This is a genomic window from Sphingopyxis sp. YR583 (assembly GCF_900108295.1).
Lineage (GTDB): Bacteria > Pseudomonadota > Alphaproteobacteria > Sphingomonadales > Sphingomonadaceae > Sphingopyxis.
This window is the reverse complement of record NZ_FNWK01000001.1, coordinates 285,451-515,613: the sequence shown is the minus strand read 5'-3', so window position 1 is coordinate 515,613 and position 230,163 is coordinate 285,451. Positions and strand designations below refer to the sequence as shown.

Sequence of the window (230,163 nt, the reverse complement as noted above, 5' to 3'; positions counted from 1 at the left end):
CGCTGTGCTGGGTGATCAACTGCTGAGCGCCAAAGACCATCGCGCGCTCCACAGCGGGCGTTTCCGCAACGCTCGCGGCAAGCCGGGCGGTATCGCGCAGGTCGGGGAGGGTGCAGGTCGGCGGAGCAAGGTCGAGCCGCTGCGCGCTGATGTCGAGCAGGACGCGGATCGTGCGCCAGTCGAGCGTGAGTGCAATCGCCGCGCCGACGGCGCAGCCGTTGCGGTCCGATTCGGCGAGCATATCGATCGCCTTGCGCTGCGCGGCGACCGCGGCTTCGCATTGTGCCTGGCCCTGCGTGCTCGGCACCGGGCCGACGGCGGAGGCGATTTTGGTCAGGAACGCGCGTTCATGGGCGAAGGCTTCGGCCGCTTGTCCCATCCACTGGCGTGTCGCGGCGTCGACCGTCTTGCGCGCGGCATTGTCTATCACGCCCGGATAGCGGCCGTGGAGCAGGCAAAGGAAGTGGACGGCGTCGGCGAGGTTGCGCATCGCGTCGGGCCCGTTCGACAGCGCGCCCGAGCGGACATGCGGATGTGCGCCGGTCCCGTCGCTGGCGACCAGCGAATCGAGCAGTTCGGCGACGCCGCGCGTCTGCGCTAGGGGCTGGGTCGACTGGCTCAACGCTTGATCCTCGCTGGGGCCGGGGCGCTGGGCCCAAGCCAATGGAATTACAGCGATCGGTCATAGCGCAACGTTGTAAACGACGCGTTTATAGGCAGCGGTTTGATTTGCCGCGGGTCTGTTCCAGTCAGGGACAAAGCATCGAAAACGAAGAGGCCGGCAAGCCCCGGGGGAAGCTTGCCGGTCCCGTCGATGCGGCGTCAGAAGACGCCATTGGAACGGAGGGCCAGACGGGGAGAGGGTGCCCGGCCGCCGCCGCTCAAGCTGCGAGTGCGAGTTCCTCGGTCTTTTCGGCCTGCGGTGCGGCGACTTCGACGGCGCTCGGCGCCGGCTGTGCAGCGGGTGCCGTCTTCGCGGGGAAGATCAGGCGCGAGGCGAGAACGACCAGGCCAAGGGCGAAATAGCCGATGAAGGTCTGGACCGGGAAGAAGAAGAGCGGCGCGACAAAGGCAAGGCGCAGCCACAGCGGGTTGAAGCCGAAGTCCTGGCCAACGGCCTCGCAGATACCGAAAAACGTATCGCGGCGGCGGAAGAGGTTGGTGGTTTCGTTTTCCATCTTTTTGTCTTTCCCTTTGGCTGCGGGCACTGGCCTGCGCCGATGCCCAATGCATCGCAAAGCCCGTGCCAATTTGTGCAGTCCCTCGAATTTCCGGGCTTTTTCTGTCTCGCCCCGACAGTCTTCCCGCCAACTTTTGCGCGCTGTTTCCCAATGAGTGGGAATGATTGCCGTTTGATGGGCTGCGCCTGAACCCATGATGAAGCTCTCCGCAGCCGACGACGGAGGCTATCTGGGACGTGAAGGTGAAGATTTAAAGAAGGCGGCGCAGAAAAATTGTGCAGCGCACCATCGGATCAAGGCTTTGATCCAGAGTGCAAAACGAAACACCCCGCCGGTGAGGGCGGGGTGTCTGATGTTTCCTAGGGCCCGAGGGGCTTACTGGTCGAGGAAGCTGCGCATCTTGCGGCTGCGCGACGGGTGCTTCAGCTTGCGGAGCGCCTTCGCCTCGATCTGGCGGATACGTTCGCGGGTCACGCTGAACTGCTGGCCCACTTCTTCCAGCGTATGGTCGGTGTTCATCCCGATGCCGAAGCGCATACGCAGCACGCGCTCCTCACGCGGGGTGAGCGACGCGAGGACGCGGGTGACCGTTTCCTTGAGGTTCGACTGCACCGCGGCGTCGACCGGGATGACGGCATTCTTGTCCTCGATGAAATCGCCGAGGTGGCTGTCTTCCTCGTCGCCGATCGGCGTTTCGAGGCTGATCGGCTCCTTGGCGATCTTCATCACCTTGCGGACCTTTTCGAGCGGCATCGACAGACGCTCGGCCATTTCCTCCGGCGTCGGCTCGCGGCCGCTTTCGTGGAGGAACTGACGGCTGCAGCGGACCAGCTTGTTGATCGTCTCGATCATGTGAACCGGGATGCGGATCGTGCGCGCCTGATCGGCGATCGAGCGGGTGATCGCCTGCCGGATCCACCAGGTCGCATAGGTCGAGAATTTATAGCCGCGGCGATACTCGAACTTGTCGACCGCCTTCATCAGGCCGATGTTGCCTTCCTGAATGAGGTCGAGGAACTGCAGGCCGCGGTTCGTATATTTCTTGGCGATCGAGATCACGAGGCGCAGGTTTGCCTCGACCATTTCCTTCTTGGCGATACGCGCCTCGCGCTCACCCTTCTGGACCATGTTCACGACGCGGCGGAACTCGACGAGGCTCATGCCAGCCGCCTGCGCGATTTCGCTGATTTCGATACGAATGCGGTCGACGGCGCCGGCTTCGTTCTCGGCGAAGGCGGCCCATTTCTTGTCGATCGAGCCGACGTCGTCGAGCCAATTCTCTTCCAACTCGCGCCCGACATAATTGTCCAGGAACGACTTGCGCGGCACCTTGTGGCGTTCGGCAAGGCGCAGCATCTGGCCGCCGAGCGCGGTCAGGCGGCGGTTGTAGCTGTAGAGCTGGTCGACGAGATATTCGATCTTGGTGCCGTGGAACTGCACGCTTTCGACCTGCGCGGTGAGTTCCTCGCGCAGCTTGTGATATTTCTTCTCCGACGCTGCAGGGAATTCCTCGCCGCCCGACAGCGATTCGAGGCGCGCTTCCTGCAGCTTTGAGAAAGCCTTGAAGCTCTTGGTGATGTTCGCGAATTTTTCGAGCGCGTCCGGCTTCAGCAGCTCTTCCATCGCGGCGAGGCTGAGGGTGTTGTCTTCCTCATCCTCTTCGAAGCTTTCGCGCTTGCCCGACGAGCCTTCGCCATCCTCGTCGTCGCCGTCTGCCGAGGGTTCTTCCTCGACCTCATCCTCGTCCTTGAACGAGACGCCGGCGGTCTTTTCGCTGATCTCGCCGTCGTCCTCGGCGCCCTCTTCATCGAGATTTTCGGGCGCGGGGTCTTTCGACAGCATCGCTTCGAGATCGACGATTTCGCGCAGCTGCATGTCGCCGTTGTTGAGCGCGGTCGACCAGTCGATGATCGCGTTGAAAGTCAGCGGGCTTTCGCAAAGGCCAAGGATCATCGTGTCGCGGCCAGCCTCGATACGCTTCGCGATCGCGATTTCGCCTTCGCGGCTGAGCAGTTCGACCGCGCCCATTTCGCGCAGGTACATGCGAACGGGATCGTCGGTGCGATCGACCGTTTCCTTCTTCTTCTCGATCGCCGGGTTCGACACCGATCCGGTGCCGGCCGAAACATCGACCTCGTCGTCGGTTTCCTGCTCGGCCTCTTCCTGAACATCCTCGTCGCTCTCGACGATGTTGATGCCCATGTCGGAGATCGCCGACATGATATCCTCGATCTGCTCGGACGACATCTCGTCCTGCGGCAGCGCCTCGTTCAGCTCGTCATAGGTCAGGTAACCGCGCTTTTTGCCGCGCGCGATCAGCTTTTTGACGTCGGCCTCATTGAGGTCGATCAGCGGGGCGTCGGTATCGGCTTCGGCAGCGGTGTTCTTGGTGGCCATTCTGGTTCCTTGCCTTGGGGCAATAAGGGGTTTCGGTTCTAGGCGTTGCCTTCGCGCAGCGCCTGAAGCCGGTGCATCAGGTCTTCATCCATCGCCCGCAGCCGGTTCTGCTCCGCGATGGATTGTTCATCGAGTCTGGCCCTGGCGATTTCATCGGCCTGCAACCGGCGCATTTTCAGCTCCGTCTGCGTGTTCACGAGAGAGATAAACTCCGAAAGTTCCCTCTGCGCCCGATTGTGATCGATGGCCTCATTCTTTTTCGGCGAGCGATTGAACGAGAAGTGCATTCCATCGGCTCTGAGCAATGTCGTCGCCCTATTATACACTTTCATTGGCTCCAATATGGCAAGCAACCCCTCGCAATCAAGCCCTTCCTGCCGCATCGCGATGTCAAGCATCGCATCGAGCAGTTCGGCGTCCGCGGGATCGCCGATTGATAGTCGCGCCAGCTCCTCATCATGGTGCCGGATAACCGCCGGATAACGCAACAGTCCGCCGATGAGGGCGGCGATCAACGGTGCCGCGATTCCGGCTTGCCCGATGAAACGCGTTTCGTCGGCCGGAGGTTGCAATCGCGGATCGGGGGCGAAGCGACGGCCGCCTCCACCAAATCCGCCGCGCGGGGGATTTGGCGCCCACGGTTGGCGTGGACCGCGATCGGGCTGTTTGCGCATGAACAACGCGTCGAGCCGTTCGCGAAAGGCCTCGCGATAATGATGCCGCACGTCGGCATCCTCGATCGCGTCGGCGTGGGCGAGCAGGCGCGTCTTGAGCGCGGCGCGTTCTTCGGGTGTTGCGAGCGGTCCCGCCGCGACCTCATGCGCCCAGAGGCGCTCGACGAGCGGCTGGGCTTCGTCCAGGATATCGGCAAATCCGGCCGCGCCGCGCGCGCGGACGAGATCGTCGGGATCCTGCCCGGAGGGAAGCGTCGCGAACGACAGGCTGAAGCCGGGACGAAGCAGGGGGAGGGCGCGCATCGCCGCGCGCATCGCCGCCTTCTGTCCCGCCCCGTCGCCGTCGAAGCAGAGCACGGGTACGGGTACCATGCGCCAGAGCATGCCCAATTGATTCTCGGTGAGTGCGGTGCCGAGCGGCGCGACCGCGTCGGCGATGCCGGCCTCGGCGAGCGCAATCACGTCCATATAACCTTCGACGACGATGATCCGGTTCGTCTGCCGCGATGCGGGACTGGCCTTGTCAAGATTGTAGAGCGTCCGCCCCTTGTCGAAGAGCGGGGTGTCGGGCGAGTTCAGATATTTGGGCTCGCCGTCGCCAAGGATGCGCCCCCCGAACGCGATCACCCGCCCGCGTGCGTCGCGGATCGGGATCATCAGGCGGCCGCGGAACCGGTCGTACGGCTCCTTGTCGTCGACCGCGATCAGCATACCCGCTTCGACGAGCATCGCGGTCGGGAATTTCTTGAGCGCCTCCTTCAGCGCGCTGCGGCTCTCGGGCGCGAGGCCGAAGCCGAAGGCCTTGCGGGTCGCCTCCGAAATGCCTCGCTTTGCAAGATATTCTCGCGCGGGCGCTCCATTGCTGCTGCCAAGCTGCTGCGTGAACCAGTCGGCCGCCGCCTGCGTCACGTCGCGCAGGCTCGCCTGCTCCTCGGCCTTTTTTGCGGCGCGTGGATCGGCGGCAGGAACCTCCATTCCTGCCTCACCGGCGAGTTCCTTGACCGCGTCCATGAACGACAGCCCGCGCTGGTCGGTCATCCAGCGGATTGCGTCGCCATGCGCGCTGCAGCCGAAGCAGTGGTAAAAGCCTTTTTCGTCGTTGATCGTGAAGCTGGGCGTCTTCTCGTCATGGAAAGGGCAGCACGCCTTATACTCGCGCCCCGCACGCGTGACCTTTACCGTCCGCCCGATGAGCGTGGACAGCGTGATCCGCGATCGCAGTTCGTCCAGCCATTGCGGGGTGAGGCTCATGGTCGAAATATGCCCACGCCCGCCCACGCCCGCAAGCGGGTGCGAAGGGCAAAGATCAGGACAGTGCAGCCTTCACCCAACCCGATGCCTTGCTCATGTCGAGCTGGCTGCCGAGCCGGTCTTTCACCGCGGCCATCACTTTGCCCATATCCTTCGGGCTGGTCGCGCCGAGTTCGTCGACAATCGCCTTGATCGCTGCTGTCGCGTCGGCTTCGGAAAGCTGTGCAGGCAGGAAGTCCTCGATGACCGCGACCTCGGCGGCTTCGATGTCGGCCAGTTCCTGCCGGCCGCCCTGTTCGTACATGGTGATCGATTCGCGGCGCTGCTTGACCATTTTCTGGAGCACGTCGGTGACGAGCACATCGTCGTCGGCCGGCGCGGTGCCGGTGCGCAGTTCGATGTCCTTGTCCTTGATCTTGGCCAGCATCAGCCGGATGGTGCCCAAACGCGCCTTGTCGCCGCCCTTCATGGCGGCAACCTGCGCAGCCTTGATGTCGTCGCGAATCATCACGTGTCCCCATGCGCTGCAAATTTCGGAAAGGCCCTCTCTAGCGAGAAGTTTCCTAATCCGATAGCTTGTGAATCACTTTTTTGCCTCCTACTTGGTCGGCCGTTTAGCCCCCCGTCCGGAGCATGTTGAATGGCACCTGCCAACCCCCCAGTGGCGCCTAAAGCCGCGCCCAAAAGCCAGCCCTCTGGCGCGACTGGCGTCCTTGTCCTTGCCGATGGCACGATCCTGTGGGGCGTCGGTTACGGCGCAAGCGGCGCCGCGGTGGGCGAGATTTGTTTCAATACGTCGATGACGGGTTATCAGGAAATCCTGACCGACCCCAGCTATGCGGGTCAGGTTGTCACCTTTACCTTCCCGCACATCGGCAATGTCGGCGCGAACCCCGAGGATATGGAACGCGGCGTGCACGGCGCGCTCGGTGCGATCACGCGCGAGCTGCCGACGGCGCCCAGCAATTTCCGCAGCGTCCAGACTTTGCCCGAATGGATGATCGAGCAGGGCGTGATCGGCCTCGCGGGCATCGACACGCGCGCGCTGACCCGCCGCATCCGCGACGCGGGCGCACCGAACGGCGTGATCGCGCACAGCCCCGAGGGCAAGTTCGATGTCGACGAGCTGCTCGCCATGGCGCGCGGCTGGGCGGGGCTCGAGGGTATGGATCTCGCGAAGGGCGTCAGCCGCACCGACACTGGCGACTGGACCGGCGGCGCGTGGACGCTGGGGCATGGTTATGCGACCGAAGAAGGCGGAGAGCGGCCGCATGTCGTCGCGATCGACTATGGCGCGAAGGACAATATCTTCCGCAACCTCGTAAAAGCCGGCGCGCGCGTCACCGTGGTGCCCGCGACGGCGAGCCTCGACGAGGTGCTGGGGCACCGGCCCGCGGGCGTGTTCCTGTCGAACGGCCCCGGCGATCCCGCAGCGACGGGCGACTATGCGGTGCCGGTGATCCAGGGTCTGCTCGAACGCGACGTGCCGATCTTCGGCATCTGCCTCGGCCACCAGATGCTCGGCATCGCTGCGGGCGCGAAGACCGTGAAGATGCATCAGGGCCACCGCGGCGCGAACCATCCGGTGCAGCGCGCCGAAGATGGCGTGGTCGAGATCACCAGCATGAACCACGGCTTCGCGGTCGACGCATCGACGCTGCCGGCTGGCGTGGTCGAGACGCACAAGAGCCTGTTCGACGGATCGAACTGCGGCATCGCGATCACGGGCAAGAATGCGTTCAGCGTGCAATATCACCCCGAGGCGAGCCCGGGGCCGCAGGACAGCTTCTATCTGTTCGAGAAGTTTGTGGGTGGGCTGACGTGATCATCCGCGTCGCTTCAGTAACCATGGCCGTTCTGATGGTCACAGGATGCGCGACCAATTCGGCAAGTTCCGAAGCAGAAAGGTTGAAGGTAGGGCTAGCGCGCGTGGAAGCACAATGCGGCGCAAAGCCGGGCACTCTGAAACTCGACAGCGATAATTTGGTCGCCGTAGCGCCTGAGCCGGATGCAAAATACGAAACGTTCGATTGCGTGTTTCGAGAGCTGAAGAAGCCTGAATTCGCGAACCACATCAAACTCGGCTTCGTCGGCAACGAAGCATACGCAGCAGAAGAACAGAAATAATGCCAAAAAGAACCGACATTAAATCCATCCTCGTCATCGGCGCCGGCCCGATCGTTATCGGTCAGGCGTGCGAGTTCGACTATTCGGGGACGCAGGCGATCAAGGCGCTGAAGGAGGAGGGCTATCGCATCGTCCTCGTCAACTCCAATCCGGCGACGATCATGACCGATCCCGACCTCGCCGACGCGACCTATGTCGAGCCGATCACGCCCGAGATCGTCGCGAAGATCATCGAAAAGGAGCGCCCCGATGCGGTGCTGCCGACGATGGGTGGGCAGACCGCGCTCAACACCGCGCTGGCTTTGTTCAACGACGGGACGCTGGAGAAATATGGCGTCGAGATGATCGGCGCCGATGCCGAGGCGATCGACAAGGCCGAAGACCGGATCAAGTTCCGCGACGCGATGGACAAGATCGGGCTGGAAAGCGCGCGCAGCGGCATTGCGCACACGCTCGACGAGGCATTCGCGGTGCTCGAACGCACCGGCCTGCCGTCGATCATCCGCCCCAGTTTCACCATGGGCGGCACGGGCGGCGGCATCGCGTATAATCGCGAGGAGTTCGAGCATATCGTCCGCGGCGGCCTGATCGCCTCGCCGACGACCGAAGTCCTGATCGAGGAATCGCTCCTCGGCTGGAAAGAATATGAGATGGAGGTGGTGCGCGACCGCAAGGACAATTGCATCATCATCTGTTCGATCGAGAATGTCGATCCGATGGGCGTGCATACCGGCGACTCCATCACCGTCGCGCCGGCGCTGACGCTGACCGACAAGGAATATCAGATCATGCGCAACGCGAGCATCGCGGTGCTGCGCGAGATCGGCGTCGAGACGGGCGGGTCGAACGTGCAGTTCGCGGTCAATCCCAAGGACGGCCGGCTGATCGTGATCGAAATGAACCCGCGCGTGTCGCGGTCGTCGGCGCTCGCGTCGAAGGCGACGGGTTTCCCGATCGCCAAGGTCGCGGCGAAGCTGGCGGTCGGCTACACGCTCGACGAGATCATGAACGACATCACCGGGGTCACCCCGGCGTCGTTCGAACCGACGATCGACTATGTCGTCACCAAGATCCCGCGCTTCGCCTTCGAGAAGTTCAAGGGTGCCGAGGCGACGCTGTCGACCGCGATGAAGTCGGTCGGCGAGGTGATGGCGATCGGGCGGACGATCCATGAGAGTTTGCAGAAGGCGCTCCGCGGGTTGGAGACCGGGCTTTCGGGCTTCAATTTCGTCGACCGCCTCAAGGGCGCGACGCACGATCAACTCCGCAACGAGCTGGCACAGCGCACCCCCGACCGGCTGCTCAATACCGCGCAGGCGATCCGCGAAGGGTTGCCGCTGGCCGAGATCAATCGCGTCGCGGGTTACGACATGTGGTTCCTCGAGCGCATCGCCGAGATCGTCGCCGCCGAGCAGGATGTCTGCGAAAACGGCCTGCCGCGCGATGCCGAAGGGCTGCGGAGGCTCAAGGCGATGGGCTTTTCGGACAAGCGCCTTGCGTATCTCGCGCTCCAGTCGGCGAACCTTCGCCCCGGATCGAAGCGCGCGACCGCGCGGGGCAGCGGCCTCATTCACGAAGCGGTCAAGGCGATGACCGGCGGCGTGACGGAGGCCGAAGTGCGTGCGCTGCGCCACAAGCTCGGCGTGCGTCCCGTGTTCAAGACGATCGACACTTGCGCCGCCGAATTCCAGGCGCAAACGCCCTACCTCTATTCGACCTACGAAGCGCCGACCTTCGGCGAGGCGGAGAATGAGGCGAACCCGAGCGATCGGAAGAAGGTCGTCATTCTCGGTGGCGGTCCGAACCGGATCGGGCAGGGGATCGAGTTCGACTATTGCTGCTGCCATGCCTGCTTCGCGCTCGAAGAGGCGGGGTATGAAACGATCATGATCAACTGCAACCCGGAGACGGTGTCGACCGACTATGACACGTCGGACCGCCTCTATTTCGAGCCGCTGACCGCCGAGGATGTGCTCGAAATCCTGCACGTCGAAATGTCGAAGGGCGAACTCGTCGGCGTGATCGTGCAGTTCGGCGGGCAGACGCCGCTCAAGCTTGCGCAGGCACTGGCCGAGGCGGGAATCCCGATCCTCGGCACCTCGCCCGACGCGATCGACCTCGCCGAAGACCGCGAGCGCTTCGCGGCGCTGGTCAACAAGCTCGGCCTCAAGCAGCCCGAAAACGGCATCGCGCGCAGCCGCGAGGAAGCCGTCGCGGTCGCGGCGCGCATCGGTTATCCGGTGCTCACGCGCCCGTCCTACGTGCTGGGCGGCCGTGCGATGGAGATCGTCGACGATCAGGCGCAGCTCGAAAATTATATCGAGACCGCGGTGCAGGTATCGGGCGACTCGCCGGTGCTGATCGACCGTTATCTGCGCGACGCGATCGAGGTTGACGTGGATGCGCTGTGCGACGGGACCGATGTGGTCGTCGCGGGTGTGCTCCAGCATATCGAGGAAGCCGGCGTCCATTCGGGCGACAGCGCCTGTTCGATCCCGCCGTACAGCCTGTCGGACAAGATCGTCGCCGAGATCGAGCGTCAAGCCGACGCGCTTGCCCGCGCGCTCGAGGTCCGCGGACTGATGAACATCCAGTTCGCGGTCAAGGGCGACGAGGTTTACCTGATCGAGGTCAATCCGCGCGCCAGCCGCACCGTGCCCTTCGTCGCCAAGGCGGTGGGGTCGCCGATCGCAAAGATCGCAGCGCGTGTGATGGCGGGCGAAAAGCTCGCCGACCTGCCCAAGATCAACCGTGACATCGCGCATGTCGCGGTGAAGGAAGCGGTCTTCCCCTTCGCGCGTTTCCCCGGCACCGATCCCGTGCTGTCGCCCGAGATGAAGTCCACCGGCGAAGTGATGGGAATCGATAGCAACTTCAACTTGGCCTTCGCCAAGGCGCAGCTCGGCGCGGGCGACCGTCTGCCGACCGACGGCCGCGTTTTCGTGTCGGTTAAGGACAGCGATAAACCGCGGATCGTGAATGCCGTGCGCCAGCTGACGGCTTGGGGCTGGAAGGTTGTCGCGACTGGCGGCACCGCCGATTATCTCGCGGCGCAGGGCGTCGAGATCGAGCGCGTGAACAAGGTCGCCGAAGGCCGTCCGCATATCGTCGACCGGATCAAGGACGGCGATGTGCAACTGATCTTCAACACGACCGAGGGATGGCAGTCGCTGCAGGATTCGCAGTCGATCCGCGCCTCGGCGCTCGCCGCCGATATCGCCTATTATACCACCGCCGCGGCGAGTGATGCCGCGACGCAGGCGATCGGGGCGCTCCGCGCGCACTCTCTTGAAGTGAAGCCGCTTCAGGACTATTATTAAGGCACCGCTCCCACTCCCCGACATTGACGGAACAGCGGCGCAGCCGCCCGGCGAAGTTTCGCTGGCGCTGGATTATTGACGAAGGACAACAGGATAATGGCAAGCGTTGAAAAGGTGCCGATGCTGGCAGAAGGCTATGAGAAGCTGAACGCGCAACTCGCGATCCTCAAAGCCGAGCGACCGCTGATCGTCGATGCGATCGAGGAAGCGCGCGCGCATGGCGACCTTAGCGAAAATGCCGAATATCACGCCGCGAAGGAACGTCAGGGCCAGGTCGAAGCGACGATCGGCGACCTTGAAGACAAATTGTCGCGCGCGCAGGTGATCGACCCGACGACGCTGTCGGGCGATCGCATCGTGTTCGGTGCCACCGTCACGCTCGCCGACGAAGACGACAAGCCCGTTCGCTACCAGATCGTCGGTCAGGCCGAAGCCGACGCGAAGGACGGCAAGATCAGCTATAATTCGCCGCTCGGCCGCGCGCTGATCGGCCGCCGCGTCGAGGACGAGGTCGAGGTCACCGTGCCCGCGGGCGACAAATATTATCTGGTGACCAAGATCGAATTCATCTGACGGGCGACGGAGGATGAAGCCGCAGGATGCGCCGCTGGTAACGGGCTATGCCCTCGCTTGTGTCGTCGTCTTCCTTCTCCTCTGGATCACCGGTTTCCAGATCGACGCAATCGTGCGCGCGGGGTTCATCCCTGCGCGTTTCGGCAGCGAGCTGATCCTGCCGCCCGGAACGCTGGTTCCTTTCGTGCTGACGCCGTTGTCGTCTGCCTTTCTGCACGGGGGCGTGTTGCACATCGCGTTCAACATGGTGGTGCTGCTGTTCATCGGCCGCCAGCTCGAGGCGCCGCTTGGGTCGAAGGCGATGGCGCTGCTGCTCGTTGCTGGCGCCTATGGCGGCGCGCTCGCGCAATATTTCGCCGATCCAGCCTCTGCGGTGCCGATGATCGGCGCGAGCGGGGCGATCTCGGCGCTGATCGCAGTTTTCGCCCTGATTTTCAGCCGGTCGCAGGCCTCTGCGATCGGGCCGATCCCGGGCCATTGGGTGCGCGCGCTGTGGCTCGCTGCCGCGTGGATCGGGCTTCAACTGCTTATTGGCTTTGCTGGCGGCGGCGGGTTTGGCGCGGTCGCGATCTGGGCGCATGTAGGCGGATTCCTCGCCGGGCTATTTCTCGCGCGGCCGCTGCTCCGCTGGCGCTTCGGGGCGCGCTAGGCGCCGAGCAGCCCGCCGGCGAGCAGCATTGCCACACGGACATCGATGCCGCAGCCTTCGGCCCGTTTCGCCGCAACGAAGTCGGCGATGCCGTCCAGCGGTACACGGTGGACGACGATATCCTCGCCATCGACGCCGCCGCCGTCGCTGATTTTCGTCAGCCCGGTCGCGACCAGCAGGGTGAAGCTTTCGCTGACCATCCCCGGCGAGCTGTAGAATTCTCCGACGGTGCGCCAATGCTCGGCACGATAGCCGGTTTCCTCTTCCAACTCGCGCGCGGCCGCGATTTCGGGCGCTTCGCCCGCGGTCTCGTCACCGACCAGACCTGCCGGCAATTCGAGGCATTGGACCTTCAGCGGCACGCGATATTGCTCGACGAGGATGACATGGCGGCCCGTTTCATCCTCGTCGATCGCTAGGATCACCGCCGCATGAATGCCGCGCGAGCGCGAGACATATTCCCATGTACCCTGCTGCTTGACCGCGATGAAGCGGCCTTCCCACCGCGTTTCGATGGGGGTTTCGGGGCCGGGGCGGCTCATGGCTTTTCCTTTTAGAGTTCGATCAGGCGGTCGGGGAGTTCGTTCGGATTTTCGCTGCCGCGCGGGAAATGCGCGGCAAGGACGATGCCCATCTGGCGCACCGCTTCGGCCATGCCCTCGCCGGGGCGTCCCGCGCGCGTGCGCTCGATCAGTGCGGCCATCGCATCGCCCCAGACATCCGCGGAGACTTTCGCCGCTATCGCTTCGTCGGCGACGATGTCGGCGCGATGTTCCTTGAGGCTGAGGTAGAGCAGGACGCCGGTGCGGCCCGACGTCTTGCCTTCGGTTCCGACCTTGAACAGGTCGATCGCGCGGGCGCGGACGCGTTCGGCCTTGATGCTGCGCGGGGTCAGCGCCATGCGCAGCGGCCGCCACAGCAGGATCAGCCACATGCCGATCCATTTGACGACGCCGATCGCGATCACCGTTCCAAGCCATTGATTTGCAGTAAGCTCATGTCCCCAGCCGCCCGTCAGCCGGTCATAGAGGGTGCGGTAGAATTCGGGAAAAAGCGCGACGATCGACATGGCGAGAAAGGCGATGATGCTCGCCCATACGAGCGCGACGTCATCGTAATCGTTCGATTTTCCGGCAACGACTGTGACGATCTCGCCGCTCGTATGCGCTTCGGCCGCGGCGACTGCCGCGGTGACGATATCGTGGTCGGTTTCGCTGACATGGCTGACTTTCATCGGTCCGCTCCCTTACCAGCCGCCCGAGGCGCCACCTCCCCCGAACGATCCGCCGCCGCCCGAGAAGCCGCCGAAGCCGCCGCCTCCACCGCCCCAGCTCGAACCGCCACCGCCCCAAGACGAGCCGCCACCGGATCCCCAATGATCGTCGTCATCGCCGCCCCAGATGATGATCGGCGGAGCACCCCACGGGCTTTCCTTGCGCCGTTTCTTGCCGCGTCGCGACCGGCTCGACAGCCATGGGATGACGAAGAAGATGAAAAAGATGAAGCCGATGAAGAACAGTCCGCCGAAATTGCCGTCGTCGGCGCGGTCGCGTTCGGCCTTGTCGGCGGCAGCGGCGCGCGCTGCGGCTTCCTCGGGCGTCAACTGGATCTGTTGTGCGATCGCGTTGACGCCGTCCTGGATGCCGCCGGGCATGTCGCCCGCCTTGAATTTTGGTGTCACGACGTCGCGGATGATCCGGCCTGAAAGGGCGTCGGTCAGGATCGGCTCCAGACCATAGCCGACCGAAATGTTCATACGTCGCTCGTTCGGCGCGATCAGGAAGACGACGCCGTCGTCCTTCTCCTTGTCGCCGATCTGCCATTCGCGGCCGAGCCGGTAGCCGTAATCGGCGACATCGTTGCCTTCGAGGTCGCTGACCGTTGCGACGACGAGTTGGTGGCCCGTCTTTTGCTGAAGCTCGAGCAATTGGGTGTTGAGCGCCGCTTCTTCGGCTGCGGGGATGATATCGGCCTGATCGACGACCGGATTGCCCGCGAGTTTGGGGAAGCTCTGCGCCGCGGCAGGCGCCGCGAACAGCAGCAGCCCCGAAAGGGCCGCTGCCGTCAGCAAACGGAACGGGGCGGGCAGGGCCACCTTATTGTCCGAAGTCGACCTTCGGTGCCTGGTTGGCGTTAGGCGTGACCGCGCGGTACGGGGTCATCGGCTGCGCACCATGAACGATCTTGGCACCGATGATGTCGGGGAAGGTACGGATCGTCGTGTTATAATCCTGCACTGCAGAATTATAGTCCTGCACCGTCACATTGATGCGGTTCTCGGTGCCCTCGAGCTGGGTCATCAGGTCGGCAAAACGCGCCTGGCTCTTGAGGTCGGGATATTGCTCGACGGTGACGAGCAGGCGGCCGAGCGCGCCCGACACATTGCCCTGCGCTTGCTGAAACGCCTGCACCTTGGCAGGATCGTTCAAATCGTCGGTGCTGAGCTTGACCTGTGTCGCCGAGGCGCGTGCCTGAATCACGCCTTCGAGCGTCGACTGTTCGATTTTCGCGGCGCCCTTGGCGGTTTCGACGAGGTTCGGGATCAGGTCGGCGCGGCGCTGATAAGCGGCCTCCACATTCGCCCATTTGGCCTTGGCGGCCTCCTCCTTGGTCGGGACGCTGTTGATGCCGCAGGCGGACAGGCTCATCGCGGCGACAGGCAGGATCAACCAGCGAGCGGAACGATAGGTCATGGTCAAAAACTCCCTCCGGCGGCGTTTTGCCGCAACAATACACATAATAGGAAGCTGCTTGCCTTTGTGCAATCGTCGCGGCACGTTTCGGTAAAGGTTCAACAATTCGGGGTACGACAAGATGCTGAGTGAATTCAGGGAATTTATCGCACGCGGCAATGTGATCGACCTCGCGGTCGGCGTCATCATTGGCGGCGCGTTTGCGACGATCACCAAGTCGCTGACCGAAGATATCATCATGCCCGTCGTTGGCGCGATCTTTGGCGGTGTCGATTTCTCGAACATGTTCATCCTGCTGGGCGACGTGCCCGCCGGCGTCTCGCCGACCGACTATGCCAAGCTGAAGGAGGCTGGGGTCGCGATGTTCGGCTATGGCGCCTTCATCACCGCGACGATCAACTTCCTGATCCTGGCATGGATCATCTTCCTGCTGGTGAAGGCGGTGAACAAGGTCGTGCGCAAGGCGCCCGACGCGCCTGCCGGCCCGAGCGAGGTCGATATCCTCACCGAAATCCGCGACGAATTGCGAAAGAAATAAGGGAGCCGGGCCCGTTACGGGACGAATGGCCCGCCTGCGCTCTTTCCAAGTGCGGGCGGGCTTCCTATATGGGTTGTGCCGGTTTCGACCGGCTATGAGGATAAATGGTGTCGTGGAATAGACACAGCGGACCCGGGGGCAGTACCCGGCGGCTCCACCACAAACCCGCGTTTCTTCGATGGGCGCGCGGGCTTCTGACGGGGCCGAACCAGGATCGACGTGTGTTCAAAGACGATGTTTTCTTCCGGGCTGAGTAACCCGTTAAAGGCTCAAAACCAATAGGTGCTAACGATAACGAAGCACTCGCTCTTGCTGCCTAACCGATAAGCCTCACGGCCTAAGGTTAGACAAATAGAACGCGGTTCGGACCGAACCGGGCAACAGAATCGGATACCAGCGGCTGGGGACGAGCCGGGCAACAGAATCGTCCCACCTTTCCCCAATCAATGTGCGTTTTCGCAGTGGCGGTGATCGCCGAGCGCTTCGATCACCCGGCAGTCGGCGGCGATCCCTCCGCGGCATCGCCCGACGATGCGGGCGAGTTCGTCGCGGAGCCGGGTCAATTGCGCAATCTTTGCCTCGACCTGTTCCAGATGCGTGGTGGCGATCCGGTCGGCCTCGCTGCAGTCGCGTGCCGGGTCGTCCGACAGGTCGAGCAGCGACCGGATTTCTTCGATCGTGAACCCCAGCTCGCGCGAATGGCGCACGAAGCTCAGCCGCGAGCGATGCGCGTCGCCATAGCTGCGGTAGTTTGCCGCCGTCCGGCCGGGTGCGGGGAGCAGGCCGATACGCTCATAATAGCGGATGGTTTCGATATTCGTGCCGGTGGCACGCGACAATTCGCCGATCTTCATCGCTTGACCCTGTAGTTGCTACAGAGTGCATATAGGGCGCCGACTCGAAGATAACAGGAGAATTCGGCGATGGCCGATCAATGTTGTGCCGGCAAAAGCGGCAAGACCGCGCTGAACGATCCCAAATGGCGGCGGATCCTGTGGATCGCGCTTCTGATCAACGCCGCGATGTTCGGCGTCGAGATTGTCGCGGGCGTCGCGGCGGAGTCGCGCGCGCTGCAAGCCGACGCGCTCGATTTCCTCGGCGACAGTGCCAATTATGCGATCAGCCTCGGCGTCGCGGGCATGGCGCTTGCGTGGCGTGCGCGCGCCGCCCTGCTGAAGGCGGGAACGATGCTCGTCTTTGGCCTGTGGGTGTTCGGATCGGCGGTCTGGGGTTTCGTCACGGGATCGGCGCCGCATGCCGAGACGATGGGGCTGATCGGTGCGCTCGCGCTCGCGGCCAATGTCGCGGTCGCGCTGATGCTCTATCGTTACCGGACCGGCGACGCCAATATGCGCTCGGTGTGGATCTGCTCGCGCAACGACGCGATCGGCAATATCGCGGTGATGGGCGCGGCGCTCGGCGTCTTCGGCACCGGACGCAGCTGGCCCGACCTCGCCGTCGCCGCGATCATGGCGGCGCTCGCGATCTGGGGCAGCATCGAAGTGTTCAGGCAGGCGCGCGGCGAACTTGCCGCCACGCCGACCTCAGATAGCGGTACATGCGTGACGCAAGACGCTACCGCTGCGTGATCCGGTCGGCTGTCCCTTGGCCAGCGCAACGACGCCGTTGACGATCACGTCGCCGATGCCGTCGGGTGCGGTTGCCGGCGCTTCATAGGTCGCGCGGTCCTTGATCGTCGCAAGATCGAAGACGACGATATCGGCGCGCATCCCTTCACGCAGTAGCCCGCGATCGGAAAGGCCGAGCCGCTGCGCGGGCCAGCCGGTCATCTTGCGGATTGCGTCGGGCAGCGTGAGGACCGGCCGCGCCTGCACATATTCGGCGATGATGCGGGGAAAGGTGCCATAGGAGCGCGGATGCGGCCGCCCGGCGGTTTCGGGGTCGACACTGCTGTCCGCGGCCGAGGCGTCGGTTCCGACGCTGACCCACGGCTGTTTCATCGCCAGGTCGATGTCCTTCTCGTCCATCATGAAATAGAGCGCCGATGCGCGTGCGGGCAACGCGGCGAGCCAGATATCCCACGCGGCGTCGGCGGGATCCTTGCCCAGCGCCTTGCCGATGTCGGCGAAATTCTGGCCGTTGAAACGCTTGTACTGTTCGGCTTGCCCGTTGGCGAGAACCACATTCTTCCAGCCGCCCGAGGCGTGGACGAGGTTCGACCAGTCGGCCTGCGGTCCGGCCGCGAGTTCCTTCTTGAGCTGTACGCGCACTGCGGGATCGCGCAGCGCTGCATGCGCGGTCTCGCGGCCCTTGGCGAAGACATGCGTCGGTATGGTGACGTCGAGCCCGGTGCCGCCGGCGCGATAGGGATAGATGTTCGCGCCGATGTCGAGGCCGCGGTCGCGCGCCGCCTCGATCCGGGCGATCGCCTGCGGCATCAGCTTGCCCCACAAAGGAGCATAAGCGGCCTTGATGTGGAAAATTTCGACTTTGGCGCCGCTGCGTTCACCAATCTGAACCGCCTCGTCGATCGCGGCCAGCAATTTGTCGCTCTCGTCGCGCATATGCGTCGCATAAAAGCCGCCGCACTTGCCGGGGATCGCCGCGAGGCGGGCCAGATCGTCGGTCGCCTGAAAACTGGCGGGCGAATAGATCAGCGCCGACGAAATGCCGAAAGCGCCCGCCTTCATCGCGGTGCGCACCTCATCTTCCATTGCGCTGAGCTGCTCTTCGCTCGGGCTGCCGGCACCGTCGCCCATCACTTTCACGCGCGCCTGGATCGCGCCATAATAGGTGCCGAAATTGACCGCGATGCCCTGCGTCTCGAGCGTGGTGAAATAGCCCGCCAGTTCGCCCGCGGGCACCGCGGTGCCGCCTTCGCCGGCGATCAGCGTGGTGACCCCCATATGCAGCTTGTTCACTGCCGACCCGTCACGCAGCAGCGTCCGTCCCGACTGGTCGAGCATGTCGATGAAGCCCGGCGAGACATAGCGCCCGCTTGCATCGATCTCCTGCTTCCCCTTGGCGTCGATCACGCCAACGCGTGCTATGCGGCCATCCTTGATCGCGACGTCGGCGGTAATCCAGGGATTGCCCGCGCCGTCGAGCACGCGGCCACCGCGAATGACGATGTCATAGGCGGCGGGCGGCGGCGCGGCCGCGCCGACGAGCAACACCGAGGCAAGGGCAAGCGCGAACGGCCGGATCATGCGGAAATCTCCCTTGGTTGTCAGTCTTCGACGTACAGATATTGCGTCTGCTGGCCGTCGTTGATGCTGAGCGTGCGTTTGCCGTCCTTTATGCCGACAAGTGCATCGACGCCGATATTGCCGGGACCGACCGAGATGATCGACATGCTGCCGTCGGCATTCTTGCGGGTGGCGATCGGCCCCTCGACGAAGCCGGCCTTGACCCACTTCTGGCCGTTCTTCTCGCTGATCGTGATCTGACCGACCGAGGGGTCGCGATAATGGCCCGCGAGATTGGCGAGCACTGCCGGGTCGCCCGGATAGGTGAGCCGCTCGCGCCGGGCCGGCGCCTGCGCCTTGATCCGCGTGGCAGCAGCGGTGATGTCGCGCGCCGCCTCGGGCTGGCCGTCATAGAGTATTTCAAGCAGGCGACGGAGCGTCGGCGCGAGCATCGATGCGCCCGGATCGCTGTTGGTCAGGATCACCATGCCGACACCAGACTCGGGCAGTGCGAACCAGGTGCTGTGATAGCCGACGAGTGTGCCGCCGTGGGTGACGACCTGTACGCCCGAGGCGTCGCGCTGGAACAGACCCATGCCGTACCAGCTGTCGGGGCCGACCTGCACGCCCTTCTCACGCCGCGCGAGCAGATTCTTTTCGCTCACCACGCGCTTGCCGTCGAGCATGCCCTTGCCCAGCTCGAGCTGGACATAGCGCACCATGTCGGCAGTGGTGGAGAAGGCCGCGCCCGCGGGGCGATAGGGATAGGGTGACCAGTTGAAGTCGTTCGACATCAAAGTCACCTTGCCGTCGATATCGAGGCCGTGCGGTGCCGCCCAGTTGCCCGCCATGCCCTCGGCATAATCGAAGGTGCTGTCCTTCATGCCGAGCGGCTTGAAGACTTTCTCTTCCATCGCGCGGTCATAGGCGGCGCCGAATTCCATCTTCGGATAGAGGATATGCCCGCCGACATAGCCCGCCGCCGAGGCGAGCTGGTTGTTATATTGGAACAGCTCGCCGAACTTGCTCGTCGGCATCGTCGCGGCGAGCTGGGTGAAGGTGTCCGCAGCCGGCTGCCCCTTGTCGGCGAGGATGAAGCCGAAATCCTTGCGCGGCAGGCCGGTGCAGGCGCAGATCAGATGTTTGACGAGCACCGATTTGGTGACCTCGTCGTTGCCGAGCCGGAACTCGGGATAGAGATCGACGACCTTCTCGTCCCAGCGCAGCTTGCCCTCGTCGGCGATCGTCGAGAGGAGAAGGGTGGTCATCCCCTTGGTGTTCGAGGCGATCATGAACTTGGTGTGTTCGTCGACCTTTTCGGGCGAGCCGAGCGCGCGGACGCCGAAGCCGCCCTGCCACAGCACTTTGCCGTCGTCGATCAGCGCGAAGCCGACACCGGGGACTTCGAGTTCCTCACGGCTTTGTTCGACGAAGTCGGTGAGCAGCTTGATGCGTTCCGGGGTGAGTTCGTGCGCGGTCTTGCCGGCGAAGCTTTCCTTCTGGAAACCGGCGGGGCGCAGGCCCTGCGATACCACCGACATGGCGGCCGAGCGCTTGGCGGCGGTCCCCGCCGACCCGTCGACGATCAGCACGGTCCACGCACTGCCCTTGCGCAATGCGCTGGCCGATCGCGCGACGCGTTCGGTGGGCAGTGTTTCATAGGAGAAGCTCACCCGCTCGTCCCAGCCGTCGGCCGGGGGCGCGGCGGTGCTGGTGCGTTGCGTCGGCACGTTGCCCGGGCGGACGACGGCCCAGGCCTTTGCGGCGGCGTCCGCGGCATCGGCGGCGGCGCCGATTTCGGCGACGACGATGCGCAGGTCACCCTCGGGCGAGGTGAAGATCAGCGCGGGGCCCTGCTTCGATGCGTTCCAGTCCTTGGGCTGGACATATTGCACGCCGCTGGCGAGCTTGCCGGGCGTGTCTGCGGCGACGGTCTGCGCAAGCGCGGCGACGGGTGCGCAGGAGAGTGCGAGTGCGATCAACAACTTCATGACGGCTTCTCCTCAAGGCTGGACGAAATGATAGAGAACATGCGGTTGCGACGTGAAGGACAGGCGCCAGCGCCCCTCGGCGCCGTGGAACAGCAATTGCTCGTGAGGACCGCCGGCACGGGCACCGGTCGCCTGTTCGAAGCGCATCGGGCCGACGCGTTCCCAATAGGTGGTTTTGCCGTCGTTGGTGATGGTAATCGCATTCGGGCCAGCGGCGGCGATCTTCAGGTCGCGCTCGGGATTGGGGGTGCGTGCATAATCGCGGCGGTTCACGCGATAGGCGCCGAGCGGCAGCGTCTCGCCGGCAGGTGCGGCGACGCGCGGGGCGGGAGCGACCGGGAACAGTCGGCCGATCAACGCCTCGGTCAGTTCGGTGCGTCCGCCATAGCTGCCCTGGCCGCCGGTCTCCGAAACGAAAAAGCCGAGCCCGGCTTCGGGCGCGAGGATCATGTTCGAATGGAAATCGCCAGTGTTGCCGCCGTGTCCGACCATGCGCGGGCCCTTTTCGCGGACGACGAAGAAGCCGTGCGCCATGCCGGGCAGTCCGGGGGCGTTGGCGACAGAGTCGGTCATCAGCAGCTTAACCGAGGCGGATTTCAGGATCCGCGCCTTGCCCAGCGCGCCGCCGTTCATCATCGCCATCATGAAGCGCGCCATGTCGGGGCCGCTGCTGGTTCCCGAGCCTGCGGGCATCACGGGGCTGAACAGTTCGAACGGCTCGGCGACCAGCCGTCCGTCCTTGACCTGATAGCCCGACGCCATGCGCGGCGCGAGCGCGGCGGGCAGCGGCTCGCGAAACGTTGTCGCGTTCATGCCGAGCGGCGCGAAGATATGTTTTTCGACATAATCGGGGAACGCCTCGCCCGACACGCGCTCGACGATATAGCCCGCGAGCACCGAGCCATAGTTGGAATAGGAGGTCTCGGTCCCGGGGGCCCAATGGCGCACCGGAATATGCGTCTTCATCCATTCGACATAGGGCGTGATCTTGTCGGGTGTCGGCGCGGTCAGCCCGCCGACGTCGCTCATCCCCGGCGTGTGCGACAGGAGATCGCGCACGCGGATCGGCTTGCCTTCATATTCCGGGATTTTGAAATCGAGATATTTGTTCACGTCGGCGTCGAGGTCGACGCGGCCCGCCTCGACCTGTTGCAACAATGCGCTCCAGGTGAACATCTTCGACACCGACCCCGGCCGGAACAAGGTCTGCTGTCCGTCAACCACGACGCCTTTGTCGATGTCCGCAAAGCCATAACCGCGCGAAAAAAGGACCTTGTCGCGGTAGACGACGGTGACGATTGCGCCCGCGACTTCGCGTGTTGCGATCTGCTGCGCCATCACCCCGTCGACGAAATCGGCGAGTCCTGCGACCTTGTCTTGCGGGATGCTATAGCTGGTTTCGGCGGAAGCCTGCGCCATGGCGGTGGAGGGCAGGGCGATCGAGGCGAGCAGCGCGGTGGCAAGGGCGGTACGGCGCAGGGTGGGGAGTTGGGTCATGGCAAGTCTCCGAATAATATTCAGGCGAGGCAGCTGTCGACGAGCGCGTCGAATGCGGCCCCACCGCGGATCGGATCGGCGACAGGCAAGCCGAGCCGCAGGCTCTCGCGAGCCATCAGTTCGGTCGCAGCCGTTTCGTCGAGCGCCGAAGTGTTGAACGCGAAGCCGCCGCAGCGGATCGCGGGATTGGTCCGCCGGCCGAGCAAAGTGGTGAGCTCGACAATCTCCTCGACACTCGTCAGCTTATAGCCTGGGGTGCCGAGCATCTCGGTACGGCCGGGCTCATGGCAGACGACGAATATGTCGGGCTGGCTGCCGTGGAGCAGCCCGAGCGACACCGCGGCATAGGCCGGGTGGGTCAGCGCGCCCTGACCCTCGATGATATCCCAATGGCCCGGCGCCGCGTCGGGCGACAGCAGTTCGGCCGCACCCGCCTCGAAATCGGAGACGACGGCATCCATCGCGATGCCGCCGCCGGCGATCATGATCCCCGTCTGGCCGCTCGCGCGGAAATCACTATCAATGCCGCGCTGCTCGAATGCGCGGAACAGTGCCAGCGCGGTATATTTCTTGCCGAGCGCGCAGTCGGTTCCAACGGTCAGCAACCGCTTGCCGCTGCGCTTGCGCCCGGTGCCGACCGGGATCTGCGGGGGCGGTACGCGCACGTCGATCAACTGGCGGCCGAGCCGGTGCGCGGCCTCGGCGAGTTCGGGGATGTCGGTGAGGCGCGTGTGCATGCCCGCGATCAGGTCGAGGCCTGCTTCCAACGCCTCGATCAGCGATGTGCGCCAGTTGGCGGGGATCACGCCGCCCAGATTGGCGACGCCGATCACCAATGCCCGTGCACCGCGTGCATGCGCCTCGGCGGCGGTCAGCGCTTCCAGTCCGGTCGTGACCGTGGCGCCCGGCAGCCGCAGTTCGCCGACGCATTTGTCGGGCGCCCAGTCCCTCAGCCCGAAGGCGGTCTTTGCGAAACCGGGGATCGTCGTGTCGCCAAGGAACAGCACATAGGGCTGCGGCAACACGAGTGCGCCGGCGATGCGGTCGGTCAGCGCGTTCATCAGCCGCCCCACGTTGCGGTCAGCAGCCGCTGGAAATTGCCGCCGAGCACCGCGAGGATGTTCGCATCGGAATATTTGCGGCGCAGCAGTTCCTCGGTCAGGTCGAACATCTTGAGCGGGTGATCGAAGCCGTCGACGTCGATCTTCTCGCGAAAGGCGTAGCTGTCCTTATAGGCGCCGCGCAGCATCTTGTTCATTTCGGGCGAGGTGTCGTCATAGCCGTAGAGGTCCGAATCGGTGCCGACGCCGACATGGTCGATGCCCACCAGCTTCACGACATGGTCGATATGGTCGACATAGTTCACGATCGTCGTCGGGTCGGTCTTGCTGACGAAATTGCGCACCCCGGTGATGCCCATCACCCCGCCCTTGGCGGCGCAGGCTTTGATCGCCTCGTCGGTCTTGACGCGCGGGTGGTCGATCAGCGCGCGGCAATTGCTGTGGGTGATCGCGATCGGTTTCGGCGAAATCTCGATTGCATCGAGCGTCGTGCGGTCGCCGCAGTGCGAAACGTCGACCAGCATGCCGACTTCGTTCATCGCCTTGATGATCTCGACGCCGAAGTCGCTGACGCCGCCGTCGACGCGGTCGGTCGATCCCGATCCGATGCGGTTCTGCGAATTATAGGTGAGCTGCGCGCAGCGCTGGCCGATCTCGTAGAAGGTCTTCACGTCGGCGGGGCGGTTGAAGTGATCGGCGTTCTGCAGCCCCATGATGACCGCGACCTTGCCGTCCTTCTTGGCGCGCAGGATGTCGGCGAATTTGTCGACGCCGGTGAAAACATGGCTGTTGCGCGCGACGAAATTGCCCCAGATCGCAAAGAAGCTGAGTGCTTGCTCCTTGGCGTTCGGGCCGCCGAGGCCGACCGCGTGATGGATGGCGTTGATGCCGCTGGCGCGAAAGTCCGCGGTTTCCTTTTCGCTCAGCGCCTTGGTGTAATAGCTGGGGTCGAAGTCGATCTTGATCGGAGCGAGCATGTCGACGACGACCGCACGCTGGACCAGCTCGATCGCGCGTTTCGAATAGGCGCGATTCGTGAACGGGCTGATCTGGATTTGCGCCCGCGCGATATAGGGCGCGGCAAGGGGGGCTGCCAGCGCTGCGCCCGCGGCGCAAATCGCCTGTCGTCGAGAAAATAGCATCATCGTCCCCCTCGTCATTTCGTTTTCCAATTAGGACGATATTATCCTGATAGGGCTTCGTCAATCCATCGCTTTCGAATCCGGAAAAGCCCTTGGTCGTGCATAACGCAGCATCTTCTAAACAATTTCCGGCTCCCGGCTTTCCCGGCGATTCGACGCCGAGGCGTATGAATTCTGCCAACTTCTCAATTGTGGGCCGAATTTCTCACAAAAGAAATATATTGTCCTGAACAGGACATTATGGCAGCTTCTGTGTGGGGAACCAAAATAAACCGCCATCGAGCGGTACAACACAAAGGGGCGGATGAGATGCACAAGCATAACGACAAACTCGGTTACCGGATCGCGCGTGGCAGCAGCATTGCTGCTTTGGCAGCCGGGCTATTGCTCGCGGTGCCAGCGGCGGCACAAACTGTCGCCGACACGGAGGCGACGGCCGACGAAGAGATTCTCGTTACCGGATCGCGTATCGCGCGCGCCGGTTTCGATCAGCCGACGCCGACGACGGTGATCGGCGAGGATGATTTGCGCCTTGGCGCACGCCCGAACATTCAGCAGGTGCTGAACGACCTTCCGCAAATCCGCCCCACGACAACGCCGACGGTGTCGAACGGTAACACGTCGACCGGAACCGCGCCGGTCGACATGCGCGGCCTCGGTTCGAACCGCACGCTCGTGCTGCTCGACGGCCGCCGTTTCGTCGGCGAGGGCAATCTGAATTTCATCCCGACAAACCTCGTCGAGCGTGTCGAGGTGGTGACGGGCGGCGCTTCGGCCGCCTGGGGTTCTGGCGCGGTTGCGGGTGTCGTCAACATCCTGCTCGACAAGGATTATGATGGCCTGTCGATCGGCGGAAACTTCGGTGTTTCGTCGCGCGGCGATGGGCATCGCTATGGTTTCGATGCGAAATTCGGTACAAGCTTCGCCGATGGCCGCGGCCATTTCATTATCGGCGGCGAATATGTCAAAGACGAGGGCGTGATCCAGCGGAGCACGCGTCCGCAGCTCAACAGCCCCGATTTCATTCCCTCGGGAACGGGATCCGAACTCGTTCGCGACGTGAATTTCGGCAATGTGACGCTCGGCGGTCTGATCACGAGCGGCGTGCTCGCGGGGCAGACGTTCAATCCCGACGGCACGCTGCGCGATTTCCGCCGCGGTACGCCCGTCGGTGCGGGCGCCTTTCCGCTGCGGATGGTCGGCGGCGCGGACGGTATCAACCTTTACGATACGATCCCCGTTTCATCGCCCTTCGAGCGGCTGAGCACCTATGCCCGGCTGAGCTACGAGGTCGGTGATGCGACCTTCTGGGTCGATGGCAGCTATGCCCGCTCGCTGTCGAACGCGCCCTTCTTCGGCGACTATACGGTTGGCGGTGCGTTGGGTCTTCCGTATCTCACGATCCAGGCAAACAACCCCTATCTGTCGACGGCGATCCGCGATCGGCTCGCCGCCGCCGGTGAAACGAGCTTCACCTTCGGCCGCTATTTCAACGACATATTGCAGCTGCAGTTCCGCGGCGAGCGAACCAGCAAGGAAGGCGCGATCGGCGTCGACGGCACGTTCGGCAAGGGCTTCCGCTACAAAGCCTGGTACAGCCATGGCGAAGTCGAGAGCGACCAGGCGATGGGCAATTCGCGGCTGGTCCGGCAGTTTAACAATGCGATCAACGCGGTGTCGAGCGGCGGGCAAATCGTCTGCGGCATCAACGCCGACGCCAATCCGGCGAACGACGATCCGGCGTGCCGGCCGATCAACCCCTTCGGCGCGTTGAACGCATCGCCCGAAGCGCGCGCCTATGTCACCGGGACGCAGCGCGCATTCAGCACGACGAAGCTCGATTCGGCGGGTGCCGAGATCCAGGGCGATCTTTTCTCGCTGTGGGCGGGCCCGGTGACGTTCGCGCTTGGCGCCGAGGCGCGCTGGGAAGAACAGGTGTCGTCGCGCGACGATTTTACGGTCGCGAACGCCAGCAACTTCGGCATCCTCGTCTTCTCGACCCCTGCGTCGGGCGGGTTCAACGTCAAGGAAGCCTTTGGCGAAGTCCTGTTCCCGTTGCTCAAGCTCGAAAATGCGGTGGAACTCGATCTGAGCGGCGCGGCGCGCTATTCCGATTACAGCACCAGCGGCGGCATCTGGACATGGAAAGCCGGCGGCACCGCGCGGCTGTTCAATGACCTGCTGATCCGGGCCACCCGGTCGCGCGACATTCGTTCGCCGGGCATTGGTGAGTTGTTCGCGGTCCGCTCGATCAATATCGGGCCGCTCAACGACCAGGATAATCCGGTCGCGCGCAAGGCGGCCAACCCCGCCTACAACCCGACGCCGTCGACGGTCACGACCTTTACCGGCGGCAACCCCGATCTGGTACCCGAGGTCAGCTATACGACCTCGATCGGCGCGACCTATTCGCCGTCGTACCTGCGCGGTTTCAGCGCCTCGGTCGATTATTACAAGATCAAGATCAGCGGTGCGATCACGGCGCTGAACGGGACCAGCCTGACGCTCGCCTGTTTCCGTGGCAGCACGGCGGCGTGCGACCGTATCACGCGCGATTCGACGGGGACGGTGACCCAGGTCGCCGCCAACCAGCAGAATATTGCGAGTTTCCAAACGAGCGGCCTCGACATGGAAGCGTCCTACGTCACGAGGCTGGCCGCTGGTGGCAGCATCCGCCTTCGTGCACTTGCGACCTATGTCGACAAGCTGGTGTTCGATACCGGCCTCACCCGCGTCGAGACGGCGGGCGATGTCGGCGACTCGGTGCTGCGCGCGACGCCCAAATGGCGCGGAACGCTCAGCGCGACCTATGAGGACAGCAATGTCGGGTTCGACATCCGCGCGCGCTACATCGATGGCGGCAATTACGACCGGACGCGCACGACGCTGATCAACAACAAGATCGGCTCGCGGACCTATGTCGACCTGGGTGCGCGGTTCAAGATCGATGACCGCTTCATGCTGTTCGGCAATGTGAACAATGTGTTCGACCGCGATCCGCCGCTCATCACCGTCAACAGCACGCTGTATGACGTTGTTGGCCGGTATTTCACGGTCGGTGCGCGGGTCAATTTCTGATCGGAGGTCTCAACGGCGGCCCGAAGCAGGTTATCGGTCGAGGCTTACAAGCCCCGATCCGCTTCGGGCCGTGTCCCTCCGTCAATAAGGCAGGTCGTCGAAATAGGAATCCAGCCGGCCGCGTGCCTTGTCACTGAGCTTGAGATAGGCGCGCCGGCCGTCGGTCGGATCGTTCCAGCGGACCAGCCATCCCTCGTTGGTCATCATGGTGATCCACCGCAGAGCCGTCGTCTGCGGCACCGCCGCAGCGATGCAGAGGCTGGAGACCGAGACCGACTCGCCTTCATAATGCGCGGCGTAAAGGTCTAGCATGATGTCCCAACCGGGATCGGCGAAAAGGCCGGACGGAAAATATTCTTCGCGCTTGCGCCGGCGGCGAATGGCTTCGCGGGCAATGCGCGCGCGCGCTTTGGGAAAGCCGGTTGGGCGAATAATCTCGGCGTCGGGTTTCGACGTGGCCGAAGAGGGCGTGAAAGTGGCCGCCATGTGAGATGGGGGACGAGCAGGATCGGAGGTCTTTGCGATCATGTTTTCCAGCAAGGCAACAACCTCATCCAGCCGACCTTCGATCTGGTCTAGGCGTGATAGGCCCGTTTCCCTGCGGACACCGCTCTGCGCATGATGACCCATTGGCCACCCCTTTCGCTACGGTCCCCATCGAGCAACGCGTGGGGGTGCGCTCCGGTTCCATCGTCAGAATATGACGTCGATCCGGATCGTGTCGTTATAGCTGCCAGCGGGCGGGGTAATCTGCCCCGGAAGGATCGCGGCGCGATAAGTATAGCCTTGGGTGGTCGTTGAATCATAGATGCCGGCGTTGGTATCCGCACCGGCATGTTAGGCTCCCCAATTCGATGATGTCGTCGGCCTTCACATCGGCGGCGAAGTCCGCGTGGCATGTTCCGCCGTCGGGCAGGCTGACGGCGATGCGATTGTGCGCTGCGACCTGTTCGATGAAGAGCAGGCCGTCCCAGCCGACGTAGGTCGAGAGATGTCCGTTGATCGTGGCCGCCGCGCCCGCCGGGATGACCGAGCCGGCCGCGTCGCGGAGCGTTGCGCGCGCGGCCGCGCTGTGGGTAACGGGAAAGCGGATGACGTGGCCGCTGCCCGCGGCGATCGCGACGCGCTGGCTGACGACCGGCACCTGCATATTTGCCGGCAGGTCGAGCGTGTCGATATCGTAGCGTGCGGCGTAGTAGGCGCTGGCCGACGGGACGAGCAATTGCCCCTTTTCGTTGGTCGTGCCGATAAGCTGATTTTCGTAACGCACCGGAACGCCGGGCTCGCCATTGGTGCTGACGACGGCGAAGGCATCGGCGACGCGATTGGCCGCGAACAGCGATCCATCCATGAACACGAACGATCCGCTCGCCCCGAACCAGCCGGTAATATCGTCGCGGCCATAGGCGCCCGCGCGGAGCTGGATTGGCTGCGTCCGCCAGATGACGTCGCCGCGCAGATAGGGGCTCCGCCCGTCCTCGCTGGCCGCGCTCGCGTTCAAACCCCAGCCGCCCTCGGTCGGGACGGGTCGCGAATAATCGGCGCGCACGCCGGTGCGCCCATCCTGATCCTGCGCGACGCCGGCATTCAGCGTTCCGTCGCCCAGAGGAATGCTGAATGTCAGCGCGCCCGACCAGCTGCGATCGACGAAATCGCGTGAAAGCGATGCGTAAAGGCGGCTTTCGCCCCATAGAGGGACGGCCCAGGCCAAGTTCGCCAGTCGCGCGTCGCGCCCGCGTTGCTGGCGCAGTTCGAAATAGCCGAGGCCGAGCGTTCCCGCAGCGCCCAGCGACAAACTCGCCGTTGCGGCGCTCAGCCGTTCCCATCCGCCCGGTGTGCGCCGGTCGAGCAGGCCGAGGTCGAGATGGCCGCTGTCCCGCCGCATATGCCGCAGCCCGATCGAGAAACCGCGCGCCTGATATTCATAACCGAGATCGAACTGGCCGCCGTCGGCACGTTCGCCGAAACTGCGGCTGTACGCTGCGCTCACCGTCCCGAAATTGCCGAGCTTCGCCACCGCGCCGCCGCCCGCGAGGTGCATATCGTCGGCGACTTCGGCACGGACTTCCAATGTCACGCCGGGGGTCACGCCGTGACGCGCCGACGCGCTGACCGCGAGGCCGCCATAGTCGAAATTTCGGACGCCGTAGTTGCGGCGGAAGGCGCCTGCCGCGACCGAATAATCGGTGAGGCCGGGGCGGAGCAACGCGCTGCTGACATAAAATGGCAGCGCGGTCGCGACGCTGCGCCCGTGGATGTCGGTGACGATCAGATTGGCCTCGCCATAGCCGTTGACGGGCGGCAGGGTGCCGAGAGTGAAGGGGCCGGGATTGACCCTGCTGCCCGCGATGCGTTGGCCGTCGACAAGCAGGTCGACCGTCGAGGGCAGGGCGGCGCTGCCCGCAAATTCCGGCAGCGGATAGGTGATGATGTCAGGCCGGACAGAAAAGTCGCGCGACAGCTGAATGCCGCCGAGCCGGACCGCGGGCGCGTAGGGCAGGGTGCGCGTGATGATGTCGCCCGCCTCGACGGTCGTCATGCTCCGCTCATCCGACCAGCGCCAATAGCTGTCGAAGCGGACATAGTTTTTCGCGCTGCCCGTCCGCAGCGCCCCGGTGGTGGAGAAAACGCCCGCCGGGCCAAACACCCGCGCTTCGTGCCACACCGACGCCTGCACCGGAGCCTTGTCGCCGCCGGTCACATAGACGTCGTAATTGAGCAGCGCCCCCATGTCATATTTGGCCGGCCGGAATTCGCGCCCATTCTCTCCAATATGCTGCGTCGGCAGATATTCGGGGGACACGGTCAAATGCAATTGCTGGGCGGGCGCGTCATAATCGGCGCGGACGCCGCCCAGGCTGTCGAGGAACAGCATGTCGCCGGAGGCTTCGAACGATAATCCCGCGCGCCGCAGGTCTGCGGCGCGCATCCTGAATCGGGGGCCCTGTTTGATGACCGGAGCGACGACATTGGTCCGCAATCCATTGACGAAAAGTTCGAGTTCAAGCCGTTGTTCGGCCGAGAGATTGGCGATGTCGCCGCGCCGCGGTGGCGGCGGCAGGTCGGCATAATCATCCAGGCGCGCGTCGGTTTCCGCAGCGTGCACCGCGGCGGAGCCAAAGATCGCGACCGCGAACGCCGCCGTCCAGCCGAGGCGCTCTTTTGGCAAGATCGCGCGCGCCATGTCCGGTCATTCCGGCACACGCTCGATGCGTGCGGCCTTATGCCCGTTGATCGCTGCCGACAGGTCGCCCGATGCGGCCGTGCCCCGCGGTAGCGGCCAGCGCATCGTTGCCCCCGGAAGGACATAGCCGAGCAGCCCTTCGGCCACCGTGTTGCGGCGGCTGCCGGTCACGAAGGCGACGTCGGTCAGCCGCGCGTGCCCGGCGCCGGTGTTGCGGATTTCGAGGAATGTCCCGTCCGCGTCGGAGCTCGAACGCCAGTGGAGCGCAGGGGCCGGCAGCGCGGCCTTTGCCTTGGCTTTGCCTTCGCGCGCCGCACTCTGCGCATAGGAGAAGAGCGGCAGCGAATAACGCATCCGGAAGCTGACGGCGGCGCCGGGAGAGGTCGGTGCATCGCTCGTCGGGATTTCGTCGACGATGACGCGATAGGGCTTTTCGGCGACGGCGGGTGGCGGGGTCGTTCGCGTCAGGCGGACAAGCTGCCGCTCGCCGGGCTGGATGGTGACAATTGGCGGCGTACCCAAAACCTCATCCTGCTGGGCATAGGCGTCGCGGCCGTCTGGCTGCGCCCATGCGTAGACGCGCACCTGAAGCGTCACGGGCGTCTTGCCGGGGTTCTCGAGCCACAGCGCGGCGGCGCGGTCGTCGCCCTGGATCACCGGATTGACCGGCCAGATCAGGATCGATCCCGGCTGCTGTGCAAATGCAGGTTCCGGCGCAGCGAAGATCAGCGCGAGGGTGCAGGCTGGCAGGGCGAAAGAAAGCAAAGCGCGTTTCATCGATCGATCCTTGAAGGGGCGATCACCATGTGAGCGTGACCGTCAGCGCATCGGTGTAGGTACCCGGGGGCCGCGTTCCGGGCAGCGTCAAGCGGCCATAAATCGGCAGCCGTACATCCTCGCTGTTCGTGCCGGAGACCGAAACCGCATATGGCGTGCCGATCGCGATCAGCTGCGTACACCCGGCGTCGCGGCACAGCGAATAGGCGATGCGCGCACCGCTGTTGGCACCAAGCTGGAGATTGCGGATGCCCGCTGCGGCGTGACCGCCCCCATCGATGCTCATCGTCAAATTGGCGCCGGGCGTGCACCGGAGGCGGATCGCCTGTCCACCGGTCGTCGTCGCGGTGTGGAGCGCGGTCGAGAAGGTCGAATCAACCCCGAAGTCGAGCGTGTCGATCCGCCCTGCATTGCCGCTGCCGCCAAACCCGTCGACCAGGCAGCCCGCAACGATCGTCGCCGACACATCGAATTGCGCGGTCGTTTCGGCCTGCGCCGCAACGGGATAGCATGCTACCAGTGCGACGACGGTCGCCAGGGCCGATGCCGGGTGGGACGAAGTCATGGCCGCGTGCGGACGGTCGGCCCTAAAGCTCGACCACCACCGTAACGATGTCGGCATAGACGCCGGGCGTCAGCCCGGCCTCGCCGAATGCGCGGCCATAGACGTTGACGGTTTGCACCGACCCATCACTGGCGAGCACGACGTCGCCGCCGACCGGAATGACCGTGGTACGCCCGGGGTCCGAATAGAGGTTATAGGTCACGAACTGCCCGGCCGCGGTCTGATGTGCCATCGCGTGCAGTCCGACGCCCGCACCTGCCCCGTCATTTTGCCCCGCGTTAAATGAGAGTGTCGGCGTGATCCCGTTGCTGCACTGGATCGTAAAGCCGGTCGCGCCGCTCAGCACCTGTGCATCGGTCTGCGTGAACAGCGTGTTCTCGGTACCGAAATCGAGCGTGCCGAAATCGGCGCCGGTCGAGCCGTCGTCGTAATTCTGGCCGTTGATGATGCAGCCCGCCTCGAGCGTTATCGTCGCGTCGATCGTGCCGGTAATATCGGCGTGCGCCGGAGCTGCGGCAAAAAGCAGGGCCGACGAGGCCGAAGTCGAGCAGAGAAAATATCGCGTCATTTTTCGCACGTTGATAACTCCCAAAATAGTCCCCCTTCTTATTATATATTTATCGTAAGAAGATTATTTGTATAAACATGGGAAGTTAACAAGTTACGATGGATATATTTAATAATAATTGTCAATTCAATTTATAATATAATCTTAGTCCAAATATATATGATGATTAAATTCATTTATTTTGTCACGAGGAGAAAGGTCCGATTTGGAATGCGCATCGGCCTGTTTTGGCGTGGGGAGGTACGAAAAAGGGATGCTTTTCGGGAGGCGGCTGTCATCTTATTCCGGAACGGATGTTTTCCATATGCCCGATGTGACGGGCGCGCTGCCGATCGGCGCTCATGGGGAGAAGGCACGCGCGCTTTTCGGCGTCGAACGATGAGTGGTCGATAGAGCGATATTGATAATCATTAGCAAATAATGTAGCGCGTGTTCAGTCACCATAGGGAGTCTGGACATGGATGGGAAAAACGGACGATCGATGATGACCGGCTTGCTCGCGCTCGTTACGGCGCTGGCGGCGCTGTCCTTGTTTCTGGCGGCCGTCTGGCGATGGCACGACAATGACTGGGGCGCCTCTATCTGGCTTGTCGCCTTTGTCGCCATGACCGTAATCCGGACGCCGCATTCGCTTCGAAACCGCGCGAATGTCGTGGTCGATGCCGACAAGGACATCGTCGAGAAACTGCTGCTCACCGCCATGTTCCTCGCGATGATGCTGCTTCCCCTCTGCCATCTTGGGACGCCGCTTTTTCGTTTCGCCGACTATTCGCTTCCGGACTGGGCAACGGCGATCGGCGCTGTGTTGCAGGGCCCCTTCCTCTGGCTCTTCTGGCGGAGCCATGCCGACCTCGGGCGAAACTGGAGCCCGGGGCTCGAGGTCCGCGAAGATCATCGCCTCGTGACCGGCGGTATCTATGCGTCGATGCGCAATCCCATGTATGCCGCGATCTGGCTTTCGGCGCTCGCGCAACCGCTCCTCATCCATAACTGGATCGGCGGCGCGCTCGTCGTGCCGGCGTTCGCTGCCATGTGGTTCCTTCGCGTGCCGAACGAAGAGGCGTTGATGCGGCGGCGCTTCGGAGCCGAATGGGACGCCTATTGCCTGCGCGCCGGCCGGCTGTGGCCGAAGAGGCCGGGGTGATCCACCCTGCGATCGACCTGTCGTCGGTACGTCCGTCGGCCGAGGCGCTGACCACCGCGGCGCTGCGCTGCTGGGCGCGCGCGCGCGGCACCGGCGTTGCAGCCGTGCCGCGGCTGCACCGGTTGCTCGCGACCAGCGGGCCGTCGATGCTCGCGCCCGCGCTCGATAGCCTGCTGCAGCTGTTCCAGACCCGACTGGGTCGCCCGCTCGTAGCTGGCGTTACCGCGATGTCGGAAGACGAGATGCTGCTGCTCGACCTCCTCGCCCGGGCTGACGGAATTGCGACACCGCTGGATTCGGCTTTATGCTCGTTGCGTGCGATGCTGCGCGAAGAGCGGGAAAGCCTCGCGACCGGATGATCGCAATCGAGTCCGGTCGGGGCTCGGCGTCGCGCTTGGCCGGCTATAGGCGCACCGAGGCCTTGAGATCGGTTTCGACACCGCCGGATATGTGGATTTGATATTCCCCGGACTCGAGTTTCCATTCGTGACGATGTTCGTCGCGGTAGCGCAGGTCGTCGATCTTGATCGTCATCGCGATCGTCCGTGCTTCGCCGGGTTCCAGAGACACGCGCGAAAAGGCCTTTAATGCGACGGGCCAGCGCTCGACGCCGCCGGGGCATCGGACATAGCAGAGGATGCTTTCGTCGCCCGCGCGCTCGCCGAGGTTGGCGACGGTGACCGAAATGTCCAGACTGTCGGGAGAAACCGAAACGCGCAATGCGCGGCGGGCAAAGCGCGTGTAGCTAAGGCCGTGGCCGAAAGGATAGCGCGGTTCTACGCCGTCGCGGGCCAGCTTCGCATAGCCGTGCCAATAATCATATGTGATCGCGTCGGCATTGCGATCGAAATGGGGATAATCGCTGGCGTCGCGCGCGACGGTGAAGGGGAGGCGGCCCGACGGGCTGACGTCGCCGAACAATATGTCGGCCAGCGCATTGCCGCCTTCCATGCCCGCATAGAATGTCTGGAGGATCGCCGACGCCTGTTCGCGCCAGCGCTCGACCAGCACGGCGGACCCCGCGACGATCGCGACGATGACCGGGGTTCCGGTCGCCGCGACGGCTTCGATCAGCGCGACCTGCTCGGCGGCGAGATCGAGCGAGAGGCGGTCGCCGCCGATCGCGGGGCGCCCGCCGTTACGGTCGCTTTCCTGGCCCAGAGTGATGTCGCCCGGGATGAATTCGCCTTCCTCGCGCGCCGTATAGCCCGCGACGACCAGCGCGACGTCGGCTTCGCGCGCCGCAACGACTGCGGCGTCGATATCGTCCTCGTCACCGCTCAATATGGCGTCGGGGCCGAGCGTGGTGCGGAGCGCCGCGATCGGCGTGACAACATAAGGCGGGCGGACGCGGCTCGATCCCATATCGCCTGTGTTCGGAAGCGCGGCCAGCCGGCCGAGCACGGCGATGCGCCGAACCTTGTCGCGGTCCAGCGGCAGAACGCCATTGTTTTCGAGCAGGACGACCGACTTTTGCGCGGCTTCGCGTGCGAGCGCGACATGCTCGGGTGCGGCGACCAGTTCGACGGGATATTCGGTCAGCGGATCGGAGGCGCAGGCGAAGCGATATTGCGTGCGCAGGATGTTGCGGCACGCGCGGTCGATCACGAAGGGCGCGACATGGCCCGCCTCGACCGCGGCGATCAGCTTGTCGCCGAGGATCTGCGGCTCGGGATTCTCGATGTCGAGCCCGGCGGCAACGGCATAGGGTTTGTAGAGGCCCATCACCCAGTCCGAATGAACGAAGCCCGAAAAGCCCCACTCGCCGCGCAATATGTCGGTGAGCAGGCCGTGATGCTGGCCGCAATATTCGCCATTATATTTGTTGTACGCGCTCATCACGGTCGCGACGCCGGCATCGAGCGCGGTCTTGAAATGTGGCAGATAGATTTCGTGGAGCGCGCGCTCGCCCACCTGCACATCGACCTTGAAGCGGGCATTCTCCATCGAGTTGAGCGCGAAATGCTTGACCGTCGCGATCACATTCTGGGTCTGGATGCCGAGCCCCAGCGCGGTCCCCATCGCGCCGAGATGATGCGGGTCTTCGCCATAGGTTTCCTGCGCACGTCCCCATGCGGGATGGCGCAGGATATTGATGCAGACGGCGCCCGAGAGGTCGCAGTCCTGCGCACGGATTTCCTTGCCCATCGCTTCGCCGATCCGCATTTCGAGGTCAGTGTCGAAGGTCGCCCCGCGCGCCATCGTGCAGGGGAAACAGGTGCTTTGTCCGCGGGCGACGCCGCGCGGGCCGTCGGTGAACCAGAGGGGCGGCACGCCGAGCCGTTCGATCCCGCTGCCGGCGCGATAGGGGCGCGCACCCCACAGCCGGTCGTCGGCCATGAACTCCTGAAAGAAGCCGCGCCCCGATAACATGCCGACCTTCTCGGCGAGCGTCGCCTGCTCCATGATCGCGTCGATGGTTTCGGCGATCCACTCGGCGGACGCGCCGCGCCGGGGTGCGAAATCAAACTGCTGGTCGCTCATGTCAATTATCCATGTCTGTCGTTGAAGGGGCGGCGCGCCGACGCGCGCTACGCCATGCGATGGCGCGCACGAGGCGCCCGTGGGTTCGGGTGTCGAGGGGGTAGAAATAGATGAACAGCCCGGCGCCGATCGCCATCAGGGCGGGTGCGAGCGTCGCGAGCCCACGTATGTTCGTCAGCGCCTCGGGCGTTTGCTGCACATTGGGAACATAGCCGATGAGGTCCAGCAAGATGCCGATCAGGCCGGTGCCGACGCCAAGCGCGACCTTTTGCGTAAAGGCGAGGAAGCCGACGAGCGCGCCCTCGGCGCGAAGTCCGGTCTGCCATTCGCCGACCTCGACCGTATCGGGCAGCATCGACCAGAAGGTCAGGACGAAAGCGGCATTGCCGACCCCGCTGAGCGCGAGCAGGCTGTAGAGCAGCGGCCCCGCCTTGGGCGCCAGCGCGAAGACCAGGATATTCGCGGTTGCGCTGATCGCGATGCCGCTGAGCCACACGGCGCGTTTGCCGATGCGCTGCGTCATCCTGACCCACAGCAGCATCGACAGCGCGGCGGCGGCGAGCGAAACTGTCAGGCCGATGGTGATCGTCTCCTCCGACCCCGCATAATATTTCATGTAATAGAGCAGCGCCTTGCCGCCCATCGCGTATCCGACCGAGCCGACAAGCGTTGCGCCGAGCAATAGCAGGAACACGCGGTTCGACCGCACGGCGCGGAGCATCGCGCCAAAGGTCGGATGCGCGTCGGGCGCCTCGCCGATCGCCTCGCTGGTTTTCCTGAAGCAGTTGAGAAGAACGAGCGTCGCAATCGCCGCATAGAGCGTAGCGACCCAAAGAAAACCGTCGCGGCCGCCGCCGAAGCGGGCGACCAGCGGCAGCGTCGCTGCCGCGAGGAACAGGCCCGTCAGGATTGCGAACAGCATGCGCGCGCCGGCAAGGCGCGACCGGGCGAGCGAGTCCGCGCTCATCCGCGCCGAGAGCGCGACGAAGGGGATGTTCACGACCGTGTAAACGGTGCGAAACAGAATATGCGTTGCGAGGCAAAAGGCGGCGAGGGCGTTGTCCGACAGATCGAGCGGCAGGAACATGGCGACGAAGACCAGTGCGAGCACGGGCGAACCGAACAACAGATAGGGGCGATAGCTGCCGAACCGGCTGCGCGTTCGGCTGGCGATCACGCCCATCGCGGGGTCGGTAATCCCCTCCCAGACGAGTGCCGCCATGATGATGAGCCCCGCAACCGAGGCCGAGAGACCGAGCACGTCGGTGTAGAAATAGAGCAGGAACAGCGAGCAGAAGGTGAAGTAGAGGTTGAAGGCGAGATCGCCCGACCCATAAGCCACGACCTCACCGGTCGACAGGCGCGGTTGTTCCATGGACGCGGGGCGCCTTGCCGTCCCGCCGCTGACATCGGCCATCATCGCTCTCCCTTTTATGCGGGGAGCTTATCGCAACGAAATTCGCCTGTCTCTAATTTTTATCCAGATGGATAATTATTTTTGATCCGGCGTTTCGGCGGCTTTCAACCCGGGCATGAACAGGGAAACGATCGCATCGGAATAGGCCTCGATCGTCTCGTTCGACAGCGCGTCGATGCCGTGCGTGAGCTTTGCCTCTGCTGCGAGGTTGAAGATCGACTGTGCGGCGCCTGTCATCGCATAGACCATCAATGTCGGATCGACCCGCGGCATCGTCCCGTCGTCCATGAGCGCATTCCATCGCGCGAAGATCCGGTCGTGGCTGGGGCGGATGAAGCTTTCGGACGCCCAGGCCAGCCGTTCGTTGTCGCGAAAGGATTCCTGGACCATCAGCCGGGCATGTTCGGGATGTTCGGCGCAATAGCGGACATAGCGCCGCAACGAGATTTCAAACGCCTTGTGGGGCGGCAGGTCGGCCTCTCCGGGCTCGGAGCGTAATATCTCGTTCGCCCGGGTGAACATCAGCCGGACCGCCTCGCGCCACAATTCGTCCTTGGTCCCGAAATGATATTTGATCAGGCCGTGCTGGACGCCGACGCTTTCGGCGATTTCGCGTATCCCGACACCGTCGAAGCCATGGCGGGAGAATTGCTGCAGGGCCTCTTCGACAATTCGCTGCCGCGTTGCGGCACCGCGGTCCTGCGTTTTTCTTTTCGATACCGTTTTCGACTGCAATCTGTTTGCCCCGGGCTGGAATCAACTGGATGCCAATACCAGCGACCGGCGGGCACAGGCAATGACGGAAGGGTCAGGGCAGGGGCTTTCCGCCCGGAAGCCGGTCGGGTTCCTGCTTGCGGCCGAGCGGCTCGTAGGTTTTGCGATATTGCTCGAAGCGCGCGCGCATGTCCTTCACGACATCGGGGTGACGCGTCGCCAGATTATAATCCTCGCTGGGGTCGCTGCGGACATCGAACAGCAAGTTGGCGCCGATCCGCGCAAGCGGCAGGTCATATTCGCGGTAATAGCTGCGCGCGACGAATTTCCAGCGGTCGGTGCGGATCGCCGCGACCTTTTCATTGTCGAACAGGATCAGCGCGTCGTGCGGGCTGGGAGCCCCTTTCTGCCAGACCGCGCTGATATCCTTGCCATCGATCACGAGTCCCTTCGGAAGCGGCTTGCCCGCAAGCGCGGCGAAGGTCGGTAGCAGGTCGAAATTCATCGTGATCGCGTTGCTGCGGCTACCCGCCGGGATGCGGCCGGGCGCCCATGCGACGAAGGGCACGCGGTAGCCGCCGTCCCATCCCGCGCCGCCCTTGCGATCGCGCAGTTGACCCGCCGATCCTTCGAACCAGGGGCCATTGTCCGAGGTGAGGATGACATAGGTGTCGTTCTGCAGGTTCAGCCGCTCAAGCTGTTCGCGCAGCCGGCCGAGTTCGGTATCGACCTCTTCGACGACGTCGCCATAATCGCCCGCGGGCGAATGGCCGGCATGTTCCTTGCTCGGATGGAGCGGAATGTGCGGCGCGGTCAGCGCCAGCATCAGGAAGAAGGGGCGGCTCTGGTTGGTTTCGACGAAATCGCCGGCGCGCGCGAAGAAGCGCCGCGTCAGCGCCACCATATCGACGTCTTCCTGCGTGAATTCGACGCCCTTGCCCGCGGTGTAAAGCGACAGCGGCTTCATGTCGTGGCTGTAGGGCAGGCCGAAAAACAGGTCGAAGCCCTGCACCGTCGGCGGCCAGAAAGGAGGCGTATGGCCAAGGTGCCATTTGCCGATCAGCGCCGAGACATAGTCGCGGCCGAGCACTTCGGGGATCGTGACCTCTTCGGGCGGCAGGCCGTTGGTGTCGTTCGCCTGGATCACCTGCCAGGCGAGACCGGTGCGGATCGGATAGCGACCGGTGAGCAGCCCGGCGCGCGACGGCGTGCAGATATTCGCCGACGCATAGGCATCGGTCATCAGCAATCCGTCTGCGGCGAGCCGGTCGATATTGGGCGTGCGGATCGTACGCGCGCCGTTGGCGCCGATATCGCCATAGCCAAGGTCGTCAGCGAGGACGACGATGAAGTTCGGCGGGCGCTTGCGCGCCGCCGGTACTTTCGATTTCGCAAGCGCGAGGGTCGAGACGCCGCCGGCACCTGCTAGCGCGAGGGCGGCCATCAGGCTCCGGCGGTCGAATGTCGTCATCAGAACCGATACTCCACGGTGGCACCGAACTGACGCGCGGCGGTCGAGGGGAAGAATTGCGACTGCCCGCCGGTGTCGAGCGGCGTGTCATAGATCAGCTCGACGAAGCTCTGGTCGGTCAGGTTCTTGCCCCAGATCCACGCCCGCATCCGGTCGCCGGGCAATGCGAAGCCCAACTGCGCATCGAGCAGGCCATAGGCCTTTTGCACCGATTTCGGATCGAGGTCGAGCGCGGTGAAGGTCTTGCCGCGATAAGCGTAGGAGAGCTGGCCGAAGACAGTGGCGCCCGCCGCCGAGACCTCGGTTTCATAGCGGGCGGTGGCGTTGGCGGTCACCTTCGGCGCCATCGCGAGTTCCCTGCCGGTCAGATCCTGCCGCGACTGGCCGCCCGAGACGGTGCAACCCTGTGTGACGGTCTGCCCGAAATAACAGGGCGCACCCGCGAAGTCGGTATACTCGGCCTTGGTATAGGCCGCGCCGCCCATCAGCGTAAAGCCGCCGCCCGCCCTGATGTTGATGTCGGCTTCGACCCCGCGGGTACGCAGCGAACCTGCGTTGATGACGTCGAACACCAGCGTTCCCGTGTCCGAAACGCCGATCGCCTGTGCCTGGAAATCGTCGAAATCGGTGCTGAAGAAGGCGATGTTGAAGCGGACGCGGCGATCGAACAATTCGGTCTTCGCGCCAAATTCATAGGAGGTCGGGATTTCGGGCTCGACCGTGCGGAGAACGGTCGAATCCTGCAGCGCGTTGAAGCCGCCGCCCTTGAAGCCGCGTGCGACGCTGCCGTACAACGTGACTTCTTCGGTCGGGCGGAACTGCGCGCCAAGGCGCCAGGTCCATGCGCCGTCGACGCGCTTCGATTTCTGATCGACGCGGGGGCCGAGCAGAACCGTGCCCGGATTGGGGAAGCGGCGAAAATGCGTATTCAGCCGCTCGACCGTATAGCGCAGGCCGCCGAAGACGTTGAACCGGTCGTTGAAGTGATAGGTCGCGTCGGCGAAGGCGGCAAAATTCTGTGTGTCATTCTCGACGAAAATCGCGCGCGATAGCTGAATGCCCGGAGGCAGCGGCTGGTCGAACGTTCCCTGCTGCGAATTGCCGAGCTCATAATCCTGATTGAACAGGAAGAGGCCGCCGACCCATTCGAACGGCCGGCCCGAGGGAGAGGTCAGGCGCAGTTCCTGCGTGAACTGGCGCTGGTGGCTGTTGCCGTTGTTGATGTTGAGTACGGGCGTCGGACGCTGGTCGGCATCGTTGTTGTCGACGGCGTCCCACCAGCGCATCCCGGTGATCGATGTCAGCGTGATCCCGCTCGCGCTTTCGACGTCGACCTGCACCGATCCGCCATAGGTTTCCTGCCGGATGAAGGTGTCGCCGTCGAGCGCAACGTCGCGATTGTTGGGGCCCGGAACGACGCCGGCCGCGGTCGCCTGATTGCGGACATTGGCGTTGTTGCCGAAGCTGCGGATCGTCCACATGCAGCACGCCGCGTCGCGCGACGAATAATCGCCCGCGACGAGCACGCGGATATTGTCGGCGGGCTCCCATAGCAGCTTGGCGCGGCCGCCCCATTCGTCGCGGTCGTTCAGCCTGCTGTCGTCAAAGACATTGCGGATATAGCCGTCGCGTTTGGTCAGATAGGCCGAGGCGCGAAACGCCAGATTCTGCGTGATGCCGCCGGTCACCGTCCCGCGCAGCACGAACTCGTCGAACTCGCCATAGGTCGCCTGTACCCGTCCGCCCCAGGTGTAGCTGGGATCGGTGGTGACGATGTTGAGTACGCCCGCCGATGCGTTTTTACCGAACAATGTGCCCTGCGGGCCGCGCAGGACTTCGACCCGCTGGATGTCGAACAGGTCGGTCATGCCCGCCCCCTGTCGCCCGATCGGCACGCCATCGATGACGATGCCCACCGATCCCTCGATCGCCGAGGAGAAATTGTTCGTGCCGATACCGCGAATGGCAAGCCCCGCGCCGCGCGGGTTGTTGCTGCCCTGGAACGAGAAGTTCGGGGTGGTCGTCTGAAGCTGCGAGATTTCCGTGATGTTTCGATCGCTCAATTGCTCGCCGCTCAGCACCGCAACCGACAGCGGCACGTCCTGCAGCGACTGCTCGCGTTTTTGCGCGGTCACGACGATCTCGTCGCCGGCCGTCTCCGCGGCATCGGACAGGGGGGCGCCCTCTTGCGCATAGGCCCCGGTTGCGAGCAGCGTCGATCCCATCAACGCCACGATCATGCTCTTCATCGACATCCTCCCGTTATATATATTTATCCAATTGGATAATAATTTGCATCGGGATCTGTCAAGCGGTGAATTGGGAAGGGGCCATGGTCGCCGCGCGGCGGCGCGATGCTTGCCTCTCATTTCTCCAAGCGTTAGGCGGAAATGGGGGTGGGGAATGACCGAAGAACTCATTGACCGCATTTATGAATGTTCGGTTGTGCCGGAATATTGGCCGGGCGTTCTGGATGCTGGCAAAGTTCGGCAAGGGCAATGCGCTCAGCAAACCGGCTTTGAAGCTGGGCGCCGCGTTCATATCGCCGTCGCTCACGATCGATTTCGCGGATGCCGACGCGCGAACGGGTCGCTCGCTGGCGGGGAGCCGCCGCGCCAGCGTCGATATCGACGCGCAATTTTCTGTCCGCGCGCCTTCGCCGACCAACATCCAGGTCGGCCAGCCCGTGGGCATCGCCGGTCCGACGATGATGACACTTTCGAAGGACGTGGTCGTTGACGCGCCCTTCACCAGTTCCGATGGCGCGTCGGCAATGACGACGTCCGGAGCGAATCTCGAATGGACGTCACGGCAGGAGGGCGACATCGTCGTCGACCTGCCACAATGGACGGCGCTCGTTCAAACGGCCTACCGCGCCTATAATGCCGCGATCGTCGCGAACCTCCTGGCGGTCCGAAACTGACAGCCCGCGAAAGCCGGGAACGGTCGGAAAAAGGGCCGGGATGTTTCCATCCCGACCCTTCCTTCGCGCGCTCCTGGCCGGAGAGCAACCACAAGCCAGGAGGCTTGAAGCCGAGCCGCCTTCAGAATTCTCCGGCGACACCGACGCGAACCGCGGTGTTCTTGCCGCCGGCCTGCGAAAAGCCGAATGTGACCGCAACCGGCGTGTCGACGTTCAATCGGTGAGCGAGCGACAGACCGACCGCCGCTTCGCCGCGGAAGGCGGCGAGGTTGAAAACATAGCTGGTCTTTCCCGGCATCGAAGGAACGGGAGCGTCGGACATGGCGACCGCCGCCGCAATGCCGCGCCGCGCCTCGCGCCGATCGTGGTTGACGAGGTCGAACAACTGGGTCTGTGCCGACTGAAGCGCACCCATCTGGCTCTGCAGCGCGCTCATGCCGCTTTGCAGATTGCCGATGGCGGTCGTGTGCTGCGCGACCGTTGCCCCGGTCGCGGCCTGCACCGTCTGCAACGCGCCGATCTGCGCATCCTGCGTGGTGTTGACGGTCTCGACCGCATCGACGCGGTTGTTGATCGGGGTCGGGTCGAACGGCACGCCACCGCCACCGCCACCGCCGCCCATGCCCTCGAGCGCGGTGATGCGGGCGTCGAACGTCATGTCGGTGCCTTGCAGCTCCGCGATGGCATTGTCCTGCGCCACCTGCCCGGATTGAAGGCCGGCAATGGCATTGTTGATCCCGCTGGGGTCGAACGGCGATCCGCCGCCGGGCATGCCTTCCAGCGCGGTAACGCGCAGGTCGAGCGCGCCTAGCGCATTGTTGATGCCGGTCGGGTCGAACGTGCCGCCCGCCACCGGAATGTCGGCGACGCCAAAATTGCCGTTCGCGTCGGTGGTGACCATGCGCAGCCCGCCCGACTGAAACCCATTGCCGTTGGCGATACCCGCCACCGTCAGGGACTGGCTGCTGCCGCCCAGAACTATCTGGTGCGTGCGCGTGGTCGTCAGGTCTGCGCCGATGACGATCGAAAGCTGATGTCCGATGTCGGCCGTGCTCGACGCGCCGAGAACGATGGATTTTGATTCATAGGTCGCCGCGTCTGCGCCGATCGCGATCGAATCATTGCCCATCGCGCGGGCGCCATAACCGCTATAATAATCTTGCCCTGTGTCACCGCCGAGCGCGATCGAGCTGAAGCCGCTGGCTTCCGCTCCGGCCCCGACGGCGGTGCTGTATCGTTTGGTGGCGGTGGCGTACCGCCCCAGAGCGGTCGCTTCTATCCCCGTCGCCTGGGCGACCTGGCCGAAGGCGGTCGCCGAGTCCGCCGATGCCAGCGCGTCATTGCCGACAGCCGTGGCAGCGATGAAGTCGGCATGGGCATTCTGGCCCACCGCTGTGGCGACTTGGGCGTTCGCTGTTGCGGCGTTGCCAAGGGCGGTGCTGAAGCGACCCGTGGCCGAAGCGGCATAGCCAAAGGCGGCCGCGGACGAGGTCGATGCCGTTCCCGCCGTGGCAAAGGTTCCCACCGCCGTCGATCCGAAGTTTGTCGCCACAGCACCCCGACCGATCGCGGTTGCATATTCGCCGTCGGCTTGGCTGCCCGTCCCGAAGGCCGACGACCCCGTTCCAAAGGCGGACGAGGTTTGCCCGAGTGCTGTCGAGTCGAGACTGAACGCCGCGGCGCTGCGTCCGACGGCGGTCGAGTTGAGCCCGTTCGCCCGCGAACCTGCGCCAAGGGCGGTCGTATTGCTTGTCGTGGCGGCGGCGGCAAAACCCACGGCTGTTGAGTCGGCGCCCGCGGCGTTGGTGTTCGAACCGATAGCGGTCGACTCCGCACCGGTTGCTACCGCGCTGAAGCCGCAGGCGAGGCTGGTGGCACTGCCGTTGGAATTGGCGTTGCCGTCGGTATCGACACTATCGTCGGCATTGCCGTCGTTATTGCTGTCTATCAGGCAGTCTGCGGCATGAGCCGGGGTGGCAGAGAATGTGGTGGCGGCCAGCGCCAGGGTGAGGGCCGACGCGGCGGTCAGCAAGGTCTTGGTGGTCATGGTTGCTCTCCATTTGAAAGGTCGGCAGGGCTGCCGATGGAGAGCTCTCTGGAGGAGCAGCGTAACGCGGCGATCACGCGGCGCGGGGCAAATTGTCTTTGTTGTAACGGCCTTTGTAACCGGCTGTTACAAAGCTATTCGCCGTCGGGGATGAGCATGTAGCCCTCGCCGCGCACCGTTTTCAGGACCGACGGCTTGGCGGGATCGAACTCGATCTTCTTGCGCAGCCGCGCGATCCGCATGTCGATCGACCGATCGTAGGGATCCCATTTCTTGTGATGCGCAAGCTCAAGCAACTGGTCGCGGTTCAAGGGACGGCGGGCGTGGGTGACGAACGTATAGAGCAGGTCATATTCCATCGCGGTCAGCTCGACCCGCTCGCCCGCCTCGTTGAACATCGCCTTCATTTCGGTATCGACGACGCAGCGGCCGACCTTGACCCGCGCTGCGGGACGACCGGCGGAGAGGTTCGCCGACATCGTCCGTCGCAGGATCGCCTTGATCCGCGCGCGCAACTCGCCGGGTTCGAACGGTTTGGCGAGGTAATCGTCGGCACCCATTTCCAACCCGACAATACGGTCGGTGGTGGAGCCCATTGCAGTCAGCATCAGCACCGCGGCATGCCCTTCGCCGCGCAGCCAGCGGGTCAGGCTGAGTCCGTCCTCGCCGGGCATCATCAGGTCGCACACGACGATGTCGGGGCGAAAGCGCGGGACGATGCGGCGTAGCGCGATGCCGTCCTCGGCCTCCTCTACTTCATATCCGTCGCGGCGGAGCAAATCGACGAGCAGGTCGCGCAGGTCGGGATCGTCATCACACACGATGATGCGGGCGCGGCTGTTCATGCAATCTCTCCCTCTTTTGTCCCCATCATCGCCGCGACCAGCGCGCCGAGACTTGCCGGCGTAAAGGGTTTTTCGAGCACCGGGCAGCGCGTATGCGTCAGGAAATCGGTGACATGGCTGCTCATCGTATCGCCGGTGATGAAGGCGAAAACGGCGGCGAGATCGGGGCGATGTTCGATGGCCCAGGCATAGAGTGCGGGGCCGTCGATGTCGGGCATCCGGATGTCGGAAAGGACCAGATCGAAACGGGCTTCTCCCGCCAGTGACGCCTGTCCGGCCACGCCGCCGATCGCGACGCTGACATCGAGCCCCATTCGCTCGAGCATGTCAGCGAGCGTTTCGGCGACGTCGGTCTCGTCGTCGATCACCAGCACGCGCCCGCGCCCGCTAGCTTCGCCGCCCTGTTCGGGTTGCGCAACCGGACCGTCGGAACTGCGTACCGGCAACGTAACGACGAAGCGCGTCCCGATCCCATTGTCCTCGATGATAATCGTTCCGCCATGCGCTTCGACAATGCCCAGCGAATAGGACAGGCCAATTCCGGTTCCGGCGCCCACGGCCTTGGTCGTGAAGAAGGGATCGAATATGCGCTGCCTCGCGACCGGATCGATACCCGGCCCGTTGTCGGCTACCGACAGCGTGATCGCGCCTTGACGATAGCGCGATGCGATGGCGATGCGGCGGTCGCCGTCCACCGTTTCAAGGGCTTGCCGCGCGTTGGTCAACAGGTTGACGATGACCTGATGCAGCTGGTCGGGGTCGGCTTCCAGCATCGGGATGTCCGGCTGGAGGTCGAGGTCGATCGCGACATTGCCCGCGCGCATATGATATTCGGTGAGTTCGATGGCGCCGCGCACCTGATCGTTCAGGTTGACCGAGCGATATTCCGGCGCTTTCTGCCGTGCCATGGCGAGGAAGCTCTGGACGATGCGCGCGCAGCGGTCGGCGGCGCGGCGGATCTTGGCGATGCGGTCGGCGTGCGGCGTTCCTTCCAGATCCTCGCCCAGCAGGGCCGCCTGTCCGATCACCGCTGCCAGCGGATTGTTGAGTTCATGGCTGACCCCCGCGAGCATCGATCCCAATGCGGCGAGCTTCTCGGCCTGATGCAGGCTTTCGCGCGACGCGGCGAGGTCGGTTTGCACGCGGCGTTCATCGGTCACGTCATGCGCGATATTGCCGATGAAGGCCAAGGCGCCATCGGCATCCAGGATCGGAAAGTAGGAAAAGGCCATGTCGCGAATTTCGCCCGACGGCATTTCGAAAGGCGTGTCGACCTGCTCGCTTTCCAGCGTGCGCATGACCCGGCCGAGCAACGGCGCGATCACTTCGCGCGCTTCGGGGAAATGCGCATGGATATGCTTCGGCCCGGCCGCAAGTAACGCCTCGGGCGTCATGTCGTAATAGCCCGCAATGGCATCATTGACCATGATGTAGCGCATGCGGTGGCCCTTAGTGTCGATCAGCGCCATCGGATTGGGCGCGTTTTGAACAAAGGCCTCGAATAGTGCCCGCGATTGTTCGAGATCGGATTCGGCACGGCGCTGCTCGGTCACGTCGAAAAAGAATGTCCCGACCATATCGACCTGTCCGTGGGCGCCGAGGACGGGAAAGGAGGTGATGCGAAAAATCCGCGTGTCGCCAGTCGGCGCATGGAATTCGGTCTCAAGCGTTGTCGCCCGCGCGTGCTTGAGCGGCTCCTGCATCAAGGGCGCGTTCAGGTCGGGCGTCGTGGGATAATATTGCGCGAAGTCGGTCAGTTCGCGTCCGATTATCGCGTCGGCGCTTTGGCCATAACAGGTCGCGCCATAGCGGTTCATCATCGTCAGGCGTCCGGTCGGGTCGATGTAGCTCATGCCGATCGGCGCGTGGTCGAGAAACGCCTGCAACTGTGCCTGTGTATTTTTGAGCTGGGTTAGCCGGTCGATCACCCGCGTCCAGATTTCGGGCAGGTCGGGGGGCGGCCGGGTTGCCTGATCGGCCTGTGCATAATCGAGCAGCGCAAAGGCCGGCCGGTTGACCATGCGCCGCAGATAGAAAAAGCTGAGTAGCGTCGGAACGCCGAGCGCGAGGATGAAGAGGATCGACGCGATATTGGCGCGCAGCGCGGCGCGCCAGATCGCATTGCGGTCGATCACGGCGCTGAGCCGGAGCCCGTCGCCGACATCGGAACGACGATAGATGGTGCGTTTGCCAGGGGGAAGGCTGCGGTGTCCGGCCACCGGATGTCCGTCACGGTCGGAAATCCCGAACGACACGCCTTCGGCCGATGCCGCCGACAGCAGCGTCTCGATCCGCGCCGTGTCGGCGCGGCCGCTCGCCTCCACCATCGCCGATATCGCGGTTTCGGCAGCGAGCACGCTGCGTTCGGCCTCGGCCTCCATATGGCTGCGGGTCACCCACACGCCCTGTACCCCCATCGCCAACATGAAAAGGAAGGCGAGGGTATAGGTCACGGCCCGGATGGCATTCAGCCTGCGCCGGGCTTCGCGGGTAAAGCCGACCGATGACGTCGCCGCGTCAGCCATGAAGGCGGCCGGCGGAAACAGGGAAAGGCAAGTGAAGGATCAGCATATGGTCCGGCTATGGCTCCATCGATGCGCTAGCCGCACTCTGTAACAAGAGCATGCCGCGCCACCAGCGCTTTTGTAACAGTTGTAACAGCGCGCAAATCGGGCCGCATCCTTCGTCGATCGGCGTGGGGCGGAGTTACATTTGAGACAAAATAGCCCGTCATGCGACATGCTGCGGTGATCGCGGTCTCTCACAATTGGTCGGTCGGCATGATGCCGGTCGTTCGATGAAGGGACTGCAAAATGGATAATCTACACTCACTCGACGCAGCCGCGTGGCGCCGCCGTCGCAACCGTTGGGCCGTTTCGGCCTTGGCGCTCAATTGGTGTCTGCTGCTCGCGGTACTGACGATATCGCCCGGCGCAGGCGGTTAACGGCGGGAGGGGGATCGGAAATGGAAGAGTTGAGGCGGACGGTCGCCGCGGCGCTCGAAATATTGAACCGGGGTCAACCCCGGCCGAATGTCGGTCCCGCGCATGAACAGAAGGACATCGTTTCGCATGGGCGGCGGGCGTCGACTATGGTCGAGACATGTTCGCAGCCACCCCAGACATCGACGGCGGCTTGCTCCATTGCTCGCGTTAAAAACAGCCCGGTCGCCACCGGCCCGAATTGCCGATTATGACGAAAGACCGACCTTTTGGCCGGTGCGATCCATTAGGTGCCGGGATGAAACGCCTAACACCCTGAATCGAACGGAGCGTTTTGCGGTGACACCGCGGCAGACTGTGGCGCGAGCGATCTGAGTCCCATATGCGCGGCCCCCATTTGGTCGCCCGCGACGGACCGTGCGGCCTTTCTGGGCTGAGCGCGACGCACCGACTGGCTGCACACCGCGTCGTCGGCATCGGCAAATCATATGAAAATACTATGCGGGGGACGTTTTCGCTCTCTCGAATTCAAATGCGGCGCTCTCCTATTTCAAGCTCCGCAGACGACTCGTGCCACACCCCGTGGCCAGCGTCTTGCTGGAGCAAACCATGCAGGATCTCATCTGGGTCGGCACCATCCTCGCCTTGCTCGCCGCCAGCCTTGGCTACGCGCGGCTGTGCGACGACGCATAAGGAATGACGCCATGACACTCGACCTCTGGCTGGCGGGTCTCACCGCGCTTGGCCTTCTTTTCTATCTCGTCGCCGTGCTTGCACGGCCCGAACGCTTTTAAGGGGGGGCAGCCATGACCTTTCAGGGATGGTGTCTCATCATCGCGTTCATCGCGATCCTGCTCTTGCTCTGCAAGCCCATGGGGCAATGGCTTTTCGCGCTCTACGAAGGGCGCCGGACGCCGCTGCACCGCATATTCGGGCCGGTCGAAACGGGTTTTTACCGTCTGTCGGGGATCGACCCGAATGAAGAGCAGGGATGGCGCCGTTACGCGGTCCATATGCTGATCTTCAACGCGGTGCTGGCGCTCTTCACCTATGCGGTCCTGCGCCTGCAGGGCGGACTGCCGCTCAATCCGCTTGGTTATGACGGCACGAGCGCGGATCTGGCTTTCAACACCGCGATCAGCTTTACCACCAACACCAACTGGCAGAGCTATGGCGGTGAATCGACGATGTCGAACCTCAGCCAGATGCTTGGCCTCACGATCCACAATTTCCTGTCGGCCGCGACGGGCATCGCGCTCGCCTTTGCCTTGTTTCGCGGCTTTGCCCGGCGCGAGATGAAGACGATCGGGAATTTCTGGGCCGATATGACGCGGGTGACGCTCTACCTGCTGCTGCCGCTCTGCATCGTCATCGCGATCTTCTATATCGCGAGCGGCGTGCCGCAGACGCTGGCGGGTTCGGTCGATGTGACGACGCTCGAAGGCGTGAAGCAGACACTGGCGCTGGGCCCGGTCGCGTCGCAGGAAGCGATCAAGCTGCTCGGCACGAATGGCGGCGGTTTCTTCAACGTCAACAGCGCGCATCCGTTCGAGAACCCGACCGCCCTCACCAACCTCGTCCAGATGCTGTCGATCTTCCTGATCGGCACCGGGCTGACCTGGACCTTCGGCAAAGCCGTCGGCAACCCGCGCCAGGGCTGGGCGATCCTCGCCGCGATGGTTACGATCTTCCTCGCCGGGGTCACCATCACCTATTGGCAGGAAGCTGCCGGCAACCCGATCCTCCACCAGCTCGGTGCCGCCGGCGGCAATATGGAGGGCAAGGAAGTTCGCTTCGGCATCGCCGCATCGGCGCTCTTCTCTGTCGTTACCACCGCGGCATCGTGCGGCGCGGTGAACGCGATGCACGACAGCTTCACCGCGCTCGGCGGCATGATCCCGCTGCTCAACATCCAGCTAGGCGAAGTCGTCATCGGCGGCGTCGGAGCGGGCATCTATGGCTTCCTGCTGTTTGCCATCCTCGCGGTGTTCGTCGCCGGGCTGATGGTCGGGCGCACCCCCGAATATGTCGGCAAGAAGATCGAGGCGCGTGAGGTCAAACTTGCGGTACTTGCGATCGCCGTCCTTCCGCTCATCATCCTCGGCTTCACCGCGATCGCATCGGTCACCGAGGCGGGGCTGGCGGGTCCGCTCAACAAGGGACCGCATGGCTTTTCGGAGATCCTCTACGCCTTCACCAGCGCGGTGGGGAACAACGGGTCGGCCTTTGCCGGGCTTACCGCCAACACACCCTTCTACAACGGCCTGCTCGGCCTTGCGATGTGGGTAGGCCGCTTCTTCATCATCATCCCGATGCTGGCGATCGCAGGCGGTCTGGCGGCGAAGAAATATACGCCGGAAACCGCGGGCAGCTTCCCGACCACCGGGCTGCTGTGGACGGGCCTGCTGGTCGGCATCGTGCTGATCGTCGGCGGGCTGACCTTCCTGCCCAGCCTCGCGCTCGGTCCCGTCGCCGATCATCTCGCGATGATCAATGGCCAGCTTTTCTAAGGATAATTGCAAATGGCTCGGCCTCAAACCAAGTCCCTGTTCACGGCAGAGCTGGTCGTTCCGGCGATCGGCGACGCCTTCCGCAAACTCAACCCGAAGGAACTGATCCGCAACCCGGTGATGTTCACCACCGCGGTCGTCGCGGCGCTGCTGACGGTGTTGCTCGTCGTCGGCCACGACGGCCTTGCGACCGGCTTCAAGCTGCAACTCGTGATCTGGCTCTGGCTGACGGTGCTCTTCGGCACCTTCGCCGAAGCGCTCGCCGAAGGGCGCGGCAAGGCGCAGGCCGCATCGCTGCGCGCGACCAAGGCCGATTTGATCGCCAAAAAACTCAAGGGCGATGGCAATGCCTACGAGAGCGTTCCCGCCAGCGCGCTCCGGGTGGGCGATGTCGTGCTCGTCCAGACAGGCGACCTGATCCCGTCGGACGGCGAAGTCGTTGCGGGTGTCGCCTCGGTCAACGAAGCGGCGATCACCGGCGAAAGCGCGCCCGTGATCCGCGAGGCGGGCGGCGACCGCTCGGCGGTGACCGCCGGCACGCGCGTCATCTCCGATGAAATCCGCGTGCAGGTCACGGTCAATCCGGGACAGGGTTTCCTCGACCGGATGATCGCGCTCGTCGAAGGTGCCGAGCGGCAGAAGACGCCGAACGAAATCGCGCTGACACTGTTGCTCGTCGGCCTCACGATCATCTTCCTGATCGCAGTCGGCACGATCCCCAGCTTTGCAAATTATGCGGGCGGAAGCATTCCCGTCGCGATCCTCGCGGCGCTGCTGATCACGCTGATCCCGACGACGATCGCGGCCTTGCTATCCGCGATCGGCATCGCGGGGATGGACCGCCTCGTGCGCTTCAACGTGCTCGCAAAGTCGGGCCGCGCGGTCGAGGCCGCGGGCGACATCGATGTCCTGCTGCTCGACAAGACCGGCACGATCACCGTCGGCGACCGTCAGGCGACCGAGTTCCGCCCGGTCGGCGGCCAATCGATGGCGGTGCTTTCGGAGGCCGCGCTGCTCGCCAGCCTCGCCGACGAAACCCCCGAGGGCCGCTCGATCGTCGCGCTGGCGTGTGAGAAATTCGGCCAGACGCGGACCGAATTGCCGAACGGCGCCGAGATCGTCCCGTTCACCGCGCAAACCCGCATCTCGGGCATCAAGCTGGGTGACAGCGTGATCCAGAAGGGGGCAGTGGATTCGGTCCTCAAGGCCAATCCGGGTGCGGGGGCAACCGCCGCCGCGACCGAGCTCCGCCGTATCACCGACGAGATTGCGCGCGCCGGCGGCACTCCGCTTGCGGTCGCCAAGGATGGCCAATTGCTTGGTGCGATTTTCCTCAAGGACATCGTCAAGGCGGGCATCCGCGAACGCTTCGGCGAACTACGCGCGATGGGCATCCGCACCGTGATGATCACAGGCGACAATCCGCTCACCGCCTCCGCCATTGCCGCTGAGGCCGGGGTCGACGATTTCCTCGCGCAGGCGACGCCCGAGGACAAGCTCGAGCTGATCCGCAAGGAGCAGGCGGGGGGACGGCTCGTCGCGATGTGCGGCGACGGTACGAACGACGCGCCGGCGCTCGCACAGGCTGACGTCGGCGTCGCGATGAACACCGGCACGCAGGCGGCGCGCGAGGCGGGCAATATGGTCGATCTCGACAGCGATCCGACCAAGCTGATCGAGGTTGTCGGGCTCGGCAAGCAGCTGTTGATGACGCGCGGCGCGCTCACGACCTTTTCGGTCGCCAATGATGTCGCCAAATATTTCGCGATCATCCCGGCGATGTTCATCGTGCTGTATCCCGGATTGGGCGTGCTCAACGTCATGGGGCTGACCAGTCCCGAGAGCGCGATCCTGTCGGCGATCATCTTCAACGCGTTGATCATCCCGCTGCTCGTGCCGCTCGCGCTGAAGGGCGTCGCCTATCGCCCGATGGGCGCCGGGCCGCTGCTTGCCCGCAACCTCGCCGTCTATGGCCTTGGCGGCCTCGTGGCACCTTTTGTCGGCATCAAGCTGATCGACCTCGCCGTCGGCGGCCTGGGTCTCGTCTGAGGAAATGACAATGAACAAGGATTTCACCACCTCGCTGCGTCCGGCGCTGGTTATGACGCTGCTCTTCGCGCTGCTCCTCGGGCTCGCCTACCCGCTGGCGCTCACCGGCATCGGGCAGGCGCTGTTCCCGAACCAGGCGAACGGCAGCCTTGTCGAAGAGAATGGCAAGGTCGTCGGTTCGACCGTCGTCGGGCAGGCCTTCACGTCGGAACGCTATTTCAACACGCGTCCGTCGGCGGCGGGCAAAGGCTATGATGGGCTGGCCTCGTCAGGCTCGAACCTTGGGCCGACGTCGCAGGTGCTGGCGGACCGGGTGAAGGGCGATGTCGCGAAGATGAAGGAGTTGGAGCCCGGCAAGGCGGTCCCGGCCGATCTCGTTACCGCTTCGGGGTCGGGGCTCGATCCCGACATCACCCCCGAGGCTGCCTTCTATCAGGTCGATCGCGTCGCGCGGGCGCGGGGACTGGCACCGGATGCCGTGCGCGGGCTGGTCGAACGGAGCGTCGACAAGCCGCTGCTCGGCTTCCTCGGCGAGCCGCGCGTCAATGTGTTCAAGCTCAATCGACGGCTCGATGCTTTTGGGGCTAAACCCGCCGCGTGACAGGAAATGATCGACCATCTCCAGAGGCCTTCCTGCGTCAGGCGGCGCAGGAAGGCCGTGGCCGTCTCAAGGTCTTTCTCGGCGCCGCGCCCGGCGTCGGCAAGACGTGGGAGATGCTTACCGACGGCCGGCATCGCCGCGAGGCCGGGGTCGATGTCGTGATCGGCGTGGTCGAGACGCACGGGCGGCGCGAGACCGAGGCGCTGGTCGAGGGTCACGAGATCATCGCGCGACGTCAGGTCGAGCATCAGGGACACAGCCTTGGTGAAATGGACATCGACGCGATCCTCGAACGCCGCCCGCAGCTGGTGCTTGTCGATGAACTCGCGCACACGAATGCGCCGGGCAGTCGCCACCCCAAACGCTATCAGGATGTGGAGGAACTGCTGGGTGCAGGGATCGACGTCTATTCGACGATCAATATCCAGCATGTCGAGAGCCTCAACGACGTCGTGGCGTCCTTCACCCGCGTCCGCGTCCGCGAGACGGTGCCCGACTCGATCCTCGAAAATGCCGAGATCGAGGTCGTCGACATTCCGCCCGACGAGCTGATCGAGCGGCTGCGCGACGGCAAGGTCTATATCCCGCAGGAAGCGACGCGCGCGCTCACCCATTTCTTTTCCAAATCGAACCTCACCGCGCTGCGCGAACTTGCCCTCCGCCGTGCGGCGCAGGCGGTCGATGCGCAGATGCTCGACCATGTGCGATCTCATGCATTGGCTGGCAGTTTCGCGGTGGGCGAGCGGATCGTCGTCGCGGTCAGCGAACTGCCCGTCGCCGCCGAGCTTGTCCGTGCGGGGAAGCGCCTCGCCGATGCGCTGAAAGCGCCGTGGAGCGCGGTCTATATCGAGACGCGGCGCAGTCAGGGCATGACCGACGACGACCGCCGTCAGCTCGCCGACACGCTCGCGCTCGCCTCGCGGCTCGGCGCTTCGACCGCGACCGTCCCCGCCGCCAGCGTCGTCGAAGGGCTCCGCGCCTTTGCCGCCGACGCGCGGGCGACGCAGATCGTCATCGGCAAATCGGCGCGCCCCTGGTGGTTCGAAATGCGCCACGGCTCGGTCGTCGACCAGCTTGTGCGGACGATCGACGACGTCGCGGTCCATGTGCTGCCCGGCGAGCCCGACGCGAAGGCGGTCCCGCGCAGCGCGACTGCCGTTCCGGGCCGTTGGGGCAAGGCGTCGGACTATCTGCTGGCGCTTGCGATGGTGGCCCTGATGACGGCGCTCGGCCGTATGCTGCTCGAAGCCATCGACCTCGGCAATATCTCGCTGCTCTATCTGGTCCCCGTCATGTTCGCTGCGGCAACCTTTGGGGTGCGGGCAGGCCTGTTCGCGGGCCTCGCGTCGAGCCTCGCCTATAATTTCTTCTTCCTGCCGCCGACCGGCACACTGACCGTCAACAATCCGGAAAATGTCGTCAGCATCCTCGTACTGCTCGGCGTCGCCGTGGTCACCAGCCAGTTTGCGGCGCGCGTGCGGGCGCAGGCCGATCTTGCGCAATCGAGTGCGCGGCAGAATGCGGCTCTCGCCAGCTTCTCGCGCCAACTCACCGCCGCGCCCGATCAGGACACCCTTATGCAGGCGATTTGCGCCGAGGTCGGGCGGCTGCTCGATGTCCGGACCGTGCTGCTGCTTCCGTCTGCCGACGGGCCGACGCTGCGTGCAGCGGTGCCGCCCGAGGATCGCCTCGAACAGATCGAACGCGCCGCCGCGCAATGGGCGATGGACCATGCGCTGCCCGCGGGCCGTGGTTCGGCGACACTGACGGCTTCGGATTGGCTATTTCACCCCCTCCGCACGACACGCGGCGTTCTTGGCGTACTCGGACTGACCCGCGACGATGCGCGCGAGCCCGTTCGCTCCGATCAGGTGCCGCTGCTGATGAGCCTGCTCGATCAGGCGTCGATCGCGCTGGATCGCATGGAATTGGAAGAAGTCTCGCTCCACGCGCGACAGGTCGGCGAACGTGACCGGCTGCGCTCGGCCTTGCTCTCATCGGTCAGCCATGATCTCCGCACGCCGCTCACCACGATCCTCTCCGCAGCACAGGAAATGCGCCGCCATCCCTCGCCCGAAATGGCCGAGACGATCGAGACCGAGGCGCTCCGCCTCAACCGTTTCGTATCGAACCTGCTCGACATGGTGCGCGTCGAAGCGGGCGCGTTGCCGATGAAGGTCGAGGCCACCGACCTTTTCGACGCCGCCGCCAGCGCGGCGCACGACACGCGGGCATCGCTGTCGGGGCACGAGGTCAAGGTCGACATTTCGCCCAATATTCCGCTAGTTCGGGTCGATCCGGTGTTGCTCCACCATTGCCTGATCAACCTCCTCGACAATGCGGGGCGCTACGCCGACGCGGATACACCCATAACCATTCGCGCGCGCCGCGCGGCGGATGCCATCTTCATGTCGATCATCGACGAAGGGCCCGGGATTGCACCCGGAAACGAAAAGCGCGTGTTCGAAACCTTCACCCGCCTCGAGGGTAGCGACCGCGTGAAGCATGGCACCGGGCTCGGGCTTGCCATCGTCAAGGGATTCGCAGAGGCGATGGGGCTGTCGGTCGAGGCGAGCAACAACGAGGATCCACGCGGCGCCTGTTTCACCATCCGTATCCCCGAAGCGCTGATCATCACCCATCTGACCGACAAGGACATCCCATGAAAGTCCGCCACAAAATTCTCGTCGTCGATGATGAGCTCCACATCCGGCGCCTGATCCGCGCGGCGCTGGAACGCGCCGACTATATGATCGTCGAGGCAGCGAATGCGCGCGAGGCGGCCGAGCGTCTGCGCGAGGAGCGGCCCGACATCACCTTGCTCGACCTCGGGCTCCCCGACCGCGACGGGCTGGAACTGGTGCCCTTGTTCAAGCAGCAGTCGGGGACGACATTGATCGTCGTGTCGGCGCGCGATGCAACCGAGGAAAAGGTCGCGGCGCTCGACCTTGGCGCCGACGATTATCTGACCAAGCCCTTCGACACCGACGAACTGCTCGCGCGCGTTCGTGTCGCGCTCCGCAACCGGCTGACGCGCGACGGCGGCAATCTTGCGCTGACTGTCGGCGATGTGACGATGGACATGATCGCGCGCACGGTGACGAAGGGGGGCAAGGAAGTGCATCTGACGCCCAAGGAATATACCGTGCTGGCGCAGCTTGCCCGCTTTCCCGGCCGCGTCATCACGCACAAGCAGATCATGAACGAGGTGTGGCCGCACGAGCATGAGCATCACGTCGAATATCTGCGCGTTCTCATTCGGACGCTGCGCCAGAAACTCGAAGCCGATCCGCAGCAGCCGCAGATCATCTGCAACGAACTCGGCATCGGTTATCGGTTGCGCGTCGGCACGGACGACAGTGACCGGGTGAACTGAACGGTCGCGACGGTTCGATCCTATGCAAATGCTATGCGAAATGTCGCCGGTTGCTCTCGAATTCAAACGGCGCAGTCCATTAGATGGGGTGCATGACCGGACATGAAATCGAACCCCGCGCCACCCGAACTTCGCGCGCGCAAGATCGCATCGTCGATTGGCTCGGCGCGCAAGGCCCCCTGCTCCTGACGATCTATATGTGTGCCATCGTCGCGCTGATTGCCTTTCTAGCAGACATGGCGAGCAAGGTCTGATCTGACATAAGATCCGGGAGCGAACGGGGCGATTTTTCACCCGGTCATATGCAATCTCAATGCGTGGCGCCGTTTCCCGCTCTCGAATTCCTACGTGCCCATGCGTAGGTGAATAACCTCCTTTGGAGGTCTCTATGAAACGATGGCATGAAAGCCTTGCTGCCAATATCGGCTTGCGTACGGGCGGGAGCGCTTTGATCGTTCTTGGCTCGTCGGTCGCAGTGCGGCTCCATCAGCTCGCGCTTGCCACATCGGGGCGCGACAGTTCGTCCTTTATGATGCTGCTCGCGGCGATTGTTTTCCTCTGCGCCAGCGCCGGGAGCGCGCTGCTCTTCGTCGGTCCCGGCCTCTGGGAAATCGTCGAGGTATCGGAGCGTTGGCGGCGCGTGCCCGCGGGCGCCGTCGAGGTGCCCGCGCATCCCGGAAACGGCCATGGCGAAATCCACGCCGCATAGTGAAAACACTATGCGATCGGCGCTTCGCTCCTCTCGATTTTCAACGCGACGCTGCTCTAGTCGGCACGCCTCACGAGCCCTTCGCCACTCCGGCCGGGCGAACCCATGAGGAAAATATGAAACGCTTTATATTCGCGGCTTTTATCGCGGCCGTCTCGATGCCCGGCACCGCCCTTGCGCAAGAGGAAGAGAAACCGGCCATCACCATTTCGGGCTCCGCAACGATCGCGTCCGACTATCGTTTTCGCGGCGTGTCGCAGTCCGACAAGGGGATGGCGGCGCAGGGCGGGTTGACGCTAAGCCATGAAAGCGGCCTCTATGCCGGGGTATGGGGGTCCAATCTGGCGGGCTGGGGGACGTTCGGCGGCGCCAATATGGAGCTCGACCTGATCGGCGGCTACAAGCTTCCCGTCGCGGACAATGCGACGCTCGACGTCGGCCTTGTCTGGTACATGTATCCGGGCGGCGCCGATGAATCGGATTTCGCCGAGCCCTATGTCAAGCTGACCGGCACGACCGGACCTGCAACGCTGACCGCCGGGGTTGCCTATGCGCCAAAGCAATATGCGCTCGCGAACGTATCGGCGGCGCCGAACAGCCGCGGACAGAGCGAGGATAATCTCTATCTCTGGGGCGATGGCGCGCTGGCGATCGGCGGAACGCCGCTGACGGCAAAGGCGCATATCGGCTATTCGGACGGCAATCCCGGGCTGGGCCCCAATGGCACGAGCGTTGCGCCGACCGGACGCTATTGGGATTGGTCGCTGGGTATGGATGCGACCTGGCGCAACCTGACGCTCAATGTCTCATATGTCGACACCGATATAAGCAAGGCCGAAGCTGCGTACCTTCAGCCCAATTTCAGCACGGGCGGCGATGGACGCGGGTCTATTGCCGATGCCGCCGTCGTGGCGAGCGTAACCGCATCCTTCTGACCGCGAACCGGCCCGGGCGGTCAAGACGGCCCGGGCTGGACGCTTGTCTATTCGAAAGGGGCGGGCGCGGCATTGATCCCTCGTTGTCGCGGCCGGTTCGCGCCCTATTCCTGACCCAGCGGCAATTCGGTTGTCGCCTTGATTTCGGATAGGGCCACCGTTGAATTGATTTCCTGCACCCCCGGCAGTTTGCTCAATTGGTCAAAGAAAAAGCGCTCATAGGCGTCGATGTCCCTTGCGACGATGCGCAGCATGAAATCGGTCGTTCCCATCAGCACATAGGCGTCGAGCACTTCGGGGAACCCCTGGATCGCGGCGCTGAATTCATCGAGATTGGCGCGGCCGTGGGCGTTGAGCTTCACTTGCGCGAAGACATGCGCGTTGAGACCGACCTTGCGCCGGTCGATGATCGCGACGCGCTTTCTGATGAATCCTTCGCGTTCGAGCCTGTCGATGCGTCGCCAGCAAGGCGACACCGACAGGCCGACGCGCTCGGCGATTTCCGCCGTCGTTTGATTCGCATCGCGCTGAAGTTCGCGGAGAATCTTTATCTCAAATGGATCAGGATCGGTCATTATGACCTATTATATCGATTTTTTGGAACAAGATATGCAAAAATGAGCATGTACAGCCAATAATCGAGCAAGATTGTCCAAGGCGGAAATGCGAAAACCCGGCCTCAATCAAAGGAGGGTTTTTCATGGTTGTCCGTCTTGCCCGTCTGGCGCCGCCGCTCGAATGCGTGCGCCTTTACGATCTCGAAGCGGGGCTCGACGGATTCATTGCGATTCACTCGACCGCGCTGGGTCCGGGGGCAGGGGGCTGCCGCCTGTGGTCCTATCCCGACATGAAGCAGGCGCTGGGCGATGCCGTGCGGCTGGCCGAGGGTATGAGCTACAAGAATGCGCTCGCCGGGCTGCCTCTCGGCGGTGCAAAGGCGGTGCTGCGGCGTCCCGAGGGCGAGTTCGATCGCGTCGCCTTGTTCCGCGCTTTCGGCCGCGCGGTCGAAAATATGGGCGGCACATATGTCACCGCCGAGGATGTCGGTACCTCGGTCGAGGATATGCAGGAGGTCGCGTCGGTCTCGCGCCACGTGGCCGGACTGCCCGCGGTCGCCGGGCGGGCGGGCGGCGACCCGTCGCCGTGGACCGCGAAGGGCGTATTCGAATCGATGCAGGTTGCCGCGGAGTTTGCGCTGGGACGCGATCTCGCCGGGCTGACCGTAGCGGTGCAGGGAACCGGCAATGTCGGCGCCGACCTGTGTCGCCGCCTCGCCGACGCGGGCGCGCGCCTCGTGATCGCCGACGTCAATCCGGCCCGCCGCGACCGGTTGCAGGCGGTGCATGGCGCCGAAGTCGTCGATGTGGCGGACATCGCCGCAGTCGAAGCCGACATCTTTGCGCCGTGCGCGCTCGGCGGCGCGCTCGACCGCGAAACGGTGGCGAAGCTGAAGGCCAGGCTGGTTTGCGGCGCGGCGAACAATCAGCTTGCCACGCCCGACGTCGCGGCGCTGCTGCTAGACCGCGGCATCGTCTACGCGCCCGACTATGTCGTCAACGCCGGCGGGATCATCAATGTGTCGGCCGAATATCTTGGCGAGGATGAACGCGATGTGGAACTGCGCGTCGCAGAGATTGCTCCCCGTGTCGCTACGCTGCTCGAACGTGCGGCGCGCGAGGGCCGCTCGCCCGCGCTCGTCGCGGACGAAATGGCCGAAGAGGTGATCGCGGGCGCGCAGCGCAAGGCCGCCTGATGCACCGCTTCTGCGTCGACGCAATTCTCGATCCGCAATCGCTGCCGCGCGTTACCAATTATTTTGCGCAGCGCTCGATCGTGCCCGCCGCGATGACGATGCAGGTCTTGCCCACGCATATGCGGATCGAGGTCACCGTCGCGGGGCTCGCGTCCTTGCAGGCTGCGATCATCGCCGCGAAGCTGGGCGAGGTGGTTGCCGTGACGCGGTCCGAACTGGAGGACCTCTCTGCCGAATTGTTCGTGGCCGCGTGATGGCGGCCCGTAGCGAACGGAGCCAAGCTCAGCTACGGGCCGCAACAGTATCTCTACTGCTTTGGTAGAGTGACATCGGGGCGATAGCTTGGCTAGACTGCGGTGGTTCGAAACAGCGCAGCAACCACTCGATTCATCGCCCGAAAATGACCAGCCAGCCGACGCGCAAAACAGGACTCATCATCCGTCATGTTCCGCATGAGGGGATTGCGGGATATCGCGCGCCGATCGAGGCTGCGGGATATGCGCTCGACCGGATCGATGTAAGCGATGCCGGCTTTGGCGCGCTCGACCTGACCGAACCCGACCTGCTGATCATGATGGGCGGGCCGATGGGGGTGTATGAGCGGAACGCACACCCGTGGATCGCGTGTCAGTTACGCCGCCTTGCCCGGCGGATCGAGGCGGGACGGCCGACGCTCGGCGTCTGTTTCGGCGCGCAGATGATGGCGGCGGCGATGGGGGCAAATGTCTATCCCGGGCCGGCGAAGGAGGTCGGCTTTCATGCGCTCAGCTTCGTCGACCCGTCGTCACCCTTGCGCCACTTGGCCGATGTGCCCGTCCTCCACTGGCACGGCGACACCTTTGACTTGCCGGCCGACGTCGAGTTGCTCGCGTCGACGGCCGCCTATCCGCATCAGGCGTTCCGCCGCGGCAACAATATCCTTGCGCTCCAGTTTCACGGCGAAATGGGGCTCGACCCGCGGTTCGACGAGTGGCTTCGGCAATGGCCCGATGCGTTGGCCGAAACGGGCGGGAGCGTCGAAGGAATGCGCGAATTGCATCGCCGGTTCGGCCCGCACGCGGTCGATGCAGGCCGCACGATGATAAGCGAATGGCTTGCCGGCCTGTCCTGACCCGCAGCATTTCTTTCGTTACGGCAACCAAGCATCCACTTGCCTGCCGCGTACCCGCGTGCAAGGGCCGCGCCACGGGCGGCGACAGGAGACGAAGGCGATGCAGTTCGACGTAGTGATTGTGGGTGCAGGTCATGGCGGCGCACAGGTGGCTGTGATGCTGCGCACGCAAAAGTTCGAAGGAAGCATCGCGATCATCGGCGAGGAACCCGAACTCCCCTACGAACGCCCGCCGCTATCGAAGGAATATTTCGCGGGCGAAAAGGAATTCGAACGCATCCAGCTGCGTCCTGCGAAATATTGGGACGAGCGCGAAGTGACGATGCTGCTTGGCAAGCGCGTCGCGAGCGTCGATCCGGCCGCGCATAGCGTCACCACCGATGGCGGCGAGACGATCGGCTATGGCAAGCTCGTCTGGGCGACCGGCGGCCATCCGCGCATGTTGCCGATCCCGGGCGGCGACCTTCCCGGTGTGCAGGGCGTGCGCACGCGCGCCGACGCCGACGCGATGAAGGCCGCGTCCGAAACCGCAAAGCAGATCGTCGTGATCGGTGGCGGCTATATCGGGCTCGAGGCCGCGGCCGTGCTCAACAAGGCCGGCAAGAAAGTCGTGCTGCTCGAAGCGCAGAACCGCGTGCTCGCGCGCGTCGCGGGCGAGGAACTGTCGCGCTTCTATGAGAAGGAGCACCGCGATCATGGCGTCGAGCTGCATCTTGGCGTCTGCGTCGACGCGATCGAGGGCAACGACCGTGTCACCGGCGTGCGGCTGTCCGACGGCGAAGTGATCCCCGCCGACCTCGTCATCGTCGGCATCGGCATCGTGCCCGCGGTCGAGCCGCTGATCGCTGCGGGCGCCGATTGCGCCAACGGCGTCCGCGTCGATCGCCTGTGCAAGACGAGCCTGCCCGACGTCTATGCGATCGGCGACTGCGCCTCGCATGTGAACGAATTCGCCGAGGGCGCTGAAATTCGGCTGGAATCGGTTCAGAACGCCAATGATCAGGCGAATGTCGTCGCGAAGGGCATCGTCGGCGACGAGGCGCCCTATCACGCTATCCCCTGGTTCTGGTCGAACCAATATGACCTGAAGCTCCAGACCGCGGGGCTTTCGACTGGGCATGATCAGGCGGTGCTGCGCGGCGATCCCGCGACACGCAGCTTCTCGGTCGTCTACCTCAAGGCGGGCAAGGTGATCGCGATCGACTGCGTCAATGCGACCAAGGATTATGTTCAGGGCCGGATGATCGTCACCGCCGGGCTGCGCGCGACGGCGGAACAACTCGCCGACACCGAAACGCCGCTGAAGGCGCTGCTGCCCGCCTGACGCCTACCAGCGGACCGTCACGCCGACCGTGCCGCCGTACCGCCGGCTGCGCGGTCCGTCGGCGTCGAACGCATAATCGCCCTTCAAGTGCACCGCGACGCTTTCGCCGAAGCGCGCGATCAGCCCGGCGCCGACTTCGGCTTCGGTCCGCCCGAGGTCGGTACGGATCGGGTCGGTCCCGAAACGCGTCGACTGATCGCCCGAAAAACCATGCCACAAGCTCGCGTGGAGATAAGGCCGAAGGCCGCCATATTCGCCCTGCAGTCGTAGCCCGGCGCGTCCGGTTATGGCGTCGCCCTTGGCGAAGTCGATCGCCGAAAAGGCGTCGGCACGGTCGTCGAGCTTCACCTGCTGCCACAGGATCTGCGCCTGCGGTTCGAGTGTCCAGTTGCCGGACAACGCGATCGGATAGCCGGCCTCGAGTGACGCCGTCCAGCCAGTGCCGTCGATATCGATCGCCATGCCCGAACTGGCGGCGGCGGTGCCGTCGAACCAGCTGCGCATCACCACCAGGTCGACATACCAGCCGCTTGTCCCGACGAGCGTAGCGTAGCCGGCAAGGCTGGTCGCCTTGACGTCGATTTGCCCGACGACGAGGTCGTTCCAGCCGAGCGCGCCGCCGCGCACCGTGCCGTCGGTCGCCGAGCGCCCGACGAAGGCGCCGAGGCGGATATTGGTTCCCCCGTCCTCACCCCAACCCGCAAAATCCTGCCCGATCTGGAAGCCAGAGAGGTCGCCGTCGAGTGACGAGGCGACATCGCCGTCCCATTTGATGTCGCTATTCTCGGCAAAGACGCGGCCCCATGTCGCGGGCAGCACGCCGCCGCCGCGCAGCAGCGCCTGCTCGCCGCGGCGTTCGTGGAAGGTGCCGAGAGTCGCCGACGCCAGATGATGCGCGACGGGCAACGCCGCGACAAAGGCCGCGACCTCGGGCCGGAACAGCGGCACGAGTTCGCCGGCTTCGGCAACCGCTGGCGTTGCGCCCGGCGTTGGCGGCTCGGCCGCCGGGTCGGGGGTGGGCGGAGGAAGCGGTGCCGGTTCGGTAGGTGGTTCGGGCGGCGGAGGCGGTGCTGCGGGCTCGGGCGCCGGAGGTGGTTCGGGCGTCGGTGCCGGCGGCGGATCGGTGACGGTCACGGGCGGCGCGGGGTCGACGGGATCGGGATTGCCCGGAGTCGCCTCGGGTGGCGGCGGTGGCGGGTCGGGCACCGCCGGAGGTGGTGGTGTCGGCGGTTCGGGCGGGGCCGGCTCGGGGGCCGGGGCGGGCGGTGGCGTCAGGACCGGCGGCACGGGCGCGGGTTCGGGTGGCGGCGGAGCGGCGGGGGCTGGCGGAGGCGGCAGGGTCGAGCGGAGATACCAATTCTGTCCCGTGCCGGCGCTCGTGCCGCCCCGAAACAGAAAATATTCATAGGCCCCAACCGCGACCCGGCTGTTGAGCGCAAAGGCGCCGCTTGCGGTCGTGCCGCCATTGATCGCCTCGACGACAAGAATGCCGTTCTGCGCCGTGACGGCACCCCTGCCGCCCGCGTTGAGCACGGTGATGCCCGTCTTCCCCGAGGCACTGCCACCGTCGATCACCAGCTTGTCGGACAGGGAGGCATCGTTTCCCAGAACCGTGTCGATCAGTAGCAGGCCGCCCTCCCCGATATAATCGCCGCGGACGGTAAAGCTGTCACCCGGCGTGCGGCCGCCGCTGGTCAGGTCCATGCGCCCGGCGTTGACCAGCGTTGCGCGCTGGCCGGCAGTAAAGGCCGCGATGCCGCCCTGAAGGCCGCCCCCGAAAATCGTGCTCGACGCATCGATTTCGAGGCGGCCGGTACCCGTGCCCGCATCGCCGAGTGTCAGGAACCCGTCGAAGGTCAGTTCGCTGTCGTCGGTCGCGCGGATGATCTCCCACGCGTCGAAGCGAGCGATGCCGCCGGTGGTGACATTGTCGAAGGTGAGCGTGTCGCTCCCATCGCCTCCGGTGATTCGCGGCGAGCGGCCGAGGTGCGCGGCGGTCAGGTCTGTGAGCCGCGCGCTGTCATTGTCACCGCCGAGGTCGATGGTCCCATGGACCACGCCGCCGCCGTCCCAGACAAAACTGTCGGTGCCAGCGCTCAGCAGCACGTCGCCGCCGACCGATCCGCCGGTGATCGTCACACTGTCGGTGCCGCCCGACACGCTGATATTGCCGCCGATCGTGCCGCCCGACAGGATGATCGTGTCGTTACCGAACCCCGCGACAAGATTGCGGTCGATGGTGCCGCCCGACATGTCGAACAGATTGTCGGCGAGCTTCATGTTGACGCGGCCGATGCGTCCACCCGTCATCCGTGCGGTGTCGCCATCGTCGAAGGCATCGACGATGCGCCCGCCGGTCATCAGGAATGTGTCCATCGACCCGCCCTGATTGAGCACATTGATTTCGCCGCCGGTCATCACGAAATCGTCGATGCCTTCGCCTTGCTGGACCTGCCCGGCGACCGTCCCGGCGCTGATCCGGAAACGGTCGTCGCCATTGCCCTGATCGACCCCGCCGTCGATGCGGCCCGAATCGATCGCGATCGTATCGGACCCACCGCCGAAAGTGACGTTGCCCGCGATGACGCCGGTTCCGCCGGTTGGAAACGTCAGCTGGTTGTTGCCGCCGGGATCGTTCAGGCCGCCGGGCGATGTCCCGCTGCCGCAGACATGACTGTCGTTATCGGCGGTGGGGATGAAGACGCACTGGGCCAGCGCAGGGGAGGCTTGTCCCAGCGCGAGGGCTGCGACGGACGCCAGCAGAACGGGCTTTGGAGTGGATTTGAGGCGCACGGGACATCACTCCCTTTCGGGTCGAGAGCCCCCCTGTTAGCCAAGCTTATAAAGTGAATATTGCCAAATTACTAAGCGTCCGAAGTAATAGACGGCTCGTCGCCCATTGCCCGTTTCAACGTTGCCTTGATATTACGCAGCAATCGGCGCAGCGCGATGATGACGATAACCGCTGCCACGGCGAGCAGGACCGCGATGACAATCGCCAGCGGCGGATAGGCGATGGCGAGCGCGAGCAGGCCGCCAGTTGCGACATCTTCGCCGGTCGAAACGGCCGCGTTGCTGAAGGGTTCGGGACTGACATTGACCACCGCGCGCGTCGTCGCTTTTGCCCCGTGGCTCAGCAAGGCACCGCCGCCGCCGAGCAGGAACGCGATCACCTGCCACGCGGGATCGGACGAATCGACGAGTGCCAGCGCCAGCAACGCCCCGCCGAGAGGGCGGATGATGCTGTGGGCCATATCCCATACAGAATCGACCCAGGCGATCTTGTCGGCGAGAAATTCGGCGACGGTCCCGATCGCGGCGACGCCGAGTACCCACGGATTGGCGAGCACTTGCAGCGCGGCGAGATGTTCGGGTAGCGGCAACCAGCCGAAATGCATCGCGGTGCCGGTGGCCAATATGGTGAGGTAGAGCCGCCAGCCGGCCAGAAGGCTCAGGCTGCCCGCGACGCCCAAAATTTCGACGATGCCCAATATCCTGCTCCCCCGTCCCGGATCGCTTGGCCCGGATCGCTTGGCCGTGCGTCATCTTGCACCCGTCCGCGCGCGCTCGCAATGCCGGGATGACAAGGGGGTGCGGCGCGGTTATCGCTTGTTCCATGAGCGATACGCCCCCGACCTTGCCGCCCGAAACCTTGCCCGACGGCGCCATTCCCGCGGCGACATTGGTCATCATGCGTCCGTCGGACAGCGGCGGTCCCGACGAGATATTGATGGTCAAGCGGTCGACCACCATGGCCTTTGCGGCCGGGGCGGTCGTGTTTCCCGGCGGCCGCGTCGATCCTGACGATTACCGGGTCGCGCGTCTCTATGGGCTCGGAATCGACGAAGCCGACGGCGCGGCGCGGGTTGCTGCGCTACGCGAGACGCTGGAGGAAACCGGGCTTGCGGTCGGCTGGCCGGCGCTGGCCGAGGGCGACGTCGCCGAGGTACGGCAGGCGCTGCTGGCCGGCACCCTGCTTTCGGACATATTGGCGGCGCGGGGCGACCGAATCGCATTGGAATCCTTCGTTCCGTTTGCGCGGTGGTGCCCCAACTTCAAAGAAGCGCGGACCTTCGACACACGCTTCTTCGCTGTTGCAGCGCCGCAACACAATCACGAGCTGACGGTCGAAGAGGCCGAACATAGTCATATTTTCTGGGCAAGCGCGACGGACACGCTGGCGATGGCCGACCGCGGCGAAGTATCGGTGATTTTTCCGACCCGTCGCAATCTCGAACGGCTGGCACTTGCCGCTAATTTTTCCAGCTTTTCTGAGCACTCCGGGCTGTTTCCGGTGGAATTGATCACGCCATGGATCGAGGAACGCGAAGGAGCGTCCTTCCTCTGCATTCCCGAGCACCTTGGATACCCCGTCACAAGCGAATCCTTCGAACGCGTTCGGCGCGGGTAAATTGCATAGTTGGCAACAACTTTTTCCCTATTTATTATTTACTAAGATTTGGCGGGGTAGGGCAAAACGTCGTTGCAATTGCGGACCGCGGTGCCTAAGAGGGCCCTGCAGAAGCAGATCGGGGAGCTATCTCCGGTGTGATTCGACAAGAGTAATCCAGTGGACGGAGAATATGATGAACCTGCTTAAGAAGGCCGCGATCTCTCTCGCAGCTACCTCGATGATTGCGGCACCGGTTGCCGCGTCGGCTGCTCCCGCAGCACGCGCAGCTTCGGCCGTTGACGGTCAGAGCGAACTCGAAGGCAGCACGAGCTGGATCATCGCAATCCTCGCTCTCGTTGCTGTTGTCGGTGGCATCATCATCGCGTCGGACAACGACGACGATTCGCCGACCAGCCCGAACTGATCTGGCTAACCAGAGTTTCGCAAAGGGCTCCGAGCTTCGCTCGGGGCCCTTTGTTTGTTCAAGCTGGTTTTGTTCAGACTGGACTTTTTATCGAAGCCGCCAAGGCGCGGCGCTATGGCAATCAAGCTGTCCCGTCAGAGGCTGAGATTCCGGTTCGCCCGTGACCGCGCGAGCGGAATCGCCTGTCGGGCCTTGACGCCTGTTTCCGAGGCGATCGGTGCCACCGCCAACATATAGCCCTTGTCGCTCACCCCGTTCCCTGCGTCCGCGAGGACGGCGCCCCACGGATCAACCGCGATACTGTGGCCATAGGTATCCCGTCCGTCGGCATGCGTGCCGTTTTGCGCCGCGGCCAGTACATGGCAGCCGGTTTCGATCGCCCTTGCGCGCATCAGCACATGCCAGTGCGCTTCGCCGGTCGGTACGGTGAAGGCGGCGGGGATCGCGATGACGGTGGCACCGCGGTCGACGAGCGCGCGGTAGAGCTCGGGAAACCGCAGGTCGTAACAGACGCTGAGTCCCATCTGTCCCAATGGAGTCTCGACGACCACCGCGGTATCGCCGCCTTCATAGGCCGCCGATTCCTGCCAGTTTTCGCCCGTGGGCAGGGTAACGTCGAACATGTGGATTTTGTCATAGCGCGCGCGGATGCTGCCGTCGGCGGCGATGACATGGCTGCGGTTGACGCGCCGCTCACCGGTGTCGGCGAGCAGCGGTATCGATCCCGTATGCAGCCATATCGCGTGCCGTTGCGCCATCGTCTGTAAGGCGGCGGGCCAGGGACTGTCGGCTTCGCGCGCGATATGTGCGCCCGATCGTGCGCGGTCGCGGTCGAGTAGCAGCGACATTTCGGGCAGGAAGGCCATCGTTGCCCCCTGCGCCGCGGCCTCACCCATCGCACGATCGATGACCGCGAGATTGTCATCGGGGTCGAGGCCGCTTGTCATCTGGATCAGCGCGGCGAGCGGGACGGTTTTTTCGGTCATCGCAACTGGCTAGGCCCGTCGCAGCGGAAGGACAAGGTTCGGTGACAGTTCAGTGGCCAGCAAGGTTCGAAGGCGATAAGATGGGTCAATGTCCTATTCTCCCGCGCGCCAGCCGCTTCGTTTTGCCCGTTCCTTCCTACTCGCCGGCGCCGCCGCGCTGCTCCTCACGCCGCTTGCCGCCAGTGCGCAGGGTGTCGCGGCGAAAACGACTGCCCAAAACCAGGCGAAGAACAGCGACTGGCTTTATGCCGGCAGCGACATCCCGCGCGATACCGCGTGGCAATTTGGCGTGCTTCCCAACGGGGTGCGCTATGCGGTGCGTAACAATGGCGTGCCGCCGGGACAGGTTTCGATCCGCGTGCGCATGGACGTCGGTTCGATGTTCGAAACCGAGGAAGAGCGGGGCTATGCCCATTTGCTCGAGCATCTGACCTTCCGTGGATCGGAACATATTCCCGACGGCGAAGCCAAGCGCATCTGGCAGCGGTTCGGGGTTACTTTCGGTAGCGATTCGAACGCGCAGACGACGCCGACGCAAACCGTCTATCAACTCGACCTGCCAAGCGTGACGCCGGCCAATCTCGACGAAAGCATGAAATTGCTGTCGGGCATGGTTCGCGAACCCCGGATATCCGAGCTTGCGGTCGCTGCGGAGCGTGGCGTCGTGATGTCCGAACTGCGCGAATCGGACGGCCCGCAAAAGCGGATCGGCGATGCGACCAACGCCCATCTGTTCGCGGGCCAGCTTCTCGGCGATCGCTCGCCGATCGGTACGACAGCCTCGCTCGGGAAAGCGAACGCAACGTCGGTCGCCGCTTTCCACAATCGCTGGTATCGCCCCGACCGCGCGGTCGTCGTCATCGTCGGTGATGCCGACCCGGCGGTTCTCGCCGGGCTGGTCGCGAAATATTATGGCGACTGGAAAGCCGACGGCCCGAACCCGGCCAATCCCGATTTCGGCAAGCCCGATCCGAAGGAGCCCGAAGCGCTTGAGATCGTCGAGGCAAACCAGCCGCTCGCACTGACGCTGGCGATGGTGCGGCCATGGAAAAAACGTATCGACACGGTCGAAAATACGCGGCGGCTCTACCTCGAATTCATCGCGCAGGCGCTGGTCAACCGGCGGCTGGAAAATCGGGCGCGCAGCGGCGGCAGCTATCTGGTCGCGACCGTCGAACAACAATATGTCAGCCGTAGCGCAGACGTGACGATGGCATCGATCGTTCCCCTGAGCGACTGGAAGGCGGCGTTGGCCGACGTGCGCGGCGTCGTCGCCGATGCGGTAAGCAATCCGCCCTCGCAGGCCGATATCGACCGCGAAGCTAACGAGATTCAGGCGTTTCTGGTCAAGGAGCTGGAAAATGCGCGCAACGAGCCCGGCGCGCGGCTCGCCGACGACATGGTTCGCGCGGTCGACATCAACGAAACGGTGACCAGTCCGCAGGGACAGGTCGACATGTTCAAAGCGATCCGCGCCTCGGCGACGCCGAAGGTGATGCTCGACATCAGCAAGGCGATTTTCGCGGCGCCGGTCACGCGCGTCGTTCTGACCACCCCGACCGCGGCGGGCGGCAATGCCGCCGTCCTCGCGGCGCTGAAAGCGCCCGTCACTGCGCGCGACGACCGGCTGGCAGCGGTGAAGGCCGATTTCAAACAGCTTCCCTCATTCGGTCCGGGGGGGGCGATCAGTTCGACCAGCAGCCTTCTTGGCCTGCGCGCCGAGCGGCTGGAGTTTGCGAACGGCGTGACTGCGCTGGTGTCGAACAACAAGGTCGAACCGGGCAAGGTGCGCGTCAATGTCCGTTTCGGCACCGGCAACCGCAGCGTCGCCGCCGACGCGCCGAACCTTCTGTGGACAGGCGATTATGCGCTGGTCGCAAGCGGCATCGGACCGTGGGGTCAGAACGAGATCGACCAGCTGACCAACGGCCGGCAAATCCAGATGAACTTCGCGATCGACGACGATGCGTTCGAACTGTCGGCCGAAAGCAATCCGGCCGATCTCGCCGACCAGATGCGGCTGATCGCGGGCAAGCTCGCCCAGCCGCGCTGGGATCCGCAGCCGGTCGAGCGGCTGCGCATCGGTTTCCTCACCGGATATGATCTCAACGATGCGACGCCCAACGCCGTGCTCGACCGCAATTTGCGCGGCTGGCTGACGAACAATGACGCGCGCTGGGCCGCACCTGACAAGGCGCAGATCGAGGCGCTGACCCCCGCCGCCTTCCGCGCCTTCTGGGAACCGCGGCTCGCCAGCGGCCCGATCGAGGTGCAGATCTTCGGCGATCTCGAAACGGTCGATTACAAGAAGATCCTCGCCGAAACGCTCGGTGCTCTTGCGCCGCGCCAAACGCTGGCGCCGCCGGCCGGTCAGCGCGTCGACTTCGCCAAGCATGTCACCGTGCCTGAAATCGCCTACCATCGCGGCCAGCAGGGGCAGGCGGCGGCGATGACCGCCTGGCCGACCGGCGGCGGGCTCGCCAGCCCGCGCGACGCGCGCGGGCTCGAAGTTCTCGCGGCAATCTTCAACGACCGGTTGTTCGATCGCCTTCGCGCGGAGCAGGGGGCAAGCTATGGCCCGGTCGTCGACAGCCACTGGCCGACGGGCTTCGATACGGGCGGCTATCTGCTCGTCGGCAGCCTGCTCGCGCCGAAGGATCTCGATCGTTTCTATGGCATCGCAAAGGATATTGCCGCCGATCTCGTCGCGAAACCTGTTACCTCCGACGAGCTTTCGCGCAATGCCGGGCCGATCCGCGAACAAGTCGCGCGTGCTTCGACCGGCAATGTCTATTGGATGTTCCTGCTCGAAGGCGCGACCCGCGACCCGCGCGTCACGGCGGCGGCGCTGTCGATCCAGGACGATATTTCGGCGGTCACTGCCGCCGATATTCAGCGACTGGCGCGGCAATATCTGACGCCCGAGCGGCAATGGTCGCTGGCGATCCTGCCCAAGGGCATGTCGCTGGCCGATGCGTCGGCTTTGGGTGCTGCGGCCGCGGCGCCTGCGCCGACGGCCGGGGGGCGCTAGGCGGTTTCGCTGCCTCCGGGCGTCCGCCGCGTCCGCCTGATCCGCGGTTCATGTTCCAGTTTGCCCTTCGTCATGATGTCGTGCCGCATCTTGGCGCGGACATCGTGAATCGACGCGATCACTGGCCCCATTGCGACGCCGAGGTCGATGAGCACCGCCTCGGCAAGCTGCAACGAGCTTTCGAGCGTCTCGGGCACGGCATCGCTTGCGCCGGCCTGATAAAGTGCCCCCGCATGGTCGGCGTCGCGCGCACGGCTGATGATCGGCAGGTCGGGATATTTCTGGCGCAGTTGGCGCGTCATGCGCAGTTGCTGCACCGGGTCGTCCATCGTCAGCACGATCGCTTTCGCATGTTCGATACCCAGCTTGTCGAGGCTTCCCGGCCGAGCCACGTCGGCGAAGCGCACGCTGAAACCGTCGCGCCGCGCGGCGGCGACGGTGTCGATGTCGGCGTCGACCGCGATATAGGGGCGTTCATGCTCGCGCAGCAGTTCCGCGACGGTGTGCCCGACGCGGCCGAAACCGACGATGACAGTACGGCCTTCGGGCGTTTCGTCGAGCTGGCCTTCGCCGGTGCGCATCTCGATCCGCCGTGCGATATCGTGACCGATACGGGCGAGAAGCGGCGTGATGGTCAGTCCGATCGCGGTGACGAGTTGCCAGAATTCGGCGGTGCTGCGGCTGATGAGCTGCGCTTGCAGCGCCGTCGCGAGCACGATCAGGGTCGTTTCCGAAGGGCTCGACATCAGCAGGCCGACCTCGGCGGCGGTGCCGCGGCGGGCAACCCCCGAAAAGCGCAGCAGCGCGGCGGTAACGACCGCCTTGACCAGCACGACGCCGACGACCGCCGCGATCAACTGCGGCCACAGCGCCGCGATGCTCTTGAGGTTCAGCCCCATTCCGACGCTGATCAGGAACACCCCGAGCGCGAGACCCTTGAACGGCGCGGTGATCGCTTCGACCTCGTTGTGATATTCGGTCTCGGCGATCATCAGCCCAGCGAGCAGCGCGCCGACGATGGGGGAAAGGCCGACCGCTGCGGTCGCGAGCGCGGCGACGATGACCACAAGGAGGCTGGCGGCCAGGAACAGTTCGGGATCCTTGGCGCGCGCGGCCTGCGCGAAGATCTTCGGCAGCAGGAACCAGCCGCCGATCGCGAGCGCCGCGACGACGAGCGCGCCTTGCCAAAGCGTCGTCAGCAGCAGTTCGGCGCTGTCGCCAGAGGTTGCGGGCGATAGCGCGGCGAGGATGAAGATGATCGGGACGAGCGCCAGATCCTCGAACAGCAGCATCGAAAAGGCCGATTTTCCGACCGCCGACTTGGTACCGGCGATCGGCAGCACAAGCGCGGTCGACGAGAGGGCGAGGGCGATGCCAAGGCCATAAGCGGCGGGGGGCGACAGATCGCCGAGCAACAAAAGCGCGGTGCCGAGGATCAGCCCGCACAGGGTCAGTTCGGCGGCGCCGATGCCGAAGACAAGTTTGCGCAGCTGCCACAGGCGGCGGAACGACAGTTCGAGACCGATCGAGAAGAGCAGCAGGACGATGCCGAGTTCGGCGAAGAGGGCGATCTCCTCGGCCGATCCGATCGTGACGTGACGCAGCCAGGGATAATCGCCGGTCAGCGATCCGAGGCCCGAGGGGCCGACGAGCAGCCCGACGAGGATGAAACCGATCACGGGCGGCAGGCGGAAACGGGCGAATGCCGGGATGACGATGCCCGCGGCGCCCAGCACCACCAGCGCATCGCCGATAAGCGAGGTTTCTGTTTCCGATACCATAAGGGCCGACCTTATGCAGGCCGGCCCCGATTGGCTAGATAGCTATCCCAACCTTTTTGGTTGTTTTCAGCTTCCCATTTTGGCTTCGAGATTTTCGACGATCGCCTCGAAGAAACCTTCGGTCGTCAGCCAGTTCTGATCGGGACCGATCAGCAGCGCCAGATCCTTGGTCATCTTGCCGCTTTCGACCGTCGCGACGCAGACCTTTTCGAGGTCGTCGGCGAATTTGATCAGCGCGGCGTTGTCGTCGAGCTTGCCGCGATGCTTGAGGCCGCCGGTCCAGGCGAAGATCGACGCGATCGGGTTGGTCGACGTCGCCTTGCCCTGCTGGTGCATGCGGTAGTGGCGGGTCACGGTGCCGTGCGCGGCTTCCGATTCAACGGTCTTGCCGTCGGGGGTCATCAGCACGCTGGTCATCAGGCCGAGCGAGCCGAAGCCCTGCGCGACGGTGTCCGACTGGACGTCGCCGTCGTAATTCTTGCAGGCCCAGACGAACTTGCCGCTCCACTTGAGTGCCGAGGCGACCATGTCGTCGATCAGGCGATGTTCGTATACGATGCCGATCTCGTCGAACTTCGCCTTGAATTCGGCCTGGAACACTTCTTCGAACAGATCCTTGAAGCGGCCGTCATAGGCTTTCAAGATCGTGTTCTTGGTCGACAGATACACCGGCCACTGGCGGGCGAGGCCATAGTTCAGGCTGGCGCGTGCGAAGTCGCGGATCGAATCGTCGAGGTTGTACATGCCCATCGCGACACCAGACGAAGGGAACTGGAACACTTCCTCGTCGATCAGTGTGCCGTCCTCGCCTTCGAACACGAGGCGCAGCTTGCCGGGGCCGGGGACGCGGAAGTCGGTCGCCTTATACTGGTCGCCGAATGCGTGGCGGCCGACGACGATCGGGTCGGTCCAGCCGGGGACGAGGCGGGGGACGTTGCGCATCACGATCGGTTCGCGGAACACGACACCGCCAAGGATGTTGCGGATCGTGCCGTTCGGCGACTTCCACATCTTCTTGAGGCCGAATTCCTCGACGCGCGCTTCGTCGGGGGTGATCGTCGCGCACTTCACGCCGACGCCATATTTCTTGATCGCATTCGCGGCTTCGACGGTGATCTTGTCGTCGGTCTCGTCGCGCTTCTCGATGCCGAGGTCGTAATAGTGCAGGTCGATATCGAGATAGGGGAGGATCAGTCGCTCGCGGATCCACTGCCAGATGATCCGGGTCATTTCGTCGCCGTCGAGTTCGACGACCGGGTTGGCTACCTTGATCTTGCCCATGCGTTCAGCCTTTTTCCTTGGGGAGTCGGAGTTGCGAGCGCCTTAGGCAAAGCCGAGAGAATGTTCAACTGCCGGTGGAACGGGCCGGTCAGCTTATCCATTGTCAGTATAGAAGCTGCCCCCTAGAAGAACGCCCATGTCCAATATCATATCCTCGAACCGCCCCGGCGGCGGCATCAAATGGCAATGGCCCTCGATCCATCCGGAAGGGCGCAAATTCCTTTTGATTGCCGGTATCGTGACGCTCTGTTTCTGGCTGCTCGGCTGGGAAATAATCGGCTGGCTGATGCTGGGCGTGACCGTCTGGGTTGGCGCCTTCTTTCGCGATCCGGTGCGCGTTACGCCGGCGGAGGCCGATGTCATCATCGCGCCCGCCGACGGGCTCATCACCCAGATCGCCGAAGTCCCGCCGCCGCCCGAGATCGCGGGCCCCGACGGGCTGGGCGCGGCGCCGATGCTGCGCGTGTCGATTTTCATGAGCGTGTTCGACGTCCATATCAACCGCACCCCGGTCGCAGGAACGCTGCGCAAGCTTGTGTATATCCCGGGTAAATTCGTGAATGCCGACCTCGACAAGGCGAGCGAAGAGAATGAACGCCAGCATTTCGTCGTCGAGCGCGCCGATGGCGTTCGCGTCGGCTTCACCCAGATCGCCGGCCTTGTCGCGCGCCGCATCATGCCTTTTGTCACCATGGGCAACGAACTCACCACCGGCCAGCGCGTCGGCCTCATCCGTTTCGGCAGCCGCGTCGACGTCTATCTGCCCGTGGGAACGACGCCGCAGGTGTTGCTCGGCCAGCGCACGCTTGCCGGCGAGACGGTGATCGCCCGGATCGGCAAGGCCGAGACGATCGACGGGATTGGTCAGTAATTTGGCGGACGACGCCCCGCTTTCGGCCGACGCCCCGGGTGAAGCGGAACGCCGCCGCATCGGCGGTATCCCGCTGCGCGCCTTTGCGCCCAATGCGATCACCCTGCTCGCGCTCTGTTCGGGGCTCACCGGCGTCCGCTTTGCGATCGACGGTGCGTGGGAGGCGGCGATTACGATGATCATCGTCGCGGGCGTGCTCGACGGGATGGACGGGCGGATCGCGCGGCTGCTTCGCGCGCAGAGCAAGTTCGGCGCCGAACTCGATTCGCTGTCGGACGTGATCGCTTTTGGCGTCGCGCCGGCGATGATCCTGTTCTTCTGGTCGCTCGCCGATGCGCCGAAATTCGGCTGGACCGCTGCACTGGCGCTGGCGGTTTGTTGCGCGCTGCGCTTGGCGCGCTTCAATTCGCGCATGGATGCGGATTTCCAGCCGCACAAGTCGGCTGGCTTCAATACCGGCATCCCGGCGCCTGCGGGGGCAGGGGTGTCGTTCGTGCCCGTCTATCTGTGGCTGACGACGGGCAATGAGCTGTTCCGCGAATGGTATGTCGTGATGCCTTGGGCGCTCGGGGTCGCGATGCTGATGATCTCGGCCATTCCGACCTATAGCTGGTCATCGATCCGCTTGCGCCGGTCGTGGCGTCTTTTCGCACTGGCGGGGGTTGGCCTGCTCGGTGCCGCCCTCGTCACTGCGCCTTGGCTGACCCTGCTTGCGGTATGCGCAATCTATGCTGCGACGCTTCCGTTCGGCATCGCCAGCTATGCAAGGGTCAGGCGGCGCGGCTGAGCGCCGGCTGCATCCGCGTCACGGCGCGGACCGGGCGGGGGGCGTCGCGGCGTGCGGGCGAGCGGCGCAGCGTGATCTTCTGCGGAAGCGGGCCCGACTGCGGCGCGGCGTCGATCGGGAAAGCGCCTTCGCCGAGCAGCGCCGAGAGAATCGCATTCTCGTTATTCTTGAGCATGGCCAGGATCACCGTGACGCCGAGGCCGGCGGCGAGGGTGAAGAGGAGGGCGGCTGCGACCTGAACCATGACTTGTCCTTTCGGCTTTCGTGTGCGAAACCTTTTGTTAACCTGCGACGGTTTCGTTGGGCTTTTCGTTCCATGTTCCTGCTTTGTTCTCAACAGATTTGCGACGAACGGAGTCGCTTTGTCGCCGAATTGAGTCTGCAGCCCCGCCTCCATTGAACGCGAAAGCGCCCGCACACCTCTTGCTTTTAACGGCCAGGGCGGCTAACGGCCCGCCCATTCCACATGGAAGGCGCACATAAACCGGTGCCGGATCGTCCGCTTGCGGGCCTTCGGTTCTTGCTTTCCAGAGGACCAACCGGAAGGAGAAAGACTATGGCGGCACCTGTCGTCACGATGCAGAATCTTATCGAAGCTGGCGCCCATTTCGGCCACCAGACCCACCGTTGGAATCCGCGCATGAAGCCGTACATCTTCGGCGCGCGCAACGGCATCCACATTCTCGACCTGTCGCAGACCGTTCCGCTCTTTGCGCGCGCGCTCGACTTCATCGCCTCGACCTCGGCCGCCGGCGGCAAGGTGCTGTTCGTCGGCACCAAGCGCCAGGCGCAGGGTGCGATCGCCGATGCGGCCCGCGCTTCGGGCCAGCACTTCGTCAACCACCGCTGGCTGGGCGGCATGCTCACCAACTGGAAGACGATCTCGGGTTCGATCAAGCGCCTCAAGATGCTCGAAGAGCAGCTTTCGGGCGACACCTCGGGCCTCACCAAGAAGGAAGTGCTCAACAAGACCCGCGAACGCGACAAGCTCGAACTGAGCCTTGGCGGCATCCGCGACATGGGCGGCATTCCCGACGTGATGTTCGTGATCGACGCGAACAAGGAAGAGCTGGCGATCAAGGAAGCCAACGTTCTCGGCATCCCCGTCGTCGCGATCCTCGATTCGAACGTCTCGCCCGACGGCATCGCTTTCCCGGTTCCGGCGAACGATGACGCCGCGCGCGCCATCCGCCTCTATTGCGACGCGGTTGCCCAGGCGGCGACCCGTGGCGGCCAGCAGGCTCGCGCGAACCGCGGTGAAGATCTTGGCGCTGCTGTCGAACCGACCGCCGAACCCGTTCTGGTCGAAGAAGCTGCCGCTCCGGTGACCGAAGAAGAGCAGGTTCCGGCCGAAGCTGCTGCCGAAACCGAACGTCAGAGCGACGCATAATCGCTCGGGCATGACGGGACGGCGCGGCATGATCCACGCCGTCCCTGTCATCCCTTTGACTTATCGCCCCGCCATGCGCGCGGGCGTCCCGCGGGCCAGATGGGCTCGCCCCTTTTGAAAGGAATATTCCATGGCTGAAATTACGGCCGCTCTCGTCAAGGAACTGCGCGACCGCACGGGCGCAGGCATGATGGACTGCAAAAAGGCGCTCGCCGAAAACAACGGTGACATCGAAGCGTCGATCGACTGGCTGCGCACCAAGGGCCTCGCCGCCGCCGCCAAGAAGGCTGGCCGCGTTGCTGCCGAAGGCCTCGTTGGCGTCGCAACCGACGGCACCCGCGGTGCAATGGTCGAAGTGAACAGCGAAACCGACTTCGTCGGCAAGAACGAGCAGTTCCAGGAATTCGTCCGCGACGTGACGCAGGTCGCGCTCGCCGGCAATATCTCGGACATCGAAGCGCTCGCCGCTGCAGCCTATCCGAGCGGCGGCACCGTCGCCGAGAAGCTGACCAGCAACATCGCGACGATCGGTGAAAACCAGTCGCTGCGCCGCTCGACCATCGTCTCGGTGAATTCGGGCGTTGTCACGGGCTATGTCCACAACGCTGCCGCACCCGGCATGGGCAAGATCGGCGTGCTCGTCGCGCTCGAATCGACCGCCGGTGCCGACGTTCTGGAACCGCTGGGCAAGCAGCTTGCGATGCATGTCGCCGCCGCGAACCCGCTGGCGCTGAACGGTGACGATCTCGACGCCGACCTCGTTGCTCGCGAACGCGCGATCGCCGAGGAGAAGGCCGCCCAGTCGGGCAAGCCCGCCGACATCGTTTCGAAGATGGTCGACGGCGCGATCGCCAAGTACCGCAAGGAAAACGCGCTGCTGTCGCAGCTGTTTGTGATGGACGGCAAGACCCCGGTCGCCGAAGTCGTCGCCGCTGCCGGCAAGGATGTCGGCGCGACGATCACGCTCAAGGGCTTCGTCCGCTTCCAGCTCGGTGAAGGCATCGAGAAGGAAGAAAGCGATTTCGCGGCGGAAGTCGCGGCCGTCGCCGGCGTCTGATAAAAGAAGATCCGGATTGCTGCGTTCGTCGCGGTAGTCCGCTTGGCAATGGCGCGTGCCCGCTCTAGGGTGCGCGCCATTCGCATATATTGAGTTTGCAAGAGGTTCCCCCATGGCATTGCCCGGCATGAAACGCATCCTGCTGAAACTGTCGGGCGAGGCGCTGATGGGCTCCAGCCCGTTCGGCATCGATCCCGAAACCGTCGCAAGCATGGCGGCCGAGGTCAAGGAAGCCAAAGGGCGCGGCCTCGAAATCTGCCTCGTCATCGGCGGCGGCAATATCTTCCGCGGCATGGCGGGCGCCGCGAAGGGCATGGACCGTGCGCAGGCCGACTATATGGGCATGCTCGCCACGGTGATGAACGCGCTCGCGATGCAGAATGCGCTCGAACAGCTTGGCGTCGAAACGCGCGTCCAGTCGGCGATCGAGATGGACAAGGTGTGCGAGCCGGTGATCCGCCGCCGCGCCGAACGCCATATGGAAAAAGGCCGCGTCGTGATCTTCGCCGCCGGCGTCGGTGCGCCTTATTTCACGACCGACAGCGGCGCCGCGCTCCGCGCCGCCGAAATGAAATGCGATGCGCTGCTGAAGGGTACCAGCGTCGACGGCGTCTATAACGCCGACCCCAAGAAGGATGCGAGCGCGGTCCGATACGACACGCTGAGCTATGACCGTGTGCTCGCCGATAACCTGAAGGTGATGGACGCGAGTGCGGTGGCGCTCTGCCGCGACAATCATATCCCGATCGTCGTGTTCAACATTCGCGAGCCGGGCAATCTGGCACGCGTGCTGGCGGGCGAGGGCGTTTCGACCGTCGTCGCTGACGCCGCCTGACCAAATCAAGAGAGGAAAGACAGATGGCGAAATATGACAAGGCCGACCTCGAACGCCGCATGCACGGTGCCGTTGAATCGCTGAAAAGCGACCTCGCGGGCCTCCGCACCGGTCGTGCGCACACCGCGCTGCTCGACCCGGTGACGGTCGAGGTTTATGGTAGCCACATGCCGCTCAACCAGGTTGCCTCGGTCAGCGCGCCCGAACCGCGCATGCTGTCGGTACAGGTGTGGGACAAGTCGAACGTCGGTCCGGTCGACAAGGCGATCCGCTCGGCGGGACTCGGTCTCAATCCGATCGTCGATGGTCAGGTGCTGCGCCTGCCGATCCCCGAGATGACGCAGGAGCGCCGCAAGGAGCTGTCGAAGCTTGCCGGCCAATATGCCGAAAAGGCGCGCGTCGCGGTCCGCAACGTCCGCCGCGACGGCATGGATAACCTCAAGACCGATGAGAATAAGAAGGAAATCAGCGAGGACGACCGCAAGCGTTCGGAAACCGAGGTCCAGAAGCTGACCGACGCGACGATCGCCGAAATCGACGCTGCTGCGACCGCGAAGGAAAAGGAAATCCTGGGCTAGTGCATCGGTCGGTTCCCGGGACGCTGAACGAACTATGACGACAACTGCCGCCAGCCACGGCGCACGCCATGTCGCCATCATCATGGACGGCAATGGCCGTTGGGCGAAGAAGCGCCTGCTGCCCCGCGTCGCCGGCCACAAGGCGGGCGTCGAGGCGGTGCGGACGATCGTGCGCGCGGCGGGCGACCTCGGCATCGAGGCGATGACGCTCTACGCTTTTTCGTCGGAGAACTGGAAGCGGCCCGAGGAAGAGGTGAGCGACCTGATGGGGCTGATGAAGCGCTTCATCCTGTCGGACCTCGACGAATTTGCGGCGAACGACGTCAAGCTGAAGGTGATCGGCAACTGGCGCGCGCTTGCGCCCGATGTCGTCGCGCTGATCGACAATGCGCTCGAACGCACGGCAGGCAACAAGCGCACGACGCTCGCGGTCGCGCTCAACTATGGGGCGCAGGACGAGCTTGTACGCGCGGCGACCGCTGCGGCGGCGGCGGGCGAAATTACGGCCGAGACGATCGAAGCCAATCTCGACACCGCGGACATGCCGCCGCTCGACCTGCTTATCCGCACCTCGGGCGAGGTGCGGTTGTCGAACTTCCTGCTCTGGCAATCGGCCTATGCCGAACTTTATTTCACCGACAAGCTGTGGCCCGATTTCAAGCCGGCCGATCTCAAAGCAGCGCTCGACCATTTTGCGCGGCGCGACCGCCGTTACGGGGGACTTTAGTTCATGGCGGCAGCGGTTAAATCGGACCTTTGGGTGCGGATCGGGTCGGCAATCGTGCTGTTTGCGATCGCCGGCACCGCGCTCTGGTTCGGCGGGCTGGCGTTCGGCTTGCTGCTGCTTGTCGGCGGGGCGCTCGTCCTCGTCGAATGGTTTCAACTCGTCAAGGCGATGACCCTTGGCGGCGGAGCGAGGACGGGTCTCAACATTCTTGGTCCGATCCTCGTTGTCGGCGCGATGGCGGGGCTCTGGTTCGTCCGCGACGCGCTCGGCATGACCGCGGCGCTATGGGTCTTCGGCATGGTCTGGGCGACCGATATCGGGGCCTATTTCGCCGGCCGTGCCTTTGGCGGCGCGCGCCTCGCACCCAAAATCAGCCCGTCGAAGACCTGGTCGGGGCTCGTCGGCGGGATGGTCGCGGCGCTGATCGCGAGTGCGACGATCGGCGACCGCGCGGGCATCATTGGCGTGCCGCTGTGGATCGGTCTGTTCATGGGGCTGCTCGCACAACTGGGCGACCTCGCGCAAAGCTGGATGAAGCGCCGCGCCGGGGTCAAGGATTCGGGCAAGCTCATTCCCGGCCACGGCGGCCTGTTCGACCGCGTCGACGGCGTGTTGCCGGTGGCGCTGTTGCTCGGCGCGCTGGCGTTCATGGGCCAGATCGCCGTGCGGGCGGCGGGCTGACATGATGCGCCGCCTCTCGCTGTTCGGCGCGACGGGATCGGTCGGGCAATCGACGCTCGATCTCGTTCGGCGTGACGGCGAGACTTGGTCGGTCGCTGTACTGACGGCAAACAGCGACGTCGCGGAACTCGCGAAGCTCGCGAAGGAATTCCGCCCCGACATCGCGGTGATCGCCGACGAAACACGGTACGGCGACCTCAAGGACGCGCTGGCCGGCACGGGAATCGAAACCGCTGCGGGCGCCGATGCGCTGGTCGAGGCGGCGAAGCGCCCGGCCGATCTGGTGATGGCGGCGATCGTCGGCATCGCCGGGCTTGCTCCGACGATGGCGGCACTCGAAGCCGGCACCGATGTCGCGCTCGCGAACAAGGAGGCGCTCGTTTCGTCGGGCGAATTGATGACCGCCGTTGCGCGCAAGTCGGGGGCGACCATCCTGCCCGTCGACAGCGAGCATAATGCGATCTTCCAGTGCCTCGCGGGCGGGCGTATCGAACAGGTGCGGCGGATCATCCTGACCGCGAGCGGCGGGCCGTTCCGCACGATGAGCGCCGCCGACATGGCTGTCGTGACCCCGGCGCAGGCGGTCGCGCATCCGAACTGGTCGATGGGCGCCAAGATCAGCGTCGATTCGGCGACGATGATGAACAAGGGCCTCGAACTGATCGAGGCGCATCATTTGTTCCCGGTCGGGCTCGATCGGATCGAAATCCTCGTCCACCCGCAATCGGTGATCCACAGCCTCGTCGAATATATCGACTGCTCGACGCTGGCGCAGCTCGGTTCGCCCGACATGCGCATCCCGATCAGCAGCGCGCTCGCCTGGCCGCAGCGCATGGCGACGCCGTGCGCACCGCTCGATCTCGCGACCATCGCGCGGCTCGATTTCGAGGCACCCGACGAGGTTCGTTTTCCCGCGACGGCGCTTTGCCGCGCGGCGATCGCGGAGGGCGGCGCGCGTCCGGCGCAGCTCAACGCGGCCAACGAAATCGCGGTCGCCGCTTTCCTCGCGGGGCGCATTTCCTTCCCCACGATCGTCGATACGGTGCGCCGTGTGATCGATACCGATGCGCCCGCCGTGCCCGTGTCGCTTCAGGACATATTCAGCGTCGATGCCGCATCCCGCGCGGCTGCCCAACAATTTGTGGACCAATTCGAACATGCTTGAGACCCCGGGTTTCGCCTTCACGGTTCTGGCCTTTCTGCTGGTGCTCGGCCCGCTCGTGTTCGTGCACGAATATGGGCATTATATTGTCGGCCGCTGGTGCGGGGTGAAGGCGGATGCCTTCTCGATCGGTTTCGGCCGCAAGGTCATCGGCTGGACCGACAAGCGCGGCACCGAATGGAAGATCGGCTGGTTGCCGCTTGGCGGCTATGTCCAGTTCGCGGGCGACCGCGACGCGGTCAGCCAGCCCGACGCGAACTGGCAATCGCTGCCCGCCGAGGAGAAATCGCACACATTTCCGGCGCAGCCGGTGTGGAAGCGCTCGTTGATCGTTGCTGCGGGCCCGGTGACCAATTTCCTCTTCGCGATCCTGATCCTCGCCGGTTTCGCATGGGCCGGCGGCAAGCTGGTGACGCCGCCCGTCGCGGGCGGGATCGAGGCGGGTTCGGCTGCTGCTGCCGCGGGGCTGCGTGCCGGCGACCGGATCGTCTCGATCGACGGCCGCTCGATCGAGACCTTTGGCGACATCCCGATGGCGGTCGCACACCGACCTGGCGAGGCGTTGCAGGTGCGTATCCTGCGCAGTGGAAGCGAGCGCTCGGTCGAACTGACGCCGCGGCTGGTCAGGGAAAAGGATCCGTTCGGCAAGGAATATGAGCGCGCGATCCTGGGGCTCGCGCCGCCTGCGCAGGAACTGCAGCCGGTATCACTGATCGAGGCGCCCGCGGTCGGTCTTCACCAGACCTGGCAAATCGTCCGGCAGACGGGCGAGGTGCTCGGCCAGTTCCTCACCGGGCGCCGGTCGATCAAGGACATGAACGGACCGGTCAAGATCGCCGAGATTTCGGGGCAGGCGGCGACGCTGGGCGTCGCCTCGCTGATATTCTTCATTGCCCTGATTTCCATCAATCTGGGGTTCATCAATCTCTTGCCATTGCCCATGCTTGATGGTGGTCATTTGCTCTTCTTCGCCTATGAAGCGGTCCGCCGGCGTCCTGCGCCGCCGCAGGTCCAGGAATGGGCGTTTCGATTCGGCTTTGCGGCGGTCGTCACGCTGATGCTGGTCGTGACTTTCAATGATTTGGGCTCATTGGGCTTGTGGGACGGGATCGCGCGCTTGATTGGCTAGCGAGTCTGGGGCAGGGAGTGGCGCGCAAGCCCGCGGTCAGGCGGGTTTGTCGCATTTGAGTTATTTTTTCGGGATGAACAGCGTGGCTTCACACAAACTCTCGGCGCGGACGCAGCTGTCGGTACTTCTTTTGGCCGGCACAATGCTTGCGACGCCGGTGATGGCGCAACAGGTTGCGCCGCCGACCGTCCCGGCTCCGGCTCCCGAAGCGGCCCCCGCCGCGACGACGGTCCAGTCGATCACCGTCGTCGGCAACCAGCGGCTCGAGGCGCAGACGATCCTGTCGTATCTGCGTCTGCGCGTCGGGCAGCCATATGACCGTTCGGTGCTCGATCAGGCGCTGAAGGATCTTGCCGCGACCGAATTGTTCAAGGATTTCCAGATCACCGACAATGGTGGTGCGCTGCAGATCCAGGTCACCGAAAACCCGGTGATCAACCGCGTCATCCTCGAAGGCAACAAGCGCCTGAAGGAAGACAAGATTCGCCCCGAGATCAAACTCGCGCCGCGCCAGATCTTCACCCGGTCAAAGGTTCGCGCCGACGTTGCGCGCATCATCGAACTCTACAAGCGTCAGGGCCGTTTCGCCGCGACGGTCGAACCCAAGATGGTGTCGCTCGACCAGAACCGCGTCGATGTGGTGTTCGAAATCAATGAAGGGCCCAAGTCGAAGGTCCGCCAGATCAACATCATCGGCAACGAGAAGTTCAGCGACGGCGATCTCAAGGGCGAGATGGCGACGAAGCAGTCGAGCCTGATGACGATCCTGTCGTCGAACACCAGCTACGACCCCGATCGCCTTGCCTATGACCAGCAAAAGCTGCGTCTGTTCTATCTGACCAACGGCTATGCCGATTTCCGCGTGATTTCTGCGGTTGCGGAACTGACCAGCAACAAGCAGGACTTCATCATCACCTATGTGGTCGAGGAAGGCGAACGCTACAAATTCGGCGACGTCGACGTGAAGAGCGAAATCCGCGACTTCCAGCCCGAGATGCTGAAGCGGCTTCTGCCGATGAAGACCGGCGATTGGTACGACGCCAAGCAGGTCGAAGATACGGTCGAAAGCCTGAGCGAAACGGCGGGCCTGTTCGGTTACGCCTTTGCCGACATCAATCCCGAATTCCGCCGCGATCCGGATACGCGGACGATGGCGATCACCTTCAACGTCGGTGAAAGCCCGCGTACCTATGTCGAGCGGATCGACGTCAACGGCAACACGCTGACCCACGACAAGGTCGTCCGCCGCGAATTCCGTCTGAACGAAGGCGACGCGTTCAACAGCTTCGGCATCAAGCGCACCGAAAACCGCATCAACAGCCTCGGTTATTTCCAGGAAAATCTCGAGATCGAGCGCAAGGAAGGCACCACGCCCGACCGCATCATTCTCGAAACCAACGTCGAGGAAAAGCCGACTGGCGAACTCTCGCTGTCGGCCGGTTTCTCGTCGATCGAGAATTTCCTGCTTCAGGCATCGATCCGCCAGCGCAACTTCCGCGGCCTCGGCCAGCAGCTTCAGGCGTCGGTCAACTATTCGAGCTATTCGAAGTCGATCGAACTCGGCTTCACCGAACCCTATCTGTTCGACCGCAACATCTCGGTCGGCGGCAGCGTCTATCGCCGCGATTTGAACTCGTTCAACTTCATCAACAACGACCGCCGGACGACGTTCCAGCAGGTCACGACCGGCGCCCAGATCAACGCTGGCGTACCGCTGACCGAGTTCATGTCCTTCTTCGCGCGTTACAGCATCAACTTCGACGATGTGACGCTCGACAAGGGAATCTATTATTTCGGCGACCAGTGCGATCCGCTCGTGGCCGGACGTTACCTTTGCGACGCGATCGGAAACCGCACGACGTCGCTGCTCGGCTACACGCTCGCCTATGACGACCGCGACAACCGTCTGCGCCCGACGCGCGGGCAGTCGCTGTCGCTCAGCCAGGACTTCGCGGGTCTTGGTGGCAGCGTGAAATATGTTCGCACGCGTCTTTCGGGTTCGAAGCATTTCAATCTCGGCAGCCGCTTCATCCTCAATATTTCGGCCGAGGGCGGTTATATCTATCCGTTCGGCGGTCGCCCGACCCCGACGAGCGACAAGGTCCGCCTGACCGACCGCTTCTTCCTCGGCGAACCGCAGATGCGCGGCTTCGATATTCGCGGCGTCGGCCCGCGCGTGATCCGCTACGGCTCGGTCAACCTGACCGATCCGGCGAATCCCGTCCTCGACACGACGACCGACGATCGCGGCCAGATCGACGATGCGCTCGGCGGCCGGGCTTATTATCAGGGCCGGCTCGAAGTCGATATTCCGCTCGGTACCGGCGCAAAGGAAATGGGGCTGCGGCCGTCGATCTTCCTCGACGTCGGTTCGGTGTTCAGCGTGAAGCGCCCGCAGCTCACGACCCTTGCGAACTTCCGCGACCCGGCGGACGGGCTGACCAAATATCTGTGTCGGAACGCCACCACCGGTCAGCAGGCTTTTGCGACGAATACGCCGAACGGCGACGGCACGCCGTCGGGCCAGTATACGACTTGCGCAACCGGCTTCTCCGCGCTCGCACCGTTCGAGGAACGCTTCTTCGGCGATACCTGGATGCCGCGCGTCTCGATCGGCGCCGGGGTCAACTGGAACTCTCCATTCGGTCCCTTCCGGATCGACTTCGCTTACGCCCTTCGCAAAGAAGAGGGCGATGATACCAAACGCTTCTCATTCAATGTAGGAACCCAATTCTAATGAAGAAACTTCTCGTCGCTTCGGCGCTTGCGATGGCCACGCTGTCGGTTTCGCCCATCCTGTCGGCCCCCGCCATCGCGCAGGCAAAGGGTGTCGGTGTCGCCGACGTCCGCATCGCCGCGGCCCGTTCGAACGCGTTCCAGACCGCCTCGACCCAGATCGAAACGACCTACAAGGCGCAGATCGATCAGCAGCAGTCGCGTGGGCAGACGCTGCAGGCCGAAATCAACGTCCTGATCGCCAAATATAACGAGGAATCGAAAAAGACGCCGCAGAACCAGACTGCGCTGCAGGCGGCCGCAAAGGCCGTGCAGGACAAGCGTCAGGCTGCGCAGACCGAACTCAGCCAGATCGGTGCGCCCGTCGACCTCGCGATCGCTTATGTCGAGGATCAGATCAGCATTCGCATGAACGAAGCGGTCAAGGCCGCGATGACCGCGAAAAAGATCGATCTGCTGCTCAATCCCGACGCGGTGTTCGCGCGCGAAAACAATGTCGACATCACCGAAGCGGTGGTGACCGAACTCAACCGCATCCTGCCGAACGTGTCGATTGCGGTTCCGGCGGGCTACCAGCCCGGTCAGCTCGTTCAGCAGCGCAACCAGCAGCTGATGGATCAGGCGCGCGCCTCGCAGGGCGCAGCCACGCCGGCTCCGGCGCCGACGGGCACCGCACCGACGACCCGCTAAGATCGATGGCCGACGGGGAAATTTCGGACGGCGCAATGGGTCCGGTGGATATCCGCCGGATCCTGACGCTGCTGCCGCATCGTTATCCGATGTTGCTCGTCGACCGGGTGGAATCGATGGTGAAGGACACCTCGATCCATGCGGTCAAGGCGGTGACGATGAACGAGCCCTTTTTCCAAGGGCATTTCCCCGGCCGGCCGATCATGCCCGGCGTCCTTATTATCGAGGCGCTGGCGCAGGCGGGTGGCATTTTGGCGGTCGAATCGCTCGGTCTCGGCGGCACGGGCAAGCTCGTCTATTTCATGGGCATCGACGGGGTGAAGTTCCGCAAGCCCGTCGAGCCCGGCGTGCTGCTCGACCTTCACGTCACCATCCTTCAGGCAAAGCGGAATATCTGCAAGTTTGAAGGCAAGGCGATGCTGAACGGCCAACTGGCGACCGAATGCCAGTTCACCGCAATGATCGCCGATCCGCCGAGCGACTGATTTTCCGGTAGGCGGCGCCGGTGCCGCTTCCGGCGTCAGCCGGAAATAATGCGCCCCCTTGCAAATTATGGCTTTGCCCGTTAGGGGACGCCGCTTCGCGGCCCCGGACGGGGAAGCATCGACTCACGCGGCTGGTCGGTAACCAGCGGCACAGGAGCCAAAGAGATGAAAAAAGACACGCACCCCGACTATCACATGATCACGGTCAAGATGACCGATGGCACCGAATATCAGACGCGCTCGACCTGGGGCAAAGAGGGCGACGTGATGACGCTCGAAATCGACCCGACCGCGCACCCGGCATGGACCGGCGGCACCGGACGTCTGCTCGATGCGGGCGGTCAGGTCGCGAAGTTCAACAAGCGTTTCGGCGGTCTGTCGCTCAAGCGTTAAGGGTTGGCGGCCCCGGCAATGCCGGGGATCAGCCCAGAACCTTTGCAAGCGCGCTTTGCCACCCGGCAAGGCGCGTTTTGCGTTTCTCGGCATCGAGTGCCGGCGTGAAACGCGTCGCGGTGCCGCGCATCGCTTTGGCCGCACTCGCAAGGTCCGGATACAGCCCGGCTCCGGTCGCGGCGAGCATCGCGGCGCCGAGCGCGGTGCTTTCGACGAAATCGGGCCGCTCGACGACGATATCCAGCATGTCGGCCAGATCCTGCGCCATCCAGTCGTTCGCGGCCATGCCGCCGTCGATCCGGACTTCGGCCCAGTCGGCCCCGTCGGCGGCGAAGGCCGATTTCAGATCCTGCGCCTGATAAGCCTGCGCCTCGAGCGCGGCGCGCGCAACATGCGCCTTGGTCGTCGCGAAATTCAGCCCCGACAGCGCCGCGAGAGCATCGGGACGCCAGTGCGGCGCGCCGAGCCCCGACAGGGCGGGGACCAGATAGACGCCGCCATTGTCGGCAACCGACCGCGCGAGGCCCTCGCTCTCGCTGGCGCTTGCGAGCAGGCCGAGACCGTCGCGCAGCCATTTGATCAGGCTGCCGGCGACGAACACCGATCCCTCGAGCGCATAGGAGCGGACATCGCCTTCCTGCACCAGCACCGTTGCGAGCAATCTGTTCTTCGATTGCGGGCGCACCGGGCCGCTGGCCGACAGGATGAAGGCGCCGGTGCCGAAGGTCGCCTTGGTCTGCCCGGGCGACAGGCATGCCTGGCCGATTGTCGCCGCCTGCTGGTCGCCCGCCATGCCGCAGATCGGAATGGCGGCTCCGAACAGATCGGGATGGGTGGTGCCGACGGTCGTCGTGCAACCGGTGATCTCGGGAAGCAGCGTCATCGGCACGCCGAGCAGGTCGCATAGATCGCTATCCCAGCCGCCCCGGCCGTTGATGTCCATCAGCAGCGTGCGCGAGGCGTTGCTGGCGTCGCTGACATGCACCCCGCCGGTCAGGCGATAGATCAGATAGGATTCGACCGTACCGACCGCGAGCCGGTCGCCGGCTTCCTTGAGCTGCGGCCAGTTTTTCAGCGCCCAGCCGATCTTCGTCCCCGAAAAATAGGGGTCGAGCAACAGCCCGCTCTTCGCCTGCGCCATGGCTTCGTGGCCGGCTTCCTTCAGCGCGGTACAGTCGGCGGCGGAACGCCGGTCCTGCCACACGATCGCATGGGCAAGCGGCTCGCCGGTCGTGCGATCCCAGAATACCACCGTCTCGCGCTGGTTGGTGATCCCGATCGCCGCGATCTGGTCGGCGCCGCCCGCCTGCGCGATCATCTCGCGCGTGCAGGCAAGGGTCGCCTCCCAGATTTCGGCGGCATCATGCTCGACCAGCCCGGGGCCGGGATAATGCTGGCGAATTTCGCGCTGCGCGCTGCCGAGCGGCGTACCGTCGACGCCGAAAAGCATCGTGCGCGTCGACGTCGTGCCTTCGTCGATGACGATGATCTTCTCGGTCATATTCCGCTCCCTCTTTCGCTTTTGATGCAGAAAGAAAGGCGTTTCGACAAGGCACGCGACACTTACATTCGTAACCAGCTTGCAAAATTGCGGGCACTATGCCATATATTGTGCAGCGCAGCATGGCGGGATCACCCGCCGCAACCACCGGCAGCGTGATTTTCCCGCCCGAAACAGGCGCGGGACGAGCCGGACCGGCGCTTTGTCCCCAGAGGCACCCTTTCACGCGGGTCGTTTCGAACCCGCGGCCGTGCGCCGTCCGTTCGATGCGAACGGATGCGCCTGCGCGTCGCCCTATGTGAGTATTTTATGACGACTTTCAACGACTTTGGCCTGCACGCCGACATCAATCGCGCGCTTGCCGCCAAGGATTATACCCAGCCGACCCCGATCCAGACGCAGGCGATCCCGCCGCTGATGAAGGGCCGCGACCTGTGCGGTATCGCGCAGACCGGCACCGGCAAGACCGCAGGCTTTTCGCTGCCCTCGATCCACCATTTGATCACCTATCCGCACAAGACCAACCCGCGCAGCTGCCGCATGCTCGTGCTTGCGCCGACGCGCGAACTCGCAGCGCAGATCGCGCAGAGCTGCCGCGACTATGGCCGCTTCACCAAGCTGCGCGTCTCGACCGTCTTCGGCGGTGTGCCGATCAACAAGCAGATCCGCGATCTTGCGCAGGGCGTCGAAATCCTCGTCGCCACGCCGGGCCGTCTGCTCGACCTGATCGACCAGCGAGCGCTGCGTCTCGACGACGTCGAAATCTTCGTTCTCGACGAAGCCGACCAGATGATGGACATGGGCTTCATCCACTCGCTGCGCCGCATTGCAAAGCTGCTGCCGTCGCGCCGCCAGAATCTCTTCTTCTCGGCGACGATGCCGAAGGAAATCGCGCACCTCGCCGAACAATTCCTCGAGGATCCGGTGACCGTGTCGGTCACCCCGGCGGCGACGACGGTCGAAAAGATCAGCCAATATTCGACCTTCGTCGAGCAGAAGGAAAAGCAGGCGCTGCTCCATTCGGTCATCGCCAGCGAGGATATCGACCGCGCGCTCATCTTTACCCGCACCAAGCATGGCGCCGACCGCGTCGTGCGGCACCTCGCGGGCGCGGGCATCAAGGCGATGGCGATCCATGGCAACAAGAGCCAATCGCAGCGCACCCATGCGCTGCAGGCATTCCGCTCGGGCGATATCAAGCTGCTTGTCGCGACGGACATTGCCGCGCGCGGCATCGACGTGTCGGGCGTCAGCCATGTGATCAACTTCGAGATCCCGAACGTGCCCGAACAATATGTCCACCGCATCGGCCGCACCGCGCGCGCCGGGGCAGAGGGCAAGGCGATCAGCTTCATCGCCCCCGACGAGCGTCCGTACATGCGCGACATCGAGCGCGTCACGCGGAGCAAGTCCGAACCGATGCCGCTGCCCGAGAATTTCAACGAGCTGGTGCGCAACCTGCCCAAGCCGGCGCAGCCGCCGCGCGACACCGGCAGCCAGGGCCGCAACCCGCAGCGCCAGCGCGAAGACGCGTTGCGCGGCCGTGACGGCAACAAGCCGCGCGGCGATCGCGGTCCGCGCCGTGATGGCGCGCCTGCTGGCGAAGGCGCCGAAGGCCAGCGCAAGCGTCGCTTCCGCCCGCGCAACAAGAGCGTCGGTGCGCACAAGGGTGCGGTCAAGCGCGTCGGTTGACGCGTTCCGCCCATCCGCTAGACCCTTCGCCCGACACGATAACGGGCGAAGGGGTAGCGGATGACGAACGGCGAGCACGCGGCGGTAATCGATACCCGGCAGAGCGAGCGCAAGGTCATCCTGGCCTCGTCGCTCGGCACGGTGTTCGAGTGGTATGATTTCTACCTTTACGGCCTGCTCGCGACGATCATTTCGGCGCAATTCTTCTCGGGCGTCAACGAAACCACCGGCTTCATCTTCGCGCTCGCAGCCTTCGCCGCGGGCTTTGCGGTAAGGCCCTTCGGCGCGGTGGTCTTCGGGCGCATCGGCGACCTTGTCGGGCGCAAGAACACCTTTCTCGTCACCATGGGCCTGATGGGCGTGTCGACCTTCCTCGTCGGCGTTTTGCCCAGCTATGCGTCGATCGGCGTCGCGGCGCCGATCCTGCTCGTGCTGCTCCGTCTCGTCCAGGGGCTCGCGCTCGGCGGCGAATATGGCGGTGCCGCTACTTATGTGGCCGAACATGCGCCCGACGGCAAGCGCGGCCTTTTTACCAGTTTTATCCAGACCACGGCGACGCTCGGCCTGTTCGCGGCACTCGGCGTCGTCATCGTCATTCGCTCGACGATGGGCGAAGAGGCCTTTGCCGACTGGGGCTGGCGCATCCCGTTCCTGATCTCGGTGATCCTTTTCGGCGTCTCGCTCTGGATCCGCCTCCAGCTCGAGGAAAGCCCCGTCTTCAAGCAGATGAAGGAGGAGGGCACGACCTCAAAGGCACCGCTCACCGAAGCCTTCGGCCGCTGGGAGAACCTCAAATGGGTGATCGTCGCGCTGTTCGGGGCGGTCGCGGGGCAGGCGGTGGTCTGGTATTCGGGGCAATTCTACGCGCTCTTCTTCCTCGAAAAGACGCTGAAGGTCGACGGCGCGACCGCGAACATCCTGATCGCCATTGCGCTTGCGCTCGGCACCCCTTTCTTCATCTTTTTCGGCTGGCTCAGCGACAAGGTCGGGCGCAAGCCGATCATTCTCGCGGGCTGCGCGCTCGCCGCGATCACTTATTTCCCGGCGTTCCAGATGCTGACCGAGGCTGCCAATCCCGCGATGGCAAAGGCGCAGGCCAGCGCTGCGGTAAAGGTCAGCGCCGACCCGGGCGCCTGCGCGTTCCAGTTCGATCCGGTGGGCAAGGAAAAGTTCGAAAGCACCGGCTGCGATATCGCCAAATCGGCGCTGGCAAAGGCGGGCGTCAGCTACACCAGCACCATTCGTCCCCGCCACACGGGGCAGCCGGCGACCGTCACGATCGGCGACCGCGTCCTGGTCGCGCCCGAACCGTGGCGTCTTGCCGAAAACGACCGCGCGAGCGCAGCCGACGCTTTCCGCAAGGAACTCGCCGCTGCGACCGGCGACGCGGGCTATCCCGCCGCCGCCGATCCGAAGGCGATCAACAAGCCGCTCGTCGTCGCGGTCCTCTTCTATCTCGTTCTGCTAGTGACGATGGTCTACGGCCCGATCGCGGCGCTGCTGGTCGAACTGTTCCCCAGCCGTATTCGCTACACCGCGATGTCGCTGCCCTATCATATCGGCAACGGCTGGTTCGGCGGTTTCCTGCCGACGACGGCGTTCGCGATGGTCGCGGCGACGGGCAACATCTATTATGGTCTCTGGTATCCGGTGATCGTCGCGGTGATCACATTGGTGGTCGGGCTGCTCTTCCTGCCCGAAACCTTCCGCAGGTCGCTTCACCCATAGGAACTGACCTTGGGGATAGATTGACCCATCCGACTTGTTCGTTAGGGTCGCGCCAGGCCTTGAGGGGGGCATGATGATCGCCGACGACATGGATTTCGACCCACCGCCGCCGCCGCGGCGTCCATTCTTCCGCCGCAAACGGGTACTGATCCCGCTTGCGCTGGTGATAATGATCGTCGTGGGCTTCCTGCTGCTCCTGACCCCCGACACCGATCGCGCCGCGATGATCGCCAAATATAGCGGCCCTGCCGGCGCTTTTGTGGACGGCCCGGCGGGGCAGCGCATTCATTACCGCGATCAGGGCAAACGCGGCGACAGGGCGATCATCCTGATCCATGGTGCCAACGCCAGTCTCCACACCTGGGAACCGATGGTGGAGCGGCTCGGCGAGACCTATCGCGTGGTCACGCTCGATCTGCCGGGTCACGGCCTGACCGGCGCGACTCCCGACACCGACTATTCGGCGCAGGGCATGATGGATGCGGTCGACGTCGTCGCGGCGAAGCTCGGGCTCGACCATTTCGTCCTTGGCGGCAATTCGATGGGCGGCTGGGTCAGCTGGCGTTACGCGCTCGCGCAGCCCGACCGCGTCGATGCGCTTTTGCTTATCGACGCCGCAGGCATGCCGTTGCGGCGGGGCGAGAAGCGGCCCGAATCGAACGTCGGCTTTCGCGTTCTCGAATACCCCTTCGGACGCTGGCTCGCGACGCGGGTCACGCCGCGGACGCTCGTCGAACAATCGCTGCGCGGGTCGATCGAGAAGCAGGAGATCGTCGATGACGCGATGATCGACCGCTATTGGGAATTGCTGCGTTTTCCGGGCAATCGCGCGGCGACCGTGCTGCGCGCGCGCATGGACCGCGAACCCGCGATGGCGGCGCGCGTCGGCGAGATCGCGGCGCCGACGCTGATCCTGTTCGGCGACAGGGACCGGATCATCAACCCGACCGCCGCCAAGACGTTCAACGAACGCATCGCGGGGTCGGAGGTCGCGATGCTGCCGGGCATCGGTCATTTGCCGATGGAGGAAGCCCCCGATGCGACTGCCGCCGCAATCACCGATTTCATCAAGCGGCGGCTCGCTGACCCGTCGCGGGCGAATCCAGAAACGCGCTGATCCGCACGGAAATCGCCGCGGCGTGGGTGAACGGGAAGAGGTGCGATCCCGGCACCACCTCCAGCACCGCGCCGTCGACCAGATCGGCTATCGCCTGCCCATGGCATGCGGGAACGACCCCGTCGCGCTCACCCATCAGGATCAGCACGGGCTTGTCTTTCATCAGCGGCAACGTCGCAACGCTGGTCCATCCCGCCATCGCCATCGTCTGATACGCGAGGCCGAGCGGGGTCGCGGTCGGCAGCTTCAGGCCGCTCGCCAGCATATCGTCGTCGAGCAGCGCGGCCCAGCCGATCCCCGGCGCGCTCACCGTCGGCGTCGTCGCCATCAGCACCAGCCGACGAACGCGCCCGGGAAACTGGATCGCTATCTGCTGCGCCAGCGCGCCGCCCCAACTGAAGCCGGCGACGTCGATCAGCTTGTGACCCAACCGGTCGGCGATCTCCATCACCACCGCCGCGATCGTCGACGCACCATAGGGCAGCAGCGCGTCGGGCGACCCGCCGACCCCGGGCATATCGAGCGTCCATACCTCGCGGCCGTGAATCTGCGCGAGCAGCGGTGCCGCGGCGGCCAGATCGGCGCCGATGCCGTTGAGGAACAGGAGCGGCGTGCCCGACGTGCCCTCACGCCATCGCGCGACACGCAGGCTGAGACCGTAGACATGCTCGGTGTGGATGGTCGGACGGCCGCTGATCCTGCTCATCGCCGCGCTTTCGCACATCTGGATGACCGGCGAAAGGCTGCTGGTCTATTCGGCCTGTCTCGCGGCCTCCGCTGCCTGTTCATAACGCAGGCAGTCGAAAATCTTCGCACCGGCCAGGAACACCGATCCGGTACAGGCGAGCAACAGCAATTTGCCGCCGGTTCCAGGATATTCGTGGATATAGGCGGCGCCCCGCGCCATCGCGCCGACGGCCAGTGCATAGATGATGAGGCACGCTTCGAAGCGGGTCTTGATGACGAACAGGCGTCCGATTTTTTTCAGCATCACCATAGCCTAAGCAAGCGTCGTGCCACTGGCGCAAATGCGGGATTCGGCGCGCCGGGCTTATGGTAAACTGTAAGTTAATCCGACAGATGAGGGAAGGCGGGCGCTTAAAAATAGCGCGGGATCGGGCCGATTTGCGGTGTCTGGTCGGGAAGCGCGACGACGACATCGTCCACATAACACCAACCCCATCCCTCGGGCGGATCATAACCCTCGATGATCGGATGCTGCGTCTCGTGAAAATGCGCCCGCGCGTGGCGTGCGGGCGAATCGTCGCAGCAGCCGACATGCCCGCAGGTGCGGCAAAGGCGCAGATGCACCCATATGCCGCCCGTCCGCAGGCAGTCCTCGCACCCCTTGGCGCTCGGGACGACCTCGTGGATCGCGGCTTCGTGCGAACAGGCGGTCATATGTCCTCCTTCGTAGCGTGTGCCGGCGCGGGAGCTCTATGCTACCACCGGTCGCTATCCGATCGTCACCATATAGGTCACCCGATAGTCGCTGGCATCGCCGTCGAGCGTTTTCGTGAACGTCCCCGGCGTATCGCCGATATCGATCGTCCCGATATTGTCGCTGCCGCCGATATCGTCGAATTCGCGGAGCTGGAAACTCACCGGCTGGTCGAACGCAAAGCTTTCGGGGACCACCCAGCTTTCGCCTCGCTTGATCGAATAAATCTCGCTCTTGCCCTCGGGAAAGCGCTGCCCGGTGTTGAAGCGCAGGAACAATTGATCGGGAAGCCCGAGTCCCAGCCGACCCGTCAGTTTGACGCATTCGACGCGGATGTTCGACAGGATGAATTTTCGGCTCGCTGCGGCGGGCGGCGGGGCTGCGGTGGTGATTGCGGTCGGCGCGGCGGCACCGGGGTTCTTGAGCAGCCGGCTGATATTCTCGCCCGCCTGTCCCGCAAATTTCCCCGCGGGGAATTCGGCGAGATAGGCGCTGAACGCGCGCACGCTGTTGTCCGCGACCGCGCCCTTCCAAAGCAGATCCTCCAGCGCCGCGCGATCGCCCGAAGTCGCTGGCGCGGCGACAGGCGCCGTTCGCGGGACCAGATAGACGGGGGTTCCCGTGATGCTGGCGCTCACGAACGGCCGCTGGCTGCCCGAGGTCGCCTTGAGCACATCGTCGCGGATCAGCCCGCCGAGCAGCTGCACCGGCGTATCGGGCTGCGGCAGGCGCTTCGCGAGCGAGGTCGCAAAGGGCGAGTTGCCGTTTGCCCCATCGGCGGCCGTCTGCCCCGGCGCGGCGGCGAAGATCACGAGCACATCATCGGCCTCGACCCCCGCCAGCCCGTTCGCGACCGCGCGCGTTCCCGATCTCCACGACCGCCCGAACGGATTGTTGCGGCACGAATCGAGGACGATCATGCGGATCTGCGCGCCCGACACCGATTCCATCAGGCGGTCGAGATTGATCGCCTCATAGGGCAGGTCGAGGTCGGATTTCAGTTGCGCATCGGTCGGTATCAGCCAGTTCTTGCCCTGCGCTTCGATTCCGTGCCCGGCATAATAGACCATCGCGACCTCGGCCCCGTCAGCCTTGGCGCGGAAATCGCGCATCGCTTTCTGGAAATCATTGACCGCGAGGTCGGCGGCGACGGTCACATCGTCGAATCCCGCTTGGCGTGCCGACGCGGCGATGATCCTGATGTCGTTCGCGGGGTTCGCCAGCCGGCTGGTGTTCGCATAATCGCCATTGCCGATGATCAGCGCGACCTTGCGCGCCTCGGCCGCCGACGGTGCGAGCAAGAACAGCGCGGTGAGGGTGACAAGCCAGAATCGCAACATCGCGATATCCTTTCGCTACGCGGGGCGCGCCGCTCCATATTCGACCCAGCCAAATGGTCTCGGCGTCTTGGGCATGTACGCCGCGCCTTGGCGTTCGACCGCAAAACCGGCGCGTTCATAGGCATCGCCGATCGGACGGGTCAGATGGCAATTGCCGCCGATGCGCTTCCACACCGGCTCGATCCGCCGTTGCCAGGTCGCAACGCCGGCATCGGGCGCACCGCCATGCTCCAGAAACAGCGCGGTTCCGCCGGGTTTCAGCACGCGGCGGATCTCGCCCAGCACTGCGGCCTGATCGGCGACCGAACATAGCGTGAAGGTGGTGACGACGGTGTCGAACTGCGCGCTCTCGAACGGCATCGCCTCGCCGACGCCTTCGCGGATGTCGGCGTCGATCCCGCGCGCTGCCGCTGCTGCGACGCTCATCGCAAGCAGTTCGGGCGAGGGGTCGAGTCCACTGAAGCTCTCGATCTGCCCGGGCCGATAAAATTCCATATTGATGCCGCCGCCGCAGCCAAGCTCCAGCACATGTCCGCGCGCATGCGGCACGACCTTGCTGCGCGCCTTCATGATCTGCCCCTGCGAACAGGCGCATTTGATCAATCGCGGCACCCCGTGACGTTCCCACCAGCTTGCCATTCGCCAGTCTCCCCTTGGCGCGGAAGGTGACCCTTGCTAGCGCAGTTGGCAACACCCATCTGTGCGTACCGGCACAGCCCAAGAAAGATCGTCATGCCCAGCGTTCACCACACCAAGATGCTCATCCTCGGTTCCGGCCCCGCCGGCCTGTCGGCCGCGATTTATGCGGCGCGTGCTGGCATGCAGCCGATCGTGGTGCAGGGGCTCCAGCCCGGCGGCCAGTTGACGATCACCACCGACGTCGAAAACTACCCGGGCTTTGCCGAAGTCGTGCAGGGGCCGTGGCTGATGGAACAGATGACCGCGCAGGCGATGCACGTCGGCACCAGCATGATCTGGGATACGATCGTCGACGTCGACCTCTCGCGCCGTCCGTTCAAGCTGACCGGCGACGGCGGCGACGTCTATATGGCCGATACGCTCGTTATCGCGACGGGTGCGCAGGCCAAATGGCTCGGCGTTCCGGGCGAACAGGAACTCGGCGGTAAGGGCGTTTCGGCCTGCGCGACGTGCGACGGCTTCTTCTATCGCGGCAAGAAGGTCGTGGTGATCGGCGGCGGCAACACGGCGGTCGAGGAAGCTCTCTACCTCACCAACCACAGCGAGGATGTCACCCTGATCCACCGCCGCGACAGCCTGCGCGCCGAAAAGATCCTGCAGGACCGGCTCGCGGTTAATCCGAAGATCAAGACGCTGTGGAACAAGCGCGTCGAACGCTTTGTTGCGGGCGAGGGCCTGACCGGCCTCGTCGGCGTCGATCTCGTCGACACCGTCACCGGTGAGGCGAGCTTCGAGCCCACCGACGGCGGCTTCGTCGCCATCGGCCACAGCCCGTCCACCGAACTGTTCAAGGGCAAGTTGCCGCTGGACGACGACGGCTATCTTCAGGTCACGCCCGGCACCTCGCTGACCTCGATCCCCGGCGTCTTCGCCGCCGGCGACGTCACCGACAAGGTTTATCGTCAGGCGGTGACGGCGGCGGGCATGGGCTGCATGGCGGCACTCGACGCCGAACGCTTCCTCGCAGAGGCCGAATATCACGCGATGGCGGACGCCTGAGCGGCGAGCACCGCCAAAATCCGCTGTGCGAGCCACTCGCCATCGTCGCCGGCGAAGCTGTGCGAGGCGCTGGCGAGGCGCTCGACGCGAAGGGTGCTGGGATTCTTCTCGATATAGGCAAGCGACGGGCCGCAGCTTTCGATGAAAGCCTGTGCGGTCCGATCGTCGGTCGCGAGCAGGATCGTCGCCGGACAGAGGAGTTCGGCGAGCGTCGCGTCGATCCGGTCGGCAAGGCTATCGGGCGCCCGCTGTTGCGGCGGCTGTTTGAGCGCGGATAGCCCGCGGAACAATTTGCGGAGATCGACCTCGCCCTTGAACAGGCGCAACAGGCTCCGCGGGTCTTTCAACCGCGACAGGTAACGCGCGCGGATCGCCGAAGCGGGCGGCAAGGCTGGCGCATCGCTTTCTTCGCCGTCGCTATCGTAAGTCCACGGGTTGGCGACGATGAGGCCATCGAGCGCCAACGGCTGGTGCAGCAACAAGGCGCTCGCCGCATCGCAATTGCCGAAGGCGACGATATGCGTGACATGTGGCGCCGCCTCGCGAAACGCCGCAATCGCCGCGGCGATATCCGGCCCACTGCTTTCGAACCCGTCATTCGCGCCCTCGCTGTCGCCGATCCCGCGCCGATCGAAACGGAACACCGGATGGCCGGCCTCGGCAATCCGCGCCGCGAGCATCGCCATCCCGCGATGCGCGCCGCTGCGAATCTCGTTGCCGCCCGATACGATCAGCAGCCCGGTGCCGCTCGCCGCCGCGTCGAGGCTCGCGGCGAGCGTCGCGCCCTCGCAGGCAAAGCTCAGCTGATGCCGCATGTCTTGCTCCATGCGGCAATATCGGTGGCGATCGCCTGCGCCATGGCGGCATCTTCGCCGGGCTCGGCGCGCAGCCACAGCGGCGTTCCCGCCACGCCGTCGGGGCCAAGGCCGATGCTGCGCAACGGTTCCACCGCTTGCGCCTCGCTCGCGCCGAGCTGGGCGATCATCGCGGACGACAAGCGATTGCCGGCGAGCAACAGCGGCGCGGATTTCGCCTCATCCTGCAGACTTTCGAGCGAAGATGTTACGCCTGCCTCACGATCGGCACTTACCCGCGCGCGCATCAGCGTGCGGAGCAGTGACGCCCCGCCGACGGGCGTCAGGCGCCACCATGCTGCGGCTTTCACCTTATGATCGATCAATGCGCCCCCGCGCACCGACGCCATCATCACCGGTCCGTCGATCGTTGCCGCAACTTCGGCAAGCGCATTCCGCCAGCGATCCAGATCGACCTCGACCAGCGGAACCAGGCTCTCATTCTGCCCCGGCAGATCGGGCAGCACCGCCGCAAACCCGTCCGCCGCCAACGCACGCATCGCGAGCACCAGCGTGCGTCGCGTGCGGTTCGCTTCCTCGAACAGTGGCGGAACGATCAGGACGGTGGCGCGGGCTGGCCCCGCGGGGGTGATGCGCAGAATATGTTCGTTCATGCGCGCCGACGGGCTCAGTCGGTCGCTTTGCGCAGCGAAAAGGCGAGCAAATTACCGTAGGTTTCAAAGATTTCACCGTCGACTTCATCATCGTCGATGATGATGCCCAACCGGTCTTCCATTTCGGTCAGCACGGTCGCGACTGCCATCGAATCGAATTCGGGCAATTCGCCGAACAGGCCGCTGTCATCGGTCAGCGCAGCCGCGCGCGCCTCACCCAGGCCAAGCACATCGGCAAGCAGGGCGCGCAGGGTGGCATCGACGGAATTGCTATCGGTCACTTTTCTTTCCTCGACACGGAACGGGCATATGCCTTCAATGCCGGACCCCATGCCGCGATGCGCGACGGATTGAAAGCCTCGATGCGCCACAAAGGATCGTGCCGGTTCATCCAGTCGCGCTTGTACCCGTCGTTACCGGTGCCGAAATCGACGCGCTTCACGCCATCGACTTCGATCACATGCTGGAACAGCGCTGCTGAAAGCAATGTGCCGGGTGAGGCTTTCAGACTGTCCTCGACATGCGCCAGCTTGTGGATGAAGGCGGTGCCGTCCTCGACCGTCCAGAACTGCGCCGCGACGGGCACGCCATCGATGCGCGCGATTCCCATGCGGAATGTGCCGCGTTCGCTTTCTATCTCGGCAAAGGCGCGCAGCAATGCGGGGTCGCCTTCTTCGGGTTTCCAGCTCGCCGCATAAATCTGTTCATAGGCGGCCCAGCTTCCCGGGTCGAAAGCGGTGAGCAGCTGGATATCGACGATACCCTTCTTTGCTTTGCGCTGGACGGTGTTGCGCAGCGCGCCAGGGCGGCTCGCCCACCAGGCGTCATGGTCCATTTCGCCGAGGTCGAGCCAGTGGCGATCGCCCGCCGCCGTTTTTCTTACCCACCAGCCCGCGGCACCCAGCGCAGCGGTCAAAGCGTCGGGGTTGATGACGGGATACAGCGTCAGGCGCGCGGCCCTTTGGCGCAGATCGGTTGCCAGCGCGCGAAGGGCGGCGTCGCGATCGGCGTCGCCCTCGAACAGCGGGCGGATGGAAAAGCTGTACCAGTTGGTCAGACCGACGAAATTGCCCGGTGTTTCGACCCGCAGCGGCAACCAGGCCCGCGTCGCGCCGACGCTGCCCCGTGCGTCGATCCGGCCCAGGCCGGCGAAACCATGCGCGGCGAGCAGGTCGAACCACGCTGCACGGTCGAAAGGCGACGCAAAGCCATCCGCGCGCGCCGTGGCGGGCAGCCGCTCATCATTAGCGTGATGTTCACCGTTCCCTTGCATGGTGCTGCCCTCTATCATTCTTGTCCTAACAGCCGATGACCAAAGCCGAAAACCCATCTTCAAGGCCGATCGACCATCTCGCCTGCTGCGGCGCGCCCGACGCGGCCGCGCTGCTGATCGGCGACAAGGTCACAAGCTTCGCCGACCTCGATGCAGGGGTCGGTCGACTGGCGTCGTGGCTGCTCGAACAGGCCGGCGGTCCGGGCGAGCGTGTCGCGAGCTGGAGCGCGAAGACGCGGCTCGCCTGCCTGATACCGCTCGCTGCGGCGCGCGCCGGGCTGATCCATGTGCCCGTCAATCCACTGCTCAAGGGCGCGCAGGTCGGACATATCCTGTCCGACAGCGGCGCAAAGCTGCTCGTCACCAATGGCGCGCGCGCCGAGATGCTTGGCGTGGGGCTGCCCGACGAATGCGCGGTGCAGGATCTGAAGATCGGCGAGGAAGTCATTGATTCGGGCGGGCAGGGGCTTCCGCTCTCGGTTGCCGAGCCCGACGATCTCGCCGCCATCCTCTATACCAGCGGATCGACCGGCCGGCCCAAGGGCGTGATGCTCAGCCACGCGAACCTGTGGCTGGGTGCTGAAAGCGTCGCCTCCTATCTCAAGATCGCGCCCCACGACCGTGTTCTCGCCGTGCTGCCGCTCAGTTTCGACTACGGGCAGAACCAGCTGCTTTCGAGCTGGTATGCCGGCGCATCGGTCGTGCCGCTCGATTATCTGACCGCGCGCGACGTCGTAAAGGCGGTGGCGCGGCACGGCGCTACGACGCTCGCCGGCGTACCGCCACTCTGGGTGCAACTCGTCGAGGCCGAATGGCCCGCCGAGGCGGCGGCGCATCTGAAGCGCCTGACCAACAGCGGCGGCGCGCTGACGCCGTCGCTGATCGAGGCGATGCGAGCGACGTTTCCGGCGGCCGACATCTATCCGATGTACGGGCTGACCGAGGCGTTCCGCTCGACCTTTCTCGATCCGAAACTGGTCGCCGATCATCCGACTTCGATGGGCCGCGCGATCCCGCATGCCGAGATATTGGTGTGCCGGCCCGACGGAACGATCGCCGCGGACGAGGAGCCCGGCGAACTCGTCCATTGCGGCCCCCTCGTCGCCAAGGGCTACTGGCGCGACGAGGAACGCACCGCGCAGCGTTTCAAAGCCACACCGTGCGCGTCGGAATATGGCGGCACCGCAGTATGGTCCGGTGATACGGTGCGCCGCGACGCCGATGGCCTGCTCTATTTCGTCGGCCGCGACGATGCGATGATCAAGACAGCGGGCAACCGCGTCAGTCCGACCGAGGTCGAGGATGTCGCGGTGGGGTCGGGGGTGATTTATGAAGCCGTGGCCTTCGGTGTTCCCGACCCGCGGCTTGGGGCCGCGATTATCCTGATCGTTCGCGGCAAGGACGGCGTCGCGAAAGAAGGACTTGCGGCACATCTGCGCCAGAATCTTCCCAATTTCATGCAGCCGCAGGCGATCGAGTGGCGCGATGCCCTGCCGCGCAATCCCAATGGCAAGCTCGACCGCACGGCGATCGCGGCCGATTGGGCAAAGGAGACGACGGCATGAAACCGCATGGTCCGATCCCGCCCGCTTTCCGCGCCGATGTCAGCGGCATGCTGCTGATCGGCGGCGACCGTGCTGAGGCGCTCGCCGACGTTGCGGGCGATACGCCGCTGTTCGCATATGACAGCGCGATGCTGACCGCGCGCGTCGCCGAATGGCGCGCCGCGATGCCCGGCGGGGTGCAGCTTCATTATGCGATGAAGGCGAACCCTTACGCACCTCTGCTCGCCTTCATGGCGCGGTTGGTCGACGGGTTCGACGTCGCCTCGGGCGGCGAACTCAAGGCCGCGCTCGCCAGCGGAATGCCGGCGGGGGACATCAGCTTTGCCGGCCCGGGCAAGCGCGACCGCGAACTCGAAGCGACGATCAGCGCGGGAGCGACGCTCAACCTCGAATCCGCGGGTGAGGCCGAACGGGCGCTGTCGATCGCAGACCATCTCGGCCTCACGCCCAGCCTTGCGGTACGCGTCAATCCCGACTTCGACCTCAAGGGATCGGGCATGAAGATGGGCGGCGGTGCCAAGCCTTTCGGCGTCGATGCCGCCGAGGTTTCGGCGCTTGTCCGGCGCCTGATCGCCGCTGGCGCTGATTGGCAGGGCTTCCATATTTTTGCCGGATCGCAGGCGCTTGACGCTACGGCCATTGCCGAAACGCAGGCCCAAACGGTTGCGCTCGCCGCGCGGCTGGCGAACGAGATCGGTGAAACCCCGCCGCTCGTCAATCTCGGCGGCGGGATGGGCGTGCCCTATTTTCCTGGCGACAAGCCGGTCGATGTCGCCGCCGTCGGCGCGGCGCTCGGCGAGACGCTCGCGGCGCGCGATCCGGTGCTCGCCAAAAGTCATTTCGCGATGGAACTCGGCCGCTGGCTCGTTGCGGAGGCGGGCGTCTATTTGACCCGCGTCGTCGACCGGAAGCTGAGCCATGGCGAAACCTTCCTCGTCACCGACGGCGGTCTCCATCACCAGCTCGCCGCGAGCGGCAATTTCGGCACCGTGATCCGCCGCAACTATCCGATCGCGGTCGCCGGTCGCTTTGGGGCCGAATCCGTCGAAACCGTCTCGGTCGTTGGTTGCCTCTGTACGCCGCTCGACCGCCTCGGCGACCAGATCGCGCTGCCGCGTGCCGACGTCGGCGACCTCATCGCGATCTTCCTTGCCGGCGCCTATGGCGCGAGCGCGAGCCCGGCGACCTTTCTCGGACAGGGACCGGCACGCGAAATGCTCGTCTGATGTGCCCGAATCTGTTCCTGATTGGGACAGGTTGCGACGAGCGCGGTCCAAACTTAGTTCAATACTAACATTATGTTCACCCTTTTCGAGCAATTGCGGAAGCTGACGCAATGGCTGTCGCCGCGGAGTTTCCGGAACGCGGTCCCCCTGACGGCTCGAAAGGTTGATTGGATTATGGCTTCGTTCCCCTCGCTCCGTGTCGCGCGCATCGCGCTGGTTTCGGGCATTGCCGCGACCGCGTTGACGGGTTGCATGGGCGCCGGCGGTCCCGCGCCGCAACTGCCCAGCGCCAATTTCGTCGCGAACCAGGAAGGGCCGGGCGAGGAATACATCATCGGCCCGCTCGACGAGCTCCAGATCTTTGTGTGGCGCAACCCGGAACTCGGCGGCAAGGTACAGGTCCGTCCCGACGGCCGCATCACCACGCCGCTGATCACCGACATGCCCGCGGTGGGGAAAACCCCCACGATGTTGCAGCAGGACCTCAAGCTCCAGCTCAGCCAATATATCACCGACCCGATCGTCAGCGTGATCGTCACCAGCTTCAACAGCACCTTCTCACAGCAGGTGCGGGTCGTCGGTGCGACGGAAAAACCCGCTTCGATCCCGTTCCGCGCCAACATGACCGTGCTCGACGCAATGATTGCAGTCGGCGGGCTGGGCGAATATGCCGCAGGGAATAAGGCGCGACTCGTCCGTTTCGACAAGGGCAGTGGGAAGCAGCAGGAGTTCGGCCTGCGGCTTAATGACCTGATCAAGCGCGGCGATATCAAAGCGAACGTGCGGCTTCAGCCGGGCGATGTGATCATCATCCCCGAAAGCATGTTCTGATATCGACCGGCGGCCACCCACCCATCTCCCAAGGATAGATTTCGAGCGATGAACAGCCTTTACGACGAATTCCGGGTCGCGCTGCACAGCGTCTGGACGCGCCGGTGGCTTGTGCTGGCGGTGGCGTGGGGCATCTGCATCCTCGGCTGGCTCGCGATCGCGTCGATCCCCAACCGCTATGACAGCCGCGCGCGCCTGCTCGTCGACGTCAACGAAATCCTGCCCGACGACGCACAGATCGGCGGCGCACGTCCGCAGATCGACCAGATCCGCGAAACGCTGACCAGCGCGCGCAACATGGAAAAGGTTGCGGCGACGACGGGCCTGCTCCCCGCCGGCGCCAGCGAGCGCGACAAGGCCGGCGCCGTCGCGATGCTGCAAAAGAATATCAAGGTCGTTCCGCAGCAGGACAACATCTTCGAAATCACCTCGAGCGTCGCGGTCGGCAGCCTGTCCGACGCCGACAATGCAAAGCTTGCCTCGGGCGTTCTCGACAGCCTGATCACCGTCTTTCGCGACGATCAGCTTCGTGGCGGCCGGATGAACGCGCGCGAAGGCCTGAAATTCCTCGACGCCCAGATCGCCGATCGCGAAAAGGCGCTGCGCGAGGTCGAAGCGCGCCGCGGCGCGTTCGAAGCGCAGAATATTGGCATGATCCCCGGCGGCGCCGGATCGCCGGCGCAGCGTGTCGATGCGGCGCGCGCCGAACTCAGCCAGATCGATTCGCAGCTCGTGTCGGCGCAGGCGCAGCTGGCTGCCGCGAACGGCCAGCTCGCCTCGACACCCCAGTCGATCCCGGGGGCGGGTGGCGGTGTCGGCGGCGGCGTCGCGCGTCAGCAGCTTGCCGGGGCGCAGAATGAACTGTCGTCGATGCGCGCGCGCGGCCTGACCGACGCGCACCCCGACATCATCGCGCTGAAAAGCCAGATCGCGTCGCTCAAAGCCATGGCCGATCGCGAAGGCACGGGTGGCGGCGGTGGCGGGATGCAGAACCCGGCCTATGCCTCGCTCGCCGCGATGCGCGCCGAACGGCAGGCAACGGTCAGCGCGCTGTCTGCGCGCAAGGGCCAGTTGATGGGCGACATATCGAAAATCACGGCGCAGCAGATCCAGAACCCCGGGATTGCCGCCGAATATGACCGGATCAATGGCGAATATACCGCGTTCAAGGCGCAGTATGACAAGTTGCTCGCTCAGCGCGAACAGGTGCGCCTGCGCGGCTCGGTCCAGACCGAAACCGACGCGATCAAGATCGAACTGCTCGACCCGCCGTCGAAACCGACCAGTCCTGCAGCGCCCAACCGGCCGCTGTTCCTGACGCTCGTCCTGCTCGCGGGCATCGGCGGTGGTATCGGCGCGGCCTTCGGCCTCGGCCAGGTGCGTGCCAGCTATGCGACCGCGGCCAAGCTCGAACGCGCGAGCGGGCTGCCCGTGATCGGCTCGATCACCGAAGTGGTGACGCCCGAACGCCATCTCGACCGGCGCAAAAAGCTCGTCTGGCTGGCCGGCGGCGGTGGGGCGCTCGTGGGCCTTTATGCCCTGTTGCTGATCGCGGAATTCATCCAGCGCGGCATGGTTGCGTGACGGGGGACGATGACATGAACGACCAACGCAAAGTCAAGCGCCCGCCCTCGCTCCTTGAACGCGCGGCTGACATGTTCGGCCTCGATCCCGCCGCCAACGCGCCGACGATCGACCTGTCGAGCCTGCCGCCCGAAACGCCGAAAAAGGTGAAGAAGGTCGTTGAGCCGGTCGTTGAAGCGACGAAGCCTGAAATCATCGAGCCTGTCGTCGAGGCGGCGCCGGCTGTCGAAGCTGCGGCCGCGGCACCGAAGCCGTCGCCGCGCAAGGACGTCGCCAAAGCCGCGCCCGCCATCATACCGTCGCGGCAGGGAACGATCGATCGCGAACGACTGACATCGCGTGGCATGATCGTGCCGGGAACCCCCGTCACGGGCATCTCCGAAGAATATCGCATCGTGAAGCGCGAGCTGATCCGCAATTTCGGCGGTACCGGCAATCGTCCGGTCCTGCCGCGCGGCCACCGCGTGCTGATCGCCTCGGCGAACCCGGGCGAAGGCAAGACCTTCTCTGCGGTGAACCTCGCATTGAGCCTTGCGGTCGAGGCCGATCACGACGTGCTGCTGATCGACGCCGACATCGCCAAGCCGAGCGTACTCGAAGCCTTGGGGCTCGACGACGGCCCCGGCCTGATGGACGCGCTCGCGGATCCGCACCTGGCGGTGGGCGACTGCCTGATCCAGACCGATATTCCGGGCCTGAAGGTCATGCCCGCGGGCACCGGCCATATGCACGATACCGAACTGCTCGCCTCGGCGCGGACCGAGGCTTTGTTCGCGCAGCTCGAACAGGGCGCGCCGGGCCGCATTCTCATCATCGATTCGCCGCCGGTGCTCGCGGCATCGCCCGCGGCGGTGCTCGCCGGGCATGTCGGGCAGACGATCATGGTCGTGCGCGCCGACGAAACGCTCGAATCGGCGCTGCGCGACGCGATCGGCCTGATGGGCGCGTGCCCGCACATCCAGCTGCTGCTCAACGGCGTCAAATATTCGCCGGGCGGCCGCCGCTTCGGCACCTATTACGGACAAGGAGGCGCGTGATGCGCACCATCACCACCATGCGTCATGTGTCGACGCTGGCGGCCTTGCTGCTCGCCGGGGCGGCGACGGGCGCGCATGCGCAATTTTCGGGCAATCCCGGTTCGGGCGGCGGTGACGCCGCGTCGGCGGGTGCGTCGGCGCCCGAAAAAGGGCGTTCGGAAAAACGCGCCGATCGCCGCCGTACCCAGCGGACGGTCGACGTCAGCCCTTATCTCGAAATCGACCAGGTGCTGACCGCCGACCTCAAGAATGGCGGCGACGTCCTCACCTATACGAACCTTGCAGTCGGCGTCGACGCGTCGATCGTGACCAACCGCGCCGAACTTGCAGGATCGGTGCGCTACGAACATCGCATCGGATGGAATGACAATCTCGGCGATTCGGATGTTGTCAGCGGCCTTCTCCGCGGCCGGATCGAGGCTGCGCGCGGCCTCAACCTCGAAGCCGGCGCGCTCGCGACGCGCGCCCGCGCCGACGGACAGGGCGCGGCGAGCGGGCTGTTCATCGGCGATGCCAGCAACACCGCGGACATATATTCGCTATACGCCGGCCCGACCTTCGCGCGGCGCATCGGCGGGCTCGACGTCGGGGCGGGTTATCGTTTCGGCTATACCAAGGTCGAAGTCGACGAACCTGCGATCCTGTCGCCGGGAACGCAGCCGCAGGATATTTTCGACAGCTCGACCAACCATGTTGCCTGGGCCAGCGTCGGCGCGCGGCCCGGCGACCTGCCGTTCGGATGGCAGGTGTCGGGCGGGTATGAGCGCGAGGATGCGAGCCAGCTCGACCAGCGTTACGAGGGCAAATTCGCCCGCGCCGATGTAACGATGCCGATCGGGCCGACCGTCGCGCTGCTCGGCGGCGTCGGTTACGAGGATATCGAGATCGGCCAGCGCAACCCGGTCGTCGATGCGAATGGCGTGCCGGTGCGCGATGCGAACGGCCGCTTCATCACCGACAAATCGGCACCGCGCCAGCTGTCGTTCGATACCGACGGGCTGATCTGGGACGCCGGGGTGATGTGGCAGCCGAGCCGCCGTACCTCGCTGACCGCCAAGGTCGGCCGCCGCTATGGCGACACCATCTATACGGGCAGCTTTTCCTATCGCGCCGATCATGCGACCTCGATCCAGGTCGGCGTTTATGACGGGCTCTCCAGCTTCGGTCGCGGCCTGTCGGGCGGGCTTGCCGCGCTGCCGACGCAGTTCGACCCGACGCGCAATCCGATCAGTGGCGACATCGACCCCTGCGTCTTCGGCCAGCAGGGCGGCGGCTGTCTCAGCAACCAGCTCGGCAACGCGACCTCGGCGCAATATCGCAGCCGTGGCATACAGGCGTCGCTGTCGTCGCGCTTCGGCGGCTGGAATTATGGCGTCGGCATCGGTTACGACCGGCGCAAATTGCTCGCGCCGCTGCTGTCGCCGATCGGCAATCTCAACGGAATCAAGGACGAGAATTATTATCTCTTCCTGTCGGCGGGGCGTCAGCTCGACGTCGATTCCGACCTCACCTTGTCGGGCTATGTCAATTATTTCGACAATGGCGCGCCGGGCGCCAGCGAGGTTCAGTCGGCGGGGCTGACGACATCCTATTCGCGGCGCTTCTGGCGCGGCCTGACGGGGACGGCCGCGGCCAGCATCAATGCCTTCGACCAAGAAGGTTTCAACAGTCAGCTTATCGGTTCAGCTTTGGTGGGACTTCGTTACAACTTCTGACCAAGCAACGGGAATTTTTGCGATGTACGATCAGTTCTATGGTTTCACCGGACGTCCGTTCCAGCTGACGCCAGACCCGCATTTCTATTTCGAGAGCGGCACGCACCGGAAAGCGATGTCCTACCTCGGCTATGGTCTTGCGCAGGGCGAAGGCTTCATCGTCATCACCGGCGATGTGGGCGCGGGCAAGACGACGCTCGTCGGCCATCTGATGAACACGATCGACCCCAACCGCCTGACCGCGGTCAAGCTGGTGTCGACGCAGGTCGAGGGCGACGACCTTCTCCGCCTCGTCGCCGAACAATTCGGCATCGAGTGGGAAGGGCAGAGCAAGGCCGAATTGCTGCGTTCGATGGAGGAATATCTGCGCGAACAGGCGCGCGCCGGTCGCCGCACGCTGCTGATCGTCGACGAAGGGCAGAATCTGGCGATCTCGGCGCTCGAAGAGTTGCGCATGCTGTCGAACTTCCAGCTCGGCGGCCATTCGCTGCTCCAGATCTTCCTGCTCGGTCAGCCCGAATTCCGCCAGACGCTCTTTCACTCGCCGACGCTGGAGCAACTGCGCCAGCGCGTGATCGCGACACACCACCTCGACCCGATGGAGCCCGAGGAGGTCGAACCCTATATCCTGCACCGCCTCGGCAAGGTCGGCTGGACGGGCAACCCCAGCTTCAGCCCCGACGCGTTCGAGGAAATCTTCGAATATAGCGAGGGCGTACCGCGCAAGCTGAACGTGCTGGTCAGCCGCCTTCTGCTCTATGGCGCGGTCGAACAGATGCACCGCATCACCGCGCAGAATGTGCGCTCGGTGGTTGCGGAGATCGAGGCCGATCGCGGCATCGACGCGGCGACGCTTGCGCCGCTGCCGGTCGACGAGATTGTCGCCGCTGCCGCCACGGCGGTCGCGCCGACTCCCGCGCCTTTCGCCGCGCCGCAGGCCGCGAACGAGACCACGCCGGAATGGCCGTCGCGTGCCGCAGCGCCGGTTGCCGACGGCCCCGCACCTTTCGCAGCGCCCGCCGAACAGGCGCCCGTCGTCGCGCCCGAGGTGGCTCCGGCCGCGCCCGCGATCGACCCCGAACAGCTTGCCGCGCTCGAAAAGCAGATCGCGTCGCTCGAGGAACGCCTCGTCGAACAGGACGCCGCGCTCCGCCGCGTGCTCGACCTGCTCATCGAATGGGTCGAACGCGATCCGGACAATGCGCCCAATCCGGCGAACTCGCGGACCTGGGCCGCCTGACAAGCCGGCCGAAATCGGCTATCCCGCTGATGAAGGTGAGGAAAAATGCAGAACGGCCTGTCGGTCGATGTCGAGGACTGGTTCCAGGTCGGTGCCTTTGAGCGCACGATCGACCGTGCCGACTGGCCGACGCTTGAATGCCGGGTCGAGGCGAATTGCGACGCGGTGCTACAGATTTTCGCCGACGCGGGCGCCAAGGGAACCTTCTTCACCCTGGGCTGGGTCGCCGAACGCTATCCCACGCTGATCAAGCGTATCACCGATGCCGGGCACGAACTCGCAAGCCATGGCTACGACCACAAACGCGTCTTCAACCTGACCGCCGATGAATTTGCGACGGACCTCAAGAAGACGCGGACGATCCTCGAAGACTTGGGCGGCGTGGCGATCCGCGGCTATCGCGCGCCGAGCTTCTCGGTCGATACGCGCACGCCGTGGGCGCATGCCGTGCTCGCCGAACAGGGCTATGCCTATTCGTCGAGCGTCGCACCCGTCGTCCACGATCATTATGGCTGGCCGCAAAGCCCACGCCACGCGTGGCGCCCGCTGGCCGACAGCGACCTCGTCGAATGGCCGGTCACGACCGCGCGCTTTGCCGGGCGCACGCTTGCGGCGGGCGGTGGCGGCTTCATGCGGATGCTGCCTTATGGCTTCACGCGCTGGGCGATCGCGCGGATGAACGAAGAGGGGCATCCGGCGATCCTCTATTTCCATCCATGGGAAATCGACCCCGGTCAGCCGCGCGTCGCCGAAGCGCCTCTCCGGTCGAAGATCCGCCATTACAGCGGTCTGTCGGCGATGGCCGGCAAGCTGAAGAGGCTGCTCGCCGATTTCGAATGGACGCGCGCCGACGCCTTGCTGCCCGCGCAGCAGCAGCGCGCGTTGCCGTGGCGCGCCGCGGCGTGAACGCGCCGATGCTTGCCGTGAAGCAGGATTTTTCCGGCGCGCCACTGTCCGACGCGGGCGAATGGGACGCCTATGTCGCCGCGCATCCCGATGCGACGCCCTTCCATAGCCGCGCGTGGTGCGAGGCGATCACCAAGGCTACCGGTCATCGTTGCCACCTCGTCACCGCACGCGACGCGACCGGCGCGCTGACCGGCATCCTTCCGCTCCATCATATCCGCTCGCCCCTGTTCGGTCAGGCGCTGGTGGGCAGCGGCTTTGCCGTCGACGGCGGCATCCTCGCCGACAATCCCGCGATCGCAGCGACGCTCGCGCAGGGCGCTGCCGACATGGCAAAGTCTCTCGGCGTTCCGTCGGTCGAACTGCGTGGCGGACCGCCGGTCGATGGCGAGGGCTGGAGCCGCGAGGAGGGCGTCTACGCTGGCTTCGCGCGCGACCTTGCCCCCGACGACGATGCCGAACTCCTTGCCATCCCGCGCAAGCAGCGGGCCGAGGTCCGCAAGGTTCTGGAGAGCGCGCTCACGGTGACGACGGGGCGCGACGCGGCCGAACGCCGCGATCATTATCGCATCTATGCAACAAGCGTTCGCAATCTTGGAACGCCGGTCTTTCCGAAAGCGCTTTTCGATGCCGTTCTCGATGCTTTTGGCGACGCCGCGGACATTTTGACCGTGCGCGAGGACGGGCGTCCGGTCGCGAGCGTCCTGAGCCTTTATTGGCGCGGCACGGTGATGCCCTATTGGGGCGGTGGCACCGGCGAAGCGCGCCGTCTCCGCGCCAACGAACTCATGTATTTCGCCCTCATGCGCCACGCCCGAAAGAGGGGTTGCACGCGCTTCGATTTCGGTCGTTCGAAGCTCGGCACCGGCCCCTTCGCCTATAAAAAAAATTGGGGCTTCGAGCCGCAGTCGCTGGTTTACGCCCGATGGCTCGCGCCGGGGGAGGCTGCGCGCGACACCAATCCGAACAGCGCCAAATACCGGCTACAAGTCGACCTGTGGAAGAAACTGCCGCTGTGGGCGGCGAACCGGATCGGCCCGCTGATCGCCCGCGGCCTCGGGTAAGACGCCGCTGAATGGCCGAAATCCTGTTCCTCGTCCACCGCGCGCCATGGCCCCCCGACCGCGGCGACCGGATCCGTAGCTGGCACATGTTCGAGGCGCTGGCAAAGCTGGCGCCGGTGCATGTCGCCGCGCTCGCCGACAATGCAGCGGACGCCGGGATCGCCCATGCGAAGATGTCGCCGCTTTGCAAGAGCCTGGTCATCGAGGTGCGCAAGGTTTCGCGGCCCGTCGCGCTGGCGCAGGCGGTGCTGCGCGGCGAGCCGGTGTCGAACCATTTGTTCCGCAACAGCGCGCTGGCGCGCCACGTCGACAAACTCGTCGGGCAGGGCGGCATCACCCATATCGTCGCCTTCTCAGGCCAGATGGCGCAATATATCCCGGCCGGTTTCGATGGCCCGGTGCTGATGGATTTCGTCGACGTCGATTCCGCCAAATTCGCGACCTATGCCGAGCAGGACGGGCGCCAGCCGCTGAACTGGGTTCACAGGCGCGAAGCCGCGAAGCTGGGCGCATATGAAGCCGATGTGGCGCGCGTGGTCGATGCCAGCCTGTTCGTCAGCGAGGCCGAGGCGGCGCTGTTTCGCGGCCGGAGCGGTCTGGGCGCCGACAAGGTGCGAGCACTGGAAAATGGCATCGACACCGATCGGTTCGATCCGGGAATTGCGCTGGAGCCCGTCGACGCCGGTGCGGGGCCGATGGCGGTCTTTACCGGCCAGATGGATTATCGTCCCAACATCGACGCGGTACGCTGGTTCGCGACGGACATGTTGCCGCTGATCCGCCAGCGCCACGGTCAGGCACGCTTTGCGATCGTCGGCCGCGCGCCGACCGACGAGGTGCGGGCCCTCGAAAAACTGCCCGGCGTTACGGTGACCGGCGAGGTGCCCGACGTGCGCCCCTGGCTGGCGGCTGCCGATGCGGTGGTCGCGCCGCTGTTGCTTGCTCGCGGTATCCAGAACAAGCTGCTCGAGGCGATGGCGATGGCGCGGCCGGTGGTGGCAAGCGCCGCTGCCGCGACGGGAATCGACGCGGCGCCGGGCGAGCATCTGCTTGTCGCCGATGATGCGGCCGCAATGGCCGATGCCGTCGGCTCGCTCTTCGACGACCGGGCCGCCGCCGCCGCGATGGGGCAGGCCGCGCGCGCGCGGATGATCGCCCGCTATGGCTGGGACGCGCGTCTTGCGCCGCTGGGCGATCTGCTGGGATTGCCGTTATGACGCTGTGGCAGCGCCATCTGGGTGCGCTGGCGCTTTTGTCAGCCGCGATCCTCGCCATCTTCTGGCGCGAAGCCGCCGATGTCGCGGGCATATGGTGGAACAGCTCGACCTTTACCCATTGCCTGCTGATCATACCGATGATCGCCTGGCTGGTGTCACAGCGGGCCGCGCTGTTGCGGCCGCTGACGCCGGCCTTTTGGTGGCCCGCGCTGATCTGGATGGCGGGCGCCGGACTTGTGTGGCTGGTCGGCGAGGCGGCGGGGGTCGGCCTGTTCCGCCAACTTGGCCTGATCCTGATGCTGCAGGGCGCGGTCGCGGTGACGCTCGGCGAAAAACTGGTTCGCGCATTGCTTTTCCCATTGGGCTACGCGCTGCTCCTCGTGCCGTTCGGCGAGGAGCTGGTGCCGCTCCTCCAGACGCTCACCGCGCATATCAGCATGATCCTGCTCCATCTTTCGGGCATCCCGGCGGAGATGGAGGGGGTCTTCATCACCACGCCCGCCGGTTTCTTCGAGGTCGCCGAAGCCTGCTCGGGGGTCAATTTCCTGATCGCGATGCTCGCTTATGCCATATTCGCGGCGCATCTCTGCTTCCGTAGCTGGGTGCGGCGGATCGTTTTTGTGTCGGCGGCGCTTGCGACGACGATCCTCGCCAACGCGCTGCGCGCATATGGCACGATGGTCGCGGCGGAGATCTGGGGGATCGAGGCGGCAGGCGGGATCGACCATATCTTCTATGGCTGGTTCTTCTTCGGTGCGGTGACCCTGATCGTCATGCTCGTCGCAAGCCGCTGGTTCGACCGGCCGGCGAACGACGCTGCGGTCGATGTGAGCCGGCTCGGCGGCGCGCCGCGCTTTGCCGGGCCGGCCAAAGCCGTGCTGCCGGCCGCGCTTGCGGTTCCCCTGCTTTTCGTTGGCTGGGGCCATCTGATGGGCGGCCGCAGCGCGCCATTGCCCGCGGCAATGGTCCTTGCCGTGCCGCCGGGATGGACCGAAGCGCGCGCCGGGGGACAGGCGTGGACGCCGCGCTTCGATGGCGCCGACCAAAGGCTGCTGCGGCGCTTTGTCAACGACAAGGGGCAGGCGGTGGTCGTCGCGATCGGCGGTTACGAACGTCAGGCCGAAGGGCGGGAGGTCGTCGCATTCGGGCAAGGTGCGATCGATCCCGACAGCAAATGGGCGTGGAGCGCCGCGCTGCCGGCTGTCGAGGGAGCAAAGACCGAGCAGTTGCTGCATCCGGGGCCGGTGCTGCGCGATGCTGCGACCTGGTATGTCGTCGATGGCGAAGTGACGGGCAGCGCGCGCGCGGCAAAGCTGGCCGGGCTCAAGGCGCGGTTGTTCGGGGGCGATCCGCGCGCGCTGTCCTTGATCATATCGAGCGAGGAGCGGCAGGGCGGCCGCAATGCGATAGTCGATTTTGTTTCCGCGTCGGGCGGAGTCAAAGCGATAGCTGACCGCGCGCTCAAAACCCGCTAGGCCTCCATTATATGTGTGGGATTGCGGGCATCTATCATCTGGAGACGGCGAAGCCGGTCGACCCGGCGCGCCTCCGCGCGATGCTCCAGCCGATGCAGCATCGCGGCCCCGACGGTTCGGGCGAATGGACCGCACCCGGCGTCGGGCTCGGCCATCTTCGCCTCTCGATCATCGATATCGCAGGCAGCCCGCAGCCGATGGCGAGCGATGATGAGATCGTCACGCTCACCTACAACGGCGAAATCTATAATTTTCGCGAGCTTCGCGCCGAACTCGAGGATCGCGGTCACCGGTTTCGCACGAGCGGCGATACCGAAGTCATCATCGCGGCGTGGCGCCAGTGGGGCCCCGACTGCCTGTCGCGGCTCAACGGCATGTTCGCCTTTGCGATCCACGACCACCAGCGCGGCTGCCTGTTCCTCGCGCGCGACCGGCTGGGGGTAAAGCCGCTCCACTTTATCCGCCTGTCGGACGGGTCGGTGGCATTTGCATCGGAGCTTAAGGGGTTGCTGCGCAACCCGCTGCTGCGGCAGGAAGCGAATCTGACGGCGATCGAGGATTTCCTCGCCTTCGGCTACGTCCCCGACGACAATTGCATCGTCGCGGGCGTCGAGAAATTGCCCGCCGGCCACTATCTGATGCTCGAGCGCGGCAAGCCTGTCCCGGCGCCGACGCGTTGGTGGGCGCCCGATTTTTCGAAGCGCGTGCGGGCTTCGGAAGGCGAGGCGGCCGAGCATCTCGTCCACCTGATGCGCGCGGCGGTGACCGACCGTATGGTGTCCGACGTGCCGCTCGGCGCCTTCCTTTCGGGCGGGGTCGACAGCAGCGCGGTGGTCGCGCTGATGGCCGAGGCGAGCGCGAAAGCGGTCAAGACCTGCACGATCGGCTTCGATCAGGCGGCGCTCGACGAGACCGCCTACGCGCAGCAGATCGCCGAGCGGTTCGCGACCGATCATCGCACGCGCACGGTTTCGTCGGGCGATTTCGAGCTGGTCGACAAAATTGCCGACATGTTCGACGAACCCTTCGCCGATGCCAGCGCGCTGCCCACCTATCGGGTGTGCGAACTCGCGCGCGAAGAGGTGACGGTTGCCCTGTCGGGCGATGGCGCGGATGAGGCATTCGCCGGTTATCGCCGCCTTGTCTTTCAGCATCAGGAAGAAAGGCTGCGCGGCCTGATCCCGGGTTTCCTGCGCCGCGGCGTGCTCGGACCGCTGTCGCATGTCTGGCCGCAGATGGACTGGGCACCGCGTCCGCTACGCGCGCGCGCGACGCTGGCGAGCCTGTCGAAAAGCGGGGCGGAGGGCTATGCCGAAGCCGTCGGGGTGACGGGGCCGGCGCAGCGCGCGAAACTGTTCAACGACACTGCCGTCCATGCGCTCGGCGATCATGTCGCCGAAGCGCGATACTGGAAGGCGATGAACGAGGCGCCTGCGCGCGAAGCGCTCGACCGCGCGCAATATGCCGATCTGATGATCTGGCTGCCTGGCGATATCCTGACCAAGACCGACCGGATGAGCATGGCGGTCAGCCTCGAGGCGCGCGAGCCGTTGCTCGACTATCGCCTGATCGAATTCGCCGCGAGCCTGCCCGCGTCGATGCGCGTCAAGGGCGGCACGGGGAAGGCGATCCTGAAGCAGGCGATGGAACGCTATCTGCCGCATGACATTCTCTATCGCCCGAAGATGGGGTTCGTGACGCCCGTGTCGGCGTGGTTCCGTGGCCCGCTCACCCAGCAGGCGAAGGCGCTGGCGACCTCGTCGACGCTGGCGCGTTCGGGCTGGTTCGACATGGCTGAGATCGAACGCATCGTGGCGGCGCACCAGTCGGGGCGGCGCGACCATGGCCGCCTGATCTGGCAATTCTTCATGCTCGAAAAGTCGCTGGCGAAGCTGTTCGGAATATAGGATTTTCGGGGCCGGTACGCGGAAGATATCCGCCGAATCGCCACGCCATCTTAACGCTTGGATGCTAGGCTCGCCGCGATGACGGTTCATCCCGCCTTTCCCGCAAAAGCCACCGACGCCGCGCCGTTCACGGTGCGCGTGGTCGATCCGCTGGCGCTTTCGCCCGAACTTGCGGCGGCATGGGACGGGCTCGCCGACGAAGCGAGCGAACCCAATCCCTTCGCCGAGCGCTGGTGCCTGCAATCGGCGTTGCATCTGCTCGATCCCGAACGCTACGCACGGCTGGTGCTCGTTCGCGACGGTGGCGAGGGTCCGGTGATCGGCATCATGCCTGTGGCCCCCGCAACGCGCTATGGCCGGCTGCCGCTGCGCCACGTCACCGGCTGGGCGCACCCCAATCATTTTCTCGGGCTGCCGCTCGTGCGCGCGGGTTTTGAAAAATTGTTCTGGTCGATCCTGCTCGGCTGGTGCGACGCGGTGCCCTGGGCGCGCACGCTGGTGCACCTGCCGCGGCTGACCGAGAACGGCCCGCTCCACCGCGCACTGGTCGATGTCGCACGGACGCGCGGCGGCGAGGCCGAGGTGGTGCACCGCGAGGAGCGCGCGCTGCTGGAAAGCGAGTTGTCGCCGGAGCAATATTGGGATGGCGCCGTGCGCGCGAAGAAGCGGAAGGAATTGCGGCGGCAGGCGAACCGTCTGGCCGAGCAGGGCGCAGTGCAATTTCGCCGCTGGCAGCCCGGCGAGGCGATCGATCCGTGGATCGACGCCTTCCTCGAGCTCGAGGCGCGCGGATGGAAGGGGCGCGCCAAATCGGCGCTCGCGAGCCAGAACGACACGCAGGCGTGGTTCCACGCGATCCTCCTTGCGGCAGGCGATGCGGGCAGGCTCGACATGCGCGCGCTCGATCTCGACGGCCGGCCGCTCGCGATGCTCGTCAACTTCCTTTGCCCGCCCGGCGGCTTTTCGTTCAAGACGGCGTTCGACGAGGATTATGCCCGCTTCTCTCCCGGCGTGCTGCTGCAACAGGCGAATCTCGATCTGCTCGACGATCCGAAGATCGAATGGGTCGACAGCTGCGCGGCGCCCGGCCATCCGATGATCGACAGCGTCTGGCGCGAACGCCGTTCGCTCGTGTGGGTCAATGCGCCCCTGTCGGGCGCATCCGATCGCCTCCGCTTTACCATGCTGACAAGGACCGAACGGCTCTGGCGCCGCTGGAAGGGTGCCGCGACGCCCGAAAATGAAGTAGAAAGCCCGACATGACCGCGCATCAGCCGATTACACATCCGGTGTTCCCCGCCGAAACGCTCGAGCGGGTCGCTGCTCTCTATCCGCTGCAGGCGGGGCTTTTGCGCCATCATCTGCCCGATCACCCCTTGCTGTCGCTCGAAGCGCTCGCGCGGCTCGGCGAAAATCTGCCTGCGAGCGAGGTCGAATATAATCCCGGCAATGTGCCGATCGGCATCCGCCCCGAAGATGTGCCGTCGAACGGGCTGTCGATCGGCGAAACCATCCGCACGATCGACAGCAACGGCAGCTGGGCGGTGCTCAAGAATATCGAGAATGTGCCCGAATATCGAACCCTGCTCATGGATCTGCTCGGTGAACTGGCATCGGTGGTCGAGCAGCAGACCGGCGCGATGCTGACGCCGCAGGGGTTCATCTTCATCTCGTCGCCCGGGTCGATCACACCGTTCCACTTCGATCCCGAGCATAATATCCTGCTGCAACTGCGCGGACGGAAGGTGATGAATGTCTGGCCCGCGGGTGACGAACGCTTTGCCCACCGCCGCGAGCATGAACGCTATCACACTGGCGGCCATCGCAACCTGCCCTGGCAGGACGACTATCATGGCGATGCGCAACAGGTTCCGCTGGGGCCGGGCGATGCGGTGTTGATGCCCGTGATGGCGCCGCATTTCGTCGCCAACGGCGACGCTCCCTCGATCTCGCTGTCGATTACATGGCGCAGCGAGTGGAGCTATCGCGAGTCCGAGGCGCACGCGGCCAATGCGACGCTGCGCCGCATGGGGCTCGACCCCGGGATGCCCCCGCGCTGGCCAAGCTATGCCTGGGCGAAAACGATCGGCTGGCGGATCGCCCGCCGGCTGCGCATCGTGTCGTAAAAGCCCTGTGACAGATTGCTTTCAATTGGAAGGAATTGCGGCTATGGGCGCGCATCCTTGAATTTTCGACCCATAGAGGACTGATGGCGAAAGAAGAACTTCTGGAAATGCGCGGCCAAGTGGTCGAACTGCTGCCGAACGCGATGTTTCGCGTGAAACTGGAAAACGACCACGAAATTCTGGGCCATACGGCCGGGAAGATGCGCAAGAATCGCATCCGCGTGCTGGTCGGTGACGAAGTGCTCGTCGAACTCACCCCCTATGACCTGACCAAGGGTCGGATCACCTATCGCTTCAAGTGAGCGGCGCGGCGACCATTCCCGCGCTGGTGCTTGCTTCGACTTCACCGCGCCGGCGCGAATTGCTGGCGCGGATCGGCCTTGAGCCGACGCGCATCGCTGCGCCCGAAATCGATGAAACACCGTTAAAGGCCGAATTGCCGCGCGACTATGTGGCCCGGCTCGCCAAAGGCAAGGCGCTCGCCGTCGAGCGCGCGCCGGACGAGGTCATACTCGCGGGCGACACGACGGTGGCGGTTGGCCGCCGCATCCTCGAAAAACCGGCCGACGAGGCCGATCTGCGCCGCATGCTTGCCCTGTTGTCGGGGCGCCGGCACCATGTCTATTCGGGAATTTGCGTCGTCGGAACCGATGGAAAGGCCCGCGTGCGCGTCGTCGACACCATCGTCGCGTTCAAGGCGCTCGGCGCCACCGAGATCGACCGCTATGTCGCATCGGGCGAAGGCATGGGCAAGGCGGGCGGCTATGCGATTCAGGGGCGCGCCGAAACCTTCGTGCGCTTCCTGTCGGGTAGCCATTCGAACGTCGTCGGCCTGCCGCTTTTCGAGACGCGGGCGCTTTTGACCAGCGCGGGCATCCCGCTTGGCTGAGTGGCTCTATGAAGCCGGTATCGGCGAGACGCGCGCAGCGCTGGTCGCGGATGGCGAAATCGTTGAAGCCCGGATCGAACGCGAAGGCGAGGGGCCGCGCATAGGTGCGATCCTCGGCGCGAAGCTGTTGGAAGCGGGCCGGGGCGCCAAGGGCGCGCTCATCGCGCTCGACTGGCCCGGCGAACCGCAGGCGATGCTCGCCGCGCTGCCGCCGTCGACGCCTCTGGGGTCCAGGCTGACTGTCGCAATCACCCGCATGGCGCTGCGTGAGCGCGGCCGCGACAAGCCCGCCCGTGCGCGGATCGCCGAGGCCGGTTCGGCCATCTCGGACGGGCCCGACCTGCGCGCGCGTATCAATGCGAGCGGCCGTCCTGTCGTCGACCTGCGCGCCAGCGATCCCGACCGGCTCGAACAGGCGGGGTGGTCCGAAATGATCGACTGCGTCCGCACCGGCCATTGGCCGTTTGCCGGCGGGGCGCTCTGGGTCGATGCCACGCCCGCGATGCTGCTGATCGATATCGACGGCGAAGGTGAGGCGCTGGCGCTCGCCACAGCGGGCGCGGCGGCGGCGGCGGCGGTGATCCGTCGCTGCGATGTCGGCGGATCGATCGGTATCGATTTCCCGTCGCTGCCCGGCCGCGCCGAACGTCAGGCGATCGACGCGGCAATCGACGCCGCGCTCCCTCCGCCGTTCGAACGCACCGCGGTCAACGGTTTCGGCTTCATGCAGATCATCCGTCGGCGCGATCGCCCTTCGCTGGTCGAGCAGGTCCGGTTCGACCCCGTCGCCACCGATGCTGCGATGTTGCTGCGGCAGGCGGAACGCGCCGTCGGGACCGGCGTTTTGACGCTGACCGCAAGAAACGCCGTGATCGACCATATCGCCGCGCACCCTGATTGGACCGAGACGCTGCAACAGCGTACCGGCCGCACCGTCCGTCTCAGCGCGGATCCGGCTGTCAAAGGAGTGGGCCATGCCCAGTAAATCCCCGCGCTGCCCGCTCTGCGGCAAGCCGCGCGACCCTGAGTTCAAACCCTTTTGCGGCCGCGGTTGCCGCGACCGCGATCTGCTGAACTGGTTCGGTGAGGACTATCGCGTGGCGGTCGATCAGGCGCCCGACGGCACAGCCGATAATGATCGTTTCGACGAGGGATAAATCGCGAAGAAAGGTGCTGGACAGGATGCAAAGCCCTGCCTATAGCCGCCGCTCGCCAGCGCGGCCGACCGGCCGCAGCGGTTTGCCTGGGTAGCTCAGTTGGTAGAGCATGCGATTGAAAATCGCAGTGTCGGCGGTTCGATCCCGTCCCCAGGCACCACTTTCCTCACAGAAAAACACCTCCGGCCTTCCATGTGCGGCTTCGCGCGCCGACGGTTCGAATCCGTAAGGCGATAGCTCCCAGGGTGCCCGGATATCTCGTGCGCGTGAGCGTCCTGAAAGGGCGCAAATGCTGAGATTATCGCCTCTACCAAAGGGCTGCGGCGCGTGTTACGGCCGGGCGATGAACAGGATCGTAAACAAACTCAACCGGTTGTGGAAAGAGCATAAGCATCGCTCCGCTGCGCGCGCCGTGCTGGATACGCCGCCGGTCGTGCCCGCCGATGACGGGGTGGTTCTGTTTTCGATGATCGGCACGCGAGTTCTCCTGCCCTATCTGGTCGCCGTCAAATCGCTGCATGCGCAGCTCCGCAAGGGGCGGATCGCCATCCTTGACGATGGAACCCTGACCGACGCCGATCGGGCGATCCTTGCTGCGCACCTTGGAAATCCGCGCATCATTTCGATTGCCGATGTCGATACGGGTCCGTGTCCGCGCGGGGGCACCTGGGAACGGCTGCTCACCATTCTCGACATTCGCGCGCACGATTATGTGATCCAGCTCGATTCCGATACCGTCACGCTGGGCGATGTGTCGGAGATTGCCGAAGCGATTGGCGGGAACCGCAGTTTCACTTTGCGCGGCGACCCCGATTCACAGCTTTTGTCCTTTGCCGAACTGGCGTCGCGGACCGAGGACGATGCTTTCCTGTTCAATCCCGATGCACATGTGCAGGGTGCGATCGAGAGCGGTCTTGATCGTGTAAATCTGCCGATGGTCGCGAGCCCGCTCTATGTGCGCGGGTGCTCCGGTTTCGCGGGGTTTGCGCGGGGCAGCTCCGGTCGCACGCTCGCCGAAGCCTTTTCGCGCGAGGCGGAGCGGTTGCTCGGCGCCGAACGGTGGGCGCGCTGGGGCAGCGAGCAGGTGACGTCGAATATGGTCATCGCGAACGAACCCGGTGCGTTGCTGCTGCCTTATGATCATTATCTGAATTTCTGGGACGAAGGGGTACCGGACGATGCGCGCTTCGTCCATTTCATCGGCAGCTATCGTTTCAGCGGCACCGCCTATATCGATGCGACGCGCGCCGCCGTGGCGGCCTTGGGTCGCGCCTAGGGTCCTGACCCTAGACCGCGGCTTCCGGATCGGCCGGCATGCGCCGGCCGCGGACCATCCCGATCAGATCGCGTACCGTCTCGCGCGCGAACAGCGCCAGCCACAGGCAATAGACCGGTCCCCCGGCAGCGACGAGTATGGCGAGCCGGATCGGTTCGGGCATTTCAGGTAGCAAGCGGTCGACCAGCATAACCGACGCCGCCATGGCTGCGGCGGCGAGCACCGGCGGTGCGACGGCGCGAAGCAGGTCGGCCGCGCGGATTCCGATGACTGGCAACGATCGGGCAGCGGCAAAGACGAGCAACAGGGGATAGGCGACCAGCCACGCCCATGCGATGCCGATGATACCCCACTGCGCGCCGACCAGAAATACGACCGGCATCAGCAGCGCGCCCGCGACGGCATTGCCCGACGCGATGCCGGGACGGCCGAGCGCGTCGGTTGCGGGGCGAAGCAATGTGAACAAGGTCCAGAAGGGCATGGCGAGCGCCAGCGGCAGGAGCAGCGGCACAATCTCACGCCATTTTTCGCCGAGCAGGGTGAGCACAAGCGGTTCCGCCACCGCGGCGAGGCCGAAGAAAAAGGGCATTGCGGCGACCATGATCGCGCGTGTCGAACGGGTGAAGCCGGCAGCAAGCGCCGGCCGGTCATTTTGCATGCGCGCATAGGCGGCGAAGGCGACTTCGTTGAGCGGCGGCACGACCTTGTTGTTGAAAATCTGCGTCAACAGCAGTGCGGTCGTATAAATGCCGACCAGATGCGCTTCGAACCAGCGGCCGGCGACCAGGATATCCGCCTGGCTCTGGACGAAGGCGAACAATTGCCCGACCGCCATCAGCCCGCCATAGCGCGCGATCGAACCCGCGCCGCGGAAATCGAAGCTCGGCCACATCCAGCTGCGCGCGGCGATCGTCAGGCCCAGCGCGCGCGATGCGAACATCGAAATCGGCGCCCAGACGAGCGCCCACACGCCCCATCCGGCGAGCGCGCCGCCGAGCGCCACGCCAGCGCCGATCAGCGCAGAGACGAGATTGACCTGCGCCTGACGCTGAAACTCCATCGAACGGGCCAATTGGGCATAGGCAAGCGCCGAAAAGGGAATGGTGAGATAGATCAGCGACTGGACGCGCAGCAGGTCGGCGACCATCGGCTGGCGATAATAAGCGGCCGCGAGCGGCGCGCAGAGAATCTGTGCGACCGCGAGCCCGCCGTTGAGGAGCAGCATCAATCCGAAAATCTGCCGCAGTTCGTGCCGGCTGATCGCGTCGCGCTGGATCGCCGCGCTCGCGAGGCCATAGCCGTTGAGCAGGGTGAATAGCATCAGCATCACTTGCGTCAGCGCGAACAGGCCATAATCCTCGGGCGTCAGGATGCGAATGACGAGGAAGGTCGAGGCCCAGGCGACGATCTGGCCGGCGATCTGCGAGCCCGAACGCCAGATGACAGCGCGGCGCACCTGCTGGCCGAAATCGGGCGAAATCGGGGCGTCGGGGCCAAGCGTGGTTTCGGGGGGCAGTGCGCGACCTGACATGATTGGCAGCCTTAGCAACTATTCGTTGGCAAAGCATTGCACGCGCGCGTCATCGCGGTGCAGCGACAGATTTGCGCGGGGCATAGTCGTTCACCGGGGGACGGGACACCGTGGCGCGCCTAACCTCGACCCATATTGGCTTGCGCCCGAGCCGCGCGTTAAACAGGCTGTTGAACGTTGCCGGATCGGCTGCCTGAGAATCGAGCGCTTCGCCATAATGACGGCGGACTGCCGCCGGGTCATAACCCATCGCATTGAGCAGTGTCGGGAAGATGCGATAGTGACTCGATCCATCGAAGTTCCGCTTGGCGGCCGCATTCCAGCGCCCCGAGGTGTCGATGATCGCGAGCGGGACCGCACCCTCTTCGCCGTCGGGCGAGGGGCTGCAATGCGTTGTCGTGCCTGCATCGCCGCGCTCGTGCAGATTCTGACCGTGATCGGATGTGTAGACGATCAGCGCGCCGTCGAGACGCGCGCGGGCGAACAGGCGGTCGAAGAAGCCGCCCACCGTCCACCCGACCGCATTGCGATAGCTGTTGCGGTAAAGCCGCCAGCTTTCGGTGCCGCTGTACAAATTCTCCGGAAGCTGTGTTTCGGTCACGACGGCGGATTCGTTGCGCGGCAGCGCGGGGCTGAAAATATGCGCGCTGTCGGGATATTTGTCGGCGACGGGGAAATGCGCGCCCATCTTGTTGATCAGGACGAAGTCGCGCCGGCCGTTGCCCAGCGCGGCGATCAGCGCATCCGCGGCGGCCATGTCGCGATCGACGACGGGGATGTCGTCGAACTGGACGAAATGATCGATCTGCCGCCGCTCGTTATCGTCCATGCCGTTCTGATACGAACCGCCGGTCCGCTGCGCGTCGATATAGGTCGTCGCGTATCCCGCCCGCTTCGCATAAGCGAAGATCGACGGCATCGTCGCGTTGATCCTGTGATAGGCGCCCCGCGTTCCGCCATGACGCAGCGTCAGATTGCTTCCGAAGCTGCAATGGGTGATCGATGCGGCGAGGCCGAAATTGCTGACCGCGATGCCTGTCGGCGGCGACAAGAGGCCCGACCGGACGCCTGCCGGGTCGTTGATGTCGAGATATCGACCGGCAATGCTTTCGTCGATGATCAGGACGATATCGCCTTGCTGTCCGCTCGGGCCATGCGCGATTGTCACGGGCTGCCGCGCCATCGACGGCTGGGCCGCCATTTCAACAGCCGCAAGCGCCGAATAGGCCATCCCCACCCACGCATTCGGCAGGCCGCGGCCGCCTTCGCCGCCGCGGATGAAGAGCAGAAGGGTCAGCATTGAGAGCCCGACAGCGGGGGCGAGCATGGAAGCAATGCCCGGTACGCGCGTCCGCTCGCCGGGTTTCAGCCCGATGCCGGTGAACAGGAAAAACGCCCCGGCGGAAGACCAGGCGATCGCCGCGCTATATTGCGCGACGGCATCGTCGGCGAAGCCCGCCGAATAGATCATCGTGACGAACGCGTCATAGCTCATCGCATCGCCGATGGCGCCCTGAAAGCTGCCGATGAGGATCGCCGCGAGAGCGAGCAGCAGGGCCCAGACCCAGCGCAACAGCGGCCGGCGGATAAAGGCGGCGCCCCACAGGCAGGCGGCAAGCCCGCAGTAAAGGCCGGCGTAGATCAGCAGGCGGGGCGTCAGCCCCAGCATCGCCATACGCGCGGCGATGTCGGGCAATTCGAAGGCCAGGCCGATGACGAGCAGGATTGTCTTGGTCAGCGTTCTTTGGCTCGGCAAACTCTGTGCCCGCATCAACCATCCTTCGCGATCGGAAATTCGGCGCCGGGCCTGCAGGACAAGGCCAAAGTGTCCGGGGCAGATACCGCGCCTTCCTGAATTTTTGGCAAATTGGCTCCCGCCCCGATCTGCAATCTTCCCTGACATAAATTTGTCATGGGTGCAAACGCCTGCCGTAACGTAAACTGTTGCTATTAAGTCACGAATCTACGCAAAATCGGCGATTTCGAAAGTGCGCGCGTTGACGCGGCAAAAGGGCGCGTTAGACCGGCAGTTTACCACCGGGCATCTCCCGATAAGCCTTTGGCTGCGCCTCGGTGGGTTTGGAGAGAGAGACCTATCATGACTTTGCGCAACATTTTGTTGGGCGCCACCGTGCTGTGCGCCGTGACCACCCCTGTTTATGCCTTTGCCCAGGATGCCGCGCCGGCCGATGCCGGAACGACCGTCGACGACACCGACTATGGCAATGACATCATCGTTACCGCCAGCAAGCGTTCGCAAACGCTGCAGGACACGCCCGTCGCCGTCTCGGTGACTTCGGCGGCGCAGCTTGAAGAATCGCAGATCCGCGACCTGATCGACCTCCAGGCATCGGTTCCCAGCCTGCGGGTGTCGCAGCTCCAGTCGAGCGCCAACACCAACTTCATCATCCGCGGTTTCGGCAACGGCGCGAACAACGCCGGTATCGAACCGTCGGTCGGTGTGTTCATCGACGGCGTCTATCGCTCGCGCTCCGCCGCGCAGATCGGTGACCTGCCGAACGTTGAGCGCATCGAAGTGCTGCGCGGACCGCAGTCGACGCTGTTCGGCAAGAACGCGTCGGCAGGCGTGATCAGCATCGTCACGCAAAAGCCGCAGTATGAATTCGGCGGCTCGGCCGAAGTCACCTATGGCAATTATAACGCGATCACCGTCAAGGGCGACGTCACCGGTCCGATCAGCGACACCGTCGCCTTCTCGATCGGCGGCAGCTACAACCGCCGCGACGGTTATGCGCAGGATCTGAAACTCGACACCGACGTCAACGACCGCAACCGCTGGGGCGTTCGCGGTCAGCTTTTGTTCGAACCGACCGATGCGCTGTCGATCCGCCTGATCGGCGACTATGACAAGATCGACGAAAATTGCTGCATCGCGGGCAACGTCATCGCCGGCCCGACCGTCGCGATCACCAACGCGCTTGCCGGCGGCCCCAGCGTCGATGCGAACAATCCCTTCTCCTACGACGTCTACAACAACTTCCTGTCGTCGAATAAGATCAAGAACTACGGTGGTTCGGCGCAGATCGACTATGATCTTGGCAGCATGGCGCTGACCTCGATCACAGCCTATCGTCAGGTGCGTGCCGACACGAACCAGGATTCGGATTTCTCGGCTGCCGACCTGATCGGCGAGAAGAGCGACTATGTCGACATCGACACCTTCACGCAGGAAGTGCGCCTGACCTCCGACTTCGACGGCCCGCTCAACTTCCTGATCGGCGGTTATTATTTCAACGAAAAGGTCGACCAGACCAGCGCGATCAAGTTCGGGACGCAGTTCCGTCCCTATGGCAATGCGCTGATCCAGGCGGCGAGCGGCGGCGCGCTCAACGTCGGCTTGCTCGAAGGCACGCTCGGCACGCTCGAGGGCAATCCGGCGAAATATCTTGGCAGCTTCTTCCGCAATGGCGACGGGCTCGACGAAGGCTACAAGATGAAGAACGAGGCCTTCTCGATCTTCGGTACTGTCGATTTCGAGGTCACCGACCGCTTTACGGTGACCCTCGGCGGCAACTATACCAAGGACCGCAAGCGCTTCTCGACCGACGTCGTTAGCAGCGATGTCTTCTCGGGCATCAATCTCGATGCTGCCGCCTACGCGCCGTTCCGCAACCAATTGCTGTTCCAGGGCGGCCTTGCACAGACGATCGGCACGCAGCTTGGGCTGGGTCGCGCCGCTACCGCAACCGAAATTGGTGCATTTGCCGGCGCCAACCCGGCGGCGTTCGGTGCAATCTCGACGCAGGTGCAGGCTTTCGCGAACGCCAACCAGAACAACCCCGCGGCGAACCCGCTCAACGGGCTGAAGGCGTTCCAGTTCCTGCCGCCCTTCCTCAACGTTCCGAACTCGGTCGAAAACGGTAAAACGAACGACGGCGATTTCTCGTACAGCGTGCGGGCTGCCTATGAGCTGACCGACACGGTCAACATCTATGCGACCTATGCAACGGGCTTCAAGGCGAGCTCGGTCAACCTGTCGCGTGACAGCCGCCCGACCGCAGCCGACCTGCCTGCGATCATCGCTGGCGGCCTCGGTACGCCGAATCTCGTGTCGGGTTCGCGCTTCGCCAACCCCGAAGAATCGACCGTCTACGAATTTGGCCTCAAGGGCCAGTGGGACGTCGCTGCAGTCAACGTCGCGGTGTTCAAGCAGTCGATCAAGGGCTTCCAGTCGAACGTCTTCACCGGCACCGGCTTTGCCCTCGCGAACGCCGGCAAGCAGTCGACCTTCGGTATCGAGTTCGACGGCTCGGTGCGTCCGGTCGACGGGCTCAACCTGACGCTTGCCGCGACCTATCTCGACGCGAAGTATGACAGCTTCATCAACTCGGCGTTCGGCGACATCTCGGGCACGACGCCCGCGGGAATCCCCGAACTGTCGCTGTCGATGGGCGGAACCTACACCTATGAGTTCGCTGGCGGGACCAAGGCCATCGCACACGTCGATTATGCCTATGAAAGCCCGGTCCAGATCGTCGAAGGCCTGTCGGGCTTCCCGGCGAGCGTCGCACAGAACCTGAAGCGCGAGGTCAACTCGCTCAACGCGTCGTTCACGATCCGCCTGACCAACGGCCTCGACGTCGGCGTGTGGGGTCGCAATCTCACCAACGCGCAGTATCTGACGACCATCTTCCCGGCGGTCGCGCAGTCGGGCAGCGTCTCGGGCTACCCGAGCCAGCCGCGCACCTATGGCGGCACCATCCGTTACAAATTCTGATCGTGGGGGTCGGGGCGCTTCCTCGCGCCCCGGCGGCCACGCGGAAGGCAAAAAAGAAACCCCGGCCTCTCGATCGAGAGGCCGGGGTTTTTTATGGCGTTGCCGCCGGGTAGGTTAGAATCTCACGCCCGCCGCGATGCCATAGCGGCGCGGTTCGAGGGTGAAGATGTTGGTGTAGTTACCCGACGACTGGTCGGTGATGTACAGGCCGGTGACGCTGTTGGCGTCGAAGAGGTTCTGGATGAAGCCCTTCACATACCATTTGTCGTCGGCGCCGTTCAGCTGCAGCTGGGCGTTGACCTGCGCGTAACCCTTGATGCGGTTCACATTGCCGTTGAAGATGCTGCCATAGCTCTCACCGGTATAGGCAAGGTCGACGCGCGGGACGAGGGTCATGTCACCGCCGCCGAGACGCGCGGTGTACTGAACGCCGGCGCTGAACTTGTAGTTCGGTGCCTGCGGCAGCTGGTTGCCCTTGATATTGACCGGAACGCCGGCGGAGAAATATTCGATCCCGCCGAAGTTTGCCGGGGTCAGGCCCGCCGCGGCGAATGCCCCGCCGGCCGCCGCTTCCATCACCGAACAGATGCTGAATGCGCCGGTCGATGCGATGCCGCCATCGCTCGGGAAGGCGGTCGTCGGACGGAGGCCGGCACCAGCGGCAACGCCCGGCACAAAGCCGCCGTTGATGACCTGCTGAACCCCGTTTACGAAGGCGTTGACGCCAGCGGCATTGCCCGAGCGCGAAGCAACCGCGCAGTTTGCGGCATTCGTGATGTCCTTGATGATGACCGCATCGCTGCGGCCACCGCCAAAGTCGCGCGGGTTGCTCGTGAACTTGTCGTCGGAGACCTTGCTGTGCAGATAGCTGAAGCCGAGGTTGACCACGACGTCGGGGTCGGGCCGGACGATCGCTTCGGCTTCGAAACCGTAGATGTCGGCGCTGACATTGTCGTTGACCGCGGTACGCGCGACGATCTTGCTGAGCTGCAGATCCTTATACTTGTAGTAGAAGGCCGTCAGGTTCAGCTGAAGCGCTCCGCCGCCGAAGGTGTTCTTCGACCCGATTTCAAAGGCGTCGACCTGTTCGGGCTTGAACGATTCGGGCACTTCGAAGATCGGCTGCAGCGGCGGGTTGATGCCCCCCGATTTGTAGCCGCGAGAATAGGATGCGTAGAGCAGATTGTCGTCGGTAACCTTGAAATCGATCACCGCACGGCCTGTCAGCTTGTTGAATTTGACGCTGCGTTCCTGGATGATCTGGTTGCCGGGCGTGCCCGGATCGGCGTCGAACGACCCGACGAAGGGCGAACCGAAGACGGTGTCGGTCGTTCCCGCATGCGGCGCAAGGAAGCTTGCCAGCGTCGAGCGTGCCGCCACGCTCTTCTTGTCGTTGTTATAACGAAGACCTGCTGTCAGTTTCAGCCGGTCGCTGAACTCGAAATAGGCTTCGCCAAACAGGCCCCACGATTTGATGTTCAGATCGTCGGTGTTGTTTCGGAAGAAGGGCGTCGCAAGGAATGATGGCGGCAGCGGAGCCGCGATCGTCTGGCCCGGGTTGTTCGGGTCGGGCACGCGGTTCGTCGCCGCGGTGAAGGCGCCCAGCACGCCGGTCAGATAATCGATCGGGAAGGCGTTCACATAATAGCTGTTCTCGGTCAGCTTATAGTCGGCATAGATGCCGCCGACGAGGAAGTTGAACGGCCCGTCGAGATCGCTCGACAATATGCCTTCGACCGACCAGCTGCTGTTATACTGGTTCGACCGGTCGAACTGCAGCGACTGGTCGCTACAGATCTTGTTGCCGCCAAAGCTGCCGTAGCCGCTTTCTTCCGCCAGCGACGTGCAGAGCTGGCCGGTTGGTCCGTTCGGGATGATCGCGGCTGCGACCGGCGCGAAATAAGGCGTGAACGCTGCGCCCAAGGCACCGTTCGCGGCAGCCTGCAGTGTGGCGAGCCCACCGGCATAGAGCGCGCGGTTGCCGACGTTGCTGTTATAGTCCTGCGACGCGTCGAGCTTGACCTTCTGATACTGGCCCGACACCTGCAGCGAGACGGGGCCGAAATTATGTTCGATCTGGCCCTGCAGTGTCAGTTCGCTGGTGAAATAGCTTGGCGTGTACGCCGTGTTCACTTCGCGCGGATCGGACGGGATCGTCGTATTGGCATAGACGTCGGGGCCGTAGAGGCTGCCGAGCGCAAAGGCTTGGGGAATGCCGCGGATCGCCAGGAATTCGCGCGAGGTAAGCGCTGCGGTGAACGTCGCGTTGCCGTTGAAGGGCGCATTGTCGAGGCGGTTGTTCAAACAGCCGAGAATGCCGGTCGGGTCGCGCTGGCAAAGCTGTTTCTGGATGCGCGTGCGCTTGTCCTTTTCATGGAAATAGGATGCCAGCAGGTCGATCGTCGTATCGGGCGAGGGCTCCCAGCGGAACGAGCCGCGGACCGAGTAAAGGTCGCGATCGTCGATGCGCGTGTTGAGGAAGCTGTTCTTCGTATAGCCGTCGCGGTTGAGGTAGATGCCCGCGACGCGAATGCCCATGGTGTCGCCGAGCGGGATGTTGACCATCGCCTTGCCCTTCATGGAATCGAAATTTCCATATTCGGCTTCGGCGGCGGCTTCGAATTTCCCCAGCTTCGGTTTGGCGGTGATGACGTTGACCACGCCCGAGGTCGCGTTGCGACCGAACAGCGTGCCCTGCGGGCCGCGCAGCACTTCGACGCGTTCGAGGTCGAAAAATTCGGTTTCGAACAGGCGGGTCGAAAACAGCGGGTCGCCGTTGAGATGGATCGCGGTTGCGCTGTCGCAGGTCGTGCCGACGCAAAGGTCGCCGATGCCGCGGATCGTGAAGCTGGCGCCGGTGAAATTGGTCTTGGTGAAGGTGACGTTGGGCAGGGTCAGCTGAAGATCCGACGGGGTCTTGATCTGCTGGGCTTCGAGTGCCTCGGTCGAAAAGGCGCTGACCGCGATCGGCACGTCCTGCAGTCGTTCCGACTGGCGCTGCGCCGTGACGACGATTTCGCCGCCGAAAGCATCGCGTTCCACTTCATTCGCCGCGTCCTGCGCGAATGCCGGCGTCGCCGCCGTCATTGCAAGGATCGAGGTTCCGATCAGTGCCTTGAACTTCATTTATAGCCTCCCTTTTTCGACCCGCGATGTGCGGGGCCGCCCAACGTCAAATTGTGGTAAGGGGAGGGGAAACGACCAGACATGGCAAAGGGCACCGGGCCGAAACGGCCATGTGCCCTTGTGAATCCCACCTGCCAGCTCTGCTGGTCATCGTCCTCTCCCACCGGCGTCGGGGAAAACGCCGGCCTCTCCGGAATACGACCCGCTTAAGCGAGTTCTGTATAGCCTAAAGGTGCGCCGAGTTGACGAAAGCGTCAAGTGACTTGTTTGGCCCAAAAAAGGACGCGAAACTGCGGCTCTTGGAAATGAGAAAAAGCCAAGATTCCGCAACGTAAACTTGCGTGGCGGGCATAATTTCTTCGTGTCCGGCCCTTGCTTATCGGGTCATTGACGCCGAAATGTGCGACATCAAGGCAACAGTGAAAGCGGGGCAATGAGCAACGACAAGAACGAGTTGGGACCGGACGGCAAGGTGGTGGTCCCCGACCATGTCGCAGACGCCGTGCGGACGCTGATCGAGTGGGCGGGCGACGATCCGCAGCGCGAAGGGCTGCTCGACACGCCGCGCCGCGTGGCGCGCGCATGGAAGGAATATTGTTCGGGCTATGCCGACGATCCGGCGATCCACCTGTCGCGGACCTTCGAAGAGGTCGGCGGCTATGACGAGATCGTTTTGCTGCGCGACATTCCGTTCCAGTCGCACTGCGAACATCATATGGCACCGATCACCGGCAAGGCTTCGATCGCCTATCTGCCGCGCGACCGCGTCGTCGGCATTTCAAAGCTGGCTCGCGTGCTCAACGGCTATGCCCGGCGCTTGCAGGTACAGGAACGGCTGACCGCGGACGTCGCGCGCTGCATCTGGGACAATCTCCACCCGCACGGTGTGGCGGTCGTCATCGACGCGCAGCATGGCTGCATGACGGGCCGCGGCGTTCGCACGCCCGGCGTCGGCATGGTCACCAGCCGCCTGCTCGGCTGCTTCCTCGACGACCAGCGCAGCCGCAAGGAAGTGCTCAGCCTGATGGGCTATTGAGCGAGCCGCCTTCCGGGCGCCTTTCTGACCCAAAGAAAAAGGCTCCGGAACCTGCGTTCCGGAGCCTTTTCTGTCTCTTGCAAGAGGAAAGGGGCTCAGGCCTCTTCTTCCTCGTCTGCAGCCGGAGCTTCGGCAGCGAGTTCCGAAGGCGGCGTCGCGTCTTCGAATTCGTCTTCGCTGTCGGGTTCCAGCGCCGAAGCGACGGCTTCGGCCTGTTCTTCTTCGAACATCGCCGCGATGACGTCGATGCCCTGCTTCTGCATCTCGGCTTCGTCAGGCGAACGTGCGACGTTGACGCCGACCGTAACGGCGACTTCGGGGTGCAGCTTCACCTTGACCTCGAACAGGCCAAGCGACTTGATCGGGCGTTCGAGCTCGACCATCGACTTGGTGATGTTCGCGGCGCCGTCTTCGACCAGCGCGTCGACGATGTCGCGCACCGAGACCGAGCCGTAAAGCTGGCCGGTGTTCGACGCCTGACGGATCAGGACGACCTGCTTGCCGTCGATGTCCTTGGCACGGCCTTCGGCGTCGGTGCGACGCTCGGCGTTGTCGGCCTCGATCTTCGAACGGTTGGCTTCGAACAGCTTGCGGTTCGTGTCGTTTGCACGGAGCGCCTTGTTGTTCGGCAGCAGATAGTTACGGGCAAAGCCGTTCTTGACGGTGACGACGTCGCCGATACCGCCCAGTTTCTCGATACGTTCGAGCAGGATGATTTCCATGGAACCAGCCCTCCTTACTTCACAATGTAGGGGAGCAGGCCGATGTGGCGCGAGCGCTTGATCGCTTTTGCCAGCTCACGCTGCTTCTTGGTGGACACCGCGGTGATCCGCGACGGGACGATCTTGCCACGCTCCGACAGGTAACCCTGGAGCAGACGGACGTCCTTGTAATCGATGACCGGTGCGTCCTTCTGGCTGAAGGGGCAGGTCTTGCGGCGGCGGAAAAAGGGTCGTGCCATGCTACTGTTCCTTATTCTTCGCCGTCGCGGTCACGGCCGCGGCCGCCACGACGTTCCTGCTTGCGCATCATCACGGACGGACCCTTTTCGAGTTCGTCGACGCGGATGGTGAGCCAGCGGATGATATCTTCGTTGATCGCAGCCTGACGCTCGATCTCTGCGATGGCTTCGCCCGACACTTCGGCCGACAGCATCACATAGTGACCCTTGCGGTTCTTCTGGATCTTGTAGGCGAGCTGCTTCAGGCCCCAGGTTTCGGTCTTGTGAACCTGGCCCTTATATTCGCCGATGACGTTGGTGACGGTTTCCGCCAGCGCGTCGACCTGAGCCTGGCTCAGGTCCTGACGCGCGATAAAGACATGCTCGTAAAACGGCATGGTCGCGCTTCCTTCGATTTGGCCGATCGCTGATTTCGCGCCAATCGCGAAACCCCTCCGGCTGTCGTCTCTGCTCTGCGAATTGTGCAAAGCAATCGGGGCGAATGGCACTTGGCCTCGCCCCGAAGCGGCGGCCTATACAGATTCGCGCGCGGAAATCAAGCGCGGAGCGCCAGCTTTTCCAGCAGTTCGCGGCCGAATTCGGTGAGCGTGTCGTCGCGCGCGCCAAGGATCAGGATACGGTCGCCCGCTTTCGCGGCGTCGAGCATCGCCGCGCCGCACGCCGCCCGCGTCGTCATATGCACCGCGTCGGCTCCGGCCGCGACGATATCGGCGACCAGCGCCTCGCTACCGATACTGCGATCGACGGTGCCGCCGAAATAGACGGGGTCGCAGACGAACAGCCTGTCGTCGGGCCGCATGCCGGCCGCGAAGCTCGCCGCCAGTTCCTTGCCCATCTGGCGCAGCGGGCCATAGCCGTGGGGCTGGAAGAAGAGCAGGGCGCGGCCCGGCAATTCGGCGACGGCGGCGAGGGTCGCGGCAACCTTGTCGGGATTGTGGGCGAAGTCGTCGATGACGGTGACGCCGCTTGCTTGGCCCAATACCTCGTACCGCCGCGCCAGGCCCGCGAAGCCCGCCAGCGCGTTCACCGCCTCGGCAACCGGGATGTCGACCGCGCGCGCGGCGGCGATCGCGGCGAGGGCGTTGGCGGCATTGTGGCGTCCCGGCATGCGCAGCCGCACCTCGTACCGGTAACCGTCGACGTCGGTCGAAAAGCGGCAACCGTCGGGCAAGGCTTCGAAATCGCCGCCGCGAACGGCCGCGGCCTCGCTGAAACCGAAACTCAGGACATTGCCGCCGCCGAGCAGCGGCGTGGATTCCGGATCGTCGGCATTGACCACCGCGACGCGCGCTTTCGTCGCAAAGTCGCCGAACAGTTGGTGCAATTCGGCAAGGCTCTTGTGATCGAGGCTGATGTTGGTGACGACCGCGACGTCGGGGCGATAGAGCGCGATCGAGCCATCGCTTTCGTCGACTTCGCTCACGTAAATGGCGGCATCGCCGACCAGCGCGCTCGCAAAGGGCCGGTCCTCGCCCGAGAAATTGCGCATCACCGCGCCGTTCATCACCGTCGGCTTGCGGCCCGTATTCTCCAGAATCCAGCCGATCATTCCGGTCACAGTCGACTTGCCGCTCGTGCCCCCGACCCCGATCGCGCTGTCGGCATCGTTGAATAGCGCCGCATTCAGGTCGGCGCGTGTCATCCGCGGCAGGCCGAGCGCGTTGGCGGCGGCAATGTCGGGCACGCTGTCTTCGATCGCGGCGGAGGCAACGAGTATCTGGCCGGCCTGCGGCCCGCTGCCGTCCTGCGGATAAAAGGCGATGCCCTGGCTTTCGAGCCACGCGAATTTATCGGGCGTCCGGCCCTGATCGCGGCTGCGGTCCGACCCCGAAACGGCCGCGCCGCGAGCCGCTACGATCATTGCGAGCGGCAACATTCCCGACCCGCCGATGCCGCAGAAGAAATAGGATTTGTTTTCGGCCATCGCGGCGCGATATGGCTTTGCCGAAGGCTTTGCAACCGCACCCGCCGCAATAACCGCTCGTGTCGAGCGGATCGAGGAATCAGCCCGTCCATGCGTATCGGCATCATAGCCCCGTCGACCCCGATCCTGCCCGACGATGCCGAGGCGGTGCGGGCGCTCGCAAGTCTCGGCTATCCCGACGTCGAGCTGGTTTTCGATCCGCAATGTTTCGCCACGCACGGCCATTTCGCGGGCGAGGACGGGCATCGTTTCGCCGCGCTGGTCGAGATGGCGAACCGTCCTGACATCGACGCGATCTGGTTCGCGCGCGGCGGCTATGGCGCGTGCCGGATCGCCGAGGATGCGGTGGCCGCCATGACCGATGTGGCGCGCGGAAAGGCGTTCCTCGGCTATTCGGATCAGGGCAATCTGCTTGGGTGCCTCTATCGCGACGGCTTCGATCATGTCGCGCATGGGCCGATGGTTGCGGACATCCGCCGCGAAGGCGGCGACGCGGCCGTCCTCCGTGCCCTCGACTGGCTTGTCGCGCGCGACCCGGCCGCGTGCGAGGCGGGGCTCCGTCATGGCGCGCGCCATGCGGCGTTCAACCTGATGACGCTGTCGATGCTGCTCGGCACCCCGCTCGAACCCGACCTGTCGGGCCATGTCCTCATCGTCGAGGAAGTGAGCGAATATCTCTATGCCTTCGACCGCGCTTTTTTCCATGTCGCCACCTATCTGGCGCCGCGTGGGCTTGCCGGCATCCGGCTCGGCCGCGTCAGCGACATTCCCGAAAACGATCGGCCCTTTGGCATGGAAGCCGAGGAAATTGCACAGGACTGGTGCGCGCGCACGGGGATCGCGTGGCTCGGCCGGGCCGACATCGGTCACGATGCGGCGAACAAGGTCGTGCCCTTCGGCTTGCATCGCGCGGGGTGAAGGAATAGGCGCGGCGCAATTCGAAATTACCGCAGGGGACGCAATATGCGCGCATTCATCTTTCCGGGTCAGGGTAGCCAGGTGGTCGGCATGGGCAAGGCATTGTCCGATGCTTCGCCGGTCGCGCGCGAGGTGTTTCAGGAAGTCGACGACGCGCTCGGCCAAAAGCTGTTCCAGCTGATGAGCGAAGGCCCCGAGGATCAGCTCACCCTCACCGAAAATGCCCAGCCCGCGATCATGGCGAACGCGATTGCGACGCTGCGGGTGCTCGAAAAGGAAGGTGGCGTGACGCTCGTCGCCAAGGCCGATTATGTCGCGGGGCACAGCCTCGGCGAATATAGCGCGCTTTGTGCCGCGGGCGCCTTCGACCTCGCGACCACCGCGCGGCTTCTGAAAACGCGCGGTCAGGCGATGCAGGCGGCGGTGCCGGTCGGCGTTGGCGCGATGGCGGCGCTGCTCGGCGCCGATATTGAGACCGCACAAAAGCTCGCCGACGCCGCTGCGGAGGGTGAGGTCTGCACCGTCGCGAACGACAATGACCCGTCGCAGGTCGTGATCTCGGGCCACAAGGGCGCTGTCGAGCGCGCGGTCGCGCTGGTCAAGGATTATGGCATCAAGCGCGGCGTTCTGCTGCCCGTGTCGGCGCCCTTCCATTGTCCGCTGATGCAGCCGGCGGCAGACGCGATGGCCGAAGCGCTCGGTGCCAACCCGCCCGCGGCGCCGTTCGTGCCCGTTGTTGCCAATGTCACCGCCAGCCCCGTGAGCGACGCCGACACGATCCGCGACCTGCTCGTCCAGCAGGTGACCGGCCGCGTCCGCTGGCGCGAAAGCGTCGGTGCGATGGAGAGCATCGGCGTGGCGCACTTCGTCGAGTTTGGCGGCAAAGTCCTTTCGCCGATGGTCAAGCGCAGCGCGAGCGGCGAGGTCGAGACGATCAGCGTCATTTCGATGGACGACATCGAAGCGCTCCTCAAGACGCTCTAAGATACAGATTTCAGGAGACTAATATGTTCGATCTTACCGGCATGACCGCCCTCGTCACCGGCGCCTCGGGCGGCATCGGTTCGGCCGTTGCACAGGCGCTGGCCGCGCAGGGCGCGCGGCTTGCGGTGTCGGGCTCCAACGCCGACAAGCTCAATGCCTTTCGCGAGACCCTCGGCGGCGATCATGTCGCGCTGCCGTGCAATCTCGGCGATGCTGCGTCGGTCGATGCGCTCGTTCCTTCGGCGGTCGATGCGCTCGGCGGGCTCGATATTCTCGTCAACAATGCCGGCGTGACGCGCGACAACCTCATCATGCGGATGAAGGACGAGGAGTGGATGGACGTCATCCGTATCAATCTTGAAGCGAACTTCCGCCTCGCGCGCGCTGCCGCAAAGCCGATGATGAAGGCGCGCTTCGGCCGCATCATTTCGATCACCAGCGTCGTTGGCGCGACGGGCAATCCGGGGCAGGCCAACTATGCCGCGTCGAAGGCCGGCGTCACCGGCATGACCAAGGCGCTGGCGCAGGAATTGGCGAGCCGAGGCGTCACCGCGAACTGCGTCGCCCCGGGCTTTATCTCAACCGCGATGACCGCCGACCTGCCCGATGCGCAGAAGGAAGCGCTGAACCAGCGCATTCCCGCCGGCCGGATGGGCGAGGGGAGCGATATCGCCGCCGCCGTCGTCTATCTTGCGTCGAAGGAAGCGGGCTATGTCACCGGGCAGACGTTGCATGTGAACGGCGGGATGGCCATGCTGTCCTGACGGGCGATCCATCCAGGACAGAAAGACGAGTCGATGATCAAGGGTTTGATGGCAAGCGCCGCGCTGGCGCTGGCAGCGCTGCCCGGAGTGGTTGCGGCGCAAGAGGGTGAGAAGCTCGATTGCGTCACTGCCTCGGTGCCGGCCGACACCAAGGACTCTATCGGCGAGGCGATGGCGGGCGGCGGGGACGAAACGTCGCGTGAGGCGCTGTTCAAGAATCTGGCCGCAGTGACCGATAGCTGCGTTGCCGCGCACGGTATCACCGCCGAGCAGAAGGGCATTTATTTCGATTACAGCCTAGCCCGCATCTCGCGCGAATGGCTGGGAGCGGATATCGGAAAGCTCAATTTGTCGCCGACCGTGGTCGACAAGGCGCTCGATTTCGGTCCGACCGGCGCGAACCCCGATCTGTCGGGGGACATGACCGAGGATCAGATCATGAAGATCGTCCAGGCCTATATCGACGCGGGCGTCGATATCGAAAAGATCGACGGCTCGGTCTGGGAAAAGGTCGGCGCCTATGCGGCGGCGACCTCGATCTACTGGAACAAGCGCAAGCTGCTCGCGCCATGAAGCCGAACGGGCCGGGTCCGGTTCAACCGGACCCGGCCCTCGGGACGAGCGGCGGGAGGGGTTAGAAGCTCGCCCGGGCCGTCAGGCGGAAATCGCGGCCCGCCAGCGGCACATAATCCTTTGTAAAGCTTGCATGGCGGCGCGCTTCGACGTCGAAGATATTGTTCGCCGACAGGCTCAGCGTCAGATTCTTCGTGTCGGGCAGCGGGCGCCAGCTCAGCGAGGCGTTGACTAGTGTGAAGCCCTTGGTCGGCGTTTCGAACTGCGCGGTGCGGTTCTGGTCGTCGGTCCATTCGACCTCGGCGCGGGCGTCGATACGCTCGCCCTGCGCTTCGAGCCCGCCAAGCACGCGCAGCGGGGGAATGCGCGGTACGTTGCGGTCGAGACCGGCATTCTTGATCTTGGCGCGCGTCATGTCGGCGGTGACGTCGCCGACGATGTTGAACCCGCCGATCTGCGCCAGCCGGGCGCTCCCTTCGGCCTCGAAGCCCCAGACCCGGGCGTCACGCTGGAAATACTGGAAAACGGGCAATTCGTCTTCCTCGGCGCCCGTCGCGGCCGAATAGACGAAATTGTCGAACCAGTTCGAATAGCCCGTCAGGCTGAGGTTGAAGGCGTCGGACTTGAACTTGAACGAGGCCTCGGCGCCCCAGTTGGATTCGCGCTTCAGGTTCGGGTCGCCGACCTCGAAGCTCTGTGTCGCGATATGCGGTCCATTCGACAGCAGTTCCTCGGCCGACGGCGCGCGGACCGCGCGCGATACCGAAACGCCGAATTTTCCGCCTTCGAACAGGTCATAGGTCGCGCCAAGCGCGCCCGAGAAGCTGTCGAAGCTGCGGTCGAAACCCACCGCCTGCGCGCGCACATTCGTCTTTTCATAGCGCGCCGCGGCTTCAAGGCCGAGCGGTCCCGCCGTATATTCCTGCAGCGTGAAGAGCGCGAACTGGTCGGTCAGATTGCGCGGCACGAACGCCTCGGCGCCGATCGCGTCGAAATCGCGGTGATTATATTGCACACCGCTCGCGCCGCGCCAGCCGCCGCGGTCGTTCTGCGCCAGCTCGATCCGGCCCTCGACACCCTGGTTGGTAAAGACGGTGCCGACCTCGTCGCCTTCGAATTCGGTGTGTTTGTAATCGGCAAAGCCCGCACGGATGCGCAGCTTGCTGAAGAAGCCGTCGCCCAGTTCGACTTCGCCGCGCAGGTCGGCGCGCCATTGCTTCATGCCGATCGTGACGGGGCCTTCGCCATGGTCATGGCCGCCTTCTTCCTCTTCGCCGCCGTGGTCGTGTTCGGTGTTCGGCCGATCGGGAACGCCGTAATTGGTATCGAAATAGCCGACCGAGATGCCGAGCTGTCCGCCGTCGTTGATCAGCGATATCCCGCCGCCGGCGGTCCAGGTTTCGCTCTGCGTGTTGTCGATCTTGCCGCGCTTGCCGGCCTGTGCGGTCAGCTCGGCCGCTTCGTCGAGGTGCCCCTCTTCGACTTCATGTTCTGCGAGGTGGAGCAGGTCGCCGCGGATATCGGGGGCATAGACGAAGCCGCCGCTGCGCGTATCGCCGGTCTTGCGCCAGCTGCCGTCGAGGTGGGCGACGATCTGCGGGCTGAGTGCGACGTCGATCGAGCTGCCGATGTTGCGGTCGTTCGCTGCGGTCGCATAGCCGCCGATTGCATCGATATGGACATGGTCGGCGGGAACCTTGCGCGGGATGCGGCGGTCGAACAGGTTGACCGCGCCGCCGATCGCCTGGCTGCCGAACAGCAGCACTGCGGGGCCGCGAAGGATCTCGACGCGCTCGACGGTCAGCGGGTCGATCGTGACGGCATGATCGGCCGACGTGTTCGATGCGTCGATCGAGCCGATGCCGTCGGTCAGGATCTTGACGCGTTCGCCCGAAAAGCCGCGCAGCACGGGGCGCGATGCGCCGGGGGAAAAGCTGGTCGCCGAAACGCCGGGTTGCCGGGTCAGCGTGTCGCCGATCTGGCCGCGAATGTCGCGTGCCAGTTCATCGCCCTCCAGCACCGATACGTTGCCGAGGATGTCGAGGCTGCGGACATAGGGTGCGGTGACGACGATCGGCCCGCCGGCATGCACATCGTCGTCGCTGCTTGCCGCGGCGCTGTCTTGCGCGAAGGCGGGGGCGGCGAGGAAGAGGGCGAAAGTGAAACCGGCGGAGCAAAGCAAACGCATTAGGGGAGAATCCTGTTCTATGGCGACCTGTTCGCGTCGCAGTAATGATATACTGTTACAGTGGCAACCCTCGGCGCGCGCCGGAAATGTCGTTCGTCGGACCTCATTGTCCGTTGGTCGACGAAGGTCGAACATGGATGGGGCAAGCGAAGCTGTCTTGCGAGGGGCGGGACGGCGCCCTAGATCATGGGCATGACTATTGCTGCAAACAGCCTCGACCTCATCGGCAACACGCCGCTGGTGCTGCTTCGGGGACCGAGCGAAGCCACGGGCTGCGAAATCTGGGGCAAGTGCGAATATGCCAACCCCGGCGGGTCGGTGAAGGACCGTGCCGCGCTCTATATCGTCCGCGATGCCGAGGCCAATGGAAGTCTGAAGCCCGGTGGCACGATCGTCGAAGGAACGGCGGGCAACACGGGTATCGGCCTCGCGCTCGTCGGTAACGCGCTCGGCTACAAGACGATCATCGTCATGCCCGACAACCAGAGCGCCGAGAAGATGGCGACGATCCGGGCGCTCGGTGCCGAACTCGTGCTGGTCCCCCCGGCGCCCTTCGCCAACCCCGGCCATTTCGTCCACACCTCGCGCCGGATTGCCGAAGAAACCGACAATGCGATCTGGGCGAACCAGTTCGACAATATCGCCAACCGCAAATCGCATATCTTCGGCACCGCAGAAGAGATTTGGGAACAGATGGACGGCCGCATCGACGGCTTTACCTGTGCAGCGGGCACGGGGGGCACGATCGCGGGCACCGGGCTGGGGCTGAAGGCGAAGAGCGCCGATATCGTTATCGCGCTGACGGACCCGCACGGCGCCGGACTCTATAATTATTACCAGTGCGGCGAGCTCAAGGCCGAGGGCAGCAGCGTTGCCGAAGGGATCGGCCAGAACCGGATCACCGCCAATCTCGACGGCGCGCCGATCGACACGCAATTCCGCATCTCGGATGCCGAGGGGCTCGCCGTGGTTCGCCAGTTGCTCGACGAAGAGGGGCTGTGCCTCGGCCTGTCGTCGGGGATCAATGTCGCGGGCGCGATGGCGCTCGCGCGGCACCTCGGGCCGGGGAAACGCATTGCGACCGTGCTCTGCGACAGCGGCTTTCGCTATCTCTCGACGCTCTACAATCCCGAATGGCTGGCAAGCAAGGGGCTGGAGGCGGCGGCATGAGTGTCCGCATCGACATCCCCTCGACGCCCAAGCCGCAACCCGCGCCGCCGCCGGCGCCGGTCAACGATACGATGCGCCGCTTGCAGATCGGCATAGCGGGGGTGCTCACCGTATTGCTGCTCGTCGGCATGGCGGGATTGATCGGCGAACGCGCCCGCGAACGCGCGGGCAGCGATGTCGCCGCCACGGCCGAAGTGAAGATGCCCGGCGATGAACAGAAGACCAGCGGCGCCCCGCTGGAAGAGCTGGGCGTTCAGGCGGTTCAGCCGTCGGCGAAGGACGAAAATGCCGCGACGTCGGTGAAAGTGCCGCAGGCGGCGCCGTCGTCGTCCGCGGTGCCCGACCTCGAACCCGATCCCGCCCTGCAGCGCGCGCGCCAGTCCAAACAGTGATGGCGGCATCGCGCGGGTCGCTGCTGCGCGCGCTCGCCGCCGCGGTCGCGATCGCGGCATTGGCCTGGGTCGCCGGCGGGCAAGCGCTGCTCGGCCGGATCGACCCCGCGCTCGCCGTGCCGCTGCTCGCGCCGCCGATACTGCTGCTTGCCTGGTTTGAGCGCGACAAGCCTGCACGAGCCCGGCTGCAGGCGCTGTTCCTGTTCCTCCTGCTGCTTGCTGCCGGGCAAGCGCTGCTTGGCCTGTCGCTCGCGGGATCCGTCGGGCTCCGGCAACTTCTTGTTGTCATGCTGTCGGGCGGCGTGGCGTCGCTTGTCGCCGATGCGCTCGTTCGCTGGCGCCCGCGCTTCAGGCTGATGCTCTGGGCCACGGCGCTGTTGTTCGCGATCGGCTGGTTCGGGGCAGGGCATATGCTGCTCGCCGCGCTCTACCGCCCGACGCTGGCGCCGACCAACGCGCCTGCCGCCACCATGATCACCGGGCTGCCGCTGCGTTGGGCGGGCGGGGGCGATATTGCAGCGATGATCGTCGAGGGGGCGAATGACGACCCGGCGCTCGCGCGGCTGACCGCGACCGGTCCCATCTCGCTGGTCGACAGCATCGTCGATCATGCCCCGCCACCGCGCGGAGCGCTCCTGCTCGCGCACCCACGCGCACTGGCGCCACAGGAACTGGTCGCGATCGATGGATTTGTGCGCGGCGGCGGACGCGCCGTGATATTCGCCGACGCGCTCTCGGGCTGGCCGGCGCGCCATCCGCTCGGCGATCCGCGCAATCCGCCGGTGACGAGCTTGCTGACCCCGTTGCTGGACCATTGGGGGGTGACGCTGGATGCCGCCCCTGCGCAAGCCGGCGAGGCGCTCCCCGTCGATGTCGATGGCGCGCGGCTTCGCCTGTTCAGCGTGGGGCGGCTGGAGCGGCTGCCCGCGACGTGCCGCGCCTACGCCGATCGCCACGCCGCGCGGTGCCGGATCGGGCAGGGTGAGGTCTGGCTGGTGGGCGATGCCGACCTGCTGTTCGCGCCGCTGTGGCGGCCGCTTGTGCCGGGCGCCGACCATCTGCGGCAGGCCGACACGATGGAATGGCTTTCAGCTCGCCTGTGGCCCGGCGCCGGCCGCGCCGCCCTGCATCCGCTCTGGATTCGCATTCGTCCCAACTGAGTCGGCGGTTTCGCCCCATTTCACCCCGATCGAAGCAATATCGCCGCTGCCCTTGCGCGCCGTGGGACCGGTATTTACCCAATTGGGAGTGGTTTTTGCGGCAAATGGGGTCCATATTCCCTAATCTACCCTAAATTACCCCTTTTCACCCCGATCTATAGTTGATACTCAAGCAATCGGAGAGGGGCATTCTCCACCCATGCCGAACTAGCTGGAATTGCATGATTCCGGGCGCGGGGAAGTTTTGCCCGGTGGCGCGCATACGGGGGGCAGAGCGATGGCGATTGTGACGCCCGGTCAATATGCGGGCACCAATTTCGCCGCGATCGATGGCAAGGGGCGCATTGCCGTCCCCTCACAGTTCCGCAACAATGTGCCCCTCACTGCGGACGGCCAGCGCGTGCTCTGGGTCGGTTTTCACGAAAAGCTGCCCTGCCTCGTCGCTTATGGTCAGGATCAATATGACCGGCTGAACGGCGAGATCGAACGCGACCGCGAAACCGCGCGGCTGCGCAACCTCGATTTCGACGAGGACAGCGAGTTCAAGAAGCGCTTCAGCTATACCGAGCCCTACACGCTCGACGACAGCGGTCGCTTCCTTCCCAGCTTCATCCACCGTGACCGCGTCGGCGATGCCGGCGCGACGGCTTTTGTGGGCTCGGGCCGCCGTCTCGAAATCTGGTGGCTGCCGACCCTGGCCGAATGCGCCGAGGCCGATCCCGTGCTCCAGCGTCTCGCGGCGTCGTGGGACGCGACGAAAGGGAAGGGGCGCAAGTGACCGACCTGCCCAGGGATCCCCGTCACGATCCGGTCCTCCGTGAAGAAGTCATCGCCGCGCTCGCCATCGCCCCGGGTGAGCGCCATGTCGATGCGACCTTCGGTGCCGGCGGCTATACCCGCGCGATGCTCGCCGCGGGCGCCGACGTCATTGCCTGCGACCGCGATCCCGACGCGATTGCCGAGGGGCAGGCGCTGGTCGAGGAGGCCGATGGCAAGCTCACGTTGATCCACGGCCGCTTCAGCGAGATCGACCGGCTGCTCGCCGAGCGCGGCATCGACGCGATCGACGGCATCACCTTCGACATCGGCGTGTCGTCGATGCAGCTCGACCGCGATGAGCGCGGCTTCTCGTTCCAGAAGGACGGGCCGCTCGACATGCGTATGGCACAGGAGGGCGAAAGCGCCGCCGACTGGCTGAACAGCGCCGACGAGGCCGAGATCGCCGACGTGCTTTTCCATTATGGCGACGAACGCCAGTCGCGCCGCGTCGCGCGCGCGATTGTCGCGGCGCGCCCGCTAACGCGCACCGCCGAACTCGCGACGGTGATCCGCAAGGCGCTGCGCCATCCCCCCGGCGCGCCCAAGGATCCCTCGACCAAGAGCTTTCAGGCGATCCGCATTCATGTGAACGGCGAACTCGACGAGTTGATCGCCGGGCTCAACGCCGCCGAGCGATTGCTGCGTCCCGGCGGCCGGCTGGCGGTCGTCAGCTTCCACAGCACCGAGGACCGGATCGTGAAGAACTTCCTGCGCGAACGCAGCGGTGGCGATGCCGCGGGTTCGCGTCACCGGCCCGCGCCGATCCCTCTGGCGCGGGCCGCAACTTTCGAAACCCCGGCGCGCAAGGTGCGCCCGGGCAAGGCCGAAGAGGCGCGCAACCCGCGCGCCCGCTCGGCGACGCTGCGCAGCGCGATCCGGACAGCCGCTCCGGCGCATTCGGTTCAGGGAAATTCAGGGAAGGAGGCGATGTCATGCTGATGGCGGCCCGCAAACTCCAGGGGATCGGCCTAGTCCTGCTCGTGCTCATCTTCGCGATGATGCTCTATCCCGTGTCGCTGAAAGTCGCGGCGACGCGCAGCGAACTGACGCGTATCGAGCGGCAGATCGACCGCGCGCGCGACAATATCCGCTACCTTGAATCCGAACTCGCTGTGCGCGCGTCGATGCGCCAGCTCGAACAGTGGAACGCCGACACCTTCGGATATTCGGCGCCCGACGCGGGGCAATATCTCGAAAGCGAACGCCAGCTTGCCTCGCTCGACCGCTTGCCGCGCGCGCGCGGTGCCAATGAAGTCGCGCCGGTGCTCATGGCGATGGTCTCCCCCGTCGGGACGCCGCCCGCCGCGGCCGGTGCGGCGCCGAAAGAGGGCCCGGCGGCAGCCAAGCCGGCGGCGACCAAGCCCGTGGTGCTCGCGCAGGCTGAAACGGCGATCCGCAGCGATGTGGCGCCGCGGATGGCGCCGACGCGTCGCCGCGAACAGCTCAAGATGATCGAAGATCAGCTCCTCGCCGAATCGACGCTTGCCGACCTCAAGCGCGCGGCGGCCGCCGAAGCGGCGGGAGGCAAGTCCGGCCGATGAACACGCTGGTCGTCCGTCCAACGCGGGTCCGAACCGCCGGGGTGCGGCAGCAGATATTGCTGACCGCACAACAGCGTTTGATGATCCTTATGCTGCTGTTCATGGCGGCATTTTTGGTTGTGTCGGTGCGGCTCCTCTATTTCGCGCTGTTTGACAGCGGATCGAGCCGCGCGACGGCGACGGCCTTCGTTCCGGCGCGCGCCGATATCGTCGACCGCAACGGCGTGCCGCTGGCGCGCACGATCGATGGCTATTCGATCCGCGTCGTCCCGTCGAAGCTGCTCAACAACCGGCAATATCTTGCCGACGAGCTTCACAAGATTTTTCCCGACACGCCGCGCGAGGAATTGCTGGCAAAGGTCAGCGGTCCGCGCCCGACCTATATTCGCCGCCGCGCGCTGCCCGATCAGGTCGCCGCCGTGAATGCGATCGGCGACGTCGGTTTCGATTTTCCGCGGGAAAAGGAACGCCTCTATCCGCAGTTGACGCTGGCGGCGCACGTTCTCGGCTTCACCGATGCCGAGGGGCATGGCGTCACCGGCGTCGAAGGCGCGTTCGACCAGCGGCTGATCGACAAGGCGACGCGCGGCGATCCGCTTGCGCTGTCGATCGACGCGCGCGTGCAGGGCGTGCTCGAAAGCGAACTCAGCGCCGCGGTCGCCAATCTGGAGGCTATCGGGGGCGCCGGCGTCATCCTCGACGTCCACACGGGCGAGATCGCGGCGATGACCTCGCTCCCCACCTTCAATCCCAACAAGCTGACCGGCAGCGACGCATCGACGCGGCGTAACGCCGTCACTTATAATCTCTATGAGCTTGGCTCGACCTTCAAGCCGCTCTCGATCGCCGCCGCGATCGACGATGGCGTGGTGACGAACATGGCGCGGCGTTACGATGCGACGGCGCCGCTGCCGATCGCCGGTTTCCGTATCCGCGACAGCCACCCCGGCCGCTGGTACAATGTGCCCGAAACGCTGATCGAAAGCTCGAACATCGCAACCGCGCGGATCGCCGACGAACTCGGCCGCGAGAATCTGGAACGGCTTTTCCGCAATCTCGATTTCGACAAGCGTCCGCAGATCGATCTCAAGGAACGCGCCTTTCCGCTGTGGCCCAGGGATTGGGGCCGCGTGACGACGATGACGACCAGCTATGGTCACGGCATTGCAGTGACGCCGATGCACCTTGCGAGCGCTTATGCGGCCCTCGTGAACGGCGGCATTTATCGCCCTGCGACGCTGATGAAGCTTGGCGACAAGGCGCCGCCGCAGGGCCGCCGCGTATTCAAGGCCGCGACCAGCGCGCGGATGCGCCAGCTGCTTCGCCTTATCGTCTCGGACGGAACCGGCAAGCAGGCGAACGCGCCGGGCTTCCGCGTCGGCGGCAAAACCGGATCGGCCGAAAAGCCGGGTGCGGGCGGCTACCGCCGCCACTCGCTCGTTTCGACCTTCGCGGCGGCTTTCCCGATGGACAGCCCGCGCTATGTGGTGATCGTGATGATCGACGAGCCCAAGGGTAACGCCTATAGCTCGGGCCAGCGTACCGCCGGCTGGACCGCGGCGCCCGTCGTGCGCAAGGTGGTGACGCGCGCCGGCCCGATGCTCGGTGTCTTCCCCGATGAAAGCCGCGACGTCGATGTGTCGGAGCTTCTCCCGCTTCTGCGCCGGGGCGAGGAAACGCACTGATGCGTCTCGCCGCGCTGCTCGATAATCAGGGGCTGGAGGGCAGCGATCCCGTCGTAACGGGACTCGCGATCGATCATCGCAAGGTTGCGCCGGGCACCGTCTTCGGCGCCTTTGTCGGCGAGAAATTCAATGGTGAGGATTTCATCGCGGCCGCGGTCGAGGCGGGGGCCGTCGCGATCGTCGCGCGTCCCGAGGCCGTGGTACAAGGCGCCGTGCATATCGCCGACGCCAACCCCCGCCGCGCCTTCGCGCATATCGCGGCGCGCTTCTTTCACCGTTTTCCTGCAACCTGCGTCGCGGTGACGGGCACCAACGGCAAGACGTCGACCGTCGAAATGACGCGCCAGCTGTGGCGCATGGCCGGGTTCAACGCCGCATCGATCGGGACGCTTGGCATCACGACGTCGCAGGACAGCGCCTCTACGGGGCTGACGACGCCAGACATCGTCACATTCCTGTCGAACATGTCGGGCCTCGCGGTCGAGGGTATCACCCACGCGGCATTCGAGGCGTCGAGCCACGGTCTCGACCAATATCGCACCGAAGGTCTGGCCGTAAAGGCGGCCGCTTTCACCAACCTCAGCCACGATCACCTCGATTATCATGGCACGATGGACGCCTATCTCGCGGCGAAGCTGCGGCTCTTTTCCGAAGTCGTCGAACCCGGCGGCGCGGCGGTGGTATGGGCCGACGACGAATATTCGGCGCGCGTGATCGATGCCGTGACCGCGCGCGGCGTCCGCCTGCTGACCGTCGGTACCGGGGGCGAGATGCTCCGCCTCGTGTCGCGCGAACCGACGCAGCTCGGCCAGTCGCTCGTCATCGCGGCGGGCGATCTCACGCAAAAGGTCGATCTGCCGCTGATCGGGGCCTATCAGGTCGCCAACGCGCTTGTGTCGGCGGGCCTTGTCATCGCGACCGGCGGCGACGCGGCGCAGACGCTTTGCAATCTCGCGCGGCTTCAGCCGGTGCGCGGTCGCCTCGAACGCGCGGCGATCACGCGGACCGGCGCGCCGGTCTATGTCGATTATGCCCACACGCCCGACGCGATCGAAGCCGCGCTCGACGCGCTGCGTCCGCATGCCGGCGGCCGCCTGATCCTCGTCTTTGGCGCCGGCGGCGACCGCGATCAGGCGAAGCGGCCCGAAATGGGCCGGGTCGCGACTGCCAAGGCGGATGTGCTCATCATCACCGACGACAATCCGCGCGGCGAAGATCCGGCCGTCATCCGCGACGCGATTGCCGCCGCCGCACCCGGTGCACAGGTCATCGGCGACCGCCGCTCCGCGATTGCGGCCGCCATCGCCGAAGCCCGCGCCGAAGACATCGTCTGCATCGCGGGCAAGGGCCACGAACAGGGCCAGATCGTCGGTCGCGGCGACGCCATGCGGGTCATTCCCTTCGACGATGTCACCGTCGCGCGCGAGGTGGCGGCATGAACCCGCTCTGGACCGCGCGCGCTATCGCGGCCGCCACGGGTGGGGCCGCCAGCACCGACTTCACCGTACAGGGCGTCGCCTTCGACTCGCGTGAGGTCACGAAGGGCGACCTCTTCGTCGCGATGAAGGGCGAGGTCGCCGACGGCCATGCCTTCATCGACAAGGCGATTGCCGCCGGCGCCGCGGGTATCGTCTGCGAAGCTGCGATCGACCATCCGCACGTCCGCGTCGCCGACAGCGTTGCAGCGCTGAACGCGCTTGGCGTCGCATCGCGTGCGCGCAGCCATGGGCGCATCATCGGCGTCACCGGCTCGGCGGGCAAGACGGGGACGAAGGAGGCGCTGTTCGCTGCGCTCGATCGCTTCCGTCCGGGCAAGGCGCATCGTTCGGTCAAAAGTTACAACAATCATGTCGGCGTGCCATTGAGCCTCGCACGCATGCCATCGACCGCCGATTTCGGCGTGTTCGAAATGGGGATGAACCACGCGGGCGAACTTGCCGAATTGACGCGCATGGTGCGCCCTCACGTCGCCATCGTCACCACCATCGCCCCCGCGCACATGGAATTCTTCAGCGGCGAAGAGGCGATTGCGGATGCGAAGGGCGAGATTTTCGAGGGGCTCGAACCCGGCGGCACCGCGATCGTCCCGTTCGACAGCCCGCATTATGCGCGCCTTCGCGCCAAGGCCGAACAACATGCCGCCCATGTCGTGAGCTTCGGTCTCGGCGAGGGAGCCGACGTGCGCGCGGTCGACTGGCTTTCGGACGGCAAGGGCGGCTCGCTCGTCACCGCGCAGGTGCAGGATTCGCTGCTCTGCTTCACCATCGCGCAGGCCGGCGCGCACTGGGTCGCCAATTCGCTGGCGGTGCTGGCTGCGGTCAAGGCGGTCGGCGGCGACCTGCCCGCCGCGGGCCTCGCCTTCGCCGAAATGGGCGGGCTCGCAGGGCGCGGGGCGCGTCATCGTGTCGCCGTACCCGGCGGCCATATCCTCGTCATCGACGAAAGCTACAATGCCAATCCGGCCTCGATGGTCGCCACGATCGACCAGTTCGGAACCGAATCCGCCGACCGCAAACTCGCGATTCTCGGCGCGATGAAGGAACTCGGGCCGGGCGGTGACGCCTATCATGCGGGTCTGGCCGCTCCGCTCGTCGCGGCGGGAGTGCAATTCGCCCTGCTTGTCGGCGAAGAGATGGCGCCCCTCGCCAAAGCGCTTGAGGGACGCGTCGATTTCGAGCATGTGCCCGCCCACTCGGCCGCGGTAGGGCGGCTGAAGGATCTGATCCGTCCGGGCGACGCCGTGCTGGTCAAAGGGTCGAACAGCGTCGGATTGTCACATGTCGTGACGGCGCTGACCAACGGGGACTATTGATGCTTTACTGGCTGGCGGAATGGCTTGGCTTTCCGGGGGCTCTCAACCTCATTCGCTACCTGAGCTTCCGCTCGGGCGCAGCGGTTGCGACCGCGCTGATCATCGGGCTGTGGATCGGCCCGCGTTTCATCCTGATGCTGCGGATGCGGCAGGGGAAGGGGCAGCCGATCCGCGAAGACGGCCCGCAGAGCCATCTCGCGAAAAAGGGCACGCCGACGATGGGCGGGCTGATGATCCTCATTTCGCTGATGATCTCCGCGCTCTTGTGGATGGATCTCGAAAACCGCTTCGTCTGGGCGTGCATCTTCGTCACCGGTGGGTTCGCCGCGGTCGGCTTCCTCGACGATCTCGACAAGGTCACCAAGGCCAGCCACCGCGGAATTCCGGGGCGTGTACGCCTGCTGATCGAATTCCTCATCGCGGGCGTGGCGGTGTTCCTGATCGTGTCGCGCACCGGCACCGACCTGTATCTGCCCTTCTTCAGCGGGGTCGTGCTCGAACTCGGTCCGCTATACTATGTCTTCGCGATGGTCCTGATCGTCGGCTTCGGTAACGCGGTGAACCTGACCGACGGGCTCGACGGGCTCGCGACCTTCCCCGTGATCATCGCCAGCCTGACCTTCCTCGTCATCGTCTACCTCTCGGGCAATGTGAAGTTTGCGGGCTATCTCGGCATTCCGCACGTTCCCGGCGCGGGCGAGCTGGCGGTCTTTGCTGCCGCGATTATCGGCGCCTGTCTGGCGTTCCTGTGGTTCAACGCGCCCCCGGCCGCCGTCTTCATGGGCGACACCGGCAGCCTCGCGCTCGGCGGCGCGCTCGCGACGATCGCAGTGACCGCGCAGCACGAGCTGGTTCTCGTGCTCGTCGGCGGGCTGTTCGTGGTCGAGGCGTTGTCGGTGATCATCCAGGTCTTCTGGTACAAGCGCACCGGCAAGCGCGTGTTCCGCATGGCGCCGATCCACCATCATTTCGAGCAGCTCGGCTGGCCCGAATCGACCGTCGTCATCCGCTTCTGGATCGTCTCGATCGTCCTCGCGCTCGCAGGGCTCGCGACCTTGAAACTCCGGTGATCTCCTCGCGCGTCTTTGCCGGTCGCCGCTATGCGGTGCTGGGACTGGCGCGTTCGGGCCTCGCGACGGTCGAGGCGCTCATCGCCAGCGGCGCGGGCGTGACCGCGTGGGACGACCGAGAGGAAGCACGCGACGATGCGATGGCGCTGGGCGCCGATATCGGAAATCCGATCGAGATCGACCTGATCGGTTTTGCGGGCGTCGTCGTGTCGCCCGGCGTGCCGCTGAACCGTCATCCGATCGCCGCGCACGCGCGCGAAGCGCATGTGCCCGTGATCGGTGACGTCGAGCTGTTCGCCGAAGCACGCGGCAATCTACCCGCGCACAAGGTCGTCGGCATCACGGGAACGAACGGCAAGTCGACCGTCACCGCGCTGGTCGCCCACATGCTCGAAAGCGCCGATATTCCCACGCTGATGGGCGGCAATATCGGCCTGCCGATCCTCAGCCGCGATCCGCTTCCCGAAGGCGGCGTCTATGTGCTCGAACTCTCGAGCTACCAGATCGATCTTTCGCACAGCCTCGCTTGCGATGTCGCGGTGCTGACCAATCTCAGCCCCGACCACCTGGATCGTTATGACGGCTTCACCGGCTATGCGGCGTCGAAGGAGCGGCTGTTCAGCCTCCAGCATCAGGGGCAGGTCGCGATCGTCGCCATCGACGATGATCCGTCGAAGATGATCGCGAGCCGCATCAACCATCGCCTCCACCGCGTGTCGGCAAAGGATGTCGACCCGGTCGACCAGTCGCGCTGGCCTGCATTGCAGGGGCCGCACAATGCCCAGAACGCCGTGTGCGCGATCGCCGTGTGCCGCGTACTGGGGCTAAACGACGAACAGATCGAACGCGGTCTTGCGACCTACAAGTCGCTGCCGCATCGCATGGAATTGGTCGGCGAAGTCGGGGGGGTCAGCTGGTTCAATGACAGCAAGGCTACCAACGCGGCTTCCGCTGCACCGGCGCTGGCGGCTTTCCCGCCGGCGCCGGACCAGCGTTTGCACTGGATCGCGGGGGGCAAGGCCAAGGGCGACGGGCTCACCGCGTGCCGTCCCTGGTTCGGCCACGTCAAACGCGCCTATCTGATCGGCGAGGCGATGGAGCCCTTCGCGGCCGAGATCGGCGATGCGATTCCGGTCGAGCGGTCGGGAGATCTGGCAACGGCGGTGCAACAGGCGGCGGCAGCGGCAAAGCCGGGCGATATCGTCCTGTTGTCGCCGGCCTGCGCGTCGTTCGACCAGTTCAGCGATTATGAGCAGCGCGGCGATGTCTTCCGCGCGGCGGTACGGATGCTCGGGGCATGAGCGGGGGGGATAATTTGGACGCAACCGAACGCCCGGTGATCGCCGCCACGCGCACCACGAAACGCCGCGGCCCGCGCCTCAGCCGCGCCGACCGCACGCCGCTCGGCCTCTGGTTCTGGGAAATCGACCGCGTCCTCCTGCTCCTCGTGTCGATCCTTGTCGCGGTCGGGCTCGTTGCGGTTGCCGCGGCCTCGCCCGTCGCGGCACAGAAGCTCTCGACCTCGACCGCGTCGCTCGACCCGCTCTATTATTTCTATCGCCAGCTGATGTGGGTGATGGTCGGCGTACCGGTAATGCTGATGGTGTCGATGCTGCCCAAACCACAGGCGCGGCGTTTCGCCATTTACGGCACTATCGCCTTTCTCTTCCTCCTCTTCATGGTGCCGCTGATCGGTACCTCGGTGAACGGCGCGCAGCGCTGGATCGGCAGCGGGGTGTTCCGCCTTCAGCCGTCGGAGTTCCTGAAGCCCTTTTTCGCCGTGTCGCTCGCGTGGGTGCTGTCGCTGCGGCTTCACGACCAGAGCCTGCCCGTCGTGCCGCTCGCGGCGGCGCTTACGGGCGTGATCGCATTGCTGCTGATGGGGCAACCCGACCTTGGACAAACGATCATCTTTGCCGCGACCTGGTTCGTGCTCGTCCTCGTTGCGGGGCTGTCGATGCGGATCATGGGGGCGCTGGCGGGGGCGGGCGTCGTCGGCATCGTGCTCGCCTATTTCTTCTACCCGGTCGCGCAGCAGCGCATCAACATCTGGCTTTTTGCCGAGGGTGACAGCTTTCAGGTCGATAAGGCGCATGCGACGCTGACCGCGGGCGGCCTTATCGGCACCGGCCCCGGCGCGGGGCTCGCCAAATTCCAGCTTCCCGAAGCGCACACCGACTATATCTTCTCGGTCATCGGCGAAGAATTCGGGATGATCGCATGCATCGCGATCGCGGTGCTTTATCTTGCGATCATCGTGCGTGTCCTCGTCCGCCTGCTCGACGAGGATGACAGTTTCCTGATCCTCGCGGTTGCGGGCCTGATCGCGCAGTTCGGTGGACAGGCGGTGATCAACATGGCGGTGAACACGCAAATCTTCCCTTCAAAGGGGATGACCCTGCCCTTCATCAGCTATGGCGGCTCGTCGTTCATCGCTTTGTCGATCGGCATGGGTTTGCTCTTGTCGCTGACCCGCCGAAACCCCTATGCGGCACGGGTATCGATGACCCGAAACTGGAACAAGAAATGAGCGCCCCGAAATGACCGCGACGCGCCACTTCCTTCTCGCTGCCGGCGGGACGGGGGGACATATGCTGCCTGCTTATGCCCTTGCGGGCGAACTGATCGCGCGCGGCCACCGCGTCGCGCTGGTCAGCGACGATCGCGGCCTCCGGATTCCCGGTTCGCCGGCCGAGATGGAGACGCATGTTCTTCCCGCCGGTCGCGTGTCGGGCGGTCCCGTCGGCTGGCTCAAGGCCGCGCTTGCCATCCGCAAGGGGCGGCGTATGGCGATCGACCTGATCGATGAATTCGATCCCGCCGTCGTCGTCGGCTTCGGCGGCTATCCCTCGCTTCCCAGCCTGCTTGCTGCCGGCGCGACGAAACGGCCGCGCGTGCTCCACGAACAAAATGCCGTGCTGGGCCGCGTCAATCGCATGATGGCGCCGCGCGTCGATGCGGTCGCGGTCGCCTATCATAATATTCAGCGCTATCCCGACGGGCAGGAAGCAAAGCTGCACATCACCGGCAATCCGGTGCGGGACGAGATTATCGCGATACGCGACGACGGTTTTCCGCCGCTTTCGGAGGATGGGATTTTCCGCCTGCTCGTGGTCGGCGGCAGTCTCGGCGCAACGATACTCAGCGAAGTCGTGCCCGCCGCGATCGCGATGCTGCCGCGCGCGCTGCTCGACCGCCTGCAGGTCGTGCAGCAATGCCGCGAGGACGATATCGAGGCGGTTCGCGCAAAATATGCCGAACTCGGCGTCGCCGCCGAATGCGCATCCTACATCAAGGATTTCCCGGAACGGCTGCGTTGGGCGCATATGGTCATCGCACGCGCCGGTGCGTCGACCGTCGCCGAACTCGCTTGCGCCGGGCGTCCGGCGATCTTCGTTCCCTATCCCAGCGCGATGGACGATCATCAGACCTATAATGTCGTCGATCTGGTTCAGGCGGGCGGGGCGATCGCCTTCCCGCAGCCCGATTTCACGGCGGCGGAGGTCGCGAAGCATATCCAGCGTATGGCGCTCGAACCCGGCGCGCTCGAAGAGGCGGCCGAACGTGCGGCAAGCTGCGGCTTGCCCAATGCGACGCGTGACCTTGCCGATCTGGTCGAATCGCTTGCTGCACCGCCGATGATGGATGTGATCCGCGTCGGCGCCGCGTCGCGCAGCGCAGCGGTCGCGGGCGGCGTTGCCGCTACCCGCGCGGGAGATAATTGATGCGCGGCGTTGCGACCGATATCGGCACGATCCACTTCATCGGCATCGGCGGCATTGGCATGTCGGGGATTGCGGAGGTGATGCACAACCTCGGCTATCAGGTGCAGGGCAGCGACATCGCCGACAGCTACGTCGTCGAGGGTCTGCGCAAACGCGGGATCAAGGTCGCGATCGGCCATGAAGCGTCGAACGTCGATGGCGTCGCGGTCGTCGTGACCTCGACCGCGGTCAAGCGCGGCAACCCGGAGGTCGAGGCTGCGCTTGCGAACCGCATCCCGCTCGTTCGCCGCGCCGAAATGCTCGCCGAGCTGATGCGTCTCAAATCGACCGTCGCGATCGCGGGCACGCACGGCAAGACGACGACGACCAGCCTCGTCGCGGCGTTGCTCGACGCGGGCGGGATCGATCCCACCGTGATCAACGGCGGCATCATCAACAATTACGGCTCGAACGCGCGCCTCGGTGCGTCGGACTGGATGGTGGTCGAGGCCGACGAAAGCGACGGCAGCTTCCTGCGCCTCGATGGAACGATCGCGGTCGTCACCAATATCGATCCAGAGCATCTCGATCATTATGGCAGCTTCGATGCGATCAAGGATGCGTTCGTCGAGTTTATCGAGAATGTGCCCTTCTATGGCGCCGCGATGCTCTGCCTCGATCATCCCGAGGTGCAGGCGATCATCCCGCGCATCCGCGACCGCCGCATCGTGACCTATGGCTTCTCGGCGCAAGCGGACGTGCGCGGTACCAATGTGACGCCGGGCCCCGACGGCAACCGCTTCGATGTCGTCGTGCGCGACCGCGACGGGAACAGCCGGACGATCGAGGGCATCCACCTGCCGATGTCGGGCCGCCACAATGTCCAGAACTCGCTCGCCGCGATCGCGGTGGCGCTGCACATGGGCGTCTCCGACGACAAGATCGTCTCGGGCTTCAACGGTTTTGCCGGGGTGAAGCGCCGCTTTACCAAGGTCGGCGAGGTCGCGGTCGAGGGCGGCGTCATTACGGTGATCGACGATTATGCCCATCACCCTGTCGAAATTCGTGCCGTGCTGTCGGCGGCGCGCGAAGGGGCAGGGGCCGGGCGCGTCGTCGCCGTTGTCCAGCCGCACCGTTTCACGCGCCTGCGCGATCATATGGACGATTTCCAGCAGGCGTTTAACGACGCCGACATGGTGCTCGCGCTGCCCGTCTATACGGCAGGCGAAGCGCCCATCGACGGGGTGACGTCGGATGCGCTGGCGGGGGGGCTGCGCGATCGCGGCCACCGTCACGCGTCGACCGTTGCCGACGCCGCCGCACTGGCTGCCAGCGTCGCCGATGCCATTCGTGCGGGCAATCTCGGCGCGGGCGACATGATCATCTGTCTCGGCGCGGGCGACATCACCAAAATGGCGGCGGGCTTGGCCGCCGCGGTCGAGGCGGCATGAGCGCTGCCGAAACCCTTCCCGCCGTGCGCGGCAAGCTGACGGCGAAGGCGCCGCTGGCGCCGCTCGTCTGGTTCAAGTCGGGCGGTCCGGCCGACTGGCTGTTCGAGCCCAAGGATGCCGACGATCTCGCCGATTTCCTGCGCGATCTCGATCCCGCCGTGCCGGTGATGGCGCTCGGGCTCGGGTCGAACCTGATCGTTCGCGATGGCGGCTTTCCGGGCGTCGTCGTCCGGCTGGGAAAAGCCTTTGCGAAGGTCGAGGCGGTCGATACGACGGTGCTGCGTTGCGGCGGCGGTGCATCGGGCATTCTCGTTTCCTCGACAGCGCGCGACGCGGGCATCGCCGGCATGGAGTTTTTGCGGTCGATCCCCGGCACCGTCGGCGGTTTCGTGCGGATGAACGGCGGCGCCTATGGCGGCGAGGTCAAGGATATATTGATCGACTGCGACGTCGTGCTGCGCTCGGGCGAACAGCGGACGCTGCCGCTCGCCGATCTCGGCTACACCTATCGCCACAGCGAATTGCCCGAGGGTGCGGTCGTTATTGGCGCCACCTTCCGCGGCCGCCCGGGCGAACCTGCAGCCATCCAGGCCGAAATGGACCGCATCTCGGCGAGCCGCGAGGCGTCGCAGCCTTTGCGGTCGAAAACCGGCGGCTCGACCTTCAAGAATCCCGACGGCCACAAGGCGTGGCAGCTCGTCGACGAGGCCGGGTGTCGCGGATTCGCGGTCGGCGGCGCGCAGGTCAGCGAGAAGCACACCAATTTCCTCATCAACACGGGAGAGGCGACGAGCGCCGACATCGAAGCGCTCGGCGAGGAAGTCCGCCGCCGTGTGAAGGACAAGAGCGGCGTCGAACTGCAATGGGAAATTCAGCGCGTAGGAGTGAAGAAGTGAGCCGGGGCCCGTGGCATGTCGCCGTCCTGATGGGGGGCTGGTCCGCCGAGCGCGAAGTGTCGCTGATGAGCGGCAATGGCGTCGCCGACGCGCTGGAATCGCGCGGGCACAAGGTCACGCGCATCGACATGGACCGCGACGTCGCCTTGCGGCTCGCCGAGGCGAAGCCCGATGTGGTGTTCAACGCGCTCCACGGCGTCCCGGGCGAGGATGGCACCGTGCAGGGCATGCTCGACCTGATGGGTCTCAAATACACCCACAGCGGGCTCGTCACTTCGGTGATCGCGATCGACAAGGAATTGACCAAACAGGCGCTCGTGCCGCATGGTATCCCGATGCCGACGGGGACGATGGTCGACAGCGAAAGCCTCTTTTCCATCGACCCGCTGCCGCGCCCCTATGTGCTGAAACCCGTCAACGAAGGCTCGTCGGTCGGCGTTGCGATCGTCAAGGACGACAGCAATTACGGCAACCCGATCGCGCGCGACGCTGTCGGCCCCTGGCAGGAATTCGACCGCCTGCTCGCCGAACCTTTTATCAAGGGCCGCGAGCTGACCGTCGCGGTGCTCGGCGACACGCCGCTGGCCGTCACCGAACTGCGCGTCAAATCGGGTTTCTACGACTATGACGCCAAATATACCGACGGCCTGACCGAGCATGTCTGCCCCGCCGACGTCCCCGCCGACGTCGCGCAGCGGATGAAGGATCTGGCGCTGCAATCGCACCGCCTGCTTGGCTGCAAGGGCGCCTCGCGCTCGGATTTTCGCTGGGACGACGAACATGGCCTCGCGGGCATCTTCCTGCTCGAGGTCAACACCCAGCCCGGCATGACGCCGCTCAGCCTTGTGCCCGAACAGGGACGCGCGGTGGGCATGGATTATGCCGAACTGGTCGAACGCATCGTGGGGGAAGCGTTATCATGAGCAAGACACAGATCAAGCGCGGGAAGGCGCCGCCGCGCCGGCCGACGCGCGCGCCGAAGAAGCGGCGGAAGGTGCAGCAGTCGCGCCTCAATGCGATCATCAACGCGTTGCCGGTCAGCCCGCAGCGGTTGCAGAAGGTCGCCAACTGGACGATCGGGCTCAGCCTGTGCGCGGTGGTCGCGATTGCCGCGCACGCGACGGGCGTGACCGCGAAGGTGCATGAGGAATATGCGCAGGCCGTCGGCCGCGCTGGGTTCCAGGTCAAGAAGGTCGAGGTGGTTGGCGCCGACCGCATCGACCGGCTCAAAGTCTATGACATCGCGCTTGCGCAGAAGGATCGCTCGATGGCGGCGGTCGATCTGGAAGATGTGCGCGGCGACTTGATGAAATATGGCTGGATCAAGGACGCGCGCGTGTCGCGGCGCCTGCCCGACACGCTCGTCGTCGATATCGTCGAACGCACCCCGGCGGCGATCTGGCAGCATAATAATCGCCTGTCGCTGATCGACGACAAGGGCGTCGTGCTCGAACCCGTCACGGTCGCGACGATGCCCGACCTGCCGCTCGTCATCGGGCCGCGGGCGAACCAGCGTTCGCAGGATCTCGACCGGTTGCTGACCGAGGCGAGCAGCCTCAAGGAATTGCTCGCGGGCGCGACCTGGGTCGGCAACCGCCGCTGGGATCTGCGTTTCCGCAGCGGCGAGACGCTCTCGCTTCCCGAGGGTGAGGCCGAGGCGAAGGCCGCGCTCGCCAAATTCGCGCATATGGACGGCGCCAACCGGCTGCTCGGCCGCGGCATCCTGCGTTTCGACATGCGCGACCCCGCACGCTTCGTGCTCCGCCTGCCGCATGAGGGACAGGTCGCCCCCGCGAAGCTCGACGATGCGCGTGCCGCGGTCGACGCCGTCGCCGCCGCCAGCCAGTCGAACGAAGGATAAGCCGATGCCGCCGCCGCGCATCGAAAAGATCATCACCGCGCTCGATGTCGGGTCGTGGAAGGTCTGCGCGCTGATCGCGGGCCAGACCGCCGATGGCGCGTTGCATGTGCTCGGTACCGGCCAGCGCGAAAGCCGCGGCGTCCAGCGCGGTTATGTCGCCGACATGGAGCAGACCGAGCATATCGTGCGCGAGGCGATCGAGCAGGCCGAACGCATCGCAGGGCTCAATATCGACGACGTCTGGGTCAGCTTCTCGGCAGGCGGGCTCCTCAGCGATGTCGCGCCGATCGAAAGCGAACTCGGCGGCCACCGCATCGAGCAGGAGGACATCGACGACCTGCTCGCCGCGGGCCGCGCGGGCATCGATCCCGAGGGGCGCATGATCCTCCATGCCCAACCCGCGCTCTACACGCTCGACGGCCTCACCGGCGTCAAGAACCCGATCGGCCTCCACGCCGATCGCCTCGGCGTCGATATCCATATCATCATGGCCGACGGCGCGCCGGTGCGGAACCTCGAGTCCGCCGTCCGTCAGGCACATCTCGACGTCAACGCCGTCGTGGCGTCACCGATCGCCGCGGGGCTCGCCTGCCTGTCGGACGAGGAACGCGACCTCGGCGTCGCACTTGTCGAGCTTGGCGCAGCGGTGACCACCGTTTCGCTCTATGCCGGCGGCATGCTCGTCGAAATGGCATCGCTGCCTTTCGGCGCCAGCGACATCACCGACGACATCGCCTCGGCTTTCGGCATCCGCCGCAGCCAGGCGCAGCGGCTGCAAAGCTTCTATGGCTCGGCATCGGCGTCGCCGCGCGACAATAACGAGATTATCGAACTCGAACCCGGCGCGCCGTCGGGCAGCGATTCTCCGCGTATCACGCGGGCGCAGCTTGTCGCGGTGATCCGCCAGCGGCTCGACGCGATGATGGGCGAGATCGGCCGGACGCTGAAGGATCTGCACTTCGTCGGCCCGATCGGGCGGCAGGTAGTGCTCGTCGGCGGCGGCGCCGACCTCAAAGGCATCGCCGACTATACACAGGTGGCGCTTGGCCGCGCCGCGCGCGTCGGGCGACCGCGCGGCTTGCACGGCCTGCCCGATGCGCATAGTGGCCCCGCTTTCGCGACGCTCGCGGGTCTGGTTCTCTATGCCGCATCGGACCCCGTCGACCTGCGCGACCTGCCGATGATGGCACAGGATGTGTACAAGCCGGCGGGGACTTCGATCCTCCACCGCCTCATGGCGGCACTTAAGAGCAGTTTTTGAATGATACGCGACGAAAAGGTTAATTTTTTGGGTGATTCCCACGTCACAATAGTGCAATGCGGTAACAGAAAACCGGGCGGACGGACTACCGCCCGATCGGGTCGCAAGGTTGGGGAAGCGGCACCTGTCCGCCGCTGCAGGGAGACTATTTGATGAGCATCAATATTGGCCCGCCGCAGGTCGACGAGCTGAAGCCGCGCATCGCGGTGATCGGCGTCGGCGGCGCGGGCGGCAATGCCATCGCAAACATGATCGCGGCACGTGTCGAGGGCGTCGATTTCGTCGTCGCGAACACCGACGCGCAGGCGCTGAACGCTTCGCCGGCCGAACGCCGCATCCAGCTGGGGACGCAGATCACCCAGGGTCTGGGCGCCGGCTCGCGCCCCGAGGTCGGCCGTGCGGCCGCCGAGGAAAGCATCGCGCAGGTCGAAGAGGCGCTGAACGGCGCGCATATGTGCTTCGTTGCGGCGGGCATGGGCGGCGGCACCGGTACGGGTGCGGCGCCGGTCATCGCCAAGGCGGCGCGCGACCGCGGCATCCTGACCGTCGGCGTCGTGACCAAGCCCTTCACTTTCGAAGGCAACCGCCGGATGCGTTCGGCCGAAGCCGGCATTGCCGAGCTTCAGGATCATGTCGACACGCTGATCGTCATTCCGAACCAGAATCTCTTCCTCGTCGCCAACCCGAACACGACCTTCAAGGAAGCGTTCACGATGGCCGACGAAGTGCTGCAGCAGGGCGTGCGCGGCATCACCGACCTGATGGTCATGCCCGGCCTCATCAACCTCGACTTCGCCGACGTGCGCAGCGTGATGCGTGAGATGGGCAAGGCGATGATGGGCACCGGCGAAGCCGAAGGCGACGGCCGTGCGCTCGAAGCGGCGCAGAAGGCCATTGCCAACCCGCTGCTCGACGGCGTGTCGATGGCGGGCGCAAAGGGCGTCATCATCTCGATCACCGGCGGCGAGGACATGCGCCTGATGGAAGTCGACGAAGCCGCGAACCATATTCGCGAACTGGTCGATCCCGACGCCAACATCATCTGGGGCAGCGCGTTCAACGACAGCCTCGACGGCAAGATTCGCGTGTCGGTCGTCGCGACCGGTATCGACGGCACGGGCGAAGCGGCGCAGGCCGCACCTGCGACGCGCAGCTTCTCCTTCGCTCCCGCGCGCGCTGCAACGCCCGCGCCGGTGGCCGAAGAGGTCGTCGAACCCGCTGTCCAGGAAGAGCCCGTTGTCGAAGCTCCGGTCGCTCAGGACAATGATCCGGCGCCCGGCTTCTCGCTCGGCGACACGGCCGAACCCGCCGCGGCCGAAGAAGAGCCGATGGAATTGTCGCAGGTCGCCGCGACCTATGACGATACCGCCGACGAACTCGTGCTCGACGCGCCCGAAGCGCCGGCCGAATATCGCTCGTCGCCCGCTGCCGAGGCTCCGGCCGAATCGCCCGCACGCTCGGTCGGCGGTGGCACCTTGTTCGAACGCATGTCGCGTCTCTCGCGTGGGGCTTCGGCACCCGAAAGCGACGATGGCGGCAAGGAAGACGGGGTCGATATCCCGCGCTTCCTCGGGCGGCAAAACAACCAGTAACAGGGCTATCGCGCGGCCGCCCGCCGGGCACGGCAGGCCGGAAATCGGGATGATGTGCCCATGCGGCAGGTGAAATTGACGGCGAAGCCGGTGCGCGCGCGCTATTATGTTCGCGCGCTCGGTGCGCTGTTGCTCGGGGCGGCCGCCGTCCCGTCCGCGCACGCGCAGGTTACGCCGCCCGACGCAGCGACGAAGGCGGCGATGGAAAAGCGGACGGCGGCGCGCGCGCTTCTGTCCTCGGCCCTCGCTCGCATCGGTTCGAACAACAGCGACACCTCGGCCCTGCTCGACGCCGGCCGCGCGTCGATCGAGCTTGAGGATTATCGCGCCGCGCTCGGCTTCCTCGTCCGCGCCGAACAGGCGAGCCCGCGCGACGGCGCGGTCAAGGCCGCGCTCGGTTCGGCGATGGTCCATTCGGAAAATCCGACGCGCGCGCTCGACTATTTCGGCGAGGCGCAATTGCTCGGCGCGCCCGAGCGGCTTTTCCTTGCCGACCGCGGCCTCGCGCGCGACCTTTTGGGGCAACAGGACGCGGCGCAGCGCGACTATCAACTGGCATTGTCGATCGCACCGAACGACGAATTGACGCGGCGCTATGCGCTCTCGCTTGGGATCAGCGGCGATCCCGATCGCGCCATCCAGCTTCTGACGCCGCAATTGCGTGCGCAGGACCGCGGCGCATGGCGCCTGCGCGCGATGATCCTCGCGATGAACGGGCGCGACAAGGAAGCGACCGAGATCCTCAACGCGACGATGCCGCCCGCAATGGCGCAGAATATCCAGCCCTATCTGACCCAGATGGATCGGCTCAATCCGGCGCAGCAGGCGGCTGCCGCACATTTCGGCCGTTTTCCGGATGGGCAGCTTGGGCCAAAGCGCAAGCCTGTACAGATGGCGGCTGCGACACCGGCGCCGGCTCCTCCGGTCGCCGCAACGACCGCGAAGCGCGCCCCAGCCGCCGATGGGCGCCAGACGGGCCGGCGTGCGGTCGCCACTCCGACGCCGACACCCCCGAAGCCCAAGGTTGAATCGACGCCGGCCGCGACGCCGGCCCCTTCGCCGAGGCCGCCTGCTGCGGCATCTGCGACGTCCGTTCCGACCGCCGCTCCGGCCGCCGCCTCGACGACGGGAGCGCCTGTGCTGCAGTCGCCGTTCCAACAGCCGATTCGCCCGCGATCGGAAATCCTGGTGGCGCCGGTCACGCCGACGCCCAAGCCGCAATCGGCAACGCCTGCGTCGGGACCCGCGCCCGCAACCATGGCTGCGGCATCGACGCCGACCGGCCCCGGCGTCAACGCCGACAGGGGCCCTGTTGGTCCGGGCTTTTCGATCGCGGACATGGGCCGTTCGGCGGCTGCAGTTCCTCCAGCGTCGTCACCGATAGCATCCACCGCGATCGAACCCGCGGCGACCGCCATGGCGGCTCCCGTTTCCGCCCCCGCGGCTGCCGTGCCTGCGCCTGTTTCGGCTGCGCCGCTCGCCTCGCTGGCCGATATCGTCGGTTCGATCGAGATTCCGGCCGAAGAATTGGCCCAGTCGGACAATGCGGTCGGCGCCGACACACTCGCCAGGCTGATGGACGACAAGCGCAAGGCTGAGGCGGCCGAAGCGGCGAAGCGCGAAAAGGATGCCGCTGCGGCAAAAGCCAAGGCCGATGCCGATGCGAAGGCAAAGGAAGAGGCCGCGGAGAAAAAGGCGAATCCCGCGCGCATCTGGGTTCAGGTCGCGACCGGCGCCAATGCCAAGGCGCTCGCGACCGATTTCGGCAAATTCGCGAAGAAAAGCCCTGCCATGTTCAAGGGCAAGTCGGGTGCCACCACCGAATGGGGCAAGACCCGCCGTCTGCTCGTCGGCCCGTTCAAGGACCGCAACGCCGCACAGGGCTGGCTGGCCGATTATAAAAAGGCCGGCGGCGACGGCTTCCTTTTCAACAGCGAGGCGGGTCAGTCCGTCGATCCGGTCAAGTGAGCGTCGCCGACTGCGCCAGCGATCCTGCGCGAAGCCGCGGGCGGCGTCATGCCGAACTCGGCCGCGTCGTCCGCGGGCCGCGCGACGATTTCCAGCGCGACCGCGATCGCATTATCCATTCGATCGCGTTCCGTCGCCTTCGTCACAAGACGCAGGTGTTCGTCGCCCCCGACGGCGACCATTATCGCGTCCGCCTGACCCACAGCATCGAGGTCGCGCAGATCGGTCGCGGTATCGCGCGCGCGCTCGGGCTCAACGAGGATTTGACCGAGGCGCTCTGCCTTGCGCACGACATCGGTCATCCGCCTTTCGGTCATGCGGGCGAGGATGCGTTGAAGGCGGCGATGGCCGGCCATGGCGGTTTCGACCACAACGGTCATACGCTCCGCACGCTCGCACGGCTCGAATGCCCCTATCCGCGCTTCGACGGCCTCAACCTGACGTGGGAAACGCTCGAAGGGCTCGCCAAGCATAATGGCCCGGTGACGAATCCCGGCTGGGCGCTCGCCGGGATCGATGCCGATTTCGGGCTCGAACTAGCAAGCCACGCCAGCCTCGAGGCACAGATTGCGGCGATCGCCGACGATATCGCCTATGACAATCACGATATCGACGATGGTCTTCGGGCCGGGCTGCTCGACCTCGACCAGTTGATGGAACAGCCCTTCGTCGCCGCCAATTATCGCGCGGTCGAGGGGCGTTTCCCGGACGCCCCGCGCGATCGTTTGCTGCGCGAGCTTGTCCGCGACCAGATTGGCGTGATGGTCAATGACGTGATTGCCGCGACCGCCGCCAATGTTGCCGCGGCCGGGGTCGCGAGCGTCGAAGAGGTTCGCGCCGCGGGCCGCATGCTCGGCGGCTTTTCGCCCGAACTCGCGGTACGGGAACGGGAACTCAAGCGGTTCATGTATGCGAACCTCTATCACCATCCCGAACAGCTCGCCGCCGCCGAGGCTGCGAACAAGGTCGTCGGCGATCTGTTCGTCGCCTATGCCGGCGATCCGCGGCTGATGGGCGAGGACTGGTCGGGACGCCTGCCACAAGAAGAATGCGCGACAAACCGGCATATCGGTGATTATATCGCGGGCATGACCGACCGTTTCGCCATCGACCGTTATGCCGAAATCTTCGGCCGCGACGCGGTGCCGCAGGCTCTCGCGCATGCCTGATGCGCTGATCGTCGGCGCGACGGGGCTCGTCGGACGCGCGGTGATCGAACGCTTCGGCTTGGCGCCCGTCACAGTGCTTGCCCGGCGCGAGGTCCAGGGTCTGGCGCCGCACCACAAGGCGCTGGTCGCGCCGTCCGAACGCTGGGGCGACATCGTCGCCGCCGAAAAGCCAGGGCTTCTCATCTCCTGTCTCGGCACGACGATCCGGCTCGCGGGCTCGCAAGCGGCGTTCCGCGCCGTCGATCACGACCTCGTCCTCGCCGCTGCACGCGAGGCGAGGGCGGGCGGCACGCCGCACATGATCGCGGTCAGCTCGGTCGGCGCCGCGGCCAAGAGCGGCAATTTCTACCTTCGCACGAAGGGTGAGACCGAGGATGATCTTGCCGGGCTCGGCTTCGCGAGGCTCGACCTGATCCGTCCGGGCCTGCTTCGCGGCGATCGTCCCGGGCCGCAGCGGCTGGGCGAGGGGCTCGCGACGATTGCCGCGCCTTTCACCGATGCATTGCTGCATGGCAGCTTCCGCCGTTACCGCTCGATTTCGGGGGACAGCGTTGCCGCCGCGATCGTGGCGCTCGCGGGGCAGGGTGGTTTCGGCGTGCATATCCACGAAAACGACGCGATCCGCGCGCTCGCCGATTGACTCCTTAAAAGGGCAGCGCCAAGGCTCGCAGCGTCTGTCGGGTCTTGCAAGAGATTCGACCGGCCGCGCGGGAGAGCGTGGGGGAAACCCCGCCACCGAAGGAGCAACCGCCCCGGAAACTCTCAGGTCAGCAGGACCGCGCAGGCTGGAACGGACACTCTGGAAAGCGTTCCGGCCGTTCATTGCCGGAACCACCGAAGGGGTAACTCCATGATATCATGGAGGAAAACTCTCAGGTTCCCGTGACAGAGGGGGCATGGCAACAGCGCGGCACCGGGCCGTGCCTTGCCGTGTCAACGACGACGGGAGTGTGCGATATGCGCGAAGATGATGAAGTTCCGATCGAAACAGCCACCCTGCCGCTCGACGCCTGGCACCGCGCGAAGGGCGGCCGTATGGTCGAATTCGCCGGCTACTGGATGCCGATCCAGTATGAAGGGATTATGGCGGAACATCTCTGGACGCGCGAAAACGCCGGCCTGTTCGACGTCAGCCATATGGGACAGTTGTCGCTCTCGGGCGAAAAGGTTGCCGAGGCGCTCGAAGCGCTCGTCCCCGGCGATATCTCCGCGTTGAAGCCCGGCCGGATGCGCTATTCGCTGCTGCTGGACGAAGACGGCGGCATCCTCGACGATCTGATGATCACCAACGAAGGCGACCAATATGGCATCGTCGTCAACGGTGCGGTCAAATGGGAAGATATCGGGCATCTGCGCGAAAACCTGCCCGACGATATCACGCTCAATCACAATGAGGATTACGGCCTGCTCGCGCTGCAGGGACCGAAAGCGGTCGATGCGCTCGCGCGGCTGGTCCCCGAGGCGGCAAGTCTCGTCTTCATGCAGGCGGTGCGCGCGACGTGGAACGGACACGCCATCTCGCTCAGCCGTTCGGGCTACACCGGCGAAGATGGCTTCGAGATTTCGCTTCCCAACGAAGCGCTCACCGCCTTCGCCGATGCGCTTTGCGCGATGGAAGAGGTGAAGCCGATCGGCCTCGGCGCCCGCGACTCGCTGCGTCTCGAAGCCGGCCTGCCGCTCTACGGCCATGATCTTACGCCTGCGATCGATCCCGCTGAAGCAGACCTCGGCTTTGCGGTGAGCAAGCGCCGCCGCGAGGAAGAAAATTTTCCGGGCGCCGCGCGTATCCTCGGCCATCTCGAAGACGGCCCGCCGCGCAAGCGCGTCGGCCTGCTCGTCGACGGCAAGCTACCCGTTCGCGAAGGCGCCAAGCTGTTCGACGGCGAGGACGAGATTGGCGTCGTGACGTCGGGCGGCTTCGCCCCCAGCGTCGGCGCGCCGATCGCCATGGGCTATGTGCCGCGCGATCATGCCGTGCCGGGCACCGCGATCGCCGCCGAAGTGCGCGGCAAGCTTGTCCATTGCACGGTCGCGGCGATGCCGTTCGTTCCGCATCGATATGTTCGTAAAACAGGAGGTTGAGTGATGCCGCGTTATTTTACCGAAGAGCATGAGTGGATCGACGTCGACGGTGATGTCGCGACGGTCGGCATCACCGACTTCGCGCAGGGCCAGCTTGGCGACATCGTGTTCGTCGAAGTCCCCGACACGGGCGCGGAACTCAGCAAGGGCGGCGACGCCGCGGTCGTTGAATCGGTCAAAGCGGCGAGCGACGTTTACGCGCCCGTCGATGGGACCGTCACCGAAGGCAATGGCCAGCTCGAGGAAGATCCCTCGCTCGTCAATTCGGACCCCGAAGGCGAAGGCTGGTTCTTCCGCATGACGCTCGGCGACAAGAGCCAGCTCGACGGTCTGATGGACGCCGCCGGTTACAAGGCGTTCTGCGACGCCCTGTAAGCAATTGCCCCTCCCGCGAGCGGGAGGAGGAGGGACAAGATGACCGACACCGCACCAGCCAATTGCCGCCTGATGGTGGCGACGCCCATCTATGAGGGAGCGCAGGGCACTTATATCCGTGCGGCGCTCGATCTTGCCTTGCGCGCGCAGGCCATGGGCGTGCCGGTGCGGTTCGAATTCATCCTCTACCAACCGTCGATCTCGCGCGCACGCAACATGCTCGCGGCGATGTTCCTTGCGAGCGACTGCACGCACATGCTGTTCGTTGACGCCGACATCGATTTTTCGCCCGACGATGTGTTCTCGATGGTTCGAGCGATGGATGCAAATCCCGAAGTCGGCGTTCTCGGTGCGGCCTATCCGCGGCGGATGGTCAATTGGCGTAACGTCGCGCGCGCCGTCGAACTCGGCCTTGCAAAGGAAAATCCGGCAGTTCTCGCGCGCTACGCAGGCGAATTTGCGTTGCATTTTCTTCATCCGGATCAGAGCTTCAAGCTGACCGATCTGGTCGAACTGTCACAGCTTGGCACCGCGATGATGTTGATCCGCCGCGATGTGTTTGCAGGGCTGCGTGCGGCCCTGCCCGATCTGGTGTTCCGGCCTGATCCGGCCGAGCGGCAGGCACACGGCGTCGGTGAAATCGAGGCGGCTTTCTTCTGCCCGCTCATCGATCCGGAAAGCCAGGCTTTGCTCTCGGACGACTATGCCTTTTGTCGCCGTGTTCGCGATGCCGGCTTTCGCATCTGGCTGGCTCCTTGGGTTCGCACGACCCATGCGGGACCGACCGTCTTTACCGGCGCGCTCGCCGATACGGCTCAGCTTTATTCCGTCAATCCAGCTTCTTCCCCGGAGTAGTTCATGCGTTACCTCCCTCTGACTTCCGATGACCGCGCGGCTATGCTCGCGACGATCGGTGCTGCAACGATTGACGACCTGTTCGTCGACGTTCCTGCTGAAGCGCGGCTCGAAGGCCCGATCGCGGGGTTGCCGAACCATGCCAGCGAACTTGCGGTCGAGCGTCATATGGCTGCGCTTGCACGTCGCAGCCGCGCTGCGGGTGAAGGGCCTTTCTTCCTCGGTGCCGGCGCCTATCGCCACCATGTTCCGGCGAGCGTCGACCATCTGATCCAGCGCGGGGAGTTCCTGACCGCTTACACGCCGTATCAGCCCGAAATCGCGCAGGGCACGCTGCAGATGCTGTTCGAATTCCAGAGCCAGGTTGCACGCCTGCTCGGAACCGACGTCGCCAATGCGTCGATGTACGACGGCTCAACGGCGTGCTGGGAAGCGATCGTCATGGCGCGCCGGATCACCAAGCGCACCAAAGCGTTGCTGTCGACAGGTCTTCATCCGCATTATCGCAGCGTAGCGCGCACGATGGCCAAATATACCGGCGATACCCTTGTCGATGGTGATCCGAGCCTCGAAGTCGGCACCGACTGGGCGGCACTGGCGTCGGCGATCGACAAGGATACGAGCTGCGTCGTCGTCCAATATCCTGACATCCTCGGCCGCATCGACGATATGACGAAGCTTGCCGAAGCGTGTCAGGCCGGGGGTGCGCTGCTGATCGCGGTAGTGACCGAACCGGTTGCACTTGGCCTGATCAAATCGCCCGGCGAAATGGGTGCCGATATCGTCGTGGGCGAGGGGCAATCGCTTGGCGTCGGCCTCCAGTTTGGCGGACCCTACGTTGGCCTCTTCGCGTGCAAGACCAAATATGTACGCCAGATGCCGGGGCGCCTGTGCGGTGAAACCGTCGATGCAAATGGCAAGCGCGGTTTCGTGCTGACGCTTTCGACGCGCGAACAACATATCCGCCGCGAAAAGGCGACAAGCAATATCTGCACAAATTCAGGTCTCTGTGCGCTGGCTTTCAGCATCCATATGACTCTGCTCGGCGAAGCGGGCCTTCGCCAGCTCGCCGCGATCAACCACGGCCGCGCCAAGGCCGCGGCCGCCGAATTGGCCAAGCTTCCCGGCGTGTCGGTGCTGAACGACAGCTTCTTCAACGAATTCACGCTGCTGCTTCCCACCGCGGCGCGGCCGGTGATTCACAAGCTCGCCGAAAAGGATATTCTCGGCGGCGTATCGCTCGGCCGTCTCTATCCCGACAACGCCGGCCTCGAAAATGGCCTTGTCGTCGCCGTGACCGAAACCGTGACCGAGGCGGACATCGCCGCCTTTGCCGCGGCCCTGAAGGAGGTGCTGGTATGACCGCGCTCAACCGCGCCGGCTGGCGCCCCGAAATGAATGTCGCCGGCGGCGCCGACGATAATGTCACCTTCACTGGTAATCGCGCGCTGATGCTCGAAGAGCCGTTGATCTTTGAGATCGGCGGCAATGAGACAACGGGTGTAGATTTCGATGAAGCCGCGCCCGCCGCAGATCTCGGCGCGCTCGTGCGCACCGCCCCGATCGGCCTTCCGGGCCTCAGCGAGTCCGAAACGGTACGCCACTACACGCGCCTGTCGCGTCAGAACTATGCGATCGACCTGGGTCTCTTTCCCCTCGGCAGTTGCACGATGAAGCATAATCCGCGTCTCAACGAAAAGGTCGCGCGGATGCCGGGGTTTGCGGATGTCCATCCGCTTCAGCCGCAGGAAACGGTGCAGGGCGCCTATGCCGTAATTCACGAGCTCGCCGAATGGCTGATCACGCTCACCGGCATGCACAGCGTCGCCATGTCTCCCAAGGCGGGCGCGCATGGCGAACTCTGCGGCATCCTTTGCATCAAGGCTGCACTCGAAGCGCGCGGCGAGGACCGCCGCGTGATCCTCGTCCCCGAAAGCGCGCACGGCACCAATCCCGCGACCGCAGCCTTCGCCGGCTTTACCGTCGAGGATATCCCCGCGACCGAAGCGGGCCGCGTCAATCTTGAAGCCCTGACGGCCCGGCTTGGCCCCGACGTCGCGGGCGTGATGATCACCAACCCCAACACCTGCGGCCTGTTCGAGCGCGACATGAAGGCGATTTCGGACGCGGTCCACGCCGCGGGCGGTTATGTCTATTGCGACGGCGCCAACTTCAATGCGATCGTCGGCCGCGTACGTCCCGGCGACCTCGGCGTCGACGCGATGCACATCAACCTCCACAAAACCTTCTCGACCCCGCACGGTGGCGGCGGCCCGGGCTCGGGCCCGGTCGTGCTGTCCGAAGCGCTCGCGCCCTTCGCACCGCTGCCCTTTGTGACGAAGAATGGGGGCGACTTCCGCCTGATCGAAGAGGAAAGCGCGGGTGAGGATCATCCGCAGACCTTTGGGCGCATGACCGCGTTTCACGGCCAGATGGGCATGTTCACGCGGGCGCTGACCTATATTCTCAGCCACGGTGCGGACGGCCTCAAGCAGGTGGCCGAGGATGCGGTCCTCAACGCCAACTATGTGCTACGCAGCCTTGAGGGCGTGCTCGACGCACCCTTTGCGGCTTCGGGTCCGTGCATGCATGAGGCGCTATTCAGCGACAAGGGCCTCGCCGAAGGCTTCTCGACGCTCGATATCGCCAAGGGGCTGATCGACGAGGGCTATCACCCGATGACAGTCTATTTCCCGCTTGTCGTCCACGGCGCGATGCTCGTCGAGCCGACCGAGACCGAGAGCAAGGCGGTGCTCGACCAGTTCATCGGTGCGCTGCGCAGTATCGCGTTGCGTGCCAAGAATGGCGATCCGGCGCTCAAGACCGCGCCGCATTTCGCGCCGCGCGCGCGGCTCGACGAGACGCTCGCGGCGCGCAAGCCCGTGCTCGCCTGGGAGGATTGATGACGGACCCGGCGCCCGGTCCCGAACGCCCTCAAATGCGCTCGGGCGCCGGGTGCCTGGGGATCGGTGCGTTGTTCGCGATTGTCGCGATCCTTGGCTGGTTCATCGCGATCACCGCTTACGGCCTCGTGGTCGAGCAGTGGGAAATGGTCCGGGTTCGCCGCGAGTTCAGCTATGACTGGGCCTTCGTCTATGCGCCGTTGTTCTCGATCGGCCTCGGCTTTGCTGCCGCGTTCTTCGTATCGCGGCGCGCATCGGCGGCGCGAATGGCCTTGCTGATTACCGTCACCGGCGCCATTGCCTTGTTGGCTGGTGTCGTGCTGTTCGGGCTCGGCGGACTGATCTGACAGGGTGGGGAACGCGCGATGAGCTGGGATAATATCTTTCTGTTGGCCAATTACTGGGCCTTTGCCGGCTGGATTGCGCTCGCCTTCCTGCCGCGTGGTCCGAAGACCCTTGCCGCGATCCTCTATGCCGGCGTCTTCCTGCTTTGCCTTGCCTATACCGTATTGATCGTCGGTTTCATGACCGGCGGCATCGACTCCGGCGGCGCGGGCGGCGCCGATTTCACGACGCTGAAGGGCGTGATGAAGCTGTTCGACAGCCCGGGCGGGACGACGATGGGGTGGATCCATTATCTGGCTTTCGACCTGTTCACTGGCATGTGGATCGCGCGCGACGCTGATCAAAAGGGCTTCAGTCGTGTCGTGCAATTTCCCTTCTTGTTCCTGACGCTGATGGCCGGCCCGGTCGGCCTGTTCGGTTGGCTGATCGTGCGCGAGCGCCGCGCGCGGGCACAGGCGAACAAGTGACGCCGCAGCCCTGGATGCCGGGGGATGGCGCGCCGGATAGCAAGCGCCATGCACCGGCAACATTGCGCAATCGCGACGCCATCGTCGTTGTCCTGCGCGACTGGCTTCCCGCGACAGGATCGGTGCTCGAAGTCGCGAGCGGCTCGGGCGAGCATGCGGTCCATTTTGCCGCTGCTTTTCCGCATCTCGATTGGCAACCGAGCGATCCCGACCCCGCGGGGATGATTTCGATCGCGGCGTATCGCGCCGAAGCCGGATTGGCGAACATCGCGCCGCCGGTGGCAGTCGATGCGGCGTCCGATGTTTGGCCGGTGGATCGTGCCGAGGCGATCCTCTGCATCAACATGGTGCATATCAGCCCGTGGGAGGCGACGCTTGGCTTGTTCGCCGGCGCCGCGCGGCTGCTCGCGCCCGGTGCACCGCTGATCCTCTACGGTCCCTATGTCGAACCCGATGTGCCGACGGCGGAGAGCAATCTTGCCTTTGACGCCAGCCTGCGCAGCCGCGATGGTGCATGGGGCCTACGCGACACGAGTGCCGTCAAGGCAGCCGCCGCTAACGCCGGTTTTGTTTTCGCCGAGCGGCGCCCGATGCCCGCTAACAACCTGATGCTGCTCTTCCGCCGCACCTGATGGACCTGACAGTTTGGGCGATCGGCGCTTTACGCCGCGCCTGCAGCCGCTAGCCTCGCGCCAATTGCACGAAAGAGATGCGATTCGAGGAGAGAGAGCCGATGGGCCGCGACGTTTCGGAGCTGTTTACGTTTGACGAATTCCTGACCCATTGGGCCGGCGAGCGCCCCGACCGGGTGGCGCTGCGCGAGGAGGGGCGCGTCTACAGCTACGCCGAACTCGACGACCTCACGGCTCGGGCGGCTTCGGCGCTGATCTCGGCGGGGCTGAAAAAGGGCGACCGCATCGCGTGGATTGGCAAGAACAGCGATCTCTATTTCACCCTTTTCTATGGCGCCGCGCGCGCGGGGATCGTGATGGCACCGATCGGCTGGCGCCTGTCGCCGACCGAATGGGCGTTCATCGTCAACGATACAGAGGCGAAGATCGTGTTCTCCGGCCCGGGGTTCGATACCCTTGCCGATCAGCTCGCAGGAAAGCTTCGGAATAGTCCTGCAATCGTCGGCGCCGCGGACGCATGGTCGATGATCGAGGGAGCAGCGCGCTCTGCCTTCGACCCGTCGGGCGCCAATGATGCGGTGCTCCAGCTCTACACCTCGGGCACCACTGGTAATCCCAAGGGGGCCGTTCTCTCGAACCGGAACCTCTTCGCGCTCCGAAAGCATTCGAACACTCTCGATCTTCCCTACACCAAATGGGAAGATGACGAGGCGGTGCTGGTCGCGATGCCGTGCGCGCATATCGGCGGCACCGGGCTCGGCATCATGGCGCTTGCCGCTGGATTGCCCGGCGTCGTGCTCGCCGAGTTCAACCCCGACGGGGTGTTCGACGCGGTCGAGCAGCATGGCGTTACGCGCTTCTTCATGGTTCCCGCGGCGCTCCAGATGTTGCTGATGCACCCGCGCTGCGCCAGCGTCGATTACAGCCGCCTCAAATATATCCTCTATGGCGCGGCGCCGATCCCGCTCGAATTGCTGCGTCAGTGCATCAAGGTGTTCGGCGCGCAGTTCATCCAAGCCTATGGCATGACCGAGACGACCGGTACGATCTCGATGCTGCCGCCCGAGGATCATGATCCGGAGGGCAATGCGCGCATGCGTTCGGCGGGCAAGGCGCTTCCCGGGGTCGAAATTGTCATTCTCGGACCCGATAGCCAGCCGGTGCCGACGGGCGAAGTGGGTGAGGTCGTTACCCGCTCGTCGAACAATATGCTGGGGTATTGGAACCTGCCCGACGCGACTGCAAATACGATGACCGACGACGGCTGGATCCGCACCGGCGACGCCGGCTATCTCGATGCGGACGGATATTTGTTCATCCACGACCGGATGAAGGACATGATCATCACGGGGGGCGAGAATGTGTATCCGGCCGAGGTCGAAAGCGCCATCTTCGGCCACCCGGCGGTACAGGAAGTCGCGGTGATCGGCATTCCCGACCAGAAATGGGGCGAAACGGTGAAAGCCGTCGTTGTCGCCAAGCCGGGCACGACCGTCGAGGAAGCGGATATCATCGCCTGGGCGCGCGAGCGCATCGCACCCTTCAAATGCCCTCGGAGCGTTGATGTAATCGAAGCGCTTCCGAGAAATGCCAGTGGCAAGATTTTGCGCAAGGATTTGCGCGCCCCCTATTGGGAGGGGTATGAGCGGATGGTGAATTGATGGGGCAGGCCGCTATCCGTGCTAGCGGCCAATCATCGCGCCGGTAAGGGCAGGTTCATTCGACCGGTGCTTAGCGCGCTAAAATGGAAATGCTTATCGACTTTTATCGTCCGCTGAGTTCGGCGCTCGGCACGAGCACTGGCGCGTCGGACAGTCTGTTGCATGTGCACGGCGGCATGGTCATCCTGTTTCTCGCGCGGATAGCAACCCGGCGCTCGCTTGCGACATGGACGCCATTTCTGTTTGTCCTTGCCGCCGCGATTGCGAAAGAGGTAGCCGATCGTATCGCGCATGGCATGTGGCGGATGCCGGACAGCGCGTTCGACATCCTCAACACGATATTCTGGCCCTTCATCCTGATGGTCGGGTTGCGGTGGCGCCGGGCGCGGCCGGACAAGAGATAGGCGGCGGACTGTATCTTAAACCCGTCTCGACGAGGGCGGGTGCAAGCCGTGAAAATATGAAAGCCAAGATTTCGGCTGCGCCATAAATTGGCTCCACATACGGCCTTTCACGCGACCTACACCCCGAAAGGCCGATGCGTTTTCCTCGTTGGCTTTGCCATGCACGGGGGGCACGGAGGGCTTCACCATATGGTGGAGCCCTTTTTCGTTATGCGACCTTCTGGCGCTGCCGGGCACGCAGGAATCCCTCGCGAGTTGTACAGCGATCGAGCCACGCCTTGGTCGCGTCGCCCAGCACGTCGTCGGCGCCGAGTGTCGTCGCGAGGAAGGCCGCGTAACCGATCACGATATCGGCGATGGTGAAGCGTCCGGCGACGAGCCACTCGCGTCCATCGGTTAGCGCCGCCTCGATACTCTTCGCACGGCCGCCGAAGAAAGCCTTATAGTCATCGACTGCCTGATCGAGCCGCCGTTCTTCGGGTTCGACGCGCGTGTAGCGGATCATGATCGCCAGCGGAAAGGTCAGCGTGGCGTCGCTGCGATGGAGCCAGTTACGGTAGATCCAATAGTCCGCTTCGCTCCGTTGCACCTCCAGCGCCGTCCCCTCGGCGATGCGTTCGCAGATCGCGGCGGACTCGGTCATCAACTGGCCATTCTCGACCCAGCCGGGGATGGTCATCAGCGGGTTGACCGCGCGATAATCTGGTTCGAACGCGCGCGGCGGGAATTTGAGCAGGCGCAGATCGACATCGATCCCGGCCTCCTCGACCGCCCACAAACATCGCAGCGAGCGGGCGTCGGGGCAGTGATAGAGAATCGGGAGCGTCATGCGGCAACCTCCTTCGGCCGGTCGATATGGCGGCGATGCTCGCGCCAGGCGATGAAAAGGCCCGATACGATGATCAGCGGCGCGCCAACCCATGTGGTATCGGCCGGCAGCGTACCGAAAAACCACCAACCCGCGGCGATCGCCCACAAGAGGCTCGAATAGTCCATCGGGATCACGACCGACACGGGTGCGAGGCGAAGCGCGCCGGTGAGCGACATCTGGACGACCGCGCCAAGGAAGCCCAGTCCGATCAGCAGCAACCATTCGTGTGCGTCATGCGGGGTGAAAACGAAGGGGAGGGCGATGCCGAGTGGTATCATCGACAGGAGGCTGAACCAGAAAACGATCGTCCCCGCATTTTCGGTCCGGCCAAGGTCACGTACCGCAATCGTGATCAGCGCGGTCATGATGGCGCCGGTCAGCGCGATCAGGGTGCCAATGCCGTGCGTTCCGCCAAAACCCCCTGCAAAGCCCGACACCGGGTCGAGCACCACAAGGACACCGACAAAGCCGACAATCACCGCGCTCCATCGCTGCCACCCCGTCGCCTCGCCAAGCAGAATCGCTGCGAATATCACCGCGAAGATCGGCACCGACAGGCTGATCGTGGTCGCTTCGGCCATAGGCAACAGGATCATCGCGCCGAAATTGCACGCCATACCGGTCAGTCCCATCAGCATCCGGCGCGCATGTGCGCCGATCCGATGCGTCTTTAACGACGACAGCCCACTCGTCGCCTGGACCCAGAGCAGCAGGAATGGCAGCACGAGCGCCTGACGCCAGAAGAGGCTTTCGACGATATGGATGCCGGCGGCGTCGATTCTTTTGACGAGCACAAACATCAGCGACAGGCTGACCATCGCAAGCAACCGCAGCCCGATTCCGCCGAGATAGTTTTGCGGGGGGCCGTCAAAATGGGGTGGGGAGGGCGCGACGCTCATGCAAAATTGCGCATATCAGCCCCACCCGCACACGCAACCCGTGATCCCTCTTGCTCCGCCCTTGCAATCCGGCTAGTGGCGCACTCCGGCCTAGGGGTATAGCTCAGTTGGTAGAGCATCGGTCTCCAAAACCGAGGGTCGCGGGTTCGAGTCCTGCTGCCCCTGCCAGGCCGGCGTCCCAAGAGGACCCAAATAGGACCAAGGCGTCCTACCTGTTTCCTTTGCAGCCCAAGGCCGTTTTTGGCACTTTTGAGGTAGGGAAATCGGGCCAACTTCACAGTTCGCGCATTCCGGTCCCTCGTTGCGGCCGGCACCAGCTCCGAGATTCGCGAGATCGCCGAGCCGGACACCGGACGCGGTGGTTTCGAAGCCCGCTGTTTCCGAAAGCTTGACGAATTGGGCCGTGCCCGCAACCGAAATCCGGTTGCTGCAAGATAATCAGGTTCTGCAATAGCAGCTCGCAATTAAAATCGTGGGGCAAGTAACAGCAAAAAATAGGGAATTTCAAAAAATCTGAGATTGCCCCTATTCCCACTCGATCGTGCCCGGTGGTTTCGACGTATAGTCATAAACCACGCGGTTGATGCCCTGCACCTCGTTGATGATGCGCGTTGCGCAGCGGCTGAGGAAGCTCGCGTCGAAGGGGTAGATGTCGGCGGTCATGCCGTCGGTCGAGGTCACAGCGCGCAGCGCGCAGACATGGTCGTAGGTGCGGCCGTCGCCCATCACGCCGACGGTCTTGACGGGAAGCAGCACGGCGAACGCCTGCCAGATCGCGTCGTAAAGGCCCGCATTGCGGATCTCGTCGAGATAGACGGCATCGGCCTTGCGCAAAATGTCACAGCGATCCTTCGACACTTCGCCGGGAATGCGGATCGCGAGGCCGGGGCCGGGGAAGGGATGGCGGCCGACGAAAATGTCCGGGAGGCCAAGCTCCTTGCCGAGCAGGCGGACTTCGTCCTTGAACAATTCGCGTAAGGGCTCGACGAGCTTCATGTTCATGCGTTCGGGCAGGCCGCCGACATTGTGGTGGCTCTTGATCGTGACGCTCGGCCCGCCAGTGAAGGACACGCTTTCGATCACGTCGGGATAGAGCGTGCCCTGCGCGAGGAAGTCGGCGCCGCCGATCTTCTTCGCTTCTTCCTCGAACACGTTGATGAATTCGGCGCCGATGAACTTGCGCTTCTTTTCGGGGTCGGTGACGCCGGCAAGGCCGCCCATGAAGCGCTCCTCGGCGTCGACGACGACGAGCGGGATGTTGTAATGGTCGCGGAACAGCCGTTCGACCTGCTCGCGCTCGTTCATGCGCAGCAGACCATGATCGACGAAGACGCAGGTCAGCTGTTCACCGATTGCTTCATGGATCAGCACTGCGGCGACCGCGCTGTCGACGCCGCCCGACAGGCCGCAGAGCACGCGCTGATCGCCGACCTGTGCGCGGATTTCGGCGATTTTCGTCGCGCGGAATTCGGCCATCGTCCAGTCGCCGCTGCAGCCGCAAACGTGGCGCACGAAATTGGCGATCAGCTTCGCGCCGTCGGGGGTGTGCACGACCTCGGGGTGGAACTGCGTGCCGTAATAGCGGCGCTCGTCGTCGGCGATCAGCGCGAAGGGCGCGCCGTCGCTGATCGCGACGATGCGGAAACCGGGAGCGAATTGCGTCACGCGATCGCCGTGGCTCATCCAGACCTGATGGCGTTCGCCGACTTCCCACAGACCGTCGAAAAGCACGCAGGGTTCGGTCACGGTCAGAAAGGCTCGGCCGAATTCGCCGTCACGTTCGCCGTCGACGCCGCCCGGTTCGACCTGGCCGCCAAGCTGCTGGCTCATCACCTGCTGGCCGTAACAGATGCCGAGGATAGGGAGGCCGCTGTCGAACACCGACTGCGGCGCGCGCGGGCTGCCGTCCGCGGGGACTGACGCGGGGGAGCCCGACAGGATCACCCCTTTGGGCTGCATGCGTCCCAGCGCGGCTTCGGCGGCGCTGAACGGGACGATCTCGCTGTACACCCCGGCCTCGCGAACGCGGCGGGCGATGAGCTGGGTGACCTGCGACCCGAAGTCGATGATCAGGATCGATTCAGGGGCGGCGGAAGAGTCTGGAGTCGGCATGGCTGGCCGATAAGGGCGAAGGCCCATGCTGTCCAGCGGTCGATATCGGCAGTTGGTGGGAAGTTGGTAGGAACTGCGACAGATGCGACACATTGTTGCGACAATTGCCACATAAATGAACCGCCAACAAAGGGCGGTGTCAGCGGGCGTTAAGACCCATCATGCCAAGAAAAAACGAAGATAGAAAAGAAACAAAAAGGCTCTCCCATGAATAACGTCCGTCTTGCCATTTCCGTGCGCGCCGCTTTGCTGGCGGCCGGCGCTTCGTGCGCGTTGCCGGCAGTGGCGCAAGCCCCGATCGCGCCGCTCGCCGCGGCGGCGGTGGCCGAACAGCCCGCCGAACCGGTCGTTGCCGCGCCCGAGACGATCGAGGACGCTTATGACGACTATAGCGAGGACGAGATTGTCGTTACCGCGCCGCGTCTCGCGGGCCAGCTCGACACCGACATCAAGGCCGAGGCCGAACTCGATGAGGCGGCGATCGCGAGCTACGGCGTGTCGAATGTCGCCGAACTTCTCGATGCGCTCGCGCCGCAGACGCGTTCGGGCCGCGGACGCGGCGGCGGGCGGCCGATCATCCTCGTCAACGGCCGCCGGATCGGCGGCTTTGGAGAGGTCCGCAACCTGCCGCCCGAAGCGATCGCCAAGGTCGAGGTATTTCCTGAAGAGGTCGCGCTGCAATATGGCTATTCGGCCGATGAGCGCGTCGTCAACATGGTGCTCAAGCCCAATTTTCGTCAGATTGCGATCGAGGGCGAGGGCGGTATCCCGACGCAGCGCGGGCGTTTCCAGAGCGAACTCCAGCCGAGTTTCCTTGCGATCGGCGAGAATGGTCGCCTCAATGTGAACGCCGGCTGGGAGCATAAGTCGATGCTGCTCGAAAGCGAGCGGAACCTCGACTATGACGATCCGGCGCAAGCGGCCGAAGCGCCGGCGCGCAGCCTGCTCGGTGCATCGGACGAATATTCCATCGACGCGACGGTCCAGCGCAGCCTGAACAAGACGACCGACGCCTCGGTCAATGTGCGCTGGGACCAGACGGACACGCTTTCGCTCCTTGGCCCCGGCGTCGGTGGTGTCGACGACCCGCTTGAACGCGACAGCCGCGCCCGCAACCTCACCTCGACCGCCAGCGTCAACGGGATGCTCGGCGACTGGCGTTGGTCGGTCTCGGGCAATTATGCCGACGCCGACCAGTTGACCTATACCGATCGCATCAGCGGAACGCGCGACCGGTTCGAAAGCAGCCAGCAAACCTTTGGCGGCAATGCCAATCTGTCGGGCACCGTGACTGACGGCTGGGCGGGCCCGATCCGGCTGTCCTTGACGGGAAGCTATTCGGGGCTGCGCTTCGACAGCCGCTCGGACAATGCGAACGGGATCACGACGACTGACCTCGCGCGTGACCTGCCAAGCGTGTTCGGCTCGCTGACCGTGCCGCTGCTCGACCCTGAATATGAGGTCGGCAACATCGGCCGCGTCTCGCTGACGCTGAGCGGCCAGGTTCAGAACCCCAGCGATTTCCAGGCGCTGAAGAGCTGGGGTGCGAATCTCAACTGGGGCGTGACCGACAATCTCTCGCTGATCGCGAGCTTCAATCAGGACGAAGCGGCGCCGGGTATCCAGCAACTCGGCGCGGCCCCGCTGGTCACCCCCGCGGTCACCTATTATGATTTTGCGACCGGACAGACGGTTCAGATCACGACGACGACGGGCGGCAATCCCTTCCTGCTCGCAGAGCAGCGTCGCGACCTGAAGCTCGGGCTCAATTGGTCGCCGCCGATGGTCGAGGGCCTCAATTTCTCGATCAACTACAACCGCAACAAAAGCTATGACACGGCGAACAGCCTGCCGCTGCTGACGCCCGAGATCGAGGCGGCTTTCCCCGACCGCGTTACGCGCGACGCTAATGGCGTCCTGCTTGCGATCGACCAACGCCCGGTGAATTTCGACCGATCCGAAAATTCGCAGATCCGCTGGGGCCTGAACTTCGGCAAGAGTTTCGGCCAGCAGCAACAGCGCGGCCCCGGTGCGGGTGGTCCCGGTGGCGGACGCCCCGACGGTGCGGGTGCGCGCGAAGGCGGCGGTGGCCCGAGGGTGGGCGGCCAACGCGGTGGAGGCGGTCCGCGCATGGGCGGGCGTGGACCGGGCGGTCCCGGCGGCATGTTCGGCGGACCGCAAGGTGGGCGCTGGCAGGTTTCGCTCTATCACACGATCAAGCTGACCGACACGGTGCTGATCCGCCCGGGCGTTCCCGAACTCGACCTGCTCGACGGCTCGGCGACGGGCAGCGGTGGCGGCAGCAACCGTCACCTGTTCGAACTTGACGGCGGTTTGTTCAACAAGGGGATGGGCGTCCGGCTCAGCGCCAAATATGACAGCGGCAGCACGGTAACGGGCGGCAGCGCGGGCGATTTGAAATTCGGCGATCTTGCGACCTTCAACCTGCGCTTCTTTGTCGACCTCGGCCAGAAGCCGAAGCTGACCGAAAAACTGCCGTTCCTGAAGGGGTCGCGCCTACGCCTCGCGGTCGACAATATCTTCGACGCGCAGCGCAAGATCACCGATGCGAACGGCCGCGTGCCGCTGAACTACCAGCCCGGCTATATCGACCCCTTGGGCCGTTATATCGAGCTGGAGTGGCGCAAGACCTTCTAGGCCGCGGCGCGCGCGACGGCGATGGTTTCGCGCGGCGGTTCCGATGGCACGAACGTCAGCGCCTTGATGAACTGCGCGGTGCAGCTCGCCCAGCTGTACCGCGCGCCCAGCGCGTGGGCGTCGGCGCGGTTGCAGGCGAGCGCGGCATCGATCGCGCGGCCTAGATCTTCGTCGAGTGCCCCAGCGCCATCGCGCACGATATCGCCCGGTCCCGGTACCGGATAGGCGGCCACTGGCGTTCCGCAGCTCATCGCCTCGATGACGACGAGGCCGAATGTGTCGGTGCGGCTCGGAAAGACGAAGACATCGGCACCGGCATAAGCCGCGGCCAGCGCTTCGCCGCCCAGCTTGCCGAGAAATATCGCATCGGGATGTCGCGCCTTCAGTTCGTCCAGCGCGGGCCCCTCGCCGACGATGACCTTTGTGCCCGGACGATCGCTATCGAGGAATGCGCCGATATTCTTCTCGACGGCGACGCGGCCGACATAAAGCTGGATCGGCCGCGCGAGGCCCGCATAGGCCGGATGCGGCGCATGATCGGTACGGAACAGGTCATGGTCGACCCCGCGTTCCCACATCATCGTCTGCGAGAGGCCCTGTTCGGCGAGTTCACGCGCCAGGCTGCGCGTCGCGACCATGATATGGCGAGCAGGGCGATGGAACCAGCGGATGAAGCGCCACACGAAAGCCGGCGAAACCGGCAGCCGCGCCGCGACATATTCGGGAAAGCGCGTGTGATAGGCGGTGGTGAAGGGAAAGCCGTTGTCGAGACACCAGCGCCGCGCCGCCATGCCGAGCGGCCCTTCGGTCGAGATATGGATCGCCTGCGGCGCAAAGGCGCGGATACGGCGTCCGACCTTGCGCCGGCCCGCCAGTGCGAGCCGGATTTCGGGATAGGAGGGGCAGGGGAGCGAACGGAACAGGTCGGGGGAGATGACCCCGACCTCATGCCCCGAGGTGCGCAGTTCCCCGATCGTCGCCTGCAGCGTGCGGACGACGCCGTTGACCTGCGGCTCCCACGCGTCGGTGACGATGAGGATTCTCATGCCGCCCGCGCCGGGGCCGGGAGTTTGAGTGGCGTGGGAGCAGCGCGGCTGGCGACTTCCTCGGCCCAGTGGAGGATTTCCATCGTGCCATCATGATGCTCGACCAGCGCGGTGCAGCCTTCGACCCAGTCACCGTCGTTATAATATTCGGTGCCTTCGATCTCGCGCATCTCGGCGCTGTGGATGTGGCCGCACACCACGCCATCGACCCCGCGAGAGCGGGCGGCGTGCGCGACGACTTCCTCATAACGGCCGATGAACTGGACCGCGTTCTTGACCTTGTGCTTGGCGACCATCGACAGCGACCAATAGGGCAGGCCGAAGGCGCTGCGGATGCGGTTCACGACCACATTGCACTTCATCAGCGCGGTGTAGGCGGCATCGCCGACGAAGGCGAGCCAGCGGTGCGCGAGCATCACCGCATCGAACTCGTCGCCATGCACAACCAGCAACCTGCGACCATCGGCAGTTTCGTGGATCGCCTCGCGCCGGATTTCGACCCCGCCGAAATCGAAGCCGTCGAACGGCTTGCACATTTCGTCATGGTTGCCGGGGACATAGACGACGCGCGTGCCGCGCTTCGCGCGCTTTAGCACACGCCAGACGACATCATTATGTTCGGGCGGCCAGAAGTGGCGCTTCTTGAGCCGCCAGCCGTCAATGATGTCGCCGACGAGGTACAGCGTCTCGCAATCGACATGGTCGAAAAAGTCGATCAGCATCCCGGCGTTGCATCCGCGCGTGCCAAGATGGATATCGCTGACCCACACTGTGCGATAGCTCCGCCGTTCGCCGATCAGTCGTTCGGGCACATGCGGATCGGTGGTGAAGGGGTCGGGAAAACGGGCAGGGATCGGCAGGGTCGAAATCGAGGCCATGTCACACTCCGAAGGCAGCCTTTGCTGCCCCCGGCGTAGACACGACAATTGTTACATCCTGCGATTCGAAGCCGCGACAGTTCAGCGACGTTTTTGCGGCGTTTCGGTTACGCCGCCGTTCAAAGGCGGCGGATCACCAAATTCCTGATTTCGCTCATATCCTCCATCGCGAAGCGCACGCCTTCGCGACCGAGCCCGCTGTCCTTCACGCCGCCATAGGGCATATTGTCGACGCGGTAGGAGGAGACGTCGTTGACGACGATGCCGCCGACGTCGAGATGGTCCCACGCCTCCAGCACCTTGTGGATGTCGCGCGTGAAGATGCCGGCCTGCAGCCCGAACTTGCTGTCGTTGACCTCGGCGAGCGCGGTGTTCCAGTCGGTGAATTTGGACAGGATGACGACGGGACCAAAGGCTTCCTCGCGCACCACATCGGTGTCGCCGGGGACATTTTCGAGCAGCGCGGCGTCGAGCATATTGCCTTCACAGCCGCCGCCCGCGAGCAGGGTCGCGCCGGCCGCGACCGCATCGTCGATCCAGCCCTTGAGCCGCTGCGCTTCCTTGACTGAAATCATCGGGCCGATGAAGGTGTCGCGCAGTTTCGGATCGCCCGATTTCAGCGTCTTGACCTTCGCGGCGAGCATATCGCGGAAAGTGTCATAGATATCGGCGTGGATGATCGCACGCTGCACATGGATGCAGCTTTGCCCCGACTGATAATAGCCGCCGAAGACGATGCGCGCGAGCGCATGGTCGAGGTCTGCATCCTTGTCGACGATCACCGCGGCGTTGCCGCCGAGTTCGAGTACGACCTTCTTTTTGCCCGCCTTGGCCTTCAGGTCCCAGCCGACGCCGGGCGATCCGGTAAAGCTCAGCAATTTCAGGCGCTCGTCGGTGGTGAACAGGTCGGCGCCCGCGCGGCTCGCGGGCAATATGCTGAACGCACCCTCGGGCAGGATATCGCATTCGGCGAGCACCTCGCCCATGATGATCGCGCCCAATGGCGTCAGCGACGCCGGCTTCATCACGAACGGGCAGCCCATAGCGATCGCCGGCGCGATCTTGTGCGCGGCGAGGTTGAGCGGAAAGTTGAAAGGCGAGATGAAGCTGCACGGCCCGATCGGCACGCGTTTCCACATCCCCATATAGCCCTTGGCGCGGGCCGAAATGTCGAGCGGCTGGACCTCGCCATAGTTGCGCGTCGCTTCCTCGGCGGCGATACGGAAGGTGTCGATCAGGCGGGTAACCTCGCCCTCGCTGTCGGCGATCGGCTTGCCCGCCTCGACGCAGAGGGCATAGGCGAGTTCGTCGAACCGCTCCTGAAAGCGCGTCACGCAGTGCAGCAACACGTCGCGCTTCTCGAAACTCGCGAGCCGCGCCATCGGCTCGGCGGCGCGCACGGCCCCGGCGATCGCCTCGTCGATGACGTCGGGGGTCGCGAGCGCCGTGCGAAACGCGACCTCGCCGGTGAACTTGTCGATCACCTCAAGGTCGGTGTTGGGCTGAACCGCCTTGTTGTTGAGATAGAGCGGATAGACGTCTTTGAGTTTCATACGGCCGGTCTCCGTATCCCGGCGACGGCCGGGACCAGTGCTGGATATAGGCCCCCGGCTCGCGCCGGGGTAGGGATACCAAAGATTACAGTTCCTTCGACAGCTTCTTGATGTCGATATTGAGGATCTGGTCATTCTCCGAATAATCGACCGGGCAGTCGATCAGATGCACGCCGGGCGTATCGCGGGTGTGCGCGAGCAGTTCCTTGAGGTGCGCCGCGCTTTCGACGCGGTGCCCGTGTGCGCCATAACTTTCGGCATATTTGACGAAATCGGGGTTGCCATAGGTCAGCCCCCAATCCTTGAAGCCCATATTCGCCTGCTTCCAGCGGATCATGCCATAGCTGTTGTCGTTGAGGATCAGCACGGTGATGTTGAGGCCGAGGCGGACCGCGGTCTCCATCTCCTGGCTGTTCATCATGAAACCGCCGTCGCCGCAGATCGCCATGACCTTGCGGCCCGGATAGACCATCGCCGACATCATCGCCGATGGCAGGCCGGCGCCCATCGTCGCGAGCGCATTGTCGAGCAGCACCGTGTTCGGGCGATAGGCGGTGTAGCCGCGCGCGAACCAGATCTTATAGACGCCATTGTCGAGGCAGATAATCCCGTCGTCCGGCATCGCGTCGCGGATCGACTGGACCAGATGCGGTGGGAAGATCGGGAAACGCTCGTCCTTCGCCAGCGGTGCGGTATGCTCGACTTCGGCCTTGCGATAGGCGAGCAGGTGATCGAATTTCCAGCTGCCGTTGGGGACGATGTCTTCCTTCATCTGCCACACGGCGTTGGCGATATCGCCGATCACTTCGATGTCGGGGAAATAGACCGGATCGACCTCGGCGGTCTTGGTCGACACATGGATCACGGTGGGCCCGCCGCGCTGCATGAAGAAGGGCGGCTTTTCGATCACGTCATGGCCGAGGTTGACGATGCAGTCCGACGCCTCGACCGCGCGGTGGACGAAGTCTCCCGCCGACAGCGCAGCGCAACCCAGGAATTTCGGGTGCCGCTCATCGATCACACCCTTGCCGAGCTGTGTCGTCAGGAAGGGAATGCCGGTCTTTTCGATGAACTGCAGCAGCATGCGGCTGGTCATCGTGCGGTTCGCGCCGGCGCCGATGACGAGGACGGGTGAGGTCGCTTCCTCAAGGGCCTTTACCGCTTCGCGGATCGACTTGACGTCGGCGGTCGGTCGGCGGCTATGGCTGCGCTTCAGCGGCAGGCTGTCGGTATGCTCGTCGGCGATGTCCTCGGGCAGTTCGATATGCACCGCGCCAGGCTTTTCTTCTTCGGCAAGCCGAAAGGCCTCGCGCACGCGGCTCGGGATATTGTCCGACGACGCCATCTGGTGCGTATATTTGGTGATCGGCCCCATCATCGCGACGACGTCGAGGATCTGGAAGCGTCCCTGCTTCGATTTCTTGATCGGCTTTTGCCCGGTGATCATCATCATCGGCATGCCGCCAAGCTGCGCATAGGCCGCGGCGGTGACGAAGTTGGTCGCGCCGGGCCCCAATGTGGCCAGGCAGACACCGGTCTTGCCGGTGTGGCGCCCGTAAGTGGCGGCCATGAAGCCCGCGCCCTGCTCGTGGCGCGTCAGGATCAGCTTGATCTTGGTCGAGCGCGACAGGCTGTCGAGAAAATCGAGATTTTCTTCACCCGGAACGCCGAAAATATATTCGACGCCTTCTTCCTCCAGGCACTCGATGAACAGGTCGGATGCTTTTTTCATATGTCAGTCGCCCCCTCAGCCACGCACCCCAACGGTGCGGCCCCAAGTCATGCCGGCGACCCCTCAGCACATATGTCGTTGCAGCGGTGCCCGTCATAGGCCGCGAGTCCCTGCTGCATCGGGAAGGGTTTGTAACGAGGGGGAAAGGGGTTGTCACCCCGACCTCATCAGCCTCAATCGATATCGAACAATCCCGCGAGTTGTTCGACCATCGTTCCGCCGAGCTGTTCGGCATCCATGATCGTCACCGCGCGGCTGTAATAGCGCGTGACGTCGTGCCCGATACCGATCGCGCAGAGTTCGACGGGCGAGCGGTTCTCGATCCATTCGATCACTTGCCGCAGATGCTGGTCCAGATAGGCGCCGTGGTTCACCGACAAGGTGCTGTCGTCGACCGGCGCGCCGTCTGAAATCACCATCAATATCTTGCGCTCTTCGGGGCGCCCGATGATCCGTTGATGCGCCCACATCAGCGCCTCGCCGTCGATATTCTCCTTCAATAGCCCCTCACGCATCATCAGGCCGAGCGACTTGCGCGCGCGGCGATAGGGTTCGTCGGCCGGCTTGTAGATGATGTGGCGCAGGTCGTTGAGGCGGCCGGGGTGCGCCGGACGTCCGGCGGCGAGCCAGTCTTCTCGGCTTTGCCCACCCTTCCACGTCCGCGTCGTAAAGCCGAGGATTTCGGTCTTCACGCCGCAGCGTTCGAGCGTGCGCGCGAGGATGTCGGCGCTGATCGCGGCGATGCTGATCGGTCGCCCGCGCATCGAACCCGAATTGTCGATCAGCAAGGTGACGACGGTATCGCGGAAGTCGGTATCGCGTTCGATCTTGTACGACAGCGATTGGCCCGGCGAGACGATGACGCGTGCGAGGCGCGCGGCGTCGAGTTGGCCTTCCTCCTGATCGAAATCCCACGCGCGGTTCTGCTGCGCCATCAACCGGCGCTGGAGCCGGTTCGCAAGCTTGGTCACCGCGCCCTGAAGATGCGTCATTTGCTGGTCGAGATAGGCGCGTAGCCGTGTCAGTTCGTCGGCGTCGCACAGCTCGGTCGCGAGGATGATCTCGTCATGCTTTTCGGTGAAGCGCAGATAGTTGAAATCGGGAATGTCGCTCGGCAGGCGGTTGGGGCGAACGGGAAGCATGCCCTCGTCGCCTTCGCCGCCCATCTCGGGCTCGCCGTCGGCTTCCATTTCCTGCGCATCGGGGTCGCTGTCGCCGTCGTCGGCCTGGTCGCCCGCCATTTCGGCACGGGCATCGACCTGCGATTCGCCGGAACCGCCGTCTTCGCTTTCCTGCTCTTCCTGACTTTCTTCGGCCTCGGTCTCATCCTGCTCGCCGCCGTCTTCGGCGCCCTCCTCAAGCGGTTCGTCGCTCTGGATGAGGTCGAGGTGGCGGAGCGCGAGCTTCGCGGTTTCGGCAAAGGCGGCCTGATCGTCGAGCAGCATCGACAGTGCGGTCAGGTCGCCGCCCGCTTCGTTGGTGATCCATTCGCGGACCAGCGATAGCCCGGTTTCGGTCCCTTGCGGCGCCTGCTCGCCGGTCAGCGCCTCGCGCAGCATCAGTTCGAGCGCGCTCGAAATCGGCACATCCTCGCGGTTCTGGGCGCGGCTGATCGGGTCGCTGCGCATCCGCATCGCAAGGCTGGAGGCGAGGTTACTGCGCATCCCGTCCATGTGGCGTGCGCCAAGCGCTTCGATCCGCGCGCGCTCCATCGCGTCGAATGCGGCCGCGGCAAGCGGTTCGTTCGGACGCGACGCGGCGTGCAATTTCTCGCTATGATGCTTCATGCGCAAGGCATAGCTATCCGCAAAGCCGCGCGCCTCGGCGACCTGATCGGCGGGCAGCGTACGCGAAGGCGTCGGCACCTTGATCGCCTTGCCGATCTGCGCGGGGGCGTCGGCGGTAAAGCCTACTTCTACCTCGGCATCGCGGGTTACCGCGCGCGCAACGCTCGACAGCGCGGCCTTGAAATCGTCGAGGGGTGATTGGCTGGACATTTCGAGTCGGCTCTAACCAGCTTTCGGTCGAGAAGAAAGATGGCGCAGACGGATAGCTATGCTCGCTTGACGGACGGGGAGGGCGGGCGCATCGGCGGCTTATGTCCTCCCCCCAAATCTCGCCCATGAAAAAGCCCTGGATTGTTATCCTGTGCGCTGCCTTCATCGTCACGCTCGCAATGGGTGTCCGCCAGTCGTTCGGCCTGTTCCTGCCGCAGATGAGCGTCGATATCGGGATCAGTCGTTCGGACTTCGGCCTTGCCATGGCCCTGCAGAACCTGCTGTTCGGCCTCGTCCAGCCCTTTGTCGGGGCGCTTGCCGACAAGCATGGCGCGGGCCGCGTCGTGCTCGGCGGTGCGCTGCTTTATGCGCTCGGGCTGATCGGCGCAGCGTTCGCGACCGATGCGATCGGGCTGCATATCAGCTTCGGCCTGCTGATCGGTATGGCGCAGTCGGCGACGACCTTTGTCGTCGTGCTCGGTGCGGTCGGGCGCGTGGTCAGCCCCGAAAAGCGCAGCAGCGCGTTCGGCATCGTCACCGCGGGCGGCTCGCTCGGCCAGTTTCTTGTCGTGCCATTCGCTTCGATGCTCCTGGGTAACATCGGCTATCACGAGACCTTGTGGATCATGGCGGGCCTTGTCGCGCTGTGCGGCCTGCTCGCGATCGGGGTCTCCGGCCGGACGGACGCATCCGGGACGCTCGCAGTTGAGGAGCAGACTGCGCGTGAGGCGTTGCGCGAGGCTGCCGTCCACCGCGGCTATTGGTTGCTCAACGCCGGATTCTTCGTCTGCGGTTTCCACATCGCTTTCATCGCGACGCATCTTCCGGCCTATCTTGATGACAAAGGGCTCGGGATCGAAATCGGTGCGCAGGTGCTGGCACTGGTCGGGCTGTTCAATATCCTCGGTTCCTATGTGTTCGGCCGCGCTGGCGATTTTATGCGCCAGAAATATGTGCTGTCGGCGCTATACACAGCGCGCTCGGCGGTGATCGCGCTCTTCCTTTTTCTGCCTCTCAGCCATGCGAGCGCGCTCGTTTTCGCGGGTGCGATGGGGTTTTTGTGGCTGGGCACCGTGCCGCTCACCAGCGGGATCGTCGGGCGCGTTTTCGGCGTCCGCCATCTGTCGATGCTCTATGGCATCGTGTTCCTCAGCCATCAGGTTGGCAGCTTCTTCGGCGCCTATACCGCGGGTCTGATCTTCGATGCGACGGGCAGCTACAATATCGCTTGGGGCTTCTCGATCGCCCTCGGGCTGTTCGCGGGGCTCGTCCACCTCCCGATCGCCGATGCGCCGGTCAAACGGCTGCAACCGGCGTGAGGCTCGCGCGGCAGGACTGGATCGCGCTTGCGCTATTTGTCCTGGTCGCGGCGGGTGGTTTGTGGCTGTGGACCGGCGAGGGGCCGGTCGTCTGGCTCGCCAATGTCGCGATCATGTGCGGCTTTTAGAGCCTCACATCGGCTCTTCGACCTCGGGCGTGCGCTGACATATTGCGTCGTCGCCGTCTTTCGGCACCGCCGGGTCGGGGAGCAGCCGGAATACATGCGCCCATTGCGTCGGGACGCGCTCGGGCCGGGTACGCTTGTTCGCCACGACATCGATAAAATCCCAGCACACGACCGCGCTGCGCAGGAAGTTGCTGTGGCCGGTTGATCCGCGCGACACGTCAGTCGTGTCGATGACGATTAGGCCCGGGCGCGACGCGGGATAACAACGCTCGGGCAGCCCCTTGGCCTTCAGATCAGCCGCCTCGAACGGATCGAAACAATAGGGAGAGCCCAGCCGCGGATAGCCGTGGATCGCGCGCGACGCGGCGAGCGCCTTGTCGGCGCGCGAGGTGTAGACGGTGATCCGCCGATTATTCGCGACGCGCCGCGCCGACAGTACCTCTTCCTCGATATCGCGCTCGAACGTCTCGCGGTCGATGTCGGGCGAGGCGAGAATGATGTTCGAGATGTTGCTGCTGTCGGCGTTGCTCGATGTGCGGTCGACATAGGAAATCGCCGGGATCACCAACCGCGCGCCCAGCGAGTGCGAGACGACGACGATCTCCTTCACCCACGTTTGTTCTGCGAGCGTCTTCAGGAAATCGCGGAAGTTGCGGACGTCGTGATACATGTTCGTCTCGTCGACGACATAGCTCAATATCTTGCCCTGCGACGGCCAGCTATATTCGATGATCGGCCCGTCGAAGCCGGTCATCCGCGCGATCTGCGCGGCGTCTTTCGATGTAGTCGAGAAATTTTCCCGATAACCGTGGACATAGAGTAGCACGCGCCCCTGCTTGCGGTCGGTCTCGGCCTGTAGCGCGCGCCACCAGTCGGCCGAGGTCTGGAAAGCGACTGGGGCGAGCAGCCGCTTCTTCCTATCGACGACGACGTCGCGCGGCGCGTTGAAGCGACCGTAACGCATCTGGTCGCCGCGGTGGCGGAGCAGGATGATCTCGGGCGTGCGACAGTCGGGCAGGCGGCTCGTTGCAAAGAAAAAGGGCAGCGCCTCGCCATCGACAGCAGCGCCGGGCTGCGCGGTACAGCGCGGGTCGGCGACATAATCGGCGTGGCGAACCTTGCCATAATCGACCGCCGCAATGCTGCACCCGGATAGCGGGGCAATTGCGAGCAAGGCGAGCAGGCGGTTTCGCATGGCGGTCTTCATCTTTGAAAAGCCTGATACATTCGCCGACGCTGGCAGAGGATGGTTGGCTTTGGAAGCACGAAAGCGCTCCGGCATAGAGTGTTGATAGAGTAATACACTTGGTTTATCGTGAGTCCATGGCCGTTCGTCCGGTCCGTTCACAGGGGAGGATTTCGTGACGGCCTTTACCGCGTTGTTGCTGACGATGAGCGCGGCGGCACAGCCCGCTTACGCCCCAGAATTCGACCCGCGGACGCTGAAGGACAATGTTGCCGGGAGGCCTGGCGAATTGCTTGTGCTCGGTACGCCGCACCTGTCGGGATTGCCCGACAGCTTCAAGCCGGAGAGTCTCGAACCGCTGCTTGTCCGCCTCGCAGAATGGAAACCCGAAATCATCACGATCGAGGGGCTGTCGGGCGCCGATTGCGAACTGTTGGTCCGCTATAAGCCGCTCTATCCGGGCGCGGCCGACTATTGTTGGGATCCTGCGGCCGCGCAGCAGATCGTCGGGCTCGACATGGTTGCTGCGACGATTGAGGCTGACAAGATGCTGGCTGGCTGGCCGGCAAACCCCGCGCCTTCGGACCGCCGCCGCCTCGCCGCCCTGTTCCTTGCGGGTGGGGAACGCCCGTCCGCGCTGGTTCAGTGGTTGCGGCTTCCTGCGAACGAACGGCGCGCGGGCGACGGTCTGGATGTGACGCTCGTCGGGGTACTCGACAAGGCGATGACCGGTCGCAACGAGAATTTCCTGATCGGATCGGCGCTCGCCGCGCGGCTGGGGCTCGAGCGCGTCTATGCGACCGACGACCATAGCGCCGACGGCGTCACCGCATCGCTCGACAAGGATCCGGGCTATGGCGCGGCGCTCCAGCGGATCTGGGACAATCCGGCGGTGAAGGAGCGGATCGCCGCCGACAAGGCGCTCGAGGCGAAACTCGACGCCAATGGCGTGCTCGCGCTCTACCGCAATTATAACAGTCCGGAGACGATGCGCATGGCGTTCGACAGCGATTTCGGCGCGGCACTTTCCGACACTAGCGCACAGCAATATGGGCGCCGCTACACCGGCTGGTGGGAAACGCGGAATCTGCGCATGGTGGCAAATATCCGCGCCGCGATGGCGGTCCGCCCCGGCGCACGCACGCTCGCGATCGTCGGCGCGTCGCACAAGGGTTATTTCGAAGCATATCTCAATATGATGCACGACGTCCGGGTGGTGGACGCCGCGACCATATTGAAATGACTGCTTAGCGGGCGACGACGCTTTCGGGCAGGTCTTCGCCGAACACGCGCTGGTAATATTCGGCAACGATCATCCGTTCGGCCTCGTCGCACTTGTTGAGGAACGAGAGGCGGAACGCGAAGCCGATGTTGTTGAAGATCGCCGTGTTCTGCGCCCAGCTGATCACGGTACGCGGCGACATCACGGTCGAAATGTCGCCGTTGATGAAGCCTTGGCGCGTGAGATCGGCGACCTTGACCATGTTGGCGATCGTCGTCTCGTCAGTGTTCGGCACCTTGGCGAGGATGATCGCGCTTTCGGTCGCGGCGGGCAGATAGTTGAGCGTGACGACGATGTTCCAGCGGTCCATCTGGCCCTGGTTGATCTGCTGCGTGCCGTGATAGAGCCCGCTCGTGTCGCCGAGGCCGACGGTGTTCGCGGTCGAGAAGAGGCGGAAATGCGGGTTCGGCCGGATCACGCGGTTCTGGTCGAGCAGGGTCAGCTTGCCCTCGGTCTCCAGCACGCGCTGGATCACGAACATCACGTCGGGGCGGCCCGCGTCATATTCGTCGAAGACGAGCGCGGTCGGCGTCTGCAGCGCCCAGGGGAGCAGGCCTTCGCGGAATTCGGTGACCTGCTGGCCGTCGCGCAGCACGATCGCGTCGCGGCCGACAAGGTCGATACGGCTGATATGCGCGTCGAGGTTGACGCGGATGCATGGCCATTTGAGTCGCGCCGCAACCTGTTCGATATGCGTCGACTTGCCGGTGCCGTGATAGCCCTGCACCATGACGCGGCGGTTATATTTGAAGCCGGCGAGGATCGCGAGCGTCGTGTCGCCGTCGAAGACGTAGGCCGGATCGAGGTCGGGAACACGCTCGTCAGCCTCGCTGAATGCCGGCACCTTCATGTCGATATCGACGCCGAACAACTCGCGCGCATCGACCTCGGTATCGGGCGCGCCGAGGAGCGTCGAACCGTGGTGGTCGGGAAGGCTGTTCGGGATATCGGTCATGGCAAAAGTCCAGCAAGCAAACGGGGAGAGTCGCCGCCGGGCGGCGCTTCGGCTGTCGCGGTATCGTCATGGGTTGCGGCTTGCAACGCCTTTTCAGAGCAGACCGAGCGCCTTCATCGCCGCCGACTGGTCATAATAGGGACGCTCGCAGACAATCTTGTCGCCGCCGGGCGCAAATTCGAAACTTGCCGCCATGCGAATGCGAAACGCCTTGCCGGTCGGTTCGATCGTCCGGAGGCCGAGCTTCAGCGGGCCGAGATGCGTGCCCGTCAGCCAGAATTCGACGAGCACCGTGTTCGTGCCCTCGTCGGCGGCGATCGCGATCACCTCGTTCGCCTGATCGGGAAAGGGCTCGCGCGACGCCGCGAAATAGGATCGCACCGCCGCTTCGCCGTCGAAAACCGTGCCGGGGCCCATCAATTCGTATCGCGGATGGTCGAAGGTAGCGAGGACGCCGTCCCAGTCGTGCATGATCTCGAGCGCCATATGGCGGCGCACCACCTCGATCCGTGCTTCGTTCAGGTCGGTCATTGTACCTCTCCTATGCGAACGCCTTGGTCTTTCTGAGCAATTGATAAGCCTCGACTATCGCGCCCAGCCTCGCTTCGAAACTGCGATCGCCGCCATTGCGGTCGGGATGATATTTGCGCACGAGTTCGCTGTAGCGCCGCCGCAGTGCCGCGCGGTCGGCATCGGCGGGCAAGCCGAGTAACTGCATCGCATCATGCGCCTCGCGCGACAGGCCGGGGTTTGCCGCCTCGCGCCTCGCTTCGTCCATCCGCTGACGAAAGCGCGCACCAAGTGCGTCCATCGGGTCCTTGAAATCCGCCCAGCGCGGCGGCAGGTCGGCGCTGCCGGCGGGACGGAACGCGCGGCTTTCGGTCTCCCAGCCAGCCGTGGGCGATTGCGCTGCCATGATCTGGTCGGCGCTCATCCCTTCGAAGAAGTTATAGCCTGCGTTGAATTCGCGCACATGGTCGAGGCACAGCCAGCGGTAGGGCGGCGGGCCGTCGGGGGATCGCTGCGACGAAACGGGCGCGCGAAACTCTCCCGCCTCGCGGCATCCGGGCGCGGCGCAGCGCTCTTCGCGCGGAACGCGGCCATGAAAACGGGCGGGGCGAGCAGAAGACGGCACGATATGCTTTCGGAATCGACGGTGGAGATCTGATCTTCGGGAGGCCTTATAATTTGGCGATGGAGCGCTTATGGTCAACCCCATGAGCAACAAAGGCCCCGTGCAGCAAGAGATGGAAAGCCTGCTAAGCGCAGCATTTCCCGACGCCAATTTCATCCTCAGCAACGATAGTGCCAGCCACCACGGCCATATGGGCGATGACGGCAGCGGCGAGTCGCATTTCAGCCTGAACATCGAATGGGCGGGCTTCGCCGGTCAGAACCGCGTCGCGCGTCAGCGTGCGGTCAACAAGGCGCTCGGCGACCTGCCGGGACAGCGCGTCCACGCACTTGCGATCAAGGCGGTCGCGCCGGGAGAATGACGATGCCGGATAAGGTCAACCTTATGGAGGCCTTCGCTAAAATTCCCGATGCGTGGAATCCGCGCGTCGCAGGCGACATCAATGATTTTCAGGTCAAGCTGGTCAAACTCGACGGCAAGTTCGACTGGCACCATCACACGCAAGAGGACGAACTTTTCCTCGTCGTCGCCGGCCGGATGAGGATGGCGTTTAGAGACCGCGACGTGATCGTCGAGCCCGGCGAGTTCATCATCGTCCCCCACGGCGTCGAACATTGCCCCGAGGCGCTGGACGGCGAATGCCATGTGCTGCTTCTCGAACCGAATTCGACGTTGAACACGGGCAATGTCGAAACAGAGAAAACCCGAAAGACGCTGGAAAGGCTCGACTGATGTTCACCGTCATCACCCCTTCGACCCACGATATCGGCGCGTTCGATGTGCGGCGCACGCTGCCGAACAAGGCGCGGACGATGGTCGGCCCCTTTATTTTCGTCGACCAGTTCGGGCCGGCGCATTTCGACATCGGACAGGGGATGGACGTGCGTCCACACCCGCATATCAACCTGTCGACCTTGACCTATTTGTTCGAGGGGGCGATCGACCACCGCGACAGCCTGAGCAATTATGCGACAATCCGTCCGGGCGCCTGCAACCTGATGACCGCGGGGCGCGGCATCGTCCATTCGGAGCGCACGCCGCAGGTCGAGCGCGCCACCGGATCGCCGATTTCGGGCATGCAGACCTGGCTCGCGCTGCCGGATGGCAAGGAAGAGATCGATCCGGCTTTCGAACATGTGCCCGCCGATAAATTGCCGCTCGTCGAGGATGGCAGCGTGTCGGCGCGCGTGATCATGGGCAGCCTGTGGGGCGTGACCGCGCCGACGACGCAGCACGCCGCGACCATCTATGCCGACATATTGATGAACGCGGGTGCGAGCCTGCCGATCGACGCCGAGGCCGACGAACGCGCGATCCTTGTGGCATTGGGCGATGCGAGCCTCGACGGCGAGCGGCTTGAGAGATCGAGCCTCTATATTCTCCAACCGGGGCAGGCGATGACCCTGCGCGCCGAGACCGACGCGCGCGTGATGTTGCTCGGCGGCGAGGCATTCAAAACGCCGCGCCATGTCTGGTGGAATTTCGTGAGTTCGTCGCGCGACCGGATCAACGAGGCGAAGCAGGAGTGGAAGGAACGCAGATTCCCGCTCGTCCCCGGCGACAGCGAAGAATTTATCCCGATCCCTGAAGTGCCTAAGACGGTGAGCTATCCGTGAGTCTTTTCTTCGCGCTGGCACTCGCTGCGAATCCCGAACCGATCTTCCACTGCAGTTTCGGCGCGAAGCAACTGACCATCACGCAACAAGGCGACGCGATCGTCTATCGCTATGGCACAAACGCCAAGACCGAACTGCGGATCGTCGCCGATGGGCCAAGCAACCGTGTCTTCTATCACCGCACGCTCTATGCCCGCGCCGAGGACCAGACGCTGCGCTTCGTCAGCGGCGAATATAATTATGTCGTCTACGCGCATTGGGCGGCGCCGAGCTTGGGAACGACAGAGGAAAGCAGTACGGGCGAGAGCTTCTATGGCGGGCTGACCGTTCTTCGCGGCGAGAGGGAGTTGTCGTCGCGACGCTGCCGCAGCGGCGGCGACATGCGCGAATGGCCGATCTTCAAGACATTGCCGCAGGACGAAACGAACATGACGCCGGCCGAATAGGACCTGCCATTTGTTGCCGCTTGCCAGCCGCAACGATCGCCGCCAGATTGGTTTTGAAAAGAAACCAAAGGAGCGGAATGGATGATCGGCGATTTCGAGCAGCAGCGAGTGAAACTTTCGACTGGCGTCGAACTCGATGTCGTCGACATGGGCCCGCGCGACGCCCCGGTGCTGATCTTTCTTCATGGCTTTCCCGAATCGCACCGCACCTGGCGCTATCAACTTCCGCATTTTTCCGAACACTTTCGCTGCATCGCGCCCGATCAGCGCGGCTATCGCGGGTCGTCGAAGCCGCAGGACGTCGAATCCTACACACCCGACAAGCTGATCGCGGACATCTTCGCGCTCGCCGATGCGCTAGGTGTCGGTGAATTTACGATCGTCGGCCATGATTGGGGCGGGGCGATCGCATGGGGCGTTGCGCTCGGCGGCCAGCCGGGCGGGCTGCATCCCGCGTGGGCGGGACGCGTGACGCGGGCGGTCATCGCCAATGCGCCGCATCCGGGCATCTTTCAGCGCCTGCTGCTGACGAATGCCGACCAACGCGCGGCAAGCCAATATATCCGGACATTCCGCGACCCGGCGAGCGACAAGATCATCGAAGAGCATGGCATTGCCGGCATTCTGGCCCATGCGTTCGAGGGGCGCGTGCCGAGCGGCGGGATTCAGCCGCCCGACGAGATCGCACGGCTGCTGAAAGATTGGGAGGATCGCGACACCTGCCGCGCGATGATCAACTGGTATCGCGGCTCCCCCGCCAATGTCCCCGCGATGGACGAACCCTATGCCGAGCCGCCGACGGTTCCCTTCCCGAAACTCACCATCCCGACGCTCGTGATATGGGCGCTCGACGATGTTGCGCTGCCGCCGTGCAATCTCGACGGCATGGAGGAGCTCGTCCCCGACGTGACCATCGTCCATGTGCCCGACTGCGGTCATTTCGTACCGTGGGACGCGCCCGATGCCGTCAATCGGGCGATGGACGAGTTCCTCGCCCAAAGATGAAGTAACAGCTTATATTGATCGAGAAAAAGTGGCGGGCGGCGATCGCGCCGCCCGCCGTCGGGGGGGTCTGGTCCTGCGTGTCTGGGGCACGCGTCTATAGTCTCGCCCGCACCGTTTTTGTCTCGGCTGCGACTAGGGCCGAGGACTTTGGGTAGGGCGATTTAACCATATTATTGCGCAATATAGCAGGCTTTCACATTTTCCCATTCTTGCCATACTCATGCAATGGAAGTGGGAGGACTCAGGGTCGCCTCGATCGTTGACCGGATCGATGGCCCGTCGAACTGGACGATCGAGCGCGACGTCCATGTGCTGATCCTGTATGAGGCGGGGAGCTATCACTGGCTCGAAACCTGGCTGGATGATCAGCGGACGTCGCTCGGCGATCCGCTCCCGGGCGAAATGTGGTTGATCCCTGCCGGCCAGACCTATCGCGCATCGGCAAAGGGCGGTGCGGTTCGTATGATCGAGGTCGAAATTCCGGTTTCGCGGTTGGCTATCGCGCCTGAAACACGCCCGCTGGCCGCGCACCATGACCTTGCGCAAGCAGCGCTCGTCCGCGCGCTGCTTGCGGGCGATGCCTCGGCGGCCGACGCTTTGACCGCGATCCTGGCCAAGACCCTGGAAGATATGGTCGGCCGCGCCGAAACGCCTGCGATCGCACAGCGCATCAACGATCTGATGGCCTTCATTCAGACCCAACTTGAGGTGCCGCTGACCGTCGAAGATATGGCGGCCCAAGCCGGTATGTCGGTGAACAGCCTGATCGTACATTTTGCGCGGGCGACGGGACGGACCCCCGCGCAATATGTGCTGCGCCAGCGGTTGCGCCACGCCTGCTGGTTTTTGATGAACCGCCCGCTTTCGATTGCCGAGATCGCCTTTGCGACGGGCTTTTCAAGCCATGCGCACCTCTGCGCTATTTTCCGCCGCAAGGTTGGAATGTCGCCGGGCGAATGGCGACGCCGGCATCGGTCGAACATCTTTGTGGCCGAAGAGGCCGGGTGAAATGTCGCGGCCTGCCGTGATCCGCGCAATGCCGCTACGGCTAGTTCTCGGGCCGTAGCAAGCAGCCGCTGGCGCCCGCGTAACTTGCGCTGCGCGAGGCGAGGAGCGGCACGCTGCCGGTCACCGTCCGCGTCGCGGGATCCTCGCTCAAGGATATCATTTCCATGCCGGGCTCGAAGTCGCTTTGGCAGCTTTCGAGGCTGCGGCCCTGCACATAGCGGCACGAGCAGCCCACCCGCGCGGCATAGGCCGAGCCGAGTTCGGCCTGTGCCTTGAACGATGGGAATTTCCAGATCGCGAAAATCGCGAACAGCACCGCCAGCACGATCGCCCATGGCAGACAGCCGCCCCAGCGGCTCTGTTTTTTCGGCGGCGGGTCGGATGGCGCGGGCGGCGGCGCGGCGGCTGGCGTCTCGCCCGTTGTCGGTCCGGTCGGATTGATGTTATTCACTTGATCCATGATCACGAAAAAACGGCTGCTGGCAAGTGCCGCCCTCGCAATGCTCGGCGCATGGTCGCTGAGTCAGGCAGTGGGGCAGGGCAATATGGCACCGGCTTCGCCTGCACCGAAATTCGGCGCGTCGCTTGACGGCGTTGCGGCGGTCGAGACACCGCGACCGCTGCCGGCGCTACCTGCCGCGATCCGTGGGCGCGCCGATGCGTTGTTCACCGACGGTGAGGATGTCGGCCAGACGCGCGCGCTGCTCATATTGCGCGATGGCGAGCCGATCTATGAACGTTATGCAGCGGGCTTTGGCCCCGAATCGAAGCTGATCAGCTGGTCGATGGCGAAAAGCATCACCGCAGTGCTCGCCGGTTTCCTCGTTGCGGACGGGCAATTGTCGCTCGATGGACCGGCGCCGGTCGCGGCTTGGCAGCGCAGCGGCGATCCGCGCGGCGCCATCACGCTGCGCAACCTTCTCCACATGTCCTCGGGGCTCGAGCATGTCGAAAATGGCGACCCGGTGTGGCAGGGCGACACCGTCGCGATGCTGTTCGGCGAGGGTGCGGGGGACATGGCGGGCTTTGCCGAAGCAAAACCCGCTGCAGCGCAGCCCGACGAGGTCTTCAACTATAGTTCGGCGACCAGCGTCATCCTGTCCGATATCATCGCCGATACGCTCACCCCATCGCGCAACCCCGGTGCACGACGCGATGCGATGCGCGATTTCATCGGCGGCCGGCTGGTCGAACCGCTGGGGATGACCAGCCTGACGCCTGAATATGACGCAAAGGGCACGATGATCGGCGGGTCGATCATGCATGCGACCGCGCGCGACTATGCAAGGTTCGGCGAATTCCTGCGCAATCGCGGTGTCGTGAATGGGCAGCGGCTGCTGCCTGAAACCTGGATAAAATTCATGCTGACTCCGTCGGCGAACGACGCGGGCTATGGCGGGCATATCTGGCTGAACCGCAAACGCCCCGCGGGCGTCACGCCGGCGCTTTGGCCCGACCTTGGGCCCAACGACCTGTTCGCGTGCATCGGGCATCAGGGTCAGTATATCATCGTCTCACCGTCACAGCGGCTGACGATCGTGCGACTGGGCGTCACGACCGACGACCAGTTCCCGGCGCTGCGCCGTCACCTCGCCGATCTGACCGAAAGCCTATAGCAAAAAGTCGCCCACCACGGTCGTGACACAGGTGCCCGTCAGCTCGACCATATCGCCGTCTAGACGGCATCCGACATGGCCCCCGCGCGCACTTGCCTGATACGCTGCGAAATGGTCGCGGCCGAGGCGTGTCGTCCAATAGGGGGTCAGGACGCTGTGCGCCGACCCCGTTACGGGGTCTTCCGGAATGCCAGCGCCCGGGGCGAAGGCGCGGCTGACGACGTCGGCGTCCGACACGTCGCCGCCGCCCGGCGCGGTCGCGATATAGAGGATGTCTCCCTTGCTCAGCGCCGCAAGATCGGGGGCCAGCGCGCGAACCTCCTCGGCGCTATGATAGACGATCAGCGCATAGCCGCCCTCATGCCATAGCGTCTCGACCACATCGCCGCCCATCGCGCGCACGATATCGGGCATCGGCTTTGCCTCCGGCCGATAGGCGGGCAGCTTCATCCGATAACCGCCGTCATCGCCGTCGCGCGCGACGGTCAGGCGCCCCGCCTTGCGGGTGCGGAAGTGCATGTCGTTGCGCCATTGCGCCGCCGACAGCAGGACATGCCCGCTCGCCAGCGTTGCGTGTCCGCACAGCGCCACCTCGACCGTCGGGGTGAACCAGCGCAGTTCGTAATCGGCTTCGTTGCTCTCGTCGGGGACAAGGAAAGCGGTTTCGGCGAGATTATTCTCGGCGGCTATGGCCTGCAGCGTCGCGTCGTCGAGCCATTCCTCAAGCGGCATTACGGCTGCGGGGTTGCCGGTGAACGGCCGGTCGGCAAAGGCATCGACCTGCGTGATCGGAAGGCGGCGTGCAGCGCTCATGGATATAGCAATCCTTTCGTCCAGCCACCGCCTGCGCGTTCGAACAAAGTGCGTTCGTGCAGGCGGTGGGCGCGATCCTGCCAGAATTCGATTCGCGAAGGATTAACGCGCCAGCCCGACCAGCGCGGCGGGCGTGGTACGTCCTGCCCGTCGAACCGCGCTTCCATTTCGGCAAAACGCGCTTCGAAGGTGGCGCGTTCGTCGAGCGGTCGCGACTGGTTGCTCGCCCATGCGCCAAGTTGGCTGTCGCGGCTGCGCGTCGCGAAATAGGCATCGGCGGTCGCATCGTCGACGGGCGCCACCGCGCCTTCGATACGGATCTGGCGACGGAGCGACTTCCAGTGAAAGAGGAGCGCGACGTTCGGGTTGACTGCCAGTTCGCCGCCCTTGCGGCTGTCGAGATTGGTATAGAAGACGAAGCCGTCGGGCCCATGCCCCTTCAGCAGCACCATGCGAAGCGACGGGCGACCATCCGGCGTCGTCGTTGCAAGCGCCATCGCGTTGGAGTCGTTGGGCTCGCTGGCGCGCGCTTCGGCAAACCAGCTATCGAACAGGGCAAAGGGATCGGTTGTCATGCGCGCGGTCATAATGCGTCGAGGATTGAGGGTCGAGCGCGATATCGCGGGAACTTGACCTTCGCCGGGACATTACCACATCGACGCGCAATCGGGCTTCACGCCCAGTCACTTATCGGGCTACAGGAGCAAAATGGCCGATCCCTATTCCACCCTGGGCGTTGCGAAGACCGCAAGCGAAGCGGAAATCAAGTCTGCGTACCGCAAGCTCGCCAAGGAGCTGCACCCCGACAAGAACAAGGACAATCCGAAGGCGTCGGAGAAATTCTCCGACGTGACCAAGGCCTATGACCTTCTGTCGGACAAGACGAAGCGCGCGCAATATGACCGCGGCGAAATCGATGGCGAGGGCAATCCCGCCATGCCGTTCGGCTATGGCGGTGGCGGCGGTTTCCGCGGCGATCAGCGCACGGGGCCCGGCGGATTCAGCGGGTTTGGAAACGAGAGTTCCGATTTCGGCGATATTTTCGAAGGTTTGTTCGGCGGCCGCGGCGGTGGCGGGCCCTTCGGCGGCTTCGGTGGACGCAGCGCGCCGCCGCAAAAGGGGGCCAATGTCGCCTATCGCCTATCGGTCAGCTTCGTCGACGCAGCGACACAGGCGCCGCAGCGCATCGCGCTGTCCGACGGTGCGACGATCGACCTGAAACTGCCCGCCGGAGTCGAAACCGGCACCCAGATGCGCCTCGCCGGCAAGGGGCAGGCGGGGCCAGGCGGCACCGGCGACGGAATCGTCACCATCACGGTCAAGGACCATTCCTTCTATGTGCGTGAGGGCGCGAACATCCGGCTCGACCTGCCCGTTACGCTGAACGAGGCGGTCAAGGGCGCGAAGATCAAGGTGCCGACCGTCGACGGCCCCGTCATGCTGTCGATTCCCGCGGGCTCCTCGTCGGGCAAGGTGATGCGGCTCAAGGGCAAGGGCTTTAGCCAAAAGAGCGGAGGCCGCGGCGATCAGCTCGTCCGCCTGATGGTCGACCTGCCCGCCGACGACGAGGCGCTGGTCAAGCTGCTCAGCGAATGGAATGATCCGCGCGACGTCCGAGCGGAACTGGGCGTATGAAGCGTGGCTGACGCCGACGAAAAAAAGATCGTAGCCGCGCTCGAGCGCGAAGTCGCCGACGAGGTCGGCAAGGAATTTCTTGCCGAGGGCCATTCGCCGCATTCACCCGAAGCGCGCGCCGAACGTGCCAAGCGCGTCAAGCTGCGCGCACGCGCCGAAGGCGTCATCGCCCGTGGACGCGACCAATTGGGGCCGGGTACACGGGCCTGGCGCATCGCGCGGCGCGTGGTCGTCGGCACTTATACCGATGGCTTCATCCACGCTGGCAATCTCGCCTATCTGGCGCTGATCGCGCTCTTTCCCTTCTTCATCCTGCTCGCCGCCGCGTTGTCGATCTTCGGCGGCAGCGTCGGAGGTGAAGCCGCGATCGAGGCGGTGTTCTCGACGATGCCACCGACCGTTGCCAAGGCGCTGTCGGGCCCGATCCGCGAAGTGATGACCGCGCGCACGGGTATCTTCCTCTGGCTCGGCGCGCTCGTCGCCCTGTGGACCGTCGGCAGCCTGATCGAAACCGTGCGCGACATTCTCCGCCGTGCCTATGGTACGCATTTTTCGAAGGGCTTTTTCCACTATCGCCTGCTGTCGATCGGGATCATCACCGGCGCGGTCGTGCTGATGCTGCTGTCGTTCAGCATGCAGGTGCTGATCGTCGGCGTCGAACAGTTCGTCACACGCGTGCTGCCCGAGCGATATCAATCTTTCGGCATCGTCCTGATCTCGCGCGGCGTATCGGGCTTTGGCTTGTTCCTTGCGATTTACATGCTCTTTTACAGCCTGACGCCGTCGAAATACCGGCGCAAGCAATTCCCCAAATGGCCCGGCGCACTGTTCACGACGCTCTGGTGGATCGGGGTCACGCTGGCGCTCCCGCCGTTGCTCGCCAGCCTGCTCAGCTATGACGCAACTTACGGCAGTCTTGCGGGTGTCATGGTCGCGCTCTTCTTTTTCTACCTCGTCGGATTGGGTATGGTGATGGGCGCTGAGCTCAATGCTGCTTTGGTAGAGGTTGAGGATTTGGGCCACGACGCTATTGGGCGCGTCGATGATGTAAAGTTTGAAGCCAAAAGGGCTGGAGAAGAAAAATGACGGGTCTGATGACTGGCAAGCGCGGGCTGATTATGGGCCTCGCGAACGACAAGTCGCTTGCGTGGGGTATTGCCAAGGCGCTGCACGCGCACGGCGCCGAGCTGGCGATTTCCTATCAGGGCGACGTAATGCTGAAGCGCGTCAAGCCGCTCGCCGACGAACTTGGCTGCGATTTCCTGATCGATTGCGACGTGTCGGACATGGATAATCTGGATGCTGCGTTTGCCACGCTTTCGTCGCGCTGGCCGACCATCGACTTCGTTGTTCATGCGATCGGCTACACCAATAAGGAAGCGCTGCGAGGGGCTTATGCCGACGTGACCCTCGACGACTTCCTGATGACGATGAACATCAGCGTGTACAGCTTTACAGCGGTCGCCAAGCGCGCCGCGGCGATGATGACGCCGTTCGACCCCGAAACGGGCAAAGGTGGCGGCTCGATGCTGACCCTCAGCTATTATGGCGCCGAAAAGGTCATCCCACATTATAACGTCATGGGCGTGGCGAAGTCTGCCCTCGAAACCAGCGTCAAATATCTCGCGAACGATTATGGCCCGCAGGGCGTTCGCGTGAATGCGATCTCTGCCGGCCCGATCAAGACACTCGCGGCATCGGGCATCGGCGACTTCCGCCTGATCCTGAAATGGAACGAGCATAATGCCCCGCTGCGCCGCAACGTCACGATCGACGATGTCGGCGGTTCGGCGCTCTATCTGCTCAGCGACCTGTCGAGCGGAGTGACGGGCGAAACGCACCATGTCGATGCGGGCTACCACACCGTAGGTATGAAGCAGGAAGACGCGCCGGACATCTCGCTTGTCTGACTCAATCGGCATCCGCGCCGCAACGGCGGCGGATGCCGAGGCTATCGACAGCGTCATTCGCGCCGCTTTCGCCGGAACCGATTTCGGTCATCAGGGCGAAGCCGAACTCGTGCGCATGATCGACACGGACGGCGACACGCTGGTGTCGCTCGTCGCCGAACGGGGCGGCGCGATCATCGGGCATGTGCTGTTCAGCCGCATGGATTTTGAAGCCGACGGCGCGGCGCTTTCGGGTTCCGGCCTCGCTCCGGTATCGGTCGCACCCGAATGGCAGGGGCAGGGCGTCGGCGACGCGCTGATACGTGCGGGGCTCGCCGCGCTGCGCAAACAAGGTGTCGCGATCAGCTTCGTGCTCGGCCACGAAGGCTATTACCCGCGTTTCGGCTATTCGCCCGATCTTGCGGCGCGCTTCGTATCGCCCTTCGCGGGGCCGCATTTCATGGCGATGATGCTGGACTCGGACGCGGCTTGGCCGCTAGGCGGGCGGGCGGATTACGCACCCGCATTCGGCCGGATGGGATAGGGCAATGAGTTTCAACAGCTTCGGACGCGTTCTTCGCTTCACCACCTGGGGCGAAAGCCATGGCCCCGCGCTCGGTGCCGTCGTCGACGGCTGTCCGCCGCGGCTGTCGCTGTCCGAAGGCGATATCCAGCCTTTTCTCGACAAGCGTCGCCCCGGCCAGTCGCGCCACACGACGCAGCGGCAGGAACCCGACCAGGTCCGCATCCTGTCGGGAACCTTCGAGGGCAAGACGACGGGCACGCCGATCAGCCTGATGATCGAGAATGTCGATCAGCGTTCGAAGGATTATGGCGAGATCGCGCAGGCCTATCGTCCGGGTCATGCCGATTATGCCTATGACGCCAAATATGGCATTCGCGATTATCGCGGCGGAGGCCGGTCGAGCGCGCGCGAAACCGCAGCGCGCGTCGCTGCGGGCGGCGTTGCACGGCTTGTGATTCCCGAGGTGCAGATCCACGCTTGGGTCGCTGAAATCGGCGGCGATGCGATCGATCCCGCGAACTTCGACCTTGAGGAAATCGACCGCAATCCGTTTTTCTGCCCTGATCCCGCCGCGGCGCAGCGCTGGGAAGGGCTGATGGACGCCGCACGCAAGTCGGGAAGTTCGCTCGGCGCGGTCATTGAATGCGCGGCGAGCGGCGTCCCCGCCGGCTGGGGTGCGCCGATCTATGCCAAGCTCGACAGCGATCTTGCCGCCGCAATGATGGGCATCAACGCGGTGAAGGGCGTCGAGATCGGCGCGGGCTTTCAGGCAGCGCGTCTGCGCGGTGAGGAAAATGCCGATCCGATGCGTCCCGCCACCGACGGCAGCAACCGCCCCGATTTCCTGTCGAACAACGCCGGCGGCATTGCTGGCGGCATTTCGACCGGCCAGCCCGTCGTCGTGCGCGTCGCGTTCAAGCCGACCAGCTCGATCCTGACCCCCGTGCCCACCGTGAACAAGGCGGGCGAGGCGACCGACATCGTGACCAAGGGCCGCCACGATCCGTGCGTCGGCATTCGCGGCGCGCCGGTGGTCGAGGCAATGATAGCACTGGTTCTCGCTGACCATAAATTGCTGCACCGGGCACAAAACGGCTGATGCCCTAGTGGAGTTCGTCGCCGCATTCATCGCGGAGCAAAAGGCGGTTATCGGCCTGTTCGTGCTTGCAGGCATGTTCGCGGCTTTCGTCTGGGAACGCTTTTCACCGTCGGTCGTCGCGGTCGCGGGGGCAGGAACGATGCTCGCGCTTGGCCTACTCGACGAGAAGGGCGCCTATGGTGTCTTTTCGAACAGTGCTCCGCTCACCGTCGGGGCCATGTTCATCCTTTCGGGCGCACTGATCCGCACCGGGGTGATCGACAAGGTCGGCAATTATGTCGTCGACCGCGCCAAACGGAATCCACGCCTGGCGGTAATCGAGGTGTTCGGCGGCGGCCTGCTGGTGTCGGGCTTCATCAACAGCACGCCCTTCGTCGTCGTGATGATGCCGGTGTGCTTCCGGCTGGCCGAGGCGCTTGGCGTATCGCCCAAGAAATTGCTGATGCCGCTGTCGGTCATTGCGGTGCTCGGCGGCTGCCTGACGCTGATCGGCACCTCGACCAACCTCGTCGTCTCGGGCATCGCCGAACAGGCGGGACTTGAACCCTTCGGGCTGTTCAGCATCACGCCCTATGGCCTTGCGGTCGCGGCGGCCGGTGTCGTCGGGCTGCTCATCATGGCGCGTTTCCTGCCGTCGGACTATCCGCGCATCGCCGAAAAAAGCGATGGGGCGGAACAGCTTTATCTCACCGAACTTGGACTGCGCGAGGATGATCCCGCGGTCGATATGGCGCTCGAAGCCGCGAGCCTTGGCATTTCGCCGGGACAGATCGTCGGCGTGCTCGCCGGCGGGCGGCTGATCACCGGCGGTGACGCCCAAAATCATCGGCTCGCGGCTGGCAACCGGATTGTCGCCCGGCTCGATGGCGCTGCGCTGATGACGATCCGCAGCGAGGGACGTTTCGCGATCGGCATCGGTGAAAGCCCCGATGCCGATTCGACCGTGGTCGAGGTCACGGTGTCGCCCAGCCATCGATCGATCGATCGGCCGCTTGCCGAGATTCCTTTCCTCCAGCGCCAGCGTGTCCGTATCCTTGGCGTCACGCGCTTTCGTCACCTTCCGGGGCCAACGCTGTCGGAAAACCGCATCCGCGCCGCCGACCGCCTGCTGATCGATGCCGACGAGGCGAATATCGCACAGCTCCGCGACAACCCCAATCTGATCGGGCTCGCCATGGCGTCGGTCACCGCCTTTCGCCGCCGCCGCGCATGGATCGCGATCCTCGTAATGGCGAGCGCGGTGCTGCTGTCGGCGACGGGGGTGATGTCGATCGGTATTGCCGCATTCATCGGGGTCGGCATCGTGCTGCTGACCCGCTGCATCGACGCTTCGGAAGCGTGGGGGAGCATCGACGGCGATGTGCTGATCCTGATCTTCGCGATGCTCGCGGTCGGCGCGGCGCTCGAACAGGCGGGGTCGGTCGCGCTGATGGTCGGTGCGCTCGAACCCGTACTGACCGGAGCGCCGCCATGGGCGGTGATCGCGATTGTCTATTTCTCGGCATTGCTGCTTTCCGAACTGCTCAGCAACAATGCCGTCGCCGCGCTGATGGGGCCCTTGGTCATCGGTATCGCCGAAGCGACCGGCGTCGCTCCGCAGCCGTTGCTGATCGCGCTGATGCTCGGAGCGTCGGCCTGTTTCGCCACGCCGGTCGGTTATCAGACGAACACGCTTGTCTATGCCGCAGGCGACTATCGTTTCATGGATTTCGTGCGCATCGGTGTCCCGCTCAATATCCTGACCGGTGTTGCGGGCTGCGCAGCGCTCGCTTTTTGGTCGCCTTGACCGGCTGATCGGCCCGCCAGCGATTGCGGGGTGGCGATCACCCTGTTACCCCCGCGCCATACATGCCCGCCACAGCGGGACAGGGGAGTGATTTATGGGCCATCGCCTGACTTTATATATTCTGATTGGGATGATCCTCGGCGTCATCACCGGCTATCTGGTGCGGGTCTATGTCCCCGCCGACAGCGAAGCCTTTACCTATTGGCTGCGCAGCTTCAGCACGCTCTCGACGATCTTCCTCAACTTGATCAAGCTGATCGTCGCACCGCTGATTCTCGCGACGCTTGTCGCGGGCATCGGGCATATGGGCGACAGCGCGGCGCTCGGCCGCATCGGGACCCGCGCGATTGCCTGGTTCATTCTCGCCAGCCTGATTTCGATCAGCCTCGGCCTGATTATGGTCAATTTTTTCCAGCCCGGCGCCGGTCTCAACCTTACCGTCGGTGCGCACTCGATCGCCGAGGTGGGCGAGGTCAAGAAGCTCGACCTGTTCGAATTCGTCGAGCATGTTTTTCCGAAGAATATCTTTCAGGCGATGGCGGACAACAATGTCCTTCAAATTCTCGTCTTCGCTCTGTTCGCGGGTGTCGGCCTGACGGCGATCGGCGAAAAGGGCAAGCCACTGCTCCGCGGTGCCGAGGCACTTGCCGAACTGATGCTCCAGGTCACCGGCTATGTCATGCGCCTCGCCCCCATTGCGGTGTTCGGTGCGCTCGCGGGCGTCGTGGCGAAATATGGTCTCGGGATCCTTGGCACCTATGCCGAGCTCGTCACCGAATTCTACCTGTCGCTTGTTGTGCTCTGGGTGCTTCTGCTCGGCGCGGGCGCCATTTTCCTGCGCCGCCGTATCTTCTCGTTGATCCGCTATATCCGCCAACCGCTGCTAATCGCTTTCTCGACGGCTTCGTCCGAAGCGGCGATGCCCAAGCTGTTCGAACAGCTCGACCGCTTCGGCGTGCCGCGCCGCATCTCGGGCTTCGTGCTCCCGCTGGGCTACAGCTTCAACCTGGACGGTTCGATGATGTACGCCAGCTTCGCGACGATCTTCATCGCGCAAGCTTATGGTATCGAGCTGTCGATCACGCAGCAGATCCTGATCCTGCTCACCCTGATGGTGTCGTCGAAGGGCATCGCCGCGGTGCCGCGCGCCAGCCTGGTCGTGATCACCGCGACGCTCGCGATGTTCGACCTGCCGGTCGAAGGCGTCGCGCTGATCTTCGCGATCGACCAGTTCCTCGACATGGGCCGCACCGCGACCAATGTCGTCGGCAATGCCGTGGCAACCAGCGTCATCACCAAATGGGAAGGCATGCTGGAAGAACCCGAGCCGGCCGACCTTGAGCGGCCGCATGCGCCATCCAATACGCCGCACCATGGAACTCGCGGGCTCGATATTCGTGATGATGGTGATGCAGGGGAGAATAAGCCAGCGGCCGACAACGCGTAACGCGCGAGCTTCGGGCCGCCCACACAGGGGCGAGCAAGGAGCGGTACATGGCCGAAGCAGCGGCGATCGACAGGGCTCAGCGTGATGAAGTGCGTGCGCGGCGGCTGCGCTGGCGGATGCTTGTCGGCTTTCTTGCGGGCCTCATCATCGGGCTTGGCGTCCATTATGGCGCGCCGGACGCGGCGTGGGTCGAGACGACCACGACCTATGTGACGGGGCCGCTGGGGCAGATATTCCTGCGTCTGCTCTTCATGCTCGTGATCCCGCTTCTCGTCTCGGCGCTGATCGTGGGCGTCGCCGAAATGGGCGAGATGCGGGCGCTGAAGTCGGTCGGCGTGCGAACGCTCGTCTATACGGTTGTCGTCTCGGCAATCTCGGTGATCGTCAGTCTTGCCGTCGTCAATCTGCTCCAGCCCGGGGCCGGGGTCGATCCCGCGCTCGCGCGCTCGCTGATGGCCGAGGGGGCAGCCGGCGCGCAAGCGATCGCAGACCGCGCGGGCGAGGCGAAGACCGGGATGGACGCGGTCGTCGCGATCGTCCCCGACAATCTTTTCGCAGCGATGGGCGAGAATGACGTGCTTGCGGTCATGTTCTTCGCGCTCTTCTTCGGCATCGGGCTGATGCTCGTGCGCACTCCGCGAACCGAAACGCTCAAGACCACTATCGAGGGTGTTTTCGAGGTGGTGATGAAACTGATCGGCCTCGTGATCCAGCTCGCGCCGATCGCGGTATTCTGTTTCATGTTCAACCTCGCGGCGCAGTTCGGCTGGGACTTGATAATCCGCCTGTCGGCCTTTGTCGGGGTCGTGCTGCTTGCGCTCGCCCTCCAGATGTTTGTCGTCTTTCCGGTCTTGCTGAAGACGCTTGCCGGCAAATCGCCCGTCGCCTTTTTTCGCGAGACGCAGGAGGCGTCCGTCATGGCCTTCGCGACGGCCTCGTCAAATGCCACCTTGCCGACGGCGCTCCGCGTTGCGCATGATCGGTTGCGCCTGCCCGACAAAGTCGCGCGCTTCGTGCTCACCATCGGTGCGACCGCGAACCAGAACGGCACCGCGATGTTCGAGGGCGTGACGGTGATCTTTCTCGCGCAATTTTTCGGCATCGCGCTCACGCTCGATCAGCAGGTCGTCGTGATGCTCGTGTGCATCCTCGGGGGGATCGGGACGGCCGGGGTGCCAGCAGGATCCTTGCCGGTCATCGCGCTGATCCTCGCGTCGGTCGGTGTCCCGCCCGAGGGCGTCGGGTTGATCCTGGGTGTCGACCGTTTCCTCGACATGTGTCGCACGACGCTGAATGTCATCGGCGACCTCGTCGCCGCGACCGTGGTGTCGGCTGGCGTCGAAAAGGGAGGCGAGGCCGCCTCGCCCCTCGATCGGTCGACGTCCGGTTAGTCCTTCGAACGATTCTGCGGGCGTTCGCCACGGCCCGCGGAGCTGGTCAGCGGCGGACGCTGGACTGGCGCGGGGCGTTCGATCCGCGGGCGATCGGGCCGAGCAGCAGGCGCGGGACGCGGCGCGGGTGTCGAGACTCCGCCGCTCTGTGGAGCGGGGCGCGGACGGCCTGCACCGCCGTTCCCGTCGGGCCGACGCGGATAGCCTGTCGGCGCCGACGCGTTCGGATCGCGCGGGGGACGGCCGGGCCGGACGCCTTGCGATCCATCGCCATCGCCGCGGCCCCATCCGCCGGGACGGCCCGGGCGACCGTCAGCGCGGTCGGGGCGACCGGGATTTCCGGCAACGGGCGGCGGCGTTCCCGGATTGCCGGGACCGCGGCCGGGCCGCGTGCCGCGCGGGCCGTCGCCATCGCGATCGCCGCGATTCCAGCCGCCCGGGCGTCCGGGACGTCCATCGCCGGGGCGATCCGGGCGCCCCGGGTTGCCCGTCGTCGGCGGCGTGGCGGGATTGCCATCGCCGCGGCCCGGGCGCGTGCCGCGCGGGCCGTCATGATCCCGGTCGCCGCGGCCCCAGCCGCCGGGACGGCCCGCCTTCCAGTCGCCGCGACCGCCATGATGTTTCCACCAGGCACGGCGCCCGCCCCAATAATTGAGATATTGCCCGCGCAGCGGGTAGCGGTTGCGGTAGTTGTCGAACATCCACATACCATAGCCGGGGTAATAATAGCTGTCGTACCAGCCGCCGCCGAAACCGATGTTGACGAACCCGCCGCCATAATCCGACGCGTCGTAACAATCATAGCCATAACCATCGTCATAGGCATAGCCGTCGCTGTCATAATAGGCGTCGCCATAGCGCGCCGCGCAATCGCCGCCCGAAGCATAGCTCGTGCCATAGACGTCGCCATAATAGCAGCCGCCGAGTGTCGTCGTCGCAAGCGCGCCGAGCGCGATGGAGAGGGGGCGCTTCAAACTCTTCGCCATGGGCTTTGTCCTTTTGGGTCCAACGGTTGCGACCCGTCACCTTGTCCGTCGAATTGCACGAGTCGAGTTGAATTTGCGGTGAATGCCGTCCCATTCGCGGAAAGCCGTTACTTGCATCAATGTCAGTAGTTGGTTACGTCTGGTGTCAGAACATGATGGACGAGGATCGACCGATGAACGCGCCGACGAATATCCAGCCGATGGACAGCCAGTGGTCCGAGAAACGTTTCGGTCCCGACACGCGGCACTGGCTGCCGCGGAACTCGGGCTCGACGCTCGATCATATCCCCGGCGAAGACGGTCTGCCCGTGCTCGGCACCACGCTCGACCAGCTGAGTGACTATCCCGGCTTCGCGAACCGGATGGTCGCGAAATATGGCCGCGTCTATCGGAGCAACAGCTTCGGCGGGCGCAGCGTCGCGCTTCACGGGCCCGAGGCGAACGAACTCGTCATGTTCGACCGCGAAAAAATCTTCTCGTCCGAACAGGGCTGGGGTCCGGTGCTCAACCTGCTCTTCCCGCGCGGGCTGATGCTGATGGATTTCGAAAAGCACCGGGCCGACCGCAAGATATTGTCGGTCGCGTTCAAACCCGAACCGATGCGGCACTATGCCGATTCGCTGAACGAAGGCATCCGCGACCGCATCAATGAATGGAGCGGAACGACCTTCAAATTCTATCCAGCGATCAAGGAGCTGACGCTTGATCTTGCCGCGACCAGCTTTCTCGGCATCCCCTGGGGGCCAGAGGCGGACAAGGTCAACAAGGCCTTTGTGGACATGGTGCAGGCCTCGATCGGCATCGTCCGCGTGCCCTTGCCGTTCACCGCAATGGGTCGGGGGGCGAAGGGGCGTGCATTTCTCGTCGATTATTTCGGCAAGATGGTCCCCGAACGGCGCGAAGGCACGGGCGAGGACATGTTCAGCCAGATTTGCCGCACGCGCGACGACAACGGCGAATATATGCCGGTCGAGGCGATCGTCGACCATATGAATTTCCTGATGATGGCGGCGCACGACACGATCACCAGCTCGATCACGACGCTGGTCTGGGAGCTCGCGCGGAACCCCGAATGGCAGGACAAATTGCGCGAGGAAATGCTGAGCGTCGCGCCGGCGGGCGAGGGGGTCGGGCACAACAGCCTCGGCCAGCTTGAAATGACCGAATGGGCATTCAAGGAAGCACTTCGCCTCGTGCCCCCGGTACCAAGCTTCCCGCGCCGCGCACTCAGGGATTTCGAATATGGCGGCTACCGCATCCCCGCGGGCACCTCGGTCGGGGTCAGCCCTGCCTATACGCATATGATGGAGGAGCATTGGCCCGAGCCGCAAAAGTTCGACCCAATGCGCTTCTCGCCCGAGGTCGCGCGCGAGCGACATAAATATGCTTGGGTGCCCTTCGGCGGCGGCGCGCACATGTGCCTCGGACTGCACTTCGCTTATATGCAGGCGAAAATCTTCTTCCATCACGTCATCACCACGCACCGCATCGTCGTCGCCGACGGCTATGCGCCCGAATGGCAGGTGCTTCCGATCCCGCGGCCCAAGGACGGGCTGACGGTAAGCTTCGTTCCGCTGTAAGGTGGCGCGAATATCGGTTTAGGGATGGGAGGTCGCCGCTTGCTTTAGGAGAGGTGCGGCAGCTTCCGACCGTTATCCCGCTGGAGTTAATGTGCGTCCTTGGGTGCCGGGCCGCCGATCGGCGGCGGCTTGCAAAACGGCACCATGACGAGAGCGGCGAGGAACAGATAAGCCATCAGCCGGAAGACGTCGTCGAAGGCGAGCGTCAGCGCCTCGCGCCCGACGATGCGGCCGAGCGTGCCTTCGGCCATCTGCTGCGCGAGCGTGGGGTCGGATACATAGCGCCCGATATGCTGTGCCAGCCCTGCCGCCGCTTCGTTCGCCGCGTCGGCCGAGCGACCGAGCGCTTCTGAGAGGCGGAGCATGTGGATGCGGAGGTTGTCGCCGAGCCAGGTGTTGACGAGCGCAATCCCGATCGCGCCGCCGAGGTTGCGCATCAGGTTGAACAGCCCCGATGCGTAGCGCAGCTCGGGCCCTTCGAAATTGCCGAGCGCGAGCCCGACCGATGGCACGATGCACAGCATGATCGCGAAGCTGCGTACCACCTGCGGCCAGAAAAGCGCGGCGAAGCCCCATTCGGGAGTCATGAAGCTGAACATCCAGAGGCCGATCGCGAACAAGGTCAGGCCAAAGGTGATGACGATGCGCTGGTCGACTTTCTGCGACAGCGCGGCGGCAATGGGCACGCCCATGAGCTGCGCTAGTCCCGAGACGAAGACCGTCGTGCCGATTTCCGCGGCGCTGTAACCTTGCACCCGACCGAGGAAGATCGGGACCAGATAGGTGCTGGCATAAAGGCCGAAACCGATCACGAGATTGAAAACGCAGGCGAAGACGAAGGTCGGCTTGCGGAAGGGTGTCAGCTTCACGATCGGCCCGTCCGAGCGGAACGAGCGTTCGAGGAAGAGGCCGAATGCCACGAACGAAACCCAGGCGCCGATCGCGATCTCGGGCTCGCTGAACCAGTCGTGCTTGGGGCCTTCCTCGAGCACGAACTCCAGTCCGGCGAGAAAGACCGCCATCGAGGCGAGATGCACCCAGTCGATGCGGCGCAGCATCGGCAGGTTCGGCTTGTCGATGCGGACGAGCGCAAGGATCGCGAGCGTCACCATCGCGCCGGGAAGGACGTTGATAAAAAAGACCCAGCGCCATCCCATCGCGTCGGTGATCCAGCCGCCGACCGTCGGCCCGAGCGTCGGCGCGAGCACCGACACCATGCCGAGGATCGCGGGGATCATCGCGCGCTGCTTGCCCTCGAACAGCATATAGCCGGTCGCGAAGACCGTCGGGATCATCGCGCCGCCGACGAAACCCTGCACCGCGCGGAAAAGGATCATCGATTCGATGCTCCACGCGAGCCCGCACAGCACGCTCGCGATCGTGAAGAGACCCGCCGACGCCGCGAACAGCCAGCGCGTCGAGAGCGCCTGCGCGAGAAACGCAGAGAAGGGGATCATCACCAGCTCGGCCATCAGATAGGCGGTCTGCACCCAGCTGATCTCGTCGGGTCCGGCGCTGAGCCCCGCCTGCACCTCGTTGAGCGACGCGGCGACGATCTGGATGTCGATCAGCGCCATGAACTGGCCGAACGCCATCACCGCAAAGATCAGATATTTCCGCGCGTCGGGCATCGCCGCCGGGTTGAACGGTGGGTCGGCCGAAGCGGCGTTCGCGTCGGGGGAAAGCGGGATGGAGGCCATGGGTCTTGTGTCCTGTCGTCTTTATATTATATGCGTCATATAAAAGGAGACGCAAGTGCGCTATTCATCCGATCACAAGGCCGAGACACGGCAGCGCGTGCTGAAGGAAGCGGCGAAGGAAATTCGCGCGAAGGGCCCTGACAATGTCGCGGTTGCGGGCATCATGGCGCGCGCCGGGCTGACACACGGCGGTTTCTATGCCCACTTTCCGTCGAAGGACGCGCTGGTGAAGGAAGCGATCGGGACGATGTTCGCCGACGCGCGGGCGCGGACCGAAAAGATCGATGCGAAGGGCGATCCGCGTGCTGTGCTGCGTGCCTATGTCGATTTCTATCTGTCGCCCGCCCACCGTGACAGCCGTGACCGCGGATGCCCGCTGCCGACGCTGTCGGGCGATTTTGCGCGGTCGCAGCCGGCGACGCGCGACCGCTTCGGCGCGGGGGTCGAAGGAATTGCGGCGCGGCTCGCGGCGCCGCTGGCGGCGCTGGGTCATCCCGACCCGCAGGCGGAATCGCATGCGCTGCTCGCGCAGCTTGTCGGCGGGGTCGCTCTGGCGCGCGCCGTCGGCGATTCGGTGCTGTCCGACGCGCTGCTCGCCGATACGCACGCCAGCATCGTGTCACGTTATGGACTGGAGATCGCATAATGACGCTTGCGAAAGTGAAGGGGCTGATCGCGTCGGGCGGGCGCCCGCCGATCGGGCATACGCTGGGGTTCCAACTCGTCGACGCCGGCGATGGCTGGGCGGCGTTCGAAGGCGTGCCGGGCCCCGAACATTATAATCCGCAGGGGACCGTGCATGGCGGTTATGCCGCGACCCTGCTCGATTCCGCATGCGGGATATCGGTCGTCACCAAGCTGGAGGACGGGCAATCGATGACGACGCTCGAGCTCAAGACGTCTTACCTCAAAGCGATGACCGAAAAGACAGGAAAGGTCCGCGCTGAGGGGCGGGTGATCTCGATCGGTCGCCGCGTCGCCTATACCGAAGCGAAGATCACCGACGAGGCGGGGCGCATCCTTGCGACCGCAACGTCCACCTTGCTGGTACTCAACCCGTGAACGTGCAGGCCGCGATCGAGGCCGATGCGCCGGTCGGAGCAGTCCGGGGCCGAGGGGTCGCGCTGCCGAAAAAAGCCTGGAAGATCGGTTTGATTGCGGCCGCTGCCGCCTCGCTTGGCACATGGTGGATATTGTCGCCGCGCACGGCGGAATCGACCGATAACGCCTATTTGCAGGCCGATGCGAGCGAGGTCGCGCCGCGCGTCGGTGGACTCGTCACGGCGGTGCTGGTCAAGGACAATCAGGCGGTGAGAACCGGCGACCCGCTCGTTCGCATCGATGTGCGCGACTATGACTCGCGGCTGATGGCGGCGGAAGCCGCGGTCGCCGATGCCGACGCGAAAGTGGCGACGGCGCGCGCGACGCTGGCCTCGCTTGGCGCCGAGCAGCAGCTTGCGGCCGCGCAGATCCGGTCGGTACGGACGCAGATCGCTGCCGCAGATGCCGAATATGCGCGCGCGAGCGAGGACCGGCGGCGCTACAACGCACTGCTCATCGACGGGTTCGTGACAAAGCGCGATGCCGAACAAGTGTCGGCGACTGCAGTGGGCGCGTCGTCGGCAGCGGAGCGCTCGCGCGCCGATCTCGGCGCGAGTGTAGAGGCCGCGGCGGTGACGCGCGCCAAGGGCCCGATCCTGTCGGCACAGATCAAGGCGGCAGAAGCCGAGGCGGCGAAAGCGCGCGCTGCGCTCGCCTTGGCGAAGCTCGATCGCGGGCATACACTCGTCACCGCGCCGATCGACGGCGTCGTTGGCAACCGGCGTATTCAGGTCGGTGATTATGTCCAGCCGGGGTCGCGGCTGCTTTCGGTCGTGCCGGTAAAGTCGATCTATGTCGTCGCCAATTTCAAGGAAACGCAGACGCGCGGGATGCGGCCGGGCCAGAAGGCTGACGTCTATGTCGATGCGCTCGGAGAGACGTTGCATGGCACAGTCGAGAGCCTGGCGCCGGGGTCGGCGAGCGAGTTCACCTTGCTGCCCTTTGAACCCGGGTCGGGCAATTTCACCAAGATCGTCCAGCGCGTCGGTGTGAGGATCCGGCTCGATCCTGGGCAGAAGGCACTCCCCGAACTGCGCCCCGGCCTGTCGGTCACAGCCAAGGTGCGGCTCCGCAGTTGAGCCCCTTTGCAGCCGCATTTCACCGCATGCCATGTTAACAGCGTAAATTTACCCTTGACCGCAAGTCCGTTTGCAATCAATGTTTACGTCGATAACATTGAGTCGGGAAGGACAGGCGGATGAAAACCTTGCTCTACGCGCTCGGACCGATGCTGTTCGACTCGCTCGGCGTGCTTGTTTTTGCGGTGCTGTTGGTTGCCGGCGCGGGGATTGTTCCGGCAACGATTGCGGGCACGGTCGTGGCGCTCGGCGTCGTCGGTTACGAACTGGCGCGCGGCAAGAAGGTCGCGGCGCTGCAATGGATCAGTCTGGCGTCGGTGCTGCTGACGGCCGCAGCGACGCTCTTTACCGGCGACCCGCGTTTCGTGATGGCGAAACCCACCATCGTCTATCTGATCGTCGCGTCGGTGATGCTCCGCCGCGGCTGGCTCAATCGCTATATCCTGCCCGAACAGCTTGCGCTTGTCGGCGACGTCATGGACCGGTTCGGCATGATCTGGGCTGGGCTGATGTTCGCGAGCGCGGCGCTGAACCTCGTCGTCGCGCTTTTCTTCACCGCCTGGTGGCCGCTGTTTATCGGGATATTCCCGCTCGCATCGAAATTCGGCCTGTTCGCGGTCCACGTCGCGGTGGTGCATTTCGTCGGACAGGCGCGGCTGCGCCGCCGCGCGGGTGGCGAGCTGCAACCGTTGGTCGCCGAATAGCTTAGTCGGCGTCGAGTCCGTAGGCGGTGTGCAGCACACGCACCGCGAGTTCGGTCTCGTCCTCGTCGATCAGCACGCTGACCTTGATCTCGCTGGTCGAGATCGCCTGAATGTTGATGGCGCGATCGGCCAGCGCGCGGAACATCGTGCTCGCGACGCCGGCGTGGCTCTTCATCCCGACACCGACGACGCTGATCTTGGCGACCTTGTCGTCGCTGATGATACGGTTGAAACCGATCTTGTCCTTCGCGCCTTCGAGCAGGTCGATCGAACGCAGCAGGTCGGTGGCGGGAACGGTGAAGGTCACGTCGGTCTCGCCCTTTTCGCGGCCGACATTCTGGATGATCATGTCGACGTTGATGCCCGCAGCGGCGAGCGGGCCGAAGATATTGGCGACCGCGCCCGGCTTGTCGGGAACGCGCGTCACGATGATCTTCGCTTCATTCTTGTCGTGGGCGATGCCGGTGATCAGCTGCCGTTCCATCTGATGTTCCTCTATTTCCTCGTCGCTGACGATCATCGTGCCTTTTTTGGGTGCCTCGTCGCCTTCGACAAAGCTCGAAAGGACTTGCACGCGCACGCCCTCTTTCATCGCGAGCCCGACCGAGCGGGTCTGGAGCACTTTCGCGCCGACGCTCGCGAGTTCGAGCATTTCTTCATAGGTGACATAGTCGAGCTTGCGCGCCCGCGCGACGATGCGCGGGTCGGTCGTGTAGACGCCGTCGACGTCGGTGTAGATGTCGCAGCGATCGGCCTTGAGCGCCGCGGCGACGGCGACGGCACTCGTATCCGACCCGCCGCGGCCGAGCGTCGAAACGCGGCCGTCTTCCATCAGACCCTGAAAGCCCGGGATAACCGCAACCTCGCCCTTCGCCATTGCGGCGGCGAGCGCGCCGGTGTCGATGTCGGTGATGCGCGCGCGGGCGTGCGCTTCCTCGGTGCGGATCGGGAGCTGCCAGCCGAGCCAACTGCGCGCAGGCGTACCCATCGCCTGCAGGGTCAGCGCTAGCAGGCCCGAAGTGATCTGTTCGCCCGCCGCCACGACGACGTCATATTCGGCGGGGTCGTAGCGCGGGTTCGCCTCGCGGCAGAAGTTGACGAGCCGGTCGGTTTCGCCCGCCATCGCCGAGACGACGACGGCGACCTCGTTGCCTTGTCCGACTTCGCGCGCGACGAGTTTCGCCACGGTGCGAATCCGCTCGGTGCCCGCCATAGACGTGCCCCCGAATTTCATCACGATCCGCGCCATCTCGCCCCGCTTTCCTGAATCTGGTTTCTACCGCAACTTTTCCAAGCATTTCTGCGGCGCTCGCGTCGTTACGGAAGGGGGAGGGCGATGGCAAGCATGAGAACCTATGCGCAGGATAGAATTTCTTGCATGGCGCGAGGCACGGTGCCACATCGCAGGGCATGAGCGCCGCCACGATCAACCCGCACGAAGCCGCCCATTTCGGGGCGCTCGCCGCCGACTGGTGGGATCCGCACGGTTCGTCGGCGATGCTGCACAAGCTCAACCCGGTGCGGCTTGCCTATATCCGCGCACAAATCGATGCGCATTGGCATGTCGACGCGCGCGAACGCTATGCGCTGGCGGGGCGGAGCGCGATCGACGTCGGTTGCGGCGCCGGGTTGCTCGCCGAGCCGCTTACGCGGATGGGCGCCACGGTTACGGGGGTCGATGCAGCGCCCGAGAATATTGCGGCGGCGCGCGCGCACGCGGCGGGGCAGGGGCTGGAAATTGCCTATTTCGCGGGTGAACTCGCCGCGCTGGCGCCTGCGACCTTCGATCTTGTGACGTCGATGGAAGTCGTCGAGCATGTGACCGATCCCGCCGCGTTCATCGGCGAACTTGCGGCGCGCTTGGGCCCGGACGGGCTGATGATCCTCTCGACCCCGAACCGGACGATGCTGTCAAAGCTTCTGCTTGTCGAGGCGGCCGAGCGCGTCGGCGCGGTGCCGCGTGGGACGCACGACTGGGACCAGTTCCTGAAGCCCGAAGAGCTGGGCGAATTGCTCGAAGGCGCGGGGCTGGAGGTTATCGATCGGACTGGTCTGTCGCCGTCGGCGGCAAAGGGCTTCAAGCTCGGCGGCAGCGAGGCGCTCAATTATCTGGTTGCCGCGCGGTGGCCCGCCTGACCCGCGATCCGCGCGTCGACGATTATATTGCGAAGCGGCAGTCCTTCGCGCAGCCGATCCTGACCCATTTGCGTGAGCTGGTGCATCGACATGCGCCGGGCGCGGAAGAGACGCTGAAATGGGGCGTGCCGCATTTCGTGCTGCACGGGCAGAATCTCGCCGGCATGGCGGCGTTCAAGGAACATGCGACCTTTGGCTTCTGGCGCGACGAGGAAGTCACGGGCTCGCCGCGCGATACCGGCGCGATGGGTAGCATGGGGCGGCTGCTGTCGCTCGCCGACCTGCCATCCGACGAGCAGATGGCGGAATATATCAGGAAAGCGGCCGCACTTTGCGCCGAGGACAAGCCCAAGCGTCCGGCGCCGAAGCCCAAGGCCGCGCTCGACCTGCCGGACGATCTCGGCGCCGCGCTGGCGGGTAATGCTGCTGCGCAAGGCCATTGGGACGCCTTCTCGCCCGGCAAGCGCCGCGACCATGTCGAATGGGTGCTTGAGGCGAAGCGCGAAGAAACGCGCGTCAAACGTATCGAAACGATCGCCGCGCAGGTCGCCGAAGGCAAGGACCGGAACTGAAAATATAAAAGCTGCTGATCCGCTCCGATCAGAAGTCCACATCCTCATAATATTTCGGCGGCGTCACGATTTCCATTCGCTCGGCCAGTAGCGGGCGAAAGCTCGGCCGCGATTTCAGACCCGAATACCAGCCCTTGGTCTGCTCGTGCCCCGTCCAGTCGATCCCGCCCAGATAGTCGGCGACCGAAATATGTGCGGCTGCAGTCAGGTCGGCGAGGCTCATCGTCGCGCCGGCAAGCCAGGTGCGGTGGTCGATCAGGTAATCGACATAGTCGAGATGGTTGTTCGCGGCCTTCATCGCCTCGCGCAGCGCGCCGCCATCGGGTGGCTGGCGGTGGACGATACGTTTTTGCATGCGTTCGAACAGCAGCGGGCCGGTGACTTCATAATAGAAGTCGTGATCGAACCACGACGTCAGCCGGCGGATTTCGGCGCGGTTTGCCGCCGTGCCGTTGATCATCGCCTTGCCTTCGACGGTTTCCTCGAAATATTCGGCGATCGCCATGCTGTCGATCAGCACTTGTCCGCGCGCCTGATCGACCATCACCGGGGTGCGTCCCGCCGGGTTCAGGTCGATGAATTCGTCGCGGCGTTCCCATGGCGATTCGCGTACCAATTCATAACCGACGCCTTTTTCGCCCAGCAAAAGGCGAACCTTGCGCGAAAAGGGACAGAGCGGGAATTGATAGAGTTGCCACATGGTTCCGGCATAGCGGCAGCAAGGCGCCACGCGCAACGGCTATGGCACGCGCCCGATCAAGCGATTGTGGATTAAGCGTCAGCGGCGCGCGTCGGCGCGTTCGCGTTCCCATTGCGCCGCCATGTCGCGCGCCATGTCCTTGAGCACGGGGGCATATGCCGCAAGCGCCGAGGCGGCGTGCCCCGCCATACGCGTCGTGGCACGGACGTCTGCGCCCATGCGTTCGGCATATTCGGGATCGCGGCCGGTCACTTCGCCAAGCGTGGCATTGGGCGGAATATAGGCGGCGTCGGATTCGGGATCGATCTGGGCCACGGCTTTCGCGAGCGGGCCGACCTGCATCTGCATCAGCGCGCCGACCATCGTGGCGATCGTGTCGGCCATGCGATCCTGTGCGATGGGATCGTTGAGCGTCGCGACGGCGCTCTGCATCCCGTTGGCCGACGCCGGAAGCGGCGCGGCGAGCGCGAGCAAGGTGAGGGCGGCGAGAGACAGTTTTGCGGTCGAGCGCATAGCTTCATCCTTTCGGGATGCGAAAATCTGTGAAGCGCCGTAGATCCGCCGTGCTTTCGCTGCGCTGAACGCGCGGCGGCGATGCGACGAAGCGCACCGCCGCCACGACAGGTCACTCAGCCGCGACGACCTCGACCTCTTCCTCGTTCAGCGAGTGCGTCAGCCGGCTCAGCATTTCCTTCGGGCAAACCTGCCAGAAGTGCCCGCGCCAGCGATCCCAGTCGGCGAGAACCTCGGCCGACCATTTGCTGCCCGTCGCCTTGGCATGATCTTCGACCAAGTCCTTCAGGAAGGCTTCCCAATGGCTGCTTGCCAGGCGTTGCCAGACGATCGATTCGCCATTGGCGCGACGTTCGAACTGACCGTCGGTGTCGAGGATAAATGCCATGCCTCCGGTCATGCCCGCTCCGAAGTTGGAACCGACAGGGCCGAGGATCACCGCAGTGCCGCCGGTCATATATTCGCAGCCATTGGCGCCGCAGCCCTCGACGACGACTTTCGCGCCCGAATTGCGGACCGCAAAACGCTCGCCAGCCTGACCCGCCGCGAGCAAAGTGCCTGCGGTCGCACCGTAGAGGACGGTGTTGCCGATGATGCTGTTGTGCTGGCTGACGAGCGGGCTCGAGACGGTGGGGCGCACGACGATGCGGCCGCCCGACAGACCCTTGCCGACATAATCGTTGGCATCGCCGAAGACCTCCAGCGTGACGCCCTGGCACAGGAAAGCGCCGAGTGACTGGCCCGCCGTGCCGCGCAGGCGCACCTGCACATGGTCGTCGGCAAGGCCCTTCATGCCGAAACGCGCAGTGACCTCGGCCGACAGGCGCGTGCCGACAGCGCGGTGCGTGTTGCGGACATTGTAGGTGAGCTGCATGCGCTCGCCGCGTTCGAACAAGGGCTTGGCGTCGCTCAGGATCTGCGCGTCGAGGCTGTCGGGCACCGGATTGCGGAAGCTCGGGCCCTGCGAGCGGCGCTGGTCGTCGGGTGCGTCGACCTTGGCGAGGATCGGGTTGAGATCGAGGTCGTCGAGATGTTCGGCGCCGCGGCTGACCTGACGGAGAAGCTCGGTGCGGCCGATGACCTCGTCGAGGCTGCGGCAGCCGAGCTTCGCAAGGATTTCGCGCACTTCCTCGGCGATGAAGGTCATGAGGTTGATGACCTTTTCGGGGCTGCCCGTAAACTTCTGGCGTAATTTTTCATCCTGTGTGCAGACGCCCACGGGGCAGGTGTTCGAGTGGCACTGGCGCACCATGATGCAGCCCATCGCGACGAGGCTCAAAGTCCCGATGCCATATTCCTCGGCGCCGAGGATCGCCGCGATGACGATGTCGCGGCCGGTCTTGAGACCACCATCGGTGCGGAGGCGTATGCGATGGCGCAGGCCGTTGAGCGTCAGCACCTGATTGACTTCGGACAGGCCCATTTCCCACGGCGTGCCGGCATATTTGACGCTGGTTTGCGGCGAGGCGCCGGTGCCACCGGTGTTGCCGGCGACGAGGATGACGTCGGCGTGGGCCTTCGCAACACCCGCTGCGACCGTGCCAATGCCCGCCGAGCTCACGAGCTTCACGCACACGCGCGCCCTGGGGTTGATCTGCTTGAGGTCGTAGATGAGCTGCGCGAGATCCTCGATCGAATAGATGTCGTGATGCGGCGGGGGCGAGATCAAAGTCACGCCCGGCGTCGCATGACGCAGCCGCGCGATGAACTCGGTGACCTTGAAGCCCGGAAGCTGGCCGCCTTCGCCGGGCTTCGCACCCTGCGCGACCTTTATTTCGATCTCGTCGCACGCGCCGAGATATTCGGCGGTGACGCCGAAGCGGCCCGACGCGATCTGCTTGATGTTGCTATTGGCATTGTCGCCATTGGCATAGGGGCGATAGCGTTCGCTCGCTTCGCCGCCTTCGCCGGACACCGCCTTGGCGCCGATGCGGTTCATCGCGATCGCCAGCGTCTCATGCGCTTCGGGCGACAATGCGCCGAGCGACATGCCCGGGGTGACGAAGCGCTTGCGGATCTCGGTGATTGCCTCGACGCTGTCGAGCGCGACGCCCTGCGTCGGATAGTTGAACTCCATCAGGTCGCGTAGATAGATCGGCGGCAGGTCGGCGACCCCGCGCGCGAATTGCAGATAGGTCGAATAGCTGTCGGTCGCGACCGCGGTCTGGAGCAGGTGCATCAGCTGCGCCGAATAGGCATGCGCCTCGCCGCCCGCGCGCTGGCGGTAGAAGCCGCCGATGGGGAGGGTGGTGACGCGGCTGTCGAAGGCGGCGCTGTGCTTGTCGGTCGCGTTGATGAAGAGCGACTGATAGCCTTCGCCCGAAATCTTCGCGGGCATGCCGGGGAAGAGGTCGTTGACGAGCGCGCGGCTGAGGCCGACCGCTTCGAAATTATAGCCGCCGCGATAGGAGGAGATCACCGCGATCCCCATCTTGGCGAGGATCTTGAGCAGACCATCGTCGATCGCCTTGCGGAAGCGCAGGCGGCAATCATCGAGCGACAGGTCGCCGAACAGTCCGCGCCCCTGTCGGTCGGCGATCGCCGCTTCGGTGAGGTAGGCATGCACCGTCGTCGCGCCGACGCCAACGAGAACCGCGAAGGCATGAGTGTCGAGCACTTCGGCCGAGCGGACGTTGATCGAGGCGTAGCTGCGGAGGCCCTTGCGCACGAGATGCGTGTGGACGGCGGCGGCGGCGAGCACCATCGCGACCCCGACACGGCCATCGCCGATATTCTGGTCGGAGAGAAAGAGTTCGGAGCGTCCGGCGCGCACCGCTTCCTCGGCTTCGCGGCGGACGCGCGCGATCGCCTCACGGAGCGTCGCAGCATCGCCGCCTGCGGCAAAGGTGCAATCGATATCGGCGACGGCATCGCCGAAATAGGCGCGCAGCCGATCCCAGTCGTCGCCGACGAGGACGGGGCTGTCGATTACGAGCACATGGTCGCTCTGGCCCTTTTCGTCGAGGATGTTCGCAAGGTTTGCGAAGCGCGTCTTCAGGCTCATCACATGCCGTTCGCGCAAGCTGTCGATCGGCGGGTTGGTGACCTGGCTGAAATTCTGGCGGAAGAATTGCGCGACGTGGCGCGGCTTGTCGGAAATGACCGCGAGCGGCGTATCGTCGCCCATCGACCCGATCGCTTCCTTCGCATCCTCGACCATGGGGCTGAGGATCAGTTCCATATCCTCCATGGTGAGGCCCGCGGCGACCTGACGGCGCAGCAGTTCGGAGCGATCGAAGGTCGGCAGGCTCGATTTTCCGCCCTTGGGCAGGTCGGCCATCGTGCGGAAGCCCTTGACGCGCGAGGCATAGTCGGCGGCATCGGCGATCTTGTCCTTGATCGCGAGATCTTCGTAGAGCGTGCCGTCGTCCAGATCGACCGCGATCATCTGGCCGGGGCCAAGGCGGCCCTTCTTGCGGATGCTCGCTTCGGGCAGCAGCACCATGCCGCTTTCCGAGCCGACGACGAGCAGGTTGTCGGCGGTGAGCGTGTAGCGCAGCGGACGGAGTGCGTTGCGGTCCATGCCCGCGACAGCCCAGCGGCCGTCGGTCATCGCGAGCGCGGCGGGGCCGTCCCACGGTTCCATCACGCTGGCGAGGTACGAATACATCGCGCGGTGGTTGTCGGGGACGTCGCATTCGGTCGTCCATGCCTCGGGGACGAGGATCAGCTTCGCCGTCGGCGCGTCGCGGCCCGCGCGGCACAGCGCCTCGAACACCGCGTCGAGCGCGGCGGTGTCGGATGCGCCTGCCGGGATCACCGGCTTGATATCTTCCGAATGCTCGCCGAACGCGAGGCTCGCCATCTTGATCTCGTGACTCTTCATCCAGTTCTTGTTGCCGCGGATCGTGTTGATCTCGCCGTTATGCGCGAGGCAGCGGAACGGCTGCGCCAGCCACCATTGCGGAAAGGTGTTCGTCGAATAGCGCTGGTGGAAGATCGCGACGCGGCTTTCGAACAGCTTGTTCGTGAGGTCGGGAAAGAAGTCCGCAAGGCTCTCGGCGAGGAACAGGCCCTTGTAGATGATCGAGCGCGCCGACAGGCTGCAGATATAAAAGTCGGCGATCTGCGCCGCGATGACCTTTTTCTCGATCCGGCGGCGGACGAGATAGAGCTGCTTCTCGAACTCGGCGACCGATTGCTCGTCGGGCAGGGGGCCCGCGATCATGATCTGCTCGATCTCGGGGCGCGTGCGCTGCGCCTTGTCGCCGATCACCGAGACGTCGACAGGCACCTGGCGCCAGCCATAGATGGTGAAGCCCGCGTCGATGATCTCGGCCTCGACGATCGTGCGGCATTCTTCCTGTGCGCCCAAATCGGTGCGAGGGAGGAAGACCATGCCGACGGCGAGGCGGTTCGGGCGAACCTTGTGGCCTGACGCTGCGATCGCATCGTCGAAGAAACGGACCGGCAGGTCGACATGGATGCCCGCCCCATCCCCGGTCTTGCCGTCGGCGTCGACCGCGCCGCGGTGCCACACGGCACGCAGGGCTTCGATCGCCGCCTCGACAACGCGGCGCGACGGCTTGCCGTCGGTCGCCGCGACCATGCCGACGCCGCAGGCATCGGATTCCATGTCGGGGCGATACATGCCTTCGGCTTCGAGCCGCGCGTGATCGGGGGTGGGGTAATGGGTCATCATCTTTGTCCTGACGGAGTGCCTTATTTGGGCAGTTTCTTGCGTGCGTTTTCCGCCGCTTCATCCGAAGCCTGCTGTGCAGCGAGCGAAGCATTTTCGTAAGCGGTTTCGAGGTCTTCGACGCGTTTCAGATCGGCGGCCGACCAATTGCTGCGGTCATACGCGGGGTCCACAACCGCTTCGGCCGCCGCATCGGCGGCATAGGCGGCGGCGTCCGCCGCGTCGGCTGCAGCGTCGACGGCATAATCGTCGGCCGCTTCGACCGCCACGGCATCGGCAGCGTCATCGGTCGTGCTGTTCCACATGTCGCGCTGTTCTTTCAGCACCTTCACATCGACCTTCATCAGCTTGGCAAGCTGGCCGAGTTCCTTGTCGCTGAAGTCCGAAAGCTGCTTTTCCTTCGGCAGGTCCTTCATGTCCTTTTCGATCTGCGGCGCGCGATCGATGAATTTGTTGATCAGCGGCGGAACCGCCTTGATGATCGCAACCATGACTTCGGGGTCGGCCTGAAGCGCCATCCATTCACTGGCATAGATCGTGCCGGTCGGGGTCGCGAGGAAGCCGTTGAGATCGGTGAGCTGCGCCGCGGTGAACTTGCGCGCATAGGCTTTGGACATGCCCTCGCGCATCGGCGGTTCCATGTCGCCCAGCACTTCGCTGATCAGCGGTTTGATCACCCGGGTGATCTGGTCTTCGCGCTCCTTGCGGTGCGGATCGAACATGTCGGCGACCTTGGTCTTCGTCGCTTCGTCGAGCGCGGCGATCTTTTCGCTTTCGACCCCGGTCTTGATGGAGAGCATCAGGTCCGACTGGCCGCCGAACTCGCCCATCAGCGTTTTGAACATCTTGCCGTAAAGATTGTCCATCATCTTTTCGAGGCTGCCGGCGGGGATGAGCTGGCCCATCGTCTTTTGCGCGAGCGCGAGGCGAGCCGGCTCGATAGGCGGCAGGCTGCTCGTGTCGAACATCTTTTCGATCAGCGCGATCGCCTCGTCCATTTCCTTCTGCATCTTGGCCTTCTGCTCTTTGGCATAGGCTTCGCTGTCGAAGTCGCTCGCGGGTTCTTCTTCAACCTGCGCCGGCTCGGCCACGACGACCTCGGCCAGCGGGGCTTCCTTGGCCGCTTTTTTCGGCGCGGCATTGGCGGACGCGCCCAGCGGCAGCATCGCCACGGCACCCGCAAGCAGAATCGATTTGAACGACGGCATCATGAAATTTCCTTCCCTGTTGGTCATGCTGCCTTCTTTTCGCTTTTGGCTTTCGCTTTCAACCACTTTGCCATCTGATCGCTCACATCGCGGCCGTCACGGATGCCCCAGACGACCAGGCTGGCGCCGCGGACGATGTCGCCCGCGGCAAAAACGCCGGGCAGGCTGGTCATCATCGTCTGGTGATCGACGCGCAGCGTGCCCCAGCGCGTGACCGACAGGTCGGGCGAACCGAACAGGTGCGGTAGTTCCTCGGGATCGAAGCCCAGCGCCTTGATCACCATGTCGGCGGGCACGTCGAATTTGCGGCCGGGATCGGCCTCGGGGCTGCGGCGGCCGCTCGCGTCGGGCGCGCCGAGGCGCATGCCGGCGACCGCGACTTCCTTGACATGTTTGTCGGCGGTGAAGCTCTCGGGGGCCGAGAGCCAGACGAATTCGACGCCTTCCTCTTCGGCGTTGGCGACCTCGCGCTGCGACCCTGGCATATTTTCGCGGTCGCGGCGATAGAGGCATTTCACCGACTTCGCGCCCTGACGCACCGCGGTGCGGACGCAGTCCATCGCGGTGTCGCCGCCGCCGATGACGACGACATGTTTGTCCTTGGCATCGAGGCGGCCGTCATCGAACGCGGGCACATCATCGCCAAAGCTCTTGCGGTTCGACGCGATCAGATAGTCGAGCGCGGCGATGACGCCGTCGGCGCCGTTGCCGGGTACGTTGATCTCGCGCGCCTTGTAGACGCCGGTCGCGATCAGGATCGCGTCATGCTTTTGCCGCAGCGCGTCGAGCGTCGCGTCCTCGCCGACCGCAAAGCCGAGGTGGAAATGGATGCCGCCCTCGACCAGCCGGTCGACGCGGCGCATCACGACATCCTTCTCCAGCTTGAAGCCGGGGATGCCATAGGTGAGCAGGCCGCCGGCGCGGTCGTGCCGGTCATAGACATGTACCTCGTGCCCCGCCGCGCGGAGATATTCGGCGGCGGTCAGGCCCGCGGGGCCGGCGCCGATCACGCCGACCGACTGGCCGGTCGCCGCACCGACGTGCAGCGGCTCGACCCAGCCTTCGGCCCAAGCGGTATCGGTGATATATTTCTCGACGCTGCCGATCGTCACCGCGCCATGGCCCGAGAACTCGATCACGCAATTGCCTTCGCACAGGCGATCCTGCGGACAGATGCGGCCGCAAATCTCGGGCATCGTCGAGGTCGCGTTCGAAAGCTCATAGGCTTCGCGCAGGCGTCCCTCGGCGGTCAGGCGCAGCCAGTCCGGGATATGGTTGTGGAGCGGGCAATGTACCGAGCAATAGGGCACGCCGCATTGCGAGCAGCGCGCCGCCTGTGCGTCGGCTTGCGGAGCGGCGTAACGTTCGGCGATCTCGCGAAAGTCTTGCGCGCGCTCTTCGGCGGAGCGTTTGTCCGGATAGGATTGTTCACGCCCCACAAACTGGAGCATGCGTTCGGAAGCCATGCAGTATCCCCTTCGTTGAGCGGGGATTTGCATGGCCCGAAAAGCCCTGTCACGGGCGAAATGCGAGTTAGGA

204 protein-coding genes, 2 tRNA genes, 1 other RNA gene and 2 riboswitches (1 of these 209 only partly in view) are annotated in these 230,163 nt (G+C 64.5%); of the genes, 131 read left to right on the top strand and 76 right to left on the bottom strand.

Features of this window, described 5'->3' with window-relative positions; all coding sequences use genetic code 11:
• From BLW56_RS02310 to BLW56_RS02290, 5 genes are all read right to left on the bottom strand, one after another.
• On the bottom strand, window positions 1-622 hold the 5' portion of the coding sequence (locus tag BLW56_RS02310; protein WP_093509043.1) for a DUF6975 family protein. It extends 50 nt beyond the left edge of the window; only the first 622 of its 672 coding nucleotides appear in the window; the start codon lies at window positions 620-622; the stop codon falls past the left edge of the window.
• A 259-nt stretch (window positions 623-881) separates the two neighbouring features.
• Window positions 882-1,178 carry a PspC domain-containing protein gene (locus tag BLW56_RS02305; RefSeq protein WP_093510745.1) on the bottom strand — a complete coding sequence of 99 codons (297 nt, stop codon included), beginning with the start codon at window positions 1,176-1,178 and terminating at the stop codon, window positions 882-884.
• 378 nt (window positions 1,179-1,556) lie between these two features.
• Window positions 1,557-3,578 carry an RNA polymerase sigma factor RpoD gene (gene rpoD, locus BLW56_RS02300; protein ID WP_093509042.1) on the bottom strand — a complete coding sequence of 674 codons (2,022 nt, stop codon included), beginning with the start codon at window positions 3,576-3,578 and terminating at the stop codon, window positions 1,557-1,559.
• Window positions 3,579-3,616: 38 nt separating this feature from the next.
• Window positions 3,617-5,503 carry a DNA primase gene (dnaG, locus tag BLW56_RS02295; RefSeq protein ID WP_093509041.1) on the bottom strand — a complete coding sequence of 629 codons (1,887 nt, stop codon included), beginning with the start codon at window positions 5,501-5,503 and terminating at the stop codon, window positions 3,617-3,619.
• 55 nt (window positions 5,504-5,558) lie between these two features.
• Window positions 5,559-6,011, bottom strand: a complete 453-nt coding sequence (locus BLW56_RS02290; protein WP_093509040.1) for a GatB/YqeY domain-containing protein — start codon at window positions 6,009-6,011, stop codon at window positions 5,559-5,561.
• A gap of 132 nt (window positions 6,012-6,143) precedes the next feature.
• On the opposite strand from BLW56_RS02290, the gene carA reads away from it, so the two are divergent.
• The 5 genes from carA (at window position 6,144) to BLW56_RS02265 (ending at window position 12,172) form a co-directional block, all read left to right on the top strand.
• The gene (carA, locus tag BLW56_RS02285; protein WP_093509039.1) at window positions 6,144-7,328 is read left to right on the top strand and encodes a glutamine-hydrolyzing carbamoyl-phosphate synthase small subunit; all 1,185 of its coding nucleotides are present in this window, start codon (window positions 6,144-6,146) and stop codon (window positions 7,326-7,328) included.
• The gene (locus BLW56_RS20275; RefSeq protein WP_143043328.1) at window positions 7,325-7,630 is read left to right on the top strand and encodes a hypothetical protein; all 306 of its coding nucleotides are present in this window, start codon (window positions 7,325-7,327) and stop codon (window positions 7,628-7,630) included. The genes carA and BLW56_RS20275 overlap by 4 nt, the downstream gene beginning before the upstream one ends.
• Complete coding sequence (gene carB, locus BLW56_RS02275; RefSeq protein ID WP_093509037.1) at window positions 7,630-10,950, top strand: carbamoyl-phosphate synthase large subunit; 3,321 nt, start codon at window positions 7,630-7,632, stop codon at window positions 10,948-10,950. The genes BLW56_RS20275 and carB overlap by 1 nt, the downstream gene beginning before the upstream one ends.
• A gap of 96 nt (window positions 10,951-11,046) precedes the next feature.
• The gene (gene greA / locus BLW56_RS02270; protein WP_093509036.1) at window positions 11,047-11,523 is read left to right on the top strand and encodes a transcription elongation factor GreA; all 477 of its coding nucleotides are present in this window, start codon (window positions 11,047-11,049) and stop codon (window positions 11,521-11,523) included.
• A gap of 13 nt (window positions 11,524-11,536) precedes the next feature.
• Window positions 11,537-12,172, top strand: coding sequence for a rhomboid family intramembrane serine protease (locus BLW56_RS02265; protein WP_093509035.1), 636 nt, complete (start codon window positions 11,537-11,539; stop codon window positions 12,170-12,172).
• Here BLW56_RS02265 and BLW56_RS02260 read toward each other — a convergent pair.
• From BLW56_RS02260 to BLW56_RS02245, 4 genes are read right to left on the bottom strand one after another with little or no spacing between them, the layout of a single operon-like run.
• Window positions 12,169-12,714, bottom strand: coding sequence for an NUDIX hydrolase (locus BLW56_RS02260; protein ID WP_093509034.1), 546 nt, complete (start codon window positions 12,712-12,714; stop codon window positions 12,169-12,171). The two genes, BLW56_RS02265 and BLW56_RS02260, sit on opposite strands and share 4 nt — an antisense overlap.
• An 11-nt stretch (window positions 12,715-12,725) precedes the next feature.
• Entirely contained in the window at window positions 12,726-13,406 is a 681-nt protein-coding gene (locus BLW56_RS02255) for a TPM domain-containing protein (RefSeq protein WP_093509033.1), read from the bottom strand.
• A 12-nt stretch (window positions 13,407-13,418) separates the two neighbouring features.
• A complete protein-coding gene (locus tag BLW56_RS02250; RefSeq protein ID WP_256203262.1) occupies window positions 13,419-14,267 on the bottom strand; it encodes a TPM domain-containing protein in 849 nt (282 codons plus the stop codon).
• A 1-nt stretch (window position 14,268) separates the two neighbouring features.
• Window positions 14,269-14,871 (bottom strand): LemA family protein, encoded by a 603-nt coding sequence (locus tag BLW56_RS02245; RefSeq protein WP_093509032.1) that lies wholly within the window; start codon window positions 14,869-14,871, stop codon window positions 14,269-14,271.
• 115 nt (window positions 14,872-14,986) lie between these two features.
• Here BLW56_RS02245 and mscL point away from each other — a divergent pair, with 115 nt between their 5' ends.
• Together mscL and ssrA are read left to right on the top strand one after the other, a co-directional pair.
• On the top strand, window positions 14,987-15,403 hold the full coding sequence (gene mscL, locus BLW56_RS02240) for a large conductance mechanosensitive channel protein MscL (RefSeq protein ID WP_093509031.1): 417 nt from the start codon (window positions 14,987-14,989) through the stop codon (window positions 15,401-15,403).
• 38 nt (window positions 15,404-15,441) lie between these two features.
• Window positions 15,442-15,798, top strand: a transfer-messenger RNA (tmRNA) gene (ssrA, locus tag BLW56_RS02235).
• A 48-nt stretch (window positions 15,799-15,846) separates the two neighbouring features.
• Here ssrA and BLW56_RS02230 read toward each other — a convergent pair.
• The gene (locus BLW56_RS02230; protein ID WP_093509030.1) at window positions 15,847-16,257 is read right to left on the bottom strand and encodes a MerR family transcriptional regulator; all 411 of its coding nucleotides are present in this window, start codon (window positions 16,255-16,257) and stop codon (window positions 15,847-15,849) included.
• A 69-nt stretch (window positions 16,258-16,326) separates the two neighbouring features.
• On the opposite strand from BLW56_RS02230, the gene BLW56_RS02225 reads away from it, so the two are divergent.
• Window positions 16,327-16,992 (top strand): cation transporter, encoded by a 666-nt coding sequence (locus BLW56_RS02225; RefSeq protein WP_093509029.1) that lies wholly within the window; start codon window positions 16,327-16,329, stop codon window positions 16,990-16,992.
• On the opposite strand, the gene BLW56_RS02220 is transcribed toward BLW56_RS02225, so the two are convergent.
• From BLW56_RS02220 to BLW56_RS02200, 5 genes are read right to left on the bottom strand one after another with little or no spacing between them, the layout of a single operon-like run.
• Entirely contained in the window at window positions 16,948-18,573 is a 1,626-nt protein-coding gene (locus BLW56_RS02220; protein WP_093509028.1) for an N-acyl-D-amino-acid deacylase family protein, read from the bottom strand. The genes BLW56_RS02225 and BLW56_RS02220 overlap by 45 nt on opposite strands.
• A 20-nt stretch (window positions 18,574-18,593) precedes the next feature.
• A complete protein-coding gene (locus tag BLW56_RS02215) occupies window positions 18,594-20,543 on the bottom strand; it encodes a serine hydrolase domain-containing protein (protein WP_093509027.1) in 1,950 nt (649 codons plus the stop codon).
• 12 nt (window positions 20,544-20,555) lie between these two features.
• Window positions 20,556-22,040, bottom strand: a complete 1,485-nt coding sequence (locus tag BLW56_RS02210) for a serine hydrolase domain-containing protein (RefSeq protein WP_093509026.1) — start codon at window positions 22,038-22,040, stop codon at window positions 20,556-20,558.
• A gap of 20 nt (window positions 22,041-22,060) precedes the next feature.
• Complete coding sequence (locus tag BLW56_RS02205; protein WP_093509025.1) at window positions 22,061-23,101, bottom strand: DUF1611 domain-containing protein; 1,041 nt, start codon at window positions 23,099-23,101, stop codon at window positions 22,061-22,063.
• On the bottom strand, window positions 23,101-24,246 hold the full coding sequence (locus BLW56_RS02200; RefSeq protein ID WP_218140476.1) for a dipeptidase: 1,146 nt from the start codon (window positions 24,244-24,246) through the stop codon (window positions 23,101-23,103). Before BLW56_RS02200 ends, BLW56_RS02205 begins: the two co-directional genes overlap by 1 nt.
• A 306-nt stretch (window positions 24,247-24,552) precedes the next feature.
• Between BLW56_RS02200 and BLW56_RS02195 the strand changes: the two genes are divergently transcribed.
• Complete coding sequence (locus BLW56_RS02195) at window positions 24,553-27,321, top strand: TonB-dependent receptor plug domain-containing protein (RefSeq protein ID WP_093509024.1); 2,769 nt, start codon at window positions 24,553-24,555, stop codon at window positions 27,319-27,321.
• An 81-nt stretch (window positions 27,322-27,402) separates the two neighbouring features.
• Here the strand turns inward: BLW56_RS02195 and BLW56_RS02190 are convergent, their stop codons facing one another.
• The 5 genes from BLW56_RS02190 to BLW56_RS02170 all read right to left on the bottom strand — a co-directional run bounded on the left by BLW56_RS02190 (window position 27,403) and on the right by BLW56_RS02170 (window position 32,415).
• The gene (locus tag BLW56_RS02190; protein WP_143043327.1) at window positions 27,403-27,951 is read right to left on the bottom strand and encodes a MarR family winged helix-turn-helix transcriptional regulator; all 549 of its coding nucleotides are present in this window, start codon (window positions 27,949-27,951) and stop codon (window positions 27,403-27,405) included.
• 172 nt (window positions 27,952-28,123) lie between these two features.
• Window positions 28,124-30,505 (bottom strand): fimbria/pilus outer membrane usher protein, encoded by a 2,382-nt coding sequence (locus BLW56_RS02185; RefSeq protein ID WP_093509022.1) that lies wholly within the window; start codon window positions 30,503-30,505, stop codon window positions 28,124-28,126.
• Window positions 30,506-30,511: 6 nt separating this feature from the next.
• On the bottom strand, window positions 30,512-31,282 hold the full coding sequence (locus BLW56_RS02180) for a fimbrial biogenesis chaperone (RefSeq protein ID WP_093509021.1): 771 nt from the start codon (window positions 31,280-31,282) through the stop codon (window positions 30,512-30,514).
• A 22-nt stretch (window positions 31,283-31,304) separates the two neighbouring features.
• Window positions 31,305-31,847: a Csu type fimbrial protein gene (locus BLW56_RS02175; protein ID WP_093509020.1), complete on the bottom strand. Its 543-nt coding sequence runs from the start codon at window positions 31,845-31,847 to the stop codon at window positions 31,305-31,307.
• Window positions 31,848-31,869: 22 nt separating this feature from the next.
• Window positions 31,870-32,415 carry a Csu type fimbrial protein gene (locus BLW56_RS02170; RefSeq protein ID WP_093509019.1) on the bottom strand — a complete coding sequence of 182 codons (546 nt, stop codon included), beginning with the start codon at window positions 32,413-32,415 and terminating at the stop codon, window positions 31,870-31,872.
• A gap of 457 nt (window positions 32,416-32,872) precedes the next feature.
• Here BLW56_RS02170 and BLW56_RS02165 point away from each other — a divergent pair, with 457 nt between their 5' ends.
• Together BLW56_RS02165 and BLW56_RS02160 are read left to right on the top strand one after the other, a co-directional pair.
• Window positions 32,873-33,559, top strand: coding sequence for a protein-S-isoprenylcysteine O-methyltransferase (locus BLW56_RS02165; RefSeq protein ID WP_218140475.1), 687 nt, complete (start codon window positions 32,873-32,875; stop codon window positions 33,557-33,559).
• The gene (locus BLW56_RS02160; RefSeq protein ID WP_093509018.1) at window positions 33,538-33,918 is read left to right on the top strand and encodes a hypothetical protein; all 381 of its coding nucleotides are present in this window, start codon (window positions 33,538-33,540) and stop codon (window positions 33,916-33,918) included. The genes BLW56_RS02165 and BLW56_RS02160 overlap by 22 nt, the downstream gene beginning before the upstream one ends.
• Window positions 33,919-33,961: 43 nt before the next feature.
• Here the strand turns inward: BLW56_RS02160 and BLW56_RS02155 are convergent, their stop codons facing one another.
• From BLW56_RS02155 to BLW56_RS02135, 5 genes are all read right to left on the bottom strand, one after another.
• Window positions 33,962-36,043, bottom strand: coding sequence for a beta-glucosidase family protein (locus BLW56_RS02155; protein WP_093509017.1), 2,082 nt, complete (start codon window positions 36,041-36,043; stop codon window positions 33,962-33,964).
• 1 nt (window position 36,044) lies between these two features.
• Window positions 36,045-37,460 carry an MFS transporter gene (locus BLW56_RS02150; protein ID WP_177175759.1) on the bottom strand — a complete coding sequence of 472 codons (1,416 nt, stop codon included), beginning with the start codon at window positions 37,458-37,460 and terminating at the stop codon, window positions 36,045-36,047.
• A gap of 75 nt (window positions 37,461-37,535) precedes the next feature.
• Window positions 37,536-38,195 carry a TetR/AcrR family transcriptional regulator gene (locus BLW56_RS02145; RefSeq protein ID WP_093509015.1) on the bottom strand — a complete coding sequence of 220 codons (660 nt, stop codon included), beginning with the start codon at window positions 38,193-38,195 and terminating at the stop codon, window positions 37,536-37,538.
• A gap of 73 nt (window positions 38,196-38,268) precedes the next feature.
• Window positions 38,269-39,645 (bottom strand): sulfatase family protein, encoded by a 1,377-nt coding sequence (locus tag BLW56_RS02140; protein ID WP_256203261.1) that lies wholly within the window; start codon window positions 39,643-39,645, stop codon window positions 38,269-38,271.
• Window positions 39,645-41,894 (bottom strand): TonB-dependent receptor, encoded by a 2,250-nt coding sequence (locus BLW56_RS02135; RefSeq protein WP_177175758.1) that lies wholly within the window; start codon window positions 41,892-41,894, stop codon window positions 39,645-39,647. The genes BLW56_RS02140 and BLW56_RS02135 overlap by 1 nt, the downstream gene beginning before the upstream one ends.
• Before the next feature lie 224 nt (window positions 41,895-42,118).
• On the opposite strand from BLW56_RS02135, the gene BLW56_RS02130 reads away from it, so the two are divergent.
• The gene (locus BLW56_RS02130) at window positions 42,119-42,568 is read left to right on the top strand and encodes a hypothetical protein (protein WP_177175757.1); all 450 of its coding nucleotides are present in this window, start codon (window positions 42,119-42,121) and stop codon (window positions 42,566-42,568) included.
• Between the two features lie 121 nt (window positions 42,569-42,689).
• Here BLW56_RS02130 and BLW56_RS02125 read toward each other — a convergent pair whose 3' ends face one another.
• The 3 genes from BLW56_RS02125 to BLW56_RS02115 form a co-directional block, all read right to left on the bottom strand.
• The gene (locus BLW56_RS02125; RefSeq protein ID WP_093509013.1) at window positions 42,690-44,615 is read right to left on the bottom strand and encodes a hypothetical protein; all 1,926 of its coding nucleotides are present in this window, start codon (window positions 44,613-44,615) and stop codon (window positions 42,690-42,692) included.
• Between the two features lie 134 nt (window positions 44,616-44,749).
• Window positions 44,750-45,460 (bottom strand): response regulator, encoded by a 711-nt coding sequence (locus BLW56_RS02120; protein ID WP_093509012.1) that lies wholly within the window; start codon window positions 45,458-45,460, stop codon window positions 44,750-44,752.
• Window positions 45,457-47,985: a hybrid sensor histidine kinase/response regulator gene (locus BLW56_RS02115; protein ID WP_093509011.1), complete on the bottom strand. Its 2,529-nt coding sequence runs from the start codon at window positions 47,983-47,985 to the stop codon at window positions 45,457-45,459. The genes BLW56_RS02120 and BLW56_RS02115 overlap by 4 nt, the downstream gene beginning before the upstream one ends.
• 1,121 nt (window positions 47,986-49,106) lie before the next feature.
• Between BLW56_RS02115 and BLW56_RS02110 the strand changes: the two genes are divergently transcribed.
• The 9 genes from BLW56_RS02110 to BLW56_RS02075 all read left to right on the top strand — a co-directional run bounded on the left by BLW56_RS02110 (window position 49,107) and on the right by BLW56_RS02075 (window position 58,582).
• The gene (locus tag BLW56_RS02110) at window positions 49,107-49,196 is read left to right on the top strand and encodes a potassium-transporting ATPase subunit F (RefSeq protein WP_054588683.1); all 90 of its coding nucleotides are present in this window, start codon (window positions 49,107-49,109) and stop codon (window positions 49,194-49,196) included.
• Between the two features lie 12 nt (window positions 49,197-49,208).
• Complete coding sequence (gene kdpA / locus BLW56_RS02105; RefSeq protein ID WP_093509010.1) at window positions 49,209-50,912, top strand: potassium-transporting ATPase subunit KdpA; 1,704 nt, start codon at window positions 49,209-49,211, stop codon at window positions 50,910-50,912.
• Between the two features lie 12 nt (window positions 50,913-50,924).
• A complete protein-coding gene (kdpB, locus tag BLW56_RS02100; protein WP_093509009.1) occupies window positions 50,925-52,961 on the top strand; it encodes a potassium-transporting ATPase subunit KdpB in 2,037 nt (678 codons plus the stop codon).
• A gap of 10 nt (window positions 52,962-52,971) precedes the next feature.
• Window positions 52,972-53,562: a potassium-transporting ATPase subunit KdpC gene (kdpC, locus tag BLW56_RS02095; protein ID WP_093509008.1), complete on the top strand. Its 591-nt coding sequence runs from the start codon at window positions 52,972-52,974 to the stop codon at window positions 53,560-53,562.
• Entirely contained in the window at window positions 53,559-56,228 is a 2,670-nt protein-coding gene (locus BLW56_RS02090; RefSeq protein ID WP_093509007.1) for a sensor histidine kinase, read from the top strand. Before kdpC ends, BLW56_RS02090 begins: the two co-directional genes overlap by 4 nt.
• The gene (locus tag BLW56_RS02085) at window positions 56,225-56,938 is read left to right on the top strand and encodes a response regulator (protein WP_093509006.1); all 714 of its coding nucleotides are present in this window, start codon (window positions 56,225-56,227) and stop codon (window positions 56,936-56,938) included. The genes BLW56_RS02090 and BLW56_RS02085 overlap by 4 nt, the downstream gene beginning before the upstream one ends.
• 92 nt (window positions 56,939-57,030) lie before the next feature.
• Window positions 57,031-57,192 carry a hypothetical protein gene (locus BLW56_RS20495; RefSeq protein ID WP_177175756.1) on the top strand — a complete coding sequence of 54 codons (162 nt, stop codon included), beginning with the start codon at window positions 57,031-57,033 and terminating at the stop codon, window positions 57,190-57,192.
• Between the two features lie 134 nt (window positions 57,193-57,326).
• Complete coding sequence (locus BLW56_RS02080) at window positions 57,327-57,647, top strand: hypothetical protein (protein WP_093509005.1); 321 nt, start codon at window positions 57,327-57,329, stop codon at window positions 57,645-57,647.
• Window positions 57,648-57,763: 116 nt separating this feature from the next.
• Window positions 57,764-58,582, top strand: coding sequence for a TorF family putative porin (locus BLW56_RS02075; protein WP_093509004.1), 819 nt, complete (start codon window positions 57,764-57,766; stop codon window positions 58,580-58,582).
• A gap of 104 nt (window positions 58,583-58,686) precedes the next feature.
• Here BLW56_RS02075 and BLW56_RS02070 read toward each other — a convergent pair whose 3' ends face one another.
• Window positions 58,687-59,157, bottom strand: coding sequence for an Lrp/AsnC family transcriptional regulator (locus tag BLW56_RS02070; protein WP_093509003.1), 471 nt, complete (start codon window positions 59,155-59,157; stop codon window positions 58,687-58,689).
• Between the two features lie 125 nt (window positions 59,158-59,282).
• On the opposite strand from BLW56_RS02070, the gene BLW56_RS02065 reads away from it, so the two are divergent.
• The 4 genes from BLW56_RS02065 to BLW56_RS02050 all read left to right on the top strand — a co-directional run bounded on the left by BLW56_RS02065 (window position 59,283) and on the right by BLW56_RS02050 (window position 62,770).
• Window positions 59,283-60,335, top strand: a complete 1,053-nt coding sequence (locus BLW56_RS02065; protein WP_093509002.1) for a Leu/Phe/Val dehydrogenase — start codon at window positions 59,283-59,285, stop codon at window positions 60,333-60,335.
• Window positions 60,335-60,589, top strand: coding sequence for a hypothetical protein (locus BLW56_RS02060; RefSeq protein ID WP_093509001.1), 255 nt, complete (start codon window positions 60,335-60,337; stop codon window positions 60,587-60,589). Before BLW56_RS02065 ends, BLW56_RS02060 begins: the two co-directional genes overlap by 1 nt.
• 146 nt (window positions 60,590-60,735) lie before the next feature.
• Window positions 60,736-61,446: a glutamine amidotransferase gene (locus BLW56_RS02055; protein WP_093509000.1), complete on the top strand. Its 711-nt coding sequence runs from the start codon at window positions 60,736-60,738 to the stop codon at window positions 61,444-61,446.
• A 100-nt stretch (window positions 61,447-61,546) separates the two neighbouring features.
• Window positions 61,547-62,770, top strand: a complete 1,224-nt coding sequence (locus tag BLW56_RS02050; RefSeq protein ID WP_093510740.1) for an NAD(P)/FAD-dependent oxidoreductase — start codon at window positions 61,547-61,549, stop codon at window positions 62,768-62,770.
• A gap of 3 nt (window positions 62,771-62,773) precedes the next feature.
• Here the strand turns inward: BLW56_RS02050 and BLW56_RS02045 are convergent, their stop codons facing one another.
• Complete coding sequence (locus BLW56_RS02045; protein WP_093508999.1) at window positions 62,774-65,563, bottom strand: autotransporter family protein; 2,790 nt, start codon at window positions 65,561-65,563, stop codon at window positions 62,774-62,776.
• A 71-nt stretch (window positions 65,564-65,634) separates the two neighbouring features.
• The gene (locus BLW56_RS02040) at window positions 65,635-66,261 is read right to left on the bottom strand and encodes a DUF4126 domain-containing protein (RefSeq protein ID WP_093508998.1); all 627 of its coding nucleotides are present in this window, start codon (window positions 66,259-66,261) and stop codon (window positions 65,635-65,637) included.
• Between the two features lie 125 nt (window positions 66,262-66,386).
• Here BLW56_RS02040 and BLW56_RS02035 point away from each other — a divergent pair, with 125 nt between their 5' ends.
• Both BLW56_RS02035 and BLW56_RS02030 read left to right on the top strand, forming a co-directional pair.
• Window positions 66,387-67,181, top strand: coding sequence for an NUDIX hydrolase (locus BLW56_RS02035; RefSeq protein WP_093508997.1), 795 nt, complete (start codon window positions 66,387-66,389; stop codon window positions 67,179-67,181).
• Between the two features lie 175 nt (window positions 67,182-67,356).
• Entirely contained in the window at window positions 67,357-67,587 is a 231-nt protein-coding gene (locus BLW56_RS02030; RefSeq protein ID WP_093508996.1) for a hypothetical protein, read from the top strand.
• A 134-nt stretch (window positions 67,588-67,721) separates the two neighbouring features.
• Here the strand turns inward: BLW56_RS02030 and BLW56_RS02025 are convergent, their stop codons facing one another.
• Window positions 67,722-68,573 (bottom strand): carbon-nitrogen hydrolase family protein, encoded by an 852-nt coding sequence (locus tag BLW56_RS02025; protein ID WP_093508995.1) that lies wholly within the window; start codon window positions 68,571-68,573, stop codon window positions 67,722-67,724.
• Between the two features lie 88 nt (window positions 68,574-68,661).
• Between BLW56_RS02025 and BLW56_RS02020 the strand changes: the two genes are divergently transcribed.
• Complete coding sequence (locus BLW56_RS02020) at window positions 68,662-71,604, top strand: M16 family metallopeptidase (RefSeq protein ID WP_093508994.1); 2,943 nt, start codon at window positions 68,662-68,664, stop codon at window positions 71,602-71,604.
• Here BLW56_RS02020 and BLW56_RS02015 read toward each other — a convergent pair.
• Both BLW56_RS02015 and BLW56_RS02010 read right to left on the bottom strand, forming a co-directional pair.
• Window positions 71,601-73,385 (bottom strand): cation:proton antiporter domain-containing protein, encoded by a 1,785-nt coding sequence (locus BLW56_RS02015; protein WP_093508993.1) that lies wholly within the window; start codon window positions 73,383-73,385, stop codon window positions 71,601-71,603. The genes BLW56_RS02020 and BLW56_RS02015 overlap by 4 nt on opposite strands.
• Window positions 73,386-73,451: 66 nt before the next feature.
• Window positions 73,452-74,666, bottom strand: coding sequence for an NADP-dependent isocitrate dehydrogenase (locus tag BLW56_RS02010; protein ID WP_093508992.1), 1,215 nt, complete (start codon window positions 74,664-74,666; stop codon window positions 73,452-73,454).
• Window positions 74,667-74,802: 136 nt separating this feature from the next.
• Here BLW56_RS02010 and BLW56_RS02005 point away from each other — a divergent pair, with 136 nt between their 5' ends.
• Together BLW56_RS02005 and BLW56_RS02000 are read left to right on the top strand one after the other, a co-directional pair.
• Window positions 74,803-75,537 carry a phosphatidylserine decarboxylase gene (locus tag BLW56_RS02005; RefSeq protein WP_093508991.1) on the top strand — a complete coding sequence of 245 codons (735 nt, stop codon included), beginning with the start codon at window positions 74,803-74,805 and terminating at the stop codon, window positions 75,535-75,537.
• 58 nt (window positions 75,538-75,595) lie between these two features.
• Window positions 75,596-76,324, top strand: a complete 729-nt coding sequence (locus tag BLW56_RS02000) for a CDP-alcohol phosphatidyltransferase family protein (RefSeq protein ID WP_256203406.1) — start codon at window positions 75,596-75,598, stop codon at window positions 76,322-76,324.
• Here BLW56_RS02000 and BLW56_RS01995 read toward each other — a convergent pair.
• Window positions 76,308-76,568 carry a hypothetical protein gene (locus BLW56_RS01995; protein WP_093508989.1) on the bottom strand — a complete coding sequence of 87 codons (261 nt, stop codon included), beginning with the start codon at window positions 76,566-76,568 and terminating at the stop codon, window positions 76,308-76,310. The genes BLW56_RS02000 and BLW56_RS01995 overlap by 17 nt on opposite strands.
• A 312-nt stretch (window positions 76,569-76,880) precedes the next feature.
• On the opposite strand from BLW56_RS01995, the gene rpsB reads away from it, so the two are divergent.
• The 12 genes from rpsB to rpmE all read left to right on the top strand — a co-directional run bounded on the left by rpsB (window position 76,881) and on the right by rpmE (window position 88,187).
• The gene (gene rpsB / locus BLW56_RS01990; protein ID WP_093508988.1) at window positions 76,881-77,714 is read left to right on the top strand and encodes a 30S ribosomal protein S2; all 834 of its coding nucleotides are present in this window, start codon (window positions 76,881-76,883) and stop codon (window positions 77,712-77,714) included.
• 130 nt (window positions 77,715-77,844) lie between these two features.
• Window positions 77,845-78,771, top strand: a complete 927-nt coding sequence (tsf, locus tag BLW56_RS01985; protein ID WP_093508987.1) for a translation elongation factor Ts — start codon at window positions 77,845-77,847, stop codon at window positions 78,769-78,771.
• 112 nt (window positions 78,772-78,883) lie between these two features.
• The gene (pyrH, locus tag BLW56_RS01980) at window positions 78,884-79,606 is read left to right on the top strand and encodes a UMP kinase (protein WP_093508986.1); all 723 of its coding nucleotides are present in this window, start codon (window positions 78,884-78,886) and stop codon (window positions 79,604-79,606) included.
• Between the two features lie 23 nt (window positions 79,607-79,629).
• Window positions 79,630-80,184, top strand: coding sequence for a ribosome recycling factor (frr, locus tag BLW56_RS01975; RefSeq protein ID WP_093508985.1), 555 nt, complete (start codon window positions 79,630-79,632; stop codon window positions 80,182-80,184).
• 34 nt (window positions 80,185-80,218) lie between these two features.
• Complete coding sequence (gene uppS / locus BLW56_RS01970) at window positions 80,219-80,911, top strand: polyprenyl diphosphate synthase (RefSeq protein ID WP_093508984.1); 693 nt, start codon at window positions 80,219-80,221, stop codon at window positions 80,909-80,911.
• Window positions 80,912-80,914: 3 nt separating this feature from the next.
• On the top strand, window positions 80,915-81,592 hold the full coding sequence (locus BLW56_RS01965; RefSeq protein ID WP_093508983.1) for a phosphatidate cytidylyltransferase: 678 nt from the start codon (window positions 80,915-80,917) through the stop codon (window positions 81,590-81,592).
• Between the two features lie 4 nt (window positions 81,593-81,596).
• Window positions 81,597-82,757 (top strand): 1-deoxy-D-xylulose-5-phosphate reductoisomerase, encoded by a 1,161-nt coding sequence (locus BLW56_RS01960; RefSeq protein ID WP_093510738.1) that lies wholly within the window; start codon window positions 81,597-81,599, stop codon window positions 82,755-82,757.
• Complete coding sequence (rseP, locus tag BLW56_RS01955) at window positions 82,750-83,883, top strand: RIP metalloprotease RseP (RefSeq protein ID WP_093510739.1); 1,134 nt, start codon at window positions 82,750-82,752, stop codon at window positions 83,881-83,883. Before BLW56_RS01960 ends, rseP begins: the two co-directional genes overlap by 8 nt.
• Window positions 83,884-83,956: 73 nt before the next feature.
• A complete protein-coding gene (bamA, locus tag BLW56_RS01950; RefSeq protein WP_093508982.1) occupies window positions 83,957-86,620 on the top strand; it encodes an outer membrane protein assembly factor BamA in 2,664 nt (887 codons plus the stop codon).
• A complete protein-coding gene (locus BLW56_RS01945) occupies window positions 86,620-87,309 on the top strand; it encodes an OmpH family outer membrane protein (protein WP_093508981.1) in 690 nt (229 codons plus the stop codon). Before bamA ends, BLW56_RS01945 begins: the two co-directional genes overlap by 1 nt.
• 5 nt (window positions 87,310-87,314) lie before the next feature.
• On the top strand, window positions 87,315-87,794 hold the full coding sequence (gene fabZ, locus BLW56_RS01940) for a 3-hydroxyacyl-ACP dehydratase FabZ (RefSeq protein WP_093508980.1): 480 nt from the start codon (window positions 87,315-87,317) through the stop codon (window positions 87,792-87,794).
• A 165-nt stretch (window positions 87,795-87,959) separates the two neighbouring features.
• The gene (gene rpmE / locus BLW56_RS01935) at window positions 87,960-88,187 is read left to right on the top strand and encodes a 50S ribosomal protein L31 (protein WP_093508979.1); all 228 of its coding nucleotides are present in this window, start codon (window positions 87,960-87,962) and stop codon (window positions 88,185-88,187) included.
• 28 nt (window positions 88,188-88,215) lie between these two features.
• Here the strand turns inward: rpmE and BLW56_RS01930 are convergent, their stop codons facing one another.
• Window positions 88,216-89,688, bottom strand: a complete 1,473-nt coding sequence (locus tag BLW56_RS01930; RefSeq protein ID WP_093508978.1) for a glycerol kinase — start codon at window positions 89,686-89,688, stop codon at window positions 88,216-88,218.
• Between the two features lie 309 nt (window positions 89,689-89,997).
• Here BLW56_RS01930 and BLW56_RS01925 point away from each other — a divergent pair, with 309 nt between their 5' ends.
• From BLW56_RS01925 to BLW56_RS01915, 3 genes are all read left to right on the top strand, one after another.
• The gene (locus BLW56_RS01925) at window positions 89,998-91,380 is read left to right on the top strand and encodes a DEAD/DEAH box helicase (RefSeq protein ID WP_093508977.1); all 1,383 of its coding nucleotides are present in this window, start codon (window positions 89,998-90,000) and stop codon (window positions 91,378-91,380) included.
• A 60-nt stretch (window positions 91,381-91,440) separates the two neighbouring features.
• Window positions 91,441-93,108, top strand: coding sequence for an MFS transporter (locus tag BLW56_RS01920; protein ID WP_093508976.1), 1,668 nt, complete (start codon window positions 91,441-91,443; stop codon window positions 93,106-93,108).
• Between the two features lie 70 nt (window positions 93,109-93,178).
• Complete coding sequence (locus BLW56_RS01915; RefSeq protein WP_093508975.1) at window positions 93,179-94,225, top strand: alpha/beta fold hydrolase; 1,047 nt, start codon at window positions 93,179-93,181, stop codon at window positions 94,223-94,225.
• Here BLW56_RS01915 and BLW56_RS01910 read toward each other — a convergent pair.
• From BLW56_RS01910 to BLW56_RS01890, 5 genes are all read right to left on the bottom strand, one after another.
• A complete protein-coding gene (locus BLW56_RS01910; RefSeq protein WP_093510737.1) occupies window positions 94,176-94,931 on the bottom strand; it encodes an alpha/beta fold hydrolase in 756 nt (251 codons plus the stop codon). The genes BLW56_RS01915 and BLW56_RS01910 overlap by 50 nt on opposite strands.
• A 45-nt stretch (window positions 94,932-94,976) precedes the next feature.
• A complete protein-coding gene (locus BLW56_RS01905) occupies window positions 94,977-95,222 on the bottom strand; it encodes a hypothetical protein (protein ID WP_371262197.1) in 246 nt (81 codons plus the stop codon).
• A 101-nt stretch (window positions 95,223-95,323) separates the two neighbouring features.
• Window positions 95,324-95,626 carry a UBP-type zinc finger domain-containing protein gene (locus BLW56_RS01900; protein ID WP_093508974.1) on the bottom strand — a complete coding sequence of 101 codons (303 nt, stop codon included), beginning with the start codon at window positions 95,624-95,626 and terminating at the stop codon, window positions 95,324-95,326.
• Between the two features lie 54 nt (window positions 95,627-95,680).
• Entirely contained in the window at window positions 95,681-97,006 is a 1,326-nt protein-coding gene (locus tag BLW56_RS01895) for a caspase family protein (protein WP_093508973.1), read from the bottom strand.
• Window positions 97,007-97,021: 15 nt separating this feature from the next.
• Complete coding sequence (locus BLW56_RS01890) at window positions 97,022-97,645, bottom strand: class I SAM-dependent methyltransferase (RefSeq protein ID WP_093508972.1); 624 nt, start codon at window positions 97,643-97,645, stop codon at window positions 97,022-97,024.
• Between the two features lie 93 nt (window positions 97,646-97,738).
• Between BLW56_RS01890 and trxB the strand changes: the two genes are divergently transcribed.
• On the top strand, window positions 97,739-98,704 hold the full coding sequence (gene trxB / locus BLW56_RS01885; protein WP_093508971.1) for a thioredoxin-disulfide reductase: 966 nt from the start codon (window positions 97,739-97,741) through the stop codon (window positions 98,702-98,704).
• Here the strand turns inward: trxB and BLW56_RS01880 are convergent.
• The 4 genes from BLW56_RS01880 to BLW56_RS01865 are packed head-to-tail and all read right to left on the bottom strand — an operon-like array spanning window position 98,683 to window position 101,445.
• Window positions 98,683-99,519, bottom strand: coding sequence for a hydrolase 1, exosortase A system-associated (locus BLW56_RS01880; protein ID WP_093508970.1), 837 nt, complete (start codon window positions 99,517-99,519; stop codon window positions 98,683-98,685). The two genes, trxB and BLW56_RS01880, sit on opposite strands and share 22 nt — an antisense overlap.
• On the bottom strand, window positions 99,504-100,172 hold the full coding sequence (locus BLW56_RS01875; RefSeq protein ID WP_093508969.1) for a hypothetical protein: 669 nt from the start codon (window positions 100,170-100,172) through the stop codon (window positions 99,504-99,506). Before BLW56_RS01875 ends, BLW56_RS01880 begins: the two co-directional genes overlap by 16 nt.
• A gap of 14 nt (window positions 100,173-100,186) precedes the next feature.
• Entirely contained in the window at window positions 100,187-100,453 is a 267-nt protein-coding gene (locus BLW56_RS01870; RefSeq protein WP_256203260.1) for an acyl carrier protein, read from the bottom strand.
• Window positions 100,450-101,445, bottom strand: coding sequence for a GNAT family N-acetyltransferase (locus BLW56_RS01865; RefSeq protein WP_093510735.1), 996 nt, complete (start codon window positions 101,443-101,445; stop codon window positions 100,450-100,452). The genes BLW56_RS01870 and BLW56_RS01865 overlap by 4 nt, the downstream gene beginning before the upstream one ends.
• A 35-nt stretch (window positions 101,446-101,480) precedes the next feature.
• Between BLW56_RS01865 and BLW56_RS01860 the strand changes: the two genes are divergently transcribed.
• The 20 genes from BLW56_RS01860 to BLW56_RS01765 all read left to right on the top strand — a co-directional run bounded on the left by BLW56_RS01860 (window position 101,481) and on the right by BLW56_RS01765 (window position 122,660).
• Window positions 101,481-103,010, top strand: a complete 1,530-nt coding sequence (locus tag BLW56_RS01860; RefSeq protein ID WP_093508967.1) for an acyl-CoA ligase (AMP-forming), exosortase A system-associated — start codon at window positions 101,481-101,483, stop codon at window positions 103,008-103,010.
• A complete protein-coding gene (locus tag BLW56_RS01855; protein ID WP_093508966.1) occupies window positions 103,007-104,236 on the top strand; it encodes a pyridoxal-dependent decarboxylase, exosortase A system-associated in 1,230 nt (409 codons plus the stop codon). Before BLW56_RS01860 ends, BLW56_RS01855 begins: the two co-directional genes overlap by 4 nt.
• Window positions 104,237-104,410: 174 nt before the next feature.
• On the top strand, window positions 104,411-105,067 hold the full coding sequence (locus tag BLW56_RS01850; RefSeq protein WP_093510734.1) for an XrtA/PEP-CTERM system exopolysaccharide export protein: 657 nt from the start codon (window positions 104,411-104,413) through the stop codon (window positions 105,065-105,067).
• 48 nt (window positions 105,068-105,115) lie between these two features.
• On the top strand, window positions 105,116-106,651 hold the full coding sequence (locus BLW56_RS01845) for an XrtA system polysaccharide chain length determinant (protein ID WP_093508965.1): 1,536 nt from the start codon (window positions 105,116-105,118) through the stop codon (window positions 106,649-106,651).
• Between the two features lie 14 nt (window positions 106,652-106,665).
• A complete protein-coding gene (locus BLW56_RS01840; RefSeq protein ID WP_093510733.1) occupies window positions 106,666-107,688 on the top strand; it encodes a P-loop NTPase in 1,023 nt (340 codons plus the stop codon).
• On the top strand, window positions 107,688-109,403 hold the full coding sequence (locus BLW56_RS01835) for a hypothetical protein (RefSeq protein ID WP_093508964.1): 1,716 nt from the start codon (window positions 107,688-107,690) through the stop codon (window positions 109,401-109,403). The genes BLW56_RS01840 and BLW56_RS01835 overlap by 1 nt, the downstream gene beginning before the upstream one ends.
• Window positions 109,404-109,425: 22 nt before the next feature.
• Window positions 109,426-110,643, top strand: coding sequence for an XrtA/PEP-CTERM system-associated ATPase (locus BLW56_RS01830; protein ID WP_093508963.1), 1,218 nt, complete (start codon window positions 109,426-109,428; stop codon window positions 110,641-110,643).
• 45 nt (window positions 110,644-110,688) lie between these two features.
• A complete protein-coding gene (locus BLW56_RS01825) occupies window positions 110,689-111,549 on the top strand; it encodes an XrtA system polysaccharide deacetylase (protein ID WP_093508962.1) in 861 nt (286 codons plus the stop codon).
• 8 nt (window positions 111,550-111,557) lie between these two features.
• Complete coding sequence (locus BLW56_RS01820) at window positions 111,558-112,613, top strand: FemAB family XrtA/PEP-CTERM system-associated protein (protein ID WP_093510732.1); 1,056 nt, start codon at window positions 111,558-111,560, stop codon at window positions 112,611-112,613.
• 11 nt (window positions 112,614-112,624) lie between these two features.
• A complete protein-coding gene (locus BLW56_RS01815; RefSeq protein WP_093508961.1) occupies window positions 112,625-113,830 on the top strand; it encodes a TIGR03087 family PEP-CTERM/XrtA system glycosyltransferase in 1,206 nt (401 codons plus the stop codon).
• Window positions 113,827-115,305 carry an exosortase A gene (gene xrtA / locus BLW56_RS01810; RefSeq protein ID WP_093508960.1) on the top strand — a complete coding sequence of 493 codons (1,479 nt, stop codon included), beginning with the start codon at window positions 113,827-113,829 and terminating at the stop codon, window positions 115,303-115,305. The genes BLW56_RS01815 and xrtA overlap by 4 nt, the downstream gene beginning before the upstream one ends.
• An 11-nt stretch (window positions 115,306-115,316) precedes the next feature.
• Complete coding sequence (locus BLW56_RS01805; RefSeq protein WP_093508959.1) at window positions 115,317-117,212, top strand: XrtA/PEP-CTERM system amidotransferase; 1,896 nt, start codon at window positions 115,317-115,319, stop codon at window positions 117,210-117,212.
• A 78-nt stretch (window positions 117,213-117,290) separates the two neighbouring features.
• Window positions 117,291-118,475 (top strand): GNAT family N-acetyltransferase, encoded by a 1,185-nt coding sequence (locus BLW56_RS01800; RefSeq protein WP_093508958.1) that lies wholly within the window; start codon window positions 117,291-117,293, stop codon window positions 118,473-118,475.
• Window positions 118,472-119,338, top strand: a complete 867-nt coding sequence (locus BLW56_RS01795; RefSeq protein WP_093508957.1) for a cupin-like domain-containing protein — start codon at window positions 118,472-118,474, stop codon at window positions 119,336-119,338. The genes BLW56_RS01800 and BLW56_RS01795 overlap by 4 nt, the downstream gene beginning before the upstream one ends.
• Before the next feature lie 83 nt (window positions 119,339-119,421).
• Entirely contained in the window at window positions 119,422-119,640 is a 219-nt protein-coding gene (infA, locus tag BLW56_RS01790; protein ID WP_010162480.1) for a translation initiation factor IF-1, read from the top strand.
• Window positions 119,637-120,227 carry a Maf family protein gene (locus tag BLW56_RS01785; RefSeq protein WP_256203259.1) on the top strand — a complete coding sequence of 197 codons (591 nt, stop codon included), beginning with the start codon at window positions 119,637-119,639 and terminating at the stop codon, window positions 120,225-120,227. The genes infA and BLW56_RS01785 overlap by 4 nt, the downstream gene beginning before the upstream one ends.
• On the top strand, window positions 120,220-121,212 hold the full coding sequence (locus BLW56_RS01780; protein WP_093508956.1) for a ribonuclease: 993 nt from the start codon (window positions 120,220-120,222) through the stop codon (window positions 121,210-121,212). Before BLW56_RS01785 ends, BLW56_RS01780 begins: the two co-directional genes overlap by 8 nt.
• Window positions 121,202-121,384 (top strand): DNA gyrase inhibitor YacG, encoded by a 183-nt coding sequence (locus BLW56_RS01775; RefSeq protein WP_093508955.1) that lies wholly within the window; start codon window positions 121,202-121,204, stop codon window positions 121,382-121,384. The genes BLW56_RS01780 and BLW56_RS01775 overlap by 11 nt, the downstream gene beginning before the upstream one ends.
• Window positions 121,385-121,468: 84 nt before the next feature.
• Window positions 121,469-121,544, top strand: a tRNA-Phe gene (locus BLW56_RS01770).
• A gap of 183 nt (window positions 121,545-121,727) precedes the next feature.
• The gene (locus BLW56_RS01765; protein ID WP_143043325.1) at window positions 121,728-122,660 is read left to right on the top strand and encodes a hypothetical protein; all 933 of its coding nucleotides are present in this window, start codon (window positions 121,728-121,730) and stop codon (window positions 122,658-122,660) included.
• A 10-nt stretch (window positions 122,661-122,670) separates the two neighbouring features.
• On the opposite strand, the gene BLW56_RS01760 is transcribed toward BLW56_RS01765, so the two are convergent.
• Both BLW56_RS01760 and BLW56_RS01755 read right to left on the bottom strand, forming a co-directional pair.
• A complete protein-coding gene (locus tag BLW56_RS01760) occupies window positions 122,671-124,191 on the bottom strand; it encodes a lipopolysaccharide biosynthesis protein (protein ID WP_093508953.1) in 1,521 nt (506 codons plus the stop codon).
• A gap of 49 nt (window positions 124,192-124,240) precedes the next feature.
• Complete coding sequence (locus tag BLW56_RS01755; protein WP_177175755.1) at window positions 124,241-125,962, bottom strand: sulfatase-like hydrolase/transferase; 1,722 nt, start codon at window positions 125,960-125,962, stop codon at window positions 124,241-124,243.
• Between the two features lie 327 nt (window positions 125,963-126,289).
• Here BLW56_RS01755 and BLW56_RS01750 point away from each other — a divergent pair, with 327 nt between their 5' ends.
• Window positions 126,290-128,929 (top strand): TonB-dependent receptor, encoded by a 2,640-nt coding sequence (locus tag BLW56_RS01750; RefSeq protein ID WP_093508951.1) that lies wholly within the window; start codon window positions 126,290-126,292, stop codon window positions 128,927-128,929.
• 114 nt (window positions 128,930-129,043) lie between these two features.
• Here the strand turns inward: BLW56_RS01750 and BLW56_RS01745 are convergent, their stop codons facing one another.
• Entirely contained in the window at window positions 129,044-132,055 is a 3,012-nt protein-coding gene (locus BLW56_RS01745) for a TonB-dependent receptor (protein WP_093508950.1), read from the bottom strand.
• Window positions 132,056-132,488: 433 nt separating this feature from the next.
• Between BLW56_RS01745 and folE the strand changes: the two genes are divergently transcribed.
• Window positions 132,489-133,091: a GTP cyclohydrolase I FolE gene (folE, locus tag BLW56_RS01740; protein ID WP_093508949.1), complete on the top strand. Its 603-nt coding sequence runs from the start codon at window positions 132,489-132,491 to the stop codon at window positions 133,089-133,091.
• A gap of 95 nt (window positions 133,092-133,186) precedes the next feature.
• Here the strand turns inward: folE and rplI are convergent, their stop codons facing one another.
• The 4 genes from rplI to BLW56_RS01720 form a co-directional block, all read right to left on the bottom strand.
• On the bottom strand, window positions 133,187-133,813 hold the full coding sequence (gene rplI, locus BLW56_RS01735) for a 50S ribosomal protein L9 (protein ID WP_093508948.1): 627 nt from the start codon (window positions 133,811-133,813) through the stop codon (window positions 133,187-133,189).
• A 14-nt stretch (window positions 133,814-133,827) separates the two neighbouring features.
• Window positions 133,828-134,052 (bottom strand): 30S ribosomal protein S18, encoded by a 225-nt coding sequence (rpsR, locus tag BLW56_RS01730; RefSeq protein WP_037517582.1) that lies wholly within the window; start codon window positions 134,050-134,052, stop codon window positions 133,828-133,830.
• An 11-nt stretch (window positions 134,053-134,063) separates the two neighbouring features.
• Window positions 134,064-134,429, bottom strand: coding sequence for a 30S ribosomal protein S6 (rpsF, locus tag BLW56_RS01725; protein ID WP_093510730.1), 366 nt, complete (start codon window positions 134,427-134,429; stop codon window positions 134,064-134,066).
• Window positions 134,430-134,587: 158 nt separating this feature from the next.
• On the bottom strand, window positions 134,588-135,976 hold the full coding sequence (locus BLW56_RS01720) for a Mur ligase family protein (protein ID WP_093508947.1): 1,389 nt from the start codon (window positions 135,974-135,976) through the stop codon (window positions 134,588-134,590).
• 90 nt (window positions 135,977-136,066) lie between these two features.
• Between BLW56_RS01720 and BLW56_RS01715 the strand changes: the two genes are divergently transcribed.
• Genes BLW56_RS01715 through BLW56_RS01700 form a run of 4 tightly spaced genes read left to right on the top strand, consistent with a single transcriptional unit; the run spans window position 136,067 to window position 139,215 of the window.
• The gene (locus BLW56_RS01715) at window positions 136,067-136,894 is read left to right on the top strand and encodes an LD-carboxypeptidase (RefSeq protein ID WP_093508946.1); all 828 of its coding nucleotides are present in this window, start codon (window positions 136,067-136,069) and stop codon (window positions 136,892-136,894) included.
• A gap of 45 nt (window positions 136,895-136,939) precedes the next feature.
• Window positions 136,940-137,878, top strand: coding sequence for an ACP S-malonyltransferase (gene fabD / locus BLW56_RS01710; RefSeq protein ID WP_093508945.1), 939 nt, complete (start codon window positions 136,940-136,942; stop codon window positions 137,876-137,878).
• A 23-nt stretch (window positions 137,879-137,901) separates the two neighbouring features.
• A complete protein-coding gene (fabG, locus tag BLW56_RS01705) occupies window positions 137,902-138,642 on the top strand; it encodes a 3-oxoacyl-[acyl-carrier-protein] reductase (protein ID WP_093508944.1) in 741 nt (246 codons plus the stop codon).
• A gap of 33 nt (window positions 138,643-138,675) precedes the next feature.
• Window positions 138,676-139,215 (top strand): hypothetical protein, encoded by a 540-nt coding sequence (locus tag BLW56_RS01700; protein ID WP_093508943.1) that lies wholly within the window; start codon window positions 138,676-138,678, stop codon window positions 139,213-139,215.
• A gap of 61 nt (window positions 139,216-139,276) precedes the next feature.
• Here the strand turns inward: BLW56_RS01700 and BLW56_RS01695 are convergent, their stop codons facing one another.
• Complete coding sequence (locus BLW56_RS01695) at window positions 139,277-141,403, bottom strand: TonB-dependent receptor (protein WP_093508942.1); 2,127 nt, start codon at window positions 141,401-141,403, stop codon at window positions 139,277-139,279.
• A gap of 192 nt (window positions 141,404-141,595) precedes the next feature.
• Here BLW56_RS01695 and BLW56_RS01690 point away from each other — a divergent pair, with 192 nt between their 5' ends.
• The 32 genes from BLW56_RS01690 (at window position 141,596) to BLW56_RS01535 (ending at window position 175,678) form a co-directional block, all read left to right on the top strand.
• On the top strand, window positions 141,596-142,573 hold the full coding sequence (locus tag BLW56_RS01690) for a cysteine synthase A (RefSeq protein ID WP_093510729.1): 978 nt from the start codon (window positions 141,596-141,598) through the stop codon (window positions 142,571-142,573).
• Entirely contained in the window at window positions 142,570-142,965 is a 396-nt protein-coding gene (locus BLW56_RS01685) for a hypothetical protein (RefSeq protein ID WP_093508941.1), read from the top strand. Before BLW56_RS01690 ends, BLW56_RS01685 begins: the two co-directional genes overlap by 4 nt.
• Window positions 142,965-144,125 (top strand): Gldg family protein, encoded by a 1,161-nt coding sequence (locus BLW56_RS01680; protein ID WP_093508940.1) that lies wholly within the window; start codon window positions 142,965-142,967, stop codon window positions 144,123-144,125. Before BLW56_RS01685 ends, BLW56_RS01680 begins: the two co-directional genes overlap by 1 nt.
• Window positions 144,126-144,402: 277 nt before the next feature.
• A complete protein-coding gene (locus tag BLW56_RS01675; protein WP_093508939.1) occupies window positions 144,403-144,903 on the top strand; it encodes a division/cell wall cluster transcriptional repressor MraZ in 501 nt (166 codons plus the stop codon).
• Window positions 144,900-145,883: a 16S rRNA (cytosine(1402)-N(4))-methyltransferase RsmH gene (gene rsmH / locus BLW56_RS01670; protein WP_093508938.1), complete on the top strand. Its 984-nt coding sequence runs from the start codon at window positions 144,900-144,902 to the stop codon at window positions 145,881-145,883. The genes BLW56_RS01675 and rsmH overlap by 4 nt, the downstream gene beginning before the upstream one ends.
• Entirely contained in the window at window positions 145,877-146,485 is a 609-nt protein-coding gene (locus tag BLW56_RS01665; protein ID WP_093508937.1) for a hypothetical protein, read from the top strand. Before rsmH ends, BLW56_RS01665 begins: the two co-directional genes overlap by 7 nt.
• On the top strand, window positions 146,482-148,170 hold the full coding sequence (locus BLW56_RS01660; protein ID WP_093508936.1) for a peptidoglycan D,D-transpeptidase FtsI family protein: 1,689 nt from the start codon (window positions 146,482-146,484) through the stop codon (window positions 148,168-148,170). Before BLW56_RS01665 ends, BLW56_RS01660 begins: the two co-directional genes overlap by 4 nt.
• A complete protein-coding gene (locus BLW56_RS01655; RefSeq protein WP_093508935.1) occupies window positions 148,170-149,609 on the top strand; it encodes a UDP-N-acetylmuramoyl-L-alanyl-D-glutamate--2,6-diaminopimelate ligase in 1,440 nt (479 codons plus the stop codon). The genes BLW56_RS01660 and BLW56_RS01655 overlap by 1 nt, the downstream gene beginning before the upstream one ends.
• Complete coding sequence (murF, locus tag BLW56_RS01650; RefSeq protein WP_093508934.1) at window positions 149,606-150,982, top strand: UDP-N-acetylmuramoyl-tripeptide--D-alanyl-D-alanine ligase; 1,377 nt, start codon at window positions 149,606-149,608, stop codon at window positions 150,980-150,982. The genes BLW56_RS01655 and murF overlap by 4 nt, the downstream gene beginning before the upstream one ends.
• Window positions 150,982-152,052 (top strand): phospho-N-acetylmuramoyl-pentapeptide-transferase, encoded by a 1,071-nt coding sequence (gene mraY, locus BLW56_RS01645; RefSeq protein ID WP_093508933.1) that lies wholly within the window; start codon window positions 150,982-150,984, stop codon window positions 152,050-152,052. The genes murF and mraY overlap by 1 nt, the downstream gene beginning before the upstream one ends.
• Window positions 152,049-153,353 carry a UDP-N-acetylmuramoyl-L-alanine--D-glutamate ligase gene (gene murD / locus BLW56_RS01640; protein ID WP_093508932.1) on the top strand — a complete coding sequence of 435 codons (1,305 nt, stop codon included), beginning with the start codon at window positions 152,049-152,051 and terminating at the stop codon, window positions 153,351-153,353. The genes mraY and murD overlap by 4 nt, the downstream gene beginning before the upstream one ends.
• The gene (locus tag BLW56_RS01635; RefSeq protein WP_177175754.1) at window positions 153,350-154,582 is read left to right on the top strand and encodes an FtsW/RodA/SpoVE family cell cycle protein; all 1,233 of its coding nucleotides are present in this window, start codon (window positions 153,350-153,352) and stop codon (window positions 154,580-154,582) included. The genes murD and BLW56_RS01635 overlap by 4 nt, the downstream gene beginning before the upstream one ends.
• 10 nt (window positions 154,583-154,592) lie before the next feature.
• The gene (gene murG / locus BLW56_RS01630; RefSeq protein WP_093508931.1) at window positions 154,593-155,777 is read left to right on the top strand and encodes an undecaprenyldiphospho-muramoylpentapeptide beta-N-acetylglucosaminyltransferase; all 1,185 of its coding nucleotides are present in this window, start codon (window positions 154,593-154,595) and stop codon (window positions 155,775-155,777) included.
• Entirely contained in the window at window positions 155,777-157,207 is a 1,431-nt protein-coding gene (gene murC, locus BLW56_RS01625) for a UDP-N-acetylmuramate--L-alanine ligase (protein WP_093508930.1), read from the top strand. Before murG ends, murC begins: the two co-directional genes overlap by 1 nt.
• Window positions 157,204-158,103: a UDP-N-acetylmuramate dehydrogenase gene (gene murB, locus BLW56_RS01620; RefSeq protein ID WP_093508929.1), complete on the top strand. Its 900-nt coding sequence runs from the start codon at window positions 157,204-157,206 to the stop codon at window positions 158,101-158,103. Before murC ends, murB begins: the two co-directional genes overlap by 4 nt.
• Window positions 158,100-159,026 (top strand): D-alanine--D-alanine ligase, encoded by a 927-nt coding sequence (locus BLW56_RS01615; RefSeq protein WP_093508928.1) that lies wholly within the window; start codon window positions 158,100-158,102, stop codon window positions 159,024-159,026. The genes murB and BLW56_RS01615 overlap by 4 nt, the downstream gene beginning before the upstream one ends.
• The gene (locus BLW56_RS01610) at window positions 159,023-159,964 is read left to right on the top strand and encodes a cell division protein FtsQ/DivIB (protein ID WP_093508927.1); all 942 of its coding nucleotides are present in this window, start codon (window positions 159,023-159,025) and stop codon (window positions 159,962-159,964) included. The genes BLW56_RS01615 and BLW56_RS01610 overlap by 4 nt, the downstream gene beginning before the upstream one ends.
• A 4-nt stretch (window positions 159,965-159,968) precedes the next feature.
• Entirely contained in the window at window positions 159,969-161,225 is a 1,257-nt protein-coding gene (ftsA, locus tag BLW56_RS01605; protein ID WP_093510727.1) for a cell division protein FtsA, read from the top strand.
• Between the two features lie 152 nt (window positions 161,226-161,377).
• Window positions 161,378-162,817, top strand: coding sequence for a cell division protein FtsZ (ftsZ, locus tag BLW56_RS01600; protein ID WP_093508926.1), 1,440 nt, complete (start codon window positions 161,378-161,380; stop codon window positions 162,815-162,817).
• A 60-nt stretch (window positions 162,818-162,877) separates the two neighbouring features.
• Window positions 162,878-164,785, top strand: a complete 1,908-nt coding sequence (locus BLW56_RS01595; RefSeq protein ID WP_093508925.1) for an SPOR domain-containing protein — start codon at window positions 162,878-162,880, stop codon at window positions 164,783-164,785.
• The gene (locus tag BLW56_RS01590; protein WP_093508924.1) at window positions 164,782-165,954 is read left to right on the top strand and encodes a deoxyguanosinetriphosphate triphosphohydrolase; all 1,173 of its coding nucleotides are present in this window, start codon (window positions 164,782-164,784) and stop codon (window positions 165,952-165,954) included. The genes BLW56_RS01595 and BLW56_RS01590 overlap by 4 nt, the downstream gene beginning before the upstream one ends.
• On the top strand, window positions 165,947-166,594 hold the full coding sequence (locus BLW56_RS01585) for an NAD-dependent dehydratase (RefSeq protein ID WP_093508923.1): 648 nt from the start codon (window positions 165,947-165,949) through the stop codon (window positions 166,592-166,594). The genes BLW56_RS01590 and BLW56_RS01585 overlap by 8 nt, the downstream gene beginning before the upstream one ends.
• Before the next feature lie 58 nt (window positions 166,595-166,652).
• A riboswitch (glycine riboswitch) is annotated at window positions 166,653-166,743 on the top strand.
• Window positions 166,744-166,853: riboswitch (glycine riboswitch) on the top strand.
• Between the two features lie 58 nt (window positions 166,854-166,911).
• A complete protein-coding gene (gcvT, locus tag BLW56_RS01580) occupies window positions 166,912-168,036 on the top strand; it encodes a glycine cleavage system aminomethyltransferase GcvT (protein ID WP_093508922.1) in 1,125 nt (374 codons plus the stop codon).
• 3 nt (window positions 168,037-168,039) lie between these two features.
• Window positions 168,040-168,411 carry a glycine cleavage system protein GcvH gene (gcvH, locus tag BLW56_RS01575; RefSeq protein WP_093508921.1) on the top strand — a complete coding sequence of 124 codons (372 nt, stop codon included), beginning with the start codon at window positions 168,040-168,042 and terminating at the stop codon, window positions 168,409-168,411.
• Between the two features lie 39 nt (window positions 168,412-168,450).
• Window positions 168,451-169,266: a glycosyltransferase gene (locus BLW56_RS01570; RefSeq protein WP_093508920.1), complete on the top strand. Its 816-nt coding sequence runs from the start codon at window positions 168,451-168,453 to the stop codon at window positions 169,264-169,266.
• Window positions 169,267-169,269: 3 nt separating this feature from the next.
• Window positions 169,270-170,628, top strand: a complete 1,359-nt coding sequence (gene gcvPA / locus BLW56_RS01565; protein WP_093508919.1) for an aminomethyl-transferring glycine dehydrogenase subunit GcvPA — start codon at window positions 169,270-169,272, stop codon at window positions 170,626-170,628.
• A gap of 32 nt (window positions 170,629-170,660) precedes the next feature.
• Window positions 170,661-172,169 (top strand): aminomethyl-transferring glycine dehydrogenase subunit GcvPB, encoded by a 1,509-nt coding sequence (gcvPB, locus tag BLW56_RS01560; RefSeq protein WP_256203405.1) that lies wholly within the window; start codon window positions 170,661-170,663, stop codon window positions 172,167-172,169.
• A complete protein-coding gene (locus BLW56_RS01555) occupies window positions 172,169-172,516 on the top strand; it encodes a hypothetical protein (RefSeq protein WP_093508917.1) in 348 nt (115 codons plus the stop codon). The genes gcvPB and BLW56_RS01555 overlap by 1 nt, the downstream gene beginning before the upstream one ends.
• A gap of 18 nt (window positions 172,517-172,534) precedes the next feature.
• On the top strand, window positions 172,535-172,981 hold the full coding sequence (locus tag BLW56_RS01550) for an ABA4-like family protein (RefSeq protein WP_093508916.1): 447 nt from the start codon (window positions 172,535-172,537) through the stop codon (window positions 172,979-172,981).
• A gap of 14 nt (window positions 172,982-172,995) precedes the next feature.
• Window positions 172,996-173,613: a DUF938 domain-containing protein gene (locus tag BLW56_RS01545; protein ID WP_093508915.1), complete on the top strand. Its 618-nt coding sequence runs from the start codon at window positions 172,996-172,998 to the stop codon at window positions 173,611-173,613.
• A 101-nt stretch (window positions 173,614-173,714) separates the two neighbouring features.
• Complete coding sequence (locus BLW56_RS01540) at window positions 173,715-175,274, top strand: fatty acid--CoA ligase (RefSeq protein WP_093508914.1); 1,560 nt, start codon at window positions 173,715-173,717, stop codon at window positions 175,272-175,274.
• A gap of 83 nt (window positions 175,275-175,357) precedes the next feature.
• A complete protein-coding gene (locus BLW56_RS01535) occupies window positions 175,358-175,678 on the top strand; it encodes a hypothetical protein (protein ID WP_256203258.1) in 321 nt (106 codons plus the stop codon).
• A 208-nt stretch (window positions 175,679-175,886) separates the two neighbouring features.
• On the opposite strand, the gene BLW56_RS01530 is transcribed toward BLW56_RS01535, so the two are convergent.
• A complete protein-coding gene (locus tag BLW56_RS01530; protein ID WP_093508912.1) occupies window positions 175,887-176,507 on the bottom strand; it encodes a glutathione S-transferase family protein in 621 nt (206 codons plus the stop codon).
• Window positions 176,504-177,448 carry a DMT family transporter gene (locus BLW56_RS01525; RefSeq protein ID WP_093508911.1) on the bottom strand — a complete coding sequence of 315 codons (945 nt, stop codon included), beginning with the start codon at window positions 177,446-177,448 and terminating at the stop codon, window positions 176,504-176,506. The genes BLW56_RS01530 and BLW56_RS01525 overlap by 4 nt, the downstream gene beginning before the upstream one ends.
• A 92-nt stretch (window positions 177,449-177,540) precedes the next feature.
• Here BLW56_RS01525 and BLW56_RS01520 point away from each other — a divergent pair.
• A tRNA-Trp gene (locus BLW56_RS01520) sits at window positions 177,541-177,616 on the top strand.
• 357 nt (window positions 177,617-177,973) lie between these two features.
• Here the strand turns inward: BLW56_RS01520 and guaA are convergent.
• A complete protein-coding gene (gene guaA / locus BLW56_RS01515) occupies window positions 177,974-179,560 on the bottom strand; it encodes a glutamine-hydrolyzing GMP synthase (protein ID WP_093508910.1) in 1,587 nt (528 codons plus the stop codon).
• Window positions 179,561-179,842: 282 nt separating this feature from the next.
• Between guaA and BLW56_RS01510 the strand changes: the two genes are divergently transcribed.
• A complete protein-coding gene (locus tag BLW56_RS01510) occupies window positions 179,843-182,218 on the top strand; it encodes a TonB-dependent receptor plug domain-containing protein (protein ID WP_256203257.1) in 2,376 nt (791 codons plus the stop codon).
• Here BLW56_RS01510 and BLW56_RS01505 read toward each other — a convergent pair.
• The 5 genes from BLW56_RS01505 to cobT all read right to left on the bottom strand — a co-directional run bounded on the left by BLW56_RS01505 (window position 182,215) and on the right by cobT (window position 189,424).
• Entirely contained in the window at window positions 182,215-183,264 is a 1,050-nt protein-coding gene (locus BLW56_RS01505; RefSeq protein WP_093508908.1) for a glycosyltransferase family 4 protein, read from the bottom strand. The two genes, BLW56_RS01510 and BLW56_RS01505, sit on opposite strands and share 4 nt — an antisense overlap.
• On the bottom strand, window positions 183,261-184,142 hold the full coding sequence (locus tag BLW56_RS01500) for a UDP-2,3-diacylglucosamine diphosphatase (RefSeq protein WP_093508907.1): 882 nt from the start codon (window positions 184,140-184,142) through the stop codon (window positions 183,261-183,263). Before BLW56_RS01500 ends, BLW56_RS01505 begins: the two co-directional genes overlap by 4 nt.
• Window positions 184,143-184,261: 119 nt before the next feature.
• Window positions 184,262-185,695, bottom strand: a complete 1,434-nt coding sequence (locus tag BLW56_RS01495; RefSeq protein ID WP_093508906.1) for an aldehyde dehydrogenase family protein — start codon at window positions 185,693-185,695, stop codon at window positions 184,262-184,264.
• A gap of 85 nt (window positions 185,696-185,780) precedes the next feature.
• Window positions 185,781-187,427, bottom strand: a complete 1,647-nt coding sequence (locus tag BLW56_RS01490) for an acetolactate synthase large subunit (protein WP_093508905.1) — start codon at window positions 187,425-187,427, stop codon at window positions 185,781-185,783.
• Window positions 187,428-187,600: 173 nt separating this feature from the next.
• A complete protein-coding gene (gene cobT / locus BLW56_RS01485; protein ID WP_093508904.1) occupies window positions 187,601-189,424 on the bottom strand; it encodes a cobaltochelatase subunit CobT in 1,824 nt (607 codons plus the stop codon).
• Window positions 189,425-189,549: 125 nt separating this feature from the next.
• On the opposite strand from cobT, the gene BLW56_RS01480 reads away from it, so the two are divergent.
• Both BLW56_RS01480 and BLW56_RS20750 read left to right on the top strand, forming a co-directional pair.
• Complete coding sequence (locus tag BLW56_RS01480) at window positions 189,550-190,743, top strand: MFS transporter (protein ID WP_218140474.1); 1,194 nt, start codon at window positions 189,550-189,552, stop codon at window positions 190,741-190,743.
• On the top strand, window positions 190,740-190,871 hold the full coding sequence (locus BLW56_RS20750; RefSeq protein WP_256203256.1) for a hypothetical protein: 132 nt from the start codon (window positions 190,740-190,742) through the stop codon (window positions 190,869-190,871). The genes BLW56_RS01480 and BLW56_RS20750 overlap by 4 nt, the downstream gene beginning before the upstream one ends.
• Before the next feature lie 4 nt (window positions 190,872-190,875).
• Here the strand turns inward: BLW56_RS20750 and BLW56_RS01475 are convergent, their stop codons facing one another.
• A complete protein-coding gene (locus tag BLW56_RS01475; protein WP_256203255.1) occupies window positions 190,876-192,078 on the bottom strand; it encodes an alpha/beta hydrolase in 1,203 nt (400 codons plus the stop codon).
• Window positions 192,079-192,232: 154 nt separating this feature from the next.
• Here BLW56_RS01475 and BLW56_RS01470 point away from each other — a divergent pair, with 154 nt between their 5' ends.
• Window positions 192,233-193,300, top strand: coding sequence for a DUF5694 domain-containing protein (locus tag BLW56_RS01470; protein WP_256203254.1), 1,068 nt, complete (start codon window positions 192,233-192,235; stop codon window positions 193,298-193,300).
• A 4-nt stretch (window positions 193,301-193,304) separates the two neighbouring features.
• Here BLW56_RS01470 and cobS read toward each other — a convergent pair whose 3' ends face one another.
• The 3 genes from cobS to BLW56_RS01455 form a co-directional block, all read right to left on the bottom strand.
• Entirely contained in the window at window positions 193,305-194,294 is a 990-nt protein-coding gene (cobS, locus tag BLW56_RS01465; RefSeq protein WP_093508902.1) for a cobaltochelatase subunit CobS, read from the bottom strand.
• Between the two features lie 93 nt (window positions 194,295-194,387).
• Window positions 194,388-194,825 carry an ester cyclase gene (locus BLW56_RS01460; protein WP_093508901.1) on the bottom strand — a complete coding sequence of 146 codons (438 nt, stop codon included), beginning with the start codon at window positions 194,823-194,825 and terminating at the stop codon, window positions 194,388-194,390.
• A 10-nt stretch (window positions 194,826-194,835) separates the two neighbouring features.
• Window positions 194,836-195,429 (bottom strand): J domain-containing protein, encoded by a 594-nt coding sequence (locus BLW56_RS01455; protein ID WP_256203253.1) that lies wholly within the window; start codon window positions 195,427-195,429, stop codon window positions 194,836-194,838.
• Between the two features lie 82 nt (window positions 195,430-195,511).
• Between BLW56_RS01455 and BLW56_RS01450 the strand changes: the two genes are divergently transcribed.
• The 6 genes from BLW56_RS01450 (at window position 195,512) to BLW56_RS01425 (ending at window position 199,504) form a co-directional block, all read left to right on the top strand.
• The gene (locus tag BLW56_RS01450; RefSeq protein WP_256203252.1) at window positions 195,512-195,790 is read left to right on the top strand and encodes a BolA family protein; all 279 of its coding nucleotides are present in this window, start codon (window positions 195,512-195,514) and stop codon (window positions 195,788-195,790) included.
• Between the two features lie 2 nt (window positions 195,791-195,792).
• The gene (locus BLW56_RS01445; protein WP_256203251.1) at window positions 195,793-196,161 is read left to right on the top strand and encodes a cupin domain-containing protein; all 369 of its coding nucleotides are present in this window, start codon (window positions 195,793-195,795) and stop codon (window positions 196,159-196,161) included.
• Entirely contained in the window at window positions 196,161-197,045 is an 885-nt protein-coding gene (locus BLW56_RS01440; protein ID WP_093508897.1) for a pirin family protein, read from the top strand. The genes BLW56_RS01445 and BLW56_RS01440 overlap by 1 nt, the downstream gene beginning before the upstream one ends.
• A complete protein-coding gene (locus BLW56_RS01435) occupies window positions 197,042-197,491 on the top strand; it encodes a hypothetical protein (RefSeq protein ID WP_093508896.1) in 450 nt (149 codons plus the stop codon). The genes BLW56_RS01440 and BLW56_RS01435 overlap by 4 nt, the downstream gene beginning before the upstream one ends.
• A gap of 81 nt (window positions 197,492-197,572) precedes the next feature.
• Complete coding sequence (locus BLW56_RS01430; RefSeq protein WP_093508895.1) at window positions 197,573-198,496, top strand: alpha/beta fold hydrolase; 924 nt, start codon at window positions 197,573-197,575, stop codon at window positions 198,494-198,496.
• Window positions 198,497-198,727: 231 nt separating this feature from the next.
• On the top strand, window positions 198,728-199,504 hold the full coding sequence (locus BLW56_RS01425; protein WP_218140473.1) for an AraC family transcriptional regulator: 777 nt from the start codon (window positions 198,728-198,730) through the stop codon (window positions 199,502-199,504).
• Between the two features lie 40 nt (window positions 199,505-199,544).
• On the opposite strand, the gene BLW56_RS01420 is transcribed toward BLW56_RS01425, so the two are convergent.
• The gene (locus BLW56_RS01420) at window positions 199,545-199,964 is read right to left on the bottom strand and encodes a hypothetical protein (protein WP_177175929.1); all 420 of its coding nucleotides are present in this window, start codon (window positions 199,962-199,964) and stop codon (window positions 199,545-199,547) included.
• On the opposite strand from BLW56_RS01420, the gene BLW56_RS01415 reads away from it, so the two are divergent.
• Window positions 199,963-201,120: a serine hydrolase domain-containing protein gene (locus BLW56_RS01415; RefSeq protein ID WP_093508893.1), complete on the top strand. Its 1,158-nt coding sequence runs from the start codon at window positions 199,963-199,965 to the stop codon at window positions 201,118-201,120. The two genes, BLW56_RS01420 and BLW56_RS01415, sit on opposite strands and share 2 nt — an antisense overlap.
• Here the strand turns inward: BLW56_RS01415 and BLW56_RS01410 are convergent.
• Window positions 201,115-201,933, bottom strand: coding sequence for a PhzF family phenazine biosynthesis protein (locus tag BLW56_RS01410; protein WP_093508892.1), 819 nt, complete (start codon window positions 201,931-201,933; stop codon window positions 201,115-201,117). The two genes, BLW56_RS01415 and BLW56_RS01410, sit on opposite strands and share 6 nt — an antisense overlap.
• Entirely contained in the window at window positions 201,930-202,508 is a 579-nt protein-coding gene (gene pdxH, locus BLW56_RS01405) for a pyridoxamine 5'-phosphate oxidase (RefSeq protein ID WP_256203250.1), read from the bottom strand. The genes BLW56_RS01410 and pdxH overlap by 4 nt, the downstream gene beginning before the upstream one ends.
• A 133-nt stretch (window positions 202,509-202,641) precedes the next feature.
• On the opposite strand from pdxH, the gene BLW56_RS01400 reads away from it, so the two are divergent.
• From BLW56_RS01400 to BLW56_RS01365, 8 genes are all read left to right on the top strand, one after another.
• Window positions 202,642-203,568 carry a DnaJ C-terminal domain-containing protein gene (locus BLW56_RS01400; protein WP_093508890.1) on the top strand — a complete coding sequence of 309 codons (927 nt, stop codon included), beginning with the start codon at window positions 202,642-202,644 and terminating at the stop codon, window positions 203,566-203,568.
• Window positions 203,569-203,571: 3 nt separating this feature from the next.
• Window positions 203,572-204,654, top strand: coding sequence for a YihY/virulence factor BrkB family protein (locus BLW56_RS01395; protein WP_093508889.1), 1,083 nt, complete (start codon window positions 203,572-203,574; stop codon window positions 204,652-204,654).
• Window positions 204,651-205,478 carry an enoyl-ACP reductase FabI gene (gene fabI, locus BLW56_RS01390; RefSeq protein ID WP_093508888.1) on the top strand — a complete coding sequence of 276 codons (828 nt, stop codon included), beginning with the start codon at window positions 204,651-204,653 and terminating at the stop codon, window positions 205,476-205,478. The genes BLW56_RS01395 and fabI overlap by 4 nt, the downstream gene beginning before the upstream one ends.
• Window positions 205,471-206,001 carry a GNAT family N-acetyltransferase gene (locus BLW56_RS01385; RefSeq protein WP_093508887.1) on the top strand — a complete coding sequence of 177 codons (531 nt, stop codon included), beginning with the start codon at window positions 205,471-205,473 and terminating at the stop codon, window positions 205,999-206,001. Before fabI ends, BLW56_RS01385 begins: the two co-directional genes overlap by 8 nt.
• A 4-nt stretch (window positions 206,002-206,005) precedes the next feature.
• Window positions 206,006-207,082, top strand: coding sequence for a chorismate synthase (aroC, locus tag BLW56_RS01380; protein WP_093508886.1), 1,077 nt, complete (start codon window positions 206,006-206,008; stop codon window positions 207,080-207,082).
• Between the two features lie 7 nt (window positions 207,083-207,089).
• A complete protein-coding gene (locus tag BLW56_RS01375) occupies window positions 207,090-208,868 on the top strand; it encodes an SLC13 family permease (RefSeq protein ID WP_256203249.1) in 1,779 nt (592 codons plus the stop codon).
• Window positions 208,869-208,962: 94 nt separating this feature from the next.
• Window positions 208,963-210,315 carry a dicarboxylate/amino acid:cation symporter gene (locus BLW56_RS01370; protein WP_093508885.1) on the top strand — a complete coding sequence of 451 codons (1,353 nt, stop codon included), beginning with the start codon at window positions 208,963-208,965 and terminating at the stop codon, window positions 210,313-210,315.
• 47 nt (window positions 210,316-210,362) lie between these two features.
• Window positions 210,363-211,706 carry a dicarboxylate/amino acid:cation symporter gene (locus BLW56_RS01365; protein WP_093508884.1) on the top strand — a complete coding sequence of 448 codons (1,344 nt, stop codon included), beginning with the start codon at window positions 210,363-210,365 and terminating at the stop codon, window positions 211,704-211,706.
• On the opposite strand, the gene BLW56_RS01360 is transcribed toward BLW56_RS01365, so the two are convergent.
• Window positions 211,703-212,692 carry a hypothetical protein gene (locus tag BLW56_RS01360; protein ID WP_093508883.1) on the bottom strand — a complete coding sequence of 330 codons (990 nt, stop codon included), beginning with the start codon at window positions 212,690-212,692 and terminating at the stop codon, window positions 211,703-211,705. The two genes, BLW56_RS01365 and BLW56_RS01360, sit on opposite strands and share 4 nt — an antisense overlap.
• A 173-nt stretch (window positions 212,693-212,865) precedes the next feature.
• On the opposite strand from BLW56_RS01360, the gene BLW56_RS01355 reads away from it, so the two are divergent.
• Complete coding sequence (locus BLW56_RS01355; RefSeq protein WP_093510722.1) at window positions 212,866-214,272, top strand: cytochrome P450; 1,407 nt, start codon at window positions 212,866-212,868, stop codon at window positions 214,270-214,272.
• A gap of 86 nt (window positions 214,273-214,358) precedes the next feature.
• On the opposite strand, the gene BLW56_RS01350 is transcribed toward BLW56_RS01355, so the two are convergent.
• A complete protein-coding gene (locus BLW56_RS01350) occupies window positions 214,359-215,972 on the bottom strand; it encodes a DHA2 family efflux MFS transporter permease subunit (RefSeq protein ID WP_218140472.1) in 1,614 nt (537 codons plus the stop codon).
• A gap of 55 nt (window positions 215,973-216,027) precedes the next feature.
• Between BLW56_RS01350 and BLW56_RS01345 the strand changes: the two genes are divergently transcribed.
• From BLW56_RS01345 to BLW56_RS01330, 4 genes are all read left to right on the top strand, one after another.
• Complete coding sequence (locus BLW56_RS01345; RefSeq protein WP_093508882.1) at window positions 216,028-216,618, top strand: TetR/AcrR family transcriptional regulator; 591 nt, start codon at window positions 216,028-216,030, stop codon at window positions 216,616-216,618.
• Entirely contained in the window at window positions 216,618-217,034 is a 417-nt protein-coding gene (locus tag BLW56_RS01340) for a PaaI family thioesterase (protein WP_093508881.1), read from the top strand. Before BLW56_RS01345 ends, BLW56_RS01340 begins: the two co-directional genes overlap by 1 nt.
• A complete protein-coding gene (locus BLW56_RS01335; RefSeq protein ID WP_093508880.1) occupies window positions 217,031-218,152 on the top strand; it encodes an HlyD family secretion protein in 1,122 nt (373 codons plus the stop codon). Before BLW56_RS01340 ends, BLW56_RS01335 begins: the two co-directional genes overlap by 4 nt.
• 119 nt (window positions 218,153-218,271) lie before the next feature.
• The gene (locus BLW56_RS01330; protein ID WP_093508879.1) at window positions 218,272-218,856 is read left to right on the top strand and encodes an inner membrane-spanning protein YciB; all 585 of its coding nucleotides are present in this window, start codon (window positions 218,272-218,274) and stop codon (window positions 218,854-218,856) included.
• Between the two features lies 1 nt (window position 218,857).
• Here the strand turns inward: BLW56_RS01330 and BLW56_RS01325 are convergent, their stop codons facing one another.
• Window positions 218,858-220,105 carry an aspartate kinase gene (locus tag BLW56_RS01325; RefSeq protein ID WP_093508878.1) on the bottom strand — a complete coding sequence of 416 codons (1,248 nt, stop codon included), beginning with the start codon at window positions 220,103-220,105 and terminating at the stop codon, window positions 218,858-218,860.
• Window positions 220,106-220,266: 161 nt separating this feature from the next.
• Here BLW56_RS01325 and ubiG point away from each other — a divergent pair, with 161 nt between their 5' ends.
• Window positions 220,267-220,992 carry a bifunctional 2-polyprenyl-6-hydroxyphenol methylase/3-demethylubiquinol 3-O-methyltransferase UbiG gene (gene ubiG, locus BLW56_RS01320; RefSeq protein ID WP_093508877.1) on the top strand — a complete coding sequence of 242 codons (726 nt, stop codon included), beginning with the start codon at window positions 220,267-220,269 and terminating at the stop codon, window positions 220,990-220,992.
• Window positions 220,980-221,564, top strand: a complete 585-nt coding sequence (locus tag BLW56_RS01315; protein WP_256203248.1) for a YdeI/OmpD-associated family protein — start codon at window positions 220,980-220,982, stop codon at window positions 221,562-221,564. Before ubiG ends, BLW56_RS01315 begins: the two co-directional genes overlap by 13 nt.
• Window positions 221,565-221,592: 28 nt before the next feature.
• Here BLW56_RS01315 and BLW56_RS01310 read toward each other — a convergent pair whose 3' ends face one another.
• The 5 genes from BLW56_RS01310 to BLW56_RS01290 form a co-directional block, all read right to left on the bottom strand.
• The gene (locus BLW56_RS01310) at window positions 221,593-222,264 is read right to left on the bottom strand and encodes a glutathione S-transferase family protein (protein ID WP_058804199.1); all 672 of its coding nucleotides are present in this window, start codon (window positions 222,262-222,264) and stop codon (window positions 221,593-221,595) included.
• Between the two features lie 78 nt (window positions 222,265-222,342).
• Window positions 222,343-222,777 carry a hypothetical protein gene (locus BLW56_RS01305; RefSeq protein ID WP_093508876.1) on the bottom strand — a complete coding sequence of 145 codons (435 nt, stop codon included), beginning with the start codon at window positions 222,775-222,777 and terminating at the stop codon, window positions 222,343-222,345.
• 112 nt (window positions 222,778-222,889) lie between these two features.
• Window positions 222,890-227,419, bottom strand: coding sequence for a glutamate synthase large subunit (gene gltB / locus BLW56_RS01300; protein WP_093508875.1), 4,530 nt, complete (start codon window positions 227,417-227,419; stop codon window positions 222,890-222,892).
• 20 nt (window positions 227,420-227,439) lie between these two features.
• The gene (locus BLW56_RS01295) at window positions 227,440-228,651 is read right to left on the bottom strand and encodes a DUF2059 domain-containing protein (protein ID WP_256203247.1); all 1,212 of its coding nucleotides are present in this window, start codon (window positions 228,649-228,651) and stop codon (window positions 227,440-227,442) included.
• Window positions 228,648-230,090, bottom strand: coding sequence for an NAD(P)-dependent oxidoreductase (locus tag BLW56_RS01290; protein WP_093508873.1), 1,443 nt, complete (start codon window positions 230,088-230,090; stop codon window positions 228,648-228,650). Before BLW56_RS01290 ends, BLW56_RS01295 begins: the two co-directional genes overlap by 4 nt.
• Window positions 230,091-230,163: the final 73 nt, after the last annotated feature.

Coding starts and splice junctions, on each gene's coding strand:
- BLW56_RS01450 (WP_256203252.1), top strand. CDS start 195,512: ATGAGCAACAAAGGCCCCGTGCAGCAAGAGATGGAAAGCCTGCTAAGC.
- ftsA (WP_093510727.1), top strand. CDS start 159,969: ATGCCGCCGCCGCGCATCGAAAAGATCATCACCGCGCTCGATGTCGGG.
- BLW56_RS01540 (WP_093508914.1), top strand. CDS start 173,715: ATGGGCCGCGACGTTTCGGAGCTGTTTACGTTTGACGAATTCCTGACC.
- BLW56_RS02075 (WP_093509004.1), top strand. CDS start 57,764: ATGAAACGCTTTATATTCGCGGCTTTTATCGCGGCCGTCTCGATGCCC.
- kdpB (WP_093509009.1), top strand. CDS start 50,925: ATGGCTCGGCCTCAAACCAAGTCCCTGTTCACGGCAGAGCTGGTCGTT.
- BLW56_RS01400 (WP_093508890.1), top strand. CDS start 202,642: ATGGCCGATCCCTATTCCACCCTGGGCGTTGCGAAGACCGCAAGCGAA.
- BLW56_RS01340 (WP_093508881.1), top strand. CDS start 216,618: ATGACGCTTGCGAAAGTGAAGGGGCTGATCGCGTCGGGCGGGCGCCCG.
- tsf (WP_093508987.1), top strand. CDS start 77,845: ATGGCTGAAATTACGGCCGCTCTCGTCAAGGAACTGCGCGACCGCACG.
- BLW56_RS01685 (WP_093508941.1), top strand. CDS start 142,570: ATGAGTGTCCGCATCGACATCCCCTCGACGCCCAAGCCGCAACCCGCG.
- cobS (WP_093508902.1), bottom strand. CDS start 194,294: ATGACCGATATCCCGAACAGCCTTCCCGACCACCACGGTTCGACGCTC.
- BLW56_RS02185 (WP_093509022.1), bottom strand. CDS start 30,505: ATGGCGCGCGCGATCTTGCCAAAAGAGCGCCTCGGCTGGACGGCGGCG.
- BLW56_RS01360 (WP_093508883.1), bottom strand. CDS start 212,692: ATGGCGAAGAGTTTGAAGCGCCCCCTCTCCATCGCGCTCGGCGCGCTT.
- BLW56_RS01850 (WP_093510734.1), top strand. CDS start 104,411: ATGGCTTCGTTCCCCTCGCTCCGTGTCGCGCGCATCGCGCTGGTTTCG.
- BLW56_RS02290 (WP_093509040.1), bottom strand. CDS start 6,011: ATGATTCGCGACGACATCAAGGCTGCGCAGGTTGCCGCCATGAAGGGC.
- BLW56_RS01655 (WP_093508935.1), top strand. CDS start 148,170: ATGCGTCTCGCCGCGCTGCTCGATAATCAGGGGCTGGAGGGCAGCGAT.
- rpmE (WP_093508979.1), top strand. CDS start 87,960: ATGAAAAAAGACACGCACCCCGACTATCACATGATCACGGTCAAGATG.
- BLW56_RS02070 (WP_093509003.1), bottom strand. CDS start 59,157: ATGACCGATCCTGATCCATTTGAGATAAAGATTCTCCGCGAACTTCAG.
- bamA (WP_093508982.1), top strand. CDS start 83,957: ATGAACAGCGTGGCTTCACACAAACTCTCGGCGCGGACGCAGCTGTCG.
- gcvH (WP_093508921.1), top strand. CDS start 168,040: ATGCCGCGTTATTTTACCGAAGAGCATGAGTGGATCGACGTCGACGGT.
- BLW56_RS02150 (WP_177175759.1), bottom strand. CDS start 37,460: ATGGCCGATGTCAGCGGCGGGACGGCAAGGCGCCCCGCGTCCATGGAA.
- BLW56_RS01795 (WP_093508957.1), top strand. CDS start 118,472: ATGACCGCGCATCAGCCGATTACACATCCGGTGTTCCCCGCCGAAACG.
- BLW56_RS02205 (WP_093509025.1), bottom strand. CDS start 23,101: ATGAACGCGCTGACCGACCGCATCGCCGGCGCACTCGTGTTGCCGCAG.
- murF (WP_093508934.1), top strand. CDS start 149,606: ATGAACCCGCTCTGGACCGCGCGCGCTATCGCGGCCGCCACGGGTGGG.
- gcvPB (WP_256203405.1), top strand. CDS start 170,661: ATGAATGTCGCCGGCGGCGCCGACGATAATGTCACCTTCACTGGTAAT.
- fabD (WP_093508945.1), top strand. CDS start 136,940: ATGCGCGCATTCATCTTTCCGGGTCAGGGTAGCCAGGTGGTCGGCATG.
- BLW56_RS01535 (WP_256203258.1), top strand. CDS start 175,358: ATGGAAATGCTTATCGACTTTTATCGTCCGCTGAGTTCGGCGCTCGGC.
- BLW56_RS02005 (WP_093508991.1), top strand. CDS start 74,803: ATGTCCAATATCATATCCTCGAACCGCCCCGGCGGCGGCATCAAATGG.
- murG (WP_093508931.1), top strand. CDS start 154,593: ATGACCGCGACGCGCCACTTCCTTCTCGCTGCCGGCGGGACGGGGGGA.
- BLW56_RS02265 (WP_093509035.1), top strand. CDS start 11,537: ATGAAGCCGCAGGATGCGCCGCTGGTAACGGGCTATGCCCTCGCTTGT.
- BLW56_RS01905 (WP_371262197.1), bottom strand. CDS start 95,222: ATGGTGATGCTGAAAAAAATCGGACGCCTGTTCGTCATCAAGACCCGC.
- BLW56_RS01675 (WP_093508939.1), top strand. CDS start 144,403: ATGGCGATTGTGACGCCCGGTCAATATGCGGGCACCAATTTCGCCGCG.
- BLW56_RS01445 (WP_256203251.1), top strand. CDS start 195,793: ATGCCGGATAAGGTCAACCTTATGGAGGCCTTCGCTAAAATTCCCGAT.
- BLW56_RS01680 (WP_093508940.1), top strand. CDS start 142,965: ATGGCGGCATCGCGCGGGTCGCTGCTGCGCGCGCTCGCCGCCGCGGTC.
- BLW56_RS02120 (WP_093509012.1), bottom strand. CDS start 45,460: ATGAACAGCCGCGCCCGCATCATCGTGTGTGATGACGATCCCGACCTG.
- BLW56_RS02115 (WP_093509011.1), bottom strand. CDS start 47,985: ATGGCTGACGCGGCGACGTCATCGGTCGGCTTTACCCGCGAAGCCCGG.
- BLW56_RS01915 (WP_093508975.1), top strand. CDS start 93,179: ATGATGATCGCCGACGACATGGATTTCGACCCACCGCCGCCGCCGCGG.
- BLW56_RS20495 (WP_177175756.1), top strand. CDS start 57,031: ATGACCGGACATGAAATCGAACCCCGCGCCACCCGAACTTCGCGCGCG.
- BLW56_RS01530 (WP_093508912.1), bottom strand. CDS start 176,507: ATGACGCTCCCGATTCTCTATCACTGCCCCGACGCCCGCTCGCTGCGA.
- trxB (WP_093508971.1), top strand. CDS start 97,739: ATGCCCAGCGTTCACCACACCAAGATGCTCATCCTCGGTTCCGGCCCC.
- BLW56_RS02230 (WP_093509030.1), bottom strand. CDS start 16,257: ATGAAGATCGGCGAATTGTCGCGTGCCACCGGCACGAATATCGAAACC.
- BLW56_RS02085 (WP_093509006.1), top strand. CDS start 56,225: ATGAAAGTCCGCCACAAAATTCTCGTCGTCGATGATGAGCTCCACATC.
- cobT (WP_093508904.1), bottom strand. CDS start 189,424: ATGTCCAGCCAATCACCCCTCGACGATTTCAAGGCCGCGCTGTCGAGC.
- carA (WP_093509039.1), top strand. CDS start 6,144: ATGGCACCTGCCAACCCCCCAGTGGCGCCTAAAGCCGCGCCCAAAAGC.
- dnaG (WP_093509041.1), bottom strand. CDS start 5,503: ATGAGCCTCACCCCGCAATGGCTGGACGAACTGCGATCGCGGATCACG.
- rplI (WP_093508948.1), bottom strand. CDS start 133,813: ATGGAAATCATCCTGCTCGAACGTATCGAGAAACTGGGCGGTATCGGC.
- BLW56_RS01765 (WP_143043325.1), top strand. CDS start 121,728: ATGAACAGGATCGTAAACAAACTCAACCGGTTGTGGAAAGAGCATAAG.
- BLW56_RS01415 (WP_093508893.1), top strand. CDS start 199,963: ATGATCACGAAAAAACGGCTGCTGGCAAGTGCCGCCCTCGCAATGCTC.
- BLW56_RS01855 (WP_093508966.1), top strand. CDS start 103,007: ATGAAACCGCATGGTCCGATCCCGCCCGCTTTCCGCGCCGATGTCAGC.
- BLW56_RS02010 (WP_093508992.1), bottom strand. CDS start 74,666: ATGGGCAAGATCAAGGTAGCCAACCCGGTCGTCGAACTCGACGGCGAC.
- fabZ (WP_093508980.1), top strand. CDS start 87,315: ATGGCCGACGGGGAAATTTCGGACGGCGCAATGGGTCCGGTGGATATC.
- murC (WP_093508930.1), top strand. CDS start 155,777: ATGCGCGGCGTTGCGACCGATATCGGCACGATCCACTTCATCGGCATC.
- BLW56_RS02015 (WP_093508993.1), bottom strand. CDS start 73,385: ATGGTATCGGAAACAGAAACCTCGCTTATCGGCGATGCGCTGGTGGTG.
- pdxH (WP_256203250.1), bottom strand. CDS start 202,508: ATGACAACCGATCCCTTTGCCCTGTTCGATAGCTGGTTTGCCGAAGCG.
- kdpA (WP_093509010.1), top strand. CDS start 49,209: ATGACCTTTCAGGGATGGTGTCTCATCATCGCGTTCATCGCGATCCTG.
- rpsB (WP_093508988.1), top strand. CDS start 76,881: ATGGCGGCACCTGTCGTCACGATGCAGAATCTTATCGAAGCTGGCGCC.
- ubiG (WP_093508877.1), top strand. CDS start 220,267: ATGAGCGCCGCCACGATCAACCCGCACGAAGCCGCCCATTTCGGGGCG.
- BLW56_RS02055 (WP_093509000.1), top strand. CDS start 60,736: ATGACCAGCCAGCCGACGCGCAAAACAGGACTCATCATCCGTCATGTT.
- rpsF (WP_093510730.1), bottom strand. CDS start 134,429: ATGCCGTTTTACGAGCATGTCTTTATCGCGCGTCAGGACCTGAGCCAG.
- BLW56_RS01460 (WP_093508901.1), bottom strand. CDS start 194,825: ATGACCGACCTGAACGAAGCACGGATCGAGGTGGTGCGCCGCCATATG.
- BLW56_RS01665 (WP_093508937.1), top strand. CDS start 145,877: ATGCTGATGGCGGCCCGCAAACTCCAGGGGATCGGCCTAGTCCTGCTC.
- BLW56_RS01330 (WP_093508879.1), top strand. CDS start 218,272: ATGAAAACCTTGCTCTACGCGCTCGGACCGATGCTGTTCGACTCGCTC.
- BLW56_RS01910 (WP_093510737.1), bottom strand. CDS start 94,931: ATGAGCAGGATCAGCGGCCGTCCGACCATCCACACCGAGCATGTCTAC.
- BLW56_RS02155 (WP_093509017.1), bottom strand. CDS start 36,043: ATGAGCGACCAGCAGTTTGATTTCGCACCCCGGCGCGGCGCGTCCGCC.
- BLW56_RS01880 (WP_093508970.1), bottom strand. CDS start 99,519: ATGCGGCATCAGCTGAGCTTTGCCTGCGAGGGCGCGACGCTCGCCGCG.
- BLW56_RS02125 (WP_093509013.1), bottom strand. CDS start 44,615: ATGACCACCAAGACCTTGCTGACCGCCGCGTCGGCCCTCACCCTGGCG.
- fabI (WP_093508888.1), top strand. CDS start 204,651: ATGACGGGTCTGATGACTGGCAAGCGCGGGCTGATTATGGGCCTCGCG.
- carB (WP_093509037.1), top strand. CDS start 7,630: ATGCCAAAAAGAACCGACATTAAATCCATCCTCGTCATCGGCGCCGGC.
- kdpC (WP_093509008.1), top strand. CDS start 52,972: ATGAACAAGGATTTCACCACCTCGCTGCGTCCGGCGCTGGTTATGACG.
- BLW56_RS01755 (WP_177175755.1), bottom strand. CDS start 125,962: ATGCGGGCACAGAGTTTGCCGAGCCAAAGAACGCTGACCAAGACAATC.
- xrtA (WP_093508960.1), top strand. CDS start 113,827: ATGACGCTGTGGCAGCGCCATCTGGGTGCGCTGGCGCTTTTGTCAGCC.
- BLW56_RS02060 (WP_093509001.1), top strand. CDS start 60,335: ATGCACCGCTTCTGCGTCGACGCAATTCTCGATCCGCAATCGCTGCCG.
- rpsR (WP_037517582.1), bottom strand. CDS start 134,052: ATGGCACGACCCTTTTTCCGCCGCCGCAAGACCTGCCCCTTCAGCCAG.
- BLW56_RS02020 (WP_093508994.1), top strand. CDS start 68,662: ATGTCCTATTCTCCCGCGCGCCAGCCGCTTCGTTTTGCCCGTTCCTTC.
- infA (WP_010162480.1), top strand. CDS start 119,422: ATGGCGAAAGAAGAACTTCTGGAAATGCGCGGCCAAGTGGTCGAACTG.
- BLW56_RS02030 (WP_093508996.1), top strand. CDS start 67,357: ATGAACCTGCTTAAGAAGGCCGCGATCTCTCTCGCAGCTACCTCGATG.
- BLW56_RS01505 (WP_093508908.1), bottom strand. CDS start 183,264: ATGAGAATCCTCATCGTCACCGACGCGTGGGAGCCGCAGGTCAACGGC.
- mscL (WP_093509031.1), top strand. CDS start 14,987: ATGCTGAGTGAATTCAGGGAATTTATCGCACGCGGCAATGTGATCGAC.
- BLW56_RS01555 (WP_093508917.1), top strand. CDS start 172,169: ATGACGGACCCGGCGCCCGGTCCCGAACGCCCTCAAATGCGCTCGGGC.
- BLW56_RS02195 (WP_093509024.1), top strand. CDS start 24,553: ATGCACAAGCATAACGACAAACTCGGTTACCGGATCGCGCGTGGCAGC.
- BLW56_RS02180 (WP_093509021.1), bottom strand. CDS start 31,282: ATGAAACGCGCTTTGCTTTCTTTCGCCCTGCCAGCCTGCACCCTCGCG.
- BLW56_RS02255 (WP_093509033.1), bottom strand. CDS start 13,406: ATGAAAGTCAGCCATGTCAGCGAAACCGACCACGATATCGTCACCGCG.
- BLW56_RS02140 (WP_256203261.1), bottom strand. CDS start 39,645: ATGACGACATTCGACCGCCGGAGCCTGATGGCCGCCCTCGCGCTAGCA.
- BLW56_RS01825 (WP_093508962.1), top strand. CDS start 110,689: ATGCAGAACGGCCTGTCGGTCGATGTCGAGGACTGGTTCCAGGTCGGT.
- BLW56_RS02190 (WP_143043327.1), bottom strand. CDS start 27,951: ATGGGTCATCATGCGCAGAGCGGTGTCCGCAGGGAAACGGGCCTATCA.
- BLW56_RS01995 (WP_093508989.1), bottom strand. CDS start 76,568: ATGGTTCAGGTCGCAGCCGCCCTCCTCTTCACCCTCGCCGCCGGCCTC.
- pyrH (WP_093508986.1), top strand. CDS start 78,884: ATGGCATTGCCCGGCATGAAACGCATCCTGCTGAAACTGTCGGGCGAG.
- BLW56_RS01305 (WP_093508876.1), bottom strand. CDS start 222,777: ATGCGCTCGACCGCAAAACTGTCTCTCGCCGCCCTCACCTTGCTCGCG.
- BLW56_RS01835 (WP_093508964.1), top strand. CDS start 107,688: ATGCGCACCATCACCACCATGCGTCATGTGTCGACGCTGGCGGCCTTG.
- BLW56_RS01570 (WP_093508920.1), top strand. CDS start 168,451: ATGACCGACACCGCACCAGCCAATTGCCGCCTGATGGTGGCGACGCCC.
- BLW56_RS01890 (WP_093508972.1), bottom strand. CDS start 97,645: ATGGCAAGCTGGTGGGAACGTCACGGGGTGCCGCGATTGATCAAATGC.
- BLW56_RS02080 (WP_093509005.1), top strand. CDS start 57,327: ATGAAACGATGGCATGAAAGCCTTGCTGCCAATATCGGCTTGCGTACG.
- BLW56_RS01490 (WP_093508905.1), bottom strand. CDS start 187,427: ATGAAAAAAGCATCCGACCTGTTCATCGAGTGCCTGGAGGAAGAAGGC.
- BLW56_RS01815 (WP_093508961.1), top strand. CDS start 112,625: ATGGCCGAAATCCTGTTCCTCGTCCACCGCGCGCCATGGCCCCCCGAC.
- BLW56_RS01355 (WP_093510722.1), top strand. CDS start 212,866: ATGAACGCGCCGACGAATATCCAGCCGATGGACAGCCAGTGGTCCGAG.
- BLW56_RS01310 (WP_058804199.1), bottom strand. CDS start 222,264: ATGTGGCAACTCTATCAATTCCCGCTCTGTCCCTTTTCGCGCAAGGTT.
- BLW56_RS02130 (WP_177175757.1), top strand. CDS start 42,119: ATGCTGGCAAAGTTCGGCAAGGGCAATGCGCTCAGCAAACCGGCTTTG.
- BLW56_RS01480 (WP_218140474.1), top strand. CDS start 189,550: ATGAAAAAGCCCTGGATTGTTATCCTGTGCGCTGCCTTCATCGTCACG.
- BLW56_RS01820 (WP_093510732.1), top strand. CDS start 111,558: ATGCTTGCCGTGAAGCAGGATTTTTCCGGCGCGCCACTGTCCGACGCG.
- BLW56_RS01420 (WP_177175929.1), bottom strand. CDS start 199,964: ATGGATCAAGTGAATAACATCAATCCGACCGGACCGACAACGGGCGAG.
- uppS (WP_093508984.1), top strand. CDS start 80,219: ATGACGACAACTGCCGCCAGCCACGGCGCACGCCATGTCGCCATCATC.
- BLW56_RS02305 (WP_093510745.1), bottom strand. CDS start 1,178: ATGGAAAACGAAACCACCAACCTCTTCCGCCGCCGCGATACGTTTTTC.
- BLW56_RS01500 (WP_093508907.1), bottom strand. CDS start 184,142: ATGGCCTCGATTTCGACCCTGCCGATCCCTGCCCGTTTTCCCGACCCC.
- BLW56_RS01410 (WP_093508892.1), bottom strand. CDS start 201,933: ATGAGCGCTGCACGCCGCCTTCCGATCACGCAGGTCGATGCCTTTGCC.
- BLW56_RS02065 (WP_093509002.1), top strand. CDS start 59,283: ATGGTTGTCCGTCTTGCCCGTCTGGCGCCGCCGCTCGAATGCGTGCGC.
- BLW56_RS01845 (WP_093508965.1), top strand. CDS start 105,116: ATGAACAGCCTTTACGACGAATTCCGGGTCGCGCTGCACAGCGTCTGG.
- BLW56_RS02220 (WP_093509028.1), bottom strand. CDS start 18,573: ATGATCCGGCCGTTCGCGCTTGCCCTTGCCTCGGTGTTGCTCGTCGGC.
- BLW56_RS01750 (WP_093508951.1), top strand. CDS start 126,290: ATGACTTTGCGCAACATTTTGTTGGGCGCCACCGTGCTGTGCGCCGTG.
- BLW56_RS01525 (WP_093508911.1), bottom strand. CDS start 177,448: ATGAGCGTCGCGCCCTCCCCACCCCATTTTGACGGCCCCCCGCAAAAC.
- BLW56_RS01290 (WP_093508873.1), bottom strand. CDS start 230,090: ATGGCTTCCGAACGCATGCTCCAGTTTGTGGGGCGTGAACAATCCTAT.
- BLW56_RS02165 (WP_218140475.1), top strand. CDS start 32,873: ATGGATGGGAAAAACGGACGATCGATGATGACCGGCTTGCTCGCGCTC.
- BLW56_RS02025 (WP_093508995.1), bottom strand. CDS start 68,573: ATGACCGAAAAAACCGTCCCGCTCGCCGCGCTGATCCAGATGACAAGC.
- BLW56_RS02260 (WP_093509034.1), bottom strand. CDS start 12,714: ATGAGCCGCCCCGGCCCCGAAACCCCCATCGAAACGCGGTGGGAAGGC.
- BLW56_RS01875 (WP_093508969.1), bottom strand. CDS start 100,172: ATGAACGAACATATTCTGCGCATCACCCCCGCGGGGCCAGCCCGCGCC.
- BLW56_RS01635 (WP_177175754.1), top strand. CDS start 153,350: ATGAGCGGGGGGGATAATTTGGACGCAACCGAACGCCCGGTGATCGCC.
- aroC (WP_093508886.1), top strand. CDS start 206,006: ATGAGTTTCAACAGCTTCGGACGCGTTCTTCGCTTCACCACCTGGGGC.
- BLW56_RS02035 (WP_093508997.1), top strand. CDS start 66,387: ATGAGCGATACGCCCCCGACCTTGCCGCCCGAAACCTTGCCCGACGGC.
- BLW56_RS01720 (WP_093508947.1), bottom strand. CDS start 135,976: ATGGCCGAAAACAAATCCTATTTCTTCTGCGGCATCGGCGGGTCGGGA.
- BLW56_RS02170 (WP_093509019.1), bottom strand. CDS start 32,415: ATGACGCGATATTTTCTCTGCTCGACTTCGGCCTCGTCGGCCCTGCTT.
- BLW56_RS02200 (WP_218140476.1), bottom strand. CDS start 24,246: ATGATGCTATTTTCTCGACGACAGGCGATTTGCGCCGCGGGCGCAGCG.
- folE (WP_093508949.1), top strand. CDS start 132,489: ATGAGCAACGACAAGAACGAGTTGGGACCGGACGGCAAGGTGGTGGTC.
- BLW56_RS01895 (WP_093508973.1), bottom strand. CDS start 97,006: ATGTTGCGATTCTGGCTTGTCACCCTCACCGCGCTGTTCTTGCTCGCA.
- gltB (WP_093508875.1), bottom strand. CDS start 227,419: ATGATGACCCATTACCCCACCCCCGATCACGCGCGGCTCGAAGCCGAA.
- BLW56_RS02050 (WP_093510740.1), top strand. CDS start 61,547: ATGCAGTTCGACGTAGTGATTGTGGGTGCAGGTCATGGCGGCGCACAG.
- BLW56_RS02215 (WP_093509027.1), bottom strand. CDS start 20,543: ATGAAGTTGTTGATCGCACTCGCACTCTCCTGCGCACCCGTCGCCGCG.
- BLW56_RS02110 (WP_054588683.1), top strand. CDS start 49,107: ATGACACTCGACCTCTGGCTGGCGGGTCTCACCGCGCTTGGCCTTCTT.
- BLW56_RS01545 (WP_093508915.1), top strand. CDS start 172,996: ATGCCGGGGGATGGCGCGCCGGATAGCAAGCGCCATGCACCGGCAACA.
- BLW56_RS01925 (WP_093508977.1), top strand. CDS start 89,998: ATGACGACTTTCAACGACTTTGGCCTGCACGCCGACATCAATCGCGCG.
- rpoD (WP_093509042.1), bottom strand. CDS start 3,578: ATGGCCACCAAGAACACCGCTGCCGAAGCCGATACCGACGCCCCGCTG.
- BLW56_RS01695 (WP_093508942.1), bottom strand. CDS start 141,403: ATGCGTTTGCTTTGCTCCGCCGGTTTCACTTTCGCCCTCTTCCTCGCC.
- rseP (WP_093510739.1), top strand. CDS start 82,750: ATGCTTGAGACCCCGGGTTTCGCCTTCACGGTTCTGGCCTTTCTGCTG.
- BLW56_RS01840 (WP_093510733.1), top strand. CDS start 106,666: ATGAACGACCAACGCAAAGTCAAGCGCCCGCCCTCGCTCCTTGAACGC.
- BLW56_RS01295 (WP_256203247.1), bottom strand. CDS start 228,651: ATGACCAACAGGGAAGGAAATTTCATGATGCCGTCGTTCAAATCGATT.
- BLW56_RS01860 (WP_093508967.1), top strand. CDS start 101,481: ATGACCAAAGCCGAAAACCCATCTTCAAGGCCGATCGACCATCTCGCC.
- BLW56_RS01475 (WP_256203255.1), bottom strand. CDS start 192,078: ATGAAGACCGCCATGCGAAACCGCCTGCTCGCCTTGCTCGCAATTGCC.
- BLW56_RS01430 (WP_093508895.1), top strand. CDS start 197,573: ATGATCGGCGATTTCGAGCAGCAGCGAGTGAAACTTTCGACTGGCGTC.
- BLW56_RS01660 (WP_093508936.1), top strand. CDS start 146,482: ATGAACACGCTGGTCGTCCGTCCAACGCGGGTCCGAACCGCCGGGGTG.
- murB (WP_093508929.1), top strand. CDS start 157,204: ATGAGCGCTGCCGAAACCCTTCCCGCCGTGCGCGGCAAGCTGACGGCG.
- fabG (WP_093508944.1), top strand. CDS start 137,902: ATGTTCGATCTTACCGGCATGACCGCCCTCGTCACCGGCGCCTCGGGC.
- BLW56_RS01585 (WP_093508923.1), top strand. CDS start 165,947: ATGCCTGATGCGCTGATCGTCGGCGCGACGGGGCTCGTCGGACGCGCG.
- BLW56_RS01495 (WP_093508906.1), bottom strand. CDS start 185,695: ATGAAACTCAAAGACGTCTATCCGCTCTATCTCAACAACAAGGCGGTT.
- guaA (WP_093508910.1), bottom strand. CDS start 179,560: ATGCCGACTCCAGACTCTTCCGCCGCCCCTGAATCGATCCTGATCATC.
- BLW56_RS01715 (WP_093508946.1), top strand. CDS start 136,067: ATGCGTATCGGCATCATAGCCCCGTCGACCCCGATCCTGCCCGACGAT.
- ftsZ (WP_093508926.1), top strand. CDS start 161,378: ATGAGCATCAATATTGGCCCGCCGCAGGTCGACGAGCTGAAGCCGCGC.
- greA (WP_093509036.1), top strand. CDS start 11,047: ATGGCAAGCGTTGAAAAGGTGCCGATGCTGGCAGAAGGCTATGAGAAG.
- BLW56_RS01760 (WP_093508953.1), bottom strand. CDS start 124,191: ATGTCAGGTCGCGCACTGCCCCCCGAAACCACGCTTGGCCCCGACGCC.
- BLW56_RS01900 (WP_093508974.1), bottom strand. CDS start 95,626: ATGACCGCCTGTTCGCACGAAGCCGCGATCCACGAGGTCGTCCCGAGC.
- BLW56_RS01805 (WP_093508959.1), top strand. CDS start 115,317: ATGTGTGGGATTGCGGGCATCTATCATCTGGAGACGGCGAAGCCGGTC.
- BLW56_RS01700 (WP_093508943.1), top strand. CDS start 138,676: ATGATCAAGGGTTTGATGGCAAGCGCCGCGCTGGCGCTGGCAGCGCTG.
- BLW56_RS01800 (WP_093508958.1), top strand. CDS start 117,291: ATGACGGTTCATCCCGCCTTTCCCGCAAAAGCCACCGACGCCGCGCCG.
- BLW56_RS01440 (WP_093508897.1), top strand. CDS start 196,161: ATGTTCACCGTCATCACCCCTTCGACCCACGATATCGGCGCGTTCGAT.
- BLW56_RS01775 (WP_093508955.1), top strand. CDS start 121,202: ATGCCCAGTAAATCCCCGCGCTGCCCGCTCTGCGGCAAGCCGCGCGAC.
- BLW56_RS01745 (WP_093508950.1), bottom strand. CDS start 132,055: ATGAAGTTCAAGGCACTGATCGGAACCTCGATCCTTGCAATGACGGCG.
- BLW56_RS01370 (WP_093508885.1), top strand. CDS start 208,963: ATGGGCCATCGCCTGACTTTATATATTCTGATTGGGATGATCCTCGGC.
- BLW56_RS01610 (WP_093508927.1), top strand. CDS start 159,023: ATGAGCAAGACACAGATCAAGCGCGGGAAGGCGCCGCCGCGCCGGCCG.
- frr (WP_093508985.1), top strand. CDS start 79,630: ATGGCGAAATATGACAAGGCCGACCTCGAACGCCGCATGCACGGTGCC.
- BLW56_RS01550 (WP_093508916.1), top strand. CDS start 172,535: ATGAGCTGGGATAATATCTTTCTGTTGGCCAATTACTGGGCCTTTGCC.
- BLW56_RS01865 (WP_093510735.1), bottom strand. CDS start 101,445: ATGCAAGGGAACGGTGAACATCACGCTAATGATGAGCGGCTGCCCGCC.
- gcvT (WP_093508922.1), top strand. CDS start 166,912: ATGCGCGAAGATGATGAAGTTCCGATCGAAACAGCCACCCTGCCGCTC.
- BLW56_RS01595 (WP_093508925.1), top strand. CDS start 162,878: ATGCGGCAGGTGAAATTGACGGCGAAGCCGGTGCGCGCGCGCTATTAT.
- BLW56_RS01830 (WP_093508963.1), top strand. CDS start 109,426: ATGTACGATCAGTTCTATGGTTTCACCGGACGTCCGTTCCAGCTGACG.
- BLW56_RS01930 (WP_093508978.1), bottom strand. CDS start 89,688: ATGACCGAGAAGATCATCGTCATCGACGAAGGCACGACGTCGACGCGC.
- gcvPA (WP_093508919.1), top strand. CDS start 169,270: ATGCGTTACCTCCCTCTGACTTCCGATGACCGCGCGGCTATGCTCGCG.
- BLW56_RS02225 (WP_093509029.1), top strand. CDS start 16,327: ATGGCCGATCAATGTTGTGCCGGCAAAAGCGGCAAGACCGCGCTGAAC.
- BLW56_RS01365 (WP_093508884.1), top strand. CDS start 210,363: ATGGCCGAAGCAGCGGCGATCGACAGGGCTCAGCGTGATGAAGTGCGT.
- BLW56_RS02135 (WP_177175758.1), bottom strand. CDS start 41,894: ATGAAGAGCATGATCGTGGCGTTGATGGGATCGACGCTGCTCGCAACC.
- mraY (WP_093508933.1), top strand. CDS start 150,982: ATGCTTTACTGGCTGGCGGAATGGCTTGGCTTTCCGGGGGCTCTCAAC.
- BLW56_RS01325 (WP_093508878.1), bottom strand. CDS start 220,105: ATGGCGCGGATCGTGATGAAATTCGGGGGCACGTCTATGGCGGGCACC.
- BLW56_RS01965 (WP_093508983.1), top strand. CDS start 80,915: ATGGCGGCAGCGGTTAAATCGGACCTTTGGGTGCGGATCGGGTCGGCA.
- BLW56_RS01920 (WP_093508976.1), top strand. CDS start 91,441: ATGACGAACGGCGAGCACGCGGCGGTAATCGATACCCGGCAGAGCGAG.
- BLW56_RS01960 (WP_093510738.1), top strand. CDS start 81,597: ATGCGCCGCCTCTCGCTGTTCGGCGCGACGGGATCGGTCGGGCAATCG.
- BLW56_RS02175 (WP_093509020.1), bottom strand. CDS start 31,847: ATGACTTCGTCCCACCCGGCATCGGCCCTGGCGACCGTCGTCGCACTG.
- BLW56_RS01350 (WP_218140472.1), bottom strand. CDS start 215,972: ATGGCCTCCATCCCGCTTTCCCCCGACGCGAACGCCGCTTCGGCCGAC.
- BLW56_RS01690 (WP_093510729.1), top strand. CDS start 141,596: ATGACTATTGCTGCAAACAGCCTCGACCTCATCGGCAACACGCCGCTG.
- BLW56_RS01945 (WP_093508981.1), top strand. CDS start 86,620: ATGAAGAAACTTCTCGTCGCTTCGGCGCTTGCGATGGCCACGCTGTCG.
- BLW56_RS02210 (WP_093509026.1), bottom strand. CDS start 22,040: ATGACCCAACTCCCCACCCTGCGCCGTACCGCCCTTGCCACCGCGCTG.